Origin of the sequence: Kutzneria sp. NPDC052558, from assembly GCF_044547355.1 — a bacterium.
GTDB lineage: Bacteria > Actinomycetota > Actinomycetes > Mycobacteriales > Pseudonocardiaceae > Kutzneria.
Genome location: NZ_JBIUAG010000001.1, coordinates 291,272 through 500,661 on the forward strand (window position 1 = coordinate 291,272; position 209,390 = coordinate 500,661).

The following is a 209,390-nucleotide window of genomic DNA, read 5'->3' on the forward strand; positions in this document are numbered from 1 at the left end:
CCCGCTGGTGCTCCTGGACTCGGCCAGCCTGTACTTCCGGTCGTTCTACGCGCTGCCGGACTCGATGACCTCCCCCGACGGCCAGCCGGTCAACGCCGTGCGCGGCTTCGCCGACACCGTCGCCCGCATCCTGGTCGACCGGCGGCCCTCGCGCCTGGTCGCCTGCCTCGACGCCGACTGGCGGCCCGAGTTCCGGGTCGCCGCCATTCCGTCATACAAGGCGCACCGGGTCGCCGCCGAGGGCGACGGGGCCGAGGAGGAGGTGCCCGACGCGCTCACTCCCCAGGTGCCGATCATCCTCGACCTGCTCGACGCCGCCGGCCTGGCCACCGCCGAGGCCACCGGCTACGAGGCCGACGACGTCATCGGGGCGCTGGCCCATGCCGAGAAGGTCGACCCCGTCGAGGTCGTCACCGGCGACCGGGACCTGTTCCAGCTGGTGCGCCACTCCCCCACTCCCGTCACCGTGATGTATGTCGGGCGGGGCTGGAACAAGGTCGAGATCATCGGTCCCGCCGAGCTCGCCGCCAAGTACGCCCTGCCCGCCGAGTTCGCCGGCGACGCCTACGCCGAGATGGCCGTCCTGCGCGGCGACCCCTCCGACGGCCTCCCCGGCGTCGCCGGCATCGGCGAGAAGACCGCCGCCAAGCTCATCACCGACTTCGGCTCGCTGCACGCCCTCATCGCCGCCGTCCACGACCCCCGCGACCGCCGGCTCACCGCCCGCGTCCGCACCAAGCTCACCGAGGCCGCCGACTACCTCTCCGCCGCCCCCACCGTCGTGCGCGTCGCCGTTGACGCCCCCGTGCTGATGGACCGTCCGGACGTGGTCCCCGCCGGCGCCGCGGACGTGGATCGCCTGCTGGCGTTGAAGAAGCGCTGGAACCTCGGCACCTCCGTCGACCGGCTGATCGCCGCCCTGAAGCGTTAGCCAACTCCTCGGCGGCGCCGTATGAGTGGTTTGTCCGCTACGGCAGCGTAATCGGACACGGAAACCACGGACACCCGAACGGCGATGATGCCCGATAGGGCATCATCGCCGTTCGCGCCGCGAACCCGGACTTGAAGGCGTGCTACTTTCACGACGCCCGCTCTCACCTTCTACTCTTACCGGGAGAGTCACGATGCGGCGACCAGTCACTATTGGCCTCATGGTCGGCGCGGCCATCGCGGCCGCGATTTTCAGCGCGTCCACCGCACAGGCGGCGCAGCCCACTCACACCACCGCGAACACGATCGTCACCGGCGACAGCAAATCAATCATCCCACCCCAGTAGTGGTCTTCTTTCGTGAATTGGACGACGGATGTCGGTGAACCAGGACGAGCCGGACCAGCGAACGTCCGCCGCCAGGGCGTTCACGCTGACCCTGGCCATCCTGTTCACCGTCCTCCTCGTCGCCTGCCTCACCCAGTGGGGAGCCTTTTCCGGCGTGAGCTGGCTCAACAGTCGGGCCCAGGGATACGAGAAGGTCTGGCCGCAGCAGTGGTCCTTTTTCACCGGGCTTGACAAGAACCAGCTTGTCGATGCCTACGAGATCACGCCGGACGGCACGCTCGGCGCCTCCCAAAATCAGAGAACCGGCTGGTCGGACTACGCCTGGGGGTTGAATCGTGCCGGCGGAACAGAATTGCTCTGGGTCGCGCAGCTCGCGCAGAGCATCCCGCAGCAATACTGGCAGCAGTGCGGCGACGTGGTGCCGAGCGCTTGTCACGTCCAGCGTGGCGCGGGGTATGTCTTCATGACGAGCGATCAGGCGCCCGTGCCGGGGTTGTGCGGGCTGACCGCCATTTCCGTCGACCTGCCCGGCCCGAGCGCCGTCGGGCAACTACCGGGGAACCCGCGGACCGTGTATCGCGTCGCCGTGGTGAATCTGCCCTGCCCGGGCCGATGAGACTCGTGTCATGGCTGCACGGCCTGCCGATCCGCTGGGAGTCACGGGGCACGCCGCTCGCCCTCGGCCGCTGCTTCATCGCCGGCGCCGTGCTGCTCTCGATCGTGTTCACTCCCGACAGCGCCCTGCTCGGAACCACCAGCGGTCTCCCGGCGGCCGGCAGTTGTGACGGGCTCGGGTCACTGTCGCTGTGGTGCCACAGCAATGCGCTGCCCGGCGGAGCGCTGACGGCCCGGTCGCTGTCGATCTGTGTTCTGGTCGTGGCGATGTCGGGGTATCGGCCGAGGTGGACCTGCATTCCGCAGTGGTACGTCACATTCAGCGTCGGTTCGAGCATCTTCACCGAGCTGGGCGTGGACAGCGCGGCCAAGGCGATGACGCTGCTGCTGATCCCGATCTGTCTCGGCGACCGGCGCGTGTGGCAATGGCAGCGACCGGCCGACCCTGTTTCCCCTGGGTGGCGCGGGGCCGCGTTCGCGAGCCATCTGGTTATCAGGTTGCAGGTTTTCATCATCTACGCGACAGCCGTCGTCTCGAAACTGACCGACTCGTCGTGGCAGCACGGCGTGGCGATGTACTTCGTCGCCAACGATCCCACCTACGGCTTCCCCCCGTCGCTCCGCGCCCTGCTGGACCCTCTCCTGAGCACCTACTGGCTGGTGGCCGCACTGTCCTGGTCGGTGGTCGCGATTCAAGGCGTCATCGCGGTCACCATCATCGGGACCCGGCGGATGCGCCTGATCGCCCTGTGCTGCTCGACCGCCCTGCACCTCGCGATCGGCGTGCTGATGTCCCTGCCGACGTTTTCGCTGGCGATGATCGGACTCGTGCTGGCCGCCTACGGCGGTTGCCTGGTCGACCACCACGGCGGTCAACGCAGTGACGCGGGCGGGCTAGCCGGAGCGCACAGAACTTCCTTGGCACACTGAGGGAAGAGTTCGGTTTGGACTGAGGAGTTAATGCGAGGCAGCGTCGGGTATCCGGCACTATGCGACGACTACTTGGGACGATCGCGATGGTGGGGCTGCTGACGGCGTGTGGTGGGGCGCCGGCGGCGACGCCGGGCACGGCTGCGCCGACGCAGGCTCAGTTGCCGAGGGGTGGGCGGACGGTGTTTCCGCAGTACCGGGTGGTGGCGTACTACGGGACGGCGGGGACGAAGGCGTTGGGGGTGCTGGGGCAGGGAACGCCGGAGGACGCGGCGGAGGCGGTGGAGAAGGCGGCGGGGGCGTTCGGGACGCCGGACCGGAAGGTGCAGCCGGCGATGGAGTTCATCGCGACGGTGGCGGACGGGGGCCCGGGCAAGGACGGGGCGTACAGCCATGACGTTGCGGCGCAGCAGGTTCAGGCGTACCTGGATGCGGCTAGGAGGCACAAGGAGCTGTTCATCCTGGACGTCCAGCCGGGGCGGCGGGACTTCCGGGAGGCGGTGAAGCCGTGGCAGAACCTGGTGCGGCAGCCGGATGTGGGGCTGGCGTTGGACGCGGAGTGGCGGATGGGGCCGGGCGAGGTGCCGGGGCAGGCCATCGGGCAGGTGGGGGCGACGGAGGTGAACGGGGTCCTGGACTGGGTGGCGGACCTGACGAAAACCGGTGACCTGCCGCAGAAGGTGGTGGTGCTGCACATGTTCCGGGCCTCGATGATCCCGGACCTGGCCAGCGTGCGGCAGCATCCGGAGCTGGCGTTGGTGCAGCACCTGGACGGCTTCGGGGACGTGAAGACGAAGACGGACATCTACCACGCGATCGCGGCGCCGAAGCAGTTCCACATGGGGTTCAAGCTGTTCTACACCCAGGACAAGCCGCTGCTGGCCCCGCAGGACGTGCTGGCTATGACGCCGCAGCCGGAGTTTGTGAGCTACCAGTGACCGAGACGATGCGGGCGATGAAGGCGGCCTTGGAGGCGGCGTAGCCGGCCCGGTCGTCACGGAAGCGGTCGGCCAGGTAGTACTTGAGCTCGGCGTAGGCCCGCACGGTGTCGGGATGGGTGCGCAGGTAGTCGCGGTAGGCGAGGCTCTGCACCAGGGTGGGGTGGTCGGCGGTCCAGACGGAGAGGCGATGGGCCGGGCCGCCGGGCGGGACGGTGAAGGAGTCCCAGTCGGCGCCGCCGTGGTGGCGGTAGCCGAGCGGGGCCAGGCGGCAGACGGCCGTGGGCAGCTGGTCCGGGGAGTCCAGCACCACGCAGACATCGAGCACGGGCTTGGCGGCCAGATCGGGCACGGCGGTGCTGCCGACGTGCTCGATCCGGCCCAGCCCGCACAGCGCGGCCGCGAGACGGTCCCGCAGCGTGGCGAAGTGCACGGGCCAGGCCGGGTCGTACGGCACGATCTCGATCACCGGGCGGTCCGCAGCCGTGAGACGAGCACGGCCCCGGCGACCATCACCACGCCGATGGTGACCAGGCCCCACTTGCTAGAGCCGAACAGGTCGGTCATCCAGCCCACCCAGTACGGCCCGATGAAGCCGGAGATGTTGCCGATGGAGTTGATCACGCCGATGCCGGCGGCCACCGCGGCCCCGGACAGGAAGGCCGTCGGCAGCGTCCAGAAGCACGGGAACGCGGCCATCACCCCGATGGCGCAGGCGCACAGCCCGACGTAGCCCAGCCACGGCGCGGAGGTCATGAAGGCGGAGATGGCCAGCAGCGCGCCGCCGGCGGCCATCGGGGCCAGGGTGTAGGCCACGGGCTTGCCGATCCGGTCGCAGCGGCGGCCCCACCACACCATGGCGACCGCGCCGATGGCGTACGGCACGGCGGTCAGCAGGGTCACGGCCAGGTTCCCGAAGCCCAGCGAGGTCTTGAGGATGGTCGGCATCCAGAAGCCCAGCCCGTACAGGCCGAAGGTGATGCCGAAGTACACCAGCCCCAGCGCGATCACCCGGGGATGCCGCACGGCCCGCCGCACCGGCATCTCGGCCACGGCCCGCTGCTCGGCGGCCAGCGTCTCGGTGATCCAGGTCCGTTCCTCGGCCGACAGCCAGCGGGCGTCGGCCGGCCGGTTGGGCAGCAGCCACAGCAGGGCCAGGCCGAGCAGCACCGACGGCAGGCCCTCCAGCAGGAACAGCCAGCGCCAGCCGGCCAGGCCGCCGACGCCGTCCAGGCCCAGCAGCAGGCCGCCGAGCGGGGCGCCGATGGCCGTGGACAGCGGCACGGCGGTCATGAACAGGCCGACCACGGTGGCCCGCCGCGCGGCCGGGAACCAGTAGCTCAGGTAGAGGATCATGCCGGGGAAGAAGCCGGCCTCGGCCACGCCCAGCAGGAAGCGCAGCACGTAGAAGCTGACCTCGCCCTGGATGGCGGCGCAGGCAGCGGCCACGATGCCCCACACCACCATGATCCGGGCCATCCAGACCCGCGCGCCGACCCGGTGCATGATCAGGTTGCTCGGGGCGTCCAGCAGCACGTAGCCCACGAACAGCAGCCCCGCGCCCAGCCCGTACGCCGTCGCCGACAGGCCGAGCTGCTTGTTCATGGTCAGCGCGGCCACCGACAGGTTGGTGCGGTCCAGGTACGCGAAGAAGTAGCAGACGGCCATCAGCGGAACCAGGCGCCAGGTGGCCCTGGACAGGGTCCGCTCCCCCACATCGCCGGAGATCATTCGCTGAGCTTATCGACAGCTGCCAGCCGGACACTTCGACCCGGCCCGGCGCGTTGTAGGGGAAACGACCCAAGGAGACGAAATGGGCCTGATCGGCACACTGCTCGGGTGGGTGGTGACCCTCTTCATCCTGGTGATGATCATCCGCATGGTCCTGGACTGGGTGTCGCTGGCCGGCCGCGGCCCGTACTGGACGGCGCGCGCCCGCCGGCTCGCCCACGCCGGCACCGAGCCGGTGATCGCCCCGGTCCGCCGCGTCCTGCCGCCCGTCCGCGCCGGCGGCATCGGCATCGACCTGGCCTTCACGGTGGTCTTCGTGGCCGCCCTGATCGTGCGGGGGATCTTCTTCAGCCTGTGACGGCGACCAGGGCCAGGGCGTCGCGGACGCGGGCGGCGCAGTCGGCGCCGGGGGTGGCCAGCCAGTCCTCGACGGCGACCCGGAGGGCGGCGAAGGTGGCGGCGACGAGCAGGCGGGTGCGCAGGGTCTGCTCGGGGTCGGCGTCGGGGGGCAGGAGCCTGGCGACGAGCTCGTGCTCCTGCTCGACGGAGCGGTGCAGGAAGGTGGCGTGCAGGGCGGGGGTGCGGGCGAGCAGCTCCTGCACCCGGCGGAAGCGGTCGTGGTCGCCGTCGATGGCGGCCACGACGGCCTCGGCCAGCGTGGGGGCGGTGTCGACGGCCGCCATGAGCCGGGCGAACTCCTCGTCGTGCACGGCGAGGAGCACGGCCTCCTTGGCGGGGAAGTAGCGGAAGAAGGTGCGCGGGGACACGTCGACGGCGGCGGCGATCTCCTCCACGGTGGCGGCCTCGAAGCCCTTGGTCTCGAACAGCGCCAGCGCGGCGTCGACCAGGGCCATCCTGGTCTGCTGCTTCTTGCGCTCGCGCAGCCCGCACAACTTGGTCATCGGCGCAGTCTATCCGACCTCGTGTCATTTGACGCCAAGTGTCAGGGTGTGCCACTTTTGTGTCATGACCTCCTGGCGTCCGGCCGACCTGCCCGACCTCACCGGCAAGACCGCGCTCGTCACCGGCGCGAACAGCGGCATCGGCCTGCACGCGGTGCTGGGCCTGGCCGAGCACGGCGCGCACGTGCTGCTCGCGGCCCGCAATCCGGAGCGCGGCGAGAAGGCCGTGGCGGCGGTCCGCAAGCAGCTGCCGGCGGCGAAGGTGGAGCTGGTGCACCTGGACCTGGCCGACCTCACCGCCGTGCGCGAGGCGGCCAAGACGGTCCTGGCCGAGCACGAGCACCTCGACCTGCTGATCAACAACGCCGGCGAGAAGATGGTGACCGAGCGGCGCACCACCCGGGACGGCTTCGAGGCCCAGTTCGGCACCAACCACCTCGGCCACTTCGCGCTGACCGGCCTGCTGCTGCCGGCGCTGCGCCCGGGCGCGCGGGTCGTGAACATCACCAGCCTGGCCCACAAGTTCGCGCCGTTCGACTTCGCCGACCCGCAGCACGAGCGCCGCTACTCGCCCAGCAAGTCCTACGGCAACTCCAAGCTGGCCAACATGATCTTCACGCTGGAGCTGGACCGCCGGCTGGCCGGCACCGGCGTCGCCAGCATGGCCGCGCACCCGGGCTTCGCCCTGGAACCCGGCCAGAGCCTCGGCAACCCGGCGCTGGACCTGCTGATCGCGCCGATCAAGCAGGACATGGCCGGCGGCGCGATGCCCACCCTGTACGCCGCGACCGTGCCCAACCTGCCCGGCGGCTCGCTGATCGGACCCGGGAACCTGTTCCGCACCAAGGGATTCCCGCGCCCGGAAAAGCCATCGGCCAAGGCCACCGACCCCCAGGTGGGCCGGCGCCTGTGGGAGCTGTCCGAGGAGCTGACCGACGTCCGCTACCTCAGCGCTACTTCCTGAACAGCTTCGACACCAGCCGCAGCCCCTGCCGGGCCGTGAGGTCCGGCAGGTAGGCCCGGCCGATGGCGTTGCCGATGGCCGGCAGCGCCCCGGAATCCGGGTAGGCCATGAACAGCGGCCGGTACTCGGGCTGGAACTTGGCCTTGAAGCTCAGCAGCGACCGGAACCCGTACACCGGCTCCAAAGCCTTGCCGGTGACGTCCAGGATCCGTTGCAGCGACGAGACTTCCTCGCCCCGGTCCAACCGGGCCAGCGGCGCGCCGGACAGGCTGAGGAACCGGGCGCCCTCCTCCTTCAGCGTCAGCGCGGCCGAGGCGATCATGAACTCGGTGACGCCGCGGAAGCCGGCGCCCCGACGGCGCATGAAGTCCAGCGTCCAGCCGACCGGCTCGTCGTTCTCGTACACCGGCAGCCAGCTGGTCACGCCATGCACGGTGCGGTCCCGGTCCACCGCCACCAGGCAGCGCACCGACCGGTCGGCCAGCTCGTCCAACCCGCCCAGGGTGAAGCCCATCTCGGGCATTCCCTTGTCCGCCACCCATTCCTCGGAGATGGCCCGCACCTGGTCGGTGATGGCCAGCGGCGCGTCCGGATAGGACAGCCACTCGGCGGTGATGCCCTCCTTGCCGGCCTTGTTCAGCGCCGTGCGCACGTCCTGCCACTTCTTGCCGGTGAACTCCAGGTCGGCCAGCGGCACCACGGTGTCCTCGGCGACCTGCACCGTCTGCCAGCCCAGGGCCACGGCCGCGTCGCGCACGTCGGCGGTGATGCTGTAGAGGCACGGGGTCCAGCCGTTGTCGGCGCAGAACTCCTGGAAGCCGACCACCACCTCGCGGTGCAGGCCGGGGTCGCCGATCGGGCCGCCGGTGGTCAGCGCGACCGTGGCCGACACCCGGTAGGCCAGCGCCGCCTGCCGCAGCGGCGTGAACCAGTACTGGTTGCCGGGCCAGGTCGTCATGTACGCCAGCGAGGAGTTGGCGTTGCGCTCCATGAGTTTGCGGGCGACCACGGTGGCGTCGGCGTCCTGCACCGGCTTGGCCCGCCAGAAGCTGACCAGCAGCCCGATCAGCAGCACCACCCAGAACACCGCGCCGGTGTACTCCCAGACCAGGCCGGCCAGGCCGCCGGTGGGCAGGAAGTCGATGTCGGCCAACAGGATGTAGCCGGGCGGCAGGTACCGGGACGGCAGGTCGCCCAGCAGGCCGCCCAAGTCCGGCACCGGCTTGAAGTGGGCCCGGTCCAGGTAGCCGACGCCGACGTAGACCGCCGAGGTGGCCAGGAAGGTGCCGAGCAGGCCGGCCGCGAGCCGCCGGTAGGTGCGCTGCGGCGCGGTCACCGTGAACACGTCCCGGGTGACCAGCAGCAGCCCGCACACCGCGAACGGCAGCAGCATCGGCGGGATGTTGGGGATCACGTCGTTGAGGCTGGACTCGCTGAAGTACAGGTAGCCGCCGATGAACACGACGCAGCTCAGCCCGAGCATGGCGTTGAACAGCAGCGCCAGCCACCACGCGAACCGCCGCCCGCGGCGCAGCCCCTCGGCCACGGCCAGCAGCAGCAGCGCCGGCGCGATCGAGGTGACCGCCGAGCCGATGCCGGTGCCCAGCGTCTCGGAGGTGACCAGCCGGCACTGCGCGGTGTCCTGGGCCCCGTTGGCGCAGGCCTCGGCGACCGAGTCGGCGCCGACGGCCGGTGAGGCGAACATGATCTCCAGCAGGCCCAGCGGGCCGGCCGCCGACTTGGAGAACAAGGTGGCGATCGGCCCCAGCGCGGTCGCCGCGACCAGCATCGCCACCAGGACCTTGGTCTCCGAGCGGGACGGGGCGTTCATCGCCACGCGCGGCGGCCGGTTGAGCAGGGCCAGCCCGATGACCAGGCCGGCGATGCCGCCGGCCAGCCGCACCACGTCCTGCATGGTGCCGGAGTACAGCACCAGCACGGACGCGCCGACCAGCACGAACAGCCGCAGCCGCCGGCGCCACAGCGCGCCGAGCCGGCAGCTCAGGGCCAGGCCGAGGCCGGCGACGCCCGGCGACAGGCCGAGCGAGGTGTCGTGCACGATGCTCGCCGTCCACGGCTCGCCGGTCAGGGCGACCAGCCGCACCGCCGGGATCGCCACCAGCACGGCCAGGACCTGGCTGGCCGCCAGCACCAGCATGCTGCGCCGGGGCCCGAGCCGCCGCTCCGCCGGCACGCCGATCACCAGCAGCAGCAGGGTGGTCAGCAGGTAGCCGGTGAGGTCGAAGCACCACATGCCGTTGGTGACGACGGTCCACAGGTTGCCGGCGGCGAAGTCGTCCCAGGACACGGCGACCACGTCGTACAGGTTGTCCGGCGGGCCGCCGGGCAGGCTGCCGGTGACGATCGCCGTCAGCCAGAGCAGCCCGACCAGGCCGATGGTGAACGGGGCGCGTCGCAGTGCCACCAGCGCGTGCGCGGCGTTGCGACGCCAGCTGGCGAGCGTGGTCATGGTGCTCCAGGCGGTAGGTCGTCGAACGTCAGAAGTAGGTTCCGCACCAGGGGGCCTCGTCGAGCCGGAACAGCCGGTCCGCGTCGGCCAGCGCCGTCCGGTCGGCCACCTCGACCCGGCCGGCGGCGGCGAACCGGCTCAGCGGCCGGTCGCCCAGGTAGGCCGCGGCCAGGTCGGCGACGCCCAGCCGGAGCTGGGGGTCCCGGTCGGTGCGCTCGGCGCCGTCCGGCCCGACCAGGTAGCGGCCGCTGTTGGCCGGGAGTAACTCGTCCACGACCTCGAGCACCACCGGCTCGGCCGGTCCGTAGGCGCGGACGGACAGCGCGGCCGGCACGTCGACCAGCCGCAGCCAGGTCTCGTCCTCGATCTCGGTGTACCGGCAGGCCCGCGGGTCGACCAGCAGCAGGTCCAGGTCCTCGTCGACCGGCCGGCCCTCGGCCACGACCGTGTCGACCAGGTCGAGGCCGCGCAGGAACGACCACAGCGCGACGGTGGCCGCCGGGGTGGCGGCGAACAGCGCCAGCACCTCCAGCCGGTGGCCGTAGTGGTCGCCGACGTGCTTGGTCTTGAACACGGCGAAGCCGTCCTCGTGCAGCACGAGGCGGACGAAGCCCTCGCGGCGCAGCGTCAGCCGCCAGTACCCGTCGCTCAGGATCACGCCGCCGGGCCGGGCCGCGCCGAACCGCTGGGTCAGCCCGGGCACGAGCCGCCGCACCTCGTCCTGGTCCTGCACCAGGCGAACCTCGCCGGCCGCCTGGACCTGGTCGTGGAACCGGGCCGTGCGGTCCAGCTGGACCTTGCGGTAGCGGGTCGCCACGCCGTAGCCGTACCGCCGGTAGATCGAGCCCTCGGTGGCCCGCAGCGAGGCCAGCGGCGCGGACACGCCCTCCAGGAACGTCCGCATCACCGATGTGAGCACTCCTCGGCGCGTGCGGTCGGCCCGCACCCCGACCCGCGACACGGCGGCCATCGGCACGACTTTGCCGCCCGGCAACGCGATCACGCTGTCGGTGGCGGCGAGCGTGCCGATCATGCCGGAGTCGTCGAACGCGCCCAGCACGGTCGCGCCGTCGTAGCTGTCCAGCACGAACGCCCACAGCTCGTCGTCGACGCGCGGATCGTGCATCGCCGAGCGGAACAGGGTGTGGGCGTCGCGCAGCTGGTCTTCACCGCTCAACGAACGGACTTCATGCGGCGGCTTGGTCATGTCCCGAACTCTACTGACGGCGCTGAAACGGATTACGGCGAACGAGGGTCACTGCGGCTGACCGACCTCGTAGTGGCCGTCGTCGCTCTTCACGGTGATCTGCACGGTCTTCTGCGCGCCGTCCACCGTGACCTGGCAGGTGAAGGTGGTCCCGGTCGTGACCGCCTGGTTGTCCGGGCACTGCACGTTGCTGGCCTTGAGCTTGTAGTCGTTGGTCAGCACGCCGGTGACGCCCTGCTCGACCTTGGCCGTGTCGAAGACCTTCCGGGTGAACACGCCGCTGACCAGCAGCACGACCACCACGATGACGATCAGCGCCGCCACGCCGATGATGCCGAAGACCAGGCCGCGCTTGCGGGGCGCGGGGGCGCCGGGGAAGCCGCCGCCGAACTGGCCGCCGGGCTGCGGCTGCTGCCCCCACTGCGGCTGCCCGGGCTGGGGCTGCTGGCCCCACTGGGCGGTCTGCTGCGCCGGCTGGCCGTAGGGGTTGAAGCCGGGCTGGGGCTGCTGCGGGTAGCCGGGCTGGCCGCCGCCGTACGGGCTGGGCTGCTGGTACTGGCCGGGCTGGGGTTGCTGAGGCTGGGGCTGCTGGGGCTGGGCCGGCTGGCCGTACGGGTTGGAGGGCTGGCCCCACTGCGGCTGTTGTTGCTGCGGCTGGGCCGGAAAGCCACCGGACGGTGTGCCGGGATACCCGCCTTGGGGCTGCTGGCCCCACTGCTGCGGATCGTTGCCCCCGGACGGTCCGTACGGGCTGGTCATTGTCGCCTCCGAGCTCTCTTCAACACCGAAATCCGGCCGCTTGGCCGCGATCAAACCACAGGCCGGCCCCGCCGCGTGGCCACCCAGCGGTAGAACACTGCCCAAACGTGTCCCACCGCGCACGCTGCCACCATCCCGCCGGGGGCGGATCCGCCGTTCAGAGGGTGCCCATCGCCACCACTCCCCGGCGCAGCGCCTTGACCGCCTCGGCGGCGGTCGCGCCGACCGGCTCGCTCCTGCCGACCACGTCCCGGAGCTGGTCGAGCAGGTCGATCACCTGCCGGCACCAGCGCACGAAGTCGCCGGCCGAGATCTCCTGGCCGTTGGTCTCGGCCGCGGTGAGCACCTTCTCCAGCGACTCGCCGCGGGCCCAGCGGTAGACCGGCCAGGCGAAACCGGTGTCGGGCTGGCGGGTGCGGTCCAGCTTGTGCCGGCGCTCGTCCTCCTCGATGGAGGCCCACAGCCGCATGGTCTCCTGCATCGCCGTGACGACCTCCGGCGTGGGCAGGCGCGGGTCCATCGGGCCGTCCCGGCGGGCCTCGAACACCAGCGATGACACCACCGCCGCCAGCTCCGGCGCCGTGAGGTTCTCCCAGACGCCGTTGCGCAGGCACTCGGCGGCCAGCAGGTCGGACTCGCTGTAGAGGCGGGCCAGCCGTCGGCCGTGCTCGGTGACGCCGTCGCCGTCGGACGCCAGATAGCCGCGTTCCCGCAGCAGGCCCCGGATCCGGTCGAACGCGCGGGCCAGGGAGTGCGTGGTCGAGGCGACCTGGCGCTCCAGGCGCTCGGTCTCGGCCAGCAGCCGGTGGTAGCGCTCGGCCCAGCGGGCGTGCGCCTCCCGGTCGTCGCAGCCGTGGCACGGGTGCGCGCGCATGGCCCGGCGCAGCGCCCCCAGCTCGGCGTCGTCGTGGGCGTCGCCGCGGCCGCGCCGGCCCTGCCGGTGCGGGGCGGTGATTCCGGTCTCACGCAGGCTGTTGGCCAGGTCCCGGCGGATCCGCGGCGAGCGCCAGTCCACGTTCTTGGGCAGCCGCATCCGGCCCAGCGCCTCCACCGGGGCCGGGAAGTCGGCCACCGACAGCGTGCCGGCCCAGCGGTCCTCGGTCAGCACGAACGGCCGGGGCTCGCCCAGCGGGTCCAGGCCCGGGTCGATCACCACGGCGATGCCCGAACGGCGGCCCGAGGGCACGGCGATCACGTCGCCCTTGCGCAGCCGCTCCAGGGACTCGGCCGCCTCGGCCCGGCGGCTGGCGCTGTTCTGCCGGGACAGGGCCTTCTCCCGGTCGGTGAGCTGGCGGCGCAGCTCGGCGTACTCGGCGAAGTCGCCCAGGTGGCAGGTCATGGACCTGGCGTAGCCGGCCAGGGCCTCCTTGCCGCGTTCGATGCGGCGGGACAGGCCCACCACCGAGCGGTCGGCCTGGAACTGGGCGAAGGACTGCTCCAGCATCTCCCGGGCCGCCTGCGCGCCGACCTGGTGGACCAGGTTGACGGCCATGTTGTAGCCGGGCCGGAAGCTGGAGTGCAGCGGGTAGGTGCGGGTCGAGGCCAGGCCGCCGACCTGCTTGGGGTCGATGCCCGGCTGCCACACCACCACGGCGTGGCCCTCCACGTCGATGCCGCGGCGGCCGGCGCGGCCGGTGAGCTGGGTGTACTCCCCCGGCGTGAGGTCGACGTGGGCCTCGCCGTTGTACTTGACCAGCTTCTCCAGCACCACCGTGCGGGCCGGCATGTTGATGCCCAGGGCCAGCGTCTCGGTGGCGAACACGACCTTGACCAGGCCGCGCACGAACAGCTCCTCGACCGTCTCCTTGAACGCCGGCAGCAGGCCGGCGTGGTGGCTGGCGATGCCCCGCTCCAGGGCCTCCCGCCACTCCCAGTAGCCGAGCACGATCAGGTCGCCCTCGGGCAGGTCCTTGGTCCGCTCGTCGATGACGGCCCGGATGACGTCGAGGTCCTCCGGGGAGGTCAGCCGCATGCCGGCCCGCACGCACTGCTGCACGGCGGCCTCGCAGCCGGCCCGGCTGAACACGAAGTCGATGGCCGGCAGCAGGCCGGCCTGCTCCAGCCGGCCGACCACGTCCACCCGCGACGGCGGCCGGAACCGGGGGCCGCCGCCGCGGGCCCGGGACGCGCGCGGGCCCCGGCCGTGGCTGAACGGCACGTGGTGGCGGCCCATCTCCTCGGCCCGCCGCAGCAGCTGCGGGTTGATCCGGGCCTCGTTGCCGCCGTCGTCGGCGAACAGGTCGACGATCCGCCCGCCCAGCAACATGTGCTGCCACAGCGGAACCGGCCGGATCTCGTCGACGACCACGGCGGTGTCGCCGCGGACCTCGACCAGCCACTCGCCGAACTCCTCGGCGTTGCTGACGGTGGCCGACAGGCCCACCACCCGGACCGTGTCGGGCAGGTGCAGGATCACTTCCTCCCACACCGCGCCGCGGAACCGGTCGGCCAGGTAGTGCACCTCGTCCATCACCACGAAGGCGAGGTTGTCCAGCGCCGAGGAGCCCGCGTACAGCATGTTGCGCAGCACCTCGGTGGTCATCACCACCACCGGGGCGTCGCCGTTGATCGAGGAGTCGCCGGTCAGCAGGCCGACCTTGTCCGAGCCGTAGCGGGCGGTCAGGTCGGCGAACTTCTGGTTGGACAGCGCCTTGATCGGCGTGGTGTAGAAGCACTTGCCGCCCTGGCCCAGCGCGAGGTGCACGGCGAACTCGCCGACCACGGTCTTGCCGGCGCCGGTCGGCGCGCACACCAGCACGCCGTGCCCGTCCTCCAGGGCCTCGCAGGCCTGGCGCTGGAACGGGTCGAGCTCGAAGGAGAGCACCGAGACGAAGTCGGTCAGCCGGGGCCGGACGGAGCGGCGCCGGGACGCCGCGTAGGCCTCGGCGGGAGACCGGTCCGGTGAGACGCTGGAAGCCACGACACCAGGCTGTCACATCCCACCGACAAACGCGTCCAAGATCTACTGCGGCGCGTCCCGAAACTGTCAGGGGTGCGCGTTTAGATGTGGGTGTGCGGGTTGCGGTGGCGCCCACCGGCGAGGGCGGGGCGTGGACGCGGGAGCTGGCCGAGGACGGTCAGCCCCTCGGCCAGCCGCGCCTGTGGACCGATCTCGAGATCGCGGTCGCCGCGTACGAGCCGTCCGGGCCGCGCTGGGTGTGGGCCCACACCATGGACATCTATCCCCGGCTGCTGGCGGCCGGGGTGCGGGTGGAGCGCTGCCACGACGTCGAGCTGACCGAGACCCTGCTGATGGGCTACGTCGGCCGGTGGGGTTCGCCGAGGGGCGTGCCGGCGGCGTGGGCGCGGATGAACGGCGGGCCGGTGCCGCCTGACAAGCCCGCCCGCGCCCGGGACACGCAGCCGACCCTGTTCGACGCCGAGCAGGCGGATCCCTTGAACGGGGCGGATCCGCTGGAGGTGCTGGTCGCCGTGCACGCCGACCAGCTCAGGCGGATCGGCGAGACGGCGCTGCCGGGGCGGTTCCGGCTGCTGGTGGCGGCCGAGTCGGCCGGGGCGCTGGCGGCGGCCGAGATGGGGCACGTGGGTCTGCCGTGGCGGGCCGACGTGCACTCCGCCCTGCTGACCGAGATGCTGGGCGCGCGGCAGGCCTACGGGGTGCCGCCGCGCAAGCTGGGCGAGCTGTCCGAGCGGGTGGGGCTGGCGCTGGGCGACCGGCGGCTGCACCTGGACTCGCCGGCCGAGGTGCTCAAGGCGTTCGCCCGGGTCGGCATCCGGCTGTCGTCCACGCGGTCGTGGGTGCTCAAGGAAGTGGATCACCCGGCGGTGCCGCTGCTGCTGGAGTACAAGGAGCTGTACCGGATCTACACCGCGCACGGCTGGGCCTGGCTGTCGGCGTGGGTGCACGACGGCCGGTTCCGGCCCGAGTACGTGCCCGGCGGCGTGGTGTCCGGCCGGTGGGCCTCGCGGGGCGGCGGGGCGCTGCAGATCCACAAGCGGGTGCGGCGGGCGGCCATCGCCGACCCGGGCTGGGTGCTGGTGGTGGCCGACGCCGGACAGCTGGAGCCACGGGTGCTGGCCGCGCTGGCCGGGGACGAGAAGCTGGCCCGCGCCGGGGCGTCCGGGGACCTGTACCGGGCGCTGGCCGACGAGGCCTTCGGCGGGGACCGGCCCCGGGCCAAGATCGGCATGCTGGCCGCCCTGTACGGGCAGACCAGCGGCGAGGCCGGAGTGCTGGTGGCGGCGCTGCGCAAGAAGTTCCCCCGGGCCGTGGACCACGTGGAGAAGGCCGCCCAGATCGGCGAGTCCGGCGGGCTGGTCCGGTCCTGGCTGGGCCGCACCTGCCCGCCGGCGACCTCCGGCTGGGTCGAGGGCGCGCTGGATCCCGAGCCGGCCGAGGAGGTCTCCGACTCCGGGGCCCGCAACCGGGCGCGGGGCCGCTTCACCCGCAACTTCGTCGTCCAGGCCAGCGCCGCCGACTGGGCCCTGGCCCTGCTGGCCACCCTGCGCACCTCGCTGACCGGCGTCGGCGTCGAGGGCGCGCGTCCGGAGCTGGTGTTCTTCCAGCACGACGAGGTGATCGTGCACTGCCGAGCCGAGGACGCCCCCGAGGTCACCGCCCTGCTCGAACAAGCCGCCGACACCGCCGGCCGCGTCGTCTTCGGCGACACCCCCGCCCGCTTCCCCCTCGATATCGCCACCGTCGAGTGCTACGCCGATGCCAAGTGAGGGACCAGCTGCACGAGGCGGCCGCCGGTGTGCAGCACGATCGGGGACAGGCGGGTGCGCTCGGAGCCGTAGGCCTCGTCATCGGAGCCGAGGAGCCAGTCGGCTAGCTGCGGGGGCAGGGTGAAGAACAGGCGGAAGGCGGCGGAGCCGTCGGCGGGAATGAGGGCCCACTGGGCCGGGCCGGCGACGCGCTCGACGCGGACTTCGATGTCGGGTTGGGGGGCGCGGTCGAGGTAGGCGGCGAAGCCCTGTGGCGACTCGGGCATCAGGATGACGAGCGGCAGGGTGTCGGAGAAGCCGATGAGCAGGCAGCTGTCGGGCGGGGTGACGCCGGCGGCGATGCGTGCCAGCTCGGGGTGGTCGGGGGCGGCCGACGAGCCGGTGCCGAGGGCGGCGCGGACGGCGGCGCGGAGTTGGACGGTGGAGAACGGCGCGATGCCGCCGTTCTCCACGAGCCGGGCCATCTCGGTGGCGACCCGGTCGGCCGCCCGGACCAGCGGCGCGAACGCGGGCCGGGACAGGTCGACCATGGGGATCTCCCGGGCGAACGCCAGGCGTTGCGAGGCGACGGTGAACCCGGTGGCGGAGAACAGCAGATAGCGGTGCCGGGCCGGCCCGGGCGACTGGCGGGCCCAGGCGGCGGCCAGGAGTTGCCGGGCGCGGCGGACGGCGTCCACGCCGACGCGCCGCGCCCGGAATCTGACCTCGAAGACCATCCGCTCCTCCCAGACCCGGGCCGGGAAGGAGAACGGGATCCGCATCCCGACCTGCCCCACCACCCCGCTGGCCGCGGGGGCCAGCAGCCGGTAGCCGCTGTCGCCCCGGTCGAGCAGGCAGGCCGCCAGCTCCTCGAGCACCTTCTCCCGCAACACCTCTAGCGTGGTCACCCGCACGTTCCCTTCCCCCAGTGCCCGCGTCGACGCCGCTTGGTCAGCGTTTCGGCGCGGCGTTGATCAGCAGTGCGCAGAGCACGGCGGCGGCGACCAGAATGCCCGCGCCCCAAGCACTTGCCACCACGTAGCCGTGCACGGTGCCGGCCTGCACGACGTCGGCGGTCTTGGTGACGCTGGCCGCGATGAACGACGCCGTGGCCATGGTGGCGATGGTGTTGAACAGGGCGGTGCCCAGCGAGGCGCCGATCTGGCCGGAGGCGCTCACGGTGGCGGCGGTGACGCCGGCGTCGCGCGGGGTGGTGCCGCTCAGGGCGGTGTTCATCGCCGGCGAGTTGGTCAGGCCCAGGCCGATGCCGAGGATGATCTCCGCCGGCAGGATGCCCAGCACATAGCTGCTGTCCGGGGTGAGGAAGGTGAACAGGAACACCGCGCCGGCCGAGAGCAGCAGGCCGGGCGAGACCAGCCAGCGCGGCGGCACGATCGGCGTCAGCTTCTGCACGAGCGAGGTGGCGGCGACGCCGTTGGCGATGACCAGCGGGATGGCCGCGAAGCCGGTCAGCAGGGCCGAGTAGTGCATGACCTCCTGCAGGTAGTAGGTGAGGAACAGCAGCACGCCGAACATGCCGACCCGGGACAGGCCCATGCCGAGGAACGCGCCGGCACGGTTGCGTTCGGTGAGGATCCGCATCGGCAGCATCGGGTGCGCGACCCGCCGTTCCACGAGCACGAACGCGGCCAGCCCGACCACCGCGACCGCCATCGAGACCAGGACCTGGCCGCTGCCCCAGCCGTACTCGGCGGCCGAGGACAGGCCGTAGGTGAGCGCGACCATGCCGACGCAGGCCAGCACGGTGCCGACCAGGTCGAACCGGGTGTCCTGCTTGCCGGCCAGGTCGGGCAGCACCAGCAGCGCGCCGACGGCGGCCACCACCGCGATCGGCAGGTTGATGTAGAGGCACCAGCGCCAGTCGAGGTAGGTGGTGAGCAGGCCGCCGATGGGCAGGCCGAGGGCGGTGCCGCCGAGGGCGATGGCGCTGGCGATGCCGATGGCCTTGGTGCGCTCGCGTTGCTGGGTGAACATGGTGGCGATCAACGACATCAGCGACGGCGAGAGCACGGCCGCGAACGCGCCCTGCACCGCCCGGGCGCCGATGATCATCGCCGGGAACTGGGCCGCGCCGCCGACCGCGGAGGCGGCGGCGAAGCCGATGACGCCGATCAGGAACGTGCGCTTGCGGCCGAGCCGGTCGGCCAGGTTGCCGCCGAACAGCAGCAGGCCGCCGAAGGCCAGCGTGTAGGCGGTGATCACCCACTGCCGGTCGGCGTCGGTCAGGCCGATGCCGTGCTGGACCGACGGCAGCGCCACGCTCATGACCGTCACGTCCAGCATCACCATCAGCTGGGCCAGCGAGACGATCGCCAGGCCCAGCCACTTCCGCCCGCCCAGAGCGCCCCCCGGTCCGGCGGCCGCCGCCGGCCGGGTCCGTCGGTCTGTCTCGCTCATCCGAAGCCCCCTGCATTTACTTACGCGTGAGTAAAACTTACTTACGCGAAGGTAAGCTACACTGGCCGGGCCGGTCAAGCGGCCGACGGAGGGGAGAGCGGGCATGGTTCGGAGAGACACCCGGCAGCGGATCCAGGACGCGGCCCTCGCGGTGTTCGCCGAGCGGGGCTTCGAGCAGGCCACGCTGCGGGAGATCGCCGAACGGCTGGAGATCACCCGGCCCGCGCTCTACTACCACTTCAAGACCAAGGAGGAGATCCTCGACGCGGCCATGAGCGACCTGCTCGTCCAACTGGACGACATGATCGCCTGGGCCGAGGGCCAGCCGCGCGAGATCGCCACCTACCGGGAGCTGCTGACCCGATTCGCCCTGCTGCTGATCGACCGGGTGCCGCTGGTGATGCGGCTGATGCAGGCCGAGGGCCGGGTCCGCTCCCGGCTGGTCGAGCAGACCATGGCGGTGCTGGCCCTGCTGACGCCGCCGGACCCGACGCCGGCCGAGCAGCTGCGGGCCCGGGGCGCGCTGACGACGGTGCTCGTCGCCAACGCTCCCCTGCCCCTCAAACCCGACGTGCCCAAGGCCGAGCGGGCCCGGATGGCCGTGGAGATCGCGGTCGAGCTGCTCGACCCGGCCCGGGCTCACGCCGTCTCGACCGCCTCCCACTCCCAGCCGTAGGCCGGCAGGCTGCTGCGGTGGTCCACGCTGAGCTTGCGGTAGATCCGGGTCAGGTGCTGCTCGACGGTGCTGGCGGTGATGAACAGCTTCTGGGCGATCTCCCGGTTGGTCATCCCGTACGCGGCGAGCGCCCCGACCCGGCGCTCGGCCTCGCTCAACGTGGCGATCGCGTTCTGCGCCTTGGGGTTCTTACGGCCCGAGGTCTGGCTCACCGGAGCCGGCACCTCGGGCGTCGGGCGGACCACGTCCTCCCGCGGCGCGGACGCGGCCGCCGCGAGCGGCCCGGCCAGCGGTTCGGCCCCGCACTCCACGGCCATCCGCCAGGCCCGCCGGGCGAACAGCTTGGCCCGGTCGGGATCCTGCAACGCCCGGTGGACCTGGGCCAGCTCGGCCAGGGCGAACGCGAGCTCGTAGCGGTCGTCGCTGCGCTGGAGCGTCTCGGCGGCCTCCCGTAACAGCTTCGGCCGCTTCTGGTTCGGGACCGTGGCCGCCAGTAGCCGCAAGGTGATGCCGGCCGTGCGAGATCCCCGGCTGCCGACCAGAGTCAGCTGCTCTTCGAGCAACTCACGGGCTCGTGCCGCGCCGCCGATCTTCAGCAGCGCGGCGGCCGCCCCCGTGCGCCACGGCAGGAACGCCGGCTGGTCGATACCCCATCGCCGGGCCAACCGTCCACATGCGAGGAAGTCGTCCAGCGCCGCCGTCGGCATGCCCGCGGCCAGGTAGTAGTGGCCGCGGCCGATCCGGTAGCGCAGGCCGAATCCGGTCTGGAACAGCATCTCCGGGACTGGCCGCTTCAGGTGCTCAGTGGCCTCCTCGTGCCGGCCGGCCTGGGCCAGCGCGGTCAGCAGGATGCCCCGCACCAGGCCGATCGCCACGCCCCAGCTGGCCTCGGGCAGGCTCGCCAGCGCCAGCTCCGCGTAGTCGACGGCCTCGCGCAGCCGGCCCCGGCTCAACGCGACGTCCGCACGGACCATGGCCACCATCGCCCGCCCCAGCGACCGGCCGTGCGGGCCGTCCTCAGCCATGAACACCTCGCACCACCTGGCCGCGAGGTCGGCCCGCTCGGCGTAGACCAGGGTCAGCAGCGCGGTGACGACGTAGTCCATCAACGCGTACGTGGCCCGCGCGCTGCGCAGCACGTGCTCGGCCGAGGCGACGACGTCGGCGGTCGGCCCGCTGGTGATCACCTTGTGCAGCGCGGCATTCGCCCGATGCCGCAGGCCGACCGAGACGAGCACGTCGTCGTAGCCGGCCGGGGCGATCACCGCCGGCACCGCGCCCATCGCGTCGGCCAGCGGCGGGCAGACCAGCCGTAGCAACTGGCTGATCGAGTACAGTTCCGCCCTCGCCCGCTCGTCGCTGCCACCGTCGCCCAACTGCGCCAACAGATCGGTGGCCTCGGCGACCTGGCCGTGCCACAGCAGCAGCCGGATCACCACCGCGGCGTGCGGGATGTCGAGCTCGCCGCGACGACCGGCCTCGGTCAGCGCCCCGAGATGGCGCATGGCCCGGGTCGGATCCAGGATCCACTCGGCGCCGGCCAGCCGCACGCGGGTGCGGATCCGTTGCACATCCCCGAGATTGGCGCTGGTGGTGGCCAGCCGCAGGCACGCCACCGCGCCCTCGGCCCGGCCTTCGAGCCGGAGCTGGACGGCCGCCGACTCCAGGACTTCGACCGTCCACGGCTCGTCGACGTGTTCGGCGGCGATGAGGTGCTCGGCGACGGCGGTCGCCGGCATTCCTTCGTGGTACAGCAGATTCGCGGCCTCGCGGTGCAGACGGGCCTTGGTGTCGGCCGGGATCGCCGACAGCACCGCCGCCCGCGCGACCTCGTGCCGGAAACTGCCGTCATGCAACAGGCCGGCGGCTGCGGCCCGGTCCATGAGGCTGACGACCTCACCGGCCCCCAGGTCCAGGAGGCCGGCGATGCGGGCCGGCGTGGTCTCGCCGAGGATGGCGATCGCCCGGATCACGCCGATCACCCCCTGGGCATCCTGGTGCAGGCAGCACAGATAGGCCTGCCGGTAGTAGTCGCCGGGCTCGATGACACTGTCGTCGTGGTCGGCGTGCCGGTGATCTTCGAGCAGGCCCCGCACGAGCGTCGGATTGCCGCCGCTGCCGCACATCCAGTGCGCCAGCCGCTCGGCTGTGGTCGGCACGCCGAAGCCGGCGGCGAGAGCCTCGATCTCGGCCTCGCTCATCGGCGGCACCGTGAACGCCCGACTGTCGGCCCCCTGCATCAGCTCGGACAGCCAGTGCGGGAACGGCGAGGACTCCAGCGGCTGCAAGCCGCCGACGACCAGCGCCAGTCCCGGCGCGGGCCGGCGGGACACGAGGCACAGCAGGCTGCGCAGGGAGCCGGCGTCGATGTGCTGCACCTCGTCGATCGCGATCAGCACCGGCCGCTCGGCGGCCAGCGCCAGCAGGAGGTCACACAGCCCGAACACGACCCGGCGTTCCCGGAACTCGGCGACGACGCCCTCCCGCGTCCCCGCCGCCAGGCAGCTCTCGATCAGCCGGTGGGCCGCGTCGACCACTTCCGGCGGCAACGCGGCGTTGGAGAACAACTGCACGAACGCGGCGAACGGCAGCGCCGACTCCATCCGGGCCGCGGTGGCCCGCAGCACCACCGCCCCGCGTTCGACGGCGGCCCGGCCGGCCCCCTCGACGGCCTCGCGCACGCCGGCCACGGACATGCCGGTGACGACCGCTAGCGGCCCCGACCCGGTCCAGTCTCCCCCGATGAAATCACGTAACGATACTCTGCCATTTCCATCCTGCACGGCCCCCTCCAGAGCGATTACGCGGACAACACGCGGTCGCGGGACGGGGCCCCCGGATATGTAAATCGAAATCCATTTCCCCACCCCCGGGATCGGAGACTACCGGACGGCGTTCGACAGAGGCAAGAAGACCAAAGCAAAAAGCGTGACCAATCCGGACAAAAGTAACTATTCTCCCAGAAAGGAATTAACAATACGGAAATAGGCCAGGTCCCGAACAATCGGGTCACAGTCCCGTCCACCGAACGGCCGACCCGATTCACGCCGAACGGCCCGCCGCGCCGACAACGCCGGTCGCGACGGGCCGTTCGGCGGAAAAACTCGGTCAGCTCGACGGCCGGGGCGAACGCGGAATCCATTCCGGAATTCCGCCCTCGGCGTTCACGCCTTTGTCGATGAACGCGATGTTGTGGTAGACGTGCAGGCCGACGGCCTGTTCCTCCAGGGTGCGGGGCACCGCCGCCGGGACGTGCGCGCGCTCCTCGTGGTGCAGGGCGTCGGTGATCGTCTTGAGCAGTCCGATGCTGGTCGCGGCCGAGTTGACGTCGGCGTCGTCGCCGCCGTAGCCGGGGCAGAACGAGGTCCACAGATCCTCGACCACGTAGACGCCGCCCGGCCTCAGGTGCGGGAACAGCTCGCGCAGCGAGGTGTGGATGTGCTGATTGACGTGACTGCCATCATCTACAATCACGTCGAAGGGACCGTACCGCTCAACTATTTCCCGGAGCTGCTCCGGGTCGTTCTGGTCGGCCTTGACCGTGACCAGTCGCGGCTCGTCGAGCTCGGACTTGTCGAAGATGTCCATGCCGAACACGATGCCCCGGCTGAAGTAATGCTTCCAGGCCCGCAGCGACCCGCCCTGGCCGCCGCCGGCGGCATTGTTGTAGCCGCCGATGCCGATTTCCAGGAATCGCACCGGCTGGTCCCGCAGATGGCCGATGTGCCGCTCGTAGTGCGGCGTGAACCAGTGGTGGACCCCGCATTTGTCCGAGCCGTAGCGCAGCATCAGCTCGTCCAGCCCGGCCCGCGGCGCCGACCACGCCTGGTTCAACGTCTGCAGGGCCTGGGAGATCTGGTGCATCGTCGACTTGAACGTGGCCATCGCCTTCGCCGGCTCGCGCTCGGCGCCGGGGCCCAGGCTCTTGGGCGAGTACCGCAGCTCGGTGCTGTGCAGGCGGCCGAGCGGCGCGTGGGCCGGGCCGAACAGCGCCCGGGCGAAGTCCGCGAGCTCGAAGCCGATCGCCGCGTGCTGCTCCCGCCCCTGCCAGGGCTGCGACAGCAGCCCGACCTTGGCCGTCGCCGTCAGCTCGAACGAGGACACCGAGCCCTCGTGCGTGAGATCGAGGCGGACCACGATCTCCTCGTCGTTGAGCGGTCTCGGCGCTCGGAAGACGAGCTCGTCGACCAGCAGGCCGGCCACCCGCTCGGGGCCGATGTCGGCCAGCGCGGCCCGCAGGTCGCGGTCCCGGAAGGTGGCCAGGACCAGCTGCTCCACCACGCCGTTCACGTCGGCCGGGACCTCGGTCCGAAGCTGTTCGACGGTCATACCGCGCCCCCTTGGCGCAGCCAGGCCGGCGCGCCCTGCTCGTGGTTGATGCCCTTGCCGAGAAAAGCCAGGTTGTGGGTGACGAAGACGTCCGACGGGTGGCCGGCGGCCCAGGCCGCGTCGTCGTCGACGGTGTCGTACTCGCGCCGGTGGATCCCGTCCAGCAGCTCCTTGAGCAGCCCCATGGTGGTGGCCGACGAGCCGGGCGGGCGCTGGCCGCCGAACTCCGGCCAGTACGAGGTCTGCAGGTCCTCGATCACGTAGTAGCCGCCCGGCCGCACGTGCGGGAACAGCGCCTCGAAGCTGGTGCGGACGTGCTCGTTGCGGTGGCTGCCGTCGTCGATGACGATGTCGAACGGCCCGTGCTCGGCCGCGAAGGCGGCCAGCCCGGCGGCGTCGCCCTGGTCGCCGACGACGGTCCTGATCCGCGGGCCGGCGATCTCCTTGGGGAAGATGTCCAGGCCGTAGACCAAGCCGCGCGGGAAGTACTCCTGCCACATCGCCAGCGACCCGCCGCCGGCGCGCTCGTCGTCGTAGCCGCCGATGCCGATCTCCAGCACCCGCACCGGCTCGAACCGCATGGCCTGGAAGTGCCGGTGGTAGTGCGGCGTGTACCAGTGCAGGAAACCCCACTTGTCGGAGCCGAAGCGGGTGGCCAGCTCGGCCAGGCCCGGCGTGGGCGCGGTGATCGCGGCGATCACCGCCTGCATGGTGCGCAGCGTGCCGTCGAACTTCTTCTTGGCCAGCAGCCGCGCCTCCCGGTCGGCCAGGCCCGGGTCGCTCGGCACCGGCAGCCGGACCTGCTGCGAGCTCGACTCGTAGCCGTCACGGTTGCGGAACACCAGCCGCACCAGGTCGACCACCTCGTACCGCAGCACGACCAGATCCGTCGCCTCGTCGGCACCCGCCCGCAGCACGCTGTCCACAAAGGACACCGTACGGGCGGTCACCTCGCTGCCGGACAGGACTTCCAGCGCGATCGGGATGCCGGCGACACCGGCCGGCGCCACCGCCCGCGCGGCGATCTCCGCCACCAGCACGTCAACTACAGCCGCCGGTCCCACCCGGTCGACCACTTCCTGCACGTCGCTGTCGCGACCGCCGACGGCGACGGCCAACTCCTCGACAACCGACCACGGCTCCACCTGCACAGTGCTCGTTCCTCCCACGGTGTTCAGCCGGCCAGTCCGGCCAGTTCCGGGACCAGCGACGCGGGGCTGGGCATCTCCGCGATCTCCTGCCGCACCTCCCGCGCGGCCTTGGCCAGGGTCTCGTCGGCGACGAGCCGGGCCAGCAGGTCCGCGTCGACCTCGCCGACACCGGCGGTCAACGCGGCCCCGTGCCCGGCCAGGATCTCCGCGTTGATGTCGCGGTCGGACCCGTCGGGCGTGATCAGCTGGGGCAGGCCGGCCTCCAGCACGGCCAGCGAGGTGCCGGAGCCGCCGTGGTGGATGGCCGCCGACGAGACCCGCAGCAGCGAGTTCCACGGCACCCAGCCGGCCACCCGCACGTTCGGCGGCAGCTCGCCCCAGTCGTTGTCCTTGGCCTGCCCCAACGCCAGCACGAAGTCCGCGTCCACATCGGGCGCGGTCTCGATCACCCGGCGCACCAGGTCGAGGCCGCCCATACGCGGCGAGACCGTGCCGACGGTCAGCGCGATCAGCGGCCGCTCGGCCGGCCGGGCCAGCCAGTCCGGCAGCTCGCCGCCGGCGCTGTAGGACACCGGGCGCAGCGACCAGCCGTCCGGCTCGCCGTCGATCAGGCTGGGCGGGGCGATGTCCAGCACTCTGACGTCGGTCGGCACCTCGACACCGTGGCGCTCGAAGGTCGGGGCCAGCTCTTCCAGCATCGCCGCCCGCAGCGGGGCGGTGCGGATGAGGCCCAGGTCGTGCTGCACCGCCGGCACGCCCAGCTTGCCCGCGGCGATCAGGCCGACCGGCGAAATGTACTCGTACACCACGAGATCCGGCTGCCACCACTGGGCAAACTCCACCAGCCCGTCCGCGACCACGTCGTTGACGTGGGCGAACAGCCGGCAGAAGGCCACCCGGTCGCGGCCGAGCGAGCCGGCGGTGGCGCGCATCAGGTCCGGCCGCGAGGGCGCGGCCACGTTGAACAGCTCGTGGTACATCTGCACACCCGGCGCGATGTTCCGCCACGGCAGGCCACTCGGGGTGATGATCGGCTCGGCGCCCTCGTAGGACGCGAACACGACCTCGTGGCCGGCCGCCCGCAGCGCCCAGGCCAACGGAATCATCGGGAACACATGCCCGTACGCGGGCGCGGAGTGGAACAGAACGCGCACGATGAACCTGCTTTCCTGGTGAGGTGTCTCAACGTAACGGCGCTGCGGCGCGGCTTTTCGCGGCTCGGCGCGGATAGGGGAGGCTAGGGGTGCGTAGGGGGATCAGCCCGCCCAGGTGGCCTCGAACAGCCAGCCGCGCAGGCCGCTGCCGACGGCGGCCAGGTCGACCGGCCGCAGGGCGACGGAGTCGATGTGCAGCACGGGTTCGCCGGCTTCGGACACCGCCAGCACCGAGACTTCGTTGTCCCCGCAGGGAGTTAGCCGTACCCGGAGCCGGGTCGGCATTTCGGCGTGCTGGGTGACGCCTCGCCAGGTGTGGGGCAGGAGCAGTTGGCCGTCGGCCGCCATCAGTGGCTGTAGTGCGGCGTCGAGCAGCTCCGGTACTGAGGCAACGGCCACTTCGGCGAACAGTTCCGGGCCACCCCGCCAGATCATCTGCACGCCGCGGAAACGGGGACCGTGGACCAGACCTGCTTCGTTGAGTACTGCGTAGAGATCGTCGGTGCCGTGCTCGGTCGCTCCTGTTGGTGGCCAGGTGTCGATGCGGGTTCCGGGCTTTGTCGCCGGTCCCCGGGAGACGACGGCTTCGGCGTTGGTCACCCAGGGTTCGGCCGGCGCGCGGGAGGAGATGGTGCAGATCTGGTGCCGGGCATCCGCTCCCGGCGACAGGGCCGCTCTCACTTGGATCTCCCCCGTGTCCGGCACGGTCATCGGCGTGAGGATCGTCAGGTCGTCAAGCACGGCATGGCCGCAGCCGGCGCCGACGGTCATTGCCATGTCCACCAGGGTTGCGCCCGGCACCGAAATGGCTCCCAGCACTCGGTGCTCCGCGAGCCAGGGATGGGTGCGGACCGACAGCCGGCCGGTGTGGATCGCGTTGTCGCCGGGCGATTCGACTATCGCCTTGAGTATGGGGTGGTCGACCGGGTTCAGGCCGGCGGCGGCCGGGTCGACGGCGGATTCCGGGCCGTTGAGCCAGTAACGCCGCCGTTGAAAGGCATAGGTCGGCAGTCCGATCACCCGACCACCCCAGCTCTCTCCCACCGCACGCCATGACACCGGCAGTCCCCGGACCCAGAGGTCGGCCAGGACCTCGTATGGGGTTTGGCGCAGGGCTTCGAGGTCGACCGTGAAGGCCGGTTCCTCGGCGCTGTCGAGAGGCGGGACTTGCAGTGTCTCGGGCACGGTGCCCATCGCGAAGTCCGGTCGTACGCCCCAGGTTTCCAGCTGACGGCACAGGCTTTCGTCGGTCCCTGCTCGGAAGAGGAAGGCGACCCGGCCGGCGCGGGCCTCGCCGGTGATCAGGTTCGGCGCTTCCTCGTCACGGCTCAGCGCGGCCAGACCCTGTCGCAGCTCGTCCAGGTTCCGGCCGTGGATCACCGCTCGGTGGGCGAAGGTCGAGCGGGTCGTCGCCAGCGACCGGGCGATGTCCGCCGCCGAAGTGGGGTCGGTTGCCGCTAGTCGCAGCGCCTGGCTGATCAGGGCCGGGCGGGACTTCGCCGACAGCACCCAGGCGAACGGTCCCTGATCTGGTTGTGGCGCCTCGACTTCTGCTTCGGCGGCTTCGAGGACGAGGTGGGCGTTGGTGCCGGAGATGCCGAACGACGACACCGCCGCCCGCCGGGGTCGGCCGGTCGCCGGCCACGGGCGGGCCTCGGTCAGCAACTCCACCTGGCCGGCCGACCAGTCCACGTGGGAGGACGGCGTGTCGACGTGCAGGGTCTTGGGCAACGTGTCGGCCTGCATGGCCAGCACGATCTTGATGATCCCGCCGACACCGGCCGCCGCCTGGGCGTGGCCCATGTTCGATTTCAGCGAGCCCAGCCACAGCGGCTCGGCCCGGTCCTGGCCGTAGGTGGCCAGAAGTGCCTGTGCCTCAATGGGATCGCCAAGTTTGGTTCCGGTGCCGTGGGCCTCCACGACATCGACGTCCTCAGTGGACAGACCGGCGTCGGTCAGCGCGGCGCGGATCACCCGCTGCTGCGATGGGCCGTTCGGCGCAGTCAAGCCGTTCGAAGCGCCGTCCTGGTTCACCGCCGAACCCCGGATGGTGGCCAGGACCTGGTGCCCGTTACGGCGGGCGTCGGACAGCCGTTCCAGCACCACGACGCCGGCGCCTTCGGCCCAGCCGGTGCCGTCGGCGGCATCGGCGAAGGACCGGCAGCGGCCGTCGGGCGACAGGCCGCGCTGGCGCGAGAACTCCACGAAGACCGACGGCGTGGCCAGCACCGTCACGCCGCCGGCCAGCGCCAGCTCGCACTCGCCGCTGCGCAGTGACTGCACGGCCAGATGTGTTGCCACCAGGGAGGATGAGCAGGCCGTGTCCACGGTGATCGCCGGGCCCTCCAGGCCGAGCGTGTAGGCCACGCGGCCGGAGACGACGCTGCCGCCGCCGGCGATGCCGAGCAGAAAGCCTTCCAGCTCAGCGGGAACACCGCTGGTGGAGAAGCGGCCGCCGTAGTCCCCGTACATCACGCCGGTGAACACACCGGTCGCGCTTCCCTTCAACGCTAACGGATCGATGCCGGCCCGCTCCACCGCCTCCCAACCCAGCTCCAGCAACAGCCGCTGCTGCGGGTCGGTGGCCAAGGCCTCGCGGGGTGACAAACCGAAGAACTCCGCGTCGAAATTTCCTACGCCGTCGAGGAAACCGCCCTCGCGGACGTAGGACTTGCCGATCACCTCGGGGTCGGGGTCGTACAGGCCGTCGACGTCCCAGCCGCGATCGCCGGGCATCGGGCCGACCACATCCCGGCCCTCGGCCACCACATCCCACAACGCCTCGGGTGAGTCCACGCCGCCCGGGAACCGGCACGACATGCCCACCACGGCAATCGGCTCGGACTTCGCCGCGGTGAGCTCGGCGAGCTGCTGGCGCAGCGCCGCGTTCTCCTTCACCGAGGCGCGCAACGCCTGCACGACCTGGTCGTTGGTCACAGCCATCGGTTCGTCAGCCTTCCTTCACCAGGTCGCCGAGCACGTACCCGACGAGGTCCTCGGCGTCCATCTCATCGATCTCCACCTCCGGCTGGGCCGGCACGTCGACGTCCCGCGCGAGGTCGACCAGCATCTTGGCCAGCCCGGCGGCACGCAGTCGGTCGAGCGGGATGGCCGCGATCGCCTGGCGCAGCTCCGCATCGCCTACGTTGGGCGGCGTGGCCGGGGCCAGCTCCTTGGCCAGCATGGTGGCGATCGCCGTCGGGGTCGGGTGGTCGAACACCAGCGTGGCCGGCAGCCGCAGGCCGGTCGCGGCAGTCAGCTCGTTCCTCAGCTCGACCGCCATGATCGAGTCGAAGCCGGCGTCCTGCAACGCCCGGTCCGGATCCACCGCGTCGGCGTTGGCGTAGCCCAGGATCCGCGCGGCCTTTTCCGTGACGAGCAGCGCCAACGCCCGGTCCCGGCCGGTGTCGTCCAGGCCAGCCAAGCGTTGTTGCAGCGACGTCTCCCCGCTGGTCGTGGGGCGCACGGCCCGACGCCGCAGCAGCCACGGCACATCGCTTCGGGCCGCCAGCGCGGCCTGGTCGATCCGCAGCGGCACCAGGTGCGGCCGGGGTGAGGCCAGTGCGCGGTCGAAGGCGGCCAGGCACTCCCCGACCGGCATGGGCGGGAATCCGCTGCGGCGCATGCGTTCCCGGTCTGCCGCGGTGAGCCGCCGGCCGAGACCCGTTTCCACGTCCCACATCCCGTACGACAGCGACACCGCGGCCAGTCCCTGGCCGTGCCGGTGCTGCGCGAGCGCGTCGAGGAACACGTTGGCCGCGGCGTAATGCCCCTGCCCTTCGGCCAGGACCAGGCCGCCGGCCGAGGACAGCAGCACGAACGCCGCCAGCGGCCGGTCCCGGGTCAGCTCGTGCAGGTGCCAGGCCGCGTCGACCTTCGGCCCGAACACCGCGTCGACCCGGGCTGGCGTCAGGTCGCCGATCAGGCCGCCGTCGCCGATGCCGGCCGCGTGCACGATTCCGGTCAGCGGCCGGTCGTCCGGGATGGCGTTCAGCAGGCCGGCGACGGACTTCCGGTCAGTGAGGTCGCAGGCGACGACCGTCGGGGCGGCCCCGAGTTCCGTCAGCTCGGCCAGCAACTCGGTGACGCCGGGCGTGTCCGGGCCCCGGCGGCCGGCCAGCAGCAGGTGCCGGATCCCGTGCGCGGTCACGAGGTGTCGGGCGATCACCGCGCCGATGCCGCCGGCGCCACCGGTGATCAGCACCGTTCCCGCCGGATCCAGCTGGCGGCCCGGCTCCGGCGCCGGCGACGCGGCGACCAGCCGGGGCACCCGCAGTTCTCCTTGCCGGACAACGATTTCGTCGGCACCCGCCGCCACGGCCTCGGCAATGACCTGCGGCGACGGCAGGTCGTCCACGTCCACCAGCACGATGCGGCCCGGGTTCTCCGCCTGCGCCGCCCGGACCAGTCCCCACACCGGGGCCTGCCCCAGGTCGACCGTGGCGCCGCGGGTCACGACCGCCAGCCGGGACGAGCCGTAGCGAGGGTCGTCGAGCCAGGCCTGGAGCAGGCTCAGCACCTGCTTCGCGACCTGGTGGGCCGTGTCGATCACGGGCCCGTCCGGCGTGACCACCACATAGGCGACGGTGTCCGGAATGGCCGTCAACGCAGCGAGATCCTCGGACGTGGACACGATCGTCGGCAGCGGTCCGGACTCTGTCGTGATCGGCGTCCAGGTGACCTCGTACAGGTCACGCCCGCGCGGGGCCAGCTGCTCGACCGACACCGGCCGGGCCGCGACCGCGTCCACCGACAGCACCGGTTCACCGGACTCGGTGACGGCGAGGATCGACACCGTGTCGTCGCCGGTCGGCCGTAACCGGACCCGCATCGCCGTGGCACCAACCGTGTGCAGGGCCGCGCCACGCCAGGAGAACGGCAGCATCGGCTGCCCCTTGTCCTCGCGGGCCAGCAGTCCCGCGTGCATGGCCGCGTCGAACAGCGCCGGGTGCACGAGGAATCCGTTGGCAGCGGCCGGATCGGGCAGCGTGACCTCGGCATACACGTCCGCGCCGAGCGACCAGGCCGCGTTGAGGCCGCGGAACATCGGCCCGTAGCCGAAGCCGTCGATGTCCAAGGCGTCGTAGGCGTTGTCGACGGCTATCGACACGCTGCCGACCGGCGGCCACGTCGTGAGATCACCGACCGCTTGGCCGGTCGCGACGAGCGCGCCTTCGGCATGGGCCGTCCAGGGGCCATGGGATTCGGTCCTGGAGTGGATGCCGCAGGTTCGGCGACCGTCCTCATCGGACGCCGACAGCACGACCTGGATGTACACCTCGCCCTCATCCGGCACGATCATCGGCGCCGCGAGCGTCAACTCCTCCACCACGCCGCAACCGACCTCGTCGCCGGCGCGGACGGCCATCTCCACCAGCGCCGTGCCGGGCACGATGACCGTGCCGTGCACCCGATGATCAGCCAGCCAGGGATGGCTCCGCAGTGACAGGCGGCCGCTGACGACCGTCGTGTCCGAATCGGCCGCAGTCGTCACGGCCTTCAGCACCGCGTGATCGACCGTGGCCAGCCCGGCGGCCGCCAGATCCGGGGTCATCGGCGGGGTGTCGAGCCAGTACCGGCGGCGCTGGAAGGGATACGTGGGCAGATCCACACGGCGGCCGCCGCCGATTATCCCCTTCCAGGACACGGGTGCGCCGGCCACCCACGCCTGCCCGACCGCCGCGATGACCGACTCGACCTCGTCCCGGCGGGGGTGCATGAGCGGCGCGGACCACACGTCCTCGCGGTCGACGAGCGCGCTCAGCACCGCCCCCGGCCCCAGCTCCAGAAATCCGGTCACCCGCTGGTCGAGCAGGGTGCGCAGGCCGTCGGCGAACCGGACCGGCCGGCGGACGTGCTCGACCCAGTAGCTCGGGTCGCACACCTCGGCGGTCGCCGCCTCGCCGGTCGTGTTGGAGATCAAGCCGATTCGCGGCGGGTGGTAGGTCACAGACCGCGCGACTTCTTCGAAGTCGGCCAGCATGGCGTCCATCAGCGGCGAGTGGAACGCGTGGCTGACCCGCAACCACGTCCGCTTGCGGTCGCCAAGCAGGTTTTCCACGTCCTCAAGCGCCGCACGATCACCGGACAGCACCACGGATCCGGGCGCGTTGATCGCCGCCAGGGAGATCTTCTCCCGGCCGGCCAGCCAAACCGAAGCCTCATCCTCCGTCGCCGCGACGGCCAGCATCGCCCCGCCGGTGGGCAGGGCCTGCATCAGACGGGCCCGCGCGGCCACCAGCCGGCACGCGTCGTCGAGGGAGAACACCCCGGCCACGTGGGCGGCGGCCAGCTCGCCGATCGAGTGCCCCATCACGTAATCCGGCCGCACTCCCCACGATTCGAGCAGCCGGTACAGCGCGACCCCGACCGCGAACAGCCCGGTCTGCGCGTAGCGAGTCTGGTTCAGGGTGTCGGCCGGGCCGGCGGCGATCACCTCGGCGAGGGGGTCAGCCGCCAGGTGTTCGTCCAGCCGCGCGCAGACGTCGTCGAATGCCTCGGCGAACACCGGGAACGCTTGCCGCAGCCGCGTTCCCATGCCCACGGCCTGCGATCCCTGCCCGGGGAACAGGAACACCAGGCTGGTCGCACCGGCGGCGGTACCGGTGCGGAATCCCGCGGCCACGCCGGGGCTCTCGCCTGAGGCGAGGTCCCGCAAGGCGTCCCGGCCCCAGACCACCGCGCGATGCTCCAGCTCGGCCCTGGTCGTCGCCAACGACCACGCCACGTCCACAGTGGACTGATCGACGTCGAGCAGGCGCTGCGCCTGGGTCTTCAGCGCTGCGGCGGACCGTGCCGACAACACCAATGGCAGCACCTCTGAAGGCGTGGCCTCGACTGTGTCCGGGGTTTCGGCCACGGCTTCGAGGACGAGGTGGGCGTTGGTGCCGGAGATACCGAACGACGACACCGCCGCCCGCCGGGGCCGACCGGTTTCCGGCCACGGCCGGGCCTCGGTCAGCAGCTCCACCGCGCCCGAGGACCAGTCCACGTGCGAAGAGCGGTCGTCGGCGTGCAGGGTCTTGGGCAGCACGCCGTGGCGCATCGCCTGCACCATCTTGATCACGGCGGCCACGCCGGCCGCCGCCTGCGTGTGGCCCATGTTCGATTTGATCGACCCCAGCCACAGCGGCTCCGACCGGTCCTGGCCGTAGGTCGCCAGCAGCGCCTGGGCTTCGATCGGGTCGCCCAGCGCGGTGCCGGTCCCGTGGGCCTCCACCGCATCGACGTCCGAAGTGGACAGACCGGCGTTGGCCAGCGCGGCCAGGATCACCCGTTGCTGGGAGGGCCCGTTCGGGGCGGTCAGCCCGTTCGACGCACCGTCCTGGTTCACCGCCGAGCCCTTCAGCACGGCCAGGACCTGGTGGCCGTGGCGGCGCGCGTCGGACAGCCGCTCCAGCACGACCATGCCGGCGCCCTCGGCCCAGCCCGTGCCATCGGCACCGTCCGAAAAGGACTTGCAACGGCCGTCGGGCGACAATCCGCGCTGGCGGGAGAACTCCACGAAGGCCGAGGGCGTGGCCATCACCGTCACGCCGCCGGCCAGCGCCAGGTCGCACTCGCCCGTCCGCAGCGACTGCGCGGCCAGATGCATCGTCACCAGGGACGACGAACACGCCGTGTCCAGCGTGACGGCCGGGCCCTCCAGGCCCAGCACGTAGGAGACGCGGCCGGATGCGGCGCTGGGCTGGCTGCCGACCAGGTATCCCTCCAGATCGGCCGGCAGTGGCGCCACGGTGAACCGGCCGGCATAGTCGCCGTACATCACGCCGGTGAACACGCCGGTCGCGCTGCCCTTCAACGCCAACGGATCGATGCCGGCCCGCTCCACCGCCTCCCAGCCGACCTCCAACAGCAGCCGCTGCTGCGGGTCCGTGGCCAAGGCCTCCCTCGGCGACATCCCGAAGAACTCGGCGTCGAAATCCGCCGCGCCGCTGAGGAATCCGCCTTCACGGACGTAGGACTTCCCGACTGCGGCCGGATCCGGATCGAACAGGCCTTCGACATCCCAGCCGCGATCACCCGGCCACGCGCCGACCACATCCCGGCCCTCGGCCACCACATCCCACAGCGCCTCCGGCGAATCCACCCCGCCCGGGAAGCGGCAGGCCATGCCCACCACCACGATCGGGTCGTCATCGGTGCTGGTCACGGCCACCGGCCGGGCCGTTTCCGGGCCGGAGTTCGTGGTCCGGCTTGCCAGATGTTCGGCCAGCGCCAACGGGGTCGGGTAGTCGAACACTACGGTGGCCGGCAGCGCCAGGCCAGTCGCGGCGGTGACGGCGTTGCGCAGCTCGATCGCCATCAGCGAGTCGAAACCCTGCTCGGTGAAGGACCGCGCGAGGTCGACGCTCCGCTCGTCGGCCTGGCCGAGGACCACAGCGACGTGCGTGCGGACCAGCGCCGCCGCTTGCTGCTCGCGGTCGGCCTGATCCAGGGTTGCCATCCGTTGCGCCCAGCCCGAATCGGCGGCCGACACCGCGGCCGATGTCCGCCGGGAGCTGCGGACCAGGCCGCGCAGCACCGACGGCACCACATCCCGGGCCCGCCAGGCCGCCGGATTCAGCTCCGCGGCAACGACAGTCGCTCGTCCGAGGTCCATGCCCGCGTCCAGCAGGCCGAGCCCCTCGTCGACCGTCAGCGGCCCGACACCCGCGCGCCGCATCCGCTCCAGGTCGGCGGCGGTCAGCCCGGCCGTCATGCCGCCGGCGTTCGCCCACAGGCCCCAGGCCAGCGACACGGCTGGCAGGCCGATCGCCTGTCGGTGGCGGGCCAGGCAATCCAGGAACGCGTTGGCCGCCGCGTAGTTGGCCTGCCCGCCACCACCCAGCACGCCCGAAACGGACGAGAACAGCACGAACGCCGACAGGTTCGCGTCTCGCGTCAGCTCGTGCAGGTTCGTGGCCCCCACGACCTTCGGGGCCAACACCCGGTCGAGCTGCTCGTCGGTCATCTGCTCGATCACGGCGTCGTCCACGACGCCGGCCGCGTGCACGACCCCGGTCAGATTCGGGATCCGTGCCAGCAGGTCGGCCAGTGCCGCTCGATCCGTGACGTCACAAGCCACGACCTCGACGTCTGCGGCCAGTTCCTCGGCCGCCACCCCGGTGCGGCTGGTCAGCACCAGGCTCCGGACCCCGCACCGGTCGACCAGGTGCCGCGCCACCACCGCGCCCAGGCCGCTGGTACCGCCGGTGATCAGCACCGTGCCATCGCCCCAGGTGCCGGTCGGTTCGGCCGTTCGGGCAGCGACCAGGCGTGGCGCGAGGATTTCGCCGTGCCGGATCAGGATCTCGGTCTCGTCGGTGATCGCGGCCAGCAGCCGGGTCGGGTAGTCGTCGTCGGTGTCGATCAGCAGGAACCGGCCGGGGTGTTCGGTCTGCGCGGAGCGGATCATCCCGTGCACCACCGAGGAAGCCAGCCCCTCGACGGTGCCGTCGACGACGCCCCGGGTGATCACTGCCAGCCGGCTGCCGGCGGTCCACTCCTCGGCCAGCCACTCCCGTATGAACCCCAGCATCCGATGCGCCGAGCTCTTCGCGGTGGATTCCGCGCTGCGCAACAGAACGATGTCCGGGACCAGCCGACCGGCCTCGATTTCGGCGCTCAGACTTGCCAGGTCGCTGAGGAACACCGCGTCGGCGGCCTCGGTCACCGCTACCGGCGTCCATTCCGTCACCAGCAACGAACTGCTCGACGCCCGCAGCTGACCAGCAGCGACCGGCCGTAGCGTCAGGGATTCGACGGTCGCCACCGGGCGGCCGTTCGGGTCGGTCGCGACGATGCTGACGGTGTCGGGGCCGATCTGGCGGACCAGCACCCGCAACGCGACCGCCTGCGTGGCGAACACGGTCACGCCGCTCCACGCGAACGGCAGGCGACGGTCCCCTGGGGCGTGGCCGAGGACGTGCAGGGCCGCGTCGAACAGCGCCGGGTGCATCACGAAGCCGGTCGGGTCGACGTCCTCCGGGAGACTGACCTCGGCGAACTGGTCCTGGCCGGCGTGCCACGCGGCCCGCAGGCCCCGGAACGCCGGCCCGTAGTCGAGTCCGCTGCCGGCCAACGTGTCGTACAGGTCGGCGACGTCGAGCGGAATCGCCGCAGGCGGCCACGCATCGATCTCTTGCGCCTCCGGGGCAACCGCGGTGAGAGTGCCGGCGGCGTGCCGGAGCCAGGCCTGGTCACGGCGGTCGCCGGCCCGCGATTCGATGACGCACGAACGGTTTCCGGCCTCGTCCGCCGCCGACACCGTGACCCGGACGTACACATCGGCGTCGGCGGGCACGATCAGCGGGGCCTCGATGGTCAGCTCACGCACCGTGCCGGCACCGACCTCGTCGCCGGCACGGATGGCCAGCTCCACCAACCCGGTGCCGGGCACCAGAACCGTGCCGTCAACCGCGTGATCGGCCAGCCAGGGATGGCTGCGCAGCGACAGCCGGCCGGTCGCCACCACCGAATCCGTGGCCACCAGCAGGGCTTTCAGCACCGGATGGTCGACGGTGTCGAGGCCGGCGGCGGTGAGGTCGCCGGCGAAGGTCGGGGCGTCGAGCCAGTACCGCTCCCGCTGGAACGCGTACGTCGGCAGTTCGACCACCCGCCCGTCCAGCCCGGCGAAGACCCCCTCCCACGAGACCTCGGTGCCAGCAGCCCACAACGCACCGAGCGCGGCGACGACGGCTTCCGGCGCGGGCCGCTTCGACGGCAGCACCGGCACCCGGCACACCGGCCCGTCGACCAGCGCCGTCAGCACCGAGCCGGGTCCCATCTCCACGAACCGGTCCGCGCCCTGTTCGAGCGCGGCCCGCACGCCGTCGGCGAACCGGACCGGCTGCCGCACATGCCGCACCCAGTACCCCGGATCGCACACCAGCTCCGCGTCGGCCAATTTGCCGGTGGTGTTGGAGATCAGGCCGATGGTGGGCGGCTGGAACGTCCAACCGCCGATGACCTCGGCGAACTCGTCGAGCATCGCATCCATCTGCGGGGAGTGGAAGCCGTGGCTCACCCGCAGCCAAGTCCGTTTACGGTCGCCGAGTCCGGCTTCGATCTCGGCCAGCTCTCGACGATCACCCGACAGCACAACCGATCCCGGCGCGTTGAGCGCGGCGACGGACACCCGGTCCGTCATCCACTCCCCCGCTTCTTCCTCGGTGGCGGCGATCGCAAGCATCGCGCCGTCCCCGGGGACGGCCTGCATCAACCGCCCGCGCGCGGCGACCAGGGCGCAGGCCTGATCGAGGGAGAACACCCCGGCCACGTGGGCGGCGGCCACCTCGCCGATCGAGTGCCCCATCACGAGATCCGGCCGCACACCCCATGACTCGAACAGTCGGAACAGGCCCACGCCGAACACGAACAGCGCGGCCTGGGCATACATGGTCTGGTTGATCAGCCCGCCGAGTTCGCTGTCCGCATCGGCCGACATCACTTCCGCCACAGCGTGTTCGGCGTGGCCGGCGAGGTGGCGGTCGAGTTCGGCGCACGCGGCGTCAACGGTCTCGGCGAACACCGGAAACGCCTGTCGCAGCCCAGGCAGAAGGCCCGCCGCCTGGGAGCCCTGGCCGGGGAACAGGAACACCAGCCGACCCGACCCGTCGGCTTGGGCACCGGTCAGATTCCGGAGTCCGTAGACCATTTCGTCGCGGCGGCGTCCGACCACCACGGCGCGATGCTCGAACGTCGTCCTCGTCGTCGCCAGCGACCAGCCGACGTCCACCGGGGACTGCCCGTCAATGAAGTCCGCCAGCTGACGAGCCTGGTCGATTAGTGCGGCGGGCGTTGCCGCGGACAACACCCACGGCACCAAGGGTTTTTCCGTTGCGCGGGCTTCGGGTGCGACGGGCTCACCGGCTTCGAGAATGACATGGGCGTTGGTGCCGGAGATGCCGAACGCGGAGACCGCCGCCCGGCGCGGCCGATCGACCGCCGGCCACTCGCGGGCCTCGGCCAACAACTGGACGCCACCCTCGGTCCAGTCCACTTGGGACGACGGACTGTCCACATGCAACGTCTGCGGCAACACGCCGTGGCGCATGGCCAGCACCATCTTGATGACGCCGCCGACACCGGCCGCCGCCTGGGCGTGCCCGATGTTGGACTTCAGCGAGCCCAACCACAGCGGCTCGTCCCGGCCGTGGCCGTAGGTCGCCAGCAGGGCCTGGGCCTCGATCGGGTCGCCGAGCCGGGTCCCGGTGGCGTGGGCCTCGACCACGTCGACGTCGGCGGTGGTAAGGCCGGCGCTCTTGAGGGCCTGCCGGATCAGCCGCTGCTGGGCCGGGCCGTTGGGCGCGGTCATCCCGTTCGACGCACCGTCCTGGTTGACCGCCGAACCCCGCAGCACAGCCAGGATGTTGTGCCCGTTGCGGCGCGCGTCGGACAGCCGCTCCAGCACCAGCATGCCGGCGCCCTCGGCCCAGCCCGTGCCGTCGGCACCGTCCGAAAAGGACTTGCAGCGACCGTCGGGCGACAAGCCACGCTGCCGGGAGAACTCCACGAAGATCGTCGGCGTGGCCATCACCGTGACGCCACCGGCCAGCGCCAGATCGCATTCCCGGCCGCGCAACGCCTGTACCGCCAAATGCATCGACACCAGCGACGACGAGCAGGCCGTGTCCACGGTGACGGCCGGGCCCTCCAAGCCCAGGACGTAGGACACGCGGCCGGAGGCGACGCTGGGCCCGCTACCCATCAGCATGTATCCCTCCAGCTCGGAGGGCATGCCCGCCGCGGTGAAGCGGCCGCCGTAGTCGCTGTACATGACGCCGGCGAACGTGCCGGTGTTGGTGCCGCGCAACGTGGCCGGGTCGACGCCGGCCCGTTCGATCGCCTCCCACGCCACCTCCAGCAGCAGCCGCTGCTGCGGGTCGGTGGCCAGTGCCTCTCGCGGCGACATCCCGAAGAAGCCGGCGTCGAAATCGGCCGCCTCCAAGAGAAAACCGCCCTCACGCACCGAGGACTTGCCGACCGCGGCCGGGTCGGGGTCGAACAGGCCGTCCACGTCCCAGCCCCGGTTGTCCGGCCACGGCCCCACCGCGTCCCGGCCCTCGGACACCAGCCCCCACAGATCCTCCGGGGTCCGCACCCCGCCCGGATAGCGGCAGGCCATGCCGGCGATCGCCACCGGCTCCCGGCCGGCTTCCTCCAGTTCCCGCAGCTTCTCGTGCGCGCGCTGGGAATCGGCGATCGCCCGCTTCAGATAGTCCCGCAGCTTGTCGGTGTCAGACATTCGCCAATCCGCCCTACGCGCCGTAGTTGTTGTCGACCAGCCCGAACAGCTCGTCGTCGGTGGCCGAATCCAGCACCTGCTCGAACGAGTCCTCGACGCGCAGCTCGGCCAGCAGGTCCCGCAGGCACTGGGCGAGCTCGTCCCGGCGCTCCGCGTCCTGGCCGGCGGCGCGCACCGTCCGCTGGATGCCGTCGAGCAGGCCCGGGAAGTCGCCGCCGATGGCCCGGGTCAGCAGATGCACGGCCAGGGCGGCCGCGGTCGGATGGTCGAAGATGGTGGTGGCGGGCAGTTTCAGCCCGGTCACCGCGGCCAGCCGGTTGCGCAGTTCGACGCCGGTCAGCGAGTCGAAGCCCTGCTCGGTGAACGCCCGGTCGACGTCCACCACCCCGGGATCGGTGTGTCCGAGCACAACGGCGACCTGCTTGCGGACCATCTCCAGCACCGCGCGGCGGCGCTCCGGCTCGGCCAACGCGGCCAGCCAGCGGGCCCACACGGCGGCACCGGCGTCCTGGCCGGATTCCGTCACGGTGACGGTCCGCTGGCGGCCCCGTACCAACCCGCGCAGCATCGACGGCACCTGCGGCGCGGGATCCTGGGCCCGGGCGGCGGGATTCAGCTTCGCCGTCACCACGCACCGCTCCGACGAGACGACGGCCGCGTCCAGCATGGCCAGGACGTCGGCGCTGGTCATCTCCTCGATGCCGGATCGCCGGACCCGGGCCCGGCCGGCAGCGTCGAGGCCGCCGGTCATGCCGCTGGCCTGATCCCACAGGCCCCACGCCAACGACAGCGCCGGCCGTCCCTCCTGCTGGCGCATCGTCGCCAGCTGGTCGAGCACGACGTTGGCCGCCGCGTAGTTGGCCTGACCGCCGCCGCCGAGCACGCCCGACGCCGAGGAGAACAGCACGAACGCCTGGAGGTCGGCGTCTTGCGTCAGCTCGTGCAGGTTCCAGGCCGCCAGCACCTTCGGCGCCAGCACACGCTGCACCTGTTCGACGGTCATCGACTCGATCACCGCGTCGTCCAGCACACCGGCCGCGTGCACCACTGCCGTCAACCGATGCTGGGCTAGCACCCGACTCAGTGCCTCGCGATCGGCCGTGTCACACGCCACCATGTCAACGGCCGCGCCGGCGGCGGTCAGCTCCGCTTCGAGTTCCGAGGCACCAGGGGCAGCCAGGCCGGATCGGCTCAGCAGCAACAGGTTCCGGACGCCGTGGGCGGTCACCAGGTGCCGCGCCACCAGCGCGCCGAGGCCTCCGGTGCCGCCGGTGATGACGACAGTGCCGTCGCCCCAAGGGTTCCGGTCCTGAGCTGGGGCGGGTTGACGGCGGAGCCGGGGTGCGAACGGCTCGCCGTCGCGGAGGACCAGCTCGGTCTCGGTCGTGCCGAGTATCGCCGGCACCACCGGCATCGACTGGTCGTCGTCGACCTCGATGTAGGTGAACCGGCCGGGATGTTCGCTCTGGGCGGCCCGGACCATGCCGCGGATGGCGGCGGCCGCCAGTCCGGTCGTCCGGGTGACGATCACCAGTCGGCAGCTGGTGAATCGGTCGTCGGCGAGCCAGGACTGGAGAACGGTCATCGTGCGGACGGTGGTCTCGGACACCGCTTCCGGCACGGTCTCGGCGGTCACGGGGTCATGGCGCAGCACAACCGTGTCCGGAGTGGACAGTCCGGCGTGGAGGGCCAGCCGCAGGCCGTCGAGGTCGTCGAAGGCGTCCTGGCAGCCGAGGTCTTCTGACAGGTGGCCCACCAGCACCCAAGATCCATCCACATCGGACTTCGGGACCGGGTTCCACTCCGGGACCAGCAGCGATTCGCCGCGCAGGTTCCCGGTGATCGCCCGCAGGGTGAGCGCGCCGATCGAGGCGACCGATCGGCCGGTGTCGTCGGCGAGGTCGACCGACACCGCCGTTCCATCGACCCGTATCCGTACCCGCAGCGACACCGCGCCGGTGGCCGACATCGTCACGTCCCGCCAGCTGAACGGGAGCTGGCCGGCGAATCTCGGGGTGCCGTCCTCGTTCTCGTACAGGCCAAGGGGGTGCAGGGCCGCGTCCAGCAGCGCCGGGTGCAGGCCGAACCGGCTGGCGCCGCTTCGGATGCTCTCGGGCAGGCTCACCTCGGCGTAGAGCTCGTCGCCGTCGCGCCAGAGTACTTTCAGGCCACGGAATCCCGGCCCGTACTCGAGCCCGGCCGCCGCCAGCAGGTCGTAGAGGCCGTCGATGTCGACCGGGGTTGTGCCCGCCGGCGGCCAGCTCTCGACCATCAGGTCGGCCGCCGGTTTGCCGGTCTCGGCCAGGGTCGCTTCGGCGTGCCGGACCCACTCGGCGGCCTGGTTCTCGGGGCTGGAGTACACCGTCAGTTTGCGCTGGCCGTCGGCGTCGGGAGCGCCGACGGCCAGCCGAATGCGGACACCGCTATCGTTCGGCACGAGCAGCGGCGCTTCGAGGGTCATCTCCTCGACCACCGCGCATCCGACCTCGTCCGCGGCCCGCAAAGCCATTTCCACCAGCGCCGCCCCCGGCACGACCACCACGCCGCCGACTGCGTGATCGGCCAGCCATGGATGCGACCGCAGCGACAGCCGCCCGGTCAGCGTCACGCCTTCCGACTCCGGCGTCGGCAGCATCGCCCGCAGCACGCCGTGATCCACCGCATCCAGGCCCGCCCCGCCCACATCGCCCTCGGCGGCCGGCGCCCCCAGCCAGTACCGAACGTGCTGGAAGGCATACGTGGGCAGATCGACCCGCCGGCCAGTCACCACCTTGTCCCAGTGCACGTCGACGCCCGCCACCCAGGCCCTGGCCAGGGCCTGCACGAACTGTTCCGTCTCCGGCTCGTCCCGGCGCAGGCTCGCGCCGACCACTCCGCCGCCGCACTCCTCGAGGGTCTGCTCGACGCTCATCGTCAACACCGGATGCGGGCTGATCTCCAGGAAACTCCGCATTCCCTGCCCGGTCAGCTCTCGTACCACGTCGTGGAACCGCACCGGCTGCCGCAGATTGCGGTACCAGTACTCGGCATCCAGCTCGGCCGTGTCGATCAGCTCACCGGTGACCGTCGAATAGAACGGCACCTCGCCCTTACGCGGCTCGATCCCCTTCAGCAGCTCGGCCAGCTCGCCTTGGATCGACTCCACCTGGGCTGAGTGCGACGCGTAATCCACCGGAATCCGCCGCACGCGAACACCTTCGGCTTCAAGCTGGGCAACGAACCCATCCAGCGCCACCCGCTCACCCGACACCACCACCGCCGACGGCCCATTCACCGCCGCAACATCGAGTGGGCCGAACAGCCGTTCCCGCACCTCAGACACCGGCAACGACACCGATACCATGCCGCCGGTGCCGGCAATCGCCCTCAACGCACGACTGCGCAGCGCAACAATTCGGGCCGCATCCGACAACGACAACGCACCAGCAACACACGCCGCCGCGATCTCCCCTTGCGAGTGGCCGACAACCGCCACCGGCTCGACCCCACAAGCGCGCCACAGAGCCGCCAGCGACACCATCACCGCGAACAACACCGGCTGAACCACATCAACCTGGTCGAGCTCCTGTGCTCCCATCAGCACGTCAACCAGCGACCAGTCAACGAACTCACTCAGTGCCTGGGCACAACGCTCGATCTCGTCGGCGAACACCGGCGAGGACGCCATCAGCTCCCGCGCCATCCCCACCCACTGCGACCCCTGCCCCGGAAACACGAACACCGGCCCACCGGCCGACGCCACTCCGGTCACCGCACCTGACTCAAGGTCCCGCAGCCGGGCCCGGAGGATCTCCAGATCCGACCCCCACACCACCGCCCGATGCTCCAGCGCACCCCTGGTCATGGCCAACGACCAGCCAACATCTGCAGCAGACCCGCCGGCATCCACATGCTCCAGCAGCTGGGCGGCCTGGGCCTTCAGGGCCGTCGCCGATCGGGCCGACAGCACCCACGGCACGACGCCGGACAGAGCCGTTGCACCACCAGGGATTTCCGTCGCGACCTCGTCGACGGACTCCAGGATGATGTGGGCATTGGTGCCGGAGATGCCGAAGGACGAGACGGCGGCCCGGCGGGGGCGGTCGCTCGCCGGCCACGGCTGGGCGTCGCTCAACAGCTTCACGGCGCCGGCTGACCAGTCCACATGGGACGATGGGTGGTCGACGTGCAAGGTCCGAGCCAGGATGCCGGCCCGTAACGCCATCACCATCTTGATGACGCCGCCGACGCCGGCGGCAGCCTGGGAGTGGCCGATGTTCGACTTCAGGGAGCCCAGCCACAGCGGCACATCGCGCCCCTGGCCGTAGGTGGCGAGAATCGCCTGGGCCTCAATGGGATCGCCCAGAGTGGTGCCGGTGCCGTGGGCCTCGACGACATCCACGTCCGCAGTGGACAGCCCCGCGTCGGTCAAGGCCGCACGGATCACCCGTTGCTGCGACGGGCCGTTGGGCGCGGTCAAGCCGTTCGACGCGCCGTCCTGGTTGACCGCCGAACCCCGCACCACAGCCAGGACTTTATGGCCGTTGCGGCGAGCGTCGGACAACCGCTCCAACAACACCACGCCCGCGCCTTCGGCGAAGTTGGTGCCGTCGGCGGCGTCGGCAAAGGGCTTGCACCGGCCGTCAATCGCGAGCCCGCGCTGGCGGGAGAACTCGGTGAAGACGGCGGGATCGGACAACACCGTGACGCCGGCGCCCACCGCGAGATCGCACTCCCCGTCACGAAGCGACCGCACGGCCTGGTGGATGGCGACCAGCGAGGACGAGCAGGCGGTGTCGATCGTGACGGCCGGGCCCTCCAGCCCGAAGACATAGGCGATGCGGCCGGAGGCGACGCTGGTCATGGTGCCGGTGATCAGGTAGCCCTCGATGGCCGCCCGGTCAGCGGCGGTGTCCCCGTAGCTCTGGGCGATGCAGCCGACGAAGACGCCGGTTCGACTGCCCCGCAAGGAGGTCACGTCGATGCCGGCGTGCTCGAAGGCCGCCCACGAGGTCTCCAGCAGCACCCGCTGCTGCGGATCGGTGGCGATGGCCTCCCGGGGACTGATGCCGAACAGCTCGGCGTCGAAATCCCCGGCGCCGTTGAGAAATCCGCCCTCACGGACGTAGGACTTGCCGGGTGCCTCGGGATCCGGGTCGAAGACGTCGCCCCAGCCCCGGTCCTCGGGCCACGGCCCGATGGCGTCGCGGCCGGCGGACACCAGGTCCCACAGGTCATCGGCGCTGCGCACGTCGCCGGGATACCGGCAGGCCATGCCCACGATCGCCACCGGCTCGGGCGCGGCCGCCTCCAGCTCGGCCAGCCGGTTGCGGGTGTCGAGCAGTTCGGCGGTGACGCGCTTGAGGTAGGCGCGCATCCGGTCCGTTTCGGTCACAACTGTCCCCCTTGGCCCCTACTGCGGATGGCTGTTGCCGAGTTGCTCGTCGATGAACTCGTACAGCGAGTCGTCGGCGGCGTCCGCGATCCACGCGGCGCCGTCCTGTCCCCCGGTCCGGCCGCGGACCTGCGTCAACAGCAGCCGCAACCGGCTCTCCACGGCCGCCAGCTCGATGTCGTCCAGGGCGTCCACCATGTCCGGCGACAGCCGGTCGAGCGTGGTCAGCACGGGTTCGGCCGGCTTGTCCGGTGTGGACGGTGCGAGCGCGGCGAGCATGTGCTCGGCCAGCGCCAGCGGCGTGGGATGGTCGAACACCGCTGTAGACGGCAGTTTCAGGCCGCTCGCGGCGGTGAGCCGGTTGCGCAGCTCGACGCCGGTCAGCGAGTCGAAACCCTGTTCGGTGAAGGCACGTTCGGCGACCACCGAACTCGGATCGGCGTGCCCGAGCACCGTCGCCACCTGACCACGCACCAGATCGAGCACGGCCCGTCGCCGCGTCGCCTCGTCCTGACCCACGAGGTGCTGCGCCCAGCCGGCCTCAACGGTGGCGGCCGCTACTGCCGTTGCGCGAGTACGGGTTCGCACCATGCCGCGCAGCACCGACGGCACGTGTCCGGCCGGATCCCGTTGCCACGCCGAAGGATTCAACCTCGCCGTCACCAGTGCCGGGTCACGCCGCCACATCGCGGCGTCCAGCAGTTCCAACGCGTCCGGGGTGGACATGGGCTCCACGCCCGACCGCCGCAGCCGGGCCAGGTCCACCTCGTTGAGCTGGCCGGTCATCCCGCTGGCCTGTTGCCACAGCCCCCACGCCAGCGACACCGCCGGCCGCCCCATCGCCCGACGCGCCGTGGCCAGCCGGTCCAGCACCATGTTCGCGGCGGCGTAGTTGGCCTGGCCGGCCCCGCCGAGCACGCCCGACACCGAGGAGAACAGCACGAACGCCGACAGGTCGGCGTCGAGCGTCAACTCGTGCAGGTGCAGCGCGCCGGCCACCTTGGGCGCGAGAACGCGTTCCACCTGCTCGACGGTCATCGACTCGACCACCGAGTCGTCCAGCAGGCCGGCCGCGTGCACGACGCCGGTCAACGGGAACTCCGCCGGCACATCGGCCAACACCGCCGCCAAAGCAACCCGATCGGTCACGTCACAAGCCACGATCTCGACTCGTGCACCCTGTTCTCGCAGCTCAGCGGCCAGCTCATCGGCTCCTTCGGCCGCTGTTGCGGCCCGGCTGACCAGCATGAGGCTGCGTACGCCACCCGTCGCGACCAGATGCCGGGCCAGCACCGCGCCCAGGCCGCCGGTGCCGCCCGTGATCAGGACGGTTCCGTCGCCCCACAGGCGAGGCAGTTCGAGCACGTGCTTGCCGACGTGCTTTCCCTGGCTGACCAACCGGAACGCGTCCCTCGCCGCGCGAATGTCCCAGCTCGTGGTGGGAATCGGCCGCAACTGTCCACTATGGAACAGGGGCAGCAGCTCCGCCAGCATCTGCCCGATGCGCTCGGGGCCGGCGTGCGTGATCAGGTCGAACGCGCGGTAGAACACGCCGGGCCACTGCCGGCCCACCAGCTCGGCGTCGCGGATGTCCGCCTTGCCCATCTCGATGAACCGGCCGCCCGGGGCCAGCACGTCGAGGGAGGCGTCGACGAACTCGTAGGCGAGGGAGTTCAGCACGACGTCGACGCCGCCGGTCGCCGCCAGCACGTGCTCCTTGAAGTCCAGCGACCTCGACGAGGCCAGCCGGTCCACCGGGAGGCCTTGCTCCTGCAGGAACTGCCACTTGTCGGGATGGGCCGTGGCCACGATCTCGGCCCCCAGATACCGGGCGATCTGCACTGCGGCGAGGCCAACCCCACCGGCCGCGGCGTGGATCAACACCGACTCCCCGGCCTTCAGGTCGGCCAGGTCGACCAGGCCGTAGTAGGCGGTCAGGAAGACGATCGGCACCGAAGCGGCGGTGGCGAACGACCAGTCCGCCGGCATCGCACACAGCATCCGATGGTCGGTCACGGCCGTCGGCGCGAAGGCCCCGGCGAACACGCCCATCACCCGATCGCCGACCTTGAGCCCGTCGACGCCGGGCCCGATCTCGACGACCACGCCCGCGCCTTCCGAGCCCATCACCTCGTCGGCCGGCCGCATGCCCAACGCCTTGAGCACGTCCCGGAAGTTCAGGCCGCCGGCCCGCATCGCCACCCGGACCTCGCCGGCCGCGAGCGGCCCCGGCCCGTCGACGTCGACCAGCCGCAGGTTCTCGATCGTGCCCCGGTCGTGGATGTCCAGCTGCCACCACGGCGATCGCGGCGCCAGATCGCCCGCCTCGGGTTCGGTCAGCCGTGGGGCGAGTGCCTCGCCGTCCCGGATCGCCAGCTCGGACTCGGCCGTGCCCAGCACCGTCGGCAGCATCGCCCATGACCGCTCACTGTCGTCGATGTCGACGAGCGTGAAGCGGCCGGAGTTCTCCGTCTGGGCCGAACGGACCAGGCCCCAGACCGCCGCCGCGGACAGACTCGCGGCCAGGTCGGGATTCCCGTCCTCCTGGAGGTCGACCGCTCTTTGCGTGACGACGACCAGCTTCGTGTCGGCGAACCGCTCGTCCGTCAGCAGCTTCTGGATGAGGGCCAGCATGGTGGTCACCGACCGGTGCACCGCCGACTCGGGCTGTCCGTCCGAAGTGGAACGAACCAGCACGGTTTCCGGGGCAACGCCAGCGGCTTCCGCGTCGGCGGCCAGCTCCACGAAATCGGCACACCGTCGGACGCCGTGGCCGAGGCGGGCGAGGTCGCCGTTCGGGTCGAGGATCACGAAATCGCCGGTGAAATCCCCTGTGGGCAGCGGAATCCACTCGGTCCTCAGCACCGTGCCGCCGGTGTTGCCGCGACGGAGGCGGTCGGCGGACACCGGCCGGAACGTCAACGCCTCCACCTCGGCGACCGCGTTGTTGGTGCCATCGGCGAACAGGACGGACACCGTGCCGGGAGCACCGAGCCGCAATCGCACCCGGACCGCCGCTGCCCCGGTCGCGTGCACGGAGACACCGCTCCAGGTGAACGGCAGCACAGTGCCGGTGTTCCCGGCCTCGGGCAGCAACGCGGGGTGCAGGGCGGCGTCGAACAGGTTGGGGTGCAGGAGAAAGCCGGTCAGGTCCGCGGTTTCTGGGGCAACCACCTCGGCGTAGAGGTCGGAACCCTGGCTCCACACCGTGCGCAGGCCACGGAACAGCGGGCCGTAGTTGAATCCCTTGGTGGCCAGGACGTCGTAGGCGTCGTCGATGTCGACCGGCTCCGCGCCGGCCGGCGGCCAGGTCTCGAAGACCGGGTTGGCCGGCGACTGCGCGGCCTCGGTCAGCACGCCGGTGGCATGGTCGACCCATTCCGCCGCGCCTTCGGCGTGCGCCCGCACCATCACCGCTCGCCGGCCGTCCGCCTCTGGGGCGGCGACGATCACCTGGATCTGCACCCCGCCGTCCTCCGGCAACAGCAGCGGCGCTTCCAACGTCAGCTCATCGACCACCGCGTATCCGACCTCGTCGGCCGCGCGCAGAGCCAGTTCCACCAACGCTGCGCCGGGCACGACCACCACACCGCCGACCGCGTGATCCGCCAGCCACGGATGCGACCGCAGCGACAGCCGACCGGTCAACACCACCCCGCCCGGCTCCGCCGACGGCAATACCGCCCGCAGAACGCCGTGATCGACCGCGTCCAACCCCGCCCCGGCGACGTCGCCCTCTGTCGGGCGCGGCTCAAGCCAGTACCGGTCGTGCTCGAACGCGTAGGTCGGCAGCTCGACCCGCCGACCGGACACCACCGCGTCCCACCGCACATCAACGCCCGCCACCCAGGCCCGGGCCAATGCCTGGACGAACTGCTCCGCCTCCGGCTCGTCCCTGCGCAAAGTGCCCAGCACCAACGGATTCGTGACGCCACGCTCCTCCAGTATCTGCTCCACGCCCAGCGTCAGCACCGGGTGCGGGCTCATCTCCACGAACCGCTGCGTCCCGCGATCCGCCAGCGCACCGACCACGTCCGCGAACCGCACCCGCTCGCGCAGATTCCGGTACCAGTAATCCGCATCCAGCTCGGCCGTGTCGATCAGCTCACCGGTGACCGTCGAATAGAACGGCACCTCCGACGATCGCGGCTCCACGCCTTTGAGCAGCTTTGCCAACTCGGCCTGGATCGCCTCCACCTGCGACGAGTGCGAGGCATAATCCACCGGAATCCGCCGCACCCGAACACCATCCGCCTCAAGCCCCGCGACGAACTCGTCCAGCGCCACCCGCTCACCCGACACCACCACCGCCGACGGCCCATTCACCGCCGCCACATCAAGCCCATCGGCAAGCCGTTCCCGCACCTCAGAAACCGGAAGCGACACCGACACCATCCCGCCGGTCCCCGCGATCGCTCTCAACGCACGACTCCGCAGCGCAACAACCCTGGCCGCATCCGACAACGACAACGCACCAGCAACACACGCCGCCGCAATCTCCCCTTGCGAATGCCCCACCACCGCCACCGGCTCAACCCCACACGCCCGCCACAACGCCGCCAACGACACCATCACCGCGAACAACACCGGCTGGACCACATCAACCCGATCCAACCCAGCACCACCGGTCAACACATCAACCAGGGACCAATCCACGAACTCCGCCAACGCCTCCGCACACCGCTCAATCTCGTCGGCGAACACCAGCGAGGACGCCATCAGCTCCCGCGCCATCCCCACCCACTGCGACCCCTGCCCCGGAAACACGAACACCACGCCAGACGAGCCGGTGCCGGTTGCACCGGTCACCGTGCCCGACTCGCCCTGGCCAGCGGCAAGATCCTGTAGCCGGGCGCGGAGAGTCTCCAGATCCGAACCCCAGACGGCTGCCCGATGCTCCAACGCCGCCCGAGTAGTGGCCAACGACCAGCCAACATCGACAGCGGACTGGCCGGAATCCGCACCATCCGCTTCAGACTGGCCCGCATCCATGCGATCCGACGCCGCCCGAGGTGTGGCCGATGACCGGCCGGCGAGGTGGGCCAGCAGTCGGCTGGCCTGCGCCTTCAAGGCCTCGGGGGTGCGGGCGGACAGCACCCACGGGGTGACACCGGCGAGAACCGTAGGGCTGGTGGGCGGCGCGGGCGGTGGGGGTTGCGGGGCCTCAAGGATGAGGTGGGCGTTGGTGCCGGAGATGCCGAAGGAGGAGACGCCGGCGCGGCGGGGGCGGGAGGGTGAGGGCCACGGGCGGGCGGAGGTCAGGAGCTCGACAGAGCCGGTGGACCAGTCGACGTGGGATGAGGGGCGGTCGACGTGCAGGGTGCGGGGCAGGACGCCAGCCTGCATGGCCATGACCATCTTGATGACGCCGCCGACGCCGGCGGCGGCCTGGGAGTGGCCGATGTTCGACTTGAGGGAGCCGAGCCACAGAGGCTCGGACCGGTGCTGGCCGTAGGTGGCGAGGAGGGCTTCGACCTCGATGGGGTCGCCGAGGGTGGTTCCGGTGCCATGGGCCTCGACGGCGTCGACGTCCGAAGTGGACAGTCCGGCGTTGGCGAGGGCCTGGCGGATCACGCGCTCCTGGGACGGCCCGTTGGGGGCGGTCAAGCCGTTGGACGCGCCGTCCTGGTTCACGGCGGAGCCCCGCAGTACGGCCAACACGGTGTGGCCGTTGCGGAGGGCGTCGGACTGGCGTTCCAGCACGAGCATGCCGACGCCCTCGGCCCAGCCGGTGCCGTTGGCGGCGTCGGCGAACGGCTTGCAGCGGCCGTCGGGCGCCAGGCCGCGCTGGCGGGAGAACTCCACGAAGATAGACGGGCTGGCCATCACGGTCACGCCGCCGGCCAGGGCCAGGTCGCACTCACCGTTGCGCAGGGACTGGGACGCCAAATGGACTGCTACCAGGGAAGAAGAGCAAGCCGTGTCCACGGTGATCGCGGGGCCCTCCAGCCCCAGGACGTAGGACACACGCCCGGACAGGACGCTGCCGGCCGACCCGGTCAGCCCGTAGCCCTCCCGGTCGGCGTTGTCGATGCCGAGCGAGAGACAGTCGGCGTACATCGCGCCCGTGAAGACGCCGGTCGCGCTGCCGCGCAGCCCGGTCGGGTCGATGCCGGCCCGCTCGATAGCCTCCCACGCCACCTCCAGCAGCAGCCGCTGCTGCGGATCGGTGGCCAACGCCTCCCGAGGCGACATCCCGAAGAAGCCCGCGTCGAAATCGGCTACAGCGTCGAGAAATCCGCCTTGGCGCACGTACGACTTGCCGGCAGCGGCGGGATCGGGGTCGAACAGCCCGTCGACGTCCCAGCCGCGATCGGACGGCCACGGGCCGACCACATCTCGGCCCTCGGAAACCAGCGCCCACAACGCTTCCGGCGAGTTCACACCACCAGGGAAGCGACAGGCCATGCCCACCACGACGATCGGATCGTCCGAAGTGGACTGCTGACGAGGAGCGGCCACAACTGGCGCGATCCCGGTGAGTTGGGCCAGCAGGTGCTCAGTCAGGGCGGTAGGAGTCGGGTGGTCGTAGAGCACGCCGGAACGCAGCTTCAGGCCGGTGGCGGCGGCGAGCTTGTTCCGCAGGTCGACAGCCGCCATCGAGTCGAATCCCTGAGTGTGGAAAGGACTTTCGACGTCCAGTGCGCCGGCCCGCACCACACTAGCCTGGGCCAGCACGGTGTCCAGCACGATCTGCCGGCGTTGCGGCACCGCCGCCTCGGCCACCCGCTGGTGGAAGGGATGGATCTCGGCGCCCTCGATCTCGACCGGCGTGTCGTCCAGCCAGTAGCGGCGGCGTTGGAACGCGTAGGTCGGCAGAGACGTCCGCTTGCCGCCCCAGCCCGCGTACACCGATGCCCACGAGACCGGAATGCCGGCGACCCATGCCTCGGCCAACGCCTGTACGAAGCGCTCCACCGACGGCTCGTCCCGGCGCAGGCTGGCGCCGACGACACCGCCGCCGAACTCCTCCAGGGCCTGTTCGACGCTGACGGTCAACACCGGATGCGGACTGATCTCCAGGAAACCCAGCATTCCCTGGCCGGCCAGCTCGGCCACGACGTCGTGAAACCGCACCGACTGCCGCAGATTCCGGTACCAGTAAGCGGCATCGAGCTCGACGGTGTCGATCAACCCGCCGGTCACGGTCGAATAGAACGGCACCTGGGACGTTCGTGGCCGAACGTCCGCCAGCAGCCGGGCCAGCTCGGCCTCGACCGGCTCCACCTGCGCCGAGTGCGAGGCGTAGTCCACCGGGATCCGCCGCACCCGAACACCATCGGCCTCAAGACCAGTAACAAACCCATCCAGGGCAACCCGTTCACCGGACACGACCACCGCCGACGGCCCGTTCACCGCCGCCACATCCAACCCGGCAGTCAGGCGCGCACGCACCTCCGACACCGGAAGCGACACCGACACCATGCCGCCGGTGCCGGCAATCGCCGTCAGTGCACGGCTGCGCAAGGCAACGATCCGGGCCGCATCGGACAACGACAACGCGCCGGCGACATAGGCCGCCGCGATCTCGCCTTGCGAGTGGCCAACGACGGCCGCCGGCTCAACCCCACAGGCACGCCATAGCGCAGCCAACGACACCATCACCGCGAACAACACCGGCTGCACCACATCAACCCAGTCCAACCCCGCGCCGCCGGTCAGAACGTCGACCAGCGACCAATCCACGAATTCCGCCAACGCCTCGGCACAACGCTCGATCTCCGCGGCGAACACCGGAGACGACATCAGCAACTCCCGCGCCATCCCCACCCACTGCGAACCCTGGCCGGGGAACACGAACACCGGCCCGACGGCGGCAACCGCACCGGTTCCGACCAGCATGTTCCCCTGCGCCATGGCCGACAGCAGCTCGTCGTTCGTGCGCCCCCAGACGACGGCGCGATGTTCGTGCTCGGTACGCGCGGTCGCCAACGACCAGCCCACATCCACCGCATCGGCCGGAACGTGGTCGAGCAGTCGTTGAGCCTGGCCGGCCAAGGCGGCTGCCGACGCGCCCGACAAAACCCACGGCACCACAACGGGTTCGAGGACAGTAGCGGTCCGGGGCAAAGAGGCCGATTCAACGGTCGGGGCTTCCTCCAGGACGATGTGCGCGTTGGTGCCGGACAAGCCGAACGACGACACCCCGGCCCGTCGGGGCCGGCCGCCACGCGGCCACGGCACCAGGTCCGTGACCACCTCAAGTCCCAGTTCGGCCAACGGAATCGCAGGGTTGGCACGGGTGAAGTGCAGGCTGGGCACCAGTTCGCCCAGGTCGAGGCACAACGCGGTCTTGATCACGCCGGCGATGCCGGCGGCCGGTTCGAGGTGGCCGATGTTGGTCTTCACCGAGCCGACACGCAACGGGCGCGGCCGTCCAGAGGCACGCCCGATGGCAGCGCCCAAGGCTTGCGCCTCGATCGGATCCCCTTTGGGTGTACCAGTTCCGTGCAGTTCGACGTAGTCGATGTCCGCCGGCCCGACGCCGGCCACGGCCAGCGCACGGGTGATCACCGCGGCCTGGCTGGAGGCCCGTGGCGCGGTCAGCGACTCGCCCCGGCCATCGTTGTTCACCGCGCTGCCCCGAAGCAGGCAGTAAACGTGGTTGTCCTCGGCCAGGGCGTGCTCACGACGTCGGATGATCACGACGCCGGCGCCCTCGCCCCGGGCGTAGCCGTCGGCCGCCGCATCGAACGTCGCGCAGCGGCCGTTGGGCGACAAAGCCCCCAGCGCCGCCATGGTTTCCGAGAACTCGCCGGCCAGCATCAGGTTGACGCCACCGACTACCGCGATGTCGATCTCCCCGCCGAGCACGCTGCGCGCGGCCAGGTCGAGGGCCGTCAGCGACGAGGACTGGGCGGTGTCGACACACACGCTCGGCCCGCCGAAGTCGAAGAAGTGCGAGACACGGTTGGCGATCAGCGCCCGCGAAACGGCCATGTAGTCGTAGGTGTCGGCCGGTCGTCCCTGGACCTGGCGGGCGTAGTCGCCGGCCGCGGCGGCCATGTAGACGCCGACGCGGTCACCGCGCAGCCGGGCGGGCACGATGCCGGCGTCCTCGAACGCCTCCCAGCACACCTCCAGGATCAGCCGCTGCTGCGGATCCATGTGCCGGGCCTCGTCCGCGCCGATGCCGAAGAAGTCGGCGTCGAACTCGTCGACCGCGTCGATGAAACCCCCACGGCCGAGCCCCGCCCCCGAGGCCGGCGGCCGGTGCTCGGGAACCTCCGACACGGCGTTTTGACCACCGCGCAGCGCGGCCCAGAACTCGGCCAGCCCCGGGGCGCCGGGGAATCGGCAGGCCATGCCCACCACGGCGAGACCGTCCAACGTCTGCTCCACCCCTGGTCCCTCTTCTCGTGCGAATTCCCCACCCACCACCGGTTTCAGAGACCGGTGACGAAGCGCGCGATGTCGGCCGTGAGCGCCGCCCGGTGCTCACGCAGATAGAAGTGCCCACCGGGAAAGGTCCGCAGCGCGGTCGTCCCGGCGGTGTGCTCGGCCCACGCCTCGGCGTCGGCATCGGTGACGCGCGGGTCCTCGGTGCCGTACACCACGGTCACCGGGCAGCGCAGCCGGTCGACGGGCCGATGGCGGTAGGCCTGGATCGCCTGGTAGTCGGCGCGCATGACCGGTGCCGGCATCCGCAGCAGCGCCGGCTCGGCCAGCACCGAATCCGCGGTGCCGCCCAGTTCCAGCAACTCGGCGACCAGGCTCCGTTCGTCGGTGATGACGATGTTCTCGTCACCGCTGCGGCTCGGGGCCCGCCGGCCGGAGGCGTACAGCGCGGCCGGTTCCGTGGCCAGCCGCAGCGCGACCTCGTAGGCGACGATCGCGCCCATGCTGTGCCCGAAGAACACCAGCGGCCGGCCATCGGTCCACCCGGCCAGGTCGTCGGCGGCCCGGTCGGACAGCTCGGCGATGCTGGTCAGGCAGGGCTCGCCGGCCCGTTCCTGACGGCCCGGATACTGCACGGCCAACACCTGCGCGTGGCCGGACAGCGCGACCGAGAAATCGAAGAAGTAGCTGGCTGAGCCGCCGGCGTGCGGGAAGAACACCACCGTCGCGGGCGCGTCCGGCGTCGGATGGAAGTTGCGGATCCATGGCGTACGCAACGGAATCGACGTCACGGCTGCATCACCGGCTCGCCCGACTCCAGCTCGGTGAGCACGTGCTTGCTCAACGCGGCGACGGTCGGGCAATCGAAGATCACCGACAGCGGCAGTTCAAGACCGGTGTCGGCCCGCAGGCGTTGGCGGAGCTCCAGCGCCAGCATGGAGGTAATGCCGAGCTCGAAGCCGTCGCTGTCCGGGCCGATCGCCGCCACGTCCATACCGAGCACCGCCGCGATGTGCTCGCGGACCATGTCCAGCGCCAGATCCGCCCGGTCGGCGGCGGGAGCCGCGGCCAGCAGCCGCGTGAATCGCTCGTCGGGGCCGGCCGACAGCGCGGCGCGTTGGAAAGGATAGGTGGGCAAGGAGATCCACCGGCCACGGTAGGCCGCCGACGGGTTCGCCACCGCGCCGTGCACGAGCAGCCGGGCCAGCGCGCCGCGCACGGTGTCGGCCTCCGGCCGGTCCCGGCGCAGGGCCGGCGCGGCGACCGCGTCGGGCACGTTCTCCCTGATCATCGGGCACAGCGCCGCGTCCGGGCCGAGCTCCAGGAACACCGAGACCCCTTGGCGCGCCACGTAATCGACGGCATCGCCGAAGCGGACGGCCTCTCGGACCTGCCGGACCCAGTAATCGCCGGACAGGTCCACGCCGTCCACCGGTCGACCGGTGAGCGTGGACACCAACGGGAACCGGGGCACACCCACCGATACGCCAGCGGCGACCGCGCGGAACTCCTCCAGCATCGGGTCCATCCGCGCCGAGTGGAAGGCGTGACTGACCGTCAGCCACCTGGCCCGGCGGCCCGGCAGCCGGTCGACCAGCTCACGCAGCGCGTCCTCGTCTCCGGACAGCACCAGGGAATTGGGCGAATTGACAGCGGCAATGGATACGGTCGCTCCGACGGCTACGTCGTCGACGCTCGCGCGCAGCGCCACCATCGCGCCGCCCTCGGGCAGCGCCTGCATCAGCCGTCCGCGCGCGGCCACGAGGGCGCAGGCGTCGGGCAGCGACAGCAGCCCGGCCGCACAGGCGGCGGCGAACTCGCCGATGGAGTGCCCGATCACGTGGGACGGCCGCACTCCCCACGACTCGACCAGCCGGAACAGGGCCATCTCGATGGCGAACAGGGCGGGCTGGGCGACTCCGGTCGGCCCGAGGTCGGCACCGCTGAGCACCGCGTCGGCCACCGACCATCCGGTGTGGACGGACAGCTCGGCGCAGACCTCGTCGAAGGCTTGGGCGAACACCGGGAACCGTTCGTGCAGTTCACGGCCCATGCCCGGCCGTTGCGCCCCCTGGCCGGTGAAGGCGAAGGCCACGCCACCAGCACGAACACGTCCACTGTGGACATCCATATCGCTCGCGCCGGCGGCCACCGTATCCAACGCACGGAGGAATCCCGGCCGGTCATCGGCCACGATCGCCACCCGGTGCTCGAACAGCGTCCGATGGCTGACCAGCGCCGCCGCCACATCAGCCGGCGACCATTGGGTGTCGTCACGCAGCCGTTGCCCGAGGCGCTCGGCCTGCGCCCGCACCACCTCCGGCGATCGTCCACTCAGGACCCAGGTCAGTGCGCCCTGCTCGACGTCCGCGACCGGGCGGCTCGGGGCCCGTTCGACGATCACGTGCACATCGATGCCGTCGGCCCCGACCGAGGTGACGGCAGCCAGCGGCGACTGAGGGGAAAGCAGTGTCTCCACCAGGCCGCCGTCCGCCACCTGAGACTCGTCAACCGGGTCAAAGAGATCCGCAGCGGCCAGAGCCTGCCGAATGCCCCGCTCATGGGCTTCCCGGCGGGACACGAACCGCTCAGCGCCGGTGACCGTCGTCGCGCGGACGACACTGAGCACCGGCTCCGAGGCGTCCGAAAGGCGTTCCAGCGCAACCACACCCGCGTCGGAGCCGGCGAATGCCAGCGCGCATCCGCCGGTAGCCAGGGACCGCACGGCCAGGTGCAACGCCACCGATGCGGAGTCGACGGTCACCGCCGGCCCGCCGAGACCGAGCACGCCGGCGACCTGGCCCGCCAACGCCTCGGCGGCCGTGTCGGTCCGCACCCGCAGTCCGGCACCGGGCTCCGCACCGAGGAACACGCCGGTCTCGGCCCGCCGATCGCCGAGGACCACACCGGCCGATTCCGCTGCCTCCCAGCAGGCTTCCAGCGCCGCCCGCACGGCCGGTGCGGCAGCCGTGGCCTCGTCCGCCGACATCCCGAAGAACTCGGCGTCGAAACCGTCGCCGCCGGAAAGGCCGCCGACACCGACGACGACGAAGGCACTCATCTCAGCTCCCCCGAGGTCGCCAGCAACGCCGCCACACCCTCGACGGTCGCGTGCTGGAACACCGTCTCCAGCGGAATCGCCACCCCGAACTCGTCGTCGAGCCGGGCGCAGGCCCGCGTCACGGACACCGAATTGCCGCCGACATCGAAGAACGACACGTCCCGGGGCAGCGTGGCGACACCGAGCACCTCGGAGAAGATGTCGGCCACCCGACGCTCGACCGTGCCGGCCGGGGCCGCGCCGTCCACCGACTCGGCCCGCAGCCGGGTCGCCAGCGCGGCCAGGTCCTTCCGGTCGATCTTGCGGTCCTCCAGCACCGGGATCTCCTCGATGCGGTGCACCCGTCCCGGCACGAGATATCCAGGCAGCCGCTGCGAAAGCCAGGCCCGAACGTCCTGTTCGGACGGTGCGACACCGGCCTGGGCGACAAAGAACAGGCTGATGTCCGAGCAGGCCCCGTCGTCGTCGAACAGCGGCACGGCAACCGCACGACCGACGCCGTCGAACTCCTCGGCGGCGACCTCGATCTCGTGCGGCTCGACCCGATGACCCCGGATCTTCACCTGCCCATCGGCACGGCCAACGAAATGCACCACGCCGTCCGACCAATAGCCCAGGTCAGAGGTCCGATACATTCGCCGTGCCCCGTCACCGGGGTCGACCTCCACGAAGCGGCGACGGGTGAGCTCGTCGTCATCGAGGTAGCCAACCGCGAGGCCGTCGCCGGCCAGGCAGATCTCACCCACCTCGCCGACCGCGCAGGGCCGATCCCCGTCCAGCACATGCACCTCGGTGCCGGGCAGCGGAGCCCCGATCGGCACGTCGCCGGCCCGGCAGTCGTCCAAGGTGACGACGTGGTCGGTGGCGGCGATGGTGCTCTCCACCGGCCCGTACATGTTGTGCAAGGGAATCAGCGGATGGCAGCGCAGGAACTCGCCGGCGTGCCGCGCCGACAGCCGTTCCCCGCCGGTGCCAACCTTGCGCAGCCCGGTGAACGCGTCGATGTCGGTGTCCACCACCATGTGGAAGACGGCGGTCGGCAGGAACACGGTGTTGATGCCGACCGACTCGACCAGGTCACGCAGCCGCTGCGCCAGCTCCAGGGTGCCGCCGTCGAGCAGGATGATCGTGCCGCCGCCGAGCAGCACTCCCCACGAGTCCAGGCCGAACGCGTCCCAGGTGGCGGCCAGGGACTGCGGCATCACCACCCCGCTGTCGCACGGCGCGAACGCCCAGTCGTCGAAGATCCGGACGGTGCCCCGGTGCGCGCACACAACACCGTGCGGCACCCCGGACGAGCCGGAGGTGAAGAACACCGCGCACGGATCGTCAATCGCCACCTCGTGCACCGGAGGAACACGGCGCTGCGTGGCGTACCCGGCGGTGTCATGAATCGGCGACCAGACGGGTGCGGGCCAGTCACCGGCGCGATCGGTGACCAGCAGCGGCGGGTCGATGCGGCGCACGATGCCGCTCAACCGCTCATGCGGCCACCGCGGATCCATTGCCGCGTAGGCAGCACCGGTCTTCAGCACGCCAAGCAACACCGCGAACAATTCAGGTGTACGCGGCAGCAGCACTGGAACGATCCCGCCGGGGCCAACGCCGGCCGAGGCCAGCTCGGCGGCCACGGTGTCGGCCGCGGCGGCCAGTTCGCCGTACGACACAGCGCGATCCCCGTGCCGGACCGCCACCCGGTCCGGCCACCGCCGCGCGCAGTGGTCGAACAGGCCGTGCACGGTGTCGGCCCGCCAGTTCCGGTTCACCGGACTCTCCCGTCCGCCAAAGCCGTCAGGTGAGCGACGAGTCGGGCCGGCGCCGGGTGTTCGAAGACTTCCGCGAGCGTTACCGACACGCCGGTCTCCTCCTCGATGGTCTGCGCCAGCTTCGCGCCGAGCAGGGAATTGCCGCCCAGGGCGAAGAAATCGGACTCCGCGTCCACATCGGACCGCATCAACACCTGCGACCACACGGCGACAAGGGCGTCCACCAACACGCCGTCGACCGGCTGCGTCGGCAGGCTCGGCGCGGCCGCCACCGGTCGGTTGATGCTGCCGTCATGGTCGAGCCGGATGCGCTCGCCGGTGATCGCGTCGGCACCCCACACGCCCGGCGGCAGCTCCGCGCCGAAGTCGTCAACGACGGTGACAGTCGCCTGGTCGAGCACGGCCAGATCGCCGACGGTGAGCATCGGCACCATCCAGAGTGGACAGTCCGAGTCCTCGGCCACCGCGACCAGCAGCGCCTCGTAGCGGGCGAGCATCGCCGCCACATCCTGGGCCCGGTGCAGCTCGGTCGAGTACACCGTCCGCAGCATCAGCCCCTCGGGCAGCGCGATCACCAGGTACTCGATGTCGAACTTGCTGAACGGCACCGGCAGGTGCTCCTGGTGCGCCTCCCGGTCGCCGAACCGCAGCGCGCGGACCTCGGGCACCGGCACGTAGTTGAAGACGTGCCGGAAGATCGGGTTGCGCCACGGCGATTCGGCGCCCTCCAGGCGCGGCAACCGGCTCTCCGCGCCGCGGCCGTTGTGCATCATGACGTCGAAGAACGTCCGGCGGACCCGCCGGGTCAGCTCGGCGAAGCCGGTCTCACGGCTCACCTGCACCCGCATCGGCAGCACGTTGACGTGGAAGCCGACGGCAGTGGCGGCCGCCCGGTCGCGGGTGCTGATCGGGCAGCCGACAACCAGGTCCGAGCTCGCGCCGTGCCGGGCCAACAGCAGACAGAACGCCGCCAGCAGCACCGATGCCTCCGGCGCGCGCAGCCGCCGGCTGAGCTCCCGGACCGCGGTGACGGCGGCCGGGCTCAGCTCGTGGGCCAACTCCGCGCCGGCCAACGTGATGTCGCTGTCGGACGGCGATTCGAGGTCCAACCGTAGGCCGCACGGGTCGAGCCCACCCAGATACTGTTGCCAGAAGCCGGTTTCCTCGGTCACCGCGACGGCGACCGGCGGCTCGTCGACTGCCTCGACGTAGCCGTCACGCAGGATCGCGGTGTAGGCGGCGGCGAGCTCGGAGCAGAAGCTCAGCACCGAGGTCGCGTCGAACACCAGGTGGTGCACCACGACAGCAACCGTGTCCACAGTAGACACCGTGGTACGCGCCAGCCGCACCAGCACCTCGCCGTCCAGCTCGAACGGCCGCCGCACGAAGTCGGAGAACGGATCCGCGACACCGCCGGGCAACTCGACGAGATCGATCTCGTCCATGGTCACCGGCACCGCCGCGCCGACCAGGCCGGCGCCGTCGGCCCGATACCTGGTGTGCAGGGCCCGATGCCGGTTCACCACGTGGGTCACGGCCTCGACCAGCACGTCGGGGGCGACCCGGCCGTCGAACCGCAACACGAACGCGATGTTGTTCACGCCGGTGCCCGGAACGCACCGCTCCAGCAGCCACAGGGACTGCTCCTCGGCGGACACCGGTCGCCACGACGGCGCGGTGACGGGAATCGTCATGGCTTCTCCCTGCTCAGTGCCGGACCGCGAGCGCCTCGACCACGGCCCGCGCGACCTCGGGGTGGCGCAGCATGCCGTTGTGGTCGACGTCGACGGTGATCCGCTCGCGGACATCGATCGGTTGGGCGGCATGGTCGTTCGAGCTGACGCAGACCGCGCGGGCCCACTGCTCGGTCGGGTCGAGCTGGCCGGCCGCGACCACCCAGGACACGAACGAGGTGAAGGTGGCACCGAGTTCGGCCCGCCGGGCCGGGTTGAGCCCGATCTTGGCCAGCGCGATGTCGCCGACCCGCAGATACAGCTCGCTCAACGCCGGGCCGTACACCTGGACGTCATCGTCACGGGTCAGCAACTGCTGCCCCTCGGCGAGCATTTCGTCCACATCGGACTTCGGCAGCGCCGCCCCGAAAACCTCGACGCCACGGTGGTATTGCGCGTACAGCGCAACGGAGGTCGGCAGTTCCGGGTCGATCACCACCAGCGGCACGTCGCCCACCGCGGCGGCGACCGCCGAGGCGAACACGCTGCCGGCGCAGAAACCCAGCACGCCGCTCACGCGGACCCCGGACTCGCGCACCGGGGCCAGCCACCACTCCAGATAGTCCTCGGCCCGCCACCCGGCCTCGGCGCCGGCTCGCGGCATCGCCGACTCCCACAGCGTCGGCGCGGGCGTCAGGTGGGTGACGAACTCGGTCAAGGACGCTTCCGGCCGCGCCGGCGTCGGGAAGTCGCACGCCAGCACGACCCCGTCCGACTCGCCGCTGCTCAGCACCCGCCACGCGTTGGTGGACGTCATCGGTCTTCTCCCCCGCCCATGGATCGACTGGGGGCGATCCTGCGGTCCGGCGTGATCGCCCCGGGACCCCTAACCGCCCCCCTAGCCCCCCTAAGGCCCCCCGCTCGCGCTGCCTCGGGCCGCCGGCCCGAACCTAGGGTTCACCCCGTCCATCGGTGTTCGACGAAAGGTCGCTGATGAGCGAGCCAACTGCGCACGGGCCCAACGTTGCGGCCGACGACGGGCTGCCGCCGTTCCCGATGGCGCGGACCTGCCCGTTCGACCCGCCCGCGGCGTACGCCGGGCTGCGGGAGACGGGCCGGCTGAACAGAGTCCAGCTCTACGACGGGGAGACCGCCTGGGTCGCCAACCGCTACGAGGACATCAAGGCGCTGTTCAACGACCCGCGCCTGTCCTCGGACCGCGCGGCCGACGGCTACCCGAAGTTCTCGCCGCGGGCCGAGGTCACGCACAAGCAGGTGCGGCTGTTCATGTTCATGGACGACCCCGAGCACCGCGAGCACCGCAAGGCGCTGCTGCCGCGGTTCACCGTGCGCCAGATCGACCAGATGCGGCCGTTCATCACCGAGACCGTGGACGGCTTCCTGGACGCGATGCTGGCCGCCGGCCCGCCGGCCGACCTGGTGACCGATCTGGCGCTGCCGGTCGCGTGCTCGACGATCGGCCATCTGCTCGGCGTGCCCTACGCCGACTTCGAGCTGTTCCGGGACCGGTTCACCCGCCTGATCACCGCGACCAGCGGCGAGGACGCCGGCCTGGTCACGCTGGAGGCGATGACCTTCCTGCACAAGCTGATCCAGGACAAGGCCGACGACCCGGGCGACGATCTGCTCAGCACGCTGGTGGTGGAGCAGCTCAAGACCGAGCGCATGAGCCACATGGACCTGCTCTACATCGCGGCGCTGATGATGTTCGCCGGCCACGAGACCACCGCCAACATGATCTCGCTCGGCGCGCTGACCCTGTTGGAGCACCCGGAGCAGCTGGCGGCCTTGCGGGACGGCAGCGTGCCCACCACCGCCGTCGTCGAGGAACTGCTCCGCTACCTGTCCATTGTGGACACCGTGCCGCGGGTGGCGACTGAGGACGTGGCCGTCGGCGAGCACACCGTGCGCGCGGGCGAGGGCCTGGTGCTGCCGCTGGCCGCCGCCAACCGCGACCCCGAGCACTTCCCCGAGCCCGACACGTTCGACGTGCGGCGGCAGGCCCGCCACCACCTGAGTTTCGGCCACGGCATCCACCAGTGCCTCGGCCAGAACCTGGCCCGGGTGGAGCTGGAGATCACCCTGGACCATCTGTTCCGACGTGTTCCGGGGCTCCGTCTGGCCAAGCCGGTGGCGGAGCTGCCGCTCAAGAGCGCCATCGAGGTGCAGGGCATCTCGGCGCTGCCCGTCACCTGGTGACCCGGCGGCCGGCGGGGCGGGGCCGCACCCGCCGGCCGACTTGACGAGCTGACCAGGGCTGTCGATGCTGTGCGGGTGGCAGCAACCCCGATCCGGCTCGGCGTCATCGGTCTCGGCGTGATGGGCCGGCGCACCTTCGAGCAAGCGTTGGAACATCCGGACTTCGAGGTGACGTTCGCGGCCGACGCGGATCCCGAGGTCGTCGAGGCGTTGCAGCCAGGGCATCCCGGCATCACGTTCGGAGCGGCGACGGAGTTCGTCGATCATGTGGACGCGGTCTACATCGCGACGCCGCCGTCGTGGCACGCGCCGTACGCGTTGACGGCGTTGCGGCAGGGGATCGCGGTGTTCTGCGAGAAGCCGCTGGCGGTGGATCTGGCCGAGGGCCGGGAAATGGTGGCCGCGGGCGGCGTGACGGCGGTCAATTTCCCGTTGTCGGACACCAATGCCACGCTGTACCTGGAAGACGTGATCCCCGACGCGGGCGACCTGCTCGGGGTGGATGTGCGGATGACGTTCCCGCAGTGGCCGCGGCCGTTCCAGGCGCCGGCGGCCTGGGTCGGGGAGCGCGCGGAGGGCGGCTTCATCCGGGAGGTGTTCTCCCACTTCGCCTATCTCACCGACCGTCTGGTCGGGCCGATCCGCACGGTTGAGGCCACTGTGGACTATGCCGAGACCGGCAGCGAGATCGCCGCGCGCGGGCTGCTCCGGGCCGGCGAGGTCCCGGTTCAGGTCTCGGGCTACGCCGGCGTGGCGGCGGCCGAGAGCTACGAGTGGATCGTCTGGGGCTCAAGGCGTTCGTACCGGCTGACGAACTGGGCCCACCTGGCGGTCTCCGACGGCGGCCCGTGGACGCCGCTCGACCTCACCGGCGACGGCTCCGGGGCCGAGTCGACCCGGCTGTCCCTGTTCGCCGAGGCCGTGCGCGGCCGACGGCCGGCCAACCTGGCCGACTTCGCCGACGCGCTGCGGGTGCAGGAAGCGGTCGAGGCCTTCTACCAGTGAGGAATGCGGCCGCGCGGCGGCGACGTTGAGGTCACACGAGCACTCCTCGAAGGGAACACGACCTTGACGACTGACATCGCCGCGCCCCTGGCCGGCAAGACCGCGCTGGTCACGGGCGGTTCGCGGGGCATCGGCGCGGCCATCGTGCGCCGCCTGGCCGCCGAGGGCGCGCGGGTGGCATTCACCTACCGCAGCCGCGCCGACCTGGCCGAGAAGCTGGTCGCGGAGATCGCCGAGACCGGCGGGTCGGCGCTGGCCATCGCCGCCGACAGCGCCGACCCCGAGGCCGCGCGGACGGCCGTGGAGCGCACCGCCGCCGAGCTGGGCGGCCTGGACATCGTGGTCAACAACGCCGGCATCGCCAACGGCGGGCCGGTCGAGAACCTCACCGTGGACGACTTCGACCAGATCGTCGCGGTCAACGTGCGCAGTGTCTTCGTCACCGTGCGGGCCGCGCTGGCCCACCTCGGGGCCGGCGGCCGGATCATCACCATCGGCAGCATCAACGCCGACCGCGTGCCCGTGCCGGGCTTGTCCCTCTACGCCATGACCAAGGCCGCCGTCGCCGGCCTCACCCGCGGCCTGGCCCGGGAACTCGGCGGCCGCGGCATCACCGTCAACAACCTGCAGGTCGGGCCGACCGAGACCGACATGAACCCGGGCACCGGCGACTTCGGGGCCCAGGCCCGCGCCCAGATGGCCCTCGGCGAGTACGCCCAGCCCGCCGACATCGCCAGCGCCGTCGCCTACCTGGCCCGGCCCGAGGCGCACTACATCACCGGCGCCAACTGGAACGTCGACGGCGGCTACACGGTCTGACCCCCGCCAAGATCAAGGGACCGATCCTCTCGTTCAACGCCAGGAAGGGCCCCTTCATGACGTTGAACGTCAGTAAGGGGCCCTTCATGACGGTTGTCAGATCGCGCTCAGGACGCCGGCGCCCCAGCCGTCACCGTCGCGGTGCACGGCCCGGGACTGGAGGATGAACGTCAGCAGCTCGGGCGAGATCCACTTGCCGCCGAACTCCTGGCGGGTCAGGGCGGCGACACCGGCGGAGCTGGGGGTGGCGGCCGAGGTGCCGTAGAAGCGGCAGTCGCCGGGCGTCACCGAGGGGCAGGTGCCCGAGCCGAACGGACCGACGCCGCTGACCTGGACGCCGTCGGTGGCGGTGTAGGTCGGGCCGGAGAAGGTCCGGTCATGCCCGCCGGGAACGCCCTTGCACGGCCCGATTCCCTTGCCGGGGCAGCGGGTGGTGGTGATGATCTGCACCGGCCCTGCGGCGCTGTAGGCCTCCAGCGGGCTGGTCGTCGGGTCCACGGTGGCGCTCGCGTTGGTGGCGCCGGCGCTGGTGGCGAAGCCCAGGTAGTTGGAGTCCGGGTTCAGTGAACCGGCCCGGTCCACCGGGTCCAGCGTCTGCACGCCGGCGGCCAGCGCGCGCCAGCGCAGGTCCAGCGTGGGCACGGCGCGGGCCGAGGAGGTGCCGGCCACGTCCACCACGAGCCGCGCGGCCTGGGCCACGCCGGTGGTGTTGGTGTACGTGAACTGCTCCAGCGTGTCGCCGACACCGTTGGCCTGCTTGGCGTTGCTCCACGCCAGGCAGTTGCCGGCCGCGTCCACCAGGTACAGGTTGAGGTCGGTGAAGCCGCCCTGCCCGGTGGTCGGGTAGATGGCCCGCGGCTCGCTCCACTGCAAGGTCGGCATGAACGAGGCGCCGGGCAGCAGGTTGAGGTTGTAGGTGTTGTCGGCGCCGCGCAGGTTCACGGTGTTGCGGATCGGCGCGGGGCAGTTGGTCTGCGCGCTGGTCTGGTCGTCGGGCGTGCGGCCGGTGCCCTTGGCCGCCACCCGCGGGGCGTGCCGGCTGCCGAGGTTGCCGGCCGAGGAGGAGACCCAGATGCCGTGCTTGGCCAGGGATTCCGCGGTGGTCGCGCCCAGGCCCTGCTGGAAGGCGGGCTCGTCGTCGAAGGCGAGGTCCTCGGTGATGATGGTGGCGCCGGCGGCGGCCAGGTCGTGGAAGCCCTTGACGTAGTCGGCCAGGGTGTCGCCGCTGGTGGCGTACATCAGCTTGGCGTCGGGGGCGATGTCGTGGACGATCTCCATCATCGCCGTGCCCTCGTCGTTGTCGTACGAGGCCTGGCTGAGGATCTTGGTGTCGGCCGGCAGCTCGCCGCGGGCGATGGACTCGGCCACGTGGTCGGCGTCGCCGGACATCACGCCGACGGTCTGGCCCTTGCCGGTCAGGCCGTGCTGCTGGGCGATGTCGGCCTTGTGCAGCTTGACGCCCTCGGCGGTGTTGGGGCCGACGTCGGTGGCCGGCCGCACGCTGGGCCGCAGCGTCGACACCCACGGCAGCGCGGCGACGGCGTCGAGCTTGTCGACCGGCACCACGGTGCTGACCAGGCCGGCGACCGGCAGGTCGGCCCCGGCGACCGGGGCGAGGGTGGCGGCGTTGGTCTTCACGGTCACGCCGAGCGACCGCAGCTGGTTCTCCTGGTCGGCGTTGACCGGGCCGTCGGCGTACACCTGGACGCCGAGCCCGTTCTGGTCGACCTCGACCGCGTTCGCGGTCAGCTGTCTGACCTTGCCGGCCCCGAGGCGGGAGACCTGATCGGCCTGCTGCCGCAGCATCGACGGGATCTTGTACGACGTGTCCTCGGCCGCCGTCGCCGGGGTGCCCGTCACGGTGAGCAGCGGCGCCACGAGCGCGACGCCGGCCACGAGCGCGCGTAAGCGCCCTGTCATATTTCCTCCCCAAAAGTCACCCATTGGGGGTCACTCTATGAGGGAAGCCGCGAACCGGACACCGTCCGATCGGCGGGTAGACAACGGGCGAATCGAGCACCCTCACCCGGGTCGGATCAGCGGAGTTCGTCGCAGATGAGCCGGTGGATCTCGGCCGGCGGCGGGAACTGTTGAGTGAGCCGGTCACCCAGGGCACCGGCCGGGAAACCGGCCTTGGGCCGCACCTTCACCACCGCCGGCAACGACTCGGGCCGGGCCGTCCTGAGCACGTCCGGCTGGTCGGCGAACATCCGCTGGAATTCCTCGAAGGTCTGCTGGCGGGTCTGCGTGACCACCGACTCGACGTCCTGGTGGGTGGCCAGCACCGCGGCCTGGACCTGGGGTAACTCCGCGTCGTCGCGGAGGTAGATGTCGATCTCGTCGGGCCGGGCGCACTGCTTCGGGGCCGCCGCCGGCGTGGCATGCGGGGCCCACAGCACCAGGCCCGCCACCCCGACCATCGCCACCACACCGACAACCAACGCCAGCACCATGTACTTCACGCGCACGGGGACAACTGTGTCATTCCCCCGCGACCTCGACGGACACCGCCTCCAGCAGTTCGGCCATCCGGTCCAGGATCTCCTTGTGCTCGGTCAGCTCGTAGTCGCCGGCCAGCTCGCGCGGGTCGTGGTGGCCGACGAAGGCCATCTCCCCGTCCTGCCACACCACCATGCGCAGCGGCAGGTCGAGGCCCACTCGCGGATCGCTGGCCATCAGGGGCGTGCCGGCGTGCGGATCGCCGAACAGCACCACGTCGACGGGCGTCAACGACAGCTCCGCCCGCCGGGCGTGTTCGGCGTGGTCGATGTGCGCGAACACCGTCAGCTCACGGTGTTCGAGCGCGGCGATCAGTCGGGACACGGTGGATCTCTGGCCGTGACTGCTCTTCCGGATCATCACGGGGACAGTCTCCGCCCCATGGCAAGGCCACGCAGCCCCGCACGGGGCCGCGTGACCTCGGGTTTGCCTAGTCGGTGCGATGCGTGCCGGCGGCCTCGTAAGCGGTGACGGCACTGTCCACTTGGGACGGACTGAGCGCGCCGGCGTTGTGGTGAACCCAGTTCACCTTCTGGTCCCAGGTGCGCGTGGCCGAGGCCGTGCGGAGCATCGAGCGCTCCTTCACCAACCCCGACCAGGCCGGACTCCTCGACGTCCCGGTCTGCTCCACCCTGAGCTTCGACGACTCCTCGGGCTGCGGTTCGGTCTGTCGCAACGGGAACGTGGCCAAGATCGGCAATACTCGGCGGGTGTTGATCGTGACCGGGGTGGCGGCGCTGGCGTGGCTGTACCTGCTGCTGGCGCACGGGGGTTTCTGGCGGACGAGCTGGCGGCTGCCGGCGAGCGGCGGGCAGCCGGAGCGGTGGCCGGCGGTGGTGGCGGTGGTGCCGGCCCGGGACGAGGCGGACGTGCTGCCGTTGACGTTGCCGACGCTGCTCGGGCAGGACTACCCGGGGCCGTTCCGGGTGGTGCTGGTGGACGACGCCAGCACCGACGGCACGGCGCAGGCGGCGCGAGCGGTGGGCACGGGGCGGCTGGACATCGTGCGGAGTGAGGGGCCGCCGCCGGGGTGGGCGGGCAAGGTGGCGGCGATGGCGACGGGGGTGCGGGCGGCCAGCGACGGGGAGTATCTGCTGTTCACGGACGCGGACATCGCCCACGCGCCGGACGGGGTGCGGCGGCTGGTGACGGCGGCGGTGGCCGACGATCGGGCGCTGGTGTCGCAGATGGCGTTGCTGCGGACGGAAACCCTGTGGGAGCGGCTGATCGTGCCGGCCTTCGTGTACTTCTTCAGCCTGCTGTTCCCGTTCGGCCGGGTGAACAACCCGAGGTCACGGGTGGGCGCGGCGGCGGGCGGCTGCATGCTGGTGCGGCAGGAGGCGCTGGAGCGGGCCGGCGGCCTGGCGGCGATCAAGGACGCGTTGATCGACGACGTGGCCTTCGGGAAGCTGATCAAATCCGCGGGCAACCGCACCTGGCTGGGCCTGACGACGTCGGTCACCAGCCGGCGGCCGTACGCCACGCTCAAGGACCTCTGGCACATGGTCGCCCGCTCGGCCTACACCCAGCTGCGCAACTCCCCGCTGCTGCTGGCCGGCTGTGTCATGGGCCTGCTGCTGATCTTCGTCGTCCCGCCGCTGGCCGTGCTCGTGGGGCCGACCGACGTGCGGCTGCTGGGCCTGCTGGCCTGGGCGGTAATGACCGGCACCTACGCGCCGATGCTCAGGTTCTACCGGCTGCCGGTGTGGCTGGCGGTCGCCCTGCCGGCGGTGGCGGTGCTGTACACGGCGATGACCGTCGACTCGGCCCGGCGGCACTGGCTGGGCCGGGGCGCGGCGTGGAAGGGCCGGACCGCGAAAACCTGCCAGTAGCTGTCAGGTTTCTACGGGAGGATGACGGGCATGGCGACACTGATGACTCCCCCGGTCGGGACCGACGAGCGGGCCGCGCTGCTGGCGTTCCTGAACAACCAGCGCGAGGCGTTGATGGCCGGTGTGCAGGGCCTGACCGACGCCGACGCCGGCAAGACGTCGACCGCCAGCGCCCTGTCGGTGCTGGCGCTGCTGCGGCACGCCAACCGGACCGAACGCCGCTGGGTGCTCGCCGCCCTCGACGGCCGCGACCTGCCCGGCGAGTGGCCGCCGGACGACTGGTCCAAGGAGTTCGTGCTCGGCCCCGAGGACACCATCGCCGTCCACCTCGCCGCCTACCGGGAGACCGCCGCCGGCACCGAGGAGATCATCAACGCCCTGCCCTCGCTCGACGTGCCGTGCAAGCTGGAGGCCGCCGCCCAGTGGAACGCCCGCTGGATTCTGCTGCACCTGATCGAGGAGACCGCCCGGCACGCCGGCCACGCCGACATCATCCGCGAGTCGCTGGACGGGGCGACCGCGCCGGCGTTGATCGACGCCCTGAACGCGGCCGACTAGCCCGTGGCCTACGACGTCGGGGACCACCTGGTGGTCGGCATCGCCTCCAGCGCGCTGTTCGACCTGGCCGAATCCGACCGCGTGTTCCGCGAGGACGGCGAGCAGGCCTACCGCCGCTACCAGGAGGAGCACCGGGACGATCCGCTGCGGCCGGGCGTGGCGTTCCCGTTCGCCCGAAGGTTGTTGTCCCTCAACGACATCAGCCCGGTCGACGTGATCGTGCTTTCCCGCAACGACCCCGACACCGGCCTGCGGGTGATGCGGTCCATCGCCCACCACCGGCTGCCCATCACCCGCGCGATCTTCACCCAGGGCCGCGCCCCCTACCGGTTCATGCCGGCCCTGAACATGTGCCTTTTCCTGTCCGCCAACGACTCCGACGTCCGGCAGGCGGTCGAGGCCGGCCTGCCGGCCGGTCGGGTGCTGGACTCGACCTTCGTCGACGACGAGCAGGACGACGAGCTGCGCATCGCCTTCGACTTCGACGGCGTGCTGGCCAGCGACTCCTCCGAGCGCGTGATGCAGGCCGAGGGCCTGGACAGCTTCCAGAGCCACGAGCTCGCCAACGCCGTCACGCCGCTGGAACCCGGGCCGCTCAAGAACTTCCTGGCGGCGATCAACCGGATCCAGCGGCGTGAGGAGGAGCACCGCCTGGCCAATCCCGCCTACCGCAACCGGGTTCGCGTCTCCATCGTCACCGCCCGCAGCGCCCCCGCCCACGAGCGGGCCATGCTGAGCCTCAAACGCTGGGGCGTCATGGTCAACGACGCCTTTTTCCTCGGCGGCATCGGCAAAGCCGGCATTCTCGACGTGTTGAAGCCGCACGTCTTCTTCGACGACCAGCCCCTCAACCTCACCTCCCGCGAGGTCCCCGGCGTCCACGTCCCCTTCGGAGTCATCAACGAGCCACCCCCCTGACCCGCCTCAGCGGAGAAGGGTGCTGAGGGCGTGGGGTAGGGGCTGGTCGGCGTCCAGCGGCCGAGCGTCCACAATGGCCTTGTTGTCGAAGACGGCCATGGCGTGGTCGGCGGGCAGGGTGTTGAACCAGCGGCGTAGCAAGGAAGAGCGGCCGGCGTCGGTGGGGGCCCCGGTGAGGCGCAGGCGGGCCATGCCGCCGTCGGGGAAGACGTCGAGGCGGACGTGCTTGACCGGCTGGGCGACGTCGAGCAGGAAGCGGTGGCGGGTGTCGGGCTGGAGGCGGGTCCTGGGCAGTAACGGGAACCACGCCGAAGGGTCGTCGACGCGCTCGCCGCAGCCGCTGAGGGAGGCCCAGCCTGGGGCGTTTCCCTTGAAGTGACTGGTGTCCAGCTCGGCGAGGGTGAGCACGCCCTCGGCCGCCAGCCGCAGCAGCACCCAGTCGTTGCCGTCGTCGCGGCGGCGGGCGGTCTCCCAGCCGTCGCCCATGACGGCGGCGAAGCCGGGCGAGATCAGGTTGGTGGGCTTGGAGTAGAAGACGTTGCTGGCGTCGAGGATCTCGCCGCCGTTCTCCAGCGCGGCCAGGTCCACCGAGCCGATGAGCAGCCGTGGGTCGGCGATGGGCTCGCCGTGCACCCGCAACCGGGCGACGCCGCCGTCCGGGTAGATGGTCAGCCGGACGTGGGTCCAGCGCCGATCCGAGTCCACGTCGAAGAAGTTCTCGGTGTCCCCGGCCAGCTTTCCCCGCGAGACGATGGTGTGCCACTGCGTGGCCACCAGCTCCTCGGCCGACGGATAGCCCTCCACCGCGCGGGCCTCGACCGACGCCTCGACCGGGAAGTTGCCCTTGAAGAACGCGGTGTCGACGATGACGCCCCGCACCACGCCCGCCACTCCGAGCCGCACGATCGCCTGGTCCACCCCCGGCTCCCGCCGCCGCCGGGTCTCCCACCCGTCGTACACCTGGCCCTTGTGCCCGAAGGTGTAGGTCTGGAACACCGCCGGCTCCGGCTTGATCAGGTTCTCCCGCTCGGCGAAGAACTCGTCGTTCGCCCACGGCACGCCGCCGCCCAGCCGACGCGAGGCGAGATCGGGCAGCGTGGTCCAAGCCGGTGTCATGCGTCTCCTCTGGTGAGCAGCGTTCCGAACGGGCCGTCGACGACGTCGCGGCCGCGCAGCCAGGTGGTGCGGACGACGCCGTGCAGGTCGCGGCCGTGGTAGGGGGTGACGGGGTTGCGGTGGGCCAGCTCCTGGGCGTCGACGGTGAAGGGCTGGTCGGGGGCGAAGACGGTCAGGTCGGCGTCCATGCCGACGGCGATGCGGCCCTTGCGGGCGAAGCCGGCCAGGGCGGCGGGCTTGACCGCCATCCAGTCGATGACCCGCGTCAGGTCGAAGCCGCGCCGGCGGGCCTCGGTCCAGACGGCCGGCAGCCCGAGCTGGAGGCTGGCCACGCCGCCCCAGGCGTGCCCGAAGTCGCCGGTGTCCAGGCGTTTGAGGTCCACGGTGCACGGCGAGTGGTCGCTGACCACAAGATCGATCACGCCGTCGGCGAGGCCCTGCCAGAGGGCGTCGCGGTTGGCGTCCTCGCGGATGGGCGGGCAGCACTTGAACTGGGTGGCGCCGTCGGGGATGTCCTCGGCGGTGAAGCACAGGTAGTGCGGGCAGGTCTCGGCGGTGATCGGCAGGCCATCGGCCTTGGCCTCGGCGATCAGCGGCAGGGCGTCGGCCGAGGACAGGTGCAGGATGTGCGCGCGGGCCCCGGTGCGCCGGGCCAGCGCGATCACGGCCTTGATCGCCTCGTTCTCGGCCCGTCGCGGCCGGGAGGCCAGGAAGTCCCGGTAGCGCCGCCCGCACGAGGGCGGGGCGGCGTCGATGACCTCGGCGTCCTCGGCGTGCACGATCATCAGGCCGTCGAACTCGCGCAGCTCCCGCAGGGCGTCGGCCAGCTCGAAATGGGTCAGCGGCGGGAACTCGGGCACGCCCGAGTCGAGCAGGAAGCACTTGAAGCCGAACACCCCGGCGTCGTGCAGCGGACGCAGCGACGGCAGGTTGCCGGGCACCGCGCCGCCCCAGAACCCGACGTCGACGTGCACCCGCCCCTCGGCCGCCTTGCGCTTGACCTCCAGCGCGGCCAGGTCGACCGTCGGCGGCAGGCTGTTGAGCGGCATGTCGACGATGGTCGTGACGCCGCCCCGCGCGGCCGCCCGGGTGGCGGTGTCGAAGCCCTCCCACTCGGCCCGGCCGGGGTCGTTGACGTGCACATGCGTGTCGACCAGGCCCGGCAGCAGCACCTCGTCGTCGTTGAGCCACCGCGCGAACTCCGACGGCGGCGGCGTCTCGAACGGCTCGACCGCGGCGATCCGGCCGTCGCGAACGCCGACCGAGACGGGCCTGATCCCGTCGGGAGTGACCGCCTGCCGGGCCACCAGCGTCAGATCCATTGTGGACACAGCACCTCCCTCGCCACCGCTCAGCAGCATAGGTGATCTCTCACGATGCGCTCGGCCGTCAGTTCCAGCAAGGGGCCCGGCCGGGCGCGGCAGCGGGCGGGGTCGGGCTCCAGGTCGGTGAGCGCGTAGGCGGCGCGGATACCGGCGCCGACCAGGTCTTCCGACGTCAGCGAGCACACGCCGGCCACCGCCACCACCGGGACGTCGCCGGCGGCGCGGGCCACGCCGACCGGGGCCTTGCCGCGCAGCGACTGGGCGTCCAGGGAGCCTTCGCCGGTGATCACCAGGGCGGCGTCGCGCACGGCGTCGCCGAAGCCGAGCAGCTCCAGCAGCACCTCGACGCCGGGGCGGCGGCGAGCGCCGAGGACGGCCAGCGCGGCGTAGCCGACTCCCCCGGCCGCGCCGGAACCCGGCATGGTCGGATCGCCGCCGACGACGTCGGCCCAGCGTTTGAGCGCATCGGCCAGCATCGAGACCTGTAAGGGGCTGGCGCCCTTCTGGGGGCCGTACACCGAAGCCGCGTCGGACAGCGGGTTGTCCACATCCGTGGCCAGCACCAGCTCCACCTGCGACAACCGGGAGTCCAGCCCGCTGAAGTCGACCTTGTCCACGGCGGCGAGACCACCGCCGCCGGGCGCGACCGGCACCCCGGAGGCGTCGAGGACCAGCCCGCCGAGGGCCCGGAGCATGCCGGCGCCGCCGTCGGTGCAGGCGCTGCCGCCGAGGCCGAGCACGATCCGCCGGCAGCCGAGGTCCAGGGCCACCCGGATCAGCTCGCCGACGCCGTAGCTGGTGGCGGACATCGGGGAACTGCCCCAGCCGAGCCCGGCGGCCTGGGCCAGCTCGACCACGGCGGCGCCGGTCCGGAAGGCGAGCATCGCGCGCACCGGCGTGCCCAGCGGCCCGGTCACGGTGGTGACCAGCCGGTCGAAGCCGGCGGCGCAGGCGGCGTCCACGGTGCCCTCGCCGCCGTCGGCCACCGGCACCACCCGCACCTCCAGCGCAGGGTCGGCCCGCCGCAGGCCGGCCGCCAGGTGCTCGGCGACCTGGCCCGCGGCGAGCGTGCCCTTGAACTTGTCCGGGGCCAGCAGGACCTTCACCGTCAGCCTCAGCTGACCGGCTCGAACTCGACGACGGCGTCCAGCGCGCTGCCCATGGACGCGTTGGCGGCCCGGTCGATCATGATCTCGACCAGCACCGGGCGGCTGGTCCTGGCGGCCTCCTTGCGGGCCCAGGCCAGCGCGTCGGTGATCTCCGACGGCTCGGTCACCCGCCGGCCGGCGCAGCCGTAGGCCTCCATGATCTTGACGTTGTCGGTGCCGTAGTCGTCGTAGTGGATGTCGACCTGGTAGTTCATGTTGTAGCCGGTCTCGGCCTGCCGGATCAGGCCCAGGTACTCGTTGTTGAGCATGATCAGCACGAACGGCACGTCGTACTGGGCGGCCACGGCCAGCTCCTCGACCAGGAACTGGAACGAGTAGTCGCCGACCACCGCGACCACCTCGGCGTCCGGCTTGGCCGTGCGCACGCCGATCGCCGCCGGGATCTCCCAGCCCAGCGGCCCGGCCTGGCCGCAGACCTGGTAGTGCCGGGGCCGATGGGCGCGCTGGAACTGGCCCGACCAGATCTGGTACAGCCCGATCGCGGTGACGAAGTACGTCTCCGGGCCGTAGAACTCGTTGATCTCCCGGAACACCCGCGGCGCCTTGATCGGCACGGTGTCGAAGTCGTCCCGGCGCGGCAGCTGCGCCCGCAGTTCCGCGATTCGTCCCACCCAGTGCGACCAGGTCCGCCTTGACTGCCGCCGCCGGGCCGCCTCCAGCAGCGCCTCCAGGAACAGCCGGGTGTCGGCGACGACGCCGAGATCGGGCCCGAACACCCGGCCGATCTGCAACGGGTCCACGTCCACGTGCACGAAGGTCCGGTCGCCCCGGTAGACCGACAGCTCCCCGGTGTGCCGGTCGCCGAAGCGCGCGCCCAGCGCCAGCACGAAATCCGACTCCAGGAACAGGGCGTTGGCCCAGCGCTGGCTGGTCTGGATGCCGGCCATGCCGGCGAACAGCTCGTGGTCCTCGGGCAGACTTCCCTTGCCCATCAACGTGATCTGCACCGGCACGCCCAGCAGCTCGGCCACCTCCCGCAGCACGCCGGACGCCTCGCCGGTGATCACGCCGCCGCCGGCCAGCAGCAGCGGCCGCTCGGCCGCCAGCAGCAGGTCCAGCGCCCGCTCGACCCGGGGCGGGTGCGGGGCGACGGCCTCGACCGGCAGCGGGGCGTCGATCGCGCCGTCCCACTCGATCTCCTGCTTCTGCACGTCCAGCGGCAGGTCGATCAGCACCGGCCCGGGCCGGCCGGAGCGGGCGACGCGGAACGCCTCGCGGAAGATCCACGGGGCCTGCGCCGCCTCCTTGACCTGCACCGCCCACTTGGTGACCGGCTTGGCGATCTCCACGATGTCGACGGCCTGGAAGGCCTCCTGGTGCAGCTTGGTCGAGACGGCCTGGCCGGTGACGCACAGGATCGGCACCGAGTCGGCCTGCGCGGTGTAGAGCCCGGTGATCATGTTGGTGCCGGCCGGGCCGGAGGTGCCGACGGCCACGCCGACGTTGCCGGTGGTGCGCGCCCACCCGTCGGCCATGTGGGTGGCGCCCTCCTCGTGCCGCACGATCAGGTGCTTGAGCTCGCTCTGCTCCAGGGCGGCGTAGAACGGCAGGATGGCGGCGCCCGGGCAGCCGTAGACGATGTCCACGCCCTCGGAGGCCAGCACCTCGACGACCGCCTGCATGACGGGGATCCTCGGCATGGCTATTCCCTTCCCGACAGGGTCTCGACGACCTTGAGCAGCGCGGAGTGGTCCAGCGAGCCGTGGCCCATGGCCCGGGCGGCGGCGACCAGCTGGGCGGTCAGCCCGGCCATCGGCAGCGCCACGTCCGCCTGGCGGGCGGCGGCCTGCACGATGCCCATGTCCTTGTGGTGCAGGTCGATCCGGAAGCCGGGCCGGAAGTCGCGGGCGATCATCGACTCGCGCTTGAGGTCGAGGATCCGGTTGGCGGCCAGGCCGCCGGCCAGCACGTCCATGCCGGCGTGCGCGTCCACACCGGACGCCTCCAGCAGCACGATCGCCTCGCTGACCAGGGCATAGATGCCGCCCACGACCAGCTGGTTGGCCGCCTTGACGACCTGGCCGGCGCCGTGCGGGCCGACGTGCACGATGGTCTTGCCCAGCTTCTCCAGCAGCGGCCGGGCCTGCGCGAAGTCGGCGTCGGAGCCACCGACCATAATGGACAGTGCCGCGTTCTTGGCCCCGGCCTCGCCGCCGGACACCGGGGCGTCCAGCACGCGAATTCCCTTGTGGGCGGCCGAATTCGCCACTGCGATGGAGGTCTCGGGGCGGATCGTGCTCATGTCGATCAGCAGCAGGCCGTCGCCGCCGGCGGCGATCACCTCGGTGGTCACCGCCTCGACGTGCTCGTCCTGCGGCAGCATGGTGATCACGACCTCGGCCCCGGCGACGGCCTCGGCCACGTCGGCGGCGCGCTGGCCGCCGGCCTCGACCAGCCTGGCCAGGGCCGGTGCGGACAGGTCGAAGCCGGTGACGGTGTGGCCGGCGGCGGCCAGGTGGCCGGCCATCGGCGACCCCATGATGCCGAGGCCGATGAAGCCGATCTTTGTCACGACAGTTCCCTCCGAAACTCTGGGAGCCAACCGAAGCTGTCCGCGGTGACGCCGGTCGGCCGGTACTCGGCCCCGACGTGGCCGCGATAGCCGTTGGCGGCCAAGGTGGTCAGGTGACGCAGCAGGTCCAGCCGGCCGCTGCCGGGTTCGCCCCGGCCGGGGGCGTCGGCGAACTGCACGTGGCCGATGCGCTCGATGTGCTTGCTGGTCACGGTGTCGAGGTCGTCGCCGTTGACCGCGAGGTGGTAGAGGTCGCAGAGCAGGGCGACGTTGTCCAGCGGCACCCGGTCGGCGACGGCCAGCGCGTCGGCCGCGGTCAGCAGCGGGTAGTCGGGCGCGCCGGACAGCGGCTCCAGCACGATCGTGCCCTCGATCGCCCGTACGGCGGTGGCCGCGACGAGCAGGTTGGCGTCGGCCAGTTCGTCCTGTTCGGACGGTGTGAAACCGGCGATCCGGTTGCCGTACAAGGCGTTGAAGGTGCGGCAGCCGGTGCGGCGGGCGATGTCGACGGCGATCTCCACGCTGTCGGCGAACTCGCCCTGCCGGCCGGGCCAGGAGACAACGCCGCGGTCGCCCGCGGGCATGTCGCCGGCGAAGAAGTTGAGGCCGACCAGTCGGGCGCCGGCCGCGTCCAGGGCGGCGACGAACGCGTCGACCTCGGCCGGCGCCGGGTTCGCGGTGTCGAACGGCCACCAGAACTCCACCGCGTCGAAGCCGGCCCGCTTGGCCGCCCGGGGCCGCTCCAGCAGCGGCAGCTCGGTAAACAGGATCGAGAGGTTGGCGTCGAGAAGCACCGGATCACTCCGATTCCGTATCGCGGAATTACTTTTCCGATTAGTGAGAGAGTAGAACGGCTCGCTGCGGCCGGTCAACGGTCGGCGCTACGGTTCGACCGTGGATCTGGAGGCCGAGTTCACCACCGAGCCGTTCCGCGCCGAGGCCGGCGGCGAGCCGCCCGCGCACGCGTCACGGGCCGCCGAGCAGGCCAGAAAGGCCGGCCTGGACACGACTTTCGGGCCGCTGGGCACCACCGTCCGAGGCGCGTCGGATCAGGTGCTGGCCGCGCTGCCGGAGATCTTCCGGGCCGCCCTGGACGGCGGGGCCACCCGGGTGACCCTGCGCCTGGACGCCGCCACACCGCCGGAGCAGACCGGGAAACCGACACCGGTCGTCGGCGGCCTGGAGCGGGTCATCGCCGAGGTCGAATCCGAATTCGGCGGGCCGCTGAGCGGGCTGTCCCGGGCCGACAAGCAGCGAGCGGTGCGCTTACTGGAGGAACGCGGCGCGTTCGAGATGCGGAAATCCGTGCCGGCGGTGGCCGAGGCCCTGGGCGTCACCCGGTTCACGGTCTACAACTACCTGAATCGAACCCCATGATCGACTTCAACAAATTGTTGACATCGCTGGTCCGCCGCTTCTACCGTCGCTCCCCATGAACCTCGACGAGGCGACGCTGACCGAGTGCCTGGCGGTGCCCCGCTGGGTGCGGGCGGTGCTCGACGGCCGGCCCTACGCCTGTCCCGAGGCGCTGTTCGCGGCGGCCGAGCGGGAGGCGGCGACGCTGACCGCCGAGGAGGTCGACCTGGCGCTGGCCGGCCATCCGCGCATCGGCGACAAGAGCGGCAGCGCCACCTCCCGGGCCGAACAGTCCGGTGTGGACAATGCCGACGAGTTCCTGGCCGCCAACCGTGAGTACGAGTTGCGGTTCGACCGGATCTACCTCGTCTGCGCCGCCGGCCGCAGCGGGACCGAGCTGCTGGCCGACCTGCGGCAGCGGCTGGGCAACGACCCCGACACCGAGCTGGCCGTGACCGTCCGGGAACTGGGCAAGATCGCGCTGCTCCGCCTCAGGAAAGCCGTCTCATGATCACCACGCACGTGCTCGACACCACCTCCGGCCAGCCCGCCCAAGGGGTTCTGGTCCGGCTGGAATCGAACGGACACATCATCGGCGACGCGGTCACCGACGAGGACGGCCGCTGCCGCGCACTCGGCCCCGCCCACGTCGAGGCCGGCGTCTACCGGCTGGTCTTCGACACCGACACCTACTTCGCCCGGGTGGGACGCGAGGCGTTCTTCCCCGAGGTGACCGTGACCTTCCGGATCACCGACCCCGACCGCCACCACCACGTGCCGGTCCTGCTGAGCCCGTTTTCCTTCACCAGCTACCGAGGGAGCTGATCGGCGTGGCCGTGCACCTTGGCCCCAACCAGTACGGCAAGGCGGAGAACCGTCTGGTCACGGTGTCCCGCAACGGTTCCGTGCACACGCTGCGGGACCTGACGGTCAGCACGTCGCTGCGCGGCGACCTGGCCGCCACCCACCTGACCGGCGACAACTCCGGCGTCGTGCCCACCGACACGCAGAAGAACACCGTCTACGCCTTCGCCAAGGAGGCGCCGGTCGGCGAGATCGAGGAGTTCGCGCTGCGGCTGGGCCGGCACTTCGTCGGCTCCTTCGACCAGATCACCGGCGCCCGCGTCCTGATCGACGAGCACGGCTGGGGCCGCATCGCCGCCAACGACCACTCCTTCGTCCGCGGATCCGACGAGAAGCGCACCACCGCCGTCACCATCGAGCACGACCAGGCCTGGGTCGTCTCCGGGCTGCGCGACCTGGTGGTGCTCAAGACAACCGGGTCCGAATTCCACGGCTACCCGCGCGACCGGTACACCACCCTGCCCGAGACCACCGACCGGATCCTGGCCACGGCGGTCAGCGCCCACTGGCGTTTCTCCACTGTGGACGTCGACTGGGCCAAGAGCTTCGCCGAGGCCCGCGAGGCCATGCTGGCGGCGTTCGCCGACACCCACAGCCTTTCCCTGCAACAGACCCTCTACGCGATGGGCGAGGCCGTGATCGAGGCCCGGCCGGAGATCGCCGAGGTGCGGCTGTCCCTGCCCAACAAGCACCACTTCGTGGTCGACCTCAGCAAGTTCGGGCTGGACAACGACAACGAGGTCTTCTACGCCGCCGACCGCCCGTACGGGCTGATCGAGGGCGCGGTTGTGCGCGACGACGCCCCCGAGCCGGGGCTGGCCTGGCACACCCTGCCGGCGTTCTAGCCGATCGGGAGGCCGATCGGGCAGACAAGAGCAGCGCCGCCGGTTCGGCGGCGCATCCCGACCTATGCTCACGTCGCCGTGGATCACGTCCACGTGCGACAGCGCCACCGGCGCTCGGGATGCTTCTCCTCTTGTGCGTGAAAGGTTCTACCGATGTTCTCTCGCGTTGCGAGGCTGGTCGCGGTGCCGGCTGCCCTGCTGGCGCTGGCCGCCTGTGGCACGAACAAGACCGAGTCGTCGGCCAGCGGCGCCGCCTGCGACACCACCAAGGGAACCCTCGTCGTCGGCGTGGTCGCGCCGCTGACCGGCAACGTGTCGGCAGTCGGGCTCGGCATCCGCAACGCCACCCAGCTGGCCGTGGACGAGGCCAACGCCAAGTGCGCGGTCAAGGGCTACAAGCTGGCCGTGGACGCCGAGGACGACCAGGCCACGCCGCAGACCGGCGCGCAGGCCGCGAGCAAGCTCGCGGCCGACGACGCGGTGCTGGGCGTGGTCGGCACGTTCAACTCCTCGGTGGCCCAGGTGGTGCAGCCGATCCTCAACGGCAAGAAGATCCCCATGGTCTCGCCGGCCAACACCAACCCGGCGCTGACCAGGGGCGAGGACCCGGCCAACCCCAGGCGGCCGTTCGACACCTACTTCCGGGTCTGCGCCACCGACGACTTCCAGGGCCCGTACGCGGCCGACTACCTGGTCAAGACGGCCGGCAAGAAGAAGATCGCGATCATCCAGGACGGCAAGACCTACGGCAAGGGCCTGGCCAAGGAGTTCGCCAGGAAGGTCACCGCCGACGGCGGCCAGATCGTCGACCAGGAGCAGGTCGGCGAGACCGACACCGACTTCTCCGGCGTGCTGACCAAGGTCAAGGCGGCCAAGCCGGACGCGATCTACTACGGCGGCGAGTACCCGGCCGCCGGCCCGCTGTCCAAGCAGGCCGCCGGCCTCGGCCTGAACGTCGCCGTGATGGGCGGCGACGGCATCTACGACCCGAAGTTCATCGCCCTGGGCGGCAAGGAGGGCGACCTGGCCACCTCGGTCGGCGCGCCCACCGAGTCCCTGGACAGCGCCAAGGACTTCGTCAAGGCCTACACCGCCAAGAACTTCAAGGACCCGTACGCCGCCTACGGCGCGTTCGCCTACGACGCCGCCAACGTCGTCATCGCCAGCGCCGCCAAAACGATCGGCGACGGCGCCTGGAGCGCCGCCTCCCGTGACGCGCTGGTCAAGAACGTCGGCTCCTACACCGGCAACGGCGCCACCGGCGCGATCGCGTTCGACCAGTACGGCGACAGCACCAACAAGGTGCTGACCGTGTACCAGGTCAGCGGCGGCTCGTGGAAGCCGGTCCTGACCGGCGCCGCCAGCTGAGATGCCCCACCGGGAGCGTGTGCCACCCTCCAAGCACACGCTCCCGGTTCGTCAGTGCCCGTGCCCGTCTCGGCCCAGGGTCGTCTCCGGCCCCGCGCCGGGACGGGTCCACTGCGGCACCGGACGGCCGGTCCCGCCCCAGGTCGGGTTGCCGTCCACGTCCGTGCGCCAGTACCAGCAGGCGTGGTTGCCGTCGGGAATGCCCTGCCACGTCTCGCCGCGGCCCCGGGGTGTCATGTCCAGCAAGGCAAAGGACCCGGACATGGCCTCGGTGCCGCGGCCGGTGGTCGAGTAGGTCAGGAACACGCGGTCGCCGTCGCGGAGGTACGAGGTGATGTACCCCATGTCGCCGCCGGCCGGGCCGTCGACGCCGCGGACCGAGTACCAGGGCACGGTGTAGCCCATGAACTCCGTGAACGGCGCGACCTCCTCCCAGCGGCCGACGGTGAGGATGGCGAACGACACGCCGCGGGCGTTGAGGTAGACGTCGGTCGCGTGCCACGCCGCGTAGGTGCAGCCCTCGCACTGCCCCTGGTGCGGCGCGCCGTCCCACCACATGTGCTTGTAGACCAGGAGTTCGTCCCGGCCCTGGAACAGGTCGAGGAACGGCACGGGGCCGTCGGGGCCGACGACCTTGACGGAGCCGTCGAACTCGACCATCGGCAGCTCCCGGCGGGCGGCGGCGATGGCGTCGCCCTCGTGGGTGTGCGCCTTCTCGCGGACCAGCAGCTCGTCACGGGCGGCCTGCCAGGCGGCCATGTCGACCACGGGACGCTGGGTAGTCACGGGATCCTCCAGTGAGTGTCGGGTGTCTCACTGCTGTGTCGTTGCCGCTCTTGTCGTTTCGACATCCGGCTTGATTTCGCTCGTCACTGAAGTGATAGTGCATTACACGCCTTGACGTTCGGCCCGCTGCCGGGCCAGCTCCTCGATGGCGCTGGGCAGCGTGGTCTCGAAGTCGATCAGCTTGGCCCAGGTCGGGGTGACGACGATGCGCACCATGCCGTCGTACAGCGACCGGATCTCGGCCTCCCACGCCACCCGCTGCTCCGGCGACATCTCGTACGAGCCGTTGATCTGGAGGTACTCCTCCGGGATGCCGTCGACCACGTCCAGCTCGACCCGGCCCCGGATGAGCAGGATCTTGGGCGGGTGCACCTCGGTGTCGATGGTCAGCGCGACCGCCGGGTTCTGCCGCAGGGAGTGCAGTTTGGGGGCGTTCTTGGTCGTGCACAGCACGATCTCCGTGCCGTTCCAGGTGAAGGCGATCGGGATGGAACGCGGCGTGCCGTCCTTGGCCACGTAGGCCAGCCGGCACAGGTCGCGCGCCAGCAGCTCCTGGCTGAGCGGGCGGGTGAGGATCTCGGTGATCTGGCTCTGCTCCATGACGGCCTCCCGGTGTCGTTCGTGTCTGCCCCTGGGACGGAGCCGACGACACGTTCTCGCCACCATGGCCGAGAAAGTTTCGGGACGGCAGAATCCGGGCCGTGACCAGTGCGGAGGAGAAGGCCGGCGGCAAGCGGGTCGGGTGGGTCGAGTTGTACTTCGACCTGGTGTTCGTGTTCGCGGTGGGTCAGGTGGCGCACGGCATCGTGACCGATCCGCACTGGTCGCGGGCCGGGGCCGCACTCGGCCTGTTCGTCACGCTGTGGTGGACGTGGATCGGGTTCGCGGTGCTCTACAACCGGCGCGGCGACGACAAGCGCGTCCCGGACCGGCTGTTCCTGCTCGCCGGCACCATCCCGTGCGCGATCGCGGCCACCCAGGCGCACCACGTCTTCGAGGGGCATCCGGCGGTCTTCGCGCTGGCGCTGGCCGGGGTGCGGCTGATCCTGGCGGTAGCGCACCGGTGGCCGAGCAAGGGCGAGGCCACCCAGAACCGGATCGGCTGGGGCTACCTGGTGTCGACGCTGCTGTTCGTCGCCTCCGCCTTCCTCCAGTCGCCGTGGCTGTACGTGGTGTGGGGGTTCGCGCTGGCCCAGGAAGCCGCTTCCCTGCTGTTGTCCGACCGCGGCCGCCGCCACGGCGAACCGCCGTCCCGGGCGACGCGGTGGCGCGAGCTGCTCACGCCGCCGCGGCACCCCGACCAGGCCTTGGACCCGGCGCACCTGTCCGAGCGCTTCGGCCTGTTCATGATCCTGTTGTTGGGCGAGTTGGTGATCACGATCGGCGCGGCCGTGCTGGAGCGGCCGTCCGACGACGGCGGGTACTGGCTGGTCCTGGTCGGCGGCCTGCTGCTGGCCGGGGCGCTGTGGTGGATCTACTTCACCTCGGCCGCCGAGATCTACGAGCGGCTGCTCGGCCTGTCCGGCGGCAACCCGACGCTGGCGTACTCCCTCTACGCCGGTGGGCACCTGCCGCCGGCCTTCGCCCTGCTGCTGATCGCCGCCGGCGTGAACCTGTCCTTGCAGGAGCCAGCCCCGTCCACCGCCGCGTGGTTCGTGACCGCCGGCCTGGCGATCTACCTCGTCGGCACCAAGGTCTTCGCCGCTGGTCCGCGGCACTGGTACCTGGGCGTGGCCCAGATCGCCATGGTGGCCGCCACCGTCTGCCTCGCCTTTGTCGACCGGATCCTGCCCGCGCCGGGAGTGGTCGTGGTCGTTGCGGTGTGGGCCGTCGGCGTCGCCGCCGTGACCGGCCGGATCCGGCACAAGGCACTGGACCTGCTCGGCGACACCCCGGCCGACTTCCTGCGGCGCCTGTCCTAACGCAGGCGGTGTTCGCGGCGGAAGGTCGCCGGCGGGACGCCGCAGGCAGCGGTGAACGCGGTGTAGAAGCGGCTCACCGAGCCGAATCCGGAGTCGGCCGACACCCGTTCGACCGCCAGGTCGGTGGTGATCAGCAGGCGTCGCGCCTCGGCCAGCCGGCGCTGCCGGAGGTAGTCGACGACGGTGGTCTGGACGACCCGGCGGAACTGGGTCATGGCGTAGTTGGGGTGCAGGCTGGCCGCGGCGGCGACGTCGGCGACGGTGAGCGGCTCGCGGAAGTGCTCGGCGATGTGGCGGACCATGGCCACCACCTGGCGCAGCGTCGGGTCCGAGGCGGTGTGCTGGCGCACGGGTTCGCCGAGCGTGGCCAGCGCCAACCGGCGGACCCGGGCCTCCACCTCCAGCATGGCGATGTGACGGCGTTCCGGCTCGTCGCTGTCCAGGTCGGCCTTCCACTGGGCGAAGTTGGCCCGATCGGTGGCCAGCGCCGCCGAAGGCGGGGCGACCAGGGGGACGCCGGCCAGCAGGCGGCTGACCAGCGAGTCCGGCAGGCCCCAGGCCAGGAAGGTCTGGAACGGCACGTAGACCCAGTGCGCGCTGGCGACCGAGTTGGCCACCAGCTGGTGCGGCACCGCCGCCCAGAACGCCGCGACGCTGCCCGGCCCCACCTCGACCGGCGTGCCGCCGAACAGGTAGAGCATGCTGCCGCCGTCGGCGACCAGGTTGATCTCCAGGTCGTCGTGCTGGTGGGCCGCGTCCATCACCTGGGGGCGGCCGGCGTAGCCGCTCAACAGGCCGGGCTCGATCCGAGGATCCAAGAGGTTCCCCCTCCCATCGGTGAAGACCTCGCGGATCGTAGGCCCCTACCGTCGACCGGGTCCACACCATTGAGGAGATCACCCGCTTTGTCCACAGTAGACACGGCTCGGCCGTCCGCGCCGCGCGTCACGCTGGCCTCGCCGCTGTACCGCGGCGCGACGGTGTCGATGTTCCTGTCCGGCCTGGGCATGTCGGCGGCGGCGCCGCAGATCGGGCTGTTCCTCGTCAACGACCTGCACGTGTCGCTGACCACCGCCGGCCTGTACTACCTGACCAATCTCACCGCCCCGATCGCCGGCTATCTCATCGGCGCGCGGTCGGATCGCACCGGCCGGCGGCTCGGCCTGTTCCGCCTCTGCGCGGTGGCCGGATTCCTGGGCTGGCTCGGCATCGCCTTCGCCACGCAGCCGTGGATCCCGTTCGTGATCAGCGCCTTCGTGCTGGGGTTCGCCGGCGCCGCCGGCTCGCAGCTGTTCACCGCCATCCACGACGACCTGCGCGGGAACCCCGTGGGCGACGAGGTCGTGTCGATCGTGCGGATGGCGTTGACCGCCGGCTGGGTCATCGGCCCGGTCGTCGGTTCGTTCCTGGCCGGGGCCGTCGGTCCTCGGGTGATGCTGGCCCTGACCGCGCTGTGCGCCCTGGCCCAGATCTTCCCGCTGGGCTTCCGAAACACGCCGGCCGCTCCCCAGGCTCCCAAGGCCGGGCATGGTCGCCCGGCACTGCGGGCCATGCTGCCGCTGCTCACGTTCTGCGGCCTGTTCGTGCTGGCGTACGCCGGCGAGCCGATCCGCTACGCGTACCTCCCCATCTACATGCAGGATCGGCTGGGCGTTCCGCCTGTCGTCAGCGGTGCGGTCATGGCCATCCAGACGTTCGTCGAGCTGTTCCTGATGCCGCTGGCCGTGGTCGCCGCCCGCCGCATCGGGGCGCTGCGGCTGACCGCGGTCGGCGGGTTGTTCGGGGTCGCCGCGTACCTCTGCTTCTCCTTCAGCGGCAACGTGATCGGCATCGTCGCCGGTCAGGTCCTGATGGGCTGCATCTGGGGTGTGCTGGCCGCCCTCGGCATCGTCGTCGCCCAGCGCCTGCTCCCCCAGGCCGTCGCCACCGCCTCCGCGATCTTCATGACGTCGACCGCCTTCTCCAGCGCCCTCGGCGGCCTGACCGGCGGCCTCGGCGTGAGCCTTCTCGGCCTGCCGCTGGTGTTTCTCGCCCCGGCCTTCTACTGCGTGATCGCCACCGCCGGGCTGACGATCATGAGCCGCCATGCGCTTCCCCGCACACGGACGGGAAGCGCATGGGGCGCGAAGGCGGGTTATCCGAGGCGCCAGAGGTGATCTTCGGTGCCGTTGTCGGACCACTGGGTGACCTGCGCGCCGTCGGCCATGGACTGGTCCTGCACCGCCAGGACCTTGTTGCTGTGCACGTTGACGATCAGCCCGTAGCCGTCGCCCTTGTCGACGATCCGCCACAGGTGGTCGGGGGTTCCGTTGTCCACGTACTGCTGGGCGTGGGCCCCGTCGTCGAGGGATTGGTTGTGCACAGCCAGAACCTTGCCGCTGTGCCGGTTGACGATCCGGTACACACCGGGGCTGTCGGGCACGAGCGACCAGAACTGGTCGGGCGAGCCGACGGAGGCGTACTGGGTGACCTCGGCGCTGTTGGCGATGGACTGCCCGGACACGGCCAGCACCTTGCCGCTGTGCTTGTTCTGGATCCGGATCCAGTTCGTGACGCCGGTCTGCTGCGCGGGCAGCAGCGCCAGGAAGCCGCCGACGACCGGCCGGGCCATGAAGCCCCACAGGTTGCCGTTGCTGACGTTGTACCAGTCGGAGAAGGGAACCCGGCCGGAGGTGGTGTTGGCGAAGTTGTAGACGCCGTTGACCAGCGCGTCCCGGACCGGCAGGTCCCGCAGCCACGCGGCGGTCCAGATCTCCCAATCGCCCTTGGTGTAAGGGTTTCGGGGATCGAGCAGCACGCCGTAGGCGCCGCTCCGCGCCTGGTACCAGGCGGCTTCCTGGGCGTGCACGGCCTCGGGCACGAGGTCGAGGCCCAGCAGCTCGTCGGGATAGCCGTTGTACTTCAGGCTCCAGGTGCCGTTCTGGTCGTACGCCATCTTCAGATGCGTGCCGGACGGGTCCTGGGCGAGGTCGAACCACTGGCTGATGTACGACCGGGCCACCGACAGGTAGTGGTCGGCCTCGGTGGCGTTGCCCAGGAAACGGGAGATCAGGCTCATCGCGCCGATGCCGACGATGCCCTTGAGGGCGAGGTTGGCGCTGTGGGCGATGAAGCCGGTGAAGTCGTCGGTCTGGTTCTGGTAGCCGGGATCCAGGGTGTTGCCGACCAGATAGTCGGCCCACTGCTTGAGGATGGCGTAGTGGGCCTGGGCGAAGGCCTGCCCGTCGGCCGCCGGGAGCCGCTGGGCCAGGGCGGCGGCCATGATCAGCATGTTGGCCGACTCCTCGACCGGCATGTCCTCCTCTTCGCCGTCGTTGTGGCCGGTGGCGTTGGGATAGTGGGTGCCCAGGTCGTGCTCGGCGAAGGTCTTGGGCCAGCCGCCGCGCTCGGCGTAGTCCAGCAGCGGCTCCAGCAGCAGCCGCAGGTAGGCCGGGTCCAGGTAGAGGAATCCGGGGAAGGCCGGATAGATCACGTCGACCGTGCACATGTTGCCGTTGGAGGAGATCTCCTTCAGCATCGCCCACGGGCTTCCGTTGTGGTTCACCAGTTCCGTGCCGGCGATGAACTGCCGCACGGCCAGCGCGCAGATCGCCGCGTAGTTGGCCCCGGCCGCGTTCACGGCGTCCTGCTGGAGTTTGCTGTCCAGAGCCACCGCCCTCGACAGCGCGGTCGGCCGGTCGGCGACGAACCAGTCCATCATGGACTGCCAGGTCGACCAGTAGTGCGTCCACCAAGGATTCAGGGCCTGGTTGAGATAGCTGACGATGGGTGTGCGAATGTGGCCCAGCACTGCGGTGAACTCGGCCGGCGCGGTGCCGACGGAGCCGAGGTCGGCGTTGAGGCCGAGCACCGGCCAGCGGTCGCTGATCCGCCGCGGCATGTTCGTGTCGATGGTCCCGGGCAGCGCCCCGTTGGCGGCATTGCCGCGCACGACGGTGTCCTGCCCGATCTGCCACGTCAGCCCACTGCGGTTGACGCCGGCCAGCACCGTGGTCCCCCACGACGCCTGATCGTTGTTCTCCGCCAACGGTTGTGGCGACGCCGGCGTGAACGTGAGGGCGGTGGTCGACCCGGTCTGCTGCTTGTACCAGGTCACCTGCTGGTTGTTGTCGCCGTGCACCCACTCGGCCGAGATGTCCAGGTAGACGCTGACCCGGTGGGCGTTGCCGTCGGCGCTGGCGGCGGCGACCGTGATGTAGCTCAACGGGATCGACTGCCGTTGCAGGTCGCCGGCTTCGACCGGGGAGAAGAACGTCACGGTCAGCGTGACGCCGCCGCCGGACAGCGTGTAGATCGACCGGGTTGCCGTGACCTGCAAGGAAGTCTGGGTCAGCTGGGGCAGCGCCGGCTGCCCCGGCGCGCCGGCGAAGACATAGGCCGTGCCGTCGATGCGGACGATGCCGCACAGGGCGGCGGTGCGGCCGTTCCAGAAGCTGGACCAGTTGCCGGGCAGGTTGTCGGCGGCGTGCCAGGCCGACAGGTACGGCGACCGCACGGCCAGCGGCGTGGCCGGCGGACGCAGCGGCGTCATGGTGCCGGCCGGCGCCGCGTCAGCGACGCCGGGCATGGCCATCGCCGGCATCGCGCCGGCCGCGGCGACCAGTCCGGCGAGTCTCAGCGCCGAGCGCCGTGACAGGTTTTCCATTGTCCCCCCTGGGGTTCGTGTGCATCGTTGTTCACGCGGCCGGCAGTTGCCAGCGCTGGTTGGAGCCGCCGTTGCAGTCCCAGATCTCCAGCTGGGTGCCGTCGGTCGTGGCGAAGGCCGGGTCGTCCAGGCACTTGCCGGACTGGGTGCTGCGCAGGCTGCCGTCGGCGGCCTGGGTCCACTGCTGGTTGCTGCCGCCGTTGCACTCCCACAGCTCGACCAGGGTGCCGTTGGCCGTGCCCTGGCCGGTGACGTCCATGCACTGCCCCGAGTTCATGAGCGTTCCATTGCGGACGGTCCAGGTCTGCGCGGCCGAGCCGTCGCAGCCGGCCAGCACCACCTTGGCCCCGGCCTGGGCGCATTTGCCGGCGATGCCGGAGGGGATCGGGCCGGACCGGGCCGGCGATCCCGGGCCGGGCGTGACGGCCAGGTTGTCGAACTGGTCGGTGGCGTAGCCGACGATGCCGATGCCGGCCTGGCCGTTGGTCCAGCGGCCGTCGGTGGCCGAACCCGCCACGCGGCCGTCGACCGAGCCGGTGATGGTGCTGCCCTGGAACGTCACGGAGAGCGTGTGCCAGGCGTTGGCGCCCAGCGCCGTGGTGCTGCCGCTGGCCAGCGTGGTCAACGCCCCGGTGGTGTCGCCGGCGACGATGGACCACACCCCCGTGTTGCTCACCCGGAAATAATAGGCGTTTTGGTGGGATTGCGGTCGGGATTGGGCATTTGCCCGGCCCATCAGCTCCACGGCGCCGGCGGCGGCCAGCCGGACGTCGGCGGAGACGGTGTAGTTGCCCCAGTCCTGGTCTCCGACCAGGGAGAACGCGTCGGAGTCGTCCTGCCATTCGATCGGCCGGACCGGGGCCATCTGGGTCAGGCACTCCCCGGCGCGGCCGACGCACGGCTGCGCCTCGTACGAGCCCTGCATGTCCGAGAGATACTTGGCTTCCGTGCCGGCGGCGTAGCCGTCGAAGTTGTCGGCGTACGGCAGGGCCAGGCCGTGCTCGGTGGGGCCGGTCGCGGCGCCCTTGCCCTGGCCCACAGTCGTCGAGATCGTGTATACGGTATTCGGCTGGAGGGTGAGCGAGTAGCTGGATCCGCTGACGTCGGCGCTGTGCTGGAAGTCCGGGCCATTGCCGAGACTGGTGCTCCACACGTGGGCGCTGCTCGTGTTCAGGCCGCCGGCGATGTTGAGGCTGACCTGCTGCGCCGCGGTGGCCGTGGACGTCTCGACGATCGTGCTGTAGTCGTAGCCGTCGGTCAGGGTGACGTAGCTGCCGCTGGCGCCGAGGTAGCCGCTGGCGCTGTCGATGAAATGCCAGCCGGGCTTGGTGAACTGGGTGACCTGGGCCGTGGCCCACGTGCTCTTGCCCAGGCTGTACGCACCCGACCACGGCGACGGCGCGACCGCCAGGCCGACGGTGGAGTACGGCAGGTTGGGATAGATCGCGGCGAGCAGCGGCCAGTTCAGGTAGGCGGTCATCTTGGCGTCGAGGTAACCGCGGGTGATGGAGCGGATCAGCGCCGCCGTGCCGGTGTTGATGTCCTGTGAGCCGTTCTCACTGGCCCACAGCTGCTTGCCGGTGGCCAGGGCGTTCGCCGTGGTGCTGCACGAGATCGCGTCTCCGCCGTCGCCGCCGCGGCACGGGTAGTGCGCGCCGACGATGTCCACCGACCTGGCGAAGGTCGGGTCGGTCACCATGTCGTCGGCGATCTCCCAGCCGGAATCCGCGCCGACCACCTTCACGCCGCCGTAGCCCTTGGCCGCCAGCGTGTTGTGCAGGTTCTCGTACCAGCCCTTGTTGTAGCCGCGCTCGTTCCAGCCGCCGAGGAAGTCGATCGCCAGGCCGTGCTGCTTGGCGCAGCCCAGCCAGGTCATCAGGTAGTCGACCATGTCCTGGGACCAGAAGTTCCCGCCGCCGATCCAGCCGGGGGCGGCCCAGGCCAGGCCGTAGAGTTCGATGTTCGGGTTGCGGGCCTTGGCCTGCCCGGCCAGCCACCACTCGTAGCCGCCGGCGCAGTTCACCGCGCCCCTGGTGTGCTCGATGCTCGGCTCGGAGCCGTCGGTGGAGTTGGCGTCGCCGCCGATCTCCAGCTTGAGCACCTGAAGGTCGGCGCCGTAGCCCGGGGTGAACAGGTAGTCGAGGATCTGGCTCCGCTGCGGCTCGGGGTAGTCGATCAGCAGGCGGGAGTTGCCGCCGCCACCGCTGATCGTCCCGATGCCGTCGAAGGTGCGGCCGCCGTGCGTGCCGTCGACGGTGATCGTTGTCGCCGCGTTCGCGGTGGCCGGCCCGGCTAACGCCAAGGCCGTGATGACGCCGGTCAGCAGTGCGCCGATCTTCCCTGGCCATGACCGGGACATGGGTCTCCCCATTCATCCTGGCACCGTGGCGGCGGTGCGCTGACAACGTTGTCAAGCCTCACGCACCCTTCATGCTGCCCGGTCACGGCCGGTTGGACAAGGGTCACGCATTGACACCTTCCCTGCCCTGATCGCCGTTAATGAACCGCTTTCCGTTCCTGACCGATCGGCTTGGCCGGCTCCCCTCCGGCCGGCCAAGCCCACTCACCCGTGCCGGGCGACGACCTCGGCCACCCGCTTCATGCAGTCGTCGTGCGCGGCCTTGACATCGGCAAGCTCTCGGGCATGCTTGGCGATCTCCGCGTCCTGGTACGCCTGCTCCACCGCGCGCCAGGTGTCGATGACCCCGGCCGTCCGCTTGCACGCGACATCCGCCGACGCAGTGGCGATCTCCTCCGGTTTGACGACGCCGGTGTCCAGGTCGAAGCCCTCGCCCGCGTCGACCAGGTTCGATTCGCGATATCCCTTGGCCTGCATGCAGGACGACCACTGCTTCGTGACCGCGGCCAGTTCCGGACTCCGCAGGGAGTAACGGTAGGAGTCCCACGAGATCGTGCGGACCAGGTCGGCGCTGCCGAACGATCCGCCGCCGGTCAAGCTGGCGGTGGCCAGATCAAGGCACGCCGATGAGCCCGGGATCTTGTCCTTCTCGTTCGGCGTCGAACCATCCACGGTGGACGGAATGTGGTATCCGTAGGTCGCGGCCGCGCCGGCGTCGATCACGCCGTACCGCCTTTTACCGCCGTAGGAACCCAGATCGCGCTGGCGGCTGCGGGTGAGCAGCTCGAACGCGGCCCGATCCGGTGTGGCCACGTCCCGAACGCCGTGGGCCCGTTGGCAGTCGGCGGCGAGAAGTTCCTTGGCCAGCAACAGCTGACCGGTTTCGATGGCGGTGTAGCCGTATGCGTCTACCGGCAGCACGACGTCACTGTCGCTCGACGCCGCAACGATGTCAGCCGTCGCGGCTCCCGGCTCGCCGGCCGGCGAGCCGCAGCCCGTGAGCACAGCCGTTGCCACGCCCGCGAGCAGCATGACGGCGAACCGGGAGCCACGTTGCGCGGTCACGACGTCATGCGCCCTGGCTGAGATGGATCGACGCGTCCTCGTTGTAGGTCTCGACGAGCTTCCCGCTCCATCCCCCGTGCAGCCAGTCGGTCGGGCCGGACTGGTTCCTGTTGTAGAAGACGTAGCAGATAGACGACGCCGTCATGTCGCACGAGGCCGCCGCCGCGTTGTTCTTGACCGGGCTGCCCGAACCCGCGCCCGTGTTGGGGAAGAACGTGTAGCCGGCCAGGTCGTCCACGTCGACAACCGCACCCCACCAGGCGGTGGTCCGGCCTCTGTTGTAGTAGAGACACAGCTTGTAGATCGAGGCGTGGCAGCGCGCCTCCACCGAGTGCACGTCCTCGATGTTGGTCAGTGCCGAAGCCGGTGCGGCCGTGGCCATCGGGATGGCGAACGTCGCCGCCACCGCCGCGCCGACCAGTCCGGCGAATCGTCGAGCGAATGTCATGGTTGATCCCTTCCGACCGTTTCCCGCCCTGTTCGCCGGCAGGGTGCCCCACCCCGCTGCAAGCCCGCTGCAATCTGGCGGAATTGTCCGTTCAGCGGCTATGCTGCCGAGCCGGGGGAAGGGGGATGATCGTCGGTGGAGCTCCGCTTCGGAGTGCTCGGGCCGTTGCTGGTGTGGCGCGGATCCACCGAGGTCAGGCTGGGTTCGGCCAAGAACCGGCAGGTGCTGGGCCTGCTGCTGCTGCACGCCAACCACTACGTCGACCGGGAACAGATCATCGACTGCGCGTGGGGCGAGCGCCCGCCGCGCAGCGCCGTGAACCTGGTCCAGAAATACGTCGGCGACGTGCGGCGGTCGCTCGGACCGAGCAGCGGCGTGATCGACACCGTCGGCGCCGGCTATCAGCTCAACATCAGCCCGGAGCAGCTGGACAGCGCCCGGTTCGCGGCCGATGTCGTGCAGGCGCGCGAGAGCAGGAACGGCGGGGACTTCGCCGCCGCCCGCAGCTCGCTGACCGGGGCCATGGCGCTGTGGCGGGGACCGGCGTTCAGCGGCATCGACACGCCGGCCGCCGACACCGAGCGGACCCGGCTGGACGAGTACCGGCTCGGCGCGATCGAGGATCTCGCCGAGCTCGACCTGCTGATGGGCCAGCACGGGCTGGCGGTCGCCGAGCTGACCCGCGTCGTGACCGCCCACCCGTTCCGGGAGCGGGCGCGGGAGCTGCTCATGATCGGGCTGTACCGCGGCGGGCGGCCGGCCGACGCGCTGGTCGTCTACCAGGACGTCCGCCGCCTGCTGGCCGAGGAGCTCGGCGCCAGCCCCGGCCAGGGACTCCAGCGCGTGCACGGCCAGGTCCTGCGGGCCGATCCGGCGCTCGACCTGGTCACGGCCGTCCGGGAGCCCCGGATGAGGTCGCTGTACCGGCTGCCGCCCGACATCGCGGACTTCACCGGCCGCGAGCAGACCCGGCGCACGGTCCTGGACCTGGCGCGGGCGCGGCGGGTGACGGTGATCGTCGGCGCGCCGGGCACCGGCAAGTCGACCCTGGCGATCCGGGTGGCGCACGAGCTGCGCGAGAGCTATCCGGACGGGCAGCTCTACGTCGACCTGGCCGGCACGTCCGACACGCCGCGCACGCCCGCGCGGGTGTTGGCCGAGATGCTGCGGGCGCTGGGCGTCAACGATGCCGTGATGCCGGACGGCATGGACGAGCGGGCCGGGCTCTACCGGGCGCGGCTGGCCGGCCGTCGGGTGCTGGTGCTGCTCGACGACGCCGCCGACGCGCGGCAGGTGCGGCCGCTGCTTCCGCCGTCCGGCGACTGCGCTGTCGTCGTGACCAGCCGGCGCTGGCTCACCGATCTGGAGGGCGCGCAGCACGTCGAGCTCGACGTGCTGTCTCCGGCCGACGCGCGCATGCTGCTGGCCGGGATCGTCGGCGCCGAACGCGCCGAGCAGGAACCGGAGACGTCCGACGCGATCGTCCGCCTGTGCGGGCACCTTCCGCTGGCCATCCGGATCGCCGGCGCCAAGCTCGCGAGCCGCGGCGCGTGGACGCTCGGTGTGCTGCGCGGCCGCCTGGAAGACGAGTCCCAGCGACTGCGCGAGCTCTGCGTCGGCGACCTCGACGTCCGGGCGAGCTTCGAGCTTTCCGTGCGGTTGCTGCCCGAGCCCGCCGCCCGGGCGTTCCGCCTGCTCGGCCTGCTCGGCGCCGAAACGCTGCCGGGCTGGGTGCTCGGTCCGCTGATCGACGAGCCGGACGCCGAGGACATGCTGGACGCCTTGGTCGACGCGAACCTCCTGCGCCTGGTCGAGACCGACGCGGTCGGCCAACCCCGGTACCGCCTGCACGACCTGCTGCGCGCACATGCCACGCGGGAAGCGGTCGAGCAGTATCCGATCGAGGAACGTCGCGCCGCCGTGGAGCGGGTGCTCGCCGGCTGGCTGGCGGTGGCCGAGCAGGCGCGGGCGCTGTGCCCACCCGGCCTTTTCCGGCACACACCGGGGAATTCGCCGCGTCGGCCCGCCGGTTACGTCGTCACCGACGCCATCTCGTGGTTCGACGCGGAGCGGGGAACGCTGCTGCAGGCCATGTCGCTCGCGGCGCAGTGGGAGTTCGACACGCTGGCGTGGGAGCTCGCGCTCGCGGCCGTGCCCTACTACGACCACCGGAGCCTGTACCAGGACTGGCGGCGCAGCCACGAGATCGCGTTGGCGGCCGCCCGAACCGCGGGCAACGGCCATGGGGTGGCGGCGCTGCTGCAAGGACTGGGCCAGGTCCACATCTACCTCGACGAGATGGACGACGCCCGGACCGCGCTCGACGAGAGCCTGGACCTCTACCGCGGTCTCGGCGACCAGCGCGGCGAGGCGCTCGCGCTGGCCGGAGTGGCCACCGTCGAACGGGTGCTCGGTCATGACAACCTGGCGCTGAAACACGGGTATGCGGCGCTGGAGCTGGCCAGCCGCGTCGACCTGCCGCACCTGCGGGCCCAACTGCTCGCCGCGACCGGCTTGTTCCAGTTCGAGAGCACCGGAGAGGACACCGGGCCACGGATCGAGGACGGGCTGCGTCGGGCCCGCCAGCTGGGCGACCGGCATCGGGAGGCGGTGATCCTGCGGTATCTGAGCAGCTTCCGCCAGGCCAACCGGGACTACGCCGCCGCGCTGCGCTGCCTCACCCTCGCCCTCACCGTCTTCAGCGAGATCGCCGACGAACGCTGCGCCGCCTACACCGAGCAGCGCATCGGCGGCGTCTACGCGGAGCTCGACGACCACCTGCGCGCACGGGCCGCCCTCCAGCGCGCGGCCGGAGTCTTTCACGGCAACGGCGACCGCAAGAACGAAGCGGACTGCCTGGAACGGCTCGGCGAGCTGGAGCGCCGCCACGGCACGCCCGCCACCGCGCGCGAGCACCTCGACAACGCGGCCCGGCTGCGGAAGGCCATCGCCCCGAAGGCTTAGCCCCCCAGGATCACAGCGGCGCCGTCCGCCGGACTCGACGCCGTGACCGTGGGCTCGGGTTCGCCGGCCGGCCAGGCACGGTCGTGGTGGATCCAGATCGTTCGCAAGCCGGCGGCGGCACCGCCGATGATGTCCGCGGTGCTGTCGCCGACCATCCAGCCGTCCTGGCCGAGCTTGCCCCCGGCCCGCTCGGCGGCGATCTCGAACAGCCGCACGTCCGGCTTCCAGATGTTCTCCGCGCCCGAGATTGCCCAGCCGTCAACGTGTTTGGCGATGCCGGTGGCGACCAGGGTGTTGGTCTGCACCACCTGATAGCCGTTGGTGACCACACCGAGCCGCCAGCCGGCCAACCGCAGCAGGGCCAGGCCTTCGAGCACGCCGTCGAACACCGGGATCAACGTCGGCTGGCGCTCGGCGTACTGTCCGAACAAGGCAGCAAGGGAATCGGTCAGCCCGTAACGCTCGCGGATCTGGCCGAAGAACTCCTCCTTGGCCACCCGACCGTCCCCGTCGGCCGCGACCAGCCAGTCCGCCTCGGCCGGATCGAGCCCGCGGTCCACACAGAACTCGACCGCCCAGGCCCGCAGGCCGGCATCGCGGTCGACCAGCGTGCCGTCAAGATCGAATAGAGCCAGCATGCCGCTGATCCTAGGATGAGCCATGACCTTTGACGCCGTGGTTTTCGGGGCCGGACACAACGGGCTGGTCGCCGCGAACCTGCTGGCCGACGCCGGGTGGCGGGTGCTGGTGCTGGAGTCATCCGATCATCCCGGCGGGGCCGTGCACAGCGCGGAGGTGACGGCTCCCGGGTTCGTGACCGACCTGTGCAGCTCCTCGTTCCCGATGGCCGCGGCGTCGCCGGTGTTCGAGGGGTTGGGCCTGGAGCGGCACGGGCTCCGGTGGCGGCACGCGCCCGGGGTCCTGGCCCACGTGCTGCCGGACGGCCGGGGTGTGCTGTTGTCCCGTGACGTCTCGGCCACAATGGCCTCGGTGGCCGAGTTCGCCCCTCGGGACGCCGAGGCCTGGCAGGGCATGTTCGCCCAGTGGCAACAGCTGCGGGATCCCTTGCTGGACGCCCTGTTCCGGCCTTTCCCGCCGATCACCGCAGCCGGAAAGCTCCTGCTGACAACGGGTTCCGCCGAGGCCCTGCGACTGGCCCGCATGCTCACGCTCTCGGCCCGGACTCTGGCCGAGGAACGTTTCGACGGCGCCGGGGCGCGGCTTCTGGTCAACGGCAACGCCATGCACGCCGACGCCGGCATCGACAGCCCCGGCAGCGGCGTGTTCGGCTGGCTCCTGGCGATGATCGGCCAGGATCGGGGCTACCCCGTGGCCGAGGGCGGCGCCAGCGCCTTGACCGACGCTTTGGTCCGCCGCCTGGAATCCCTTGGCGGGCAAGTCGAATGCGGCCGCCGCGTGACCGAGATCCTGATCGCCCGCGGCACGGCCGTCGGCGTCCGCGATCACGAGGGCAACGCCATCCGGGCCACCCAGGCCGTCCTCGCCGACGTCCCGGCACTGGATCTCTACGGGAACCTCGTTGCCGCGCAACACCTTCCGTCCCGCTTGCTGGACGACCTGCGCCGGCACCGACTGGATCCCGCCACCATCAAGGTGAACTGGGCGCTGTCCGGCCCCATCCCCTGGACCGCAACCGAAGCCTCCGCCGCCGGCGTCGTGCACCTCGGCGGCGACCTCGCCACCATGTCCGGCTCCTGCGCCGCGCTGGCCATGGGCCGCACGCCTCAGAACCCGTTCCTCCTGCTGGGCCAGACCACCACCGCCGACCCGACCCGCTCCCCCGCCGGCACCGAGTCCGCGTGGGCGTACACCCATGTGCCGCAAGGACAACGCTGGAGCGCCGACCGCCTGTCCTGGTTCGTCGACAAGATCCAGCACATCGTGGAGCGCCACGCCCCCGGCTTCACCGGCCGGATCATCGCCCGCCACGTCCAGGGCCCCGACGACTTCGCCGGCACCGTCAACGGCGGCACCGCCGCCATCGCCCAGCAGCTCGTCTTCCGCCCCGTGCCCGGCCTCGGCCGCGCCGACACCCCCGTCGACCGCCTCTACCTCGCCGGCTCCGCCGCCCACCCCGGCGGCGGCGTCCACGGCGCCGCCGGCGGCAACGCCGCCCGCGCCGCCCTCGCCCGCGCCCGCTGGGGCAGCGCCTACAAATCCCTCATCGCCGCCGCCCACCGCCTCGTGTACTAGCCATTCAGCGGAGCAGCTCGGTGACGACCTCGGTCTTGCCGATGGTGTACGCCTTCCGATCGGTCGCGTCCTGGTCGACCAGCTTCAGCTTCACCGCTTCGTAGCGTTGTCGGGCATCGGGACTACGTCGCAGGAGATCCCGGAAGCGCAGGTAGTTTCGCCACTGGCTGCCGCCGTGTTCGACGACATGGATGTGGGCGACTCGGTGCCAGGGCCTGGTTTCGAGCACGAACACGTGTCCGCCGTCGTCGCCGGCATCGCCCCGGTAGATCCATCCGTCGGCCTCCAGCCTCGCCGTCACCGCGGAGATCGACCGGCTCACCTCGACGCCGACCGCCAGGTCGATGATCGGCTTGGCGAGCAGGGTCAGCACCGACGAGGAGCCGACGTCATGAAGGGCCCCTTACTGACGCTGAGCGTCATGAAGGGGCCCTTCCTGACGTTGGGCGAGAGGATCGGTCCCTTGATCTTGGCGGGGGACGGGGCGGGGTCAGCCGTTGGGGGTGGTGATGACCTGGAAGTGCGCGCCCTGGCCGCCGCTGTAGGCGTTGATGTCGTCCATGATGACGCCGATGGGCGAGTAGTTGTTGGCCTCGCCGGCGTAGCAGGGGCCGGAGCGGTCCTGGCCGGGGAGGTTGCCCTCGAGGATGCCCAGGGCGGTGCTGTCGACCTGGCTGAACAGGGGGCCGCCGCTGTCGCCGGGGCGGGCGCAGATGTCGGTGTTGATGCCGACGTCGGTGGAGGTGACCTGGCCGCAGCGGGTGCCGGGCAGGTAGTCGCGGCCGGCGCCGCTGTCGACGGCCTGGGGGTAGTTGGTCTTGTTGGACGCGGAGCCGTCGGCGCAGACGACCCAGCCGGCCTTGATGTCGGCCAGCTGGTGGATGCCGGTGATGGGCTGGACGGCGGACGTGGAGTCCTGGCCGTTGCACGCCTTCGAGGAGTCGAGGCCGTTGGGACGGCAGTACAGCAGCACCTCGTTGTGCGGGGTCTGGTTGTTCAGCCAGGTGTTGGCGGTGGCCTGGTTGACGTACTGCACGAACGAGTAGTCGTACGGATACGAATGCTTCTCGGGGCCGTGCTGGTTGACGATGGCGGCGCCGTTGTGCTGGGTGGGCACGTTGTTGGTCTTGCCGTTGGAGCAGTGCCCGGCGGTCAGCACCCAGGCGGTGTTGTCGGGGAAGCCGCCGCCGTTGGAGCGCACGTTGAAGCCGGCGGTGCAGCCGCCCATGCTGCCGTCGTCCCGCGTGTAGTCCAGCCGCAGCCCGCCGCGCATGGGCCCATAGCCACTACAGAACAGCGGATGGCAGAAGCCCCAGTCCACGGGGCCGGCCAGCGGCTTGGGGGTCGGCAGGTCCTTCACGACGACCATGCCGGGCTGGGCCAGCGCGACCCGAGGGGCGGCAGCGGTCGGGGTCCGCCGCCACAGCACGACATTGTTGTCCTGCTGGTCCACGGCGGCCAGGTAGTCGGCGTCGGGGCCGGCGTCGAGCTGGTTGCGAGTCTTGCTCAGTTCCGCCAGGGAGTGCCGCACGGTGCGGGTTTTCACGTGTTGACGGTCCGGCAGCTGCCGCAGGAACGGGGCGATCGCCGCCGGGTCGGTGGCGTCGACCGTGAGCACGCCGCCGTGCTGCTGGTCGATGGCCATCCCGCCGTAGCTGGCGGACGCCTTGGCCTGCAAGGTGATGTCCAGCTGCGCGGCGTCCGACTGGAGCTGCAAACGGCGCAGCGCCTCGGCCTGACTGACGCCGTAGGTCTGCTCCAGATAGCCCACCGACGCGGCCACCTTGGCCGGGTCGAGGGTCGATCTGCCCACTGCCGCGTCGACATTCGACGCCACCAACGCCGGCAAGGCGACCGCGACCGCCGCGGCCCACACCACAAGACGCACTTCTCCCCCTCCGTCTGATGACGACCGGGGGAGACTCTACAGCGACCGCAACAGGTTCAGCGCCTGGGCGGACGGACTGTCCGGTTCGGCGTGAAATACCACCAGGACCTGGCCCTCGGTCCCCATGACGGCCAGCTTCTCGTAGCTCAGCTCCAGCTCCCCGACCAGCGGATGCGCCAGATACGACTTGCCGCTGACCCGCCGGCCGACGTCGTGCCGGGCCCACAGCCGGCGGAACTCCCCGCTGCGTATGGACAAATCGCCCACCAGCTCGGCCAGGGCGGCAGCGCGGAAACGGTGCTGCCGCTCAGTGCACACCCCGTGGCCTGAACTGGACGCTGATGCGGGGGCCGACCGGCTTGGCCGTCTTCGGCACCGAGTGCTCCCAGGTGCGCTGACACGTGCCGCCCATGACGATCAGGTCGCCGTGGCCAAGCATGTGCCGGACGCTCTCGCCGCCTCCCTTGGGCCGCAACAACAACGCCCGCGGCGCGCCCAGCGACACGATGGCCACCATGGTCTGCTCGACCAGCCGGCCGCTGTTGTCGCCGTGCCAGGCCACGCTGTCGTGGCCGTCGCGGTAGTAGCACATGCCGGCCGTACGGAACGGCTCCCCCAGCTCCGGCCCGTAGTGCTCGGTCAGCGCCGCCATGGCCTGGCCGAGCACCGGATCCGGCAGCGGCACGCCTTCCCGGTAGAAGCACACCAGCCGCGGCACGTCCACGATCCGGTCGTACATCTGCCGCCGCTCCGCATACCAGGGCACGTGCCCCACCAGCCGCTCGAACAGCGCGTCCGCCCCGGTCAGCCAGCCCGGCCGCACATCGACCCACGCCCCGTCTCCCAGCTCCGTCCGGCGCACCCCGCTCAGCCGGCCCAGCGTGGGCGTCTCCGCCTGGTCGAACAGTGAACCCTGCAACGCCATACGGCCAACCATATCGAACACCCGTTCGAATAGCCAGCTGCCCTTACGGGCCGCATCCGGCCGCCGCCCTTCCCCGCGGGCGACACCGCGGGCGATGTTGGACGGGACGCCGAGACGAACGGAGTGGGGATGCGCGCGAAGAAGGTGGCGATGCTGACGCTGGCGGCGCTGGTCGGGCTGGCGGCGCCGGCCGCGGCCAACCCCGGGGACGCGCCGCTCAAGAACGGCAAGCCGCTGATCGGGGATCCGCCGCCGCTGAGCGGGACCGGCTACACCTTCGCCACCACCGCGCCGCTGTGGTCGGTGGTCGCCGTCCGCCCCTCCCCCGGCCGCGACGTGGACCTCGACCTGTACGCCGACGGCACGACCGGGCCGTCGCTGGCCACCAGCGACCAGAACGCCGGCCTGCCCGACTTCATCGCCATCGACTCCAGCAAGGTCGCGCCGGCCGCCTACCGCACCGTCGTCACGCCCTACGGCGGCAGCGCGCCGTACACCCTCACCTGGACCGCGCCGGCCCAGTCCGAGCAGCTCGGCTACCTCCAGTACGCCGTCGGCAACGACGAGAACATGCGCGCCACCGATGTCGACATCAAGGCCGGCCAGTGCACGGCCTTCTTCGTGTTCGGCACCACGCACAACACCGGCTCATTCTTCGTCTACCGCGGCGCGGCCGGCGACCCGGCGATCGTCACCGCCAAGACGCCGCCGCTCCAGAAGGTCAACTTCAAGCCCGGTGACAAGACGGACTACTACGACCCGGTGGCCTGGCACTACAAGCCGACCGTGCGCAGCCATTTCCTGATGCTCGTGGTCAATCAGCACGACACGTCCGACTCCAACCCGCTGGAGTACGCCATCCAGCCGGCCGACCCGTCCTTCTGCGCCTGACTACGCGGTCCGGTCCGCGCCGATCGAGATGCCGACGATCGTGCACGGCTCGGCGCCGAGGTTGCGCCAGGCGTGCCGGGTTCCGTTCTGCACCACCACATCCCCGGTCCGCAGCAGCGTCTGCTCGCCGTCGTCCAGCTCCAGCGTGACCTCGCCCGAGACGACCAGGACGTAGTCCAGGCTGTCGGTCCGGTGCATGCCCGGGTTGTCCAGCTCCATGGTGGCCACCGAGCCCGGCATCTGCCGCTCCACCTCGGCCAACGCCGCGGCCAGGTCGATGTCGGGCGACACCGCCACCTCGCCCGGCGGGATCACGTTGACGATGAACCGCGACCCGTCCCGAGGCGGGTAGTACGCCTCGGCCGGCCGCGGCGCGCCGTCGTCCGGGTACACCGGCCGCTCGTCCCGCCCCCACAGCCGATAGGCTTCGAAGCCCGGCATCAGCTCGGACGTGATCGGCTCGACGGCGCTGTCGTCGACCACGCGGGCCTTGCCGTCGCGGTCGTGCCCGGTGACCACTCGACGAATGCTCATGCGCTGCTCCCCCTTGGGTTCCCACCTTGGGTACACCACCGCACCGGGGACGGGTCCCCGCTACTGCGCGCGTGACTCGGCCGGGATGGCCAGGGCGCAGGCGGCTCCGACGAGGGTGAGCGCGGCGGCGACGAAGAAGGCCAGGTGGTAGGCGGAAAGGTCGGCCTGCCCCGAGGCCCCGGCGGTGGCCAGGACGGTGCCGAGCACGGCGACGCCGATGGCCGCGCCGACCTGGCCGCTGGTGCTGAACAGGGCGGAGGCGCTGCCCATTCTGGGCGGGGGCAGGGTGGCGAAGGCGGCGGCGCGGGTCACGCTCATGACGTTGCCCATGCCCAACCCCAGATAGAACATGATCAGCCGGGTCAGCCAGGGGTCGGTGGCCCGGCCGACCAGTCCCAGCAGGGCCAGCCCGACCGCGACGTTGACCAGGGCCAAGGCCAGTTGCCGGCGGGACCCGAGGGCCCGGTGCACCCGCGTGGCCAACTGGGTGCCGACCATGACGCCGATGGCCTCGGGAAAGCCGATGAGGCCGGTTTCCAGGGCGGACGCGCCGAGGGCGTCCTGGTACAGCAACGGAAACACGAACAGTGCGCCGAGAAAGGTGGCGGTGGAGAAGGCGGTCACGATGTTGATGCTGCGAAACATCCTGTCGGCGAAGAGTTTCAGGTCGAGCATCGGCTGCGGGGTCCGCAGCTCGACGACGACCAGCAGCACCAGCAATGCGATGCCGGCCAGCCCGGTCACGACGATCAGCGGCGAGGTCCAGCCGAGGGTGGCGCCCTCGGTCAGGGCGAACATCAGCAGGCCGGATCCGGCGCAGGACAACAGGAATCCGGCCAGGTCGAACCGGCCGGCCGAGGACTGCCGTTGCTCGGTCAGGAAGAACAGGCCGAACAGCAGGACGGCGATCCCGATCGGGATGTTGACGTAGAACACGAACTGCCAGGACAGCTTGTCCACCAGCAGGCCGCCGAGCACCGGCCCGAGCGCGGGCGCGACGGCGGTGGGCGCGATCATGATCTGGGAGACCCGCATCCGCTGGTCGGGCGGGAAGACGTGGAACATCATGGCCATCGCGACCGGCCCGAGCATGCCGCCGCCGAGCCCTTGCAGCACACGGAAAACGGTCAGCTCGACCAGGCTGTCGGCCAGCCCGCACAGCGCGGAGGCGACGGTGAACGCGGCCAGCGCCCACAAAAGAACCCTTTTGCGGCCGAAGCGGTCGCCGAACCAGCCGCTGGCCGGGATGACCATCGCCGTGCTGACGAGGTAGCCGACGGCGATGGCGCGGGTGTCCACCGGCGCGACGCCCAGATCCACGCTGATCTTGGGCAGGGCGACGTTGACGATGGTCGTGTCGAGAATGCTGATGAACATCGACGCCACGAACACCACGGACATGACGACGGTCGGCCGCAGCCGCGGCCGGTCCAACCCCACCGACATGTCAGGACGCCGCGAGTTCGACCAGGCGGGGCACCAGCGAAGCCGGCGTGGCCATGGCGTGCATCTCCTCGCGCACCTCGGCGGCGATGGCCCGCGGCTTGTCCGCCCGCAGCAACCAGTCCATCAGCTCGGTGTCCACATCGGACGGTGTGACAGAGACGCCCATGCCCCGCTCGTGCACGGCGTCGGCATTGGCGAAGCGGTCCGCGCCGTCCGGCAGCACCACCTGCGGCAGGCCGGCGTCGATCGCGGTCAGCGCGGTGCCGGCGCCCCCGTGGTGGATGACGGCCGAGCAGGTGCGCAGCAGGCTGTTCAGCGGCATCCACGGCAGCGCGACGACGTTGTCCGGCAGGTCGCCGACATCGGTCGACCCCACCGCGAGCACGAATTCGGCGTCCACGCCGGCGGCCACGTCGATGATCCGCCGCAGCGTGGCGAACCCGTTCATCGTCGGCGAGACCGTCCCGAGCGTGACGGCCACCCGCGGCCGGCTCGGCGGTTGCCGCAGCGGCTCCGGCAGCACAGTGCCGCCGTTGTAAGGGATGTAGCGGGTCGACCAGCCCTCCGGCTCACCCGGGATCATGCTCGGCGGCGCGACGTCGATCTTGTGCAACGTCGCCGAGCCGGTGACCCCGTGCCGCGCGTAGGCGTCGGCGAGGTGTTCACGCATCAGCTCATTGACCCCGGCCGTCCGCGCGAAGCCGAATCCCTGCTGCACGGCGGGAACCCCGAGCTTGGCGGCGACCAGTGGGCCAGCGCCCTGCAACTGCGTGTACACCACGAGATCAGGCTGGAATCTGGCCGCTACCTCAATGATTCCGTCGGCCATCCGGTCGGCCACCTGGGCGAACACCGGCACCGCCTCGCGCAGGTCCCGGGTCGCCTCGGAATTGCCCAGTCGCTGCACCAACTCGGGCCGGTTGGCCCTGATCCACTCGAAGACGCCGCTCATGTTCTGCCCGGGCAACACGTCCTCGACCTCGATGCCGGCTCGCTCCGCGACCAGCGCGTCCCCGGCGGCGGCCAGCCGCACGTCGTGGCCGGCGGCGCGCAGCGCCCACGCGAGCGGAACGGCGGGCAGCACGTGACCGGTGCCCAGAGCGGAGACGAACAACACGCGCATACGAGATTCTCTCCCCGGTGATTCACACGGTGCTGTCGGCGAGCCTAGCAATCAATTCCGGCAATTCGTGCCTTGACCGTTCACAGCCACGATTTCCCGTGATTTTGAGGAAACTTTGAAGATCGATTGATGATGCTCCCATCGGCCCGTGCGGTCACCAGGGCAGGCCCACGTAGTTCTCGGCGATGGTGGTCCGGGCGGCCACGCTGCCGGCGGTGTAGCGGAGCTGGGCCAGCTGGACCTGGCGCTGGAAGGCGTCGGCCCCGGGCGTGATGTGCAGCATCGAGGTCATGGTCCAGGAGAAGGCCTCGGCCCGCCACACCCGCAGCAGCGCGGTGTCCGAATAGGACTCGACCAGGCGGGAGTCGTTGTGCCGCAGCAGCTCCGTCAGGGCGGCGGAGAGCAGGCGGACGTCGGCGACGGCCAGGTTCATGCCCTTGGCGCCGGTGGGCGGCACGATGTGCGCCGCGTCGCCGGCCAGGAACAGCCGGCCGTGCCGCATCGGCGTGGCCACGAAGCTGCGCATGGCGGTGATTCCCTTGTCCAGCACCGGACCTTCGATGACCGGGCTCTCCCCGTCCAGCGCCAGCCGGGTGTGCAGCTCGGCCCACACCCGCTCGTCCGGCCAGTCGGCGAGGTTCTCGTCCGGGGCGACCTGGAGGTAGAGCCGGGTGATCTCGGGCGAGCGCATGCTGTAGAGGGCGAAGCCGCGCTCGTGATAGGTGTAGGCGAGTTCGTCCCGGGTCGGCGCGGCCTTGGCCAGAATACCCAGCCAGGCAAAGGGATAGGTGTGGTCGTAGGCCTGGTGCGGCACGCAACCCCGACTGACGCCGTGGAATCCGTCGCAACCGGCAATGACATCGCAGACAAGTTCCTGCGGCTGCCCCGAGACATCGGTGAACGTGATGCGCGGGCGGTCGGTGTCGACGTCGTGCACGGCGGTGTTGCTGACGTCGAACAGGAGCTGGCCGCCGTCGCGGGTGCGGGCGTCGATGAGGTCCTTCACGACCTCCTGCTGCCCGTACACCGTGACGTTGCGGCCGACCAGCTCTTCGAAGCCGATGTGGTGGTCGGCGCCGTCGAAGCGGAGCGAGATGCCGCCGTGCACCAGGCCCTCGCGGTCCATCCGCTCTCCCAGGCCGACCTCGCGCAGCAGGTCGGTGGTGGTGTTCTCCAGCACGCCGGCCCGCACCCGCTGCCGCACGTAGTCCTGGCTGCGCTCCTCGATCACCACGGACTCGATGCCGTTGAGGTGCAGCAGGTGCGACAGCAGCAGCCCGGCCGGACCGGCCCCGACGATCCCGACTTGTGTGCGCATGACTGCCTCCCTGGTTGCCGGCCTCCAGCATCCGAGCCAGACTGGCCGACGTCACCGCTGGTTTCCGTTGAACGGAAGGATCCCCCGTTGCCGCCTCGCACGACCTCGCCGGCCAGCGTCGGCGCGCGCCTGATCACGGTGCTGGAGGCGTTCACCGAGCGCGCGGCGGCGCTGACGCTGTCGGAGCTGAGCCGCCGCACCGGCCTGCCGCTGACCTCCACTCATCGCCTGGTCGGCGAGCTGGCCGCCGGCGGGCTGCTGGAGCGGGGCGAGGACGGCCGGTACCGGATCGGGCTGCGGCTGTGGGAGATCGCCTCCCTCGCCCCGCGTGGCGTGGGCCTGCGCGAGAGCGCGATGCCCTTCCTGGAGGACCTGTACGAGGCGACGCACCAGCACGTGCAGCTGGCCGTGTTGGAGGGCCGGGAAGTGCTGTACCTGGAGCGGATCTCCGGCCGGGACGCGGTGTCGATCATCTCCCGGGTCGGCGGCCGGCTCGCCCCGCACGCCACCGGCGTCGGCGTGGTGCTGCTGGCCCACGCCCCGGCCGAGGTGCAGGAGGAGATCCTGGCCGGCCCGCTGCGGCGGTTCACCGACCGGACCACCACCAAGCCATCGGAGCTCCGACGAATCCTGGCCGACGTGCGCCGCAACGGCTACGTGATCACCGACGGCACCGTGGAGACGGTGGCCCTGTCGGTGGCCGCCCCGGTGCGCGGCGCCGATGACACGGTGGTGGCGGCGATCTCCGTGGTGGTGCCGGCCGAGTCGGCCCGGCCGCGCGAGATCGTGCCGGCGGTCGTCGCGGCCGCCCGGGGAATCTCGCGGGTGCTGGGCGCACCCAGCAGCCAGCGATTGGGCCGCACTGTACGTCGGGAAACCCACAGGCGCGACCTGCAAATCTGAAACAGAAGTGTCACAAGCCCTGTGACACGACTGTCGAACACCATCGCGCACCCTTTTCCCGGAGTCCACGACTAACGGGGCATGAGAATTCCAGCGAGCCTTGTCGTGGCGGCCGTGTCGCTTGCGCTCGTGGGCTGCGGGCATGTCCGCGCCACCGCCGGCCAGCCGTCGCCCGTGGCGCTGCCCACGGTCAGCTCAACCACTCCGACCAGCGCTTCTCCCGGTGACGCGGCCGCGCAGGCCGAGGCCGACGGCCAGTTCTCCCTCCTCGTGTTCGACCGCGTCACCGGACAGGTGGTGGCCAGTCACGATCCGTCGACGCCCTATCCGGCCGAATCGGTGGTGAAACTGCTGATCGCCGTCAGCGCGTTGCAGGGCGGGGCCGATGCCGGCGTTGTCGCCTCAATGCTGTCGCGCAGCGACGACGAGATCGCCAATCAATTGTGGACCCGATACGGGAACGTCGGGATCGTGGCCCAGGCGATCAAGCTGATGGGCCTGACCGAGACCGAGGCCCCCGACGACCCCGGCCGCTGGGGCGACACCCAGGTCACCGCGGAGGACCTGCTCAAGGTCTACCGGTACCTGCTGGACAAGGCCTCTTCCGGCATCCGCGAGGTCATCCTGAAAGCGCTCTCCAACGCCACCGAGTACGCGGCCGACGGCTTCGACCAGTACTTCGGCATCCCCGACGCCCTGGCCGGCGAGCCGTGGGCGGTCAAGCAGGGCTGGGCCTGCTGCCGGCCGGACCGCGTCGTGCACACCACCGGCCTGATCGGCGACCAGCGGCGCTACATCCTGATCGCGCTGAGCGCCCACGACTCGTCCGCGACCTGGGACGAGGTCACCGACGAGCTCACCGAGGCCGTGCGGGCCGCGGTGGCCAGGCTGACGTTCTGATCATCATTGACCCGATGTATGCGCACGCAACCATGAGCCTTTCGGCCTAAAAACCCCCGGTCACGGTTGCCTGTAAAGGTTCTCCGGCCTATGTTTCACCGCAGTTACGGCGAGGAGGTCGGATGTGTGCCGCAGACGGGCTACTCGCCGTGCAGCTCCGCCACCGCCGTCTCGATCCGGTCCAGCGCCCGCTCGACCGGGCCGCGGCCGGCCGACGGGACGAAGAACAGGACCCGGCGGAAGCCGGCCTCGGCGAACCGCGCCAGCGTCGACGGCTTGGGCTGAGCGTTCATCAGCATCAGCTCGATCGGCCGGTCGGCCCGGTCCAGCAGCTTGCGGCCGCGGCCGATGACGTCGTCGGATGGCCCGAGGTAGTTGGGCATCCACGCGTCGCCGAAGGCCAGCACCCGGTCCTCGACGGTCGGCCCGTTGCCGCCGACGATGATCGGCGGGTGCGGCCGCTGCGCCGGCTTGGGCCAGCACCAGATCCGCTCGAACTTCACGAACTCGCCGTCGTGCGAGGCCTCGTCCTCGGTCCAGATCCGTTTCATGGCCGCGATCTGGTCGGCCATCAGCCGCATCCGGGTGCGCGGGTTCACCCCGTGGTTGGCCATCTCCTCGCGGTTCCAGCCGGAGCCCACGCCGAAGTCCAGCCGGCCGCCGGACAGCTGGTCGACGCTGGCCACCGCCTTGGCCGTGATGATCGGGTCCCGCTGGGTCACCAGACAGATGCCGCTGCCCACCCGCAGCCGCGTGGTCGCCGACGCGGCCGCGGTGAGCGCGACGAACAGGTCATAGGTGTGGGCGTACTTGCGGGGAAGGTCGCCGCCGGCCGGGTAGGGCGTGCGCCGCTCGGCCGGAATGTGGGTGTGCTCCGCGAAGAACAGCGACTCGAACCCACGCTCCTCGACCAACCGGGCCAGCGGCCCGGGGGCGACGGTCTCGGCCGTGGCGAACACAGCAACACCGAAGTCCATGCACGCACCGTACGCCGCCAGGTACGAACGGAGTATCGATGAAACGATCAGTCCAGCTCGCGGTCGGCGTGGCCGCGGCGGTGGTCTCCGCCGTGGCGCTGAGCGGCGTGCCGGCCGACGCGGCCGGCGGCCACGGCGCTGACGTCTACGTCTCCCCCACCGGGAACGACCGGCTGCCCGGGACTTCGGGGCAGCCGGTCCGCACGCTGCAACGCGCGCAGGCCCTGGTTCGTGAGCGGACGTCACATGCGACCGGCGACATCACGGTGCACCTCGCGCCGGGCGTGTTCGACCTGTCGCAGCCGTTACGGCTGACCGCGCAGGACTCCGGCGCCAACGGGCACCGCGTGATCTGGCAGGGCTCCACCGGCACGGCCCTGAGCGGCGGCAAGCAGGTCACCGGCTGGCGTCCGGTGCCCGGCCGGCCCGGTCTGTACGCCGCGCCGGAGCCCAAGGGCATGGACAACACGCGGCAGCTGTACGTCAACGGCGTGCGGGAACAGCGGGCGCAGGGCCCGCTTCCGGTGACGCTCAAGGCAACCGCCACCGGCTACACCGCCTCCGCCCCGACGATGGCCAACTGGCGCAACCCGTCGGACATCGAGTTCGTCTACACCGCCGGCGAGGCGCTGTGGAACATCCAGCGCGACGGCCTCGGGCAGTGGACCGAGCCGCGCTGCCCGATCGGCTCGGTCAGCGGCACGACGGTCACCATGGCCCAGCCGTGTTGGGACAACTCCACCAAACGCGTGGTGTTCCCCGACATTCCCGGCCGCAGCGTGAACATGGTCGGCCCCTACGACCTGACCAACGGCCGGCAGCCGACCTTCGTGGAGAACGCCTTCGAGGTGCTGGACACGCCCGGCGAGTGGTACCTGGACCGGTCGGCCCGCACCGTGTACTACCTGCCGCGGCCGGGTGAGGACCTCAGCTCCGCCGATGTCGAGGTTCCGGTGCTGCAACAGCTGATCGACGCCTCGGACCTGCACAACGTGTCCTTCCGCGGCATCCAGTACGAGTACGCGACGTGGCTGACGCCGTCCTCGCCCGAAGGGTTCTCGGAGATCCAGGCCGGCTACACCAACACCGGCCCCGACGGCTGGGCCGTGCAGGGGCTGTGCCAGTTCGTGCCCAACGGCAAGTGCCCGTACGCCTCGTGGACGCCGGAGCCCGGCAATATCAGCGTCGCCGACAGCACCGGGCTGGAGTTCACCGACTCGGTGTTCGCCCATCTCGGCGCGGCCGGCCTGCGGCTGGCCGGCAACACCCAGAACACCTTGGTGCGCGGCAACATCTTCACCGACATCTCCGGCAACGGCATCGAGGTCGGCGGCGTCGACCAGCCCACCACCGGCAGCACGCACGACGTTCAGGTGCTGGACAACCACCTCTACGGCCTGCCGCGCGAGTTCCACGGCGGGGTGGCCATCCTCAACGGCTACAGCCAGCACGACGTGATCTCCCACAACCAGATCGACAACGTCGCCTACTCGGCGATCTCGATGGGTTGGGGCGGCTGGCCGGACAAGATCAAGGTGGCCGCCACGCCCAACAACTCGCACGACAACGTGGTGTCCGACAACCTGATCCACGACTACATGCTGTCGCTGGACGACGGCGGCGGCATCTACACCCAGGGCATCACCGGCAGCTCGCTGGCCACCGGCGAGAAGGTCACCGGCAACGTGATCTACGGACAGCTGGGGCTGGGCAAGGGAATCTACACCGACAACGGCAACACCTACGAGAACGTGGTCGGCAACGTCGTCTACGGCACGCCGTACGCCAACGTCGGCACCGCGCACGTGGACTACCGGGACAACCTGGGCAACAACGACCCGACCCTGATCCAGGGCAACTACTGGGAGCAGGGCGACAAGGACGGCGACAACAAGGGCGTCATCACCCAGGGCAACCACCTGCTGGACAATCCGGCGGCCGCCCCGAAGTCCATTGTGGACAACGCCGGGCTGGAGCCGGCCTACCGCGGGCTGCTGGCCAAGAAGGTCGGTGGCGCCGGACCGCCCGAGCAGCCGACCCGGGTCGGCGCCTTCGCCGCCGACGGCAAGGTCTACGTCACCTGGAATCCCAGCTACGCGTTCAACAACGCGCCGCTGGACAGCTACCTGATCACCGCCGGCACCAAGACCGTCAGCGTGCCGGCGGCACAGTTCGCCAAGCAGGGCTACGCCGTCGTCGACGGGCTGATCAACGGACAGTCCTCTGTGGTCACTGTCCGGGCCCACAACCGGTTCGGGGCCAGCACTCCGTCGCTGCCCTCCGCCCCGGTGACTCCCGGTCCGCTCGCCGGCCAGGTCTCCGACGCCCCCACCGGCGCCAAGGCCATCCCCTCGGCCAGCGCCGCCAGCCTGCGCTGGACACCGCCGGCCAAGATGGGCGACACGCCGATCATCGCCTACGTGATCACCGTGTCCGACGGCCGCACCGTCACCGTGAACGGCCGGGACGCCCTCGTGTCGCAGCCCACCGCCAAGGGCATGACTCGGGTCGTCGACGGCCTCAAACCGGCCACCGCCTACACCTTCACCATCGCCGCCGTCACCGCCGACGGCCCCGGCGCCGCCGTCACCGTGCAGACGACGACCCTCGGGTAAGGGCTCCGTCAGCCACGCCGACGCCGCTACCGGGAGGTCGTCGGCGTGGCTGACCCGTCCAGCTTGAGCAGGCCCAGCTCACGGGCCTTGTGCACCACGCCCGATCCGATGGATTTGACCCGTGCGCAGGCGGAAGCGACCGTCGACGGCGGCGTGTCGCCGGCGACGACCTCCAGGACCGTCCCCCGCTCCGGGAACACCACCGCGGCGCAGGCCGGCCGGACATCGCTCGTGGTGACGACGGCCTTCACGCCGTCGAGGTCGAATTCCTCGCCCGGCACCGGAAAGGCCTGGGTCAGGTCGACCAGCACATCGCGGTCCCATCGGACCAGCACCATCATCGAGAACTTGGGACCTCCCCACGAGCAACTCGCCCCGCTGTCGAACTTGTGCAACGGCGTCGCCGTCAGGCCGTTCTCGGTCACCACGGACGGCGCGACGAACGAGCACAGGTCGGCTTCCCGCACACTCGTGGGCGGTGGTGGCGCCGCCGGCGCGGCTGTGCCGCCGCAGCCACCGAGCAGCACAACGGCGAGCAGTGCGAGGGCCGGCGTCACGCGGATCATGGCCGTGACCATAGGCTCGTGTCACCGGGACCTGTCCCCGACTACGGTGGAACTATGATCATCGAGCGCTACCTGACCGCGGCCGCCGGTTTCGAGGCGAGGCTGCGGGCGATCGGCGAGCAGCAGTGGACGGACCCGACCCCCTGCGCCGAGTGGAACGTCCGCCAGCTGGTGAACCACGTCGTGACCGGCGACCACCTCAACGTCATCCTGCTGACCGACCCCGAGGCGGCGGCCGAGTTCCGGCAGACGCGCGACGTGGACCGCCTCGGCGACGACCCCGTGAAGGCCTTCGCCGAGAGCAGCCGGCTCTGCGCCGAGGCGTTCACCGCGCATCCCGACGCCGAGTTGGCCTTCCCAAGGGGGCCGATCACCACCGACCGCGCCGTCGACCTGCGGGCCACCGATGTGCTGGTGCACACCTGGGATCTGGCCCGGGCGATCGGGGCCGACGAGACGCTGGACGCCGAGCTCGTCGCCTGGGCCAACGACACCGTGGAGGCGACCTACGCCGGCCTGATGGACATCCCCGGCGTCTTCGCCACCCCCGACGGCAGCGTGCCCGGCACGCCGCAGGAGCGGCTGCTGCACCGGCTCGGACGTTAGACGCTTCGGCTGAAAGGCTTCAGCAGATGGGGATCCCGGTCGGCGTCGCCCGGGTCGAGGCCGATGCTGATGATCCGGCGCGGGTGGATGCGGATGATCGGGCCGCCGATCTGGGCCCGCCCGTCGACCGGGTCGGTCAGCGCCTCGGCGTCGCCGCGGATCTCCACCATGCGCACCCGCACCGGATCGGTGGAGGGCATGTCGTCGACCACGAACGCGACCCGGCTGCCGGCGGCCACGTTGCGGAACTTGCGGCTGGCGGCCATGTTGTAGCCGCCGATGTCGATGGTGCCGAGCTCTTCGTTGTAGCCGAAGCTGACCGGGTTGACCTGGAGCGCGCCGTCCGGCCGGGCGGTAGCCAGCCGGCCGATCCGCTGAGTGGCGAGATAGGACAGCTCGGCGTCGGTGAAGGACACGGTGGTGGGCCTTTCTCCGTTGTGGTGGAGGCTGCGACCCCAGTCAACAACCTCCACCATCCTGGAGATCAAGCCTCCGTGGTGACGACTGCCGGCGTCGGGAAGACGTCGCCGAGAATGGCCTCGCCCTTGGTCAGCCAGGCCAGGCCGAAGGCCATCACCGCGATGGTCTCCAGCCACAGCTCGGGGTGCAGCCCGGCGGTGGCATCGGCGAAGAACCGGCCAACCACGGCGATCGCCAGCAGGCAGCCGATGATCACGAGCCCGCAGGTCAGGTACAGCCGGTTGCGTTGCAGCTTGCGCTCGGTTGGCCCCATCTCGCTGGTCCGCCGGAACAGCACGATGGCGAAGAAGGCGATGGTGAGGAAGAAGAACGCCGCGAACACCAGGTGCACCACGCCGATCACCGATGCCGTGGCGTCGGGGTTGTCCGGCGCGGTCGGGAACAGCGCGAGGCCGATGGCGGCGATGCCGGCCACGTTGCCGGCGATGTCGTCGACGGGCTCGTAACCGCGGTAGGACAACAGGAACGCCCCGGCCGCGCACATGCTGCCGACGAACACGCCGCGCATGTCCGTCCAGAAGTAGGAGCTGATCGAGTCCTGCAGGCCGCCGCCCTGGATCAGCAGCTTGCCGATGATCAGCACCGCCGGCAGCCCTATGCCGATGAAGCCGATGGCACGCCGCAGGTACAGGTACGAGTGGACGAGAGTGTCCTGTGGGGATCGAGTTGTCGGGCTCATGGCCGCCTCCGCGCGCAGTCGCTGTCCCAGTGATCGGCGCACCGCCACCGGGACCTTAGTCCTGACCTCGGGTTTTCACGTGATCGGCGGACAGTTCGCGTTGTCGGGCCCCCTCGGCGGTGCGAGGATGGCCGCCTGGTTCCGATCCTAGGAGCAAGCCATGGCCACCGTGCTCAACCCCTACATCAGCTTCAACGGCGACGCCCGCCAGGCACTGGAGTTCTACCAGGCCGTGTTCGGCGGCGAGCTCAGCCTCAACACCTTCGGGCAGTTCGGCCAGACCGGCGAGGGGGCCGACCAGATCATGCACGGCCAGCTCGGCACCCCCAGCGGCTACACGCTGATGGCCTCGGACACCCCGCCCGGCATGCCCTACAACCCCGGCGACAACATCACCGTCTCGCTGTCCGGCGACGACGACGAGGAGCTGCGCGGTTACTGGGAGAAGCTGTCCGACGGCGGCGTGGTCAGCGTGCCGCTGGAGAAGCAGATGTGGGGGGCGGTGTTCGGCGCCTGCACGGACAAGTTCGGCATCAACTGGATGGTCAACATCGGCGGCTGAGAACTCAGCCCCGACGGGCAGTTGCCATAGTCCGTTGATCGGTATATACCGATCACGTGACAGATGGCGCGCTCCGGGAGCCCACGTTCCTGGTCCTGACCGCGCTCGCGGCCGGGCCCCAGCACGGCTACGGGATCCTGCTCGACGTCGAGCAGATCTCGGCCGGCCGGGTCCGGCTGCGCGCGGGCACGCTCTACGCCGCCCTCGACCGCCTGGTCGCGGACGACTGGGTGGCGGTGGACCGTGAAGAGGTGGTGGACGGCCGGCTGCGCCGGTACTACCGCCTGACCGACCAGGGGGCGGCCAGGCTGGCGACCGAAGTGGACCGGCTGCGGGTCACCACCCGCGCCGCCGAGGCGCGCCTGCGGGCGCGCACCATTGGGGGTATGGCGTGACCAGGGAGAAACGCTACCGGCGGCTGCTTGCCCTCTACCCGCGCGATCACCGCGAACGCCACGGCGAGGAGATGCTGGGCGTGCTGCTGGACGGCAACGGGGGCTGGCGCGACGGCCTGGACGTGGCCGGCGGGGCGATCGCCCTGCACACCCGGCGACTGTTCGGACTGGACGGTGGCGTGCGGCTGCGGGACGTGATGGCCGTCGTCAGCCTGCTCGGCCCGATCGTGATGCTGGCCGGCGCGGCGACCGACCTGCACGAGATCGCCTGGTGGATCCGGGCCGGCGACCTCGCGGACATGCGGTTCGAGCAGGTGGCCGACGCCCCGGTGTGGGCGGCCTGGTCGGTGGTGGCGGTGCTGGTGTTGTTCGGCCAGCGGCGGGCCGCCGCGGTCTCGGCGTGGACGGCGGTCGTCGTCCACCTGTTGTTCATGTCGATGCTGAAGGGTTACGCCTCGACCTACCAGAACGCGGGTTGGCTGCTGCTCGGCGTGTTCACCGCGATCTCGCTGAGGTGGTCGGCGGGACCGGTCCGCGGCCGGGAGATGGTCGGCCGGCGCGGCATCCTCGTCGCGTTCGCCGGCGCGGCCGGGTCGGGGCTGCTGCTCGCGCTCTCACCCCGCCTCATCCTCTTCCCGGCCCAGGTCTGGTTCCTCGGCCCGTTGCTCGTCTACGGCGCGCTGGCCCTCGGCTGCCACCTGGCCTGCCGGCCGGCGGCGGACCGGCGGACCGGCCGGCGCGCGGCGTTCGTGCTCGCGCTGCCGGCCGTCGCCTACGTGCTGGAGGACGTCCTGGTGGCGATCGTCGGGCCGCCGATGTACTGGATCCCGCTGGTCACCAACCTCGTCTTCTACGGCCTGCCGATCCTGATGGTGTTGGCGGGCAACGGGATTCTCCGCCCGATCAGGAAGTCCCTGCCGAGCTGAGCACCTCGTGCAGCCGTTCGGCGAACTCGACCGGCTGCCTGAAGTAGCCGAGGTGGCCGCCGGGGAACTCGGTCACCGGGACTGCGAGCCGTTCGGACAGCACGAGATTGGGCAGATACGGCAGCAGGCCCTTCGACTCGTCGCCGCTGGCCAGGACGAGCTTGTCCTTGCTGGCGGCGAGGGCGGCCAGGTCGGGCACCTGCCGCGGATACTGCCGCAGCTCGTGCTCCAGCCAGAACGGGATGTTGTGCCGCATCCGTCCGGCCATCTCCATCAGGGCCGGCGGCGGTTCGAAGCCCGGCGGCGGGGCCTGCTGGGCCAGCCCGACCAGGCGGCCGAACAGGGCCATGGCCTGGTCGGGCCCCTCGGCGCGGTACAGGTCGTAGACGCCGTCCATGCGGGCCAGCCACTCGTCCCGGTCCGGCAGCAGCGAGATCAGCGGCGCCTCGTGCGGCACGGCGATCCGCACCTTGGACGGCCACGTGGCCAGCAGCTCCAACGTCACGATCGCGCCGGAGCTGCTGCCGAACACGTGACCGGGCTCGTCGAGCAGCGCCGCCGCGTCCTCGACGTCGGCGGCCAGCCGGTCGGCCGGGATCTCGTCGATCGGGCTGCGCGCGAAGCCGGCCCGGTCGTACAGCACCACCCGGTACCGGTCGGCCAGCCGCGCCGCGACCCCCTCGAACACGGTGCTGTCGCCGTTGCCGCCGACGATGAACAGCAGCAGCGGCCCACTGTCACCGATTCTCTTGGTGTGCAAGGTCATCGACCTATCCCCCTCAACTGCCCGAGCGCCGTCTCCACCAGGCCGTAGAGCGGCACCGGAGGGTCCGCGCGCAGCCAGTGGTCGGTCGCCACCTGGGTGGCGGCGGCGACCGCCGCCGCCACGATCTCCGGATACATGCCGTGGTCGCCGTCGCCGAGGCGGGTGCTGATGGCCTCCACCAGGCCGTGCTGCATGCGCACGTACGTCTTGAGCAGTTCGCCGGCCAGCGCCGGCGAGCTCAGCACGGGCCGCAGGCCGGCCAGCCACTCGGGCGGCGGCACGGCGGTGGCCTGCTCGTGCACCTCCAGCACGGCGGCGGTGATCGCGTCCCACAGCGGCTCGTCGGCCGGGCGGTCCAGCAGCACCTGGCCGACCCGGAAGATCCGGTCCGACGCCCGCGACGAGATCGCCTCGTACTTGCTGGAGAAGTAGTTGTTGAACGTGCGCGGCGACACCCCGGCCGCCGAGGCGATGTCCTCGACCAGCACGTTGTCCAGCCCGCGCTCGACCGCCAGCCGCAGCGCCGCCAGACTCAGCGCGTCGCGGGTGGCCTGCTTCTTGCGCTCACGGAGTCCGGACACGCGACCAGCCTAGCAAAAGTTGCGCGGCGCGCAATTATTTCCGGAGCAGGTGCCGGGCGGCGGCCCGGAGGGTGACGACCCGGGTGACCGTGCCGTCGGAGCCGGTCACGTCGCGCACGATCTCGAAACCGGCCTTGCGGGCCATCGCCAGCGAGCGGGTGTTGTTGGCGTCCACGCAGCCGTGGATCTCGGCCAGGCCCAGCTCGTCGAAGCCGTAGTCGATGACCCGGTAGGACAGCTCGGTGCCCAGGCCCATCCGCCACACGTCCCGCACCAGCGCGCAGATCAGCTCGTGCCCGTCGACGTTGCCGGTCTTCTTCAGCTCCGCGTGACCGATGTAGCGGCCGTCCAGCCGCACCGCCCACACGTCGAACATGGCGTTGGGATAGACCTCCGAGAACAGCAGCGCGAAGAGTTGTCTGATCGTCTCCTCGGGCTGCCGTTCCTGTCCCATCCACTTGCAGACCTCCTCGTCGCGTAACAGCGCGACGAAGTCGTCCTCGTCATCGGGCGTGTAGGGGCTCAACAGAAGGCGCTCGGAGCGCAGCGTGGGAGTCACGCGCGAACGCTATACGCGCCAACGGAAATCGGCAATCATCCTATCAGGCAAGGAAAACACCCGACGGGGTGAGTAACGCCGGGTCACCGCGGTTCGACGTCCAGCGGCAGTTTCCGGACGCTCACGATCATAGCCGGATTCTGGAACTCCACGGTGTCGTCCGAGGCGACGGAATAACCGGCGTAACGCCGGTTGAGCGCCTCGAAGGCGATCCGGCCCTCCATCCGCGCCAGCGGCGTGCCCAGGCAGAAATGGATGCCGTGGCCGAAAGTCAGGTGCGGGTTCGGGGTGCGGGCGACGTCGAACCGCTCCGGGTCCGGGAAAACCCTCGGATCGCGGTTGGCCGAGGCGATGTTGGCCATGATGATCGAGTTGGCCGGAATCACGCGACCGCCCAGCTCCACCTCGGTCGTGGTGCGCCGGCCCAGCTCGTTGAAGGGCGGCAGGCAGCGCAGCACTTCCTCCAGCGCCACCGGCAGTGTCGACGGATCGCCGCGCAGCGCCTCGGCCGCATCCGGGTGGCGGTCGAAGCTGATGGTGGCGTTGCCGATCAGCGCGGTGGTGGTGATGTGCCCGGCCACCAACAACAACGCGACGAAGCCGACCATCTCCTGGTCGGTCAGGCTCTCCCCGTCCACGCTGACCCGGCACAGCTTGCTGGTCAGCCCGTCGCTGGGATGGTCGCGGTGGTACCGGATGTGGGCCAGCATGTACTCGTTCATCTCACGGATCGTCGGCGCGATCATCTCCAGCGCCGCCTCGATCTCAGCCATGGTCGAGGTTTCGGTCAGCTGGTCGCCGCTGAACAGGACCTTGGCCCACTTCTCGAACAGCTCGCGGTCCCCGGCCGGAATGCCCAGCAGCTCGGCGATCACCAGGATCGGCAACGGATACGCGAGCACGTCCACGAGGTCGAACCGGTCCCGGCCGGCCACCGAGTCCAGCAGCTCGTCGGTGATCTGGCGGATCCGCGGCTCCAGGCCGGCCACCGTGCGCGGCGTGAAGGCCTGGCTCACCAGCGTGCGCAGCTTGCGGTGGTTGGGCGGGTCCATGGTCAGGAACATGCCGGTGCGGAAGGCCTCGAAGTCCTCCTGCACCGGGGCCAGACCGGAGAAGTCGCTGGAGAACAGGCCCGGCTCGGACAGCACCCGCGACACGGTGGCGTGGTCGAGCAGGCGCCACATGCCGTTCTCCTCGTCGAGGTGCACGGGTTCCTCGGCGCGCCGGGCGATCCACTGGTCCAGTCGGTCCTCGAAGGCGTACCGAGGTCTCATGCGGTGGGCTCCTTGACTCGATCGGTGACGGGAAAGGCGCGCATGGTCGGGCTGACCGTGACCACCACGGTGATCAGGGCGATTCCCGCCGCGCACAACAGGATCGCGTTGTCCCCGCCGAACTGCTGGACCAGCACGCCGCCGAAGGCCGGGCCGGCGGCGGCGGAGACGCCGGCGATCACCGTCATCACCCCGGTCATGCGGCCGCGCAGGCGGTCCGGGGTGAGCAGCAGCTGGGAGGTGTTGATGGTGGTGTTGGCGGTCGGCGGCAGCAACGCCATGCCGGCGAACAGAAGTCCGAGCACGATGCCGTTGTCGATGAACACCGCCAGCGGCGTGAGCACGGTCAGCACCCAGAACACGCCGGCGATCGACACGTACGGGCTGATCATCCGGTGCAGCCTCGGGGCCAGCAGCGCGCCCAGCAGGCCGCCGACGCCCAGCATCGCCGCCATGACGCCGATCTCCCCGGACGGCACCCCGCGTTCCTTGGCCAGCACCACCAGGATCACGTAGTAGGCCGAGAAGAAGAAGTTCAGGCTCACCGCGCAGGCCACGGTCGCCCGGACGTGCCGCTGCCGCCACACCCAGCGCAGGCCCTCGACCATCTCCCCGGCCAGATGGCCGTTCTCCACCGGCTCGCGGCGTTGGCTCGGCACCCGCACGAACAGCAGCGCCACAAAGCTGATCAGGTGCGTCAGCACCTCCACCGCGAACGGCGCCGCCCGCCCGATCGCGTACAGGAAGCCGCCGGCCGCCGTGCCGGCCAGCTGCCCCAGCGCGCCCCGGGCCGAGTTCATCGCCACCGCCGTCGGCAGCTGCTCCTTGGTCACGATCTGCGCCACCGCGGCGTTTTCCGCCGGCATGAACAACGCCCGGCAGACCCCCATCGTCGCCGCCACGAAGATCATGTGCGGCACCGTCGCCGTGCCCACCAGCAGCGCCACCACCAGGCTCGCCACCACAACGCCCTGCGCCGCCTCGCAGCACAGCATCACGATCTTCCGGTTCCACCGGTCCACCAGCGCCCCCGCCGGCAGCCCCGCGACCAGCTGCGCCGCCGCGTCCACCCCCAGCACGAACCCCGACACCGCCGGCGAACCGGTGATGGCCAACACCAGCAACGGAAACGCGATCATCGACCCGCTGAAGCCGGCGGTCGACAGCGCCTGCCCGGCCCAGAGGAGGCGATAGGAGCGGTTCATCGGCAGTCCTCGGCAATCGCCCGCAGGGCCTGCTCGAACTCGGCCACCACTGCCTCCACTGTGGACCGTTCGTGCCGGGACGGTTGGTACAGCCAGGAGAACGCCAGCTTCCCCTCCTGCACCGCGCCGACGACGTCGAGCAGGTGGGCCTTGCGCTCGGCCGGATCGTGGTCGCGGCCGAAGGAGCCGTGGGTCTGCTTGAACAGCCCGCCGCCGGCCTGGCCGTCGGAGGCGTCCCACTGGCCGAGGTAGTTGAAGGCGATGCCGGGCTCGACCGCGGGCACGTCGCCGCCCAGGTAGCGCAGGGCGCCGTAGCCGAAACCGTTGTCGGGCACGGCTCGCAGCTGCTTGCGCACCGACTTGATCCGGGACCGCCAGTCCCCGGCCTCGATTCGCAGGGCCACCGGGAAGATCGTGGTGAACCAGCCGACGGTCCGGGTCAGGTCGACGTCGTCGAGCACGTCCTCCCGCCCGTGGCCCTCCAGGTCGATGGTGACCCGCTCGTCCCCGGTCCACGTCGACAGGGCACTGGCGAGCGCCGTCAGCAGCACGTCGTTGATCCGGGTCCGATACGCCGCGGGAGCCTTGCGCAGCAAGGCATCCGTGTCGGCCTCGTCCAGCACGATCGACACCGTGTCGGTGGCCGGGTCGTCGCCGTCCCGGTCGACCGGCAGCGCCGCCGCCGACAGGTCCTGCCAGTACTCGTCGTCCAGGCCGCCGTTGCGCACGTGCTCGACCAGCCGGTTGGACCACTCCTGGAACGACGTGGTCTTCGGTCCGAGGTCGATCTCCTCGCCGCGGGCGGCCTGCCGGTAGGCGGTGTCGAGGTCGTCGAGCAGGATCCGCCACGACACGCCGTCGACGATCACGTGGTGTGCGGCCAGGAACAGCCACGGCTGGCCGTCCCGGTCGAACAGCACGGCCTTGAACAGCGGGCCGCTGGTCAGGTCGAAACTCCGGTGCACCTCGTCGGCGTAGTCCTCGCTGAACTCGTGCCGGACCAGCTGCGGAACCGGCTCCAGCGGGGCGTTGTACTGCTCCCCGTCGAACCGCATCCGCAGCGCGTCGTGCTGGCTCCACAACGCGTCGAGGGCCCGTTGCAGCGCCTCTTCGTCCACACCGTCGACCAGCTCGGCCAGCAGGGACTGGTTGAAGTGATGGGGATTCACGGTGTGGTGCTGGAAGAACCACTGCTGGATCGGGGTGAGCGGCACCGGCCCGGTGACCAGCTGCCGGCGCTCGTCGGGATTCGCCACGGCGGTCACCACCGGCGCCAGCTGCTCGATGGTCTGGTGCAGGAACATGTCCTTGGAGACCAGGTGCAGACCGGCCTGCCGGGCCCGGGACACCACCTGCATACTCAGGATCGAGTCGCCGCCGAGCTCGAAGAAGTTGTCGGTGACGCCCACGCCCTCGACGCCCAGCACATCCGACCAGATCTTGGCCAGCGCCTGCTCGATGTCCGTGCGGGGCTTCACGTGCTCGCCCGTCGCGACGACCGTGACGTCGGGCAGGCGGTTCCGGTCGACCTTGCCGCTCGGGTTGAGCGGCAACACATCCAGCTCCTGGAAGGCAGCCGGGATCATGTAGTCCGGCAAGGTCCGGGCCAGGAAGTCCCGCAGGCCACCGGTTTCCCCGACGACGTAGGCGACCAGCCGCCGGTCGCGGGTGATCACCACGGCCTCGCGGACGTCCGGGTGGCGGCGGATCGCCGCCTCCACCTCGCCGAGCTCGACCCGGAACCCACGGATCTTGACCTGGTCGTCGGCGCGGCCGAGGAACTCCAACTGGCCGTCCCGCCGGTGCCGCACCACGTCGCCGGTGCGGTACATCCGGGCCCCCGTCTCGAACGGGTTGGCCACGAACCGCGACGCCGTCAGCCCCGGCCGGTCCAGATATCCACGCGCCAGCCCGACGCCGGCGACGTACAGCTCACCAGCCACCCCGACCGGAACCGGCCTGAGGTCGCCGTCCAGCACATACGTCTTGGTGTTGCGAATCGGCCGTCCGATCGGCGGGTTGCCGCCCGGCGTCAGCACATCACTCCACGTGCTGACCACCGTCGACTCCGTCGGCCCATACGCGTTGATCATCCGACGCCCCGTCGCCCACCGCTCGACCAACTCGGCCGGGCAGGCATCCGCGCCCACGATCACCGTCCCGAACGCCGGCAGATCCACCTCCGGCACCGTGCCCAGCGCCGCCGGCGGAATCAACGCGTGGGTGATTCCCTTGTCCGCCAACACCTCCGCCAACTGCTCCCCGAGCAGCGGACCGGGCGGCGGCACCACCAGCGCCGCCCCGTTTGGCAACGCCATGCACAGCTCCAGGATCGACGCGTCGAAACTGGGCGAGGAGAACGCCAGCACCCGGTCGCCGGGCCCCACCCGGAACTGCGCCGCCTCCGCCGCCGCGAAGCTCGCCAGGCCCGCATGGGTCACCACCACCCCCTTGGGACGTCCGGTCGAACCCGAGGTGTAGATCACGTACGCCGGCTGCTCGATCCGATCGACCCGCCGCGGATTCACCCCGCTGCCAGCCACCCCGCCCAGCACCGCCAGATCCCCATCGCCGCTGCCGTGCACCTCGTCCAGCAGCAGCACCGGAATCTCGGTGGCCGGGGCGAGATCCCGTTGCGTGACCACCAGATGCGGCTGGGCGTCGGCGAGCATGTAGTTGATCCGTTCGACCGGGTAGGTCGGGTCGACCGGCAGGAACGCGCCGCCGGCCTTGGCCACCGCCAGCTGCGCGATGATCGTCTCCACCGACCGGGGCAGGGCGAGGGCGACGATCTTCTCGGGCCCGACGCCCCGGTCGATCAGCAGCCGGGCCAGGGCGTTGGCCCGGCGGTTCAGCTCGGCGTAGGTGAGATCGTTGACCGCCAACGCGTCCGGCGTCCTGGCGACCTGCTCCTCCACCAGATCGGCCAGGGTGCGCGGCCTGGTGGCGACGGCCGAGTTGTTCCAGGCCGCCAACTGCCGGCGCTCGGCGCCGGTCAGCATCGGCAGGTCGGCGATCATCGACTCCGGGGCGGCGGCGATGCCGTCGAGCAGGACGCCCAGGTGCTCGGTGAGCCGGCCGATGGTGTCGGCCTCGAACAGGTCGGCGTTGTAGGTGACGGCGACCAGCAGCTCGCCGTCCTGCTCCTGGAACTCGATCGTCACGTCGAAGTTGGCCGTGGTCAACGGCAGCGCCACGTCCTCGACCTCGATGCCCGGCAGCTGCGGCGCCGCCTGCGGGGCGTTCTGTAGCACCACCATCACCTGGAACAGCGGCGTGCGGCTCGGATCCCGCTGCGGCTGCACCGCGTCGACGACCCGTTCGAACGGGACATCCTGATGCGCGAAGGCATCCCGGACGTTCTGCTTGACGGTGTCGAGGTAGCCGCCGAAGGTTCCCTCCACTGTGGACCGAAGCACCAGCGTGTTGACGAAGAACCCGACCACTCGCTCCAACTCGGCCCGTTCGCGTCCGTTGGTCACGGTGCCGATGGCAACGTCCCGCTCGCCGGCCCACCGGGACACCAGAATAGTGGCCGCGGTGGCCAAGGTGGTGAACAGCGTCGTCTCGTGACGGCGGCTGATCTCCTGGAGCCGGTCGGCCACCGGTTGCGGGACAACGGCTTCGTGCACCGCGCCGGTCGTCGTGCGCACCGCCGGACGCGGCCGGTCGGTCGGCAGGTCGGCCGCCGGCAACTCGGCCAGGGTTCGCGTCCAGTAGGCCAGCTGGCCGTCCAGGTCGCGATTACGCTGCCAGGCCGCGAAGTCCGCGTACTGGATCTTCGGGTTCGGCCGGGTCTCGCCGCGGTAGGCGGCCATCACCTCGTCCAGGATCAGGCCGTTGGACCAGCCGTCGGTGACGATGTGGTGAATCGCCATGGTCAGCACGTGCTCGTCCTCGGCGACCTGTTCCAGGTTCGGCCGGAGCAGCGGTCCCCGCCGCAGGTCGAACCGCCCCACCGGCCCGAATTCCACCGGGTGCGGCGGATGCACGATCTGCACGCCGTCGTCGAAGGTCGTGCGCAGCGCCTCGTGCCGGGCCACGACCTCGGTGAACGCGTCGGCCAGGCGGTCGGCGTCCAGCGGCCCGCGCAGCCGGATCGCCAGCGCGGTCACGTAGTCGTCCGCACCGGGGTTGAAGCTGTCGAGGAACCACAGCCGCTGCTGGTTGTACGACTGCGGCAGCGGCAGATCCCTTGGCGCGACTGGAATCCCGGTCTCGACCGTCTCGAACGTCGTCACCAGCTCGGCAACGGTCGGGTGTGTGAACAGCGCCCGCGGCGAGATCGACACACCACAGTCGGCCAGCAACCGCGCGACCAGCCGCACACTGAGGATCGAGTCGCCGCCCAACTCGAAGAAGTTGTCCTCCACGCCGATCTGCGGCAGGTTCAGCAACTCAGCCCAGATGCCGGCGACGGCCGCCTCCAACTCGCTACGCGGCGCGACCAACTCCCTGGTTGCGGCGGCCGGCTCCGGCAGGGCCCGGCGGTCCACCTTTCCGTTGCGGCTCAACGGCAGTGCGTCCAGCGTGACCACAGTCGAAGGCACCATGTACTCCGGCAGCACCGCCCGCAGCGCCGCCAGATCGGCCGTGCCGACCACATAGGCGATCAGCCGCTTGTCACGGACGATCACCACCGCCTGCTCGACGCCCGCCTGCGCGGTCAACGCCGTCTCGATCTCGCCGAGCTCGATCCGGAACCCGCGCAGCTTCACCTGGTCGTCCGCGCGGCCGAGGAACTCCAGCTCGCCGTCCACCCGCCGCACGATGTCCCCGGTCCGGTACATCCGCTCGCCCGCCACGAACGGATCGGCCACGAATCGATCCGCCGTCAGCCCCGGCTGGTCGAAATACCCACGCGCCAGCCCCACCCCGGCAATGCACAGCTCCCCCGGCGCCCCGTTCGGCACCGGTCGCAGCGCATCGTCGAGCACATAAGTCCGCACGTTGTCGAACGGCCGCCCGATCGGCACCGCGTCCGGCACCCCGCCGGTCATCGGGTGCGCCGTCGCGAACGTCGTCGTCTCCGTCGGGCCGTACCCATCCACCACGGTGATGCCCGGGCACGCCGCCAGCACCCGCCGGATCGCGTTCGCCGGCACCACGTCCCCGCCTGTCCACACCTCCGCCACGCCGCTCAGGCAGTCCGGCGCCTCCTGCGCGACCACCCGGAACAACCCCGCCGTCATGAACAGCGCCGTGATTCCGCCCTCGCCGGTCACCCTCCGCAGATCCGCCACCGTCAGATCCGCGTTCCCCGTCAGCACCACCTCGCCGCCGTTCAACAGCGGCACCCACAGCTCATACGTGGATGCGTCGAACGCCAACGGCGAGTGGGCCAACACCCTCCCGTGCCGCCGCGCGAACCGGCTGTCGTGGGCCAGCGCCACCACATCCCGATGCCGCACCGCCACGCCCTTCGGCATTCCCGTGGAGCCGGACGTGTACATGACATAGGCGAGGTTGTCGGGATTGAGTTCAATCCGAGGCCCGTCGACCGCGGTCTCCCGGGGCACCGCGTCCGGGCCGATCACGATCGCGTCGCCGGCGATCGCCCGCCGCCGCTCTTCGGGGGCCCGGACGTCCAGCGGCACATAGGCCGCCCCGGTCTTCAGCACCGCGAGCTCGGCGATGACATGCTCCACCGACGGTTCCAGCAGCAGCGCAACCCGGCGCTCAGGACCGGCGCCCATGGCCACGAGTCGCTGAGCCAGGTGGTTGGCCCGAGCATCCAGCTCGGCGTAGGTCAGCGTCACATCGCCGCAGGTCACGGCCGGTGCCAACGGCGTCCGCGCCACCTGCTGGACGAACAGGGCAGGGATTGTAGCCTCCGGCAACGCCGTCCGCTCCTCAGCGGCCTCCGCGATCACTCGCCCCCGCTCGCTGTCCCCCATCCACGGTAGAATTGATACGGGGGCGCTCATTTCAGCGGCCATCGCGTTGATCAACAGTCCGACCCGTTCCAGCAGGTCAGAGGCCGTGTCGCCGTCAAACAGGGCGGAGTCGTAGCCAAGATCCAGAGTCAGCTCGTCGTCCATGGCGGCGCGCAAGCACAGCGGGAAGTTCGTGACATCGCCGGACGCCACGGCCAGCACCCGCGGCCCGTCCGACGCCGCCGGCTCGCTGATCGGGTAGTTCTCGAACACGACCATGCTGTCGAACCGGCTGCCGACCTGAACGAACCCGTGATCGCGGGCCTCGCTCTGCTCGGCCTGCAACCGGCGCAACCAATCCCGCACTTCGCTGCCGTCGACATCGACCCGCGTCGGCACCGTGTTGATGAACAACCCGATCATCGACTCCACGCCCGGCAGCTCGGCCGGCCGCCCGGACACAGTGGTGCCGAACACCACGGTCCGCTCCCCCGAGTACAGCGAGAGCAGCAGGGCCCACGCCGCCTGGATCATCGTGTTCACGGTGATCCCGTTGCGCCGCGCCACTTCCGCCAGACCACGAACGGTGATCCGAGTCGAGGCACTCGACCGGGACTGGTGCGCCTCGGTCGGCGGACGGTCGTAGGGCAGCGCCGTCCGCGCCACTCCGTCGAGCACCCCGCGCCAGTACTCTTCGGCGGCCGCGTGATCCTGCGCGGCCAGCCACTCCAGGTAATCCCGGAACGGCCGGCGGGCAACAGTCGACGTCCGGCCGCAGTACTCCTCACAGGCCTCGGTGAACACCTGGGCCAGGCTCCAGCCGTCCATCAGCACGTGATGCGAGGTCCAGGCCAGCTCGATCTCGTCGCCATCTCTGGTGACGTCGATCCTGGTCAGCGGCGACCGGTCCAGGGTGATCGGACGGTCGTCGAGCCTCGCCGTGCGGTCCACCACCTGTACCGGCTCGTTCACTCCGGTCCACACCAGCCGGGTGCGCAGGGCCGGGGTCCGGTCCACCACCCGTTGCCACGCCGCGCGGAACCGGTCCACGTCGTCGATGCCGGCCATCCGGATCCGCAGCGTGTCCACATACAGATCGAGATCGACCAGACTGTGGAACAACAGGCCCTTCTGCAACGGCGTGAGCGGGTAGATGTCCTCCACGGCACGGCCGTCGCCGACGATCGTGTCCACTTCGGACTGACTGAGCGTGGCCAGCGGGAAGTCCGACGGCGTGCGACCGCCATGCCCGGCGCAGTGGGCAACGATCTCCCGAAGCCCGGTCAGCATCGCCTCGGCCAGCGAACGCACGGTCCGCTCGTCGTGCACCTCCGGCGCGTAGGTCCAGCCCAGTTCCAGACGGCCGTCCTGCACGATGCCGATCACGTCGATCAGATAGGTCCGCGTGCCTTCCTGGTCGCCGCCGCTGATCGACCGGTAGAAGCCGCTCGCGCTGTCCGTCCACTGCCCGTGGTAGTTGAAGCTGATACCCGGCTTGATCTCCGGTGCCGTGCCGCGCAGATGCCGCAGCGCGCCGTAGCCAAGCCCCTTCGACGGCACGGCACGCAGCTGCTCCTTGACCGACTTCAGCGTCGCACCCCAGCCCCCGGCCGGAATGTCCAGCGCCACCGGGTATTCCGCCGTGAACCAGCCGACCGTCCGGGACAGGTCCACACCGTCCACAATGTCCTCACGGCCATGCCCCTCCAGGCCGATCAGCACCTGGCCGCGGCCCGTCCACTCGGCCAACGCGTGCCCGAGCGCACTCAGCAGCACGTCGTTGGCCTGCGTCCGGTACGCCTCCGGCACCTTGCGCAGCAACGCGTCCGTGGTTTCGGCGTCGAGCCGGACGGTGATCGTCTCGCTGCTGGCCGGCGTTCCCACTCGGTCGACCGGCAAGCCGCCGTCGACTTCGGCAGCACGCTCCCAGTACGGCAGGTCCGCCGAGAAGTCGTGGGCGTCGATGCGCCGAGCCCAGTCCACATAGGACGTCGTCTTGCCCGGCAGCGGGCGGCCGTGGTAGGCCGCCTCGATGTCGTCGAGAATCACCCGCCACGACACGCCGTCGACCACCAGGTGATTGATCGTCAGCAGCAGGTTCGGCGCCTGGTAGCTCCACTTCACGTGGTGCTCCCCCGTGCCCACCTCCTGCCGCCAACCGCCGTCGACCTCGGTGAACGTCGTCCGCAACGCGTCGTGGTGGTCGATCACCGTGTCCAGCGCCCGGCCCAGCCGGTCCACGTCGACCTCCGGGCCCAGCTCCGCCACCAGCGACATGGTGAACTCGTCCATGCCGCTGTTCAGGAACCAGGCCTGGATCGGCGTGACCGGCGCACTGCCGGTCGCGTCAGTCACGATCTGGGTCTCGGGTCGCACCACCCGGGCCAGCTCCGCCACCGTCTGGCGCCGGAACACATCCTTCGACACCAGCGCCAGCCCGGCCGCCCGCGCCCGGGACACAACCTGGATGCTGAGGATGGAATCCCCGCCCAGCGCGAAGAAGTTGTCGGTGACGCCGACCCGCTCGACCCCGAGCACCTCGGCCCAGATGCCGGCCAGCAGGCGCTCGTTCTCCGACCGCGGCGCCACCCACTCGCGCGCCTCGACCATCGGCGCCGGCAGCGCCTTCCGGTCGATCTTGCCGGTGGTGGTCACCGGCAGCGCGTCCAACCGCACGAACACCGTCGGCACCAGGTAGTCCGGCAGCGACTCACGCAGTTGATCGCGCAGATCATCAGTCGAGCTGACAATGTAGCCGACCAACCGTCCGTCCCGCACCACGACCGCGGCCTGGCTGACCTCGGGCAGCCGCAGCAGGGCCGCCTCGATCTCGCCGGGCTCGATGCGGAAGCCCCGGACCTTCACCTGCTCGTCGATGCGACCCAGGTACTCCAGCGAACCGTCCACGGTCCAACGAACACGGTCACCGGTGGCGTAGAGCCGACCGGGGCCGAAGGGATTGGCGATGAAGCTGGCGGCGGTCAGACCCGGTCGGTTGAGGTAGCCGCGAGCCAGTTGAACGCCGGCGATGTGCAGCTCACCGGCGACGCCGACCGGCACAGGCCGCAGGGAGTCGTCGAGGACGTAGGCCCTGAGGTTGCTGAGCGGCCGCCCGATGACGGGCCGGTCGCCGGTGATCGGTGCGAGAGTGGCGTCGACGGCGCACTCGGTCGGCCCGTACAGGTTGAACGCCCGGGTGCCGGGAAGTTGTTGCAGGTCATGCCACAGCTGCCGGTCGATGGCCTCGGCCCCGAGCACCAGCACCGGCGGCATGGGGCGGCCGGTGGCGAGCAGGTGCCGGATGAACGACGGCGTGGAGTTGATCAGGTCGACCTCGTGGTCCAGCACGGATTCCGGCTCGACGACGTGCAGCTCGTGGCCGGCGGCCATCAGCAGCAGGCCTTCCCACGCGGCGTCGAAGGAGAACGACGCGGTCAGGGCGACCTTCAGCCACCGGCCGTCGGCGAAGTCGTCGCCGTGATCGTGATGCAGATTGGTCAGGGCGCGGTGACTGATCACGACGCCCTTGGGCCGGCCGGTGGACCCGGACGTGTAGATCACGTACGCGGCGCTGTCGGGGTGCGGCTGGGGCAGCGGCCGGGACTCGGCATCCGTGGCGACGGAGGTGAGCACGAGCGCCGGCTTGGCGTCGGCCTTGATGAACTCGGCCCGGTCCGCCGGCAGCTCCGGGTCGAGATACAGCACTGCGGACCCGGCCTTGTGCACGGCCAGAACGGCGATCACGGCGGCGGCCGAGCGCGGCATCGAGACGGCCACGAAGGTGTCCGGGCCCGCACCCCGGTCGACCAGGCTCGCCGCCAGCCGGGATGACCGGTCGTCCACCTCGGCGAAGGTCAGCCGTTGTCCATTGTGGACCAGTGCGACGGCGTCGGGCGTGACGTCGGCCTGGGCGGTGAAGATCTCCGGGAAGGTCGCGGCCGGGACCTCGCGGTCGGCGCCGCTCCACTCGACCAGCTCGGCGATCTCGGTCGAGGTCAGGATCGGCAGCTCGGCCAGCGGCCGGTCGGGGTTCTCGGCGACCGCGGCGATCAGCGTCCGGAGGTTGCCGACCAGCCGCGTGATCGTGACCTCGTCGAACAGGTCGGTGTTGTAGTTGACCAGGCCCCGCAGGCGTGGACCGTCGTGCGCGAACTCGAAGGTGAGGTCGAAGCTGGCGGTGGTCATCGGCAGCGACAGCTCCTCGGCCACCAGACCGTCGAACGCCGGCAGCTTGGCCCCGCTGTTCTGCAAGGTCACCATTGCCTGGAACAGCGGCGAACGACTGGTGTCCCGCTCGGGCTGCACCGCGTCGACGACCCGCTCGAACGGCACGTCCTGGTGCGCGAACGCCGCCAGCACGGTGTCCTTCACCGCCGCCGCGAGCTCGCGGAACGTGCGGCGACCGTCCACATGGGAGCGCAGCACGACCGTGTTCACGAACATGCCGACCACGCGCTCCAACTGCGGGTTGTCCCGACCGGAGGTCACGGCGCCGACGGCGATGTCGTCCTGGCCGGTCCACCGGGCCAGCAGCGCCTGGCAGGCGGCGACGAGCGTCATGAACACCGAACCGTCAGCGAGCCTGACGATCGGCAGCTCGAACTCCACGGCGGCCCCGTTGTGGGTCTGGGTCGCCGGACGCGGGCGATCGGTCGGCAGCTCCAGCGCCGGCACGCCGTCGAGACGGTCCCGCCAGTACGCCAGCTGACCGTCCAGGTTCCGGTCCCGTTGCCAGGCCGCGAAGTCCGCGTACTGGATGCCCGGCTCCGGCAGCTCGTTCCCGTTGTAGAGCGCGGAAAGCTCGTCCACGAGGACGCCGATCGACCAGCCGTCGGTGATGATGTGGTGCATCGACAGCACCAACTCGTGCTCACGCGGCCCGACCTCGGTCAGCCGGATCCGCAGCAGCGGCCCGTTGACCAGGTCGAACGGTCCCTCGGTGTCGTCGAACTCCGCCTCGCGCGGCGGGTGCACCACCAGGCTCGGCCGGTCGTCCACGGTGGTGCGCAACGACTCGTGCCGGGCGATCAAGGTGGTCAGGGCGGATCGCAGCTTCGCCACGTCCAGGTCGCCGAGCAGCTTCACCGCGAAGACGGTGGTGTACTCGGTGCTGGCCGGATCGAACTGGTGCAGGAACCAGAGCCGTTGCTGAACATGGGAAAGCGGGAGCACGCCGGACCGCGGAACGAGAGGAATAACGCTCGCCGCTTCGTGCTCGGACGCAGCTGGCTCCGGAAGCAGCGCGGCCAGCGCGTCGACCGTCGGCGCGGTGAACAAGGCCCGGGGCGACACCTCCACCCCGAACGCGGCCCGCAGGCGGGAGGCGATCCGGATGCTGAGGATGGAGTCGCCGCCGAGCTCGAAGTAGTTGTCGGCCAACCCGACCCGCTCCACGCCGAGCGTGTCGGCCCAGATCGCGGCGATCATGCGCTGGGCGGCGGTGACCGGCTCGACGTAGCCGCGGCTGACGACCTCCGGCGCGGGCAGCGCCTTCCGGTCGAGCTTGCCGTTGCGGGTCAGGGGAATCGTGTCGATTTGGACGAACGCCGCGGGAATCATGTGTTCCGGCAACGTCTTGGCCAGGTGCTCGCGCAGGCCCTCGGTCTCGCCGACCACATAGGCCACCAGCCGCTGATGGCCCGCGGTGTCCTCGCGGGGGATCACCGCGGTCGCGGTGACCTGCGGCGACGCCAGCAGCGCGGACTCGATCTCGCCGAGTTCGATGCGGAAGCCCCGGATCTTGACCTGGTGGTCGGCGCGGCCGAAGTACTCCAGCTCACCGTCGGCCCGCCACCGAGCCAGGTCACCGGTGCGGTACATGCGCGTGCCCGGCAGGAACGGGTTGGCGATGAACCGGGACGCCGTGAGGCCGGGCCGGTTCAGGTAGCCGCGGGCCAGGCCGGCGCCGGCCACGTACATCTCGCCGACAACACCGGGCGGCACCGGGTTGAGGTCCGCGTCCAGCACGTAGACACGGAGATCGGGTAGGCCGACGCCGATGGTGTTGCCGGACGAGCGATCGAGCCGGCGGTGGGTGACGTGCACCGTGGTCTCGGTGATCCCGTACATGTTGACCAGCTCGACCCGGTCCCACCACGCGTCCAGCCGCCGCGCGTCCAGCGCCTCGCCGCCGAAGATCACGTACCGCAGCGCCAGCCCGGCGACCGGTTCCAGCTGGTAGAAGGCCGACGGCGTCTGGTTCACCACCGTGACGCGCTCGTCGACCAGCAGCCGCAGGAAGTCCCGCGGGGAGCGGGAAATCGCGTGTGGGACCACGACCAGGCGGCCGCCGTGCAGCAGCGGGCCCCACAGCTCCCACACCGAGAAGTCGAAGGCGTAGGAGTGAAACAGCGTCCAGACGTCCTCGGGGCCGAAGGAGAACAGGTCCCTGGTCGACGCGAACAGCCGGGTCACGTTGGCGTGCGTGACGACAACGCCCTTGGGCACGCCGGTGGAGCCGGAGGTGTAGATCAGGTAGGCGGGGCTGTCCGGGCCGGCCGACGTGGCCGGATCGGTGTCCGGCTCGCCGTCGGTCTCGACCGAGGTCAGCACCAGCAGCGCTTTGCTGTCCGCCAGCATTCGGTCGATGCGGTCCTGCGGGTAGTCCGGGTCGATCGGCAGGTAGGCCGCGCCGGCCTTCACCACCGCGAGGACGGCGATGACCAGGTCGGCGGTGCGCGGCAGGCGCAGGGCGACGAAGCGCTCCGGGCCGGCGCCGGCGGCGATCAGCCGGTGGGCCAGGCGGTTGGCCCGGGCGTTCAGGTCCGCGTAGGACAGACTCGTCCCCCCAGACGTAACGGCGACGGCGTCAGGCGTGGCCTGGACCTGGGCGGCGAACAACTCGGTGATGGTCGGGGCCGGCAGGTCGACGGCACTGCCCTGCCACCCGGTCAGCACCGCGTGCCGCTCGGCCTCGGACAGCCACGGCAGGTAGCGCAGCTGATCGTCAGTGAAGCTGACGATCAGCTGCTCCAACCGTGCCGCCATGGCCCGAGCGGTGGCGACGTCGAACAGGGCTGGATCGGTGGCCAGCTCGAAGGTCAGCCGGCGGTCGAGGTAGGCCCGCAGCACCACCGGGAAGTTGGTGCTGTCGGTGGCCTCCACGTGCTGCACCGCGATGCCGGCCCGCTCGTCGAACGGGTAGTTCTCGAACGCCACCATGCTGTCGAACAGGCTCTGGCCGGCCGGGACGTCGCTGTAGGCGCGCAACCGGTGCAGGGCGACGAAGTCGAAGCGCCGAGTCTCGGCCTGGCGCTCCTGCACCGACCGCAGCCACGGCACCAACTTCTCCTCGCCGCGCACCGCCACCCGCGTCGGCACGGTGTTGATGAACATGCCGATCATCGACTCGACGCCCGGCAGGTCGTCCGGCCGACCCGACACGGTGGTGCCGAACACGATGTCCGACTCCCCGCTCTGCCGGGACAACAGCAGCGCCCAGGCGCCCTGCACAAGGGTGTTGACCGTCAACCCGTTGCGCTGGGCGAACTCTCGCAGTCGTGAAGAGTCCTCTTCGGACAGTGACACCCGCACCTGCTGCCCCGAACGGGCCTGGTGCGCCTGCGCCGGCTGCCGGTCGTACGGCAGCGGCGTCGGCGTCTCGAAGCCGCTCAGCGCCTCGCGCCAGAACGCCTCGGCCGCCGACTCGTCCTGCGCCGCCAGCCAGGACAGGTAGTCGCGGAACGGGCGGCGCACCGCGCCGACCTGGCCGCCGTACTGGGCGCAGACCTCCTCGAAGACCTGCCCGAGGCTCCAGCCGTCCAGCATGATGTGGTGCGAGGTCCAGGTCAGTCGGACCCGATCCCCGCCGAGCGGCACGATCGCCAGCCGCATCAACGGCGCCTGCGTGAGCTCCAGCGCCGTGTCGTCGGCGGAGTCAAAGCTGATGGGCACCGTGGTGTGCCGCTGCACGATCTGCACCGGCTCGTCCAGCCCGTCCCAGGCCAGTCGGGTCCGCAGCGCCGGGGTGCGGTCGACGACCGCCTGCCACGCCGCGCCGAAGGCCGCCGGGTCGCCGATGCCGTCGAGCACCATGTGCGCCTGGTCGACGTAGATCTCCGGCTCCACCAGGCTGTGGAACAACATGCCGGCCTGCAACGGGGTCAGCGGGTAGATGTCCTCGACGTTCCGACCGTCGCCCACCAGGAGGTCCACAGTGGACTGATCGAGTCGGGCCAGTGGGAAGTCGGACGGCGTTCGACCGCCGGCCGCCGGCTGGGCGCAGTGCTCGATGATGCCCCGCAGCGCCCGCAGCATCGCGTCGGCCAGCCGCCGCACGGTCTGCCACTCGTACAGATCGTCGGAATACAGCCAGGTCAGGGTGAGCTCGCCGTTCTCGACCATGCCGGCCACGTCGAGCAGGTAGCCGTTGCGCTGGTCGGGGGCGAGATCGAACCCGGCCGTCTCTCGCTGGCCCAGGAACAGCCCGGACGCGCCGGAATCCCACTGGCCGTGGTAGTTGAAGCAGATGCCCGGCCGGGCATCGAGGTCCGCGCCGGTCAGGTAGCGCAGTGCCTCGTAGCTCAGGCCGCGACGCGGCACCGCCCGCAGCTGCTCCTTGACCGACTTGAGCGTGCTGGCCCAGTCGCCGCCGGCCGGGATGGACAGCGCGACCGGGAACTGGGTGGTGAACCAGCCGACCGTGCGGGACAGGTCGACGCCGTCGAACAGGTCCTCGCGGCCGTGGCCCTCCAGCGCGATCAGCACCTCGTCGCGGTCGGTCCACTCGGCCAGCGCCCACCCGAGGGCGCTCAGCAGCACGTCATTGACCTGCGTGCGGTAGACGTCCGGGACCTTGTGCAGCAGCGCGTCCGTCTCCTCGCGGCCGAGGCCGACGGTGAGCGTCCGGGTCGTGCCGGAAAGGTTCTCTCCCGCACGATCGGTCGGCAACGGTTCGGCGTCCGGAACTTGCTGCCAGTACGGCAGATCCTCGGCGAAGTCGGACCCGACGAGCCGGTGCGCCCACTGGCTGAACGCCGTGCCGGTCGGCGCCGGGGTTTCCCCGTTGTATGCGGCCTCGATGTCGCCCAGCAGCAGCCGCAGCGACACACCGTCGACGACGAGGTGGTGAACGGCCAGGAACAGCAACGGGGTCTCGCCGGGGACGAAGATCGCCTTGACCATGCGGCCGGCGCTGATGTCCAGGCCGTCCCGGCTGATCTCGCTGCCGACCTCAAGGACGCCGCTCGGCGCGGCCACCGGCTCCTGCCGCCAAACACCGTCCACGCAGGTGAAACGGGTGCGCAGGGCCTCGTGGTTGGCGATCACCGTGTCGATGGCGGCGGACAGCCGCGAGCGGTCCACGTCGGCCGGCAGTTCCAGCAGCATCGACATGGTGAAGTGGTTCAACGGGCCGTAGGTCTCGAAGAACCAGTGCTGGATCGGCGTCAGCGGCGCGGGCCCGGCGATCACCGGCACTTCGGCCTGCTCGTCGGTGCGGACCACCAGCGCCAGTTCGGCGATCGTCTGGTGGGTGAACAGATCCCGCGAGGTCAGCCGCAGCCCGGCGGCCCGGGCCCGCGACACGACCTGGATGCTGAGGATGGAATCGCCGCCCAGGGCGAAGAAGTTGTCCCGCGCCCCGACCGGCGCCCCGCCGAGCACCCCGGACCAGATCTCGGCCAGCAGCCGCTCGGTCTCCGTGCGGGGCGCGACCCACTCCGCCGCCGGCACCACCGGCGCCGGCAACGCGTTCCGGTCGATCTTGCCGGCGCTGGTCATCGGCAGCCGGTCCAGCCGCACGAACACGGCCGGCACCATGTAGTCCGGCAACGACTCGCGCAGCCGCTCCCGCAGGTTCTCGGTCTCGCCGACGACGTAGCCGACGAGCCGGTTGTCCCGCGCGACGACCGTCGCCTGGCTCACTTCCGGCAGCCGCAGCAGGGCAACCTCGACCTCGCCGGGCTCGATGCGGAAGCCGCGGATCTTGACCTGGTCGTCGGCGCGGCCGATGTACTCCAGCCGTCCGTCGGCGCGCCAGCGCACGAGGTCGCCGGTCCGGTAGAGCCGGCCGTCGCCGAAGGGGTTGGCCACGAACCGGTCCGCGGTCAGGCCGGGCCGGCCGAGGTAGCCGCGGGCCACCTGCGCGCCGGCCAGGCACAGCTCGCCCACGACCCCGGTCGGCACCGGCCGCAGGTAACCGTCCAGCACATACGCCTGCATGTTCCGCAGCGGACGGCCCAAAGAGGACTGATCACCGGCGACCACACAGGACAGCGCGTCGACCGTGCACTCGGTGGGGCCGTAGAAGTTGTACGCCGTCGTTCGGTCGGCAGTCGCGAGCTCACGCCACAGCTCGTCACTGAGAGCCTCGCCGCCGAGCATCAGCACGGCGGGGCGGTGACGGGAATCGGCCAGGAGGCCGGCGGGGAGCAGTTGCCGCAGGTAGGTCGGGGTGAGGTCGAGGAAGTCGATCCGACGCCGGACCACGTAGTCCACCAGCGCGTCGGCGTCCATGCGGACCTCGTCGTCGATCACGTGCAGCTCGTGGCCGTCGGCCAGCAGCACCGGGCCTTCGAGCGAGGTGTCGAACGAGAACACTGCGGTGGTGGCCACTCTCAGCCGGCCGGCGGCGAAGTCGTTGCGGTGGTTGAACAGCAGGTTCACCAGGTTCCGGTGCTCGACCGCGACGCCCTTCGGGATGCCGGTCGAGCCGGAGGTGTAGATGATGTACGCGGCGCTGTCCGTCCTGAGTGGATGGTCGGGGTCGCTGTCCGGCCGGCCGTCGGCGTCCGCGACCACCACCCGGCCGCCCACCACAGGTGTGGTGGTGTCGTCCGGGGCGACCACCACAAGTGTGGTGCCGGCGTCACGAAGCAGCAGCTCAACACGGTCCTTCGGCAACGCGCGATCGACCGGCAGGTACACCGCGCCGGCCTTCCACACCGCGAGCATCGCCACGATCAGTTCGGCCGAACGGGGCAGCGCAAGGGCAACGACCCGCTCCGGGCCGGCCCCCAACGCGATCAGGTGGTGCGCCAACCGGTTCACGCGCGCGTTCAGCTCGGCGAAGGTGAACTCTGTGTCCTGGAACACAAGTGCGAGGTCGTTCGGGGCCTGCCGAACCGTCTGCTCGAAGACCTCGACGATGCTCGCCGCCGGCGCCGGCAGCGCGGTGGCGTTGGCCTCGACCAGCAGCCGCGACCGCTCGGCCGAGGTCAGCACCGGCAGGTCGCCGACCCGCCGGACCGAGGTGATCTCCATCAACAGCGTGGAAAGGTGCTCGGCCATACGCTCGACCGTGTCCGGGTCGAACAGATCGGTGCTGTACTCCACCGATCCGGCCAGGCCCTCGGGCGTGTCCTGGAACTCGAAGCTGAGGTCGAAGGTGGCCGACCGGCGGCTCACGTCCACCGGCTCGACCGCCAGCGCCCCGAACTCCGGCGGCGCGCCGGCCGCGCCGTGGAGCAGCACCAACACGTCGAACAGCGGGTTGCGGCTGGGATCCCGCTCCAGCCGCAGCGACTCCACCACCTTGTCGAACGGCGCCTCGGCATGGTCCAGCGAGGCCAGCACGGTCGCCCTGACCTGCGCGAGCAGGTCCCCGAAGGACAGCTCGTCGTCCACAGTGGACCGAAGGACCACCGTGTTGACGAAGAACCCGACCATCCGTTCCAGTTCGGGCCGGTTGCGGACGTTCACCACCGAGCCGACGGCGATGTCCTGACGGCCGGTGTAGCGGGCCAACAGCACCTGGCAGGCCGCGACCAGCACGGTGTGGAGCGTGGTGTCGTGCTCGCGGGCCAGCTCGGCCAGCCGCTGCGAAACCGTTGCCGGCAGCAGGAAATCGTGCACGGCGCCGGCCGAGGTCCGCACCGCCGGACGCGGCCGGTCGGTCGGCAGCTCCAGCGGCTCCACGCCGGCCAGCTGCGCGGTCCAGTACTCCAGGTGCTGATCCAGCGGCCGACCACGCTGCCACACCGCGTAATCCGCGTACTGCACCGCGGGTGGGGCCAGCGTCGCGCCGCCGTACAGGCGACCCAGCTCGTCGATCATGATACCCATCGACGCGCCGTCGGTGACCACGTGGTGCGCGGTCAGCAGCAGCACGTGGTCCTCGGCCGCCAGCCGGACCAGAAGTGCCCGCAGCAAAGGACCTTTCCGCAGGTCGAAGGGCCGCGAGTACTCGTCGGCCAGGACCCGGTCCAGCTCGGCCGGCGCGTCCACAACCCGCAGCGGGACATCCACGGTGTCCGCGATGGACTGCATCGCGGCGCCGTCCACGACGATCACCGTGGTACGCAACGACTCGTGTCGCGCGACCAGCGCGGCCAGGGCACCGGTCAGCGCCGGCACGTCGAGTGGGCCGGCCAGCCGCAGCGCGACGGCGCTGTTGTACTCCGACTCACCCGGCCGCAGCTCGTCGAGGAACCACAGGCGCTGCTGGGCGTACGACAGGGGCAGCGCCGAGGACCGGTCGGCGCGCGGGATGCCGTCGGCCGCCTTCGCCCGCCCGGCGAGTCGTCGCCTGAGCTGCTCGCGCAGTTCCGCCGGCAGCGCGTCGATGCGGCTCTGCCTCGATGTCGTCATGATGTCCGTTTCTCTCGTCTTCGTCAGCGGCGGGCGGCGACGCGGCCGCCGGTCTGCAGGCCGTTGATCAGGCCGGTCGACGGGTCGCGCAGGAACCGCCCACCCAGCACGCGGCGGCCGGATTCCGGCTCCAGCACGGAGAACGCCCAGTCCGCGTGCACCGTCAGCTCCGGGTACAGCTCGCCACCCACGTGCAGCACGCCGTCGCCGGCGTCCACGAAGTACTCCATGTCGCCGTTGGCGTAGCTGCCGGTCAGCCCGGCCGGCATCGGCATCTCGTCCGGCCGGTGGCTCAGGTCGTAGTCGGCGACGTCCAGGCCGAGCCGGCGCAGCCGGCCGACCAGGTCCACCCACAGCGCCGCACCGGAGACCGCGTTGGTGGTCAGCGCCACGACCTGCTTGCCGGCGGGATCGATGCGCAGGTGACAGGACGTGCCGTCGGCCGTGCCGTCATGGCCGACCCAGCCGTCGAACACCGCGAGCCCGAGCCCCCAGCCGTTGGCCAGCCCGAACGGCACCACCCCGGGCACCTGCCGGCGCATCGTCCGCAGCAGCTGCGGCGACAGCGGGCCGTCCCCGGTCACGTGCATCAGTCCGAACGTCACGAGATCCTCGGCGCTCAGGGCCAATGCCCCCGCGCCGGCTTCGACTTCCGGCAGCGTCTGCTCAACCGGCCGGCCGCGACCGGCGTGGCCGGACAGGAAGGTGTGCGCCGACCGCTTGCCGCCCGGGTCGACCGTGAACGCCGGCTCGATGCCCAACGGCGTGAGCAGCAGCGCTTCGACGGCCTCCCACCAGTCCATGCCGGTGATCTCCTCGACCAGCCGGGACAGCAGCACATAGCCGACGTTCGAGTAGGAGAACCCGATTCCCGGGCGCAGCACCAGTTCCGCGTCCCGGCAGGCCCGCAGGTACTGCCGGGTCGAGACGTTCTCGCCGCTCAGCGCGGCCGGCAGGCCGCTGGTGTGGCTCAACAGCTGCCGGACGGTCAGCCGGCCCACTCGCGGCCCCAGCTCCCCCAGGTGCTCGCCGAGCCGGTCCTCCAGGTCCAGATCGCCGTCGGCCACCAGCAACATCGCCAGGGTGGCGGTGAACGGCTTGGTGATCGACCCCACCGGATACTTGCCGCCGGCGCCGACCGTCACCGTGCGGCCGCCGGTGTGCACCGACAGCTGCGCGGCCGGCACGTCGTGCCGGGCTAACAGCTCATTCAGGACCCCTTCCAGGATCGCACTGTCTACTTCGGACCGGACCGACGTGGTCACGGTGTCCCTCCCCCGACTGTGGTGTCCGCTTGTTTCCGGCTCACTGCTCGTTCCCTGCCGGCGGCCGGTTTTCTGTTGTGCTCGTAGTTAGATTCAGTTGTCACTGAAGCAATAGTGCTGTTGTTCAGTGGTTGGCTGCCATCCATTCGCGCAGGCTGCGCGGGCGCATGTCGGTCCACACCTCGTCCACGTGGTCCATGCACTCCTGCTTGCCGCCCTGGAAGCCGGTGGGCCGCCAGCCGGCCGGAACCTCGTTGGCCAGCGGCCACAGGGAGTACTGCTCCTCGTCGTTGACCAGCACCTGATAGTCGATGTCGTCGCGCACGGTCTCGTTCGCCTTTCAGTTCTCGTCGTCGCCGAAGGCGACGCGTTCCAGTTCGAGCAGGACCCGCTCCTCGATGAGCTCGGCGAGGGCGGTCACGGTGCCGCTGGCCAGCACGTCCCGCGGCGTCAGGTCGACGTCGAAGGCCGTGCGGACCATGGACGTGATGTGCAGGCTGCGCACGGAATCGCCGCCCAGGTCGTAGAAGTTGTCGGTGACGCCGACCCGGTCCAGGCTCAGCGCCTCGGCCCAGATGCCGGCGAGCACCTCCTCGGTCTCGGTCTGCGGCGCCGCGAACCCGGTGGTCACCGGCTCCGGAGTCGGGGCCGGCAGCGCCCGCCGGTCGAGCTTTCCGTTGGGTGTGAGGGGAAGCTCGGCCACCGGCACGAACACCGAAGGCACCATGTGCGCGGGGAGTCGGCCGGAGAGGTGCTCCCGGAGGCCACCCGTCTCCCCCACGATGTACCCCACCAGCCGCTGTTCAACCGCGATCACCGCCGCTGCCTTGACATCCGGGTGCGCGGTGAGCACGGCCTCGATCTCCCCGGGCTCCACCCGGAAGCCGCGGATCTTGACCTGGTTGTCGGCCCGGCCCAGGAACTCCAGCTCGTTGTCGGCGTTCCACCGGACCAGGTCGCCGGTGCGGTACATCCGAACGCCCGGCTCGAACGGGTTGGCCACGAACCGGGAGGCGGTCAGGCCGGGCCGGTCGAGGTAGCCACGGGCCAAACCGATGCCGGCCACGTACAACTCCCCCGGCACGCCAACGGGAACCGGCCGCAGGCCGTCGTCGAGCACGTACGTCCTGGTGTTGTGGATCGGCCGGCCGATCGGCGGCGTGCCGCCGGGTTCGAGCGGCTCGCTCCAGGTCGCGACCACCGTGGACTCGGTCGGCCCGTACGCGTTGATCAGCCGCCGGCCCGGGGCCCACCGGGCCACGAGGTCGGGTGTGCAGGCGTCGCCGCCGAGGATCAACGTGCGCAGGGACGGGAGTTGGACGTCCGGCACCGTCGCCATCGCCACCGGCGGGACCAGCGCGTGCGTGATCTCCCGGCCGCTGAAGACCGCGGCGAGGTGTTCGCCGAGCAGCGGTCCCGGCGGCGGGACGACCAGCGCCGCACCGGCCGGCAATGACATGCAGAGTTCCAGCACCGAGGCGTCGAAGCTGGGCGAGGCGAACTGGAGGACCCGGTCGCCCGGCCGCACGTCGAAGTGTTCGATCTCGGCGGCGGAGAAGCTGGCCAGGCCGGCGTGGGTGACGACGACACCCTTGGGCCGGCCGGTGGATCCGGACGTGTAGATCACATACGCCGGGCTGGTCGGCGACACCGCCTTGACGACTGGTTCGTCCGAAAGGGACCGTTCGGACCCGTCCATCACCAGACCGCCGGCACTATCGCTGCCGGGCATGGTGATCACCAGCACCGGCTTGGCGTCGTCGAGCATGAACTCGATGCGCTCGGCCGGGTACGCCGGGTCGATCGGCAGGTACGCGGCCCCGGCCTTGAGCACGGCCAGCTGGGCCACGATGATCTCCAGCGACCGGGGCATGGCCAGCGCGACGATCTTCTCCGGCCCGGCCCCGGCGGTGATCAGCCGGCGGGCCAGTTGGTTGGCCCGACGATCGAGCTCCGCGAAGGTGAGCGTGGTGTCGGCCAGCACCGCGACGGCGTCCGGCGTGCGGGCCGCCTGAGCCTCGACCAGCTCGGACAACGTGGCCGGCGCCACCACCCGGCCGGTCGCGTTCACACCGGTCAGCAGGTGGTTCCGCTCGGCCGCGGTGAGCACGTCGATGTCGCCGAGGATCGGGTTGTCGCACATGGCTTCCACGACCTGGACGAGGTGCCCGACCATGCGCCGCACCGTGTTCTCGTCGAACAGCTCCGGGTCGTAGCCGATGCCCAGGGTCAGGGTCTCCCCCGGCACGCCCACGACAGTCAACGCGTAGTTGGTCGCCTCCATGGCATCCAGGTCGCGGATGCCCGGTTGGTCGCTGACCGGGTAGTTCTCGAACACCACGGCGCTGTCGAACAGCGTCGGCACGCCGGCCAGGGATTGCAGCCGGGACAGCGGAACGTGCTCGAACCGCCGCGATTCCGCCTGCGCCCGCTGCAACTCCAGCAGCCAGTCCACAGTAGACATTCGCGCGTCGACGGCCGCCCGCACCGGCAGGGTGTTGATGAAGATCCCGGTGATGTCGTCGGCCCCGGGCAGGTCGGCCGGCCGACCGGACACGGTCGTCCCGAAGCAGACGTCACCCTGCCCGCTGTAGCGGGACAGCAGCAACGCCCACGCGCCCTGCACGACCGCGTTCACGGTCAGCCGGCGTCGGCGAGCGAACTCGTGCACCCGGCTGGCCGCCCGCGCATCCAGCCACTCCGACACCCACTGGGTGGATGCCGTGTCGTGGCTGGTGGTCGGCGTCCGGTCGTACGGCAGCGGTGTCGATCCCTCGATGCCGGCGAGCAGTTCCCGCCAGTACTCGTCGGCGGCGGCCAGGTCCTGCCGCCGCATCCACGCCACATAGTCGGCGAACGGCCGGCGCACCGGCAACTCCCCGCCACCCGTGGCGGCGAACACGTCGGACAGCACCTGGAACACGGACCAGCCATCGAGCAGCACGTGGTGGAAGGACCAGACCAGCTGGACCTCGGTCGGCGACAGCCGGGCCATGGTGATCCGCAGCAGCGGACCGGTGGCGAGGTCGAAGCCGGCACGCCGGTCGTCGTCGAGCAGGTCGGCCAACATCGCCTCGCGGTCCAGGCCCTGCCAGTCGTAGGTGAGGATCGGCACCTTGACGTGCCGGTCCACAACCTGAAGCGGCTCCGGCACCCCGTCCCACACCATTCGGCTGCGCAGCACCGGCGTGCGGTCCACAACCCGTTGCCAGGCCTCGGCCAGCCGGATCGGGTCCGGCGAATCCGTGAGCACGAAGGCTACCTGCTCGAAGTAGAGCCCACGGTCCTGTTGGGACAGTCCGTGGAACACCATGCCGGCCTGCATCGGCGTCAGCGGGTAGATGTCCTCGACGTCCCGCCCGTTGCCGGCGATCCGGTCGATCTGGTGCTGAGCCAGGCCGGCGAGTGGGAAGTCGGACGGCGTGCAGCCGCCCGACGCCGGCTCGGCGCAGTGCCGGATGATCTCGTGCAGCGCGGCGACGAGGTTGCCGGCGAGCCGCCTGACCGTGGATTCCCGGTGCAACTGTGTCGAGTACTGCCAGGTCAGTTCGAGCTTGCCGCCCTGCACGACGCCGACGACGTCGAGCTGGTGCGGCCGCCGCTCGTCCGGGCCGATGGCCGAGTCGAGCGTGCCGGCGTCGCTGAACTGGCCGAGATAGTTGAAGCTGATCCGCGGCTCGGCGGTGGCGTGGATCAACCCGGCGACGCCTTTGTTCGGCACCGCACGGAGTTGCTCCTTGACCGACTTCAGGGTCTCGGCCCAGTCCTTGCCCACGGTCAGCTCGACCGGGTGCATCGAGGTGAACCAGCCGACCGTGCGAGACAGGTCGACGTCGTCGAACAGGTGCTCACGGCCGTGGCCTTCGAGGTCGACCAGCACCCGGTCGCGCCCGGTCCAGTCGGCGAGGACCCGGCCGAGGGCGGCCAGCAGCACGTCGTCGACCCGCGTCCGGTAGACGCCCGGCACGTCCTGGAGCAACGCCCTGGTCTGGATGGCGTCCAGGCCGGCGGTCACGGTGGTCGTGGTGGCGAAGGTGTTGGGGCCGTTGCCGTCCGTGGGCAGCGCCGGGTCGGCGGTCATGCCCGTCCAGTACGCGATCTCCGCGCCGAAGTCGTGCTTGTCGAGCCGCTGCGACCACTCCCGGAAGGAGGTTGTCTTGGGGGCCAGGGCCTTCCGGTGGTAGGCCGCCTCCACGTCCTCGACCAGCACTCGCCAGGAGACGCCGTCGATCACCAGGTGGTGGGCGGTCAGCACCAGCACGTTCGGCTCGACCAACCGGGCGGTGATCACCGGGCCGTCGGCGAGGTTGATCTCCGCGTCGAGGATGTCCGCCGGCTCGTCGGGTGCGTTGTGTTGCCACCACTGGCCATCGATCCGGTGGAACCGCATCCGCAGCGCGTCGTGATGTGAGACCACAATGGACAGTGCGGCCCGCAGCACCGCGATGTCGAAGTCCTGCGGCCACTCGATGCGCATGGACTGGGTGAACGACTCCGGCGCGACCGGGTTGCCGTCGAGGTACCAGCGCTGGATCGGGGTCAGCGGGACTTCACCGCTCACCGGCCCCTGCTCGGCGACGATCTGCACGGCGGTCGTGGCGTTGGCCGCCAGCGCCGCGATCGTCGGGTGCGCGAACAGATCCCGCGGCGTGAGGTTGAGGCCGGCGGCGCGGGCCCGGGACACGACCTGGATGCTGAGGATGGAGTCGCCACCGAGCTCGAAGAAGTTGTCCTCCACGCCCGGCCGCTCGGCGCCGAGGATCTCGGCCCAGATGTCGGCCAGGATGCGCTCGTTGTCCGTGCGCGGCGGCCGATATCCAGTGCTGGTCGCCAGTTCGGGCGCCGGCAGCGCCGCGCGGTCGACCTTTCCGTTGCGGCTGAGCGGAAGCTCCGCCAGCGGCACGATCACCGCCGGCACCATGTAGTCCGGCAGCCGCTCGGCCAGGAACTCCTTCAGATCTGAGGCCTCACCGACCACATAGCCGACGAGCCGTTTGCGCCCCTCGTCGACACGGACGGCCACCACTGCCTGCTCGACAGACGGATGCGCGGCCAGCGCCGCCTCGATCTCCCCCAGCTCGATCCGGAAACCCCGGACCTTCACCTGGTCATCGGCCCGCCCCACGAACTCCACCACGCCGTCACGCCACCGCACCAGGTCACCGGTCCGGTACAGCCGATCCCCAGTGCCGAACGGGTTCGCGACGAACCGCGAGGCCGTCAGCCCAGGGCGGCCGATGTAGCCGCGGGCCACGCCGGCTCCGCCGATGAACAGCTCGCCCACGGTTCCCGGCGGCACCAGCCGCTGGTCACCGTCCAGGACGTACAGGCGCATGTTGTCCAGCGGCGACCCGATCGGCACCGAGTCCGGCACCGTTCCCCGCATCTTGTGCCGGGAGGCGAAGGTGGTGGTCTCCGTCGGCCCATAACCGTCCACAACGGACACACCAACGGCAACCACTCGGCGCACGGCGTCGGCCGGCACCACGTCACCACCGGTCCACACCTCGGCAAGACCCTTGAAGCAGCGGGGGTCCTCCTGGGCCAACAACCGGAACAGGCCGGCGGTCAGCCACATCCCGGTCACGCCCTGCGCGACCGCCCAGCGGATCACCGAGGCGTCGACGTCACCCGGCGGCGCGACGATCACCCGGCCACCGTTGAGCAGCGGCACCCACATCTCATAGGTGACGGCGTCGAAAGCCTGCGGCGAATGGAGCAACGTCGTGCCGTGGCCGGCAGCGAAGGACCGATCCCGGGCCAGCTCGACGATGTCGGCGTGCGTCACCGCCACACCCTTGGGCAGGCCGGTCGAGCCGGACGTGAACATCACGTAGGCCAGATTGGCCCGGCTGACCCGGATTCCCGGGTCGGTGGCGGGATCGTCCGACTCGGCGTCCTCCAGGACGATCCGCACGCCGGCCTGATCCAGCACGGCCTGCTGCCGCTGGGCCGGGGCCCGCAGATCGAGCGGCACGTACGCGGCCCCGGCCTTGAGCACGGCCAGTTCGGCGATCACCAGGTCGACCGACCGCTCCATGCGCAGCCCGACCCGGTCCTCGACGCGCACGCCAAGCTTGATCAGCCGGTTGGCCAGGCGGTTGGCCCGGGCGTCGAGTTCGGCATACGTGAGGTCGTCGACCGCCAGGGCATCGCGATCCTGCCGGGCGAAAGCAGTCAGGACGGTGTCGAAGCTGGGGGCGGTCGCGGTGGCGTTCCACTCGCGCAGCACCAGCTGGCGGTCGGCCTCGGTCAGCAGATCCACGCTGCGGACCGGCTGTCCGGGGTCACGCGTGAGGGCCGTGAGCACGAGGTCGAGCTGGTCGGCCAAACCCCGAATGGTCGACTCGTCGAACAACGTCGGGTCGTAGTCGAAGCTGACGGCGAGGGTGTCGCCTGGTTGCACGACGACGCTGAGCGGATAGTTGGTCGGCTGGACCTCGCCCATGCCGCGCATGCCGATGCCGTGCGCGGCGATGGCTTCCTCGTCGAACGGGTAGTTCTCGAACACCAGCAGGCTGTCGAACAGGGTCGCGCCGACCCAGCCCTGCAACTGGGCCAACGACACGAAGTCGTGCTGCCGGGCCTCGGACAGCTCGCGCTGCACGTCCCGCAGCCAGTCGGCGACGGAAAGCCCGGCGGCCAGCCGAATCCGGCTCGGCAAGGTGTTGATCACCATGCCCACCATGGATTCCACGCCGGGCAGATCGGCCGGCCGACCCGACACCGTGGTGCCGAACACCACGTCATCGCTGCCGCTGCGGCGACCCAACAACAGGCCCCACCCGGCCTGGACAACGGTGTTCACGGTCAGGCCGAGGCGATGCGCCAGTTCCCGCACCGGTTCGGCCGGGTAGTCGACACGGACGGTCGCGCACGACTGCGCCCGGTGCGATTCCACCGGCTGCCGGTCGAACGGGAGCGTCGTCGGACCTTCGACGCCGTCCAACGCGGTGCGCCAGAACGATTCCGCCTGAGCAACGTCCTGAGTGGACAGCCAGCGCAGGTACTCGGCGAATGGCGTCCGTCGCTGCGCAGCGCCGACAGCCTTGTAGTCCTCGCACACTTCCTGCACGAGCTGCGCGCAGCTCCAGCCGTCGAGCAGCACGTGGTGGAACGTCCAGACCAGCAGCACGTCGTCGGCCGCGAGCTTGGCCAGCGTCACCCGCATCAGCGGCGCGGCGGCGAGATCGAGCCCGCCGGCCCGGTCGTTGTCCAGCAGTTCTCGCAGCTTGTCATCGAGATCGTCGGCGGTCCAGTCGAGGATGGTGACCGGCAGCGTCACCTCGCGCTGGACGACCTGCACCGGCTCGGCCAGGCCGTCCCACACGATCCGGCTGCGCAACACCGGCGTCCGGTCCACGACCCGTTGCCAGGCCTTGGCGAACGCGACCACGTCTTCGATGCCGGTCAGGCGCAGCTGGACCTGGTTGAAGTAGGCGCCGGAGGAGCCGTCGACCAGGCTGTGGAAAACCATGCCGGCCTGGAGCGGGGTCAGCGGGTAGATGTCCTCGACGGTCCGGCCGTCGCCGACCAGTCCGTCCACATCGGACTGGCTGAGCCGGGCCAGCGGGAAGTCCGACGGGGTCCGGCCCCCGACGCCCGGCCGGGCGCAGTGCCGGACGATGTCCTTGAGTGCGTTGACCATTCCGTCGGCGAGGCCGCGCACGGTCGCCTCGGCGTGGACCTGGTCCGAGTAGTGCCAGGTCAGCTCGAGGCGGTCGTGCTGGACCAGCGCGATCACGTCCAGCAGGTGCGGCCGGCGTTGACCCGGGTCGGCGGAGCCTCCGATCGAGCCGTCTCCGCTGAACTGCCCCAGGTAGTTGAAACTGATCTCCGGATCGACGGCCGGCGCGGCGCCGGTGAGGTGCCGCAGCGCCCCGTAGCCGATTCCGCGACGCGGCACCGAGCGCAGGTTTTCCTTGACAGCCTTGAGGGTTTTGTCCCAGTCGGCCCCGGTGACCAGTTCGACCGGGAAGATCGAGGTGAACCAGCCGACCGTGCGGGACAGGTCGACATCCTCGAACAGCTGCTCGCGGCCGTGGCCCTCAAGATCGACCAGCACTCGGTCACGCCCGGTCCAGCCGCCCAGGATGTGGCCGAGGGCGCTCAGCAGCACGTCGTTGACCTGCGTGCGGTAGACGCCCGGCACGTCCTGGAGCAGCGCCCGGGTGTGCTCGGCGTCGAGGCCGACGGTGATCGTCCGGACCGAGCCCCGCGTGTTCACCCCATCGGCGTCGACCGGCAGCGAATCACCGCTGCTCAGGGACTTCCAGTGCGGCAGCTCGTCGTCGAAGCCACCGGTCGCCGCGAACTCGGCCAGCCTTCGGGACCACTCCTGGAAGGACGTCGTCTTGGCCGGCAGCGGCTCGCCGCGCAGCGCGGACCGCAGGTCCTCGGCCAGGATCCGCCACGACACGGTGTCGACGACCAGGTGATGGGCCTCGATCAGCAGCTTTCCGTCGACCATCGAGGCCCGGAACAGCGGCCCCTTGGCCAGATCGAACGGCCGGCCGTCAAGGATCCGCGTGGTCTGGACCGGACCAGTCGTCTGCTGCGCGCCGAAAGTCGTGCGCAGCGCGTCGTGGTGCGCCACCAGCACGTTCAGGGCGCGGTCGATCGCCTCGGCGTCGCCGGGCACGTCGAGCAGCATGGTCTGGGTGAAGTGCTCGGCGTTCACAGGTTCGGCGTCGAGGAACCACCGCTGCACGGGCGTGAGCGGGGCGTCGCCGGTCACCGCGTCCTGGCTCGCCGTGACGGTGACCGCGGTGCCGGCCGCCGCCGCGAGCGCGGCGATGGTCGGACGGGTGAACAGGTCCCCCGGCATCAGGCTCAGGCCGGCTTGCCGGGCCCTGGAAACGACCTGGATGCTGACGATCGAATCGCCGCCCAGCTCGAAGAAGTTGTCCTCCACGCCGACCCGGTCCAGCCGCAGCACCTCGGCCCAGATCGCGGCCAACGTCCGCTCGGCGTCGGTGCGGGGTTCGACGTGACCACGGGTGATGATCTCCGGGGCCGGCAGCGCCTTGCGGTCTACCTTCCCGGTGTTGTTGAGCGGCAACTCGTCCAACCGGACGATCACCGCCGGCACCATGTAGTCCGGCAGCCGCTCCGCCAGGTGCTCCCGCAATCCCTCGGCCGAGCCGACCACATAGCCGACGAGCCGCTTGCGGCCGTCATCGCTGCGCACAGCCACAACCGCCTGCTCGACGGCCGGGTGCGCGCCCAGCGCGGCCTCGATCTCCCCCAGCTCGATCCGGAAACCCCGGACCTTCACCTGGTCGTCGGCCCGCCCCACGAACTCCAGCACGCCCTCACGCCACCGCACCAGGTCACCGGTCCGGTACAGCCGTTCCCCAGTGCCAAAGGGGTCTGCCACGAACCGGGACGCCGTCAGCCCCGGCTGGCCGTGGTAGCCGCGGGCCACGCCGACGCCGCCGATGAACAGCTCGCCGACCACACCCGGCGGCACCAGCCGCAGATCGGCGTCCAGCACGTGCAGGCGCATGTTGTCCAGCGGCGACCCGATCGGCACCGAGTCCGGCACCGGCCCGGACATCCTGTGCCAGGAGGCGAAGGTCGTGGTCTCCGTCGGCCCATAACCATCCACAACGGACACACCAGTGGCCACCACTCGGCGCACGGCGTCGGCCGGCACCACATCGCCGCCGGTCCACACCTCGGTAAGGCCCTTGAAGCAGTTAGGGTCTTGCGCGGCGAACAGCCGGAACAGCCCGGCCGTGAGCCACATTCCGGTCACGCCCTGGGCAATCGCCCAGCGGATCACCGAAGCGTCGACGTCACCCGGCGGCGCGACGATCACCCGGCCACCGTTGAGCAGCGGCACCCAGACCTCATACGTGGTGGCGTCGAAGGCCTGCGGAGAGTGCAGCAGCACGGCGTGGTGGCCCTGGCGGAACGACCGGTCGGCCGCCAGGCCGACGATGTCCGCGTGGGTGACGGCGACCCCCTTGGGCACGCCGGTGGAACCCGAAGTGAACATCACGTAGGCGAGATTCGCCGGGTGCACCTGAACTTCGGGGTGCGTGTCGTTGTCACCGTCGTCGGTCGTCGCTGTCGGTCCACTGTGGACCGTATCGGCCACCGAACGCCACTTCTCGTCGGTGATCACGACCGAGGCGTCGGCGGCCAGCAGGCGGAGGCGATCCTGCGGGGCGCGGGCGTCCAACGGCAGGTACGCACCGCCGGCCTTGAGCACCGCCAGCTCGGCCACCACCAGCTCCGGCGACCGCTCCAGCAGCAACGCCACCGGCCGGTCCCGTTCGACGCCGAGCTCGATCAGCCGGTGGGCCAACCGGTTCGACCGCCGGTCCAGCTCCGCGTAGGTCAGGTCGTCGACGGCGAGGGCATCCGCACGGCGTCGCACCTGGGCCGCGAACAGATCGACCACACTCAGGTCCGGCAGCGGGTGCGCGGTGTTGTTGTACCGGTGAAGCAGCAGATCCCGGTCGTCGTCGGTGAGCATCGGCAGTGCTGACAGCGGGCGGACCGACAGCGAACGGTCGGCGGCGATCTCCTCGATCAGCCGGCGCAGCCGGTCGGCCAGGCCGGCGATCGTCGCCTGGTCGAACAGGTTCGGGTCGTAGCCGAAGGCCAGCGTCAGCCGCTCCCCCGGGTAGGCAACCACGGCCAGCGGGTAGTTCGTGGTCTCGACGCCGCGCAGCTCCCGCAGGCCGAGATCAGCCGCCACCGGATAGTTCTCGAACACCAGGATGCTGTCGAACAGCGTGCCGGTCGGCGGTGCGTAGTCGAATCGGCGGGCTTGGGCCTGCTCGTCCTGAATCCGCCGCAACCACGGCACCAACGGCTGGCTTTCGTCGACGTCCACAACGGACGGCAGCGTGGCGATAAAGATGCCGGTGATCTCATCGGCACCGGGCAGATCCGCCGGGCGGCCGGAAACCGTGCTGCCGAAGCACACCTGCCGCTGCCCGCAGTGCCGGGCCAGCAGCAGTGCCCAGGCGCCTTGCACGACCGTATTGACGGTCAGGCCGTTGCGCTGGGCCATTTCCCGCACGGCGTCGGCCGGGAAGTCGATGCGCAGGCTGGCCGTCGACTCGGTGACTCCCGAGGGCTGGCGGTCGAACGGCAGCGGCGTACGGTCGCATGTGCGCCCGCGCCAGAACTCCTCAGCCGCCGCAGTGTCCTGTTCGGACAACCAGGACACGTAGTCCCGGAACGGCCGCCGCACCGGGATTTCCTCGCCGCGCACGGTCGCCATGACGTCCGAGAGCACCTGGAACAGGCTCCAGCCGTCCAGCAGCAGGTGGTGGAACGTCCACAGCACTCTTGTCGCCGAACCCCGCGCCACCAACGTGATCCGCATCAGCGGGGCGGTCGACAAGTCCAGACCGGCAGCCCGGTCCTCGGCCAACAGAGCGTCAAAGTCGCCTTCGTAGCGGCGGATCGGCAGTTCGGCGGTACGCCGCACCACCTGCACCGGCCGGTCGACGGCCTCCCACACGATGTCGCTGCGCAGCACTGGCGTTCGATCCACCACGGCCTGCCACGCCTTGGCCAGCTCGTCCGGTCCGGCCTCGACGGTGAAGCTGACCTGCTGGAAGTACGCACCCTGGCCGCGCTGCACCAGGCGGTGGAACACCATGCCGGCCTGCGTTGGCGTCAGCGGGTAGATGTCCTCGACGCCACGCCCATCGCCGACCAGTCGGTCCACGGTGGACTGATCGAGGCCGGCCAGCGGGAAGTCCGAGGGAGTCCGGCCGCCGGTGTCCGGCCGTCCACAGTGGTCGATGATCTCCAGCAACGCCTGCCGCATGTCAGCGGCCAGACCCTCGACGGTCGCCGGCGTGTGCCGTGATCCGTGGAACCAGGTGAATTCCAGGCGCCCGTTCTCAACCCGGCCGACCACGTCCAGCAGGTGCCGGCGCGGCGCGGCCGGATCCTCGGACAGCGCCATCTCGCTGGCCCCGTCGAACTGGCCGAGGTAGTTGAAGCTCACGGCCGGCTCGACCGCCGGCACGCTCCCGGTCAGATACCGCAGCGCACCGTAGGAGACGCCCTTGTGCGGCACCGACCGCAGTTGTTCCTTCACTGCCTTGAGATCCCGCGCCCAGTCGCCGTCGATCTCCAGCGAGACCGGGAAGATCGCGGTGAACCAGCCGACCGTGCGCGACACGTCCACGCCGTCGAACAGGTCCTCGCGGCCGTGGCCCTCCAGGTCGACAACCACGCGCCGGTTGCCGGTCCACCGCGCCAAGACTCGGCCCAACGCCGCCAGCAGAACGTCGTTGACCTGCGTCCGATACACGCCCGGCACGTCCTGGAGCAGCGCCCGCGTCTGTTCGGCATCGAGCCGCACGCTGACCGCCCGCGTGTCGGCCGCCGTGTCCGTGCCGTCCGTGTCGACCGGAACCGGCACGTCCTCGATCGCCCGCCAGTACTGCTCGTCGTCGAATACGTGGCTCTCGATCCGGCGCGCCCACTCCTGGAACGATGTGGTGCGCGGCGGCAGTTCGCCGCCCTCGTAGCCGGTTTTCAGGTCGTCGAGCAGGATTCGCCACGACACACCGTCGACCACCAGGTGATGCACATACAGCGTCACCTGGTTCGTGCCGGTGATCGCGGCCCGGAGGAGCGGGCCCTTGGTCAGGTCGAACACCGGATTCGGCTTGCCCAGCACGGTTCCCGTTGCCGCGGCGGGAATCTCCTGCCGGTCGGTGAACCGGGCGCGGAGCATGTCGTGGTGGCCCACCAGCTTTCCGAGCGCGGCGGCGAGCCGGTCGGTGTCGATCGGCTCGTCGAACGTGGCCACCACGCTCTGGGTGAAGTGCCCGGGCCGGGCCGGATTAGTGTCGAGGAACCACCGCTGGACAGGGGTCAGCGGCACCTCTCCGACGGCCGGGCCGCGTTCGATCCGCTCCCCCGCCACCACGGTCGTCGCCAGCGCGGCGATGGTCTGGTTGAGGAAGATGTCCCGGGACGTGACCGTCATCCCGGCCTGTGCCGCCTTGGCCACGACCCGGATGCTGAGGATCGAATCGCCGCCCAGCTCGAAGAAGTTGTCCAGCACGCCGATCCGGGCCAGACCCAGCACGTCGGCCCAGATCTCGGCCAGCGCCCGCTCGATGTCGGTGCGCGGCGCGATGTAGTCGACGCCGTGCGACTCCCAGACCGGTTCCGGCAGCGCCGCCCGGTCGAGCTTTCCGTTGGGGTTCAGCGGGAACCGGTCGAGCCAGACGAAGCCGGCCGGCACCATGTACTCCGGCAGCGACTTCGACAGGTGCGTCCGCAGGTCCGCCTTGCCGTCGCCGACCACGTAGCCGACCAGCCGCCTGTGGCCTTCGTCCTCGCGGACGACCACCACCGCGTCGGTGACGGAGTCGTTGGCCAGCAACGCGTTCTCGATCTCACCGAGTTCGATCCGGAAGCCGCGGATCTTGACCTGGTGGTCGACCCGGCCCAGGTACTCCAGCTCACCGTCGGCGGTCCAGCGCACCAGGTCGCCGGTGAGGTACATGCGGCTGCCGGCCGGCCCGAACGGGTCGGCGACGAACCGGTCCGCGGTCAGGCCGCCGCGGTTGAGGTAGCCGCGGGCCAAACCGGTGCCGCCCAGGCAGAGTTGGCCGGTCACGCCCGGGGGCGCCGGACGCAACGCCGAGTCCAGCACGTACGCCTTGGTGTTGGCGATGGGCCGGCCGATCGGCGGATTCCGGTCGGAGTTGTCGTCGTACCACGCCGTGGCGTAGACGGTGGCCTCGGTCGGGCCATAGATGTTGGCGATCTGCGCGCTGGGCAGGGCCTGCCGGACGTCACGCACGGCCTTGGCCGTCAAGGCTTCCCCGGCCAGCACCACGTGCTCCGGCGCCACCGACACGGCCCCCTGGGCCAGCAGCTGCGCGAAGGCCGACGGCACCCCGCCGACCAGGCTCGCCGGCCAGTCGGCGCCCGGGCGTTCACCCAGCGCCAGCACGTCCCGGACCACCTCGATGCGGCCGCCGACCATCAGCGGGCAGAGGATCTCGAACACCGAGACGTCGAAGTTGAGCGAGGTGGAGGCGACCACAGTGGACAGTCCGGTCGCACCGAAGTCCTTGGCCGCCCACGCCATCAGCTCCACGGCGCTGCCGTGCGTGACGACCACGCCCTTTGGTCGACCGGTCGAGCCGGACGTGTAGATAACGTAGGCCGGATGCGCCGGGATCAGGCCGGTGTCGCCGATGTCGTCGGCCTGCTCCGGCACGTCGCCGATCTCGGTCAGCACCACGACCGGCTGCGCGTCGGCGATCATCAGCTCACGGCGCTCGGCCGGGTAGTTCGGGTCCACCGGCAGGTAGGCCGCGCCGGACTTGAGCACGCCCAGCACCGCGACGATCATCTGCTCGGACCGGGGCATGGAGATCGCCACCAGCCGCTCGGGGCCGGCCCCCTGGGCGATCAGCCTGCGGGCCAGGCGGTTCGCGCGTTCGCTGAGCTCGCGGTAGGTCAGCTCGCGGCCATCGCACACCACCGCGACCGCATCCGGCGTGGCCTCCGCCTGGCGCTCGAACAACGCCGGCAGAGTCGTCGCCGGCGCGTTGATCACCGGCCCCTGCCACTCCGTAAGCACATGCCTGCGCTCGACGTCGGTCAGCAGCGGCAGCTCGCCGACCGTGCGGTCCGGGTCGGCCGCGATGCCGTCCAGCAGCACCCGGAGATGGCCGGCGATACGGTCGATCGTGCCGGCGTCGAACAGATCGGTGTTGTGCTCCAGGGCCACGACCAGGCCGCCGTGCCGCGGCACGAACTCGAAGACCAGGTCGAACCGGGCCCGCGGCCGCGGCAGATCGTACTCGTCGACGCGCAGGTTCCCGGTGCTGCCGCTCGGAACCATCTCGTTCTGGAGGATGATCAGGGCCTGGGCCAACGGGCTCCGGCTCGGATCGCGCGCCGGCTGGAGGTCGGCCACCACCTGGTCGAACGGCAGGTCGGCGTAGGCGAACGCCTCCAGCACCGTTTCCCGGGCGTCGGCCAGGAAGTCCGGGAAGCGCTGCGTCGGCTCGACCCAGGAGCGCAGCACCAGCGTGTTCACGAAGAACCCGATGACCCGCTCCAGCTCGGCATGATCACGGCCGGAGACGACGGTGCCCAGGGCCACGTCCTGCTGATTGCTGTGCCGGGCCAGCAGAAGCTGCACCGCCGCCGTCAGCGTCATGAACAGCGTGGCGCCGTGGTCCTGGCCGAGGGCGGACAGCCGGCGGACCAGATCCGCCGGCAGGTCGTAGCGACGGATCGCGCCATTGGTCGTGCGGACCTGCGGCCGGGGACGGTCGGTCGGCAGCTCCAGCGGGGCCAGGCCGGCCAGCTTGCGCCGCCAGTAGGCCAGTTGCCGCTCCCGCAGCCGCTCGGTCAGCCGTTCGCGTTGCCACAGCGCGAAATCCGCGTACTCGACGCCCACCGCCGGCAGCCGGCCACCGGAGTGGAGGGTGATCAGCTCGTCCACCAGCAGGCCGACCGACCAGCCATCGGTGACGATGTGGTGTTGGCACAACAACAACACGTGATCGTCGCTGGCCAGCTCGACCAGGCCGACCCGGGTCAGCGGACCTCGGCGCAGGTCGAACGGCCGGTCCAGCTCCGCCTCGATGTCGTCCACCCGGTGCAGCGGAAGGAATCCGCTCTCGGCGATCACCTGCACGACCTCGCCGTCGACGGTGTCGAACGTCGTGCGCAGCGACTCGTGCCGCCGGGCCAGCGTGTTCAGGGCATCCTGGAGGGCCTTCTCGTCGAGCGGGCCGCGCAGCCGGAGGCCGATGGCGGAGTTGTACTCGGTGTCGCCGGCCGTCAGGTCGTTCATCAGCCAGAGTCGCCGCTGCGCCGGGGAAATCGGGACCGGCCCGGTCCTCGGCCGGCGGCGGATGCGGTCCCCGGCCGCGCAGGCCTGCGGCGGCAGCAGCTCGGCGATGCCGGCGACCGTGCGGGCGTCGAACACGATCCGCGGCGACAGGTCGACGTCGAAGCTGGTGCGGACGCGGGCCAGCAGCTTGGCCCCGAGGATCGAGTCGCCACCCAACTCGAAGAAGTCGTCCTGCACGCCGACGTCCGCGACCCCGAGCAGGTCTCCCCACAGCTCGGCCAGCACCCGCTCGGCCTCGGTGCGCGGGGCCGCGTACGGCGTGCGGCGCGCGGTCGACCAGTCCGGCTCGGGCAGCGCCTTGCGGTCCAGCTTCCCGTTGGGTCCCAACGGGAACTCGTCGAGCTCTATGATCGCCGCCGGCACCATGTAGTCCGGCAGCGTGCGGGCCAGGAACTCCCGGAGGTCGGCGTCGGTGCGGCTCAGGACGTAGCCGACGAGGCGCTTCACACCGGGCTTGTCCTCACGGGCGACCACCACCGCGTCACGGACGTGCGGGTGCGCGCGCAGCGCCGTCTCGATCTCGCCGAGCTCCACCCGGAAGCCGCGGATCTTGACCTGGTGGTCGACGCGGCCGACGAACTCCAGCACGCCGGCGGCGGTCCAGCGGACCAGGTCGCCGGTGCGGTACATGCGGGCCCCCGGCGTGAAGGGGCTGGCCAGGAACCGTGACGCGGTCAGGCCCGGGCGCCGCAGGTAGCCGCGGGCCAGGCCGATGCCCTCGACGTGGAGCTCACCGGTGACGCCGACGCCGACCGGGCGCAACTGCTCGTCGAGGACGTGGGCCCTGGTGTTCCAGATCGGCCGGCCGATGGGCGGGATGCCGCCCGGCGTCAGCGGATCGCTCCACGTCGCGACCACCGTCGACTCGGTCGGGCCGTACGAGTTGATCATGCGGCGGCCCGGGGCCCACCGGCGGACCAGGTCGGCCGGGCAGGCGTCGCCGCCGACGATCAAGGTGCGGAAGTCGGCCAGCTTGGTGTCCGGCGCCGTGGCCAGCGCCACCGGCGGGATCAGCGCGTGCGTCACGCGGCCCGAGGCGAGGACCTCGGCCAGTCGATCGCCGAGCAGCGGGCCCGGCGGCGGCACCACCAGCGCCGCGCCCGCCGGCAGCGACATGCACAGTTCCAGGATGGAGGCGTCGAAGCTCGGCGAGGAGAACTGGAGCACGCGGTCGCCGGGTCGGACCTCGTAGCGGTCCATCTCGGCCGCGGCGAAGCTGGCCAGGCCGGCGTGCGTCACCACAACACCCTTGGGCCGGCCGGTGGACCCCGACGTGAAGATCACGTACGCCGCGTTATCGGTGCACTGTGGACGATCTAACGCGCGGGCCGGCTGGTCGTCGAGCAGGCCCTGGGTGTCCATGGTGATCATCGACACCGCCGGCAGCCGGTCGGCCAGCGCCCGCCTGGTCACCACCAGCACCGGATCGGCGTCATCGAACATGAGCGATATTCGCTCTTTCGGATAGTCCGGGTCGACCGGCAGGAACGCCGCCCCGGTCTTGGCCACCGCCAGCTGCGCCGTCACCAGGTCCGCCGAGCGCGGCAGGGCCAGCGCGACGATCCGCTCCGGCCCCGCGCCCCGGCCGGCCAGCAGGTAGGCCAGCCGGTTCGCGCGCGTGTCCAGCTCGGCGAAGGTGACCGTGCCGTCCGCGCCCAGCAGGGCCGGCGCGTCCGGGGTGCGGACGGCCTGGCCCTCGACCAGCTGGGCCAGGGTGCGCGCGGGCACGGGCCGGTCTGTGGCGTTCCACTCCGGTGGGACGGACATCGATCAGGGCACCTTTCGGGCACGGGGCATCGCCAGAGCCGGTCACGGCACTGGTCACGTCCTGACGGGTGGGTAGGCGCGTTGTGCGTGCGCCTGCCCGCAGGGTGAGGTCAATTCGCGGACGTGCGCCGACGGCCTGCCCGGGTCCGTTCGCACACGTCATCGCAGTGGCGATTTCCCGTCGCCGACGTGCCGCGAAAAGGACAACCGGGTCCCGTCGTCACCGGACCGCGATCGATGAGCTCGACAGTCGGGGCCACCACAACCATCGAGATCCGTAGGCAACGGTGCCCAACGAATCCACCGAATTCTACCGCCGAACGGAGTATCCCCGGCAGTTCAGTTCGAGGGCCGTAACACGCACGTGGGAACCCCATCGGAATGACCGAACTTCACTCACCCGTGAGAGATTGCTCCATCAGAGTGGTTTAAAACGCGAAACGCGGACCCCCAGCAGAGTCCCGTCCGGCGCGGTTCCCAGTCCTGCCTCCAACGGGTTACACCCGCTCGAGTGTCTGTCACACGCCGCAACCCGTGCGGCCGGTCAGCTCAAGGTCCGGCAACTTGACATCGGGTTAACCCCGCATTTCCTACCCCTCGGTAGGAAGTATGCACGTGCAGCAAGTCACGCGACTCCGCCGTTACAGTGACCCACATCGCATTCCCGGGCCAATTTGTGACGGCTGCGCCACGCGCCAATCACGAACAACTCATTCCGATAACGGCCACCGTTACTTCACGCCGCAACCATTCGCTTCGGCGAACGGGTTCGGAGGGTCGCGGGCCCCGTTCAGATTCGCCAGATTCAAGCGATCGAGTGAACGGCTCGGGTGTGAACGGTGATAAGGAGGCAAACACGCCGCCGGGCGCCCCGGAATCGATCGGACCGACCGAAGAACGCGGCGTGAACTGCGCCGATGGGCCGGCCGCCGACACGAGACGGCTGATCACCGGCGCCGTCGGGTCGGCGCACCCTCGGCCCGGACCTGAACCGCGGACGGGCGGCGGCCGTGTACCGGGCACTCAAGCGGGAAGGAGCCCACTGATGACCACTCCACTCTCCCACCGGGCGCTGGCGATGCTTCGGGCCGTGCGGGCCGGCCGGGCCGAGCTGACCGCCAGCCGCGAGCCCGACTTCCGGGTGGACGGCCTGGCCTGCTGCGACCAGGCGATGGCCCGAGACCTGGTGCACGCCGGCCTGGTCGCCGCGGCCGGCACGGGGACCAAGGGCACATGGCTGCCGGCAACGCTCACACCATCAGGTGAAACTGCGCTGGCATCGGCGAGTCCTCCGGCGCAGCGGGCGGCGTGAGGGACGTCTCGCCGGGGTCGGTCGGTGCTGGCGGGGATCCTCCAGCTGAGCCATGGTCGTGCGGCTCGCAGATCCTGGGCTCGCGGGCGCGGGGTGGGGTCAGTCGGCGTGGATGCCGGGGCGGTACTTGGGCAGGCGCAGGTGGATCTTCGTGCCGGCTCCCACGGCGGTCTCGACGACCAGGCCGTACTCGTCGCCGTAGACCTGGCGCAGGCGCTCGTCGATGTTGCCGAGGGCGATGCCGGTCTGGGCGTCGGGCTCGCCGGCCAGGGTGCGGCGCAGGCGCTCGGGGTCCATGCCGATGCCGTCGTCCTCGATGCTGATGTGGGCCTCCGCGCCGGCATCGGCGGCGTGGATGATGATGCGGCCGGGACCGACCTTGCCCTCCATGCCGTGGCGGACGGCGTTCTCCACGAGGGGCTGCATGCACAGGAACGGCACGGCCACGGCCAGGACCTCGGGGGCGATCTGCAGGGTCACCTGTAGCCGCTCGCCGAAGCGGGCCCGCTCCAGGGACAGGTACTGGTCGATGGACCTGAGCTCCTCGGCCAGCGTCGTGTACTCGCCGTGCCGCCGGAAGGAATACCGGGTGAACTCGGCGAAGTCGAGCAGCAGGGTCCGGGCCCGCTCGGGATCGGTCCGCACGTAGGACGCGATGGCGGTGAGGGAGTTGAAGATGAAGTGCGGCGAGATCTGCGCGCGCAGGGCCCGCACCTCGGCCTCGATGAGTCGCTGCTTGGACCGGTCGAGCTCGGCCAGCTCCAGCTGCCCGGCGGCCCAGCGGGCGACCTCGTTGGCGGCCCGCACCAACCCGGCCGAGGCCTCGACGGCGTAGGCCATGAGCACGCCGGCCACCCGACCGTCCACATGCAACGGAACCATCACGGCGTAGCGCAGCGGGCACTCGAGGTCGGCGCACTCGACCTTGGTGACGTGCGAACGTCCGTTGGCGAAGGCGGGGCCGACGATCTCCAGCGCCCGGGCCGAGTGCTGCTCGCCGACGCCGTCCCAGGCCAGGACCCGTTCCCCGTCGGTCAGAGCCAGCGCGGGAGCGTCCAGAAGGGCCCGAAGATGCGGGGCGGAACGACGGGCGGCCTCGGGCACCAGGCCGGCCCGCAGCGGCGGCGCGGCCGACCAGGCGGTGTGCAGGGTGGCATAGGTGGCCCGGTCGACGGCGTTGCCGGACTCACGGTAGAGACTCCGCAGCCGCCACAGCAGGGCCAGCACGGCCAGGGTCGTCACGGCCAGCAGCACCGCCAGCACCGCGGTCGTCACGGCGTCTCCTCGTCGGCGAGGCCCAGCGCCTCCGGGGCGTGCAGCCGCACCATGGTCCGGTTCACCGACGCCGGTATGCCCCGGGACGTCAGCAGCGACCCGACGATCATGACGGCGAAGCCCAGCGGCACGCTCCAGGCCGCCGGCCGGCTCAGCAGATCGTAGACCAGCCCGGCCCCCGGCGGGACCACCAAGGTCACCAGGCCGGCGACCAGCGCCAGCCCGCCGCCGGCCAGCATGCCGGCGACCGCGCCGAACGGGGTGAGCCGCCGCCACCAGATCCCCAGCAGCAGCAACGGGCAGAACGACGACGCGGCCACGGCGAAGGCCAGCCCCACCACGTCGGCCAGCGACATGCCCGACACCAACAGGGCCGCGCCGAACGGCACGATGGCGGCGAAGAACGCGGCGACCCGGAACCCGCGAAGTCCCCGCAACAGCAACACATCCTGTGACAGCACGCCGGCGACCGACAGCGTCAGGCCGGACGACGTCGACAGGAAGGCAGCGAAGGCGCCCCCGGCGACCAGGGCTCCCAGCAGCTCTCCCAGCGTGCCACCGACCAGTGTGGACGGTAGCACAAGCACCACCGCGTCGGTCTGCCCGGTCAGCAGCAGCTCCGGCGTGTAGAGCCGTCCCAGCGCCGCATAGGCCGGCGGGAACAGGTAGAACGCCCCGAGCAGGGCCAGCACCACGACGGTCGTCCGCCGGGCCTGGCGGCCGTTCGGGTTGGTGTAGAAGCGAACCACGACGTGCGGCAGGCCCATGGTGCCGAGGAAGGTCGCGATGATCAGCGAGTACGTGACGTAGAACGGATCGCCGTGGCCCTCCCCGCCCAGCGGCTGCGCCCACGCCGCGTTGGTGTCGGCGGGGATGCCTTTCACCTGCGGCACAACGGAATTGGCCGGGAAGTCCAGTGTCGCGCCGGCGCTGATCCGGTGCTGCCCGGGCCCCAGCGACACCTGGGTGCCGGCGTGCGGCCGCCCGTCCAGCACACCGTTGACAAAGACAGTCACCGGCGACCTGACCTCGACGTCCACTGTGGCCTGCACGGTCACGTTGGTGTCATTGGAGAACACCGCCGGCTTGCCGCCGTCCAGCGACGGCGTGCCGGCGTCCCGCCAGGCCAGCACCAGGAAGATCACCGGCACCGCCAGCGCGGTGAGCTTCAGCCAGTACTGCACGGCCTGCACGAAGGTGATGCTCCGCATGCCGCCGGCCATCACGTTCACCGCCACCACCGCGGACACCAACAAGGCCCCGAGCCAGCCCGGCGCGCCCGTCACCGTGGTCAAGGTCAGGCCCGCGCCTTGCAGCTGCGGCACCAGGTACAGCCAGCCGATGCCGACCGAGAGCACGCTGGCCATCCGCCGCACCCGCCGCGACTCCAGCCGCGCCTCGGCGAAGTCCGGGACCGTGTACGCCCCCGAACGCCGCAGCGGGGCGGCGACCAGCGCCAGCAGCACCAGATAGCCGACCGTGTAACCGATCGGGTACCACAGCATGTCCGGCCCGTAGGCGAAGATCAGGCCGGCGACCCCGAGGAACGAGGCCGCGGACAGGTACTCGCCGCCGATCGCCGAGGCGTTCCACCACGGCGACACGGTCCGCGACGCGACGTAGAAGTCCGAGGTGGTGCGGGAGATCCGCAGGCCGTAGCCGCCGATCAGCACCGCGGCCGCGAGCACCAGGGCCACGAAGACGGCGGAGTAGGTGCTGCTCACCGGTCAGGACTGCTCGACGAGGTCGGCGAACTCCCGCTCGGTGCGCTCCACCCGCCACACGTAGTAGCAGCCGACCAGCACCACCACCGGGTACACCGCGAACCCCAGCACCAGCCATGGCAGCGGCAACCCCAGCACCACCACCGTCTTGGTCAGCGGCAGCAGGCTGAACAGCACCGGCAGCGCGGCCAGCGGCCCGCACACCAGCAGCACCACCAGCACGCCGAGCCGCAGCTGGGTCCGCATCAGCGACCGCATGTAGAGGGCGCCCACCTCGGACTGCTCGTCGATCTCGCGCACGATCGGATACGACCGCGAGCGCCGGCCCGCCCTCGTCCACGGGCTCGTGACGACCACCCGGCGGGGCCGCTCCGCGTTCACTTGCCCGCCCGCACCGCGTGCGGCCGGGCCCGCTTCACCAGCAGATCCCGCAGCTGCGGAGTGTGCCGCCGGCTCACCGTGAGCGTCGCGCCGCCGATCTTCACCGACATCTGGCCGCCGTCCAGCCGCAACTCCTCGACGTGGGCCAGGGAGATGAGGTGGCTGCGGTGGATGCGCACGAACCCGGCTTCCCGCCAGCGCTCCTCCAGCCCGGTCAGCGGCGTGCGGACCAGGTAGCTGCCGTTGGCCGTGTGCAGGCGGGCGTAGTCGCCCTGGGCCTCGGCGTAGCGCACGTCGGCCAGCCGCAGGAACCGGGTCACGCCACCCAGCTCGACCGGGATCACGTCGTCCGGCGTGACCGCCGGCGACTCCGCGGTCTGCTGTTCGACGGCTTTCTGGGCCGGCACGTGCACCGCGCTGGCGATCACCTTGTGCGCCACCCGATGCAGCGCCTCCGACAACCGCTGCGGCCGCAGCGGCTTCAGCACGTAGTCGAGGGCCTTGAGTTCGAAGGCCTCCACCGCCGACTGGTCGTCGGCGGTGACGAACACCAGCGCCGGCGGGTTGGCGAACCGGGTCAGCACCCGGGCCAGCTCCATGCCGTTCAGGCCGGGCATCTTGATGTCCAGGAACACCGCGTCGACCGGCCGGTCCGCGTCCGCCGCCCGGTGCAGCAGCCGCAGCGCCTCGGTCGAGTCCTGCGCGCCCTCGGCCGTGCCCACCCGGGGGTCGGCGCCCAGCAGATAGACGATCTCCTCAAGGACCGGCAGCTCGTCGTCCACCGCGAGCACTCGCAGCGGCCGGGCCGACGGCCCGTCGCAGTCGGGACACGACGCTGGACTCATGCCTGCCAACCTTAGTCACCACGCAACCCTGAGCGGCGGCCAGATAAGGGATCAACCCTCACCCCGGCCGGACCGGGGCGCCAGGGAACTCACCCGTTCGGCTGTATCGTACGACCACCCGCGGCCCGCACGTCGCCGAGGGCGATCTCCAGCTCCATCAGCGCCTCCTCCGACCGCCGCCGCGCCACCTCCAGCGACGCCGCCGCCCCCGCCCCCGCCAGCCGTCTCGTCGGCTCACGCAACGTGGCCAGCAGGTCGGTCAGCACACACGCCAGCCTCGCCGCATCGGCAATCGCCGCCGTCAACTCCCGCGAACTGGCCGGCCGCGCATCCGGCAACCCCGGCCCGCCCTGAACCGGCAGCCCCGCAGGCCCACCTTGGGTTGACATTCCCGCCGTGAAGCCGCCCTGGCCCGGCCAACCCATCGACCCGCCCTGGCCTGGCACTCCCGTCGTCGGACCGCTCTGACCCGGCAGCCCGGGCGGCACCGGTCCCGAGGTCGACCGGTCTCGCCATGACCGGTCCGGGGCCGGCGGTCTCGGCGTCGACAGCCCTGGCGTCGACGGTCCCGGCGCCGGCCGGTCCGAGGTCGACCGGTCCGGTGTCGGCGGTTCCGGGGCGCCGTCCTCAACCATCCGCTGTCCCTTCCCCCATATGTTCCACAGTGGACGACCGTCGAGCACACCAACAGTAGAGATGTTGCTTTCGGCGACACGACCTGTCGGGGTGCTTGCGCGCCGGACGACACCTGCCGCACGGTGTGCGGGGACAGGCGCGCGATCAGCGGGCGAGCGGTAGAAGGACGGTGACCGGCTTTGCGGTATTCGGCGCTGGCGACGTTGCGCGCGCTGGCCAAGGACAGTCCGAACCGTGTTCTGTTCACCTTCGTGGACGACGACGGCGCCGACCGGGTGTCGCTGACCGCCGGCGCGGCCGTCACCAGGGCCGAGGCGGTCGCGGAGTCGCTGCGGCGCTGGGGTTTCCACGCCGGGGACCGCGCCGTGCTGGTCTACCCGCCGGGCCCGGAGTTCGTGATCGCCCTGGTCGGTTGCCTGATCGCCGGAGTCGTGCCGGTCCCGGTCTACCCGCCGGATCCGTTTCGCCTGCGCCAGACGCTGCCGGCGTTCGCCGGCATCCTCGACGACTGCCGGCCCCGGGCGGTGCTCACCGTCAAGGCCTACGACCGGGCCCGCGGCATCGGCGCGGTGGCCGGGGTGTTCGACCGGTCCAAGCCCAGCTGGCCGCGGATCACGTGGCGGCACACCGACAACTGCCGCCCGGCCACTGCTCCGGTCGAGTGGTGTTCGCCGGCCGATCCCGACCAGCCGGCACTGCTCCAGTACACGTCCGGCTCAACCGGATCGCCACGCGGAGTGGTCGTCACGCACGGCAACCTGGTCGGCGAGCTCACCGCCAACGCCGTCGATCTCGGGCTGGGCGAGCGGGCCCGGGGCGTGTTCTGGCTGCCGCAATACCACGACTTCGGCCTGATCAGCGTCATCCTGTCCACGCTCGCCGGCAACGCCCACAGCTATCTGCTGTCACCGCAGGCGTTCCTGCGTCGCCCGGCCGTGTGGTTCGAGGTGCTGTCCCGGGTACGGGCCACGCACACGGCGGCCCCGAACTTCGCCTTCGATCTCGCGGTGCGCAAGACCACCGTGGAGCAACGGGCCGGGTGGGATCTGGGGTCGGTCCGGGTGTTCATGTCCGCGGCGGAGACGATCCGGCCGGACACCGTGCACCGCTTCCTGGACGCCTTCGAGCCGGCCGGCCTGCACCGGGACGCCTTCTACGCGGCGTACGGCCTGGCCGAGCACACCGTCAGCGTCACCATGGGCGGCCGCGGCACGCTGTGCCTGGACCGGACCGCCCTGGAGGCCGGCCGCGCGGTGCCGGCGCTGCCGGCCCGGGCGTCGGTGACGTTGGTCGGCTGCGGCCGGCCGACCAAGACCGACGCCCGCCTGCGCATCGTGGACCCGGACACGCACGAGGTGCTGCCGCCGTGCCGGGTCGGCGAGATCTGGGTCAGCTCGGCGACCAAGGCGCTGGGCTACTACGGCCATCCCGAGCAGACCGAGCAGACGTTCCAGGCCCGGGTCGCCGGCGGCGAGGACCCGACCTGCTACCTGCGCACCGGCGACCTCGGTTTCCTGCACGGGGACGAGCTCTTCGTCACCGGCCGGCTCAAGGACCTGATCATCGTGCGCGGCCGCAACCTGCACCCGGAGGACATCGAGGCCAGCGTCCGCGGCTGCCACCCGGCGATCCGGCCGGGCGGGGTGGCCGCCTTCTCGGTGCCCTCCGATGACGGCGAGCGGCTGGTCGTGGTGGTGGAGACCCGAGACAGGCACGCCGACGAGCGGTCGATCGCCGACGCCGTGACGGAGACCGTCCGCATGGACCACCAACTCGCCGCTGTCGAGGTGGTGGTCGGGCCGCAGGGCTTGGTGCAGAAGACAACCAGCGGCAAGCTTCGTCGCAGCGCCTGCCGCGAGGCGTTCCTGGCCCGTGCGGGCGTGCCGGTGTGAGACACGCCCAAGGCAGACGCGTCTGCGTGGTCGGGGCCGGCGCCAGCGGCCTGACGGTGGCCCGCGAGCTGGAGCGTCTCGGGCATGCCGTCACGGTGCTGGAGGCAGCCCCCAAGGTCGGCGGCAAGTGCGCCTCGGTGACCATCGACGGGCATGTCTTCGACGTCGGCGGTCACATGTGCACCGTGACGTACCAGCGCACGGCCGCACTGATCACCGAGCTCGGCCTGTCCACCGAGGACGTCGTGCCGGTCACCCGGCGACCGTTCCTCCCCGCGGACGCCCTCCGCCGCTACACCTCCCTTCGCGCGGAACAGTTCCCCCGCATCGCCGACGCCGGCCTCACGCATTCGGCACGCGCGCTGGCCATGCCGGTCCGGGACTGGCTGGCCGGGCTGCCGGAGTTCGAGGCGACGTTCGGCCTCGGCTACAGGTCCGCCGGCTACGGCCGGCTCGACGGCGACCTGCCGGCCCTGTACCTGGTCAAGTACGCCGAGATGACCGGCCTGCTGTCCGATCGCCGGACGCTACTCGGCCACACCCGCCCGTTCACCGTCGCCGGCGGGTTCGGCCAGGTCTGGGACCGAATCGCAGCCGAGCTCGCCGATGTCCGTTGCGGGACAACGATCTCGGCAATCCGTCGGCACGGCAACCGCGTGTTGGTCACCGTCGACGGCGCCACGCTCCCGTTCGACGACCTGGTCCTCACCGTGCCGCTCGACCAGCTCCTCCCGGTGTTGGACGCCCGCGAGGACGAGCGCGCCATCGCCACCCGGATCCGATATCGCGACTACCGCACGACATTCTGCACGGCGCCGGATCAACCACGACAGGCGTTCACCCTGTGCGGAGACACCTCCTTCCATCACCGCCACGCCGACAGCGACATCTACGCCTGCTACTCCTACGGTCCGGCCACCGTGGCCAAGCCGATCGAGGAGCGACGCTGGAAGTACATGCCGCACTTCGGCTGCGCCGATCTCGCCGCCGGCATCTACGAGCGCGTCGAGGAGCTCCAGGGACGCCACCGCACCTACCACGTCGGCAGTCTGCCGGCGTTCGAGCTGATCGAGTGCACCCTGGACTACGCCCACGAGTTCGTCGCCCGGCACTTCGGCTCCGACCTACGGGGCTGGTTGGCGCGGCGCGTGTCCGCCGAACTCAAGCGGCCGGTCGACCCGCACACGCCGATCGCGGCGCTGGGCCTGGAGTCGCTGTCGATGGCCGTGGTCCTGGCCGACCTGTCGGCCCATCTGGGTTATCGCGTGCCGAACTCCCTTCTGCTCGAACTGCCCACTGTGGACGCCGTCGCGCGGCACCTCGACGAGCATGGCGCCGAGGTCGCGCGGCCGCGCAGTCTGGCCCTGGCGCTGACGCCGCCCCGGCCGTTCTTCTGCGTCGGCGGCGCGGTCGGCGCCGCCGGCTACCTCCTTCCGCTGGCCCGGGCGATCGGCCAGCAACAGACGTTCTATGCCTTGCAGAGCCCCGGTTTCGACGGCGTCGAGGAGCCGCTCGACGAGGTGCCGGCGCTGGCCCGGCGCTACGTCGAGGAAATCAGGGCCATCCAGCCGCACGGCCCCTATCTGGTCGGCGGCCACTCGTTCGGCGGCCTCGTGGCCTACGAGGTCGGCCGCGTGCTGCGATCCCGGGGCGAGCAGGTCGCCCGGGTGATCCTGATCGACACCTACCTGGCCGAGCCCGGCCAGCCGGAGCCACCCGTCGACGACGTGGCGATCATCGAGGAACTGTGGCGGATCCGCGGTCTGGCTCTGCGCGGCGCCGACGCCCCACGGCGACGCGTCGACCAGACGCTCTCCCCCGCCGAGCAACGCCGGGAACTGGCCATGTTCCTCGGCGCGAGCGGCCCGGCGGACGAGCACATCGCCACCATGATGAGGGTCTATCAGGCCCAGCTGGAAGCCTTGGTGCGCCACGAGCCCGGACCGTCCGACCTGGACGTGACACTGATCAAGGCCGCGGACGGTTTCCCCCAGGTGCTGTTCGACGACCGGCACATCGACCTGCGACTGGCGGATCCGGCCAACGGCTGGGAGCACGTCGAGCTCGGCCGGCTCTCGGTGATCACCGTGCCCGGCAACCACTTCACGGCGCTCACGCCGCCCGATCTCACCTCCCTCGCCGCTGCTGTCACCACTGCCATCGCCGCCATTCCGGCGCCGAAGCCACCGGAGTCCGTGCGGGTCGCGTCCAGCATCCATCTCAATCCGATGGATCCGCACTTCCTGGCCGACCCGTATCCGTTCTACCACCTCCTGCGCGATATAGCCCCAATTCACCGCGATGGAGCGCTCGACGGCTGGGTGCTGACCCGTCACGCCGACGTCTCCGCCCTGCTCAGGAACCACGAAGTGGTTCGGCCGTCGACGTCAACCCTGCTCGCACGGCTGCCTGCCACGGTGCTCGAAGACCTGCGGCCGTTCGTCGACTGGCTCGACTCCAGCCTCCCCTTCAGCAACCACGGTCGCCATGACCGGTTGCGGCGGCAGCTGGCCGGCAGTTTCACGGCCCAGGCAATGGAAGCGACGCGTCCTGACGTCGAGAAGACGGTCCACGAGTTGCTGGACCGCATCGACCGGCCGGGACCGGTCGAGTTCATGTCCGAGGTGGCGTATCCGTTGCCGGGCCGTGTGATCATGGATCTGGTCGGGGTGCCGCGAGCCGACCAGCCGATGGTGGCCGAGCAGGCCCGCGCGGTCATGGCCGTGTTGGGGCAGGCGCAGTTCGGCGAGGATCCGGCCGCGGTGGCGTGTCGGGCCTGGGCCGCGGCGCAGGAGTTGATCAAGTACGTGGACGGGCTGGCGCTCGATCCCCTCCTGTCCGACGGTTGGGCCGACCAGGACGAGCGGACGGCCACCGTGATCTCGCTGATCAACGCCGGCCTGGAGACCACCGCGAACTACCTCGGCAACAGCGTGTTGGCGCTGCTGCGGCATCCGGACCAGTACGAGCTCCTCCGCGACGACCCGTCCGTCGCCCGCACCGCCGCCGAGGAGCTGCTTCGCTACGACTCACCGGCCCCGATCATCACCCCGCAGCAGGCGCTGCGGGATCTCGATCTCGACGGACACCGGATCCGGTCCGGTGAACTGGTGTTTCCCGTGCTGGGCGCGGCGAATCGGGATCCGGCCCGCTACCCTGACCCCGATCGCCTGGACCTGCGGCGGCCGGACGCCGCCGGGCATCTCACCTTCGGCGCCGGCCCGCACTACTGCATCGGCGCGGCGCTCGCCCGCATCGAGGGGCAGGTCTTCTTCCCCGCCCTGGCCGCCCGGTTCCCCCGATTGCGACTCGACGCGGAACCGCTGTTCCGCCCGGACCCCACGCTGCGGGGACTCGCCGACCTGATCGTGCGGCCGCGCGGCTAACATGACATGTGGCCGTGATGCTGGACGACAAGTACATCCACGACCGACACACCATGCACCGATGGCTCCGCGCGCAGGCCCCGATCTGCGAGGCGCAGCTGCCGGACGGGCAATGGGTGTGGCTGATCAGCCGTTACGCGGACGCCGCCGAGGCGCTGCGCCCGTCGCCGGTGGTCCCTGTGCCCGGGGACATCGACGACGTGCTCACCGGTATCGACGGCGACTTCGACCTGCTCGCCGACTTCGCCCGGCCGGTCGCCGGGGACCACGCGGTGGCGCACCTGATCGTCAACGGCGTCGTCAACCTGCTGCGGCACCCGGACCAGGACGGCGTGAACGTCGCCGAGCTGTCGCGGCACGACGGCCCGTACGGCATGGCGCTGCGGACCGTGTCCGAGCCGGTCGGCCTGGCCGGCATCGACATCGCCGCTGGTGAGACGATCGCGGTGCTGCTCGGCTCGGCCAATCGGGACCCGGCCCGGTTCGACCGGCCCGACGACCTTGACCTGTCCCGGGACGCCGCCGGACGGCTCACCCTGGGCGATCACGAGGACCTGGTGGCCGAGGCGATCACCAAGCTGCGCCAACGGTTCCCGAACCTGGCGCTGAACGGCGAGCCGGCCCGACTCGACGACGTGATCGTCAACGGCTACTCGGCCGTGCCGGTCACTCCGGAGCCGAGGAGTGCCGCCCCCGCTTGACCGGCTCGACCGGGGCCAGCGGCAGGGTCATGATCGCGCGGATCAGGTCCCGCACCGCCGCCGCGCGATCCTCCGCCTCGAGCAGAATCAGCAGCCGCTCGGCCGAAAGCTGGCGCGAGAAGGCGAACGGCTGCTCGAAGTACAGTCGCAGCCGTTCGGCCGTGGCCTCCTGCGTGCGCAGGAACGACCGCCCGAGCAACGCCGCCAGCGCCGCGCCCACCACACCGACCGCAGCGGCCGTGATCGTCACGACGAGCGAGCCGGTGAAGGCCACCACCACAACCGCGATCACCAGCACCGCGAACCCCACGGCCACGGTCCGCTGGGCCTGGTGGAAACTGCGTTCCGCCTGGGACGTCGCCAATGCGTGGTAGTAGTCGAGACGCCGCTGGGTCACCATCCACAGCACCGTCAGGTCCATCGGGCCCCGCTTGTCGGCGGCGTCCTCGGCGCGGTCCAACCGCCGCCGCGCCTCCTCCACCTGCCAGCGCTCGGCCTGCTCCCGTTGCAGGGCATCGCGATAGGCCAGGTTGACGAACAGCGCCAGCAGCCCGAACACCACCGCCGTGGCCACGGCCAGCGCCAGGTACGGCAGCTGGCCCGGCAACACCTGCTCGTACCCCAGCGTGATCCGGTAATCCCGGTAGAGCACAAAGGACGTCACGCCGACCGCCAGCGTCAGCACGACGGTCAGCCAGCCGCCTCTACGATGACGGCGGCGTTCCGGCGACAACCGCCACGCGTCCGTCGACTCCACAGCGCTGCCGTCCACTCGCGAATGCTAGCCAGCACTCGCGCCCGGCCCATACCTCCGTTTGTGTCAAACGAAGAGCTTCGCGATCGGCCAGGCGCCGTCGGTGGTGTTGCCGATGACGGTGTGGATGAGGTCGCCGGCGGGGTCGCACACCGACCGGAACGACACACCGATGTCGCTGCCCTCGACGAACACCGTGTCGGTGGACTTGTGCAGCCACAACCCGAGGCCGTAGCGGTAGGCCGACTTGTAGTCGCTGCGCGGACGGACCATCTCGGCCACCAGTGGCGGCGAGACGATCTTGCCGGCGAAGAAGGCCCGCCACAGCGCGTGCCAGTCGGCCAGGGTGGTGTAGACGCCGCCGTCACCGCTGCCCCGCACCGGCAGGTGGAACACGTTGGTACGCAAGCCATCCCGTTCGAGGTAGCCGAGCGCCACGCGCTGGTCAGGCTCGTCGGAGCGCAGGAACGCGGTGTCGACCAGGCCGGCGGGCGCGCAGACCCGTTGCGCCACCAGCTCGTGGAACGGGACGCCGGCGGCCCGTTCGGCGATGAGCGCCAGCACCACGAAAGCGCCGTTGTTGTAACGGAAGTCCGTGCCGGGCGGGAACCGCATCGGGTAGCCGTCGAGTATGGGCAGGTAGTCCTCGGTGGTGACCAGGCTCTGGGCCGGCACCGGCAGCGACGGGTCGGTGTCCTCGTCATAGTAGTCGCCGATGCCGGACCGATGGGCCAGCAGTTGCTCGACAGTGACGGCGTCGTCGATCAAGGGCAGGTCCGCGCCCAACACCGACCGCGCGGTGGTGGTAAGGTGGAGCGCGCCGGCCTCGACAAGAGCAACGACGGTGAGCGACGTCAATGCCTTGGTGCCGCTGGCAATCGCGAACCGAGTGTCCACAGTGTTCGGAACACCCAGCCCGCGATGGGCCATGCCGTACGCCCGTTCGAACACGGTCGTGCCGGCGCGGTCCAGCCGCACCACACCGGAGAACGACGTCTCCGTGGCGATGCGGTCCACCTCTGTCCCCAGGTCCATCGGGCGAGGATAGTCAGCCGAGCTTGGCTGCCGCATCCTCGATTGTCTTGACGAACCAAATGTGCTTGCCACGGTTGGATTCCCGCACGTACGCCCGCAGCGGCTCATTCGTCGCGAGGTGTTCGCCCAGGTCACCGAGCACGGCCAGCTTCTTGCCGTAGCTGATGAACTTCTGCGTGAACAGGCCGAGCAGAGTGGTCCGCAGGTCGAACATGCCCTCGGCGAAGCGCTCCACCGGGATCACCACCAGCGCCACGGGCTGCCCCCAAAGCTGCGCGATCGTGTCGACCGCGTCCTGCTCGGTGGCCAGCTTCGGGCCGTCCGGCGCCAGCAGGAACGCCTTCGTGCCACCGATGTCGGTCACCTGGTCAGTCATGGAGGAACTCCCCGATCCTCTCGGTCTGGTCCGGCAGCATGTGTCCGGTGTCGGGCAGCATCACCACGTCCGCGTGCGGCGCGGCGCCGGCCAACCGGCGTCGCGTGGCCCCGGAGTCCAGCATCTCGTCCCGGTCGCCGACGATCACCAGCAGCGGCAGGGTCAGCTTGCGCAGCCGCTCGGTGGAGAAGGTCGGCAGGACCAGCCGCGGCCGGAAGTGCTGAAACACCATGCGCACGTACTTCTCCGGCGGCGACGTCGGCTCCGGCTGCTTGCGGCCGAGCAGCCGGCCGAGGAGGAACACGGCCGCCTTGCCCCAGCGCTGCCGCCCGATGCCACCGGGCACCATCAACGCCAGCCGGCTGACCCGGCCCGGCCGGCGCGTCACGTAGTCGATGGCCAGCCAGCCGCCCAGTGACACGGCGACCATCTGCACCTCGGTCAGGCCGAGGCCGTCGAGCACGTCGTCGAGCCACTCGGCGTAGGCCGGCGACCCCAGCGGCGGCCGCGACGGGGCGCTCAGGCCCGGCTCGCCGATCACGTCCACCGCGAACAGCCGAAAGCGGCCGGCCAGCTTGCCCGCCAACGCCATCCAGGTGATGGTGTTGGCGCCCGAGCCGTGCAGCAGCACCACCGGCGGGCCGTCCTCCGTTCCCGACACCATCACGAAGGTGTCGCCATGCCGGGTCGGCACCGTGCGCCGCTCGGCCGGCGCCGGCCAGTGGGTCAGCCAGTCCTCGTACTGGCGACGGATCTGCGCCGCGCCCGCTGCACTCTTGTAGATGGTCGTCGTCACGACTCCCCCTCGGCGATCAGTGAGATCCACCGCAGCAGTTCCGCGGTGGTGCTGGGGTCCCCCAGGATGATCAGCTTCAGTCGGCCGCGGACTTCGTCGTACGCGGTCTCGATGCGCAGCGGCCGCTCCTGGTAGCCGCGCGTGTTGGCGGCGCCCATCGCCCCCATCGCGATCCGACCGGCGTCGTCGCGGCTGATCGCGTCGATCTCCACGATGCTCGACACCTCGACGTGCCGCGTCCGCCGGACCTTGGACTCCGTGCCGGTGAAGGCATCGAGGTCCTCGCGGGCGATCCGGTACTGCTTGCCGATGCGCACCGCCTTGAGCCGGCCCTCACGCACGTAGTTGCGCACCGTCCGCACGTGCAGGCCCAACCGTTCGGCCACCTGCTCGACCGAGTACATCTCCTGAGACACGAGCCTAGAGTACCTCATCATTCCCCTTGAGCAAGTCAATAGGGAACGATAGGGAGTGATAAGGAAGCAACGACGGCCGCGCGAGGTGGACCCAGGACAAGGTAGGCCTGCCTCAATCGAAGAAGGCCCGCCTGGGGTGAGCCGGGGAAGGGGTGGGCGAGGTCCGCACCGGCGAGGGCCAAGGCGAGGCGCGGCCGGCGAGGGTCCGGGCGGGGTCCGGACCGGAGCGCGCTGGGCGACGCTCGGACGAAGAAGATCCGGACGAGGTCCGGGCTGAAGCGGGGCTGGGCGCAACAGCGACGAGGCCGTGGGGCGGATGCCCTACGGCCTCGTTTTCTTGCTGTGGGCCGACCGCTCGGGCATTGTCAATCGCCTGAACAAACGCGGACGACGGAGAAAGGGAAGAATGTTGCGGCCGGGCGGACGCGGCGGCGGCGTCCGCCCGGGGTTTACGCCACGGTGATGTCGGTGAGGGACAACTCGGTCTGGCGGCCGTTGTTGTCCCACACGACGTCGAAAATCCAGATGTTGCCATGACCGCTGGGCGCCACCGCGGGCACCGTGAAGTCGACAGCACCGGTTTTCGGATCGAGGCCGGCCCGGATGAGCGTGGTGGGCGCGTGGCCCATCCCCGTGGAGTGCGCGAGCCACAACTGGACGGCGGTCACCTGTGGCGCGTACGCGGCGTTGAACTTCCAGGTCGCGTGGACCTTCTTGCCCGGAACGAAAGTCGTGGTGGACAGGGTGGTGTCCGTGACGACGTTCGACAGCGACGGCGGGTCGGCCTTGGCTGCCCCGGTGGAGAGCGCGGCGGCGGTCACGACGGCGCCGGCGAGCACGCCGGCCCGGCGGAGGTACTGCATCTCTTGTGCCCCCAAGGACAAGGTGACGGTACCTCGATATTCGAGCAGCTTCGATTCGGCGGCGCAAGGGCGAGAGACCCAGCACACACCGCCGTATACATTGATGAATGCGTCATCTCACCGGAGGTCTAGAACAGTCAATTCCTTTTGTTCACCCGTTTGCCGGCAGCCAGCGGGTCTCGGTCGTCAGTTCGCGCAGGATTTCCGGGACGGGAGTGACGCCGATTCCCGGCCCGGTCGGCACGCGGACGTGCCCGTTCTCGAGTGTGAACGGCTCGGTGACGTCCCGGTGGAAGTACCGGTCGGAGGCCGAGGTGTCGCCCGGCAGGGTGAAGCCGGGCAGCGAGGCCAGCGCGAGGTTGGCGGCCCGACCGATGCCGGTCTCGAGCATGCCGCCGCACCACACCGGCACCCCGTGGGCCTGGCAGACGTCGTGCACCCGACGGGACTCCAGGTAGCCGCCGACGCGGCCGGGCTTGATGTTGACGATGGAGCAGGCGCCCAGGGTGATCGCGTCGGCCGCGACCTTGGCCGAGGTAATGGACTCGTCCAGGCAGATCGGGGTGCGCACCAGCTTGGCCAGCTGGGCGTGCCCGAGCAGGTCGTCCTCGGGCAGCGGCTGCTCGATCAGCAGCAGGTCGAACGGGTCGAGCTTGGCCAGCTGCCGGGCGTCGCCGACGGTGTAGGCGGTGTTGGCGTCGACCTGGAGCGGCACCTCGTCGCCGAACCGCTCCCGGACCGCGCGCACCGGCTCCACGTCCCAGCCCGGCTCGATCTTCAGCTTGATCCGCACGTAGCCCTGGTCGAGATAGCCGGCGACGGCGTCGAGCAGCTGCGGGATGGTGTCCATGATGCCGACCGACACCCCGGAGGCGACCCGGTCGACCGCGCCGCCGAGGTAGCGGGCCAGTGACAGGTCCAGGGCACGTAGCTCGGCGTCCAAAAAGGACGTCTCCAGCGCCGCCTTGGCCATCTGGTGACCGTGAAACCGTTGCATGGCACAAGAAACGGCGTGCACGTCCGGATCGGACAGCGCCGCTGCCTCGGGGAACAGCACGTGCTCGATCACGTGGGCGGCGCCGTCGAGGTACTCCGGCGAGTACACCGGCGCGGCCATGGCCACGCACTCCGACCAGCCCTCGGCCTGATCGGTGACCAGCCGCAGCAGCAACAGGTCCCGCCGCGACTCGCTGCCGAACGACGTCCGGAATGCGCCGACCAGCGGCAGCGACGCCCACCGCAGTTCAAGGCCCTCGATCTTCACGCGTCCTCCCCGCGGTCGAGCAGATAGCCGCCGTCACGGCTGAAACCGACGATCACCGCCCCCTCGGCCAGCAGGCCGCCGAGCACGTCCCGCACGGCCAGCCGCCAGCGCAGCGCCGTCTCCGGCCGGGCCTTGCGCACGGCGTAGATGTCGTCGGGGATGCGCACCTCCACGTGCCGTCCCTCGATCTCCCCCGGCACCGGCCGCTGGTCCGCGCCGATGTCCAGCGCCACCGTCGCGTCCGGGACCCGCTCCACCGGATGCCCGTCCAGCGCCCGCGCCACCGCCGGATCGGCCAGCTCCCAGTCCAGCAGCAGCCGGTCGGTCTCGTCGCCGGCGTTGAGCTCGTCGGGCATGTCGCCGTAGAACGACTCCAGGTACACCCGGCAGCGGGCGCCCAGCTTGCCCAGGTTGAAGTGGGCGTTGCGGGACACCAGCGGGTCGAAGGTCCAGCCGACGGTGCGGACGCCGTTGTCCAGCGCCCACGCCCGCTGGTGGGTCTTGAGGGCGAAGCCGACGCCGCGGGCCTGGCCGTCGGGCAGCACACCGGTGATGTGCGAGTGCAGGCTGCGGGTGTCCGGCGGGCCGAAGAAGGCCACGGTGGCGCCGACCATCCGCTCGTCCCGGTAGGCCGCCGCGACGTAGCTGCCGAGGTGCGAGAACACCTTCAGCAGCTCCAGGTTGAGCGGGCGGTTGGCCGGGTCGGGCCGCCACACCTCGTCGTACAGGGCGATGATCTGGTCCAGGTCCGGCAGCTCGTGCAACGTCCGCACCGTCACACCGGCCCGTTCGGCCGCTCTGCCCGCCACCTCGTGGACTTCTGTCGCCGCGTCGATCACGGGTCATGCCTAGCACAGGCGACGCCGCCCGCGGCAGACAGCGTTTTTCCGAGAGTTACGATGGGCCGAACGGGTGACGGGCGGAGGCGCGGCCGACGCGCCCGGGAGCGATATCGCCCCCACGTTCCGGCCCCTCGGGTGGGACACTGGTGGGCATGGACAGACTGGTCCTGGAGGCCGCCTGGTGAGTGTTTTAAGCATTCCCGATCCGGATGGCACCCTCGCGCCGTGCCCCGGCTGCGGCCACGCCACCGTGGTCGCGACCACGAGCACCGGCGCGGAGCGGCTGCACTGCGGGACGTACGAGCCCGTGTGCCGCCCGGACAAGCCCGCCAACCGGGCGGTCCGGTTGCTGAGCCGAATGGTCAAACTCGTCGGAGGTGACCAGCGTCACTAGACGTGCCGATGACACGGAAACGGCGCCGTCCGCGAGGACGGCGCCGTTTCTCGTCCAGGTCACCAGGTGACGGGCAGCGACTCCGGCCCCCGCAGCAGGCCGCCCTTGCGGAACACGACCTGCTCGGCCGGCACGGCCAGCCGCAGCGTCGGCAGCTGACGCACCAGCCGCCCCAGCGCGGTCCTCAGCTCCAGCCGGGCCAGCGGGGCCCCGATGCAGTGGTGCGCGCCGTGGCCGAAGGTGACGTGCGAGTTCGACTCCCGGTCGAAGTCCAGCTCGTCGGCGTGCGCGAAGACCGACTCGTCGCGGTTGGCCGCGGCCAGCTGCATGACCACGCACTCGTCGGCACGGACCAGCGTGCCACCGACCTCGACGTCCTCCTTGGCGATGCGGGCGAAGGTGACAACGCCCAGCGGCGTGAGCCGCAGCAGCTCCTCGACCGCGGTCGGCACCAGGGCCGGGTCGTCGACCAGGCGCTGCCACTGCTCGCGCTGGTTGAGCAGCGTGAACACGTGGTTGGACAGTTGCAGCGCCGTGGTCTCGTGGCCGGCCGAGAGCAGCGCGGTGCCGAGGGAGACCATCTCCTCCTCCGACAGCCGGCCCTCCTCGTCGTGGGCGGCGAGCAGCGTGCTGAGCAGGTCGTCGGTCGGCCGCTGCGCGCGTTCGGCGATCAGGCGCCGCAGGAACGCGCGGATCTCCGTGTCGGCCTCGATGATCTTCTCGATGCCCACGCCGCTGATCGTGGTGAGCATCTGGGCCCAGTGGTGGAACTGGTCGCGCTCGTCCTTGGGCACGCCGAGCAGCTCGCTGATCGCCGTGACGGCCATCGGCAGCGCCAGCTCCTCGACCAGGTCGGCGCTGGTCTTGCCGGCCACCATGCGGGCGAACAGGTCGTCGATGATGCCCTCGATCAGCGGCCGCAGCCGCTCGACGTTGCGCGCGGTGAACGCCTTGGCCACCACTCGCCGCACCCGCGTGTGGTTGGGCGGGTCCATGGCGAGAATGCTGTCGGCCTGCTCCATCATCGGCATGGTCCGCGGGGTGTCCCGGCCCGCCGACGCGGCCCGGCTGAACCGCGGGTCGGCCAGCACGAACTTCACGTCGGCGTGGCGGGTGGCCAGCCACGCCTGGCCGCCGTAGGGCATTTCCAGCCGCGGCAGCCCTGGCGTGCCGCGGAACTGGCCGTATTCCGGCGCGAGGCCCAGCGCCGGCACGTCGGGAAACGGATAAGGGCACGCGGTCAGCTCACCGGTGGTCACTGGATTCCCCTCAGTAGATAAACGTCGTTTACCAACGACCACTCTACCGGGTGATTAGCGGTCCGGCCGCAGGCTCCGATCGGTTTGTCCGAAGGAACAGGCGAGACGGGCAGCCGTGGCCGCTGCCCGTCCCCAGCTACAGCGAGACGCCGCGACCGCGCGCGACGTCCGCCACCGTCTGGCGGATGCGCAGGATCTGCGCGCCGGTCAGGTCCGGCACCTCGACCAGCAGCGCCTCGGTCAGCTCGGCGGCGAAGCCGGACGCCGGGCCGCCACGGCCGCCGGACCGGCCGCCGGTCCGGCGCACGTCGACGGCCTTGAGGCCGCGATCGCCCTCCTCGATGTCGAACTCGACCGTGGTGCCCGGCTTGAACACCGACTTGTCCTCGCTGAGGTCGTTCGCGTGCACAAAAACATCCTCGCTACCGGAATCCGGCGCGATGAACCCGAAACCCCGCACGTCGTCGAACCGCAGCACCCGCCCTGTTGCCACTCCTACCAACTCTCACCTCGAAGAACACACCGTCAACCGGCAACTGTACCGTTCCGGAGTTCAACTGTGAGTCGCCGGTCGGCCACCGAGCGTCCGGCCTCCAGCACGTGCCGGCCGGGGGCCTCGCGCCAGCCGCCGTCCCGCCACACCTGGGTCGACCGGCGCGGCACGGTGATCACCGCGTCGGCCCGCTCGCCGGCCTCCGCGGTGACCGAGGCGAAGCCGGCCAGCCAGCGGGCCGGCCGCTCCGGATCGGCCTCGGCCGGCGCCAGATAGACCTGCACGACCTCACGACCTGGCCTTTCACCGGAATTGCGCACGGTTACGGTCGCCGTGCCGAGAATGTCCGGGTCGTCGGACAGTGTGAATTCGAGGGACTCGTACTCCCATTCGGTGTAGCCGTTTCCGTGGCCGAACCAGTAGGCCGGTTCGACCTCGCCCCGCTGCCAGGCCCGATAGCCGATGAAAACGCCCTCGTCATAGCGCAGCGCCCCGTCGGTCGGCGTCACGTTCAGCACCGGGGCGTCCTCGGTGCGCTTCGGCCAGGTCGTGGGCAGCCGCCCGCCCGGCTCCCGTGCTCCCAGCAGCACGTCGGCCAGCGCGGCGCCGGCCGCCTGGCCCGGGAACCACGTCAGCAGCACCGCCGCGACGTCGTCGGCCCACGGCATCTCCACCGGCGAACCGGCGTTGACCACGACGATCGTGCGCGGGTTGGCCGCCGCGACCCGACGCACCAACTCGTCCTGCGGGCCGGGCAGCGCCAGCGTCGTGCGGTCGAAGCCCTCACTCTCGCTCTGGTCGGTCGTGCCCACCACGACCACCGCCACCTCGGCCGCGCGCGCCGCGGCGACCGCCCTGGCGATCCGTCGCTCGGCGTCGGCCTCCGGCCCGCGATGCCCGAGTGTCAGGGCGATCCAGACGTACTTGTTGATGCCGCGTTCCAGGCCCAGCGGCGTCAGGCGGAAGCTCACCCGGACCGGCTGCCCGGCCGGCAGGTCGATGTCGAACCGCCGTTCCTGCGGGTTGAGGATCGCGGTGAACGGGTCGTTGCCCTCGGGCACGCTCGCGTCCTCGAACAGGACCGTGCCGTCGACTTCCAGTCGGGCCTGGCCGAGGCCGGTGAAGCTGAAGGTCTGGGCGCCCGACTCGACCGGCGTGAACGTGCCGGCGATCTCCACCGAACGGACCAGCTTCGGCTCGATGCTGTCCGGGGCCTCGCCGATCCAGCGGACCTCGCCACGGTCCAGCTGCCCGGTCGCCAACTCCTTGCCGTCCCCGTCGAGGGCGATCCAGCTGAGGTCCGCGTTGTCCGCCAACGGAGGCAGCTGCGTGCGCGGGTCCGCGCCGAGCTCGTAGACGACGTCGGGGAAGGCTTGCCGGATGCCGTCGAGGGGCGAGATCACCTCCGCCGGATACACCACCGCGCTGCCGCCGCCGAGGATCCGGGCGTCCTTCGCCGCCCCGCCCAGCACTGCCACGGATCCCGCCTTCGTTGCGCCCAGTGGGAGCAATCCCGCCTTGTTGTGCAGCAACACGAAGGATCGGGCCGCCACCTCGCGAGCCAGCTCGTCGCCGTCGACCGGCTCCGGCAGGGTGGTCACCGCCGGCTCGAAGCCGTCGAGGACGCCCACCCGGGCCGCCAGCCGCAGCACCCGCCGGACCATGTCGTCGAGCACGTTCTCCGGCACCCGGCCGTCGCGGACCGCCTGGGCCAGGTTCGGGCCGAACGGCGTGATCGGGCCCGGCATCGCCACGTCCAGGCCGCCGAGCGCGGCCCGCTCGGTGTGCCGGGTGGCCGTCCAGTCCGAGACGATGAAGCCGTCGAATCCCCACTCCTCGCGCAGGATCCCGTTCTGCAGCGGGCCGTGCTCGGTCATCGTCGGGCCGTTGACCGAGTTGTAGGCGGCCATCACACCCCACGGCCGGGCCTGCCTCACGATGATCTCGAACGGCGCCAGGTACAGCTCCCGCAGCGTCCGCTCGTCGGCCCGGACGTCCACCGTGAACCGGTCGGTCTCCGAGTCGTTGGCCACGAAGTGCTTCACCGTCGTCGCCACGCCGCCGTCCTGCACGCCCGACACGTAGCCCGCGCCCACCAGGCCCGTCAGCAGCGGATCCTCCGAGTAGCACTCGAAATGCCGTCCGCCCAGCGGCGTGCGGTGCAGGTTGACGGTCGGGGCCAGCAGCACGTGCACCCCCTTGCGGCGGGCCTCCTGCGCCAGCAGCCGCCCCACCCGGCGGGCCAGCTCCGGATCCCAGCAGGCCGCCAGCGCCGTCGGGCTCGGCAGCGCCACCGACGGGTCGTCCGGCGTCTGCCTGGTCCCCCGCACCCCGATCGGCCCGTCCGACATCACCAGCGACGCCAGCCCGACCTGCGGCGCCGCCGGCAGCGACCATCGGTCCTGCCCCGCCACCAAGGCCGCCTTCGTGTCGAGATCAAGCCGCTTGAGCACCTCGTCGAGATCCATGCCCCCACCCTGCCACGACCGACCACGGGCGGATGCCGGACGAGAAGCGCATGCGCCCCACGGTGATCCGCACCGACGACCCGCCGCCGCCGGCAGCTCGCGGCCGAGCTGATGCGACGTCTCCTGAACGCGGCGGTCGCGGAGGCCGCCCAGTGGTACGAGGAGGCCCTCTACAAGATCGACGGAAACGGGTGGCTTGACAACCGCGAAAAAGACCGAATCGGCACCGCTTGGTGCCATGGAGCTGCGGGAATAGAGGTGGCGGCCGCCGACCTCTGGTACCGCACACAGCGCCCCCGACACCTCGATGTGCCGCGTCGGAGCGCGCGGTCGGTCTGGCCGGTTAGTTTCGGCTGGAACCACACGTCGTGTCACGGCGACATGGGATGTTGGGAGGTGGTGCAGGAGGCGATTACCGCCGGCGTCGGGCCGGCTGGGTTGTCGAGGCAGGAGTTGGACGCCCACGTGATCGGTGGGCTGGAGGAGTATGGGGCCGTCTCCGGGCTGGCACGGGACGCCTTCTCCCCCGGCCCGCTCCCGGGCCTGGGCGGAGTGGCGTACCAGCTCCTGCGGATGCATCCCGCGTCCGACCTGACGTCGGTGCTGCTGCCCGATGCTTGAGCAGGAGCTGGAGTCCCCGTACTGGCGCCTGGACGACGCCCGGGACACCGAGCTGGGACTGTGGCGGCTGGCGCCGGCTGCCCGGGACCGTTCGGCCCGTGCTGGGCCTGATCCGGGCCGCCGCGCCGGGGGCGGCGCTCACCGTGCTGTCGCTGCAACTGGCGTCCGGCGTGGCCGCGGCCACCGGGCTGCTGGAAACCGGTGACACGCTCCGGCGACTGCTCGGCGACGGCCGTGCTGACCCGGCTGATGCTGGCCGCCAACCTGGTGTTCGAGCTGTCCCTGTACATCGCGGACTACCTCGCGTTCGTCGCCGACGCGGACGGTAGACGGCGACCGGCGGGCGGTGTCGCCGCGCCCGCCGCGCCGACTGCGATCACCTTGCACGGGGTGGTGTTCGCCTATCCCGGCGGTGAGCCGTGCCTGCACGGGGTGGCCGGCGACCGGTTCCATCGACTGGGACGGCGTGGATGTCGCCCGGCTCTCACCCGATTCGGTGACGGAGCGGGTGGGGCTGGTGCCGCAGGACGCGGTGCGGTGGCCGCACACCGCGCGGGCCACCGTGCGCGTCGGCCGGCACGACCGGGACGATCCCGGCGACCGGGCGCTGCGCACGGCGGCGAAGCTGGCTCGCGCGGACGAGGTCGTGGCGGACCTGCCGCAGGGCTGGAAACCTTGCTGTCCAAGCATTTCCGGGACGGCCGGGAGCTGTCCGGCGGGCAGTGGCAGCGGCTCGCGGTGGCGCGCGGGCTGTTCCGCGACGCGCCGGTGCTGGTGCGCGACGAGCCCACCGCGCCGCGGGACGCCCGGGCGGAGTTCGCGGTGTACGAGTCGCTGCGCGAACTCGCCGCCGGGCGGACGGTGGTGCTGATTGCGCACTGGCTGGCCAGCGTCCGCCAAGCGGACTGGATTTACGTGCTGCACAAGGGAAAGGTGGTGGAGGAAGGGACACATGCCGTGTTGGTCAACGCAGGCGGCCGGTACGCGGAGCTGTATTCCTTGCAGGCTCGGACGTACGCGTGTGACGCCCCCGACAGCGACATCCAGATAAACAGCGGGTAAAGTACGTCGTCGGCCCGCGACGGTGAACAAGATCGCTGAGCGTCCACTGTGGACGAAGCTAACCGGTGCGCCGGGCTACCCGGCACCTCGGAGAGGCGAAACTTGACCGCAGTACAGGATCCCCGCGTTCTGGCGCAGAGCGCGGTGTTCACCACCCGGGGCGCGGCCCCGACTCGCACGCTGCTCGACATTCTGGCCGAGACGTCGCTGGAGCACCCCGGCGCCGCGGCGGTGGACGACGGCGCGACGACGCTGAGCTACCGCGCGCTGGCGACGGAGGTGGACCGGCTCCGCGAGACGCTGGCCGGCTACGGCATCGGCGTGGGCGACCGCGTGGGCGTGCGCGCGCCCTCGGGCACGGTCGACCTCTACGTCAGCATCCTCGCGGTGCTGGCCGCCGGCGCGGCCTACGTGCCGGTGGACTTCGAGGACCCGCAGGAGCGGGCCGACCTCGTCTTCGGCGAGGCCGATGTGTGCGCGGTGATCGGGGCGGACCGCGAGATCACCCTCACCGGCACGCCGCTGGGCGTGCTGGGCACGCCGGGCCCGGACGACGACGCGTGGATCATCTTCACCTCCGGCTCCACCGGCAAGCCCAAGGGCGTGGCGGTGTCGCACCGCGCGGCGGCGGCGTTCGTGGACGCCGAGGCCGAGCTGTTCCTGATCGACGAGCCGATCGGCCCCGGCGACCGGGTGCTGGCCGGCCTGTCGGTGGCCTTCGACGCCTCCTGCGAGGAGATGTGGCTGGCCTGGCGGCACGGGGCGTGCCTGGTGCCGGCCCCGCGGGCGCTCGTGCGCACCGGCATCGACCTGGGCCCCTGGCTGGTCGAGCGGGAGATCACCGTCGTGTCGACGGTGCCGACGCTGGCGGCGCTGTGGCCGGCCGAGGCGCTGGACGAGGTCCGGCTGCTCATCTTCGGCGGCGAAGCGTGCCCGCCCGAGCTGGCCGAGCGGGTGGCGGTCGAGGGGCGCGAGGTGTGGAACACCTACGGTCCGACCGAGGCGACCGTGGTGGCCTGCGCCGCGCAGCTGACCGGCGAGGGCCCGGTGCGCATCGGCCTGCCGTTGGACGGCTGGGAGCTGGCGGTGGTGGACCCGCAGGGCGAGCTGGTGCCCATGGGCGAGCAGGGCGAGCTGGTCATCGGCGGCGTCGGCCTGGCCCGCTACCTGGACCGGGCCAAGGACGCCGAGAAGTACGCGCCGCTGCCGTCGATGGGCTGGGACCGCGCCTACCGCAGCGGTGACCTGGTCCGGGCCGAGCCGGAGGGCCTGCTGTTCGTCGGCCGGGCCGACGAGCAGGTCAAGCTGGGTGGCCGGCGGATCGAGTTGGGCGAGGTGGACGCGGCGCTCCAGGCGCTGCCCGGGGTCGCCGGCGCGGCGGCCGCGGTGCGTAACGGCACGCTCCTGGTCGGCTACGTGGTGCCGACGGCGGAGTTCGACCGCGAGACCGCCATCGAGCGGCTGCGGTCGGCGCTGCCGGCGGCGCTGGTGCCGCTGCTGGCCGAGGTGGAGACGCTGCCGACCCGCACGTCGGGCAAGGTGGACCGCAACGCCCTGCCGTGGCCGCTGCCGCAGAGTGCCGAGACGTCCACGCTGGTGGGCACCGAGGCGTGGCTGGCTGAGCAGTGGGGGGCCGTGCTGGGCGTGGCCCCGGCCGAGGCCGACGCCGACTTCTTCGCCAGCGGCGGCAGCAGCCTGGCCGCGGCCCGGCTGGTCGGCCTGGTCCGGGCCAAGTACCCGAGCGGCTCGGTCAGCGACATCTACCAGTTCCCGACGCTGCGGGCGATGGCCGCGCGGCTGGACGAGTTCGACGCGAAGGCGACCAAGGCCCGTGCGGTGGCCCCGACCCCGCGCAAGGCCCAGGTCAAGCAGCTGCTGGCGCTGGCGCCGCTGGCCACGCTGGTCGGCCTGCGCTGGACGGTCGCGGCCGCCGCCGGCAGCACGCTGCTGAACCTGCTGGGCGCGGCCTGGGCGCCGACCGTCCCGTGGTGGGGCATCGTGCTGGCGTGGCTGGTCATGTTCCACCCGGCCGGCCGGGTGGCGGTCGCCGCCGGCGGGGCGCGGCTGCTGCTGCGCAACGTGAAGCCGGGCCGCTACCCCCGTGGCGGCAAGACGCACCTGCGGCTGTGGGCGGCCGAGCAGCTGGCCCACGCGACCGGTGCGACCAACCTGACCGGGGCCTGGCTGACCCGGTACGCCCGCGCGCTCGGCGTCAAGATCGCCGACGGCGTGGACCTGCACTCCCTGCCGCCGGTCACCGGCCTGCTCAAGCTGGGCAAGGGCAGCGCGGTGGAGCCGGAGGTGGACCTGTCCGGCCACTGGCTGGACGGCGACGTGCTGCACATCGGCAAGATCCGGATCGGCGCCGGCGCGACCGTCGGGGCCCGCAGCACCCTGTTCCCGGGGGCGCGGATCGGCAAGCGGGCGGAGATCGCGCCCGGCTCCGGCGTCACCGGCTCGGTGCCGGCCGGCCAGCGCTGGTCGGGTGTGCCGGCTGTGCGCGACGGCAAGGCCGAGCACCGGTGGCCGAACAGCCGCCCGCCGCGCCGTCGCCGCTGGGTGTTCGCCTACAACGCCGCCACGGTCGCGCTGGGCCTGCTGCCCGTCGCCGCGGCTCTGCCGGGCCTGGCGATCATCGCGCTGTTCCTGCGTGACATGCCGACGCTGGGCTCGGCGCTGCTGGCCGTGCCGGTGGCGACCGTCGCCTCGCTGGTCGCGTACGCGCTGCTGGTGCTGATCGGCGTCCGGCTGTGCTCGATCGGCCTGCGCGCCGGCTACCACCCGGTGTTCAGCCGGGTCGCGTGGCAGGCGTGGACCACCGAGCGGCTGATGAACATGGCCCGGGCGACGCTGTTCCCGTTGTACGCCAGCCTGTTCACGCCGGTGTGGCTGCGGGCGCTTGGCATGAAGGTCGGCCGCCGCGTGGAGGCCTCGACGGTGCTGGCGCTGCCGTCCATGACCACGGTCGGCGACGGCGCGTTCCTGGCCGACGACACCATGGTCGGCAGTTACGAGCTCGGCGGCGGCTGGCTGCGCATCGCCAACGCCCGCATCGGCAAGAAGGCCTTCCTCGGCAACTCCGGCATGACCGCGCCGGGCCGGGCGGTGCCCAAGCGGGGCCTGGTCGGCGTGCTGTCGTCGACGCCGAAGGGTGCCAAGGCCGGCAGCTCGTACCTGGGCATGCCGCCGATCAAGCTGCCGCGCGCGGTGGAGGACGGCGACCAGAGCCGCACCTTCGACCCGCCGGCCAAGCTGGTCGTGGCCCGTGGCCTGGTGGAGATCTGCCGGGTGCTGCCGGTGATGGCGTCCGTGGCCCTGGCCGTACTGGCGCTGTTCGGCATCGCCGGGATCGCGGGCCTGGTCGGGACGGCGCTCGGCGGGGCCGGCGTCAGCGGCTTGGTCGGTCTGGCCGCGTTCGGCATCGCCGCGCTGCTCAGCGGTGTGGTCCTGGCCGTCTGCGGCGTGGTCGCGGCGGCAGTGGCGGCGGCGGCCAAGTGGCTGCTGGTGGGCCGGTTCAAGGCGGTGGAGCACCCGCTGTGGAGCTCCTTCGTCTGGCGCAACGAGCTGGCCGACACGTTCGTCGAGGTGCTGGCGGTGCCGTGGCTGGCCGGCTCGGTCGCCGGCACGCCGGTGATGAACGCGTGGCTGCGCGGCCTCGGGGCCCGGATCGGGCGCGGCGCCTGGGTGGAGACATACTGGCTGCCGGAGGCCGACCTGGTGAGCGTCGGCGTGGGTGCGACCGTGAACCGGGGGTGCGTGGTGCAGACCCACCTGTTCCATGATCGAATCATGCGCATGGACGAGGTGACGTTGGCCGAGGGCGCGACCCTGGGTCCGCATGGCATCGTGCTGCCGGGGGCGACCATCGGCGCGGGCGCCACCGTGGGACCGGCCTCGCTGGTGATGCGCGGCGAGAGCGTGCCGGCTAACACCCGCTGGCTGGGCAACCCGATCTCCGCGTGGAGCAAGCGCGGGTGAGGGGCACGATCGGCGCGGATCGCTCCGCCGACTCGTATCTGCCCCAGCACGGCAACGGGGGGTACCGGGTCACGCACTACGACCTGGAGCTGGACTACAAGCCTGGTCCCGGCCGCCTCGGCGGCCGGGCCCGGCTGTCCGCGCAGGCGCGGGCCGACCTGGCCGGATTCAGCCTCGACCTGCACGCCCTGCGGGTGGACCGGGTGCTGGTCAACGGCAAGGCGGCCCGTTACAGCCATCGCGGGGACAAGCTGCGGATCACCCCGGCCCGGCCGGTCACGGTCGGGGCCGTGTTCACCGTCGAGGTGCGCTACACCGGCACGCCCCGCCCGGTCCGCACTCCGCACTGGGGCGACATCGGCTGGGAGCAGCTGGAGGAGGGCGCCCTGGTCGCCAGCCAGCCCATCGGCGCCCCGTCCTGGTTCCCGTGCAACGACCAGCCGGGTGAGAAGGCGACCTACCGGATCGCCGTCAGCGCGCCCTCGCCGTACACCGTGCTGGCCAACGGCTCGCTGGTGTCGCGGCGGGTCGGCGGCAGCAGCACCACGTGGGTGTTCGAGCAGCTCGCGCCCATGTCCACCTATCTGGCCACCGTGCAGATCGGGCTGTACACCGAGGTCGAGGTGTCGGCCGGGCAGCGGGCCGCCGTGCCGCCGCGGCTGGTCGGGGTGTTCGGGCACGACTTCGGCCGGCAGCCCCAGATCATGGCCGCGTTCGTCGGGATGTTCGGCGGCTACCCGTTCAGCGAGTACCACGTGGTGGTCGTGGACGACGAGCTGGACGTGCCGGTGGAGGCGCAGGGCGTGTCCATCTTCGGCAGCAACCACGTCGACGGGCATCGCGGCAGCGAGCACCTGGTCGCCCACGAGCTGGCCCACCAGTGGTTCGGCAACAGCCTGACCATCGCCGACTGGCGGCACATCTGGCTGAACGAGGGCTTCGCCACCTACGCCGAGTGGCTGTGGTCGGAGTCTGCCGGCGGCCTGTCCGCCGCCGTGCTCGCGGCCCGTTCGCACGCCGAGATCGCCCGGCAGCGCCAGGACATCCGCATCGGCGACCCCGGTGTCCGGCACATGTTCGACGACCGCGTCTACCAGCGCGGGGCCCTGACCCTGCACGCGCTGCGGGTCCGCATCGGCGACGACGCGTTCTTCGCCGTGCTGCGGGAGTGGACCGAGAAGCACCGGCATTCCACCGTCACCACCGACAAGTTCATCGCCGTCGCCCAGGAGCACTCCCCCCGGCCGCTGGACCGGTTCTTCCGGTCGTGGCTCCAGGACACCGCGCTCCCCCGGGCCTTCGACTGACCGGTCCGGCCCCACGAGGAGCCGACATCGCCCGGTCCAGGTCGCAACGCCGCGACGGCGAGGTGCGCATCGGGTCGGGCTAGGTCGCGAGGCGGCGGATGAGCGGGTCGGAGCCCGCGCCGTGGAGGACGACGCTGCCCAGCACGCACAGCACGGTGGTCAGCAGGACCGTGTCGGCGGCGTCGCCGGACAGACCGTTGTAGGCGATCAGGCCGAAGACGATCGTGGTGGTTCCGCGCGGGCCGAGCAGACCGAGCAGCAGCCGATCCCGGGCGCGGATCGGCGCCCCGATCAGCGACACGAGCACCGGGACCAGTCGAATGACCGTGAGCGCCACGACGCAGAACACGACGGCCTGCCAGCTCACGCCGATGACGACCATGACCACGGCGGCGAGGCCGACCACGAACCACATGGTCATGGTGAGCAGGGCGGTGACGTCCTCGATCAGGCCGAAGTCCCGGGTGAGCGCGGTCAGCGCGTGACCGCGCAGCGGGGTGGGCGTGCGGTGGATGCGCCGAGCGACGAGCAGGCGGTGCACGTAGCGGAAGGCGATGCCGCACACGAACGACGTCACGAAGCCGTTGCCGCCGATCTCGACCGCCCCGGCGTACGCGACCACCGGGGTAAGCAGGACGGCGATCCGCCGGGACTGCGCGGTCATCCACCCGGCCAAGTCCGAGCGGTGCATCAGCCAGGCGACCGCGCCGCCGAGCACGACGCCCACGGCGATGGCTTTGGCCGCCTGCGACACGGCCGTCCCGAGCGCGTCGAGGGGTGCGCTGGCCGACGATCCGCTCTCCGCGACCAGCATCGCGAACACGAACACCGGCGAGACGATGCCGTCGTTGTAGCCGCTCTCGATGTTCAGCACGCTTCGCACCCGCGCCGACAGGCGGCGGTCCCGAACGACATGCTCACTGGGCGCGAAGTCGGTCGGCACCACCACGCACGCGATGACCAGCAGCAACGCCCAGGACATGCCCGGGAACAGCACCGCCCCCAGCAGCATCGTCGCCGCCAGGCTCAGCGGGAGCGCGAGCAGCAGGACCCGCACCACCAGCTTCGGCGAGTTGCCCCACAGCCGCCCGCCCCGGATCTCCGTCGCGTCCACGAACAGCAGGAACGCCAGGATGATCTCCGCGACGTGCTGCGCCACCTCGGTGTTCAGCGCCGCGGCGATCGACTCCTCGACGCCGATGCCGACCAGGATGCCGGCCAGCACCATCACCGCCGGCGCGCCGAGGTTCCAACGCTGCAGCCGCAGTGCCGCCAGCGAGCGGGCCAGGGCCACCGCCGCGGCCGCCAGGACAGTGGGGATCACGCTCGTCGAGCCTTCGTTCGGTCCGGATCACGGGCAGCACCACTGTAGATCAGCTCCGCCCACCACGCTCCACTGTGGAGAGTGCGACGCGGGCCCCGGATCGCGGGATGCGGGTATCGCGCACGGCGGGCAGTACGGCCGGGATACGGCTACCGCTGGCATGGTCGGGGCACGGGGGCAGGTGGCCGTAGCATTGGGGGTGTGACCAGGCACGAGGTGGAGATCGTGGCGCTGCTCGTGTCGCCTACGCACGCGTTCGAGGGGCGGCCGCAGGATGGGCCGAGGGCGGATGCGGAGGCGGTGGGGCGGGAGCGGGTGGAGGTGCGGGCGGCCCTGGGGCTGGTGGGCGATCGGTACTTCAACCACGGGGCGCACCGCAACGCGGCGGTGACGGTGTTCGCGGTGGAGTCGTTGGAGGCGCTGGCGGTGGAGCCAGCGCCGGATCCGCATGTGGTGCGGAGAAACATCGTGCTGCGAGGGTTTCCGGCGGACGAGCTGGTGAAGCGGGAGTTCAGCCTGGATTCGGGCGACGGGCCGGTGCGGTTCCAGGGGCACCGGGCGGCGCATCCGTGTGCCTGGATGGACGTGGTGGTGGGACCGGGGGCGTTCAAGGGTCTGAGGGGGCACGGCGGGGTGCGGTGTGTGCCGCTGGACGACGGTGTCCTGCGTCTCGGCCCGGCGGTGCTGGAAACATCCCCGGCGGGGCACGTGTTGACCTTGACATGAGCCAACTGCTGTCGCCGTTCACGGTCCGTGGTGTCACTGCCCGCAACCGCATCTGGGTGTCGCCGATGTGCCAGTACTCGGCCACCGACGGGGTGCCGAACGACTGGCATTTCATGCACCTGGGCCAGTTCGCGGCGGGTGGGGCGGGCCTGATCATGACGGAGGCGTCGGCGGTGTCGCCGGAGGGCCGGATCACGCCGTACGACGCGGGCATCTGGAACGACGAGCAGGTGGCGGCCTGGCGGCGGATCACGGACTTCGCCCACGCCCAGGGGGCGAAGATCGGCATGCAGCTGGGGCACGCGGGCCGGAAGGCGTCGGCGCTGCGGCCGTGGGAGGGCCACGGCATGGTGCCGGTGGAGGAGGGCGGCTGGCAGCCGGTGGCGCCGAGCGCGATCCCGTTCGGCGAGCAGGCGACGCCGAGGGAGCTGACCGAGGAGGAGATCCACGGGATCATCGCGGACTTCGTGGCGGGGGCGAAGCGGGCGCTCGCGGCCGGGTTCGACGCGCTGGAGCTACACGGGGCCCACGGCTATCTGCTCCACCAGTTCTATTCGCCGCTGTCGAACCGGCGGACCGACGGCTACGGCGGCGATTTCGACGGCCGCGTCCGGTTTGTGCTGGAGGTGGCGACGGCGGTGCGGGCGGCGATCGGTGACGAGGCGCCGCTGTTCACCCGGCTGTCGGCGACCGACTGGGACGAGGAAGGCTGGACGGCCGACGACAGTGTCCGGCTGGCCCGGCTGCTGTCCGACGTGGGCGTGGATCTGATCGACACCTCCACCGCCGGCAACACGCCCAAGCCGAAGATTCCGATCGGCCCGGGCTACCAGGTGCCGTTCGCGCAGCGCATCCGCACCGAGGCCAAGGTCGCGACCGGGGCGGTGGGCCTGATCACCGAGCCCCAGCAGGCCGAGCAGATCGTGGCCACCGGCGCGGCCGACGTGGTGTTCCTGGCCCGGGCCGCGCTGCGGGACCCGCACTGGCCGCTCAACGCCGCGCGGGTGCTGGGCGGGGAAATCGAGTGGCCCGTCCAGTATTCACGGGCCCGCCTGGGCTGATCACTCCATCGTGGAAGGATGGAGGTCGCACCGCGACGTCGAATGAATAGTGGAGGAATGGCTGTGGCCACCGAGGGTGACCTCATCGCCGAGCGCTACAAGCTGGTCAGGAAGGTCGGCAGCGGCGCGATGGGCACCGTATGGCAGGCCCGTGACGAGCTGTTGCGTCGGGACGTCGCGGTCAAGGAGCTGCTGGTCCGCACGGGGATGACCGAGCTGGAGACCGACGAGGCCCGCAACCGCGCCATGCGGGAGGCCCGGATCGCGGCCCGGCTGCACCACCCCAACGTGATCTCCATCTACGACGTCGTGGAGTACGAGGGCCGGCCCTGCCTGATCATGGAGTACCTGCCGTCGAGCAGCCTGGCCGACCTCATCGCCGAGCACGGGGTGCTGCCGGTGGGCACGGTGGCCAGGATCGGCGCGCAGATCGCGTCGGCGCTGGCGGCCGCGCACACGGCGGGCATCGTGCACCGGGACGTGAAGCCGGCGAACGTGCTGCTGACCGGCGACAACGTGGCCAAGCTGACCGACTTCGGCATCTCGCGGGCCGACGGCGACGCCACGTTGACCGCCGCCGGCCTGTTGGCCGGCACGCCCGCGTACCTGCCGCCGGAGGTGGCGCAGGGCGAGGACGCCATCTTCGCCAGCGACGTCTACGCCCTCGGCGCGATGCTGTACGCCGCCGTGGAGGGCAAGCCGCCGTTCGGCACGGACGACAACGCCGTGGCGCTGCTGCACCGGATCGCCACCGAGGAGGTGCCGCCGCCGGAGCACGCCGTGCCGCTGACCGCGACGCTGGTGTGGATGCTGCGCCGGGACCCGAAGCACCGCCCGGAGGCCAAGGAGGTCCAGGAGGCGCTGGGCGCCCTGGCCGAGACGATGCCGGCCGAGATGCCGGCCCCTGCCCCGGTCCCGGCGGAGCCGGTCGAGGCGGCGGCCGTCGCGGAGTCGGAGCCGCCGGATCGGCGCAAGATGGTCGCGATCGCGCTGGTCGTGGGCGCGTTCGTGATCGCCGCGGTGGTCGTGGTCTACGCCCTCAACCAGCCGCAGCCCTCGATCACGGCCGGCTCGACCTCATCCTCGGCCACGCCCACCACCTCGGCCGCCGCGCCCAAGACCACCACCACGACGCCGGCCCCGACCACCACGACGACCACAGCCGCGCCGACGACGACCACCACGACCACCGCCGCCCCGCCGCCGGCCGACGTGGCGACGCAGTTGGCCGCCGCGATCACCGACTACTACAAGCTGATGCCGGGCGACCTGAACGACGCCTGGCCGCGCATGACCGCCGACTACCAGCAGAACCACGCCGGCGGTTTCGACGAATACCAGCGATTCTGGAACTCCGTGTCCACCGTGGACGTGGCCAACGTGAAGGCCACGCCGCCCGGCACCGTCACGGCGACCATCACCCTGCACTTCAAGGCCGGCAACACCGAGGTCGACCAGACCACGTTCGGCCTGGTCCAGCAGGACGGCATGTGGAAGATCGCCTCGTCGTCGGTGGCGAGCTAGCGGCTCCCGAGCTCAGCACCCGGCGGGCTGGCCCGCGCCCATCGTTGCAACAAATCGACAGCGGTGCACAACTTCGCGGCATCCAGTGGTAAATCGCTCGCAGATCCTTGTGGCATGACCTACGGCGGCCTAAGGTCACCTCACCCTCGGCCGCACTCGCCGTCAGGTGGCGGTGAGCGCCCACCACCATGGAGAAACGAGCCCGCCGATGACGTCGAGTTCCACCGGAGCCACTGCGAGGCGCTCCAGCAGACCACGAAGATGGGCCGCGGCGGCGGCGGTGATCGTCGCCGCCCTCGGCTTATCGACCACGGGTTCGGCCGCGGCCGGCCCGTCGCCCGCCCCCACCGTCACCCGCGCCGCCCTCGATCCGGCGCTGGTCGCCGGGCGGGGCGCCACCGTCGACTTCAGCGAGCAGGAAGCGGAGAAGGCGGCGACCAACGGCGCCGTCATCGGCCCCGACCGGTCCGCCTACACGCTGGCCGCCGAGGCCTCGGGCCGGTCGGCGGTGAAGCTCACGCCTGGCCAGTACGTCGAGTTCACGCTGCCCCGCACTGCCAACGCGATCACCGTGCGCTACAGCATTCCGGACGCGCCGACCGGCGGCGGCATCACCGCGCCGCTGGCCGTGACCGTGAACGGCGGCCACGCCAAGACCCTCACCATGACGTCGCAGTACGCATGGCTCTACAACCAGTACCCCTTCTCCAACGACCCGAACGCCGGGCTGCTGCACCCTGACTGGTGGATCACCGAGTGCTCGTGCGTGCCGTCGGCGACGACGCCCCCGCCGACCATCACAACACCGTTCCGCCCCAACCACTTCTACGATGAGCAGCGCCTGATCCTGGATCGGACCTACCACGCGGGCGACAAGGTGCGCCTCACGGTTCCGGCCGGCAGCCCGGCGGCGTGGACGGCCATCGACCTGCTCGACTCGCAGCTCCTGGCCGCGCCGCACGTCGACCTGATCGCCGCCAACGTGCTGCTCTTCGGCGCCGACCCGACGGGCCGCCGCGACTCCGCCGACGCCATCGACCGCGCCATCGCCTTCGCCAAGCAGCACCGGCTGAAGGTGTACCTGCCGCCGGGCGCCTACCAGGTCAACCGGCACATCATCGTGGACGACGTGACCATCGAGGGCGCCGGCAGCTGGTACACGATCGTCAAGGGCCACCAGGTCACCCTGAGCACGCCGGCGGCCGACGGCTCCGTGCACACCGGCGTCGGCTTCTACGGCAAGGACGCGTCGGCCGGCGGCAGCCACAACGTGCACCTGTCCGGTTTCGCCATCGAGGGCGACGTGCGGGAGCGCATCGACACCGACCAGGTCAACGGAGTCGGCGGGGCGCTGAGCGACTCGACGATCGAGGGCCTCTACATCCACCACACCAAGGTCGGCATGTGGTTCGACGGCCCGATGAGCAACCTGCGGATCACCGGCAACGTCATCGCCGACCAGATCGCCGACGGCGTGAACTTCCACACCGGCGTGACCAACTCGGTGGTGTCGAACAACTTCATCCGCAACACCGGCGACGACGGCCTGGCCATGTGGTCGGAGAAGACCGAGGACTCCGGCGACGTCTTCGACCACAACACCGTGCAGACCCCCGTGCTGGCCAACGGCATCGCGCTCTACGGTGGCACCGACAACACCGTGTCGAACAACCTCGTCGCCGATCCCCTCCGCGAGGGCAGCGCCATCCAGATCGGCTCGCGCTTCGGCTCCGAGGCCTTCACCGGGCACGTGTGGGTCACAAACAACACCACCGTGCGCGCCGGCACCTACGAGCTGAACTGGAACATCGGCCTCGGCGCGATCTGGTTCTACGCCTTGGAACGCACCATCGACGCCGACATCGAGGTGGTCGGCGACACCTTCCTGGACAACACCTACAACGCGATCATGCTGGTCAGCGACTTCCCGGTGAAGGACCTGTACTCGATCACCAACGTCCACTTCGCCGACATCAAGGTCGACGGCGCGGGAACCTCGGTCGTCAGCGCCCGGTCGGCCGGTTCGGCCTCGTTCCAGAACGTCGACGCCCGCAACGTCGGCGCGGTCGGCGTCAACAACTGCGGCTCGTTCCACTTCCAGCCCACCGGCTCGGAGTTCGCGCTGGCCGATCTCGGCGGCAACGACGGCGGCTGGCTGGCGCCGTGGGAACTGCCCAACACGATCACCTGCGACGACCGCCCGCCGGTGGTCCCGCCGCCGGCCCCGTCGGCCTGGTGAGTCCGCCCGCCTGCTCCCCGCGCCCGGTGGGCACGGGGAGCAGGAGGTCCTAGGAATCCCTCGACAGCTCCAGGGCGAGGAACAGGTCTACCCGATCGGCGAAGCGGGACAGGTCGCGGCCGGTGAGGTCCTCGATGCGGCCGATGCGGTAGCGCAGGGTGTTGACGTGCAGGTGGAGGCGGGCGGCGGCCTGGCTCCAGGAGCCGGAGCAGTCGAGGAAGACACGCAGGGACTCCAGGAGCTCGGAGTGGTGTTCCAGGTCGTAGTCGCGGACGGGGCCGAGCAGGCGGCGGCAGAAGGACTGGCGGAGCTCGTCGGGGAGGGCGCCGAACAGGAGTTGGTGGGAGGCGAGTTCGGAGCCGGCGACGACGGCGGCGGGCACGCCGTTGTGGAGGGCGACGCCGCGGGCGTAGCGGGCCTCGTCGATGGAGGCGCGAAGGCGGGAGCCGGGGCCGGGGCCGCTGACGCCGAGGGCGAGGCGGCAGGGGCCGAGGCCGGGTTCGATGGCCCGGACGCCGGCACGGAGCGAGTCGAGCAAGTCGTTGCCGGCCAAGGTGATCGCGACGGCCTCACCGTCCACTTCGGTCACGAGGCCGTCGACGAGCTCGTCCAGGACGGCGATGGCCAAGCCGGCCTCGCCGGTGATGGTCAGGGACACCACGCACAGCCGGTCCTCGGCCCCGAAGCCGGCGGCGGTGAGCCGGGCGCTGATGTCGGCGGCGGGGGTGGCCTCGTCGGCCAGCAGGGACAGCAGCTGGGTGACGGCCCGCCGCTCGACGACCCGGCCGGCGGCCAGGGCGGACCGTTCCAGCCCGATCAGGGTGGCCAGCTCGACGGCGACCTCGTGCTGGTCGGCGGTCCAGTCGGCGACGACCAGGGCCCAGCCGGCGAGCCGGTGCCCGGCGCCGACGGGCAGCACCCGGTACGACCCGACCTGGCACGGCAGCCGGGCAGCGGACACGAAGCCGGCGGCGACCGTGGCAGCGTCGGGCAACGTGGCGGCGCCGGCCACGACCCGCCCGGTCGGGCTGATCACCCAGCACGGCACGCCCAGCTCCATGGCCCCGGCGGCGACCAGCCCGGCCAGCCCGCCACCGCTGCCGAGGGCGGCGACCAGCCGCCGGTGGTGCTCCAGGACGGCGCTGGACCGGCGCACGTGCTCGGCCGCCAGCGCGGAGACGACGCGCTGGGTGATGGACGTGAACGAGACGTCCAGCGGCACGGTGAACAGCCGCACGCCGTGCCGCCGACAGGCGTCGACGACGACGTCTAGGGTGACGGGACCGATCTCGGCGGTGCCGACACCCAGCGCCACCACGCCCATCTCGGCGACGGCGGAGACGAACGCCTCGGCGTCGCGCGCGTCGTGGTACCAGAGCATGCCGGTGAGCACGACTTCGCCGCCGCCCAGGTAGCGGCGCGGATCGCGCAGGTCGGTGATGTAGATCCAGCGGAACTCCGGGTCCGGCTCGGCGTCCCCGGTCAGCAGCCGGAGGCCGAGCCCGGGGTCGGCCAGCAGTTCGCCCAGGCGCACGTCCGGCAGCCTACTTGGAGGATCCTCCAAAAGACCCGCCCGAACGGGTCGGCGTTTCGTGGTCTTCGCCGCTAGCAGCCGGGCCGGCCGGACTGTGTACTGGATCACGTGGAATTCCTACGACCGACCTCGCTGGCCGAGGCCCTCGACGCCAAGGCGGCGCATCCGGACGCGGTGCCCATCGCCGGCGGCACGGACGTGATGGTGGAGCTGAACTTCGACCACCGGCGGCCGGCCGCGCTGCTCGACCTGACCCGGGTCGCAGAGCTGGCCGAGTGGTCGGCCACGGCCAGTGGGACCCGGCTGGGCGCGGGCGTGCCGTACACGCGGATCATCGGCGAGCTGGGCGATCGGCTGCCGGGCTTGGCGATGGCCTCCCGCACGGTCGGCTCGCCGCAGATCCGCAACCGGGGCACGGTCGGCGGCAACCTCGGCGCGGCCTCCCCCGCGGGCGACACGCACCCGGTGCTGCTGGCCACCGACGCGACCGTGGAGGTGGCGTCGGTGCGCGGGTCTCGCCTGATCCCGATCGGCGAGTTCTACCGGGGCGTCAAGCGCAACGCGCTGGAGCCGGACGAGCTGATCACCGCGGTGCACCTGCCGGCCGGCGGCGGCCCGCAGCAGTTCAGCAAGGTCGGCACGCGCAACGCGATGGTGATCGCGGTCTGCTCGTTCGGGCTGGCCCTGCACCCCGACGAGCAGCGGGTCGGCGCGGGCATCGGGTCGGCCGGGCCGACGCCGATCCGGGCCGTGGACGCGGAGCGCTTCGTGGCCGAGGAGCTTTCGTGGGATTCGCCGAAGCCGCTGACCGACGGGGTGGCGCGGCGGTTCGGGGAGCTGGTCGCCGCGGCCGCCAGTCCCATCGACGACGTGCGCGGCACCGCCGCCTACCGCCGGCACGCGCTGTCCGTGCTGGCCCGCCGCACGCTCACCTGGGCATGGAAGGACTACGCGCGATGCGCCTGAACGTCACGGTCAACGGGGAGGCCAGGCAGGCCGACGACGTGTGGGAGGGCGAGAGCCTGCTCTACGTGCTGCGCGAGCGGCTGGGCCTGCCCGGCTCCAAGAATGCTTGCGAGCAGGGCGAATGCGGTTCGTGCACGGTCTATCTGGACGGCACGCCGGTGTGCTCCTGCCTGGTCGCGGCCGGGCAGGCCGAGGGCCGCGAGGTGCACACCGTCGAAGGCCTCGCCGAGGGCGACACTCTCGACCGCGTGCAGCAGTCCTTTGTGGACGCCGGCGCGGTGCAGTGCGGATTCTGCACGCCGGGCCTGGTCGTCGCCGCGCACGACCTGCTCAACCGGGTGCCCAACCCGACCGATCCGGAGATCCGTGAGGCCCTGGCCGGCAACCTGTGCCGCTGCACCGGGTACGAGAAGATCCTGGACGCGGTGCGATTGGCGGCCACGCGATGAGCGAGCTTGCGAGCGAATCATCCAACACAGAGCGTCCGCGAACGCGGACACCGAGCGCCAGCGAGGTGCCGCAGTGAGTCTTGTCGTCATCGACAACGCCGCGATCGCGACCGTCGACCCGAACGGGACCGAGCACGCCCGCGGCCACATCGTGATACGCGACGGCTTCATCGAGCAGGTCGCCGCCGGCTCGGCGCAGCGTCCGACCGAGGATCACGACCACATCGACGCCAGCGGCCGCCTGGTCACCCCCGGGCTGGTCAACACCCACCACCACCTCTACCAGTGGGCCACCCGCGGCTATGCCCGGGACGCCGAGCTGTTCGAGTGGCTGACCACGCTGTACCCGGTGTGGGGCCGGCTGACCGAGGAGGTCACGCGGGCGGCCGGCGCGGCCGGCATGGCCAAGCTGGCCCTCACCGGCTGCACCACGATCGCCGATCACCACTACGTCTTCCCGACCGAGGGCGGCGACCAGATCGGCGCGCTGGTCGGCGAGGCCAAGCGGCTGGGCGTGCGCCTGCATGCCGTGCGGGGATCGATGGACCGGGGCCGGTCCCAGGGCGGCCTGCCGCCGGACAACCTGGTCGAGGGCACCGAGGAAGCGTTGCTGGGCACGGAAAAGGCCATCGCCGACTTCCACGACCCGGACCCGCTAGGCCTGATCCGCATCGCTGTCGGGCCCTGCTCGCCGTTCTCGGTCAGCCGCGAGCTGATGGAGCAGGCGGCCGTGCTGGCCCGCCGGCACGGCGTCCGCCTGCACACCCACCTGGCCGAGACCATCGACGAGGAGGAGCAGTGCCTGGCCGAGAACGGCTGCACGCCGGCGCAATACGCCGAGCAGCTGGGCTGGCTGGGCGATGACGTGTGGCTGGCCCACACTATCCACCTCTCCGACGAGGCCATCAAACGCTTCGGCCAGACCGGCACCGGTTGCGCGCACTGCCCCACCTCCAACGGCCGCATCGCCGCCGGCATGGCCCCGGTGCGGCAACTGCTGGACGCCGGCGCGCCGGTCGGGCTCGGCGTCGACGGCGCTGCGTCCAGCGAGTCCGGCGGCCTCGGCGAGGAACTGAAGGCGGCGCTGCTGGTGGCCCGGTTCCGGGGCGGCGCAACGGCTCTGGCCATTCGCGAGGCGCTGTGGATGGGCACCATGGGCGGGGCCCGCTGCCTCGGCCGCGACCACGAGATCGGCTCCATCGAGCCGGGCAAGGTCGCCGATCTGGCCGTGTGGCGGATGGACGACCTCGACCACGCCGGCATCGCCGACCCGGTGGCGGCGCTGGTGCTCGGCTCCGCCCCGAAGGTGGACCGGCTGCTGGTCGGCGGGCGCAGCGTCGTCGCCGACGGCGAGCTGCGCACCGCCGACGTCGACACGATCACCAGTGACCTGGCCCGAGCCGCGGAGGTGCTGCGATGACCTCCCCCACAAGGCAATCCACTGTGTCGAGCCGTTCTGGAGGCGGGGTGGGCGAGAGCCCGCTGCGCCCGGACGGCGCACTGAAGGTGCGGGGCGAGTTCGCCTACTCGTCCGACCTGTGGCACGAGGACATGTTGTGGGGCGCGACTTTGCGCAGCCCGCACCCGTACGCCCGGATCCGGTCGGTGGACATCGGCGAGGCGCTGAAGGTGCCCGGCGTGGCCGCGGTCCTGACCCACACCGACGTCCCCGGCACCAACCTGTACGGCCTGGAGCACCCCGACCAGCCCGTGCTGGCGGTGGATGTCGTGCGCTACCACGGGGAAGCCATCGCGCTGGTCGCCGCCGACCACCCGGAGACGGCCCGGCGGGCGATCAAGAAGATCAAGGTCGAGTACGAGGTCCTGACGCCGGTGGTCGACGCCGAGACGGCCGTCGGCGCGCAGGCCCCGCTGCTGCACCCGGGCGGCAACACCGTGCGCAAGGTGCACATCGAGCGCGGCGAGCAGCACGCGACCGCCGATGTGGTGGTCTCGGGCGTGTACGAGGTCGGCATGCAGGACCAGGCCTTCCTCGGCCCTGAGTCGGGCCTCGCGGTCCCGGCCGAGGACGGCGGCGTCGACCTTTACGTTGCCACGCAATGGCTGCACGTGGATCAGAAGCAGATCTGCTTCGCGCTGGACCTGCCGACCGACAAGGTGCGGCTGACGCTGGCTGGCGTCGGCGGCGCGTTCGGCGGCCGCGAGGACCTGTCCATCCAGGTGCACGCCTGCCTGCTGGCGCGGTACACCGGCAAGCCGGTGAAGATGGTCTACAACCGCGAGGAGTCGTTCTACGGCCACGTGCACCGGCATCCGGCCAAGCTGTACTACGAGCACGGGGCGGACCGGGACGGCAAGCTGGTCTACGTCCGGGCCCGGATCTTCCTCGACGGCGGCGCCTACGCGTCCAGCACCTCGGCTGTGGTGGCCAATGCCGCCACGCTCGGCATCGGACCGTATGTCGTCGACAACGTGACCGTGGACTGCTGGGGCGCGTACACCAACAACCCGCCCTGCGGCGCCATGCGCGGATTCGGCGCCGTGCAAGCAGGATTCGCCTACGAGTCGCAAATGGACAAACTCGCGGCGGCGCTGGACTTGGACCCGGTCGAGGTCCGCGTGCGCAACGCCATGAGCGAGGGCAGTGTCATGCCGACCGGCCAGGTCATCGACTCCGCCGCCCCGGTGGCCGAGTTGCTGCGACTGGTCAAGCAACGGCCGCTGCCGGACGTCCACAATGGACCGCTGGACCTGACCGCGATGCCGGGCGGGGTGTCCAACACCACCCACGGCGAGGGCGTGGTCCGGGGCGTCGGCTACGCCGTCGGCATCAAGAACATCTGCTTCTCCGAGGGGTTCGACGACTACTCCACCGCCCGGCTGCGGCTGGAGGTGATCAACGGCGAGCCGGCGGCGGTGATCCACACCGCCGCGGCCGAGGTCGGCCAGGGGCTGGTGACCATCCAGCAGCAGATCGTGCGCACCGAGCTGGGCATCGAGCAGGTGACCGTGCACCCGGCCGACACCACCGTCGGCAACGGCGGCTCCACCTCGGCCTCCCGCCAGACCTACGTCACCGGCGGCGCGATCAAGGCCGTGTGCGAGGCGGTGCGGGAGAAGCTGCTCAAGCTGGCGGTGGCCCGGTTCGGCGAGCCTCGGTCGGAGCTGACCAGCGCCGACATCGTTGCCGTGCTCGGCGACGACGCGATCGAGGAGACAGTGGAGTGGCGGCACCGGCCGACCACCGCGCTGGATCCCGAGACGGGGCAAGGCTTCGCCCACGTCCAATACGGATTCGCGGCGCACCGCGCCGTGGTCGACGTGGACGTGGAACTGGGTCTGGTCAAGGTGGTCGAGCTGGCCTGCGCCCAGGACGTGGGCAAGGCGCTCAACCCGCAGGCCGTGCTTGGCCAGATCCACGGCGGCAGCACTCAGGGCCTCGGCCTGGCCGTCATGGAGGAGATCCAGGTCTCCCAGGGCAAAGTCCGCAACCCCTCGTTCACCGACTACCTGATCCCGACCGTGCTCGACACCCCGCCGATGCCGGTGGACGTGCTGGAGCTGGCCGACCCGCACGCTCCCTACGGGCTGCGCGGGGTGGGCGAACCGCCCACGATCTCGTCCACGCCGGCGGTGGTCGCGGCCATCCGCGCCGCCACCGGCCTTGCGCTCAACCGTGTTCCGGTGCGGCCGGAACATCTGACAGATTCACATTTCCCCGAGGTCTAGGAGATCACACCGATGACAGCGACCGCTGCCACCGACCAGGCGTGGCTCGACGAGGCCGTTCGGCTGGCCGCCGAGAACGTGACCACCGGCGGCGGCCCGTTCGGCGCGGTGATCGTGCGCGGCGACGAGCTGATCGCCGCCGGCGTGAACCGGGTAGTGCCCACCCTGGACCCCACCGCGCACGCCGAGGTGGTGGCGATTCGCGAGGCGTGCCACCGCGTCGGCGACTTCCGCCTCAACGGCTGTGTGCTGTTCTCCTCGTGCGAGCCGTGCCCGCTGTGCCTGGCCGCCTCGCTGTGGGCCCGGGTGGACCGGGTGGTCTTCGCGGCCGACCGCAACGACGCCGCCGACGCCGGCTTCAACGACCGCGACTTCTACGACCTGTTCGAACAGCCCAAGCAGACGTGGCCGATCCCCGTGCTGCAGCTGTCCACGCCGGGCAACACCACCCCGTTCGCCGCGTGGCTTTCCCGCACCGACCGCGTCGAGTACTGATCCTCGGCACGCGTGCTGACCGGAGCACCCCCGCTTAAACGTTCGCGGTTCCAGGCCATCCTCCCGATGGCCTGGTTCCGCGCGCCCACCGGCATGGGAGAACGTCATGACCCAGTTGCGCGACCGCCGCCCCACCACCGCCCTGTTGGACAAGCGCTTCCGGCTCCAGGAACGCGGCACGACCGTCGGCCGCGAGGTCCGCGGCGGCATCACCACCTTTGTCGCGATGGCCTACATCGTGTTGCTCAACCCGTTGATATTAGGGGCTTCCACCGATATCACCGGCGCCAGGCTGACCATGCCCGAAGTGACCACCGCGACCGCCCTGGCCGCCGGCGTGATGACCGTCCTCATGGGACTGGTCGGCAACGCTCCCCTGGCGCTGGCCGCCGGGCTCGGCGTGAACGGCATCGTCGCCTTCCAGCTGGCCCCGACCATGACCTGGGCCCAGGCCTTCGGACTGGTTGTGCTGGAAGGACTCTGCATCGTCGTGCTGGCCGTGTCCGGCATCCGCGAACGGATCATGAACGCGATCCCGGGCGCGCTCAAGACCGCCATCTCGGTCGGCATCGGCCTCTACATCGCCCTGGTGGGACTGGTGTCGGCCGGATTCGTGACCAGGACACCGGATTCGGCCCACTCCACGGTTCCGGTGCGCATGGGCGATGGCGGCCACCTGGTGGGCTGGCCGATGGTGGTGTTCGCGATCGGCCTGCTGCTGATGATCGTGCTGATGGCCCGCGCGGTCCCCGGCGCGGTGCTGATCAGCATCGTGGTGGCCACGGTCATCGCCGTGATCGCCAACGCCGTTTTCCCCGGCGGGGACTGGGGTCTGGTCGCCCCGAAGCTGCCGTCCACCGTGGTCGCCGCCCCCGACTTCGCCCTGTTCGGCCACGTGGACCTGTTCGGCGGCTTCGCCAGCGCCGGCGCGATCACCGCCACGGTGTTCCTGTTCACCTTGGTGCTGTCGGGTTTCTTCGACGCGATGGGCACGATCACCAGCGTCTGCCATGAGGCCGGCATGACCACGAAGGACGGCAAGGTCGCCGGCATGGGCCGGATCCTGCTCGTGGACGGCATCGGCGCGATCGTCGGCGGCGGCACGGGTTCCGCGCCCAACACGGTGTTCCTGGAGTCGGCGGCCGGGGTCGGCGAGGGCGCGCGCACCGGACTGTCCAGTGTGGTCACCGGCGCGCTGCTGGGCGCGACCATGCTGGTCACGCCGATCGCCGCGATCGTGCCGGCCCAGGCGGCCGCGCCGGCGCTGGTGGTCATCGGCGCGCTCATGATGGCCCAGTGCCGGCGGATCCCGTTCCAGGACACCGACTACACCATCCCGGTGTTCCTGACCATGGCCATCGTGCCGTTCACGTACTCGATCACCAACGGGGTCGGCGCGGGCATCGTCAGCTATGTCGTGGTAAAGCTGGGAAAGGGCCAGTGGCGCGAGGTGCACTGGCTGGTCGCGGTGATCGCGGCTGTCTTCGTCGCCTACTTCGGCATAGCCGGGATCGAGGCGCTGGCGGGATGAGGGAGTTGGCCCGATGAGGGAGTTGGCCGGTTCGCTGTCGAGGACCTATCAGTTCGCTGTCGCCAGCGTCGTGGACGTCGCCGGCAGCGCGCCGCGTGGCCTAGGCTCCGCACTGGCGGTCACCGCCGACGGCGCGGCGTTCGGCAGCGTCTCCGGTGGCTGCGTGGAAGGGGCCGTGTACGAGTTGGCGCAGGAGGTGCTGGCGACGGGATTGCCGCAGCGGCGCCGTTTCGGCTACTCCGACGACGACGCGTTCGCGGTCGGCCTGACGTGCGGCGGCTCGCTGGAGGTTTTTGTGCAGCCCTGCTCTCCGGCGATCGCCGCCGCGCTGGCCGCCGATCCCGAGCCGGTGGTCCTGGTCCGGGTCATCGGCGGGCCGGAACCGTTGCTGGGCAAGGGTATGGCCGTGTTCGCCGATCGGATCGCCGGCGACCAGGTGATCGACCCCGAGCTGGTCCGGCACGTGACCGCCACCGGCCGCCAGCACTTCGACGGGTTGGAGCTGTTCGTGGAGCCGTGGTCGCCGCCGCCGCGCATGCTGGTGTTCGGGGCCATCGACTACGCGGCCGCGCTGGCCCGCATCGGCAAGTTCCTCGGCTATCACGTGACGGTGTGCGACGCCCGGCCGGTTTTCGCCACCACCGACCGGTTTCCCGACGCCGACGAGGTCGTGGTCGACTGGCCGCATCGCTATCTGGCCGCCACCGGAACCGATCGGCGCACGGTGGTCTGCGTGCTCACCCACGATGAGAAGTTCGACGTGCCGCTGCTGGCCGACGCCCTGCGCCGGCCGCTGGCCTTCGTCGGCGCGCTGGGTTCCCGGCGCACCAACAGCCAGCGCCTGGCCCGGCTGCGGGAGATCGGCCTGACCGAGCAGGAGCTCTCCTTGCTGCGGGCCCCGATCGGGCTCGATCTCGGGGCCAGCACCCCGGAGGAGACGGCGGTGTCCATCGCCGCGGAGATCGTCGCGCTTGGCCGCGGCGGCAGCGGGTTGGCGCTCACGGGAGGCTCCGGCCCCATCCACGACCGCCCCGCACCCCCGCCGTACGTGAGTGGCTCATTTCGCACTGGACGCGACCTGAGCCACTCACGTGGCCCGGCGGAAGTGGGGGCGTTGGCTACTGGACGGGAATGCCCGCGCTAGTGCAGAAGCCGGCCATGTCGCCCTTGCACAGGTCGCTCGTGCGCACGACTCCCTTGGCCACCAGGCCCTGCACGTCGGCCCGGCTGATGGACTGTGGTCCCAGCAGGACGGACTTCACGTCGCGGTTGGCCTTCGGGTCCTTGGTGTTGCCCGTGGCGAGGTCGTCCGCGTCCCCCTGCCTACCGGTGGCCAGGGCGATGGCCAGCCGCGAGGCGGCCTCCGCCTCGATGTCGATCGGCTTGTAGACGGTCATGCACTGGGTGCCGCGCAGCACCGCCTGCAGGCCGCCGAGGGTGGCGTCCTGCCCGGTGACCGGCACGTTGGTGAGGTTGCGCTGCTTGAGCACGGCCTCGATGCTGGCCGCCATGCCGTCGTTGGCCGACAGCACCGCGTCGACGTGCCCGCCGTTGGCGTCCAGCAGGCCGGTGAACGTGCTGGCGGCCAGGTCCGGCGACCAGTTGTCGATGGACTTGCTGGCCAGCAGGTGCATGCTGCCCGAGTCGTAGAGGGGCTTGAGCACCTGCTCGTGGCCGTCGTGGAACTGGGTGGCGTTGTTGTCGGTGGACGCGCCCTCGATCTCGATGACCGACGCCCCGGAGGCCCGGCTGCCCAGGCAGGTGCGCAGGCCGTCGGCCTGGAGCTGGCCGACCGCGATGTTGTCGAAGGAGACGTAGTACTCGGCGCTGCCGCCGAGGCTGATCCGGTCGTAGTCGATGACCGGGATGCCGGCGGCCTTGGCCTTCTTCTCGACCGCGACGCCGCCGTCCGAGGACAGCGGAGCGATCATCAGGACGTTCACCTTCTCGGCGATCATCTTGTCGGCCAACGAGGAGAAGCGCTTCTCGTCGCCCTGGGCGTTCTGGATGTCGGGCTCGATGCCGGCGAAGCTGAGCTGGGATGTGAGCAGGGGTTTGTCGGAGTCCTCCCAACGGGCTGAGGTGGTCGTGTCCGGCAGGATCACGCCGACCTTGGGCTTGGTGTGGTTTGTCGCGGTTCCGGTGGCGGCCGTGTTGCTGGCGCTGCCGCAGGCGGAGGCGACAAGCACGAGCGCACAACCGGCCGCGGCGACAACGGGGCGCATCCGTTTTGCCTCCACTACGTCTGACTGGGATGCGGTAGTTGACCGCGTTTCCTTACGCCCGTCAAGCCGACTGTCTCCGGGAAACAACTGCCAATGCGACGGCCACGGCCATAAGCACGACGAACGCCGCACGCGGGCCCACACCGTGCAATGCGAGCGTCACCGAGGCGACACCGAGCGTGGTCCCCAGGCCCCGAGCCATGTTCACCAACCCGCCGCCGACCCCCGAGCGGGCCGCCGGGATCGCCGCCATCACGATGGCGTTGTTGGCCGGTGTGAACAGGCCCAAACCAATTCCCAGCACGGCCAACGAGATCGCCAGCAACGGATCCGTCAATGGCAGCAGACATAACGGAATCAGCACAACCGCGCAGGTCAGGCCGCCCACGACGGCTCTGCGCCGATCCGGCCAGCGGTTGCCGCCGAACGTCGCAGCCAGCGCGAACCCGACCGGCAGACTGGTCAGCACCAGCCCGGCCGCAACAACGGAACCGCCAAGTACCGGTATTAGGACGAGCGGCCCGAACAACACCAGATAACCGAGCATCGCGGCGACCAGACCGCCGGCGACGGCCGGGTCCCGCAACAAATTCAGATCGATCATCGGCTCGGCCGCGGCCCGCTGCCGCAGCACAAATCCGACGCCGGCTCCGACCGCCGACATGAAAAGGATTACCACGAGCCAGACCGGCGCGTCCAAACCGGACAGACCGGAAAGGGCGAGCAACAGGGCGGTCGACGATGTGCCCAAAAGTGCGACGCCGATCCAGTCGATCTGACGCGTCCCGGCGCGTTGGCGGGTCCGCGGCAACAAATAGCGGCCGGCGGCGATCGCGATCAGTCCGATCGGGACGTTCACCCAGAAAACCCACTGCCAGCCGGCCCCGGCGACCAGCACGCCGCCGAGCGTCGGCCCCAGCGCCAGCCCGATCGCCTGCGCGGCGGCCTGCACGCCGAGCGCCGCCCGCATCGAGCCGCGCGGCGAGCTCGTCGTCACGAGGGCGACGCTGTTGGCCTGCAACATGGCAGCGCCGACGGCCTGCACCACCCGGAGACCGACCAGCAGCGGCAGCGAGTCGGCGAAGCCGCAGGCGGCCGACGCGGCCGTGAACACGGCGAAGCCGTAGAGGTAGACCAGCTTGCGGCCGACCGCGTCGGCCAGCCGGCCGACCGGCACCAGCAGCGCGACCAGGGTCAGCAGATAGCTCAGCGACACCCACTGCACCCCGGCCAGCGATTCGCCGAACTGCCGGCTCAGCGCCGGAAACGTGAGGGTGACGATGCTGGCGTCGAGCTGCCCCATGAAGGCGCCGAGGCAGACCGAGGCCACGGCCAGCCAGTGCGCGTGCGGCCAGCGGGCGACGAACCGGGGGCGGGCGGGTTCGACGCCGAGACGGCGCAGGGGCGCGGTCAACACACCCCGACTTTATCTCGGTCTCCGACATAATCGGGGACCGACAGATATGAGGGTTGTCACCACCTCGATACGCTTGGGGGATGTCGCAGGTCACGCCCGAGCACGAGGCCCCGTCGAGCGTCTCCGACGCCCGCACCCTGACCGAGGTCGTCACGAGACTGCGGCGCGCCCTGCGCACCAGCATTCGGACCGACTATCCGTGGGAAGCGCTGCCCATGGCCCAGGTCGAGCTGCTGATGGCGCTGGCCGACCACGCCCCGGCCAAGATCGGCCAGCTGGCCTCGCTCCAGCGGCTGGCCCCCAACACCGTCAGCGGTCTGGTCCAGCAGCTGGTCGAGGGCGGGCTCGCGGTCCGCGACAGCGACCCGTCCGACCGGCGGGTGGCCCGGGTGTCGCTGACCGACGCCGGCCGCAAGCAGCTCTCGGAGTGGCAGCAGGCCCACGAGCGGCGCATCTCGGCCGCCCTGGACAAGCTGCCGCCACAGGCCCGGGCGGCCGTGGCCGACGCCCTGCCGGCGCTGAACCTGCTGGTCGACCACCTCGTCACGCCCTGATCCGAACCGGGTCGGCGGTCCCCCGCGAACACCAGCCGTGACAGAAGGGGCCAATGTGACAATCGCCCAGACTCTGGCCGGCCTGGTGCGCCGGTTCCTCGGCGTGGAGCTGCCAGTGCGGCTGCGGGCGTGGGACGGCAGCGAGGCCGGGCCGGCCGACACCCCGGTGGTGGTCATCCACTCCCGGCAGGCGCTGCGGCGCCTGCTGTGGGACCCGAACGAGCTGGGGCTGGCCCGCGCCTACGTCTCCGGCGACATCGACGTCGAGGGGGATCTCCGGGACGGGTTCGCCCGCTTCTGGGGCCTGGCCCGGCGGGAGGGCCTTGGCAAGGTCAAGCTCTCGCTGGCCGACCGCCTGCACGCCCTCAACCAGGCGATCAAGCTCGGCGTGCTCGGCCCCCGGCCGGCGCCGCCGCCGGAGGAGGCCCGGCTGTCGGGGACCGAGCACACCAAGTCCCGCGACCGGGCGGCGATCGCCCACCACTACGACTTGTCCAACGAGTTCTACCAGGCCCTGCTCGACCCGAACATGGCGTACTCCTGCGGGTACTGGACCTCCGACGCGGCCGACTACACCGTCGAGGACGCGCAGCGGGACAAGCTGGACCTGATCTGCCGGAAGCTGGACCTGCGGCCCGGCATGCGGCTGCTGGACGTCGGCTGCGGCTGGGGATCGCTGATCCTGCACGCCGCCGCCAACTACGGCGTGCACGCCACCGGGGTGACCCTGGCGGCCCAGCAGCGCGAGTTCATCCAGGCGCGGATCGCCGAGCGGGGCCTGGGCGACCGGGTGGAGGTGCGGTTGCAGGACTACCGCGACATCCCCGACGACGGCTTCGACGCCATCGGCACCATCGAGATGGGCGAGCACGTCGGGCTGGGCAACTACCCGGCGTACGCGGCGCAGCTGTTCCGGCTGCTCAAGCCCGAGGGCCGACTGCTGCTCCAGCAGATGTCCCGGGTGGCGACCGCGCCCAAGGCGTCCGGCGGCGGCGCGTTCATCGAGCGCTACGTCGCCCCCGACATGCACATGCGGCCGGTCGGCGAGACCATTGCCCTGCTGGAGCAGGCCGGTCTCGAGGTTCGGGACGTGCACGCGCTGCGGGAGCACTACGTGTGGACCGTGGACGCCTGGGCGCAGACCCTGGAGAAGCGGGCCGACGAGCTGACCGCGCTGGTCGGCGAGGGGCAGCTGCGGGTGTGGCGGCTGTATTTCGCCGGCGGCGCGCTGGCGTTCCAGGAGAACCGGATGGGCGTGGACCAGATCCTGGCCGTGCGGCCCGGACCGGCCGGCACGAGCGGCATGCCGCGGACACGGGAGGTCGTCGCGTGAACCTCGCCGGACTGCTCGTCAACCTGGGCATCACGGCCGTCGCCGTGCTGGTGGTGATGGTGGTCGGGCTCGGGGTCGGCGTCGCCCGCGGCCGGCACGACGGCGTGGACACCATTTGGGGCCTGGGGTTCGCGGTGATCGCCGTGGTCGGGCTGCTCGTGTCCGGCTCGGGCTGGCTGGTGACCGCGATGACGGTGCTCTGGGGTGTGCGGCTGGCGGTCCACATCCAGCTCCGCAACGGCCGCCGGCCCGAGGATCCGCGCTACGTGGCGTTGATGGACCGGGCCACCGGCAACCCGCACTGGTACGCCTTCCGCAAGGTCTACCTGCTCCAGGGCGTGATCATGTGGTTCGTCTCCTGGCCCGTGCAGGCGGCCCAGTACGAGACCTCCACCGGCGTGCTGACCTGGGTGGGCGTGGCCGTGTGGCTGGTCGGCCTTGGCTTCGAGTCGGTCGGCGACCGGCAGCTGTCCCGGTTCAAGGCCGACCCGGCCAACCAGGGCAAGATCATGGACCGTGGCCTGTGGCGCTACACCCGGCACCCCAACTACTTCGGCGACGCCTGCGTCTGGTGGGGTCTGTACCTGGTGGCGTGCCAGCACTGGATCGGCGCGCTGACCGTGCTGTCGCCGTTGGTCATGACCTTGTTCCTGACCAGGGGCACCGGCAAGGCGCTGACCGAGCGGGCCATGCGGGACCGCCCCGGCTTCGCCGAGTACGTGGCGCGGACCAGCGGGTTCTTCCCGCTGCCGCCGAAACGGGAGGGAACCCGATGAACAACGGCGACCAGGTCGCGGACTTCGAGCTGCTCGACGACCACGGCGAGCCGCGGCGGCTGTCCGAGTTCCTGGCCAAGGGGCCGGTGGTGCTGTTCTTCTACCCGGCCGCGATGACCGGCGGCTGCACGGCCGAGAGCTGCCACTTCCGGGACCTGGGCGCGGAGTTCGAGGCGGTGGGCGCGCAGCGGATCGGCATCTCCCCCGACGCCGTGGGCAAGCAGCGCGAGTTCTCGGCCATCAACTCGTTCGACTATCCGCTGCTGTCCGACCCGGACGGCGTGGTGGCGACCCAGTTCGGGGTGCGGCGCAGGTTCGGCCCGCTGCTGACCCGGCGGCAGACGTTCGTGATCGGCGCGGACGGCCGGTTGGTCACCTCGATCAAGAGCGAGCTGCGCATGGCCGTGCACGCGGACAAGGCGCTGGAGGCCCTGCGGGCCCTCTGAGCAGCAGTATTGCCCCCTTCGGGGCAGTCGGGGGGGGGGGGGGGGGGCCCCCCCCCCCCGGGGGGCCCCCCCCCCCGGGGGGGGGGGGGTGAAAACAAACCCAAAAAAACACCAAAGAGGGCGGGAGAAAAAACCCACCCCCAGCGCGGCGC

At 71.0% G+C, this 209,390-nt stretch carries 136 protein-coding genes and 1 pseudogene (1 of these 137 cut by a window edge); 56 read left to right on the top strand and 81 right to left on the bottom strand.

Annotated elements, in window-relative coordinates; translation table 11 throughout:
- The 5 genes from ACIG5F_RS01430 to ACIG5F_RS01450 all read left to right on the top strand — a co-directional run.
- On the top strand, positions 1-931 hold the 3' portion of the coding sequence (locus ACIG5F_RS01430; protein WP_396515382.1) for a 5'-3' exonuclease H3TH domain-containing protein. It extends 11 nt beyond the left edge of the window; only the last 931 of its 942 coding nucleotides appear in the window; its start codon lies beyond the left edge, outside the window; its stop codon occupies positions 929-931.
- Between the two features lie 220 nt (positions 932-1,151).
- A complete protein-coding gene (locus ACIG5F_RS01435; RefSeq protein WP_396515383.1) occupies positions 1,152-1,277 on the top strand; it encodes a hypothetical protein in 126 nt (41 codons plus the stop codon).
- A gap of 28 nt (positions 1,278-1,305) precedes the next feature.
- The gene (locus ACIG5F_RS01440) at positions 1,306-1,893 is read left to right on the top strand and encodes a hypothetical protein (protein WP_396515384.1); all 588 of its coding nucleotides are present in this window, start codon (positions 1,306-1,308) and stop codon (positions 1,891-1,893) included.
- An 89-nt stretch (positions 1,894-1,982) separates the two neighbouring features.
- The gene (locus ACIG5F_RS01445; RefSeq protein WP_396515385.1) at positions 1,983-2,822 is read left to right on the top strand and encodes a hypothetical protein; all 840 of its coding nucleotides are present in this window, start codon (positions 1,983-1,985) and stop codon (positions 2,820-2,822) included.
- 182 nt (positions 2,823-3,004) lie between these two features.
- Positions 3,005-3,760, top strand: a complete 756-nt coding sequence (locus ACIG5F_RS01450; protein WP_396515386.1) for a hypothetical protein — start codon at positions 3,005-3,007, stop codon at positions 3,758-3,760.
- Here ACIG5F_RS01450 and ACIG5F_RS01455 read toward each other — a convergent pair.
- Together ACIG5F_RS01455 and ACIG5F_RS01460 are read right to left on the bottom strand one after the other, a co-directional pair.
- Positions 3,723-4,229 (bottom strand): GrpB family protein, encoded by a 507-nt coding sequence (locus ACIG5F_RS01455; RefSeq protein ID WP_396515387.1) that lies wholly within the window; start codon positions 4,227-4,229, stop codon positions 3,723-3,725. The two genes, ACIG5F_RS01450 and ACIG5F_RS01455, sit on opposite strands and share 38 nt — an antisense overlap.
- Positions 4,226-5,491 carry an MFS transporter gene (locus tag ACIG5F_RS01460; protein WP_396515388.1) on the bottom strand — a complete coding sequence of 422 codons (1,266 nt, stop codon included), beginning with the start codon at positions 5,489-5,491 and terminating at the stop codon, positions 4,226-4,228. The genes ACIG5F_RS01455 and ACIG5F_RS01460 overlap by 4 nt, the downstream gene beginning before the upstream one ends.
- 82 nt (positions 5,492-5,573) lie before the next feature.
- Here ACIG5F_RS01460 and ACIG5F_RS01465 point away from each other — a divergent pair, with 82 nt between their 5' ends.
- Positions 5,574-5,849 (top strand): YggT family protein, encoded by a 276-nt coding sequence (locus ACIG5F_RS01465; protein ID WP_396515389.1) that lies wholly within the window; start codon positions 5,574-5,576, stop codon positions 5,847-5,849.
- On the opposite strand, the gene ACIG5F_RS01470 is transcribed toward ACIG5F_RS01465, so the two are convergent.
- Positions 5,839-6,393 carry a TetR family transcriptional regulator gene (locus ACIG5F_RS01470; RefSeq protein ID WP_396515390.1) on the bottom strand — a complete coding sequence of 185 codons (555 nt, stop codon included), beginning with the start codon at positions 6,391-6,393 and terminating at the stop codon, positions 5,839-5,841. The two genes, ACIG5F_RS01465 and ACIG5F_RS01470, sit on opposite strands and share 11 nt — an antisense overlap.
- 64 nt (positions 6,394-6,457) lie before the next feature.
- Between ACIG5F_RS01470 and ACIG5F_RS01475 the strand changes: the two genes are divergently transcribed.
- Positions 6,458-7,357 (top strand): oxidoreductase, encoded by a 900-nt coding sequence (locus tag ACIG5F_RS01475; protein ID WP_396515391.1) that lies wholly within the window; start codon positions 6,458-6,460, stop codon positions 7,355-7,357.
- Here the strand turns inward: ACIG5F_RS01475 and ACIG5F_RS01480 are convergent.
- The 4 genes from ACIG5F_RS01480 to ACIG5F_RS01495 form a co-directional block, all read right to left on the bottom strand.
- A complete protein-coding gene (locus ACIG5F_RS01480) occupies positions 7,347-9,827 on the bottom strand; it encodes a bifunctional lysylphosphatidylglycerol flippase/synthetase MprF (RefSeq protein ID WP_396515392.1) in 2,481 nt (826 codons plus the stop codon). The genes ACIG5F_RS01475 and ACIG5F_RS01480 overlap by 11 nt on opposite strands.
- A 28-nt stretch (positions 9,828-9,855) precedes the next feature.
- Complete coding sequence (locus ACIG5F_RS01485; protein ID WP_396515393.1) at positions 9,856-11,034, bottom strand: GNAT family N-acetyltransferase; 1,179 nt, start codon at positions 11,032-11,034, stop codon at positions 9,856-9,858.
- A gap of 48 nt (positions 11,035-11,082) precedes the next feature.
- Complete coding sequence (locus ACIG5F_RS01490; RefSeq protein WP_396515394.1) at positions 11,083-11,793, bottom strand: DUF4333 domain-containing protein; 711 nt, start codon at positions 11,791-11,793, stop codon at positions 11,083-11,085.
- A 157-nt stretch (positions 11,794-11,950) separates the two neighbouring features.
- On the bottom strand, positions 11,951-14,713 hold the full coding sequence (locus tag ACIG5F_RS01495; protein ID WP_396515395.1) for a DEAD/DEAH box helicase: 2,763 nt from the start codon (positions 14,711-14,713) through the stop codon (positions 11,951-11,953).
- A 92-nt stretch (positions 14,714-14,805) separates the two neighbouring features.
- On the opposite strand from ACIG5F_RS01495, the gene ACIG5F_RS01500 reads away from it, so the two are divergent.
- Positions 14,806-16,482 (top strand): bifunctional 3'-5' exonuclease/DNA polymerase, encoded by a 1,677-nt coding sequence (locus ACIG5F_RS01500; RefSeq protein ID WP_396515396.1) that lies wholly within the window; start codon positions 14,806-14,808, stop codon positions 16,480-16,482.
- Here the strand turns inward: ACIG5F_RS01500 and ACIG5F_RS01505 are convergent.
- Complete coding sequence (locus ACIG5F_RS01505; RefSeq protein ID WP_396515397.1) at positions 16,464-17,369, bottom strand: hypothetical protein; 906 nt, start codon at positions 17,367-17,369, stop codon at positions 16,464-16,466. The genes ACIG5F_RS01500 and ACIG5F_RS01505 overlap by 19 nt on opposite strands.
- 43 nt (positions 17,370-17,412) lie before the next feature.
- Complete coding sequence (locus tag ACIG5F_RS01510; RefSeq protein WP_396515398.1) at positions 17,413-18,879, bottom strand: DHA2 family efflux MFS transporter permease subunit; 1,467 nt, start codon at positions 18,877-18,879, stop codon at positions 17,413-17,415.
- Between the two features lie 103 nt (positions 18,880-18,982).
- Here ACIG5F_RS01510 and ACIG5F_RS01515 point away from each other — a divergent pair, with 103 nt between their 5' ends.
- Complete coding sequence (locus tag ACIG5F_RS01515; protein WP_396515399.1) at positions 18,983-19,555, top strand: TetR/AcrR family transcriptional regulator; 573 nt, start codon at positions 18,983-18,985, stop codon at positions 19,553-19,555.
- Here ACIG5F_RS01515 and ACIG5F_RS01520 read toward each other — a convergent pair.
- The 13 genes from ACIG5F_RS01520 to ACIG5F_RS01580 form a co-directional block, all read right to left on the bottom strand.
- On the bottom strand, positions 19,519-22,422 hold the full coding sequence (locus tag ACIG5F_RS01520) for a LuxR C-terminal-related transcriptional regulator (RefSeq protein ID WP_396515400.1): 2,904 nt from the start codon (positions 22,420-22,422) through the stop codon (positions 19,519-19,521). The two genes, ACIG5F_RS01515 and ACIG5F_RS01520, sit on opposite strands and share 37 nt — an antisense overlap.
- Before the next feature lie 241 nt (positions 22,423-22,663).
- A complete protein-coding gene (locus ACIG5F_RS01525) occupies positions 22,664-23,884 on the bottom strand; it encodes a class I SAM-dependent methyltransferase (protein ID WP_396515401.1) in 1,221 nt (406 codons plus the stop codon).
- Positions 23,881-25,035 (bottom strand): class I SAM-dependent methyltransferase, encoded by a 1,155-nt coding sequence (locus ACIG5F_RS01530; RefSeq protein WP_396515402.1) that lies wholly within the window; start codon positions 25,033-25,035, stop codon positions 23,881-23,883. Before ACIG5F_RS01530 ends, ACIG5F_RS01525 begins: the two co-directional genes overlap by 4 nt.
- Positions 25,036-25,058: 23 nt before the next feature.
- On the bottom strand, positions 25,059-26,189 hold the full coding sequence (locus ACIG5F_RS01535; RefSeq protein WP_396515403.1) for a nucleotide disphospho-sugar-binding domain-containing protein: 1,131 nt from the start codon (positions 26,187-26,189) through the stop codon (positions 25,059-25,061).
- A 102-nt stretch (positions 26,190-26,291) separates the two neighbouring features.
- Positions 26,292-29,132 carry a beta-ketoacyl synthase N-terminal-like domain-containing protein gene (locus ACIG5F_RS01540; protein WP_396515404.1) on the bottom strand — a complete coding sequence of 947 codons (2,841 nt, stop codon included), beginning with the start codon at positions 29,130-29,132 and terminating at the stop codon, positions 26,292-26,294.
- Between the two features lie 7 nt (positions 29,133-29,139).
- On the bottom strand, positions 29,140-39,486 hold the full coding sequence (locus ACIG5F_RS01545; protein WP_396515679.1) for an SDR family NAD(P)-dependent oxidoreductase: 10,347 nt from the start codon (positions 39,484-39,486) through the stop codon (positions 29,140-29,142).
- Positions 39,431-44,791 (bottom strand): SDR family NAD(P)-dependent oxidoreductase, encoded by a 5,361-nt coding sequence (locus tag ACIG5F_RS01550; protein WP_396515405.1) that lies wholly within the window; start codon positions 44,789-44,791, stop codon positions 39,431-39,433. The genes ACIG5F_RS01545 and ACIG5F_RS01550 overlap by 56 nt, the downstream gene beginning before the upstream one ends.
- Before the next feature lie 18 nt (positions 44,792-44,809).
- Entirely contained in the window at positions 44,810-54,133 is a 9,324-nt protein-coding gene (locus ACIG5F_RS01555) for a type I polyketide synthase (RefSeq protein WP_396515406.1), read from the bottom strand.
- A gap of 44 nt (positions 54,134-54,177) precedes the next feature.
- Positions 54,178-54,921, bottom strand: a complete 744-nt coding sequence (locus ACIG5F_RS01560; protein WP_396515407.1) for a thioesterase II family protein — start codon at positions 54,919-54,921, stop codon at positions 54,178-54,180.
- Complete coding sequence (locus tag ACIG5F_RS01565) at positions 54,918-57,191, bottom strand: acyltransferase domain-containing protein (protein ID WP_396515408.1); 2,274 nt, start codon at positions 57,189-57,191, stop codon at positions 54,918-54,920. Before ACIG5F_RS01565 ends, ACIG5F_RS01560 begins: the two co-directional genes overlap by 4 nt.
- Entirely contained in the window at positions 57,188-58,957 is a 1,770-nt protein-coding gene (locus ACIG5F_RS01570; protein WP_396515409.1) for an AMP-binding protein, read from the bottom strand. Before ACIG5F_RS01570 ends, ACIG5F_RS01565 begins: the two co-directional genes overlap by 4 nt.
- A complete protein-coding gene (locus ACIG5F_RS01575) occupies positions 58,954-60,651 on the bottom strand; it encodes a condensation domain-containing protein (protein ID WP_396515410.1) in 1,698 nt (565 codons plus the stop codon). Before ACIG5F_RS01575 ends, ACIG5F_RS01570 begins: the two co-directional genes overlap by 4 nt.
- Before the next feature lie 13 nt (positions 60,652-60,664).
- Complete coding sequence (locus tag ACIG5F_RS01580; RefSeq protein WP_396515411.1) at positions 60,665-61,447, bottom strand: hypothetical protein; 783 nt, start codon at positions 61,445-61,447, stop codon at positions 60,665-60,667.
- A gap of 176 nt (positions 61,448-61,623) precedes the next feature.
- On the opposite strand from ACIG5F_RS01580, the gene ACIG5F_RS01585 reads away from it, so the two are divergent.
- The 3 genes from ACIG5F_RS01585 to ACIG5F_RS01595 all read left to right on the top strand — a co-directional run bounded on the left by ACIG5F_RS01585 (position 61,624) and on the right by ACIG5F_RS01595 (position 64,674).
- On the top strand, positions 61,624-62,850 hold the full coding sequence (locus ACIG5F_RS01585; RefSeq protein ID WP_396515412.1) for a cytochrome P450: 1,227 nt from the start codon (positions 61,624-61,626) through the stop codon (positions 62,848-62,850).
- A gap of 75 nt (positions 62,851-62,925) precedes the next feature.
- Positions 62,926-63,855 (top strand): Gfo/Idh/MocA family protein, encoded by a 930-nt coding sequence (locus ACIG5F_RS01590; protein WP_396515413.1) that lies wholly within the window; start codon positions 62,926-62,928, stop codon positions 63,853-63,855.
- A 63-nt stretch (positions 63,856-63,918) separates the two neighbouring features.
- Complete coding sequence (locus ACIG5F_RS01595; protein WP_396515414.1) at positions 63,919-64,674, top strand: 3-oxoacyl-ACP reductase family protein; 756 nt, start codon at positions 63,919-63,921, stop codon at positions 64,672-64,674.
- A 96-nt stretch (positions 64,675-64,770) separates the two neighbouring features.
- Here ACIG5F_RS01595 and ACIG5F_RS01600 read toward each other — a convergent pair whose 3' ends face one another.
- The 4 genes from ACIG5F_RS01600 to ACIG5F_RS01615 form a co-directional block, all read right to left on the bottom strand.
- Positions 64,771-66,594 carry a S8 family serine peptidase gene (locus ACIG5F_RS01600; protein WP_396515415.1) on the bottom strand — a complete coding sequence of 608 codons (1,824 nt, stop codon included), beginning with the start codon at positions 66,592-66,594 and terminating at the stop codon, positions 64,771-64,773.
- Between the two features lie 116 nt (positions 66,595-66,710).
- Positions 66,711-67,142, bottom strand: a complete 432-nt coding sequence (locus tag ACIG5F_RS01605; protein ID WP_396515416.1) for a permease-like cell division protein FtsX — start codon at positions 67,140-67,142, stop codon at positions 66,711-66,713.
- 13 nt (positions 67,143-67,155) lie between these two features.
- On the bottom strand, positions 67,156-67,497 hold the full coding sequence (locus tag ACIG5F_RS01610; protein ID WP_396515417.1) for a DUF302 domain-containing protein: 342 nt from the start codon (positions 67,495-67,497) through the stop codon (positions 67,156-67,158).
- Positions 67,498-67,603: 106 nt separating this feature from the next.
- Positions 67,604-67,744, bottom strand: coding sequence for a hypothetical protein (locus ACIG5F_RS01615; protein WP_396515418.1), 141 nt, complete (start codon positions 67,742-67,744; stop codon positions 67,604-67,606).
- Between ACIG5F_RS01615 and ACIG5F_RS01620 the strand changes: the two genes are divergently transcribed.
- Genes ACIG5F_RS01620 through ACIG5F_RS01630 form a run of 3 tightly spaced genes read left to right on the top strand, consistent with a single transcriptional unit; the run spans position 67,734 to position 70,481 of the window.
- Entirely contained in the window at positions 67,734-69,005 is a 1,272-nt protein-coding gene (locus tag ACIG5F_RS01620) for a glycosyltransferase (protein ID WP_396515419.1), read from the top strand. The two genes, ACIG5F_RS01615 and ACIG5F_RS01620, sit on opposite strands and share 11 nt — an antisense overlap.
- Positions 69,006-69,035: 30 nt before the next feature.
- A complete protein-coding gene (locus ACIG5F_RS01625) occupies positions 69,036-69,563 on the top strand; it encodes a DinB family protein (RefSeq protein WP_396515420.1) in 528 nt (175 codons plus the stop codon).
- A 3-nt stretch (positions 69,564-69,566) separates the two neighbouring features.
- Positions 69,567-70,481 (top strand): 5'-nucleotidase, encoded by a 915-nt coding sequence (locus tag ACIG5F_RS01630; RefSeq protein WP_396515421.1) that lies wholly within the window; start codon positions 69,567-69,569, stop codon positions 70,479-70,481.
- Between the two features lie 6 nt (positions 70,482-70,487).
- On the opposite strand, the gene alc is transcribed toward ACIG5F_RS01630, so the two are convergent.
- Genes alc through ACIG5F_RS01660 form a run of 6 tightly spaced genes read right to left on the bottom strand, consistent with a single transcriptional unit; the run spans position 70,488 to position 77,397 of the window.
- On the bottom strand, positions 70,488-71,597 hold the full coding sequence (gene alc / locus ACIG5F_RS01635; protein ID WP_396515422.1) for an allantoicase: 1,110 nt from the start codon (positions 71,595-71,597) through the stop codon (positions 70,488-70,490).
- Positions 71,594-72,919, bottom strand: a complete 1,326-nt coding sequence (gene allB, locus ACIG5F_RS01640; RefSeq protein WP_396515680.1) for an allantoinase AllB — start codon at positions 72,917-72,919, stop codon at positions 71,594-71,596. The genes alc and allB overlap by 4 nt, the downstream gene beginning before the upstream one ends.
- Positions 72,920-72,948: 29 nt before the next feature.
- Complete coding sequence (locus ACIG5F_RS01645) at positions 72,949-74,028, bottom strand: glycerate kinase (protein ID WP_396515423.1); 1,080 nt, start codon at positions 74,026-74,028, stop codon at positions 72,949-72,951.
- 8 nt (positions 74,029-74,036) lie between these two features.
- Entirely contained in the window at positions 74,037-75,731 is a 1,695-nt protein-coding gene (gcl, locus tag ACIG5F_RS01650) for a glyoxylate carboligase (RefSeq protein ID WP_396515424.1), read from the bottom strand.
- Between the two features lie 2 nt (positions 75,732-75,733).
- Complete coding sequence (locus tag ACIG5F_RS01655) at positions 75,734-76,603, bottom strand: NAD(P)-dependent oxidoreductase (RefSeq protein WP_396515425.1); 870 nt, start codon at positions 76,601-76,603, stop codon at positions 75,734-75,736.
- Positions 76,600-77,397: a hydroxypyruvate isomerase family protein gene (locus ACIG5F_RS01660; protein ID WP_396515426.1), complete on the bottom strand. Its 798-nt coding sequence runs from the start codon at positions 77,395-77,397 to the stop codon at positions 76,600-76,602. The genes ACIG5F_RS01655 and ACIG5F_RS01660 overlap by 4 nt, the downstream gene beginning before the upstream one ends.
- A gap of 100 nt (positions 77,398-77,497) precedes the next feature.
- Between ACIG5F_RS01660 and ACIG5F_RS01665 the strand changes: the two genes are divergently transcribed.
- The 5 genes from ACIG5F_RS01665 to ACIG5F_RS01685 all read left to right on the top strand — a co-directional run bounded on the left by ACIG5F_RS01665 (position 77,498) and on the right by ACIG5F_RS01685 (position 81,036).
- Complete coding sequence (locus ACIG5F_RS01665; RefSeq protein WP_396515427.1) at positions 77,498-77,980, top strand: helix-turn-helix domain-containing protein; 483 nt, start codon at positions 77,498-77,500, stop codon at positions 77,978-77,980.
- A 55-nt stretch (positions 77,981-78,035) separates the two neighbouring features.
- On the top strand, positions 78,036-78,470 hold the full coding sequence (gene uraD, locus ACIG5F_RS01670) for a 2-oxo-4-hydroxy-4-carboxy-5-ureidoimidazoline decarboxylase (protein ID WP_396515428.1): 435 nt from the start codon (positions 78,036-78,038) through the stop codon (positions 78,468-78,470).
- Positions 78,467-78,784 carry a hydroxyisourate hydrolase gene (gene uraH / locus ACIG5F_RS01675; RefSeq protein WP_396515429.1) on the top strand — a complete coding sequence of 106 codons (318 nt, stop codon included), beginning with the start codon at positions 78,467-78,469 and terminating at the stop codon, positions 78,782-78,784. The genes uraD and uraH overlap by 4 nt, the downstream gene beginning before the upstream one ends.
- A 5-nt stretch (positions 78,785-78,789) precedes the next feature.
- Positions 78,790-79,668, top strand: coding sequence for a factor-independent urate hydroxylase (pucL, locus tag ACIG5F_RS01680; protein WP_396515430.1), 879 nt, complete (start codon positions 78,790-78,792; stop codon positions 79,666-79,668).
- A gap of 153 nt (positions 79,669-79,821) precedes the next feature.
- Positions 79,822-81,036 carry a branched-chain amino acid ABC transporter substrate-binding protein gene (locus ACIG5F_RS01685; RefSeq protein ID WP_396515431.1) on the top strand — a complete coding sequence of 405 codons (1,215 nt, stop codon included), beginning with the start codon at positions 79,822-79,824 and terminating at the stop codon, positions 81,034-81,036.
- Between the two features lie 51 nt (positions 81,037-81,087).
- Here the strand turns inward: ACIG5F_RS01685 and ACIG5F_RS01690 are convergent, their stop codons facing one another.
- Positions 81,088-81,822: a DUF899 family protein gene (locus ACIG5F_RS01690; RefSeq protein WP_396515432.1), complete on the bottom strand. Its 735-nt coding sequence runs from the start codon at positions 81,820-81,822 to the stop codon at positions 81,088-81,090.
- Positions 81,823-81,924: 102 nt separating this feature from the next.
- On the bottom strand, positions 81,925-82,422 hold the full coding sequence (locus tag ACIG5F_RS01695; protein ID WP_396515433.1) for a pyridoxamine 5'-phosphate oxidase family protein: 498 nt from the start codon (positions 82,420-82,422) through the stop codon (positions 81,925-81,927).
- A gap of 101 nt (positions 82,423-82,523) precedes the next feature.
- On the opposite strand from ACIG5F_RS01695, the gene ACIG5F_RS01700 reads away from it, so the two are divergent.
- Positions 82,524-83,744 carry a low temperature requirement protein A gene (locus ACIG5F_RS01700; protein ID WP_396515434.1) on the top strand — a complete coding sequence of 407 codons (1,221 nt, stop codon included), beginning with the start codon at positions 82,524-82,526 and terminating at the stop codon, positions 83,742-83,744.
- Here the strand turns inward: ACIG5F_RS01700 and ACIG5F_RS01705 are convergent.
- The gene (locus tag ACIG5F_RS01705; protein ID WP_396515435.1) at positions 83,741-84,562 is read right to left on the bottom strand and encodes a helix-turn-helix domain-containing protein; all 822 of its coding nucleotides are present in this window, start codon (positions 84,560-84,562) and stop codon (positions 83,741-83,743) included. The genes ACIG5F_RS01700 and ACIG5F_RS01705 overlap by 4 nt on opposite strands.
- Before the next feature lie 87 nt (positions 84,563-84,649).
- Here ACIG5F_RS01705 and ACIG5F_RS01710 point away from each other — a divergent pair, with 87 nt between their 5' ends.
- A complete protein-coding gene (locus tag ACIG5F_RS01710) occupies positions 84,650-85,900 on the top strand; it encodes an MFS transporter (RefSeq protein ID WP_396515436.1) in 1,251 nt (416 codons plus the stop codon).
- On the opposite strand, the gene ACIG5F_RS01715 is transcribed toward ACIG5F_RS01710, so the two are convergent.
- From ACIG5F_RS01715 to ACIG5F_RS01730, 4 genes are all read right to left on the bottom strand, one after another.
- Positions 85,879-88,389, bottom strand: a complete 2,511-nt coding sequence (locus ACIG5F_RS01715; RefSeq protein ID WP_396515437.1) for a glutaminase domain-containing protein — start codon at positions 88,387-88,389, stop codon at positions 85,879-85,881. The two genes, ACIG5F_RS01710 and ACIG5F_RS01715, sit on opposite strands and share 22 nt — an antisense overlap.
- A gap of 31 nt (positions 88,390-88,420) precedes the next feature.
- Positions 88,421-90,748 (bottom strand): ricin-type beta-trefoil lectin domain protein, encoded by a 2,328-nt coding sequence (locus ACIG5F_RS01720; protein ID WP_396515438.1) that lies wholly within the window; start codon positions 90,746-90,748, stop codon positions 88,421-88,423.
- Positions 90,749-90,952: 204 nt separating this feature from the next.
- Positions 90,953-91,813: a hypothetical protein gene (locus ACIG5F_RS01725; protein ID WP_396515439.1), complete on the bottom strand. Its 861-nt coding sequence runs from the start codon at positions 91,811-91,813 to the stop codon at positions 90,953-90,955.
- Positions 91,814-91,817: 4 nt separating this feature from the next.
- Complete coding sequence (locus ACIG5F_RS01730; protein ID WP_396515440.1) at positions 91,818-92,261, bottom strand: hypothetical protein; 444 nt, start codon at positions 92,259-92,261, stop codon at positions 91,818-91,820.
- A 135-nt stretch (positions 92,262-92,396) separates the two neighbouring features.
- On the opposite strand from ACIG5F_RS01730, the gene ACIG5F_RS01735 reads away from it, so the two are divergent.
- On the top strand, positions 92,397-95,225 hold the full coding sequence (locus ACIG5F_RS01735; RefSeq protein ID WP_396515441.1) for a BTAD domain-containing putative transcriptional regulator: 2,829 nt from the start codon (positions 92,397-92,399) through the stop codon (positions 95,223-95,225).
- Here the strand turns inward: ACIG5F_RS01735 and ACIG5F_RS01740 are convergent.
- Positions 95,222-95,863: an HAD family hydrolase gene (locus ACIG5F_RS01740; protein ID WP_396515442.1), complete on the bottom strand. Its 642-nt coding sequence runs from the start codon at positions 95,861-95,863 to the stop codon at positions 95,222-95,224. The genes ACIG5F_RS01735 and ACIG5F_RS01740 overlap by 4 nt on opposite strands.
- 22 nt (positions 95,864-95,885) lie before the next feature.
- Between ACIG5F_RS01740 and ACIG5F_RS01745 the strand changes: the two genes are divergently transcribed.
- The gene (locus tag ACIG5F_RS01745) at positions 95,886-97,439 is read left to right on the top strand and encodes a phytoene desaturase family protein (RefSeq protein WP_396515443.1); all 1,554 of its coding nucleotides are present in this window, start codon (positions 95,886-95,888) and stop codon (positions 97,437-97,439) included.
- A 4-nt stretch (positions 97,440-97,443) separates the two neighbouring features.
- On the opposite strand, the pseudogene ACIG5F_RS01750 reads toward ACIG5F_RS01745, so the two are convergent.
- The 4 genes and pseudogenes from ACIG5F_RS01750 to ACIG5F_RS01765 all read right to left on the bottom strand — a co-directional run.
- Positions 97,444-97,821, bottom strand: a pseudogene (locus tag ACIG5F_RS01750) (GrpB family protein); the annotation flags it as partial.
- 108 nt (positions 97,822-97,929) lie between these two features.
- Positions 97,930-99,327 carry a trypsin-like serine protease gene (locus ACIG5F_RS01755; RefSeq protein ID WP_396515444.1) on the bottom strand — a complete coding sequence of 466 codons (1,398 nt, stop codon included), beginning with the start codon at positions 99,325-99,327 and terminating at the stop codon, positions 97,930-97,932.
- A gap of 36 nt (positions 99,328-99,363) precedes the next feature.
- Positions 99,364-99,645 (bottom strand): hypothetical protein, encoded by a 282-nt coding sequence (locus ACIG5F_RS01760; RefSeq protein ID WP_396515445.1) that lies wholly within the window; start codon positions 99,643-99,645, stop codon positions 99,364-99,366.
- Positions 99,635-100,252, bottom strand: a complete 618-nt coding sequence (locus ACIG5F_RS01765; RefSeq protein ID WP_396515446.1) for an alpha-ketoglutarate-dependent dioxygenase AlkB — start codon at positions 100,250-100,252, stop codon at positions 99,635-99,637. The genes ACIG5F_RS01760 and ACIG5F_RS01765 overlap by 11 nt, the downstream gene beginning before the upstream one ends.
- Positions 100,253-100,381: 129 nt before the next feature.
- On the opposite strand from ACIG5F_RS01765, the gene ACIG5F_RS01770 reads away from it, so the two are divergent.
- Positions 100,382-101,143 (top strand): hypothetical protein, encoded by a 762-nt coding sequence (locus ACIG5F_RS01770; protein WP_396515447.1) that lies wholly within the window; start codon positions 100,382-100,384, stop codon positions 101,141-101,143.
- Here the strand turns inward: ACIG5F_RS01770 and ACIG5F_RS01775 are convergent, their stop codons facing one another.
- From ACIG5F_RS01775 to ACIG5F_RS01790, 4 genes are all read right to left on the bottom strand, one after another.
- Positions 101,144-101,677 carry a cupin domain-containing protein gene (locus ACIG5F_RS01775; protein WP_396515448.1) on the bottom strand — a complete coding sequence of 178 codons (534 nt, stop codon included), beginning with the start codon at positions 101,675-101,677 and terminating at the stop codon, positions 101,144-101,146.
- Positions 101,678-101,737: 60 nt separating this feature from the next.
- On the bottom strand, positions 101,738-103,123 hold the full coding sequence (locus tag ACIG5F_RS01780; protein ID WP_396515449.1) for a DHA2 family efflux MFS transporter permease subunit: 1,386 nt from the start codon (positions 103,121-103,123) through the stop codon (positions 101,738-101,740).
- 1 nt (position 103,124) lies between these two features.
- Complete coding sequence (locus ACIG5F_RS01785; RefSeq protein ID WP_396515450.1) at positions 103,125-104,246, bottom strand: nucleotide disphospho-sugar-binding domain-containing protein; 1,122 nt, start codon at positions 104,244-104,246, stop codon at positions 103,125-103,127.
- A 154-nt stretch (positions 104,247-104,400) separates the two neighbouring features.
- Positions 104,401-105,564, bottom strand: a complete 1,164-nt coding sequence (locus ACIG5F_RS01790; RefSeq protein ID WP_396515451.1) for a 4-hydroxybenzoate 3-monooxygenase — start codon at positions 105,562-105,564, stop codon at positions 104,401-104,403.
- 87 nt (positions 105,565-105,651) lie between these two features.
- Between ACIG5F_RS01790 and ACIG5F_RS01795 the strand changes: the two genes are divergently transcribed.
- Both ACIG5F_RS01795 and ACIG5F_RS01800 read left to right on the top strand, forming a co-directional pair.
- Complete coding sequence (locus ACIG5F_RS01795) at positions 105,652-106,467, top strand: IclR family transcriptional regulator (RefSeq protein WP_396515452.1); 816 nt, start codon at positions 105,652-105,654, stop codon at positions 106,465-106,467.
- 81 nt (positions 106,468-106,548) lie between these two features.
- A complete protein-coding gene (locus ACIG5F_RS01800; protein WP_396515453.1) occupies positions 106,549-107,367 on the top strand; it encodes a hypothetical protein in 819 nt (272 codons plus the stop codon).
- Positions 107,368-107,507: 140 nt separating this feature from the next.
- On the opposite strand, the gene ACIG5F_RS01805 is transcribed toward ACIG5F_RS01800, so the two are convergent.
- A complete protein-coding gene (locus ACIG5F_RS01805; RefSeq protein WP_396515454.1) occupies positions 107,508-108,344 on the bottom strand; it encodes an LLM class F420-dependent oxidoreductase in 837 nt (278 codons plus the stop codon).
- Positions 108,345-108,382: 38 nt separating this feature from the next.
- Here ACIG5F_RS01805 and ACIG5F_RS01810 point away from each other — a divergent pair, with 38 nt between their 5' ends.
- On the top strand, positions 108,383-110,959 hold the full coding sequence (locus ACIG5F_RS01810; protein ID WP_396515455.1) for a fibronectin type III domain-containing protein: 2,577 nt from the start codon (positions 108,383-108,385) through the stop codon (positions 110,957-110,959).
- Between the two features lie 26 nt (positions 110,960-110,985).
- Here the strand turns inward: ACIG5F_RS01810 and ACIG5F_RS01815 are convergent, their stop codons facing one another.
- Positions 110,986-111,525, bottom strand: coding sequence for a DUF3558 family protein (locus ACIG5F_RS01815; RefSeq protein ID WP_396515456.1), 540 nt, complete (start codon positions 111,523-111,525; stop codon positions 110,986-110,988).
- A 54-nt stretch (positions 111,526-111,579) separates the two neighbouring features.
- On the opposite strand from ACIG5F_RS01815, the gene ACIG5F_RS01820 reads away from it, so the two are divergent.
- Positions 111,580-112,131, top strand: a complete 552-nt coding sequence (locus ACIG5F_RS01820; RefSeq protein WP_396515457.1) for a TIGR03086 family metal-binding protein — start codon at positions 111,580-111,582, stop codon at positions 112,129-112,131.
- On the opposite strand, the gene ACIG5F_RS01825 is transcribed toward ACIG5F_RS01820, so the two are convergent.
- Together ACIG5F_RS01825 and ACIG5F_RS01830 are read right to left on the bottom strand one after the other, a co-directional pair.
- A complete protein-coding gene (locus tag ACIG5F_RS01825) occupies positions 112,128-112,607 on the bottom strand; it encodes a PPOX class F420-dependent oxidoreductase (RefSeq protein WP_396515458.1) in 480 nt (159 codons plus the stop codon). The genes ACIG5F_RS01820 and ACIG5F_RS01825 overlap by 4 nt on opposite strands.
- Positions 112,608-112,615: 8 nt before the next feature.
- Positions 112,616-113,290: a DUF998 domain-containing protein gene (locus ACIG5F_RS01830; protein WP_396515459.1), complete on the bottom strand. Its 675-nt coding sequence runs from the start codon at positions 113,288-113,290 to the stop codon at positions 112,616-112,618.
- A gap of 160 nt (positions 113,291-113,450) precedes the next feature.
- Here ACIG5F_RS01830 and ACIG5F_RS01835 point away from each other — a divergent pair, with 160 nt between their 5' ends.
- From ACIG5F_RS01835 to ACIG5F_RS01845, 3 genes are read left to right on the top strand one after another with little or no spacing between them, the layout of a single operon-like run.
- Positions 113,451-113,852, top strand: a complete 402-nt coding sequence (locus ACIG5F_RS01835) for a VOC family protein (RefSeq protein WP_396515460.1) — start codon at positions 113,451-113,453, stop codon at positions 113,850-113,852.
- Positions 113,853-113,908: 56 nt separating this feature from the next.
- On the top strand, positions 113,909-114,247 hold the full coding sequence (locus ACIG5F_RS01840) for a PadR family transcriptional regulator (protein WP_396515461.1): 339 nt from the start codon (positions 113,909-113,911) through the stop codon (positions 114,245-114,247).
- Positions 114,244-115,173 (top strand): hypothetical protein, encoded by a 930-nt coding sequence (locus ACIG5F_RS01845; protein ID WP_396515462.1) that lies wholly within the window; start codon positions 114,244-114,246, stop codon positions 115,171-115,173. Before ACIG5F_RS01840 ends, ACIG5F_RS01845 begins: the two co-directional genes overlap by 4 nt.
- Here ACIG5F_RS01845 and ACIG5F_RS01850 read toward each other — a convergent pair.
- From ACIG5F_RS01850 to ACIG5F_RS01890, 9 genes are all read right to left on the bottom strand, one after another.
- Positions 115,151-115,939, bottom strand: a complete 789-nt coding sequence (locus ACIG5F_RS01850) for an alpha/beta hydrolase (RefSeq protein WP_396515463.1) — start codon at positions 115,937-115,939, stop codon at positions 115,151-115,153. The two genes, ACIG5F_RS01845 and ACIG5F_RS01850, sit on opposite strands and share 23 nt — an antisense overlap.
- Complete coding sequence (locus tag ACIG5F_RS01855; RefSeq protein ID WP_396515464.1) at positions 115,936-116,520, bottom strand: TetR/AcrR family transcriptional regulator; 585 nt, start codon at positions 116,518-116,520, stop codon at positions 115,936-115,938. The genes ACIG5F_RS01850 and ACIG5F_RS01855 overlap by 4 nt, the downstream gene beginning before the upstream one ends.
- Positions 116,521-116,554: 34 nt before the next feature.
- Positions 116,555-117,079, bottom strand: coding sequence for a GNAT family N-acetyltransferase (locus ACIG5F_RS01860; RefSeq protein WP_396515465.1), 525 nt, complete (start codon positions 117,077-117,079; stop codon positions 116,555-116,557).
- Between the two features lie 83 nt (positions 117,080-117,162).
- A complete protein-coding gene (locus tag ACIG5F_RS01865) occupies positions 117,163-118,353 on the bottom strand; it encodes a cytochrome P450 (RefSeq protein WP_396515466.1) in 1,191 nt (396 codons plus the stop codon).
- Positions 118,350-119,558: an MFS transporter gene (locus ACIG5F_RS01870; RefSeq protein ID WP_396515467.1), complete on the bottom strand. Its 1,209-nt coding sequence runs from the start codon at positions 119,556-119,558 to the stop codon at positions 118,350-118,352. Before ACIG5F_RS01870 ends, ACIG5F_RS01865 begins: the two co-directional genes overlap by 4 nt.
- Entirely contained in the window at positions 119,555-137,962 is an 18,408-nt protein-coding gene (locus tag ACIG5F_RS01875) for a non-ribosomal peptide synthase/polyketide synthase (protein WP_396515468.1), read from the bottom strand. The genes ACIG5F_RS01870 and ACIG5F_RS01875 overlap by 4 nt, the downstream gene beginning before the upstream one ends.
- Positions 137,963-137,985: 23 nt before the next feature.
- Positions 137,986-139,227: a serine hydrolase domain-containing protein gene (locus ACIG5F_RS01880; RefSeq protein WP_396515469.1), complete on the bottom strand. Its 1,242-nt coding sequence runs from the start codon at positions 139,225-139,227 to the stop codon at positions 137,986-137,988.
- A gap of 124 nt (positions 139,228-139,351) precedes the next feature.
- Complete coding sequence (locus ACIG5F_RS01885) at positions 139,352-139,552, bottom strand: MbtH family protein (RefSeq protein WP_396515470.1); 201 nt, start codon at positions 139,550-139,552, stop codon at positions 139,352-139,354.
- A gap of 15 nt (positions 139,553-139,567) precedes the next feature.
- Positions 139,568-156,868, bottom strand: coding sequence for a non-ribosomal peptide synthase/polyketide synthase (locus ACIG5F_RS01890; protein WP_396515471.1), 17,301 nt, complete (start codon positions 156,866-156,868; stop codon positions 139,568-139,570).
- 1,045 nt (positions 156,869-157,913) lie between these two features.
- Between ACIG5F_RS01890 and ACIG5F_RS01895 the strand changes: the two genes are divergently transcribed.
- Positions 157,914-158,180, top strand: coding sequence for a hypothetical protein (locus ACIG5F_RS01895; RefSeq protein WP_396515472.1), 267 nt, complete (start codon positions 157,914-157,916; stop codon positions 158,178-158,180).
- Positions 158,181-158,279: 99 nt separating this feature from the next.
- Here ACIG5F_RS01895 and ACIG5F_RS01900 read toward each other — a convergent pair whose 3' ends face one another.
- The 5 genes from ACIG5F_RS01900 to ACIG5F_RS01920 form a co-directional block, all read right to left on the bottom strand.
- Positions 158,280-159,455 carry a sensor histidine kinase gene (locus ACIG5F_RS01900; RefSeq protein WP_396515473.1) on the bottom strand — a complete coding sequence of 392 codons (1,176 nt, stop codon included), beginning with the start codon at positions 159,453-159,455 and terminating at the stop codon, positions 158,280-158,282.
- Positions 159,452-161,179 (bottom strand): cation acetate symporter, encoded by a 1,728-nt coding sequence (locus ACIG5F_RS01905; protein WP_396515474.1) that lies wholly within the window; start codon positions 161,177-161,179, stop codon positions 159,452-159,454. The genes ACIG5F_RS01900 and ACIG5F_RS01905 overlap by 4 nt, the downstream gene beginning before the upstream one ends.
- A 3-nt stretch (positions 161,180-161,182) precedes the next feature.
- Positions 161,183-161,479 (bottom strand): hypothetical protein, encoded by a 297-nt coding sequence (locus ACIG5F_RS01910; RefSeq protein WP_396515475.1) that lies wholly within the window; start codon positions 161,477-161,479, stop codon positions 161,183-161,185.
- 77 nt (positions 161,480-161,556) lie between these two features.
- The gene (locus ACIG5F_RS01915) at positions 161,557-162,405 is read right to left on the bottom strand and encodes a LytR/AlgR family response regulator transcription factor (RefSeq protein ID WP_396515476.1); all 849 of its coding nucleotides are present in this window, start codon (positions 162,403-162,405) and stop codon (positions 161,557-161,559) included.
- Positions 162,406-162,494: 89 nt separating this feature from the next.
- Positions 162,495-162,671 carry a hypothetical protein gene (locus ACIG5F_RS01920; protein ID WP_396515477.1) on the bottom strand — a complete coding sequence of 59 codons (177 nt, stop codon included), beginning with the start codon at positions 162,669-162,671 and terminating at the stop codon, positions 162,495-162,497.
- A 549-nt stretch (positions 162,672-163,220) separates the two neighbouring features.
- Between ACIG5F_RS01920 and ACIG5F_RS01925 the strand changes: the two genes are divergently transcribed.
- From ACIG5F_RS01925 to ACIG5F_RS01935, 3 genes are read left to right on the top strand one after another with little or no spacing between them, the layout of a single operon-like run.
- Entirely contained in the window at positions 163,221-164,933 is a 1,713-nt protein-coding gene (locus ACIG5F_RS01925) for a fatty acyl-AMP ligase (RefSeq protein WP_396515478.1), read from the top strand.
- Positions 164,930-168,319 carry a cytochrome P450 gene (locus ACIG5F_RS01930; RefSeq protein WP_396515479.1) on the top strand — a complete coding sequence of 1,130 codons (3,390 nt, stop codon included), beginning with the start codon at positions 164,930-164,932 and terminating at the stop codon, positions 168,317-168,319. The genes ACIG5F_RS01925 and ACIG5F_RS01930 overlap by 4 nt, the downstream gene beginning before the upstream one ends.
- Before the next feature lie 8 nt (positions 168,320-168,327).
- Positions 168,328-169,020 (top strand): hypothetical protein, encoded by a 693-nt coding sequence (locus tag ACIG5F_RS01935; RefSeq protein ID WP_396515480.1) that lies wholly within the window; start codon positions 168,328-168,330, stop codon positions 169,018-169,020.
- On the opposite strand, the gene ACIG5F_RS01940 is transcribed toward ACIG5F_RS01935, so the two are convergent.
- From ACIG5F_RS01940 to ACIG5F_RS01975, 8 genes are all read right to left on the bottom strand, one after another.
- Positions 168,986-169,792, bottom strand: a complete 807-nt coding sequence (locus ACIG5F_RS01940) for a hypothetical protein (RefSeq protein ID WP_396515481.1) — start codon at positions 169,790-169,792, stop codon at positions 168,986-168,988. The genes ACIG5F_RS01935 and ACIG5F_RS01940 overlap by 35 nt on opposite strands.
- 48 nt (positions 169,793-169,840) lie before the next feature.
- Positions 169,841-170,809, bottom strand: coding sequence for a serine hydrolase domain-containing protein (locus ACIG5F_RS01945; RefSeq protein WP_396515482.1), 969 nt, complete (start codon positions 170,807-170,809; stop codon positions 169,841-169,843).
- Positions 170,810-170,822: 13 nt separating this feature from the next.
- Positions 170,823-171,185 carry a DUF4180 domain-containing protein gene (locus ACIG5F_RS01950; RefSeq protein ID WP_396515483.1) on the bottom strand — a complete coding sequence of 121 codons (363 nt, stop codon included), beginning with the start codon at positions 171,183-171,185 and terminating at the stop codon, positions 170,823-170,825.
- Complete coding sequence (locus ACIG5F_RS01955) at positions 171,178-171,981, bottom strand: alpha/beta fold hydrolase (RefSeq protein ID WP_396515484.1); 804 nt, start codon at positions 171,979-171,981, stop codon at positions 171,178-171,180. Before ACIG5F_RS01955 ends, ACIG5F_RS01950 begins: the two co-directional genes overlap by 8 nt.
- A complete protein-coding gene (locus tag ACIG5F_RS01960; RefSeq protein WP_396515485.1) occupies positions 171,978-172,397 on the bottom strand; it encodes a helix-turn-helix domain-containing protein in 420 nt (139 codons plus the stop codon). Before ACIG5F_RS01960 ends, ACIG5F_RS01955 begins: the two co-directional genes overlap by 4 nt.
- Before the next feature lie 449 nt (positions 172,398-172,846).
- Positions 172,847-173,260: a hypothetical protein gene (locus ACIG5F_RS01965; protein WP_396515486.1), complete on the bottom strand. Its 414-nt coding sequence runs from the start codon at positions 173,258-173,260 to the stop codon at positions 172,847-172,849.
- A 151-nt stretch (positions 173,261-173,411) separates the two neighbouring features.
- Positions 173,412-174,524 (bottom strand): o-succinylbenzoate synthase, encoded by a 1,113-nt coding sequence (gene menC, locus ACIG5F_RS01970; protein ID WP_396515487.1) that lies wholly within the window; start codon positions 174,522-174,524, stop codon positions 173,412-173,414.
- Positions 174,521-175,363, bottom strand: a complete 843-nt coding sequence (locus ACIG5F_RS01975; RefSeq protein ID WP_396515488.1) for a GNAT family N-acetyltransferase — start codon at positions 175,361-175,363, stop codon at positions 174,521-174,523. Before ACIG5F_RS01975 ends, menC begins: the two co-directional genes overlap by 4 nt.
- A gap of 184 nt (positions 175,364-175,547) precedes the next feature.
- On the opposite strand from ACIG5F_RS01975, the gene ACIG5F_RS01980 reads away from it, so the two are divergent.
- The gene (locus ACIG5F_RS01980) at positions 175,548-175,760 is read left to right on the top strand and encodes a hypothetical protein (RefSeq protein ID WP_396515489.1); all 213 of its coding nucleotides are present in this window, start codon (positions 175,548-175,550) and stop codon (positions 175,758-175,760) included.
- Positions 175,761-175,819: 59 nt separating this feature from the next.
- On the opposite strand, the gene ACIG5F_RS01985 is transcribed toward ACIG5F_RS01980, so the two are convergent.
- From ACIG5F_RS01985 to ACIG5F_RS01995, 3 genes are all read right to left on the bottom strand, one after another.
- Complete coding sequence (locus tag ACIG5F_RS01985) at positions 175,820-177,019, bottom strand: cytochrome P450 (protein WP_396515490.1); 1,200 nt, start codon at positions 177,017-177,019, stop codon at positions 175,820-175,822.
- A 136-nt stretch (positions 177,020-177,155) separates the two neighbouring features.
- Positions 177,156-177,512, bottom strand: a complete 357-nt coding sequence (locus tag ACIG5F_RS01990; protein ID WP_396515491.1) for a cold-shock protein — start codon at positions 177,510-177,512, stop codon at positions 177,156-177,158.
- 32 nt (positions 177,513-177,544) lie between these two features.
- Positions 177,545-179,980 carry a beta-glucosidase H gene (locus ACIG5F_RS01995; RefSeq protein ID WP_396515492.1) on the bottom strand — a complete coding sequence of 812 codons (2,436 nt, stop codon included), beginning with the start codon at positions 179,978-179,980 and terminating at the stop codon, positions 177,545-177,547.
- A 111-nt stretch (positions 179,981-180,091) separates the two neighbouring features.
- Here ACIG5F_RS01995 and ACIG5F_RS02000 point away from each other — a divergent pair, with 111 nt between their 5' ends.
- The 4 genes from ACIG5F_RS02000 to ACIG5F_RS02015 all read left to right on the top strand — a co-directional run bounded on the left by ACIG5F_RS02000 (position 180,092) and on the right by ACIG5F_RS02015 (position 186,948).
- Entirely contained in the window at positions 180,092-180,601 is a 510-nt protein-coding gene (locus ACIG5F_RS02000; protein WP_396515493.1) for a lanthionine synthetase LanC family protein, read from the top strand.
- Positions 180,602-181,276: 675 nt separating this feature from the next.
- Positions 181,277-181,663, top strand: coding sequence for an ATP-binding cassette domain-containing protein (locus ACIG5F_RS02005; protein WP_396515494.1), 387 nt, complete (start codon positions 181,277-181,279; stop codon positions 181,661-181,663).
- Between the two features lie 102 nt (positions 181,664-181,765).
- Entirely contained in the window at positions 181,766-185,641 is a 3,876-nt protein-coding gene (locus ACIG5F_RS02010; protein WP_396515495.1) for a Pls/PosA family non-ribosomal peptide synthetase, read from the top strand.
- A complete protein-coding gene (locus tag ACIG5F_RS02015; protein WP_396515496.1) occupies positions 185,638-186,948 on the top strand; it encodes a M1 family metallopeptidase in 1,311 nt (436 codons plus the stop codon). Before ACIG5F_RS02010 ends, ACIG5F_RS02015 begins: the two co-directional genes overlap by 4 nt.
- A gap of 79 nt (positions 186,949-187,027) precedes the next feature.
- Here ACIG5F_RS02015 and ACIG5F_RS02020 read toward each other — a convergent pair whose 3' ends face one another.
- Positions 187,028-188,272: a cation:proton antiporter gene (locus tag ACIG5F_RS02020; RefSeq protein ID WP_396515497.1), complete on the bottom strand. Its 1,245-nt coding sequence runs from the start codon at positions 188,270-188,272 to the stop codon at positions 187,028-187,030.
- A 201-nt stretch (positions 188,273-188,473) separates the two neighbouring features.
- On the opposite strand from ACIG5F_RS02020, the gene ACIG5F_RS02025 reads away from it, so the two are divergent.
- The 4 genes from ACIG5F_RS02025 to ACIG5F_RS02040 all read left to right on the top strand — a co-directional run bounded on the left by ACIG5F_RS02025 (position 188,474) and on the right by ACIG5F_RS02040 (position 193,822).
- A complete protein-coding gene (locus tag ACIG5F_RS02025) occupies positions 188,474-188,998 on the top strand; it encodes a molybdenum cofactor biosysynthesis protein (RefSeq protein WP_396515498.1) in 525 nt (174 codons plus the stop codon).
- Complete coding sequence (locus ACIG5F_RS02030; RefSeq protein WP_396515499.1) at positions 188,995-190,059, top strand: NADH:flavin oxidoreductase/NADH oxidase; 1,065 nt, start codon at positions 188,995-188,997, stop codon at positions 190,057-190,059. The genes ACIG5F_RS02025 and ACIG5F_RS02030 overlap by 4 nt, the downstream gene beginning before the upstream one ends.
- 63 nt (positions 190,060-190,122) lie before the next feature.
- Entirely contained in the window at positions 190,123-191,583 is a 1,461-nt protein-coding gene (locus ACIG5F_RS02035) for a serine/threonine-protein kinase (protein WP_396515500.1), read from the top strand.
- 208 nt (positions 191,584-191,791) lie between these two features.
- Positions 191,792-193,822, top strand: coding sequence for a glycosyl hydrolase family 28-related protein (locus ACIG5F_RS02040; protein ID WP_396515501.1), 2,031 nt, complete (start codon positions 191,792-191,794; stop codon positions 193,820-193,822).
- A 49-nt stretch (positions 193,823-193,871) separates the two neighbouring features.
- Here ACIG5F_RS02040 and ACIG5F_RS02045 read toward each other — a convergent pair whose 3' ends face one another.
- Positions 193,872-195,356 (bottom strand): PucR family transcriptional regulator, encoded by a 1,485-nt coding sequence (locus tag ACIG5F_RS02045; protein ID WP_396515502.1) that lies wholly within the window; start codon positions 195,354-195,356, stop codon positions 193,872-193,874.
- Between the two features lie 108 nt (positions 195,357-195,464).
- Between ACIG5F_RS02045 and ACIG5F_RS02050 the strand changes: the two genes are divergently transcribed.
- From ACIG5F_RS02050 to ACIG5F_RS02080, 7 genes are all read left to right on the top strand, one after another.
- Positions 195,465-196,322, top strand: coding sequence for an FAD binding domain-containing protein (locus tag ACIG5F_RS02050; protein WP_396515503.1), 858 nt, complete (start codon positions 195,465-195,467; stop codon positions 196,320-196,322).
- The gene (locus ACIG5F_RS02055; RefSeq protein ID WP_396515504.1) at positions 196,313-196,771 is read left to right on the top strand and encodes a (2Fe-2S)-binding protein; all 459 of its coding nucleotides are present in this window, start codon (positions 196,313-196,315) and stop codon (positions 196,769-196,771) included. Before ACIG5F_RS02050 ends, ACIG5F_RS02055 begins: the two co-directional genes overlap by 10 nt.
- A 73-nt stretch (positions 196,772-196,844) precedes the next feature.
- Entirely contained in the window at positions 196,845-198,191 is a 1,347-nt protein-coding gene (locus ACIG5F_RS02060; protein ID WP_396515505.1) for an 8-oxoguanine deaminase, read from the top strand.
- Positions 198,188-200,461 (top strand): xanthine dehydrogenase subunit D, encoded by a 2,274-nt coding sequence (gene pucD / locus ACIG5F_RS02065; protein ID WP_396515506.1) that lies wholly within the window; start codon positions 198,188-198,190, stop codon positions 200,459-200,461. Before ACIG5F_RS02060 ends, pucD begins: the two co-directional genes overlap by 4 nt.
- Positions 200,462-200,473: 12 nt before the next feature.
- On the top strand, positions 200,474-200,956 hold the full coding sequence (locus tag ACIG5F_RS02070) for a nucleoside deaminase (protein WP_396515507.1): 483 nt from the start codon (positions 200,474-200,476) through the stop codon (positions 200,954-200,956).
- A gap of 106 nt (positions 200,957-201,062) precedes the next feature.
- A complete protein-coding gene (locus ACIG5F_RS02075) occupies positions 201,063-202,487 on the top strand; it encodes an NCS2 family permease (RefSeq protein WP_396515508.1) in 1,425 nt (474 codons plus the stop codon).
- A 13-nt stretch (positions 202,488-202,500) separates the two neighbouring features.
- Positions 202,501-203,631 (top strand): XdhC family protein, encoded by a 1,131-nt coding sequence (locus tag ACIG5F_RS02080; protein ID WP_396515509.1) that lies wholly within the window; start codon positions 202,501-202,503, stop codon positions 203,629-203,631.
- On the opposite strand, the gene ACIG5F_RS02085 is transcribed toward ACIG5F_RS02080, so the two are convergent.
- Positions 203,606-204,712: a sugar ABC transporter substrate-binding protein gene (locus ACIG5F_RS02085; RefSeq protein ID WP_396515510.1), complete on the bottom strand. Its 1,107-nt coding sequence runs from the start codon at positions 204,710-204,712 to the stop codon at positions 203,606-203,608. The two genes, ACIG5F_RS02080 and ACIG5F_RS02085, sit on opposite strands and share 26 nt — an antisense overlap.
- Positions 204,713-204,773: 61 nt before the next feature.
- Positions 204,774-206,129, bottom strand: coding sequence for an MFS transporter (locus ACIG5F_RS02090; RefSeq protein ID WP_396515511.1), 1,356 nt, complete (start codon positions 206,127-206,129; stop codon positions 204,774-204,776).
- Between the two features lie 80 nt (positions 206,130-206,209).
- Here ACIG5F_RS02090 and ACIG5F_RS02095 point away from each other — a divergent pair, with 80 nt between their 5' ends.
- The 4 genes from ACIG5F_RS02095 to ACIG5F_RS02110 are packed head-to-tail and all read left to right on the top strand — an operon-like array spanning position 206,210 to position 209,238.
- Entirely contained in the window at positions 206,210-206,683 is a 474-nt protein-coding gene (locus tag ACIG5F_RS02095; protein WP_396515512.1) for a MarR family winged helix-turn-helix transcriptional regulator, read from the top strand.
- A gap of 55 nt (positions 206,684-206,738) precedes the next feature.
- A complete protein-coding gene (locus ACIG5F_RS02100; RefSeq protein ID WP_396515513.1) occupies positions 206,739-208,016 on the top strand; it encodes a class I SAM-dependent methyltransferase in 1,278 nt (425 codons plus the stop codon).
- A gap of 56 nt (positions 208,017-208,072) precedes the next feature.
- Positions 208,073-208,792 (top strand): DUF1295 domain-containing protein, encoded by a 720-nt coding sequence (locus ACIG5F_RS02105; protein ID WP_396515681.1) that lies wholly within the window; start codon positions 208,073-208,075, stop codon positions 208,790-208,792.
- The gene (locus ACIG5F_RS02110; RefSeq protein WP_396515514.1) at positions 208,789-209,238 is read left to right on the top strand and encodes a peroxiredoxin; all 450 of its coding nucleotides are present in this window, start codon (positions 208,789-208,791) and stop codon (positions 209,236-209,238) included. The genes ACIG5F_RS02105 and ACIG5F_RS02110 overlap by 4 nt, the downstream gene beginning before the upstream one ends.
- Positions 209,239-209,390 lie beyond the last annotated feature (152 nt).

What these genes read in the sequence shown, in the direction of transcription:
- ACIG5F_RS01435 (WP_396515383.1), top strand. Translation starts at nt 1,152, where the DNA reads ATGGTCGGCGCGGCCATCGCGGCCGCGATTTTCAGCGCGTCCACCGCA.
- ACIG5F_RS01440 (WP_396515384.1), top strand. Translation starts at nt 1,306, where the DNA reads ATGTCGGTGAACCAGGACGAGCCGGACCAGCGAACGTCCGCCGCCAGG.
- ACIG5F_RS01460 (WP_396515388.1), bottom strand. Translation starts at nt 5,491, where the DNA reads ATGATCTCCGGCGATGTGGGGGAGCGGACCCTGTCCAGGGCCACCTGG.
- ACIG5F_RS01465 (WP_396515389.1), top strand. Translation starts at nt 5,574, where the DNA reads ATGGGCCTGATCGGCACACTGCTCGGGTGGGTGGTGACCCTCTTCATC.
- ACIG5F_RS01470 (WP_396515390.1), bottom strand. Translation starts at nt 6,393, where the DNA reads ATGACCAAGTTGTGCGGGCTGCGCGAGCGCAAGAAGCAGCAGACCAGG.
- ACIG5F_RS01475 (WP_396515391.1), top strand. Translation starts at nt 6,458, where the DNA reads ATGACCTCCTGGCGTCCGGCCGACCTGCCCGACCTCACCGGCAAGACC.
- ACIG5F_RS01480 (WP_396515392.1), bottom strand. Translation starts at nt 9,827, where the DNA reads ATGACCACGCTCGCCAGCTGGCGTCGCAACGCCGCGCACGCGCTGGTG.
- ACIG5F_RS01485 (WP_396515393.1), bottom strand. Translation starts at nt 11,034, where the DNA reads ATGACCAAGCCGCCGCATGAAGTCCGTTCGTTGAGCGGTGAAGACCAG.
- ACIG5F_RS01490 (WP_396515394.1), bottom strand. Translation starts at nt 11,793, where the DNA reads ATGACCAGCCCGTACGGACCGTCCGGGGGCAACGATCCGCAGCAGTGG.
- ACIG5F_RS01510 (WP_396515398.1), bottom strand. Translation starts at nt 18,879, where the DNA reads ATGAGCGAGACAGACCGACGGACCCGGCCGGCGGCGGCCGCCGGACCG.
- ACIG5F_RS01515 (WP_396515399.1), top strand. Translation starts at nt 18,983, where the DNA reads ATGGTTCGGAGAGACACCCGGCAGCGGATCCAGGACGCGGCCCTCGCG.
- ACIG5F_RS01525 (WP_396515401.1), bottom strand. Translation starts at nt 23,884, where the DNA reads ATGACCGTCGAACAGCTTCGGACCGAGGTCCCGGCCGACGTGAACGGC.
- ACIG5F_RS01540 (WP_396515404.1), bottom strand. Translation starts at nt 29,132, where the DNA reads ATGGCTGTGACCAACGACCAGGTCGTGCAGGCGTTGCGCGCCTCGGTG.
- ACIG5F_RS01565 (WP_396515408.1), bottom strand. Translation starts at nt 57,191, where the DNA reads ATGAGTGCCTTCGTCGTCGTCGGTGTCGGCGGCCTTTCCGGCGGCGAC.
- ACIG5F_RS01575 (WP_396515410.1), bottom strand. Translation starts at nt 60,651, where the DNA reads ATGACGATTCCCGTCACCGCGCCGTCGTGGCGACCGGTGTCCGCCGAG.
- ACIG5F_RS01580 (WP_396515411.1), bottom strand. Translation starts at nt 61,447, where the DNA reads ATGACGTCCACCAACGCGTGGCGGGTGCTGAGCAGCGGCGAGTCGGAC.
- ACIG5F_RS01585 (WP_396515412.1), top strand. Translation starts at nt 61,624, where the DNA reads ATGAGCGAGCCAACTGCGCACGGGCCCAACGTTGCGGCCGACGACGGG.
- ACIG5F_RS01600 (WP_396515415.1), bottom strand. Translation starts at nt 66,594, where the DNA reads ATGACAGGGCGCTTACGCGCGCTCGTGGCCGGCGTCGCGCTCGTGGCG.
- ACIG5F_RS01615 (WP_396515418.1), bottom strand. Translation starts at nt 67,744, where the DNA reads ATGCTCCGCACGGCCTCGGCCACGCGCACCTGGGACCAGAAGGTGAAC.
- ACIG5F_RS01625 (WP_396515420.1), top strand. Translation starts at nt 69,036, where the DNA reads ATGGCGACACTGATGACTCCCCCGGTCGGGACCGACGAGCGGGCCGCG.
- alc (WP_396515422.1), bottom strand. Translation starts at nt 71,597, where the DNA reads ATGACACCGGCTTGGACCACGCTGCCCGATCTCGCCTCGCGTCGGCTG.
- allB (WP_396515680.1), bottom strand. Translation starts at nt 72,919, where the DNA reads ATGGATCTGACGCTGGTGGCCCGGCAGGCGGTCACTCCCGACGGGATC.
- gcl (WP_396515424.1), bottom strand. Translation starts at nt 75,731, where the DNA reads ATGCCGAGGATCCCCGTCATGCAGGCGGTCGTCGAGGTGCTGGCCTCC.
- uraD (WP_396515428.1), top strand. Translation starts at nt 78,036, where the DNA reads ATGAACCTCGACGAGGCGACGCTGACCGAGTGCCTGGCGGTGCCCCGC.
- uraH (WP_396515429.1), top strand. Translation starts at nt 78,467, where the DNA reads ATGATCACCACGCACGTGCTCGACACCACCTCCGGCCAGCCCGCCCAA.
- ACIG5F_RS01685 (WP_396515431.1), top strand. Translation starts at nt 79,822, where the DNA reads ATGTTCTCTCGCGTTGCGAGGCTGGTCGCGGTGCCGGCTGCCCTGCTG.
- ACIG5F_RS01695 (WP_396515433.1), bottom strand. Translation starts at nt 82,422, where the DNA reads ATGGAGCAGAGCCAGATCACCGAGATCCTCACCCGCCCGCTCAGCCAG.
- ACIG5F_RS01715 (WP_396515437.1), bottom strand. Translation starts at nt 88,389, where the DNA reads ATGGAAAACCTGTCACGGCGCTCGGCGCTGAGACTCGCCGGACTGGTC.
- ACIG5F_RS01720 (WP_396515438.1), bottom strand. Translation starts at nt 90,748, where the DNA reads ATGTCCCGGTCATGGCCAGGGAAGATCGGCGCACTGCTGACCGGCGTC.
- ACIG5F_RS01730 (WP_396515440.1), bottom strand. Translation starts at nt 92,261, where the DNA reads ATGACATTCGCTCGACGATTCGCCGGACTGGTCGGCGCGGCGGTGGCG.
- ACIG5F_RS01740 (WP_396515442.1), bottom strand. Translation starts at nt 95,863, where the DNA reads ATGCTGGCTCTATTCGATCTTGACGGCACGCTGGTCGACCGCGATGCC.
- ACIG5F_RS01745 (WP_396515443.1), top strand. Translation starts at nt 95,886, where the DNA reads ATGACCTTTGACGCCGTGGTTTTCGGGGCCGGACACAACGGGCTGGTC.
- ACIG5F_RS01765 (WP_396515446.1), bottom strand. Translation starts at nt 100,252, where the DNA reads ATGGCGTTGCAGGGTTCACTGTTCGACCAGGCGGAGACGCCCACGCTG.
- ACIG5F_RS01770 (WP_396515447.1), top strand. Translation starts at nt 100,382, where the DNA reads ATGCGCGCGAAGAAGGTGGCGATGCTGACGCTGGCGGCGCTGGTCGGG.
- ACIG5F_RS01775 (WP_396515448.1), bottom strand. Translation starts at nt 101,677, where the DNA reads ATGAGCATTCGTCGAGTGGTCACCGGGCACGACCGCGACGGCAAGGCC.
- ACIG5F_RS01780 (WP_396515449.1), bottom strand. Translation starts at nt 103,123, where the DNA reads ATGTCGGTGGGGTTGGACCGGCCGCGGCTGCGGCCGACCGTCGTCATG.
- ACIG5F_RS01785 (WP_396515450.1), bottom strand. Translation starts at nt 104,246, where the DNA reads ATGCGCGTGTTGTTCGTCTCCGCTCTGGGCACCGGTCACGTGCTGCCC.
- ACIG5F_RS01790 (WP_396515451.1), bottom strand. Translation starts at nt 105,564, where the DNA reads ATGCGCACACAAGTCGGGATCGTCGGGGCCGGTCCGGCCGGGCTGCTG.
- ACIG5F_RS01800 (WP_396515453.1), top strand. Translation starts at nt 106,549, where the DNA reads ATGAGAATTCCAGCGAGCCTTGTCGTGGCGGCCGTGTCGCTTGCGCTC.
- ACIG5F_RS01805 (WP_396515454.1), bottom strand. Translation starts at nt 108,344, where the DNA reads ATGGACTTCGGTGTTGCTGTGTTCGCCACGGCCGAGACCGTCGCCCCC.
- ACIG5F_RS01810 (WP_396515455.1), top strand. Translation starts at nt 108,383, where the DNA reads ATGAAACGATCAGTCCAGCTCGCGGTCGGCGTGGCCGCGGCGGTGGTC.
- ACIG5F_RS01815 (WP_396515456.1), bottom strand. Translation starts at nt 111,525, where the DNA reads ATGATCCGCGTGACGCCGGCCCTCGCACTGCTCGCCGTTGTGCTGCTC.
- ACIG5F_RS01820 (WP_396515457.1), top strand. Translation starts at nt 111,580, where the DNA reads ATGATCATCGAGCGCTACCTGACCGCGGCCGCCGGTTTCGAGGCGAGG.
- ACIG5F_RS01825 (WP_396515458.1), bottom strand. Translation starts at nt 112,607, where the DNA reads ATGGTGGAGGTTGTTGACTGGGGTCGCAGCCTCCACCACAACGGAGAA.
- ACIG5F_RS01830 (WP_396515459.1), bottom strand. Translation starts at nt 113,290, where the DNA reads ATGAGCCCGACAACTCGATCCCCACAGGACACTCTCGTCCACTCGTAC.
- ACIG5F_RS01835 (WP_396515460.1), top strand. Translation starts at nt 113,451, where the DNA reads ATGGCCACCGTGCTCAACCCCTACATCAGCTTCAACGGCGACGCCCGC.
- ACIG5F_RS01850 (WP_396515463.1), bottom strand. Translation starts at nt 115,939, where the DNA reads ATGACCTTGCACACCAAGAGAATCGGTGACAGTGGGCCGCTGCTGCTG.
- ACIG5F_RS01865 (WP_396515466.1), bottom strand. Translation starts at nt 118,353, where the DNA reads ATGAGACCTCGGTACGCCTTCGAGGACCGACTGGACCAGTGGATCGCC.
- ACIG5F_RS01870 (WP_396515467.1), bottom strand. Translation starts at nt 119,558, where the DNA reads ATGAACCGCTCCTATCGCCTCCTCTGGGCCGGGCAGGCGCTGTCGACC.
- ACIG5F_RS01875 (WP_396515468.1), bottom strand. Translation starts at nt 137,962, where the DNA reads ATGACGACATCGAGGCAGAGCCGCATCGACGCGCTGCCGGCGGAACTG.
- ACIG5F_RS01890 (WP_396515471.1), bottom strand. Translation starts at nt 156,868, where the DNA reads ATGTCCGTCCCACCGGAGTGGAACGCCACAGACCGGCCCGTGCCCGCG.
- ACIG5F_RS01895 (WP_396515472.1), top strand. Translation starts at nt 157,914, where the DNA reads ATGACCACTCCACTCTCCCACCGGGCGCTGGCGATGCTTCGGGCCGTG.
- ACIG5F_RS01915 (WP_396515476.1), bottom strand. Translation starts at nt 162,405, where the DNA reads ATGAGTCCAGCGTCGTGTCCCGACTGCGACGGGCCGTCGGCCCGGCCG.
- ACIG5F_RS01945 (WP_396515482.1), bottom strand. Translation starts at nt 170,809, where the DNA reads ATGGACCTGGGGACAGAGGTGGACCGCATCGCCACGGAGACGTCGTTC.
- ACIG5F_RS01950 (WP_396515483.1), bottom strand. Translation starts at nt 171,185, where the DNA reads ATGACTGACCAGGTGACCGACATCGGTGGCACGAAGGCGTTCCTGCTG.
- ACIG5F_RS01965 (WP_396515486.1), bottom strand. Translation starts at nt 173,260, where the DNA reads ATGCAGTACCTCCGCCGGGCCGGCGTGCTCGCCGGCGCCGTCGTGACC.
- ACIG5F_RS01995 (WP_396515492.1), bottom strand. Translation starts at nt 179,980, where the DNA reads ATGGATCTCGACGAGGTGCTCAAGCGGCTTGATCTCGACACGAAGGCG.
- ACIG5F_RS02000 (WP_396515493.1), top strand. Translation starts at nt 180,092, where the DNA reads ATGCGACGTCTCCTGAACGCGGCGGTCGCGGAGGCCGCCCAGTGGTAC.
- ACIG5F_RS02030 (WP_396515499.1), top strand. Translation starts at nt 188,995, where the DNA reads ATGAGCCAACTGCTGTCGCCGTTCACGGTCCGTGGTGTCACTGCCCGC.
- ACIG5F_RS02040 (WP_396515501.1), top strand. Translation starts at nt 191,792, where the DNA reads ATGACGTCGAGTTCCACCGGAGCCACTGCGAGGCGCTCCAGCAGACCA.
- ACIG5F_RS02055 (WP_396515504.1), top strand. Translation starts at nt 196,313, where the DNA reads ATGCGCCTGAACGTCACGGTCAACGGGGAGGCCAGGCAGGCCGACGAC.
- pucD (WP_396515506.1), top strand. Translation starts at nt 198,188, where the DNA reads ATGACCTCCCCCACAAGGCAATCCACTGTGTCGAGCCGTTCTGGAGGC.
- ACIG5F_RS02070 (WP_396515507.1), top strand. Translation starts at nt 200,474, where the DNA reads ATGACAGCGACCGCTGCCACCGACCAGGCGTGGCTCGACGAGGCCGTT.
- ACIG5F_RS02075 (WP_396515508.1), top strand. Translation starts at nt 201,063, where the DNA reads ATGACCCAGTTGCGCGACCGCCGCCCCACCACCGCCCTGTTGGACAAG.
- ACIG5F_RS02080 (WP_396515509.1), top strand. Translation starts at nt 202,501, where the DNA reads ATGAGGGAGTTGGCCGGTTCGCTGTCGAGGACCTATCAGTTCGCTGTC.
- ACIG5F_RS02085 (WP_396515510.1), bottom strand. Translation starts at nt 204,712, where the DNA reads ATGCGCCCCGTTGTCGCCGCGGCCGGTTGTGCGCTCGTGCTTGTCGCC.
- ACIG5F_RS02095 (WP_396515512.1), top strand. Translation starts at nt 206,210, where the DNA reads ATGTCGCAGGTCACGCCCGAGCACGAGGCCCCGTCGAGCGTCTCCGAC.
- ACIG5F_RS02105 (WP_396515681.1), top strand. Translation starts at nt 208,073, where the DNA reads ATGGTGGTCGGGCTCGGGGTCGGCGTCGCCCGCGGCCGGCACGACGGC.
- ACIG5F_RS02110 (WP_396515514.1), top strand. Translation starts at nt 208,789, where the DNA reads ATGAACAACGGCGACCAGGTCGCGGACTTCGAGCTGCTCGACGACCAC.